Annotated in this window: 199 protein-coding genes, 1 tRNA gene and 1 pseudogene (2 of these 201 running past the window's edge); 115 read left to right on the top strand and 86 right to left on the bottom strand. The window is 59.7% G+C overall.

Annotated elements, in window-relative coordinates; all coding sequences use genetic code 11:
- The 4 genes from ACKPCU_RS15350 to ACKPCU_RS15335 all read right to left on the bottom strand — a co-directional run.
- A protein-coding gene (locus ACKPCU_RS15350; protein WP_321348042.1) for an FAD binding domain-containing protein crosses the window boundary here: on the bottom strand, positions 1–401 show its 5' portion. Its footprint begins 424 nt before the window's first position; the window shows 401 of its 825 coding nt (coding positions 1–401); the start codon lies at positions 399–401; its stop codon lies off the left edge, out of view.
- Between the two features lie 434 nt (positions 402–835).
- Complete coding sequence (gene bfr / locus ACKPCU_RS15345; protein WP_104737851.1) at positions 836–1,300, bottom strand: bacterioferritin; 465 nt, start codon at positions 1,298–1,300, stop codon at positions 836–838.
- 219 nt (positions 1,301–1,519) lie between these two features.
- Positions 1,520–1,593, bottom strand: a tRNA-Gly gene (locus ACKPCU_RS15340).
- Positions 1,594–1,635: 42 nt separating this feature from the next.
- Positions 1,636–2,634 carry an LLM class flavin-dependent oxidoreductase gene (locus ACKPCU_RS15335; RefSeq protein ID WP_321348039.1) on the bottom strand — a complete coding sequence of 333 codons (999 nt, stop codon included), beginning with the start codon at positions 2,632–2,634 and terminating at the stop codon, positions 1,636–1,638.
- Positions 2,635–2,788: 154 nt separating this feature from the next.
- On the opposite strand from ACKPCU_RS15335, the gene ACKPCU_RS15330 reads away from it, so the two are divergent.
- From ACKPCU_RS15330 to ACKPCU_RS15315, 4 genes are read left to right on the top strand one after another with little or no spacing between them, the layout of a single operon-like run.
- Positions 2,789–3,463: a methylamine utilization protein gene (locus tag ACKPCU_RS15330; RefSeq protein ID WP_321348038.1), complete on the top strand. Its 675-nt coding sequence runs from the start codon at positions 2,789–2,791 to the stop codon at positions 3,461–3,463.
- Between the two features lie 3 nt (positions 3,464–3,466).
- Positions 3,467–5,755, top strand: coding sequence for a putative bifunctional diguanylate cyclase/phosphodiesterase (locus tag ACKPCU_RS15325; protein WP_321348036.1), 2,289 nt, complete (start codon positions 3,467–3,469; stop codon positions 5,753–5,755).
- Positions 5,756–5,765: 10 nt separating this feature from the next.
- On the top strand, positions 5,766–6,626 hold the full coding sequence (locus ACKPCU_RS15320) for a DUF3034 family protein (protein ID WP_321348034.1): 861 nt from the start codon (positions 5,766–5,768) through the stop codon (positions 6,624–6,626).
- A gap of 7 nt (positions 6,627–6,633) precedes the next feature.
- Positions 6,634–7,074, top strand: a complete 441-nt coding sequence (locus ACKPCU_RS15315; protein ID WP_321348032.1) for a group I truncated hemoglobin — start codon at positions 6,634–6,636, stop codon at positions 7,072–7,074.
- On the opposite strand, the gene ACKPCU_RS15310 is transcribed toward ACKPCU_RS15315, so the two are convergent.
- Positions 7,071–9,392, bottom strand: a complete 2,322-nt coding sequence (locus ACKPCU_RS15310) for an EAL domain-containing protein (protein WP_321348029.1) — start codon at positions 9,390–9,392, stop codon at positions 7,071–7,073. The two genes, ACKPCU_RS15315 and ACKPCU_RS15310, sit on opposite strands and share 4 nt — an antisense overlap.
- 18 nt (positions 9,393–9,410) lie before the next feature.
- Entirely contained in the window at positions 9,411–10,598 is a 1,188-nt protein-coding gene (locus ACKPCU_RS15305) for a tetratricopeptide repeat protein (protein ID WP_321348027.1), read from the bottom strand.
- Between the two features lie 319 nt (positions 10,599–10,917).
- Here ACKPCU_RS15305 and flhA point away from each other — a divergent pair, with 319 nt between their 5' ends.
- The 14 genes from flhA to ACKPCU_RS15235 all read left to right on the top strand — a co-directional run bounded on the left by flhA (position 10,918) and on the right by ACKPCU_RS15235 (position 25,454).
- A complete protein-coding gene (flhA, locus tag ACKPCU_RS15300) occupies positions 10,918–13,023 on the top strand; it encodes a flagellar biosynthesis protein FlhA (RefSeq protein WP_373289764.1) in 2,106 nt (701 codons plus the stop codon).
- Between the two features lie 68 nt (positions 13,024–13,091).
- Positions 13,092–14,453, top strand: a complete 1,362-nt coding sequence (gene flhF, locus ACKPCU_RS15295) for a flagellar biosynthesis protein FlhF (protein WP_321348024.1) — start codon at positions 13,092–13,094, stop codon at positions 14,451–14,453.
- Positions 14,454–14,485: 32 nt separating this feature from the next.
- The gene (fleN, locus tag ACKPCU_RS15290; RefSeq protein WP_104737841.1) at positions 14,486–15,313 is read left to right on the top strand and encodes a flagellar synthesis regulator FleN; all 828 of its coding nucleotides are present in this window, start codon (positions 14,486–14,488) and stop codon (positions 15,311–15,313) included.
- Positions 15,310–16,047, top strand: a complete 738-nt coding sequence (locus ACKPCU_RS15285; RefSeq protein ID WP_104737840.1) for an RNA polymerase sigma factor FliA — start codon at positions 15,310–15,312, stop codon at positions 16,045–16,047. Before fleN ends, ACKPCU_RS15285 begins: the two co-directional genes overlap by 4 nt.
- Positions 16,048–16,270: 223 nt before the next feature.
- Positions 16,271–16,648, top strand: a complete 378-nt coding sequence (locus ACKPCU_RS15280) for a chemotaxis response regulator CheY (protein ID WP_172409633.1) — start codon at positions 16,271–16,273, stop codon at positions 16,646–16,648.
- A 21-nt stretch (positions 16,649–16,669) separates the two neighbouring features.
- Positions 16,670–17,464 carry a protein phosphatase CheZ gene (locus ACKPCU_RS15275; protein ID WP_321348019.1) on the top strand — a complete coding sequence of 265 codons (795 nt, stop codon included), beginning with the start codon at positions 16,670–16,672 and terminating at the stop codon, positions 17,462–17,464.
- A gap of 155 nt (positions 17,465–17,619) precedes the next feature.
- Positions 17,620–19,911: a chemotaxis protein CheA gene (locus ACKPCU_RS15270; RefSeq protein WP_321348017.1), complete on the top strand. Its 2,292-nt coding sequence runs from the start codon at positions 17,620–17,622 to the stop codon at positions 19,909–19,911.
- Between the two features lie 121 nt (positions 19,912–20,032).
- Positions 20,033–21,154, top strand: a complete 1,122-nt coding sequence (locus ACKPCU_RS15265) for a protein-glutamate methylesterase/protein-glutamine glutaminase (RefSeq protein WP_104737837.1) — start codon at positions 20,033–20,035, stop codon at positions 21,152–21,154.
- Positions 21,154–21,894, top strand: coding sequence for a flagellar motor protein (locus ACKPCU_RS15260; protein ID WP_104737836.1), 741 nt, complete (start codon positions 21,154–21,156; stop codon positions 21,892–21,894). Before ACKPCU_RS15265 ends, ACKPCU_RS15260 begins: the two co-directional genes overlap by 1 nt.
- Positions 21,895–21,904: 10 nt before the next feature.
- Entirely contained in the window at positions 21,905–22,738 is an 834-nt protein-coding gene (gene motD / locus ACKPCU_RS15255; RefSeq protein WP_321348012.1) for a flagellar motor protein MotD, read from the top strand.
- An 87-nt stretch (positions 22,739–22,825) separates the two neighbouring features.
- Positions 22,826–23,620 (top strand): ParA family protein, encoded by a 795-nt coding sequence (locus ACKPCU_RS15250; RefSeq protein ID WP_104737834.1) that lies wholly within the window; start codon positions 22,826–22,828, stop codon positions 23,618–23,620.
- A gap of 112 nt (positions 23,621–23,732) precedes the next feature.
- Positions 23,733–24,491 (top strand): chemotaxis protein CheW, encoded by a 759-nt coding sequence (locus ACKPCU_RS15245; protein ID WP_321348010.1) that lies wholly within the window; start codon positions 23,733–23,735, stop codon positions 24,489–24,491.
- A gap of 69 nt (positions 24,492–24,560) precedes the next feature.
- Positions 24,561–25,040: a chemotaxis protein CheW gene (locus tag ACKPCU_RS15240; RefSeq protein ID WP_321348008.1), complete on the top strand. Its 480-nt coding sequence runs from the start codon at positions 24,561–24,563 to the stop codon at positions 25,038–25,040.
- Between the two features lie 3 nt (positions 25,041–25,043).
- Positions 25,044–25,454 carry a DUF2802 domain-containing protein gene (locus tag ACKPCU_RS15235; RefSeq protein WP_229744279.1) on the top strand — a complete coding sequence of 137 codons (411 nt, stop codon included), beginning with the start codon at positions 25,044–25,046 and terminating at the stop codon, positions 25,452–25,454.
- A gap of 11 nt (positions 25,455–25,465) precedes the next feature.
- On the opposite strand, the gene ACKPCU_RS15230 is transcribed toward ACKPCU_RS15235, so the two are convergent.
- Both ACKPCU_RS15230 and fliK read right to left on the bottom strand, forming a co-directional pair.
- Entirely contained in the window at positions 25,466–25,789 is a 324-nt protein-coding gene (locus tag ACKPCU_RS15230; RefSeq protein ID WP_321348005.1) for an EscU/YscU/HrcU family type III secretion system export apparatus switch protein, read from the bottom strand.
- A complete protein-coding gene (gene fliK / locus ACKPCU_RS15225) occupies positions 25,789–27,507 on the bottom strand; it encodes a flagellar hook-length control protein FliK (RefSeq protein WP_321348004.1) in 1,719 nt (572 codons plus the stop codon). Before fliK ends, ACKPCU_RS15230 begins: the two co-directional genes overlap by 1 nt.
- 147 nt (positions 27,508–27,654) lie before the next feature.
- On the opposite strand from fliK, the gene ccmA reads away from it, so the two are divergent.
- From ccmA to ACKPCU_RS15175, 10 genes are all read left to right on the top strand, one after another.
- Positions 27,655–28,314, top strand: a complete 660-nt coding sequence (ccmA, locus tag ACKPCU_RS15220) for a cytochrome c biogenesis heme-transporting ATPase CcmA (RefSeq protein ID WP_321348002.1) — start codon at positions 27,655–27,657, stop codon at positions 28,312–28,314.
- On the top strand, positions 28,314–28,988 hold the full coding sequence (gene ccmB, locus ACKPCU_RS15215; RefSeq protein WP_104737829.1) for a heme exporter protein CcmB: 675 nt from the start codon (positions 28,314–28,316) through the stop codon (positions 28,986–28,988). Before ccmA ends, ccmB begins: the two co-directional genes overlap by 1 nt.
- 19 nt (positions 28,989–29,007) lie before the next feature.
- The gene (locus ACKPCU_RS15210) at positions 29,008–29,751 is read left to right on the top strand and encodes a heme ABC transporter permease (RefSeq protein WP_321348000.1); all 744 of its coding nucleotides are present in this window, start codon (positions 29,008–29,010) and stop codon (positions 29,749–29,751) included.
- A complete protein-coding gene (gene ccmD, locus ACKPCU_RS15205) occupies positions 29,748–29,915 on the top strand; it encodes a heme exporter protein CcmD (RefSeq protein WP_104737827.1) in 168 nt (55 codons plus the stop codon). Before ACKPCU_RS15210 ends, ccmD begins: the two co-directional genes overlap by 4 nt.
- Positions 29,915–30,373, top strand: a complete 459-nt coding sequence (gene ccmE, locus ACKPCU_RS15200) for a cytochrome c maturation protein CcmE (RefSeq protein ID WP_104737826.1) — start codon at positions 29,915–29,917, stop codon at positions 30,371–30,373. The genes ccmD and ccmE overlap by 1 nt, the downstream gene beginning before the upstream one ends.
- A 10-nt stretch (positions 30,374–30,383) precedes the next feature.
- Positions 30,384–32,357, top strand: coding sequence for a heme lyase CcmF/NrfE family subunit (locus ACKPCU_RS15195; protein WP_321347997.1), 1,974 nt, complete (start codon positions 30,384–30,386; stop codon positions 32,355–32,357).
- Positions 32,357–32,905: a DsbE family thiol:disulfide interchange protein gene (locus tag ACKPCU_RS15190; RefSeq protein ID WP_321347995.1), complete on the top strand. Its 549-nt coding sequence runs from the start codon at positions 32,357–32,359 to the stop codon at positions 32,903–32,905. Before ACKPCU_RS15195 ends, ACKPCU_RS15190 begins: the two co-directional genes overlap by 1 nt.
- Positions 32,902–33,384: a cytochrome c-type biogenesis protein gene (locus tag ACKPCU_RS15185; protein WP_321347993.1), complete on the top strand. Its 483-nt coding sequence runs from the start codon at positions 32,902–32,904 to the stop codon at positions 33,382–33,384. Before ACKPCU_RS15190 ends, ACKPCU_RS15185 begins: the two co-directional genes overlap by 4 nt.
- Positions 33,377–34,579 carry a c-type cytochrome biogenesis protein CcmI gene (gene ccmI / locus ACKPCU_RS15180; RefSeq protein WP_321347991.1) on the top strand — a complete coding sequence of 401 codons (1,203 nt, stop codon included), beginning with the start codon at positions 33,377–33,379 and terminating at the stop codon, positions 34,577–34,579. The genes ACKPCU_RS15185 and ccmI overlap by 8 nt, the downstream gene beginning before the upstream one ends.
- A gap of 105 nt (positions 34,580–34,684) precedes the next feature.
- On the top strand, positions 34,685–35,047 hold the full coding sequence (locus ACKPCU_RS15175) for a SpoIIAA family protein (protein ID WP_104737821.1): 363 nt from the start codon (positions 34,685–34,687) through the stop codon (positions 35,045–35,047).
- On the opposite strand, the gene ACKPCU_RS15170 is transcribed toward ACKPCU_RS15175, so the two are convergent.
- Positions 35,048–36,364: an MFS transporter gene (locus ACKPCU_RS15170; RefSeq protein ID WP_104737820.1), complete on the bottom strand. Its 1,317-nt coding sequence runs from the start codon at positions 36,362–36,364 to the stop codon at positions 35,048–35,050. It lies immediately after the preceding gene.
- 170 nt (positions 36,365–36,534) lie between these two features.
- Between ACKPCU_RS15170 and smc the strand changes: the two genes are divergently transcribed.
- The 4 genes from smc (at position 36,535) to ACKPCU_RS15150 (ending at position 44,388) form a co-directional block, all read left to right on the top strand.
- A complete protein-coding gene (gene smc, locus ACKPCU_RS15165; protein WP_321347986.1) occupies positions 36,535–40,029 on the top strand; it encodes a chromosome segregation protein SMC in 3,495 nt (1,164 codons plus the stop codon).
- A gap of 89 nt (positions 40,030–40,118) precedes the next feature.
- Positions 40,119–40,955, top strand: coding sequence for a cell division protein ZipA (zipA, locus tag ACKPCU_RS15160; RefSeq protein ID WP_321347984.1), 837 nt, complete (start codon positions 40,119–40,121; stop codon positions 40,953–40,955).
- An 86-nt stretch (positions 40,956–41,041) separates the two neighbouring features.
- Complete coding sequence (ligA, locus tag ACKPCU_RS15155; protein WP_321347982.1) at positions 41,042–43,417, top strand: NAD-dependent DNA ligase LigA; 2,376 nt, start codon at positions 41,042–41,044, stop codon at positions 43,415–43,417.
- A complete protein-coding gene (locus ACKPCU_RS15150) occupies positions 43,414–44,388 on the top strand; it encodes a tRNA dihydrouridine synthase (protein ID WP_321347980.1) in 975 nt (324 codons plus the stop codon). The genes ligA and ACKPCU_RS15150 overlap by 4 nt, the downstream gene beginning before the upstream one ends.
- 140 nt (positions 44,389–44,528) lie before the next feature.
- Here ACKPCU_RS15150 and ACKPCU_RS15145 read toward each other — a convergent pair whose 3' ends face one another.
- Positions 44,529–46,091, bottom strand: a complete 1,563-nt coding sequence (locus ACKPCU_RS15145) for a methyl-accepting chemotaxis protein (RefSeq protein ID WP_321347978.1) — start codon at positions 46,089–46,091, stop codon at positions 44,529–44,531.
- A 116-nt stretch (positions 46,092–46,207) separates the two neighbouring features.
- Positions 46,208–47,296, bottom strand: a complete 1,089-nt coding sequence (locus tag ACKPCU_RS15140; RefSeq protein ID WP_321347976.1) for an FAD-dependent oxidoreductase — start codon at positions 47,294–47,296, stop codon at positions 46,208–46,210.
- Positions 47,297–47,468: 172 nt separating this feature from the next.
- On the opposite strand from ACKPCU_RS15140, the gene ACKPCU_RS15135 reads away from it, so the two are divergent.
- The 3 genes from ACKPCU_RS15135 to ACKPCU_RS15125 all read left to right on the top strand — a co-directional run bounded on the left by ACKPCU_RS15135 (position 47,469) and on the right by ACKPCU_RS15125 (position 51,966).
- Positions 47,469–48,803: a spinster family MFS transporter gene (locus ACKPCU_RS15135; RefSeq protein ID WP_104737813.1), complete on the top strand. Its 1,335-nt coding sequence runs from the start codon at positions 47,469–47,471 to the stop codon at positions 48,801–48,803.
- Between the two features lie 53 nt (positions 48,804–48,856).
- On the top strand, positions 48,857–50,041 hold the full coding sequence (locus tag ACKPCU_RS15130) for an acetyl-CoA C-acyltransferase (RefSeq protein ID WP_321347973.1): 1,185 nt from the start codon (positions 48,857–48,859) through the stop codon (positions 50,039–50,041).
- 125 nt (positions 50,042–50,166) lie between these two features.
- Entirely contained in the window at positions 50,167–51,966 is a 1,800-nt protein-coding gene (locus ACKPCU_RS15125; RefSeq protein WP_321347972.1) for an acyl-CoA dehydrogenase, read from the top strand.
- 84 nt (positions 51,967–52,050) lie between these two features.
- Here ACKPCU_RS15125 and ACKPCU_RS15120 read toward each other — a convergent pair whose 3' ends face one another.
- The 7 genes from ACKPCU_RS15120 to ACKPCU_RS15090 form a co-directional block, all read right to left on the bottom strand.
- Positions 52,051–54,132: a TonB-dependent receptor gene (locus tag ACKPCU_RS15120; protein ID WP_321347970.1), complete on the bottom strand. Its 2,082-nt coding sequence runs from the start codon at positions 54,130–54,132 to the stop codon at positions 52,051–52,053.
- A gap of 261 nt (positions 54,133–54,393) precedes the next feature.
- Entirely contained in the window at positions 54,394–55,401 is a 1,008-nt protein-coding gene (locus ACKPCU_RS15115; RefSeq protein ID WP_321347968.1) for a siderophore ABC transporter substrate-binding protein, read from the bottom strand.
- The gene (locus ACKPCU_RS15110) at positions 55,398–56,174 is read right to left on the bottom strand and encodes an iron ABC transporter ATP-binding protein (protein WP_321347966.1); all 777 of its coding nucleotides are present in this window, start codon (positions 56,172–56,174) and stop codon (positions 55,398–55,400) included. The genes ACKPCU_RS15115 and ACKPCU_RS15110 overlap by 4 nt, the downstream gene beginning before the upstream one ends.
- Complete coding sequence (locus ACKPCU_RS15105) at positions 56,171–57,118, bottom strand: iron chelate uptake ABC transporter family permease subunit (RefSeq protein WP_321347964.1); 948 nt, start codon at positions 57,116–57,118, stop codon at positions 56,171–56,173. The genes ACKPCU_RS15110 and ACKPCU_RS15105 overlap by 4 nt, the downstream gene beginning before the upstream one ends.
- Complete coding sequence (locus ACKPCU_RS15100; protein ID WP_321347961.1) at positions 57,109–58,059, bottom strand: ABC transporter permease; 951 nt, start codon at positions 58,057–58,059, stop codon at positions 57,109–57,111. Before ACKPCU_RS15100 ends, ACKPCU_RS15105 begins: the two co-directional genes overlap by 10 nt.
- Entirely contained in the window at positions 58,059–59,828 is a 1,770-nt protein-coding gene (locus ACKPCU_RS15095) for an ABC transporter ATP-binding protein (RefSeq protein WP_321347959.1), read from the bottom strand. Before ACKPCU_RS15095 ends, ACKPCU_RS15100 begins: the two co-directional genes overlap by 1 nt.
- Complete coding sequence (locus ACKPCU_RS15090) at positions 59,822–61,630, bottom strand: ABC transporter ATP-binding protein (RefSeq protein WP_321347956.1); 1,809 nt, start codon at positions 61,628–61,630, stop codon at positions 59,822–59,824. The genes ACKPCU_RS15095 and ACKPCU_RS15090 overlap by 7 nt, the downstream gene beginning before the upstream one ends.
- 136 nt (positions 61,631–61,766) lie before the next feature.
- Here ACKPCU_RS15090 and ACKPCU_RS15085 point away from each other — a divergent pair, with 136 nt between their 5' ends.
- Entirely contained in the window at positions 61,767–62,393 is a 627-nt protein-coding gene (locus ACKPCU_RS15085; protein WP_321347955.1) for a TetR/AcrR family transcriptional regulator, read from the top strand.
- An 83-nt stretch (positions 62,394–62,476) separates the two neighbouring features.
- On the opposite strand, the gene ACKPCU_RS15080 is transcribed toward ACKPCU_RS15085, so the two are convergent.
- Complete coding sequence (locus ACKPCU_RS15080) at positions 62,477–63,028, bottom strand: cysteine hydrolase family protein (RefSeq protein ID WP_321347952.1); 552 nt, start codon at positions 63,026–63,028, stop codon at positions 62,477–62,479.
- A 124-nt stretch (positions 63,029–63,152) separates the two neighbouring features.
- Positions 63,153–64,151, bottom strand: coding sequence for a GlxA family transcriptional regulator (locus ACKPCU_RS15075; protein ID WP_321347950.1), 999 nt, complete (start codon positions 64,149–64,151; stop codon positions 63,153–63,155).
- A 203-nt stretch (positions 64,152–64,354) separates the two neighbouring features.
- Here ACKPCU_RS15075 and ACKPCU_RS15070 point away from each other — a divergent pair, with 203 nt between their 5' ends.
- Complete coding sequence (locus ACKPCU_RS15070; RefSeq protein WP_321347948.1) at positions 64,355–64,954, top strand: IMPACT family protein; 600 nt, start codon at positions 64,355–64,357, stop codon at positions 64,952–64,954.
- 31 nt (positions 64,955–64,985) lie between these two features.
- Here ACKPCU_RS15070 and ACKPCU_RS15065 read toward each other — a convergent pair whose 3' ends face one another.
- From ACKPCU_RS15065 to ACKPCU_RS15055, 3 genes are read right to left on the bottom strand one after another with little or no spacing between them, the layout of a single operon-like run.
- Positions 64,986–65,417, bottom strand: coding sequence for a carboxymuconolactone decarboxylase family protein (locus tag ACKPCU_RS15065; protein ID WP_118129419.1), 432 nt, complete (start codon positions 65,415–65,417; stop codon positions 64,986–64,988).
- A gap of 2 nt (positions 65,418–65,419) precedes the next feature.
- Positions 65,420–66,064 carry an FMN-dependent NADH-azoreductase gene (locus ACKPCU_RS15060; RefSeq protein ID WP_321347945.1) on the bottom strand — a complete coding sequence of 215 codons (645 nt, stop codon included), beginning with the start codon at positions 66,062–66,064 and terminating at the stop codon, positions 65,420–65,422.
- Positions 66,061–66,507: a GNAT family N-acetyltransferase gene (locus tag ACKPCU_RS15055; protein ID WP_321347942.1), complete on the bottom strand. Its 447-nt coding sequence runs from the start codon at positions 66,505–66,507 to the stop codon at positions 66,061–66,063. Before ACKPCU_RS15055 ends, ACKPCU_RS15060 begins: the two co-directional genes overlap by 4 nt.
- A gap of 87 nt (positions 66,508–66,594) precedes the next feature.
- Between ACKPCU_RS15055 and pdxR the strand changes: the two genes are divergently transcribed.
- The gene (gene pdxR / locus ACKPCU_RS15050) at positions 66,595–68,013 is read left to right on the top strand and encodes a MocR-like pyridoxine biosynthesis transcription factor PdxR (RefSeq protein WP_321347940.1); all 1,419 of its coding nucleotides are present in this window, start codon (positions 66,595–66,597) and stop codon (positions 68,011–68,013) included.
- An 18-nt stretch (positions 68,014–68,031) separates the two neighbouring features.
- Here pdxR and ACKPCU_RS15045 read toward each other — a convergent pair whose 3' ends face one another.
- Positions 68,032–68,406: a cupin domain-containing protein gene (locus ACKPCU_RS15045; RefSeq protein WP_321347938.1), complete on the bottom strand. Its 375-nt coding sequence runs from the start codon at positions 68,404–68,406 to the stop codon at positions 68,032–68,034.
- A gap of 102 nt (positions 68,407–68,508) precedes the next feature.
- On the opposite strand from ACKPCU_RS15045, the gene ACKPCU_RS15040 reads away from it, so the two are divergent.
- From ACKPCU_RS15040 to ACKPCU_RS15030, 3 genes and pseudogenes are all read left to right on the top strand, one after another.
- Entirely contained in the window at positions 68,509–69,372 is an 864-nt protein-coding gene (locus ACKPCU_RS15040) for a LysR family transcriptional regulator (protein ID WP_321347936.1), read from the top strand.
- A 159-nt stretch (positions 69,373–69,531) separates the two neighbouring features.
- Positions 69,532–70,035 (top strand): DUF2059 domain-containing protein, encoded by a 504-nt coding sequence (locus ACKPCU_RS15035; protein ID WP_104737795.1) that lies wholly within the window; start codon positions 69,532–69,534, stop codon positions 70,033–70,035.
- A 129-nt stretch (positions 70,036–70,164) separates the two neighbouring features.
- A pseudogene (locus ACKPCU_RS15030) lies at positions 70,165–70,590 on the top strand (LysR substrate-binding domain-containing protein); the annotation flags it as partial.
- Between the two features lie 307 nt (positions 70,591–70,897).
- Here the strand turns inward: ACKPCU_RS15030 and ACKPCU_RS15025 are convergent.
- A complete protein-coding gene (locus tag ACKPCU_RS15025; RefSeq protein WP_321347932.1) occupies positions 70,898–71,851 on the bottom strand; it encodes an integron integrase in 954 nt (317 codons plus the stop codon).
- Between the two features lie 212 nt (positions 71,852–72,063).
- On the opposite strand from ACKPCU_RS15025, the gene ACKPCU_RS15020 reads away from it, so the two are divergent.
- The 10 genes from ACKPCU_RS15020 (at position 72,064) to ACKPCU_RS14975 (ending at position 78,593) form a co-directional block, all read left to right on the top strand.
- Positions 72,064–72,402: a hypothetical protein gene (locus ACKPCU_RS15020; protein WP_321347929.1), complete on the top strand. Its 339-nt coding sequence runs from the start codon at positions 72,064–72,066 to the stop codon at positions 72,400–72,402.
- Between the two features lie 101 nt (positions 72,403–72,503).
- Positions 72,504–72,911 carry a hypothetical protein gene (locus ACKPCU_RS15015; RefSeq protein ID WP_321346257.1) on the top strand — a complete coding sequence of 136 codons (408 nt, stop codon included), beginning with the start codon at positions 72,504–72,506 and terminating at the stop codon, positions 72,909–72,911.
- 128 nt (positions 72,912–73,039) lie between these two features.
- Positions 73,040–73,378: a hypothetical protein gene (locus ACKPCU_RS15010; protein ID WP_146040366.1), complete on the top strand. Its 339-nt coding sequence runs from the start codon at positions 73,040–73,042 to the stop codon at positions 73,376–73,378.
- Between the two features lie 112 nt (positions 73,379–73,490).
- On the top strand, positions 73,491–73,892 hold the full coding sequence (locus ACKPCU_RS15005; protein WP_321347926.1) for a GFA family protein: 402 nt from the start codon (positions 73,491–73,493) through the stop codon (positions 73,890–73,892).
- Positions 73,893–74,008: 116 nt separating this feature from the next.
- The gene (locus ACKPCU_RS15000; RefSeq protein WP_321347924.1) at positions 74,009–75,763 is read left to right on the top strand and encodes a hypothetical protein; all 1,755 of its coding nucleotides are present in this window, start codon (positions 74,009–74,011) and stop codon (positions 75,761–75,763) included.
- Complete coding sequence (locus ACKPCU_RS14995; RefSeq protein ID WP_321347922.1) at positions 75,754–76,269, top strand: hypothetical protein; 516 nt, start codon at positions 75,754–75,756, stop codon at positions 76,267–76,269. Before ACKPCU_RS15000 ends, ACKPCU_RS14995 begins: the two co-directional genes overlap by 10 nt.
- Positions 76,270–76,342: 73 nt before the next feature.
- The gene (locus ACKPCU_RS14990; RefSeq protein WP_321347921.1) at positions 76,343–76,720 is read left to right on the top strand and encodes a hypothetical protein; all 378 of its coding nucleotides are present in this window, start codon (positions 76,343–76,345) and stop codon (positions 76,718–76,720) included.
- A 94-nt stretch (positions 76,721–76,814) separates the two neighbouring features.
- A complete protein-coding gene (locus tag ACKPCU_RS14985; RefSeq protein WP_321347920.1) occupies positions 76,815–77,489 on the top strand; it encodes a hypothetical protein in 675 nt (224 codons plus the stop codon).
- A gap of 29 nt (positions 77,490–77,518) precedes the next feature.
- Entirely contained in the window at positions 77,519–78,025 is a 507-nt protein-coding gene (locus ACKPCU_RS14980; RefSeq protein WP_321347918.1) for a P-loop nucleotide/nucleoside kinase family protein, read from the top strand.
- An 85-nt stretch (positions 78,026–78,110) separates the two neighbouring features.
- Complete coding sequence (locus ACKPCU_RS14975; RefSeq protein ID WP_321347916.1) at positions 78,111–78,593, top strand: YegJ family protein; 483 nt, start codon at positions 78,111–78,113, stop codon at positions 78,591–78,593.
- Between the two features lie 183 nt (positions 78,594–78,776).
- Here the strand turns inward: ACKPCU_RS14975 and ACKPCU_RS14970 are convergent, their stop codons facing one another.
- Both ACKPCU_RS14970 and ACKPCU_RS14965 read right to left on the bottom strand, forming a co-directional pair.
- Positions 78,777–79,853 (bottom strand): HAMP domain-containing sensor histidine kinase, encoded by a 1,077-nt coding sequence (locus tag ACKPCU_RS14970; protein WP_321347914.1) that lies wholly within the window; start codon positions 79,851–79,853, stop codon positions 78,777–78,779.
- On the bottom strand, positions 79,850–80,584 hold the full coding sequence (locus ACKPCU_RS14965) for a response regulator (RefSeq protein WP_321347912.1): 735 nt from the start codon (positions 80,582–80,584) through the stop codon (positions 79,850–79,852). Before ACKPCU_RS14965 ends, ACKPCU_RS14970 begins: the two co-directional genes overlap by 4 nt.
- 159 nt (positions 80,585–80,743) lie before the next feature.
- On the opposite strand from ACKPCU_RS14965, the gene ACKPCU_RS14960 reads away from it, so the two are divergent.
- From ACKPCU_RS14960 to ACKPCU_RS14950, 3 genes are read left to right on the top strand one after another with little or no spacing between them, the layout of a single operon-like run.
- Positions 80,744–81,898 (top strand): efflux RND transporter periplasmic adaptor subunit, encoded by a 1,155-nt coding sequence (locus ACKPCU_RS14960; RefSeq protein WP_321347910.1) that lies wholly within the window; start codon positions 80,744–80,746, stop codon positions 81,896–81,898.
- A 16-nt stretch (positions 81,899–81,914) separates the two neighbouring features.
- The gene (locus ACKPCU_RS14955; protein WP_321347908.1) at positions 81,915–85,049 is read left to right on the top strand and encodes an efflux RND transporter permease subunit; all 3,135 of its coding nucleotides are present in this window, start codon (positions 81,915–81,917) and stop codon (positions 85,047–85,049) included.
- The gene (locus ACKPCU_RS14950) at positions 85,046–86,485 is read left to right on the top strand and encodes an efflux transporter outer membrane subunit (protein ID WP_321347906.1); all 1,440 of its coding nucleotides are present in this window, start codon (positions 85,046–85,048) and stop codon (positions 86,483–86,485) included. Before ACKPCU_RS14955 ends, ACKPCU_RS14950 begins: the two co-directional genes overlap by 4 nt.
- Positions 86,486–86,542: 57 nt before the next feature.
- On the opposite strand, the gene blaOXA is transcribed toward ACKPCU_RS14950, so the two are convergent.
- The gene (gene blaOXA, locus ACKPCU_RS14945) at positions 86,543–87,376 is read right to left on the bottom strand and encodes a class D beta-lactamase (RefSeq protein ID WP_321347904.1); all 834 of its coding nucleotides are present in this window, start codon (positions 87,374–87,376) and stop codon (positions 86,543–86,545) included.
- A 143-nt stretch (positions 87,377–87,519) separates the two neighbouring features.
- Here blaOXA and ACKPCU_RS14940 point away from each other — a divergent pair, with 143 nt between their 5' ends.
- The 3 genes from ACKPCU_RS14940 to ACKPCU_RS14930 all read left to right on the top strand — a co-directional run bounded on the left by ACKPCU_RS14940 (position 87,520) and on the right by ACKPCU_RS14930 (position 92,226).
- A complete protein-coding gene (locus tag ACKPCU_RS14940; protein ID WP_321347903.1) occupies positions 87,520–89,106 on the top strand; it encodes a hypothetical protein in 1,587 nt (528 codons plus the stop codon).
- A 186-nt stretch (positions 89,107–89,292) separates the two neighbouring features.
- On the top strand, positions 89,293–90,408 hold the full coding sequence (locus tag ACKPCU_RS14935) for a DUF4062 domain-containing protein (protein WP_321347901.1): 1,116 nt from the start codon (positions 89,293–89,295) through the stop codon (positions 90,406–90,408).
- A 39-nt stretch (positions 90,409–90,447) separates the two neighbouring features.
- Positions 90,448–92,226: an alkaline phosphatase D family protein gene (locus ACKPCU_RS14930; protein ID WP_321347899.1), complete on the top strand. Its 1,779-nt coding sequence runs from the start codon at positions 90,448–90,450 to the stop codon at positions 92,224–92,226.
- 160 nt (positions 92,227–92,386) lie between these two features.
- On the opposite strand, the gene acuI is transcribed toward ACKPCU_RS14930, so the two are convergent.
- The gene (gene acuI / locus ACKPCU_RS14925) at positions 92,387–93,370 is read right to left on the bottom strand and encodes an acrylyl-CoA reductase (NADPH) (protein WP_118129444.1); all 984 of its coding nucleotides are present in this window, start codon (positions 93,368–93,370) and stop codon (positions 92,387–92,389) included.
- 47 nt (positions 93,371–93,417) lie between these two features.
- The gene (gene acuR, locus ACKPCU_RS14920; RefSeq protein ID WP_321347896.1) at positions 93,418–94,050 is read right to left on the bottom strand and encodes an acrylate utilization transcriptional regulator AcuR; all 633 of its coding nucleotides are present in this window, start codon (positions 94,048–94,050) and stop codon (positions 93,418–93,420) included.
- Between the two features lie 242 nt (positions 94,051–94,292).
- On the opposite strand from acuR, the gene gcvA reads away from it, so the two are divergent.
- The 9 genes from gcvA to ACKPCU_RS14875 all read left to right on the top strand — a co-directional run bounded on the left by gcvA (position 94,293) and on the right by ACKPCU_RS14875 (position 107,668).
- Positions 94,293–95,192 (top strand): transcriptional regulator GcvA, encoded by a 900-nt coding sequence (gene gcvA / locus ACKPCU_RS14915; protein ID WP_321347895.1) that lies wholly within the window; start codon positions 94,293–94,295, stop codon positions 95,190–95,192.
- Positions 95,193–95,520: 328 nt separating this feature from the next.
- Positions 95,521–98,016, top strand: coding sequence for a CoA transferase (locus ACKPCU_RS14910; protein WP_321347892.1), 2,496 nt, complete (start codon positions 95,521–95,523; stop codon positions 98,014–98,016).
- A 243-nt stretch (positions 98,017–98,259) separates the two neighbouring features.
- Positions 98,260–99,906 carry a BCCT family transporter gene (locus ACKPCU_RS14905; protein WP_321347890.1) on the top strand — a complete coding sequence of 549 codons (1,647 nt, stop codon included), beginning with the start codon at positions 98,260–98,262 and terminating at the stop codon, positions 99,904–99,906.
- 111 nt (positions 99,907–100,017) lie between these two features.
- On the top strand, positions 100,018–101,175 hold the full coding sequence (locus ACKPCU_RS14900; protein WP_321347887.1) for an iron-containing alcohol dehydrogenase: 1,158 nt from the start codon (positions 100,018–100,020) through the stop codon (positions 101,173–101,175).
- A gap of 66 nt (positions 101,176–101,241) precedes the next feature.
- A complete protein-coding gene (locus tag ACKPCU_RS14895) occupies positions 101,242–102,738 on the top strand; it encodes a CoA-acylating methylmalonate-semialdehyde dehydrogenase (protein ID WP_321347885.1) in 1,497 nt (498 codons plus the stop codon).
- Between the two features lie 95 nt (positions 102,739–102,833).
- Positions 102,834–104,804 (top strand): methyl-accepting chemotaxis protein, encoded by a 1,971-nt coding sequence (locus ACKPCU_RS14890; RefSeq protein WP_321347883.1) that lies wholly within the window; start codon positions 102,834–102,836, stop codon positions 104,802–104,804.
- A 1,032-nt stretch (positions 104,805–105,836) separates the two neighbouring features.
- Positions 105,837–106,973 (top strand): PIN domain-containing protein, encoded by a 1,137-nt coding sequence (locus ACKPCU_RS14885; RefSeq protein WP_321347881.1) that lies wholly within the window; start codon positions 105,837–105,839, stop codon positions 106,971–106,973.
- 80 nt (positions 106,974–107,053) lie between these two features.
- Complete coding sequence (locus ACKPCU_RS14880) at positions 107,054–107,317, top strand: hypothetical protein (RefSeq protein WP_321347880.1); 264 nt, start codon at positions 107,054–107,056, stop codon at positions 107,315–107,317.
- Between the two features lie 75 nt (positions 107,318–107,392).
- Complete coding sequence (locus tag ACKPCU_RS14875; protein WP_321347878.1) at positions 107,393–107,668, top strand: hypothetical protein; 276 nt, start codon at positions 107,393–107,395, stop codon at positions 107,666–107,668.
- Between the two features lie 255 nt (positions 107,669–107,923).
- On the opposite strand, the gene ACKPCU_RS14870 is transcribed toward ACKPCU_RS14875, so the two are convergent.
- Entirely contained in the window at positions 107,924–108,832 is a 909-nt protein-coding gene (locus ACKPCU_RS14870; RefSeq protein ID WP_321347876.1) for a LysR family transcriptional regulator, read from the bottom strand.
- A gap of 116 nt (positions 108,833–108,948) precedes the next feature.
- Between ACKPCU_RS14870 and ACKPCU_RS14865 the strand changes: the two genes are divergently transcribed.
- Both ACKPCU_RS14865 and dapA read left to right on the top strand, forming a co-directional pair.
- Positions 108,949–109,278, top strand: a complete 330-nt coding sequence (locus tag ACKPCU_RS14865) for a nuclear transport factor 2 family protein (RefSeq protein ID WP_321347873.1) — start codon at positions 108,949–108,951, stop codon at positions 109,276–109,278.
- A gap of 322 nt (positions 109,279–109,600) precedes the next feature.
- Positions 109,601–110,509, top strand: a complete 909-nt coding sequence (gene dapA / locus ACKPCU_RS14860) for a 4-hydroxy-tetrahydrodipicolinate synthase (protein WP_321347871.1) — start codon at positions 109,601–109,603, stop codon at positions 110,507–110,509.
- 22 nt (positions 110,510–110,531) lie between these two features.
- Here dapA and alkB read toward each other — a convergent pair whose 3' ends face one another.
- The 12 genes from alkB to arsS all read right to left on the bottom strand — a co-directional run bounded on the left by alkB (position 110,532) and on the right by arsS (position 123,380).
- Positions 110,532–111,185 (bottom strand): DNA oxidative demethylase AlkB, encoded by a 654-nt coding sequence (alkB, locus tag ACKPCU_RS14855; protein ID WP_321347869.1) that lies wholly within the window; start codon positions 111,183–111,185, stop codon positions 110,532–110,534.
- Between the two features lie 143 nt (positions 111,186–111,328).
- Positions 111,329–112,117, bottom strand: coding sequence for an SDR family NAD(P)-dependent oxidoreductase (locus ACKPCU_RS14850; RefSeq protein ID WP_321347867.1), 789 nt, complete (start codon positions 112,115–112,117; stop codon positions 111,329–111,331).
- Positions 112,118–112,163: 46 nt separating this feature from the next.
- Entirely contained in the window at positions 112,164–113,000 is an 837-nt protein-coding gene (gene surE, locus ACKPCU_RS14845; RefSeq protein WP_321347865.1) for a 5'/3'-nucleotidase SurE, read from the bottom strand.
- Between the two features lie 73 nt (positions 113,001–113,073).
- Positions 113,074–114,120, bottom strand: coding sequence for a phosphotransferase (locus ACKPCU_RS14840; RefSeq protein WP_088273703.1), 1,047 nt, complete (start codon positions 114,118–114,120; stop codon positions 113,074–113,076).
- Between the two features lie 94 nt (positions 114,121–114,214).
- On the bottom strand, positions 114,215–114,979 hold the full coding sequence (locus ACKPCU_RS14835; protein WP_321347858.1) for an SDR family NAD(P)-dependent oxidoreductase: 765 nt from the start codon (positions 114,977–114,979) through the stop codon (positions 114,215–114,217).
- A gap of 96 nt (positions 114,980–115,075) precedes the next feature.
- Positions 115,076–116,272, bottom strand: coding sequence for an acyl-CoA dehydrogenase family protein (locus ACKPCU_RS14830; RefSeq protein WP_321347857.1), 1,197 nt, complete (start codon positions 116,270–116,272; stop codon positions 115,076–115,078).
- Between the two features lie 161 nt (positions 116,273–116,433).
- Complete coding sequence (locus ACKPCU_RS14825; protein WP_321347856.1) at positions 116,434–117,063, bottom strand: TIGR04282 family arsenosugar biosynthesis glycosyltransferase; 630 nt, start codon at positions 117,061–117,063, stop codon at positions 116,434–116,436.
- Positions 117,064–117,240: 177 nt separating this feature from the next.
- Positions 117,241–117,951, bottom strand: coding sequence for a TIGR04283 family arsenosugar biosynthesis glycosyltransferase (locus ACKPCU_RS14820; protein WP_321347854.1), 711 nt, complete (start codon positions 117,949–117,951; stop codon positions 117,241–117,243).
- Entirely contained in the window at positions 117,915–120,056 is a 2,142-nt protein-coding gene (locus ACKPCU_RS14815) for an FAD-dependent oxidoreductase (RefSeq protein WP_321347852.1), read from the bottom strand. Before ACKPCU_RS14815 ends, ACKPCU_RS14820 begins: the two co-directional genes overlap by 37 nt.
- Positions 120,053–121,012 carry a hypothetical protein gene (locus ACKPCU_RS14810; RefSeq protein ID WP_321347851.1) on the bottom strand — a complete coding sequence of 320 codons (960 nt, stop codon included), beginning with the start codon at positions 121,010–121,012 and terminating at the stop codon, positions 120,053–120,055. Before ACKPCU_RS14810 ends, ACKPCU_RS14815 begins: the two co-directional genes overlap by 4 nt.
- Positions 121,009–122,391 carry a sodium:solute symporter gene (locus ACKPCU_RS14805; RefSeq protein WP_321347849.1) on the bottom strand — a complete coding sequence of 461 codons (1,383 nt, stop codon included), beginning with the start codon at positions 122,389–122,391 and terminating at the stop codon, positions 121,009–121,011. The genes ACKPCU_RS14810 and ACKPCU_RS14805 overlap by 4 nt, the downstream gene beginning before the upstream one ends.
- Before the next feature lie 20 nt (positions 122,392–122,411).
- Positions 122,412–123,380: an arsenosugar biosynthesis radical SAM (seleno)protein ArsS gene (gene arsS, locus ACKPCU_RS14800; protein ID WP_321347848.1), complete on the bottom strand. Its 969-nt coding sequence runs from the start codon at positions 123,378–123,380 to the stop codon at positions 122,412–122,414.
- Positions 123,381–123,524: 144 nt separating this feature from the next.
- Here arsS and ACKPCU_RS14795 point away from each other — a divergent pair, with 144 nt between their 5' ends.
- Positions 123,525–124,370, top strand: a complete 846-nt coding sequence (locus ACKPCU_RS14795) for a class I SAM-dependent methyltransferase (RefSeq protein WP_321347845.1) — start codon at positions 123,525–123,527, stop codon at positions 124,368–124,370.
- Here ACKPCU_RS14795 and ACKPCU_RS14790 read toward each other — a convergent pair whose 3' ends face one another.
- The gene (locus tag ACKPCU_RS14790) at positions 124,371–125,396 is read right to left on the bottom strand and encodes a helix-turn-helix transcriptional regulator (RefSeq protein WP_104737756.1); all 1,026 of its coding nucleotides are present in this window, start codon (positions 125,394–125,396) and stop codon (positions 124,371–124,373) included. It lies immediately after the preceding gene.
- Positions 125,397–125,872: 476 nt separating this feature from the next.
- On the opposite strand from ACKPCU_RS14790, the gene ACKPCU_RS14785 reads away from it, so the two are divergent.
- Positions 125,873–127,690, top strand: coding sequence for a DUF1302 domain-containing protein (locus ACKPCU_RS14785; protein WP_321347842.1), 1,818 nt, complete (start codon positions 125,873–125,875; stop codon positions 127,688–127,690).
- A 30-nt stretch (positions 127,691–127,720) separates the two neighbouring features.
- A complete protein-coding gene (locus tag ACKPCU_RS14780; protein ID WP_321351844.1) occupies positions 127,721–129,085 on the top strand; it encodes a DUF1329 domain-containing protein in 1,365 nt (454 codons plus the stop codon).
- A gap of 248 nt (positions 129,086–129,333) precedes the next feature.
- Here the strand turns inward: ACKPCU_RS14780 and ACKPCU_RS14775 are convergent, their stop codons facing one another.
- Positions 129,334–130,377, bottom strand: coding sequence for an AraC family transcriptional regulator (locus ACKPCU_RS14775; protein WP_104737753.1), 1,044 nt, complete (start codon positions 130,375–130,377; stop codon positions 129,334–129,336).
- A 262-nt stretch (positions 130,378–130,639) separates the two neighbouring features.
- Between ACKPCU_RS14775 and ACKPCU_RS14770 the strand changes: the two genes are divergently transcribed.
- The 4 genes from ACKPCU_RS14770 (at position 130,640) to ACKPCU_RS14755 (ending at position 136,737) form a co-directional block, all read left to right on the top strand.
- Positions 130,640–132,367 carry a DUF1302 domain-containing protein gene (locus tag ACKPCU_RS14770; protein WP_321347838.1) on the top strand — a complete coding sequence of 576 codons (1,728 nt, stop codon included), beginning with the start codon at positions 130,640–130,642 and terminating at the stop codon, positions 132,365–132,367.
- Positions 132,368–132,402: 35 nt separating this feature from the next.
- A complete protein-coding gene (locus tag ACKPCU_RS14765; RefSeq protein WP_104737792.1) occupies positions 132,403–133,767 on the top strand; it encodes a DUF1329 domain-containing protein in 1,365 nt (454 codons plus the stop codon).
- A 148-nt stretch (positions 133,768–133,915) separates the two neighbouring features.
- Positions 133,916–135,238 (top strand): DEAD/DEAH box helicase, encoded by a 1,323-nt coding sequence (locus ACKPCU_RS14760; protein ID WP_321351841.1) that lies wholly within the window; start codon positions 133,916–133,918, stop codon positions 135,236–135,238.
- A 431-nt stretch (positions 135,239–135,669) separates the two neighbouring features.
- Positions 135,670–136,737: a 3-deoxy-7-phosphoheptulonate synthase gene (locus tag ACKPCU_RS14755; RefSeq protein ID WP_321347836.1), complete on the top strand. Its 1,068-nt coding sequence runs from the start codon at positions 135,670–135,672 to the stop codon at positions 136,735–136,737.
- A 93-nt stretch (positions 136,738–136,830) separates the two neighbouring features.
- Here the strand turns inward: ACKPCU_RS14755 and ACKPCU_RS14750 are convergent, their stop codons facing one another.
- The 3 genes from ACKPCU_RS14750 to ACKPCU_RS14740 all read right to left on the bottom strand — a co-directional run bounded on the left by ACKPCU_RS14750 (position 136,831) and on the right by ACKPCU_RS14740 (position 139,852).
- Positions 136,831–138,015 (bottom strand): multidrug effflux MFS transporter, encoded by a 1,185-nt coding sequence (locus ACKPCU_RS14750; RefSeq protein ID WP_321347834.1) that lies wholly within the window; start codon positions 138,013–138,015, stop codon positions 136,831–136,833.
- Complete coding sequence (locus tag ACKPCU_RS14745; RefSeq protein WP_321347831.1) at positions 138,012–138,830, bottom strand: alpha/beta hydrolase; 819 nt, start codon at positions 138,828–138,830, stop codon at positions 138,012–138,014. Before ACKPCU_RS14745 ends, ACKPCU_RS14750 begins: the two co-directional genes overlap by 4 nt.
- Positions 138,831–138,922: 92 nt before the next feature.
- A complete protein-coding gene (locus ACKPCU_RS14740) occupies positions 138,923–139,852 on the bottom strand; it encodes a LysR family transcriptional regulator (RefSeq protein WP_321347829.1) in 930 nt (309 codons plus the stop codon).
- Between the two features lie 128 nt (positions 139,853–139,980).
- On the opposite strand from ACKPCU_RS14740, the gene aptA reads away from it, so the two are divergent.
- The 3 genes from aptA to ACKPCU_RS14725 all read left to right on the top strand — a co-directional run bounded on the left by aptA (position 139,981) and on the right by ACKPCU_RS14725 (position 144,160).
- On the top strand, positions 139,981–141,321 hold the full coding sequence (gene aptA, locus ACKPCU_RS14735) for an omega-aminotransferase AptA (RefSeq protein ID WP_321347827.1): 1,341 nt from the start codon (positions 139,981–139,983) through the stop codon (positions 141,319–141,321).
- A gap of 54 nt (positions 141,322–141,375) precedes the next feature.
- Positions 141,376–142,872, top strand: coding sequence for a CoA-acylating methylmalonate-semialdehyde dehydrogenase (locus ACKPCU_RS14730; RefSeq protein ID WP_321347824.1), 1,497 nt, complete (start codon positions 141,376–141,378; stop codon positions 142,870–142,872).
- A 199-nt stretch (positions 142,873–143,071) separates the two neighbouring features.
- Positions 143,072–144,160 carry a GGDEF domain-containing protein gene (locus tag ACKPCU_RS14725; RefSeq protein ID WP_104737744.1) on the top strand — a complete coding sequence of 363 codons (1,089 nt, stop codon included), beginning with the start codon at positions 143,072–143,074 and terminating at the stop codon, positions 144,158–144,160.
- Positions 144,161–144,164: 4 nt separating this feature from the next.
- Here the strand turns inward: ACKPCU_RS14725 and ACKPCU_RS14720 are convergent, their stop codons facing one another.
- Both ACKPCU_RS14720 and ACKPCU_RS14715 read right to left on the bottom strand, forming a co-directional pair.
- Entirely contained in the window at positions 144,165–144,980 is an 816-nt protein-coding gene (locus ACKPCU_RS14720) for an inositol monophosphatase family protein (protein WP_321347822.1), read from the bottom strand.
- 36 nt (positions 144,981–145,016) lie between these two features.
- Positions 145,017–145,226, bottom strand: coding sequence for a YjiS-like domain-containing protein (locus tag ACKPCU_RS14715; RefSeq protein WP_321347819.1), 210 nt, complete (start codon positions 145,224–145,226; stop codon positions 145,017–145,019).
- 166 nt (positions 145,227–145,392) lie between these two features.
- Here ACKPCU_RS14715 and ACKPCU_RS14710 point away from each other — a divergent pair, with 166 nt between their 5' ends.
- Entirely contained in the window at positions 145,393–146,817 is a 1,425-nt protein-coding gene (locus tag ACKPCU_RS14710) for an aminotransferase-like domain-containing protein (RefSeq protein ID WP_321347817.1), read from the top strand.
- Positions 146,818–146,834: 17 nt separating this feature from the next.
- Here ACKPCU_RS14710 and rloA3 read toward each other — a convergent pair whose 3' ends face one another.
- From rloA3 to ACKPCU_RS14690, 4 genes are all read right to left on the bottom strand, one after another.
- Complete coding sequence (rloA3, locus tag ACKPCU_RS14705) at positions 146,835–147,359, bottom strand: retropepsin-like aspartic peptidase RloA3 (protein WP_321347815.1); 525 nt, start codon at positions 147,357–147,359, stop codon at positions 146,835–146,837.
- Between the two features lie 147 nt (positions 147,360–147,506).
- Entirely contained in the window at positions 147,507–149,123 is a 1,617-nt protein-coding gene (locus ACKPCU_RS14700) for an SMP-30/gluconolactonase/LRE family protein (protein ID WP_321347813.1), read from the bottom strand.
- Positions 149,124–149,612: 489 nt separating this feature from the next.
- Positions 149,613–151,466 carry an ABC transporter ATP-binding protein gene (locus ACKPCU_RS14695; protein ID WP_321347811.1) on the bottom strand — a complete coding sequence of 618 codons (1,854 nt, stop codon included), beginning with the start codon at positions 151,464–151,466 and terminating at the stop codon, positions 149,613–149,615.
- 131 nt (positions 151,467–151,597) lie between these two features.
- Positions 151,598–152,263, bottom strand: a complete 666-nt coding sequence (locus ACKPCU_RS14690) for an SGNH/GDSL hydrolase family protein (protein ID WP_170063016.1) — start codon at positions 152,261–152,263, stop codon at positions 151,598–151,600.
- Positions 152,264–152,759: 496 nt separating this feature from the next.
- Between ACKPCU_RS14690 and nirB the strand changes: the two genes are divergently transcribed.
- Genes nirB through ACKPCU_RS14670 form a run of 4 tightly spaced genes read left to right on the top strand, consistent with a single transcriptional unit; the run spans position 152,760 to position 158,289 of the window.
- Complete coding sequence (nirB, locus tag ACKPCU_RS14685) at positions 152,760–155,321, top strand: nitrite reductase large subunit NirB (RefSeq protein ID WP_321347808.1); 2,562 nt, start codon at positions 152,760–152,762, stop codon at positions 155,319–155,321.
- Positions 155,318–155,680, top strand: coding sequence for a nitrite reductase small subunit NirD (gene nirD, locus ACKPCU_RS14680; protein WP_321347806.1), 363 nt, complete (start codon positions 155,318–155,320; stop codon positions 155,678–155,680). Before nirB ends, nirD begins: the two co-directional genes overlap by 4 nt.
- Positions 155,681–155,723: 43 nt before the next feature.
- Positions 155,724–156,533, top strand: coding sequence for a formate/nitrite transporter family protein (locus tag ACKPCU_RS14675; RefSeq protein ID WP_104737734.1), 810 nt, complete (start codon positions 155,724–155,726; stop codon positions 156,531–156,533).
- Positions 156,534–156,573: 40 nt separating this feature from the next.
- Positions 156,574–158,289, top strand: coding sequence for a bifunctional protein-serine/threonine kinase/phosphatase (locus ACKPCU_RS14670; protein ID WP_321347802.1), 1,716 nt, complete (start codon positions 156,574–156,576; stop codon positions 158,287–158,289).
- Here the strand turns inward: ACKPCU_RS14670 and ACKPCU_RS14665 are convergent.
- Together ACKPCU_RS14665 and ACKPCU_RS14660 are read right to left on the bottom strand one after the other, a co-directional pair.
- Complete coding sequence (locus ACKPCU_RS14665; RefSeq protein ID WP_321347800.1) at positions 158,245–159,483, bottom strand: MFS transporter; 1,239 nt, start codon at positions 159,481–159,483, stop codon at positions 158,245–158,247. The genes ACKPCU_RS14670 and ACKPCU_RS14665 overlap by 45 nt on opposite strands.
- Entirely contained in the window at positions 159,480–159,923 is a 444-nt protein-coding gene (locus ACKPCU_RS14660) for a RidA family protein (protein ID WP_321347798.1), read from the bottom strand. Before ACKPCU_RS14660 ends, ACKPCU_RS14665 begins: the two co-directional genes overlap by 4 nt.
- A 193-nt stretch (positions 159,924–160,116) precedes the next feature.
- Here ACKPCU_RS14660 and ACKPCU_RS14655 point away from each other — a divergent pair, with 193 nt between their 5' ends.
- The 4 genes from ACKPCU_RS14655 to ACKPCU_RS14640 all read left to right on the top strand — a co-directional run bounded on the left by ACKPCU_RS14655 (position 160,117) and on the right by ACKPCU_RS14640 (position 165,572).
- Positions 160,117–161,538 (top strand): aminotransferase-like domain-containing protein, encoded by a 1,422-nt coding sequence (locus ACKPCU_RS14655; RefSeq protein ID WP_321347796.1) that lies wholly within the window; start codon positions 160,117–160,119, stop codon positions 161,536–161,538.
- Positions 161,539–161,659: 121 nt separating this feature from the next.
- Entirely contained in the window at positions 161,660–164,026 is a 2,367-nt protein-coding gene (locus tag ACKPCU_RS14650; protein ID WP_321347793.1) for a DUF6351 family protein, read from the top strand.
- A gap of 135 nt (positions 164,027–164,161) precedes the next feature.
- On the top strand, positions 164,162–164,752 hold the full coding sequence (locus tag ACKPCU_RS14645; protein ID WP_104737729.1) for a LysE family translocator: 591 nt from the start codon (positions 164,162–164,164) through the stop codon (positions 164,750–164,752).
- Between the two features lie 16 nt (positions 164,753–164,768).
- The gene (locus ACKPCU_RS14640; RefSeq protein WP_321347790.1) at positions 164,769–165,572 is read left to right on the top strand and encodes a helix-turn-helix transcriptional regulator; all 804 of its coding nucleotides are present in this window, start codon (positions 164,769–164,771) and stop codon (positions 165,570–165,572) included.
- Between the two features lie 70 nt (positions 165,573–165,642).
- On the opposite strand, the gene ACKPCU_RS14635 is transcribed toward ACKPCU_RS14640, so the two are convergent.
- The 3 genes from ACKPCU_RS14635 to ACKPCU_RS14625 all read right to left on the bottom strand — a co-directional run bounded on the left by ACKPCU_RS14635 (position 165,643) and on the right by ACKPCU_RS14625 (position 170,080).
- Positions 165,643–167,091, bottom strand: coding sequence for an esterase-like activity of phytase family protein (locus ACKPCU_RS14635; RefSeq protein WP_321347788.1), 1,449 nt, complete (start codon positions 167,089–167,091; stop codon positions 165,643–165,645).
- Positions 167,092–167,314: 223 nt separating this feature from the next.
- Positions 167,315–168,166, bottom strand: a complete 852-nt coding sequence (locus ACKPCU_RS14630) for a CvfB family protein (protein ID WP_321347786.1) — start codon at positions 168,164–168,166, stop codon at positions 167,315–167,317.
- Between the two features lie 72 nt (positions 168,167–168,238).
- Positions 168,239–170,080, bottom strand: coding sequence for a monovalent cation:proton antiporter-2 (CPA2) family protein (locus ACKPCU_RS14625; RefSeq protein WP_321347784.1), 1,842 nt, complete (start codon positions 170,078–170,080; stop codon positions 168,239–168,241).
- A 204-nt stretch (positions 170,081–170,284) separates the two neighbouring features.
- On the opposite strand from ACKPCU_RS14625, the gene ACKPCU_RS14620 reads away from it, so the two are divergent.
- Positions 170,285–171,121 (top strand): methyltransferase domain-containing protein, encoded by an 837-nt coding sequence (locus ACKPCU_RS14620; protein ID WP_321347781.1) that lies wholly within the window; start codon positions 170,285–170,287, stop codon positions 171,119–171,121.
- Here ACKPCU_RS14620 and ACKPCU_RS14615 read toward each other — a convergent pair.
- The 3 genes from ACKPCU_RS14615 to ACKPCU_RS14605 are packed head-to-tail and all read right to left on the bottom strand — an operon-like array spanning position 171,096 to position 172,355.
- Entirely contained in the window at positions 171,096–171,584 is a 489-nt protein-coding gene (locus tag ACKPCU_RS14615) for a SprT family zinc-dependent metalloprotease (RefSeq protein WP_104737723.1), read from the bottom strand. The two genes, ACKPCU_RS14620 and ACKPCU_RS14615, sit on opposite strands and share 26 nt — an antisense overlap.
- A 4-nt stretch (positions 171,585–171,588) precedes the next feature.
- Positions 171,589–172,056, bottom strand: a complete 468-nt coding sequence (locus ACKPCU_RS14610) for a flavodoxin family protein (RefSeq protein WP_321347779.1) — start codon at positions 172,054–172,056, stop codon at positions 171,589–171,591.
- A 5-nt stretch (positions 172,057–172,061) separates the two neighbouring features.
- Positions 172,062–172,355, bottom strand: a complete 294-nt coding sequence (locus tag ACKPCU_RS14605) for a hypothetical protein (protein WP_104737721.1) — start codon at positions 172,353–172,355, stop codon at positions 172,062–172,064.
- A 222-nt stretch (positions 172,356–172,577) separates the two neighbouring features.
- Here ACKPCU_RS14605 and ACKPCU_RS14600 point away from each other — a divergent pair, with 222 nt between their 5' ends.
- Entirely contained in the window at positions 172,578–173,909 is a 1,332-nt protein-coding gene (locus ACKPCU_RS14600) for an MFS transporter (RefSeq protein WP_104737720.1), read from the top strand.
- Positions 173,887–176,160, top strand: coding sequence for a glucosylglycerol-phosphate synthase (gene ggpS / locus ACKPCU_RS14595; protein ID WP_321347775.1), 2,274 nt, complete (start codon positions 173,887–173,889; stop codon positions 176,158–176,160). Before ACKPCU_RS14600 ends, ggpS begins: the two co-directional genes overlap by 23 nt.
- 73 nt (positions 176,161–176,233) lie before the next feature.
- Here the strand turns inward: ggpS and ACKPCU_RS14590 are convergent, their stop codons facing one another.
- The gene (locus ACKPCU_RS14590; RefSeq protein ID WP_321347773.1) at positions 176,234–178,084 is read right to left on the bottom strand and encodes a choice-of-anchor I family protein; all 1,851 of its coding nucleotides are present in this window, start codon (positions 178,082–178,084) and stop codon (positions 176,234–176,236) included.
- Positions 178,085–178,218: 134 nt separating this feature from the next.
- Here ACKPCU_RS14590 and ACKPCU_RS14585 point away from each other — a divergent pair, with 134 nt between their 5' ends.
- The 8 genes from ACKPCU_RS14585 to ACKPCU_RS14550 all read left to right on the top strand — a co-directional run bounded on the left by ACKPCU_RS14585 (position 178,219) and on the right by ACKPCU_RS14550 (position 183,276).
- Positions 178,219–178,830, top strand: a complete 612-nt coding sequence (locus tag ACKPCU_RS14585) for a DNA-J related domain-containing protein (protein WP_321347771.1) — start codon at positions 178,219–178,221, stop codon at positions 178,828–178,830.
- A gap of 141 nt (positions 178,831–178,971) precedes the next feature.
- Positions 178,972–179,571, top strand: a complete 600-nt coding sequence (locus ACKPCU_RS14580; RefSeq protein ID WP_321347768.1) for a Yip1 family protein — start codon at positions 178,972–178,974, stop codon at positions 179,569–179,571.
- 119 nt (positions 179,572–179,690) lie between these two features.
- The gene (ttcA, locus tag ACKPCU_RS14575; RefSeq protein WP_104737716.1) at positions 179,691–180,515 is read left to right on the top strand and encodes a tRNA 2-thiocytidine(32) synthetase TtcA; all 825 of its coding nucleotides are present in this window, start codon (positions 179,691–179,693) and stop codon (positions 180,513–180,515) included.
- 15 nt (positions 180,516–180,530) lie between these two features.
- Positions 180,531–181,202, top strand: a complete 672-nt coding sequence (locus ACKPCU_RS14570; RefSeq protein WP_104737715.1) for a DNA-3-methyladenine glycosylase I — start codon at positions 180,531–180,533, stop codon at positions 181,200–181,202.
- Between the two features lie 108 nt (positions 181,203–181,310).
- Positions 181,311–181,823 carry a C40 family peptidase gene (locus ACKPCU_RS14565; protein WP_104737714.1) on the top strand — a complete coding sequence of 171 codons (513 nt, stop codon included), beginning with the start codon at positions 181,311–181,313 and terminating at the stop codon, positions 181,821–181,823.
- Between the two features lie 20 nt (positions 181,824–181,843).
- The gene (locus ACKPCU_RS14560; RefSeq protein ID WP_104737713.1) at positions 181,844–182,425 is read left to right on the top strand and encodes a GNAT family N-acetyltransferase; all 582 of its coding nucleotides are present in this window, start codon (positions 181,844–181,846) and stop codon (positions 182,423–182,425) included.
- A 15-nt stretch (positions 182,426–182,440) separates the two neighbouring features.
- On the top strand, positions 182,441–183,055 hold the full coding sequence (locus tag ACKPCU_RS14555) for an ImmA/IrrE family metallo-endopeptidase (protein ID WP_321347764.1): 615 nt from the start codon (positions 182,441–182,443) through the stop codon (positions 183,053–183,055).
- Positions 183,055–183,276: a cysteine-rich CWC family protein gene (locus ACKPCU_RS14550; RefSeq protein ID WP_321347762.1), complete on the top strand. Its 222-nt coding sequence runs from the start codon at positions 183,055–183,057 to the stop codon at positions 183,274–183,276. The genes ACKPCU_RS14555 and ACKPCU_RS14550 overlap by 1 nt, the downstream gene beginning before the upstream one ends.
- On the opposite strand, the gene ACKPCU_RS14545 is transcribed toward ACKPCU_RS14550, so the two are convergent.
- Together ACKPCU_RS14545 and ACKPCU_RS14540 are read right to left on the bottom strand one after the other, a co-directional pair.
- Complete coding sequence (locus ACKPCU_RS14545; RefSeq protein WP_321347760.1) at positions 183,263–183,928, bottom strand: class I SAM-dependent methyltransferase; 666 nt, start codon at positions 183,926–183,928, stop codon at positions 183,263–183,265. The two genes, ACKPCU_RS14550 and ACKPCU_RS14545, sit on opposite strands and share 14 nt — an antisense overlap.
- A complete protein-coding gene (locus ACKPCU_RS14540; RefSeq protein WP_321347758.1) occupies positions 183,925–185,004 on the bottom strand; it encodes a patatin-like phospholipase family protein in 1,080 nt (359 codons plus the stop codon). Before ACKPCU_RS14540 ends, ACKPCU_RS14545 begins: the two co-directional genes overlap by 4 nt.
- Positions 185,005–185,102: 98 nt before the next feature.
- On the opposite strand from ACKPCU_RS14540, the gene ACKPCU_RS14535 reads away from it, so the two are divergent.
- Genes ACKPCU_RS14535 through ACKPCU_RS14520 form a run of 4 tightly spaced genes read left to right on the top strand, consistent with a single transcriptional unit; the run spans position 185,103 to position 187,703 of the window.
- The gene (locus tag ACKPCU_RS14535; protein WP_104737708.1) at positions 185,103–185,414 is read left to right on the top strand and encodes a PepSY domain-containing protein; all 312 of its coding nucleotides are present in this window, start codon (positions 185,103–185,105) and stop codon (positions 185,412–185,414) included.
- A complete protein-coding gene (locus tag ACKPCU_RS14530) occupies positions 185,380–185,718 on the top strand; it encodes a PepSY domain-containing protein (protein ID WP_146040298.1) in 339 nt (112 codons plus the stop codon). The genes ACKPCU_RS14535 and ACKPCU_RS14530 overlap by 35 nt, the downstream gene beginning before the upstream one ends.
- 3 nt (positions 185,719–185,721) lie before the next feature.
- Complete coding sequence (locus ACKPCU_RS14525) at positions 185,722–186,390, top strand: response regulator transcription factor (protein WP_321347754.1); 669 nt, start codon at positions 185,722–185,724, stop codon at positions 186,388–186,390.
- Complete coding sequence (locus tag ACKPCU_RS14520) at positions 186,390–187,703, top strand: sensor histidine kinase (RefSeq protein ID WP_104737706.1); 1,314 nt, start codon at positions 186,390–186,392, stop codon at positions 187,701–187,703. Before ACKPCU_RS14525 ends, ACKPCU_RS14520 begins: the two co-directional genes overlap by 1 nt.
- Positions 187,704–187,710: 7 nt before the next feature.
- On the opposite strand, the gene ACKPCU_RS14515 is transcribed toward ACKPCU_RS14520, so the two are convergent.
- Complete coding sequence (locus ACKPCU_RS14515; protein WP_104737705.1) at positions 187,711–188,874, bottom strand: EAL domain-containing protein; 1,164 nt, start codon at positions 188,872–188,874, stop codon at positions 187,711–187,713.
- Positions 188,875–189,271: 397 nt separating this feature from the next.
- Between ACKPCU_RS14515 and ACKPCU_RS14510 the strand changes: the two genes are divergently transcribed.
- The gene (locus tag ACKPCU_RS14510) at positions 189,272–190,480 is read left to right on the top strand and encodes an ammonium transporter (RefSeq protein ID WP_104737704.1); all 1,209 of its coding nucleotides are present in this window, start codon (positions 189,272–189,274) and stop codon (positions 190,478–190,480) included.
- A gap of 74 nt (positions 190,481–190,554) precedes the next feature.
- Here ACKPCU_RS14510 and fabI read toward each other — a convergent pair whose 3' ends face one another.
- From fabI to gloB, 8 genes are all read right to left on the bottom strand, one after another.
- On the bottom strand, positions 190,555–191,349 hold the full coding sequence (fabI, locus tag ACKPCU_RS14505; RefSeq protein WP_104737703.1) for an enoyl-ACP reductase FabI: 795 nt from the start codon (positions 191,347–191,349) through the stop codon (positions 190,555–190,557).
- Positions 191,350–191,362: 13 nt separating this feature from the next.
- Positions 191,363–192,997: an ABC transporter ATP-binding protein gene (locus ACKPCU_RS14500; protein ID WP_321347748.1), complete on the bottom strand. Its 1,635-nt coding sequence runs from the start codon at positions 192,995–192,997 to the stop codon at positions 191,363–191,365.
- Between the two features lies 1 nt (position 192,998).
- On the bottom strand, positions 192,999–194,030 hold the full coding sequence (locus ACKPCU_RS14495; protein WP_104737701.1) for an ABC transporter permease: 1,032 nt from the start codon (positions 194,028–194,030) through the stop codon (positions 192,999–193,001).
- A 1-nt stretch (position 194,031) separates the two neighbouring features.
- Positions 194,032–195,105, bottom strand: coding sequence for a microcin C ABC transporter permease YejB (locus tag ACKPCU_RS14490; protein WP_104737700.1), 1,074 nt, complete (start codon positions 195,103–195,105; stop codon positions 194,032–194,034).
- Between the two features lie 2 nt (positions 195,106–195,107).
- Positions 195,108–196,985: an extracellular solute-binding protein gene (locus tag ACKPCU_RS14485; RefSeq protein WP_321347743.1), complete on the bottom strand. Its 1,878-nt coding sequence runs from the start codon at positions 196,983–196,985 to the stop codon at positions 195,108–195,110.
- A 17-nt stretch (positions 196,986–197,002) separates the two neighbouring features.
- Entirely contained in the window at positions 197,003–198,835 is a 1,833-nt protein-coding gene (locus tag ACKPCU_RS14480) for an extracellular solute-binding protein (protein WP_321347741.1), read from the bottom strand.
- Positions 198,836–198,950: 115 nt separating this feature from the next.
- On the bottom strand, positions 198,951–200,513 hold the full coding sequence (locus ACKPCU_RS14475) for a lytic transglycosylase (protein ID WP_321347739.1): 1,563 nt from the start codon (positions 200,511–200,513) through the stop codon (positions 198,951–198,953).
- 63 nt (positions 200,514–200,576) lie between these two features.
- Positions 200,577–201,356, bottom strand: a complete 780-nt coding sequence (gene gloB, locus ACKPCU_RS14470; RefSeq protein ID WP_321347737.1) for a hydroxyacylglutathione hydrolase — start codon at positions 201,354–201,356, stop codon at positions 200,577–200,579.
- Between the two features lie 71 nt (positions 201,357–201,427).
- Between gloB and ACKPCU_RS14465 the strand changes: the two genes are divergently transcribed.
- From ACKPCU_RS14465 to dnaQ, 3 genes are read left to right on the top strand one after another with little or no spacing between them, the layout of a single operon-like run.
- A complete protein-coding gene (locus ACKPCU_RS14465; RefSeq protein WP_104737695.1) occupies positions 201,428–202,201 on the top strand; it encodes a class I SAM-dependent methyltransferase in 774 nt (257 codons plus the stop codon).
- Positions 202,198–202,650: a ribonuclease HI gene (gene rnhA, locus ACKPCU_RS14460; RefSeq protein ID WP_104737694.1), complete on the top strand. Its 453-nt coding sequence runs from the start codon at positions 202,198–202,200 to the stop codon at positions 202,648–202,650. The genes ACKPCU_RS14465 and rnhA overlap by 4 nt, the downstream gene beginning before the upstream one ends.
- 2 nt (positions 202,651–202,652) lie before the next feature.
- The gene (dnaQ, locus tag ACKPCU_RS14455) at positions 202,653–203,378 is read left to right on the top strand and encodes a DNA polymerase III subunit epsilon (RefSeq protein WP_104737693.1); all 726 of its coding nucleotides are present in this window, start codon (positions 202,653–202,655) and stop codon (positions 203,376–203,378) included.
- A 59-nt stretch (positions 203,379–203,437) separates the two neighbouring features.
- On the opposite strand, the gene nhaB is transcribed toward dnaQ, so the two are convergent.
- On the bottom strand, positions 203,438–204,931 hold the full coding sequence (gene nhaB, locus ACKPCU_RS14450; RefSeq protein WP_321347733.1) for a sodium/proton antiporter NhaB: 1,494 nt from the start codon (positions 204,929–204,931) through the stop codon (positions 203,438–203,440).
- A gap of 349 nt (positions 204,932–205,280) precedes the next feature.
- On the opposite strand from nhaB, the gene ACKPCU_RS14445 reads away from it, so the two are divergent.
- From ACKPCU_RS14445 to ACKPCU_RS14430, 4 genes are read left to right on the top strand one after another with little or no spacing between them, the layout of a single operon-like run.
- On the top strand, positions 205,281–206,093 hold the full coding sequence (locus ACKPCU_RS14445; protein ID WP_321347731.1) for a crotonase/enoyl-CoA hydratase family protein: 813 nt from the start codon (positions 205,281–205,283) through the stop codon (positions 206,091–206,093).
- A 42-nt stretch (positions 206,094–206,135) separates the two neighbouring features.
- Complete coding sequence (locus ACKPCU_RS14440; protein ID WP_321347729.1) at positions 206,136–207,806, top strand: ferrous iron transporter B; 1,671 nt, start codon at positions 206,136–206,138, stop codon at positions 207,804–207,806.
- Positions 207,803–208,642 (top strand): NAD(+) diphosphatase, encoded by an 840-nt coding sequence (gene nudC / locus ACKPCU_RS14435; RefSeq protein WP_321347727.1) that lies wholly within the window; start codon positions 207,803–207,805, stop codon positions 208,640–208,642. The genes ACKPCU_RS14440 and nudC overlap by 4 nt, the downstream gene beginning before the upstream one ends.
- 18 nt (positions 208,643–208,660) lie before the next feature.
- A complete protein-coding gene (locus ACKPCU_RS14430; protein WP_104737688.1) occupies positions 208,661–209,311 on the top strand; it encodes a hypothetical protein in 651 nt (216 codons plus the stop codon).
- 60 nt (positions 209,312–209,371) lie between these two features.
- On the opposite strand, the gene ACKPCU_RS14425 is transcribed toward ACKPCU_RS14430, so the two are convergent.
- The 5 genes from ACKPCU_RS14425 to ACKPCU_RS14405 form a co-directional block, all read right to left on the bottom strand.
- Positions 209,372–210,139: an SDR family oxidoreductase gene (locus ACKPCU_RS14425; protein ID WP_104737687.1), complete on the bottom strand. Its 768-nt coding sequence runs from the start codon at positions 210,137–210,139 to the stop codon at positions 209,372–209,374.
- Positions 210,140–210,344: 205 nt separating this feature from the next.
- The gene (locus tag ACKPCU_RS14420; RefSeq protein ID WP_321347724.1) at positions 210,345–211,082 is read right to left on the bottom strand and encodes a GntR family transcriptional regulator; all 738 of its coding nucleotides are present in this window, start codon (positions 211,080–211,082) and stop codon (positions 210,345–210,347) included.
- Between the two features lie 12 nt (positions 211,083–211,094).
- The gene (atzF, locus tag ACKPCU_RS14415) at positions 211,095–212,897 is read right to left on the bottom strand and encodes an allophanate hydrolase (RefSeq protein ID WP_321347722.1); all 1,803 of its coding nucleotides are present in this window, start codon (positions 212,895–212,897) and stop codon (positions 211,095–211,097) included.
- A 226-nt stretch (positions 212,898–213,123) separates the two neighbouring features.
- Positions 213,124–213,438, bottom strand: coding sequence for an SCP2 sterol-binding domain-containing protein (locus ACKPCU_RS14410; RefSeq protein ID WP_321347719.1), 315 nt, complete (start codon positions 213,436–213,438; stop codon positions 213,124–213,126).
- Between the two features lie 50 nt (positions 213,439–213,488).
- Complete coding sequence (locus ACKPCU_RS14405; protein WP_321347717.1) at positions 213,489–214,193, bottom strand: histidine phosphatase family protein; 705 nt, start codon at positions 214,191–214,193, stop codon at positions 213,489–213,491.
- 170 nt (positions 214,194–214,363) lie between these two features.
- Between ACKPCU_RS14405 and sohB the strand changes: the two genes are divergently transcribed.
- Together sohB and ACKPCU_RS14395 are read left to right on the top strand one after the other, a co-directional pair.
- Positions 214,364–215,389 (top strand): protease SohB, encoded by a 1,026-nt coding sequence (gene sohB, locus ACKPCU_RS14400; protein ID WP_321347715.1) that lies wholly within the window; start codon positions 214,364–214,366, stop codon positions 215,387–215,389.
- Positions 215,390–215,397: 8 nt separating this feature from the next.
- Positions 215,398–216,384 (top strand): YhdH/YhfP family quinone oxidoreductase, encoded by a 987-nt coding sequence (locus ACKPCU_RS14395; RefSeq protein ID WP_321347713.1) that lies wholly within the window; start codon positions 215,398–215,400, stop codon positions 216,382–216,384.
- A 59-nt stretch (positions 216,385–216,443) separates the two neighbouring features.
- Here the strand turns inward: ACKPCU_RS14395 and ACKPCU_RS14390 are convergent, their stop codons facing one another.
- The 5 genes from ACKPCU_RS14390 to metH form a co-directional block, all read right to left on the bottom strand.
- On the bottom strand, positions 216,444–216,941 hold the full coding sequence (locus ACKPCU_RS14390; RefSeq protein ID WP_104737788.1) for a DUF934 domain-containing protein: 498 nt from the start codon (positions 216,939–216,941) through the stop codon (positions 216,444–216,446).
- Complete coding sequence (locus ACKPCU_RS14385) at positions 216,925–218,583, bottom strand: nitrite/sulfite reductase (RefSeq protein ID WP_104737680.1); 1,659 nt, start codon at positions 218,581–218,583, stop codon at positions 216,925–216,927. Before ACKPCU_RS14385 ends, ACKPCU_RS14390 begins: the two co-directional genes overlap by 17 nt.
- A gap of 331 nt (positions 218,584–218,914) precedes the next feature.
- Complete coding sequence (locus tag ACKPCU_RS14380; RefSeq protein ID WP_104737679.1) at positions 218,915–219,145, bottom strand: DUF2970 domain-containing protein; 231 nt, start codon at positions 219,143–219,145, stop codon at positions 218,915–218,917.
- Positions 219,146–219,202: 57 nt separating this feature from the next.
- Positions 219,203–220,537, bottom strand: a complete 1,335-nt coding sequence (locus tag ACKPCU_RS14375; protein WP_321347708.1) for an MATE family efflux transporter — start codon at positions 220,535–220,537, stop codon at positions 219,203–219,205.
- A gap of 4 nt (positions 220,538–220,541) precedes the next feature.
- Positions 220,542–224,234 carry a methionine synthase gene (metH, locus tag ACKPCU_RS14370; protein WP_321347706.1) on the bottom strand — a complete coding sequence of 1,231 codons (3,693 nt, stop codon included), beginning with the start codon at positions 224,232–224,234 and terminating at the stop codon, positions 220,542–220,544.
- Positions 224,235–224,401: 167 nt separating this feature from the next.
- Here metH and nfuA point away from each other — a divergent pair, with 167 nt between their 5' ends.
- Both nfuA and ACKPCU_RS14360 read left to right on the top strand, forming a co-directional pair.
- Complete coding sequence (nfuA, locus tag ACKPCU_RS14365) at positions 224,402–224,986, top strand: Fe-S biogenesis protein NfuA (RefSeq protein ID WP_104737677.1); 585 nt, start codon at positions 224,402–224,404, stop codon at positions 224,984–224,986.
- Between the two features lie 96 nt (positions 224,987–225,082).
- Positions 225,083–226,015 (top strand): chemotaxis protein CheV, encoded by a 933-nt coding sequence (locus ACKPCU_RS14360; RefSeq protein ID WP_104737676.1) that lies wholly within the window; start codon positions 225,083–225,085, stop codon positions 226,013–226,015.
- Positions 226,016–226,066: 51 nt separating this feature from the next.
- Here ACKPCU_RS14360 and ACKPCU_RS14355 read toward each other — a convergent pair whose 3' ends face one another.
- Positions 226,067–227,995, bottom strand: coding sequence for a transglycosylase SLT domain-containing protein (locus tag ACKPCU_RS14355; protein ID WP_321347702.1), 1,929 nt, complete (start codon positions 227,993–227,995; stop codon positions 226,067–226,069).
- Positions 227,996–228,194: 199 nt separating this feature from the next.
- Between ACKPCU_RS14355 and ACKPCU_RS14350 the strand changes: the two genes are divergently transcribed.
- Positions 228,195–228,930: the 5' end (the start) of an ATP-binding cassette domain-containing protein gene (locus ACKPCU_RS14350; RefSeq protein WP_321347700.1), read on the top strand. It continues 1,187 nt past the right edge of the window; only the first 736 of its 1,923 coding nucleotides appear in the window; it begins with the start codon at positions 228,195–228,197; its stop codon lies beyond the right edge, outside the window.

Raw genomic sequence — 228,930 nt, 5'->3', positions numbered from 1 at the left:
TCCAGCACCAACAGTGTTGGCACCAGGTCGCCGCCAAAACCGATGTTGCCGCCTAGTGTGGCGATATGGCGGATACCGGGAGCGCCTACTCCAGTCAGGGCCTCATGCAGGGCGGGCAACGCATTGCGCAGCAAAGGCTGTGTTGTCAGCGAGGAGAGACGAGTCAGCGCGCCGATGGACCAATGATCCCCCTCTTGTTGACAGCCTCGGAGTTCCTCAAGTGGGTGCAGGTTGATTGCCTGCTCGGGCCAGCAACCGGCCTTGCTCCAGCCAAGTTGGGCGGCGCTCGCCCCGGCGATGTAGGGGGCCTGATGGCGCGCGGCGAGGACGGCTGCGTGTGCGGCGCTGGTCGGCAATAGAATCCGGGTGTGGCGGCGGTCAGGGTAGGGCGGCAGGGTCACAGTCGGGCTCCATCTGGTCTGTTTCGCAGGGGATGCAGAAAGGATGCCATCCGAAGACAACCGGGCTGCTGTGCTGCTGAATACCTGTCTGAACGGTCAATTTTGTAGCGAGGCCGGCGGTTGACGAGAACTGATGGCTGCCCCTTCTGTTCTTCAAGGGTGCAGAACGGTTCTATATGGTCAGTGCTGGTGCGAAATGGCTGGCCAGCAAGTCTGTGCTGATCGGACGGTCAGGATTTTGCGGGGCTGGGTTTGTGGTCCCGGGTTGCCAGTCCGGCTGATGACCATCATTTTTTACGGCAACCTATTATGGTTGCGTGGGAGTAACCGTGGTTGCAGGGGGGCTGTTATCGGCCGCTACTTGGTAACAACGATACGAGAGTATTTGCAGCCACAAAAAAGCCCCGACATGCGGGGCTTCTTGGCAGAGGCTGTTACATCTGTGACTGCAGGTAGTTCTGTTCGCCGACCATCTTGATCAGGCGCAGTTGCTGTTCGAGCCAGTAAGCGTGATCTTCCTCGGTGTCGGCCAGCTGAACCTCGAGGATTTCGCGGGTCTGGTAATCGCCGGCGCGCTCGCACAGGGCAATGGCGTTGGCCAGGTTCTCGCGCACTTCATATTCCAGCTTGAGGTCAGACTCGAGCATTTCTTTCACGGTGTCACCGGGAGTGATGGGCGAGGGCCGCATATCCGGTTTGCCTTCAAGAAACAGCAGGCGCTTTAGAATGGCATCAGCGTGCTGGGTTTCTTCTTCCATCTCATGGTTGATGCGCTCATACAGCTTGGCATAACCCATGTCTTCATAGAGGCGTGAATGCAGGAAATACTGATCACGTGCGCCCAGCTCACCGCGTAACAGATCGATAAGGCAGTTGATGACGTCCGGATGGCCTTTCATGGCTTGGTACTCCACTGGCATTTAAGTGCTGGTCATTGTGCCGAAGCCGAACGCCGTTGTCACCCTGAAATTCCGAGAAAAAATCAATGATTACAATGGTTTATTTGCTTGCTGGTCGTAGGGAGGGAGATAAGCAGAGGCATTTGCGCTCGAGAAGTCTTCTCGTCACGCTGCAAGTATCTGATATTAGGAGTAAAGCAGAGAGAGGAAGGCAGAGGCTGGAGCGGGTGAAGGGAATCGAACCCTCGTATGCAGCTTGGGAAGCTGCCGTTCTACCATTGAACTACACCCGCGCAGGCGTCTTTTTACCAGAGTCGCCTGCGTCAGGGAAGGGGTTAGAGCTGTTGAGTGGCCTGCATCAGTAAACCATAGTTGTGCTGGCGGGCGCTCTGGTCGAAAATCGGGCTGTTGACGATCAGCTCGTTCGCGCCTGTGCGCTCGAGCAATTCCGCCATTTGCGTGCTCACGCTTGCCGGGTCACCGATCAGGCTGCCAGCCAAGGTCGACATCACTTGATGACGCTCATGCGGTTGCCAGAGTGACTCCATATCATGGGTCGGCGGTGGCAGTTGTCCGGGTGTGCCGCGGATCAGGTTGAGAAACGCCTGCTGATGGGAACTGGCCAGGTAATGGGCCTGCTCGCGATCGTCGGCTACATAGGCATTGATACCGAGCATGGCGTAGGGCTCGCTGTATTCGTCGCTAGGGCGAAAGCTCTCGCGGTACAGGCGCAACGCGCTGAACAGATAGTCTGGCGAGAACTGGCCGGCGAAGGCGAAGGGCAGTCCAAGCCGCCCTGCCAACTGGGCGCTAAAGGTACTTGAGCCCAACAGCCAGATCGGGATATTCAGTCCACCGCCTGGCACAGCGCGCAGACGTTGACCTGGTTCGATTGGCGCGAACAGCCGGCGCAACTCATCGAGCATTTGCGGAAAATCTTCGCCGTCGGTACGGCCGCGACGCAGGGCGTTGGCGGTTGCCGGATCGGTACCCGGGGCACGGCCCAGCCCCAGGTCAATGCGGCCGGGGTAGAGCGACTCCAGGGTGCCAAACTGCTCGGCAATCTGCAGCGGCGCGTGGTTGGGTAGCATGATGCCGCCAGAGCCGATGCGAATGCGTTGCGTACTGCTCGCCAGATACCCCATGACCACCGAGGTGGCGGCACTGGCGATGCCGGTCATGTTGTGGTGCTCGGCGACCCAGTAGCGCTGATAACCCAGTGCTTCGCAGTGCCGGGCCATGGCCTGGGCGTTGTGCAGGGCGTCCGTGGCGGTGGCGCCTTCGCTGATTGAGCAGAGGTCCAGTACGGAGAGAGGAAAAGTTGAGCCGGGCATCTTGGTTCCTGCATATCGGTGTGCAATCCGGCTATGCTAGCCTCCTTTGGCATTGGGTGACACCGCAGCACGCTTATCGTCGTGAAGGGCGGGCCGTAACGGCAGTAGGCGGAGACGCGTCGAACGGGCTTCGTTTCGTTAGGGGGATAGTATTGTGCGGAAGGTTAGGGATGCGGGAAGCGTAAGCCGTTTCTGGCTGCGTTTTGGTCTGCTGCTGTTGGCACAGACGCTGTTGCTGGAATCGAGCCTTGCGGCGCAAATCAGGCTGACTGATGAGACAGGCGCACCGCTGGCCAATGCTGTGCTGTTGATTGACGGGGTGCCGCCCGCACCGGACGACAGCTATGTGATGGATCAGGTTGATCGTCAGTTTAGGCCGCATGTACTGGTCGTGCCGGTCGGAGCGCGGGTGGATTTTCCCAACAGCGATGATGTGCGTCATCACGTCTACTCCTTCTCCGAAGCAAAGTCATTTGAATTGCGCCTGTTCAAGGGTATGGACGCGCCTCCGGTGACCTTTGACCAGGCGGGCGCAGTCGTATTGGGCTGCAATATTCACGATGCGATGGTCGGCTACATTCTGGTTACCGGCAGTCCCCGCTTTGCAGTAAGCGATGCGTCGGGCCGCGTTTCCCTGCCCGATTTGCCTGCAGGCACCTGGCCGGTCTCGTGGTGGCATCCCAGCCGCTTCCAGCAGGCGCCGGCCTCACTGGGAGAGCTGGATCTGGGGCAGGACGGGTTGGTTGTGAGTTTGCCGCTCACGCCTGTTCCGGAAGAGCCCGCGCAACCCCTGTCGCCGCTGCAACAGCGCTTCAAGTCGGTGCAGTAGCCTATGCGCTTGGGATACCTGAGGACGCGGCTGATTCTGACGTCAGTAGGTCTGCTTGCGCTGGTCCTCGGCGCGGTGTTTCTGGTGGTTTATACCGCAACGGACCTGTCCGCCAACCGACAGGCACAGAAGCAGTTGCAGGTGGGGAGCAATGTATTCAGCAATCTGCTTGAGGCGCGTGCGCATGAGTTGGTGGCTGCGACTGAGATATTGGTCGCCGATTTTGGTTTTCGCCAGGCGGTGGCTACCGGCGATCAGCCGACGATTCGTTCAGCGTTGCTCAACCAGGTCAGACGTATTGGTGCTGACCAGGCGATGTTGTTTGACGCCCAGGGGGTGATGCGTATCTCTTCGGTCAGGAAGGGCGATTCCGTTCCTGGCGATGTGCAGGCGCTGCAGCGCCTGTCCGACCAGGCCATGATTGCGATTATTGACGATCAGCCCTATCTACTGGTCGAGGCGGTGGTAAAGGCGCCGGTAGTGCTCGGTCAGGTTGCGATGGCCTTCAGCCTGGATGAAGAGCTGGCGCGCGAACTGCAGAAGCTCACCGGGCTGGAAATACGGTTTGTCAGCAGCCACGCCGGTAACGTCATGACGAGCTTCTCGACGCTGACTGATACCACGCTTGAAATGCGCGCTGCTGACGGCGGGGAAGTGATGGAAACCGAAGGGTACCTGACCACCGTCTTCACGCTGCTCGAACAATCCGAGTATCGGGTTGAGGCCCAGTTGGCCAGCCCACTCAGTGATACCTTGGCGAGCTTCGACCTGCTCAAGCGGGAGCTATTGATCATTACCCTGGTAGCGTTGCTCGCGTCCTCGCTGCTGGCGGTACGCCTGTCGGGTAGCCTTGCCCGGCCGGTTGCGCAGTTGGCTGAAGCGGCGACCCGCATCGGTCGCGGTGACTACACCGGTCAGGTCCGACTTGATCGCAATGATGAGCTGGGGTTGCTGGCAGAGCGGATTGATGCCATGCGGGTCGGCATCGCCGAGCGTGAAGACCTGATTGTGCATAACGCTTTACACGATCCGCTGACCGGGTTGCCGAACGTTGGGGTTGTCCGGGAGCAGCTCAGAAGCGCGATTGCCGGTGGGCAGGGCGGGGTGCTGGCGCAGTGCAACCTGCTGACTGCTGACCTGCTGCTGAAGGCCCGCGGGCAAGACTTCATGGATACCTTGATACGGCAGTCGGTGGCCAGCCTTGAGGGCTTTCTGCCTGCCAATGTGCTGCTGGCTTGGCAGCCGGGCAGCGGCTTCTTGTTGCTGCTTAAGGGGCGCGAGCTGGAAGAGGCCGTGGTCATCATGGACGGCGTACTGGCTCGGCTCGGGGAGAAAATGCAGGTGCAGGACATCAAGCTCAGCTCGCAGTGGCTGGCTGGGCTGGTGGCCTGGCCGCTGCACGGACGTGATCCGCAGGAGCTGCTGCGGCAAGCAAGTATCGCGCTGAACGATGCTGCACCCGGTGCAGAGCGTATCGCTGTTTATCAGACGCAGAGTGATCAGGCCTATCAGCGGCGTATTCGTTTGGCACGGGATCTGCGCTACGCTCCGCAACACCATGAGCTGAGCGCGGTATTCCAACCCAAACTTGATCTGGCCTCCGGCGAGGTACGGCAGGTTGAGGCACTGATGCGCTGGCAGCACAGTGAGCTTGGCATGATCCGGCCTGACGAGTTTATTCCGCTTGCCGAGCAGACCGGCAGCATCACTATGCTCACCGAGTGGATGATCGCGGCAGTGCTGTCGCAGCTACGTGACTGGATTGACCGCGGCATTCACCTGCAAGTCGCCATGAACCTGTCAGCGCGTGACCTTGATGATCCCGAGTTTCCACGGCGCGTCGAGCGGATGCTGCGTGCCCAGCAGATCAGTCCGGATTATCTCTCTTTGGAAGTGACCGAAAGTGCGGTCATGCGCGACCCGCAGGCCAGCATTGACAGTCTGCTGGCATTACGCGATCTGGGGATTACTCTGGCGGTGGATGATTACGGAACCGGCTATTCGTCGCTAGCGACGCTCAAGAGCTTGCCGGTCCAGGATTTGAAAATCGACAAGTCCTTTGTCCTGCAGCTGGGCGAAAACAGCGATGATGCGGTGATCGTGAAATCGACCATCGAGCTTGCCCATAACATGGGGCTGAAGGTCATCGCTGAGGGAATTGAAAATGCCGGTTCGCTCGCCTGGCTCAAGGCACGTCATTGCGATGTGGTTCAGGGTTACTTCATAAGCCGTCCGCTGTCTGCCGCTGATCTGGAGCGCTGGATGGATGAGACGCGCGGAACGTTTGTTTAGATGGGCTGCCATGAAAAAAACTGCTTTGTGTGGAATCGGCTTGCTGTGCCTGGCGGGCACGGTCTGCGCTGATACCGGTGGCCGCCTGCTGGCGACCGGAGGGGTGACCAACATCGAAGGCTCAGCCGGCGGCGGCATCGTGCCGTGGGCGGTACTGTCCGGCTACGGTGCTCGGGGCGAGTGGGGCGGTGATGCGTTTGCTACTCGCGTCGACACGGGGGACTATCGGCTCGACGCCTTCGGTGCTTCGCTGGCATTCAACAACCGGGTGGAACTCTCGGTGGCGCGGCAGCGACTGGATATGGATGCGTTGACCAAGGCGGCAGGCCTGCCGCATAAGAGTCTCAATCAGGATATCTTTGGCGTGAAGCTGCGGTTGTTCGGGGACCTGGTGTACGACCGCTTGCCGCAGGTCGCGCTGGGCGCGCAGTACAAGCGTCAGACTAACTTTCTGATCCCGTCGCTGGTTGGTGCCCGTCGGGATTCGGATACTGATTATTATCTCGCCGGCTCCCGCCTGTTCCTGGGCGCAGTGGGCGGCTACAACCTGCTAGTGAACGGCACACTGCGCTATTCGCGGGCCAATGAAACCGGGCTGTTGGGTTTTGGTGGTGACCGGCGTGACAGTCGGACACTGCTCAAGGAGGGGAGTGTGGCGCTGCTGCTCAACCCTCGCTGGGTGGTGGGGGTTGAGTATCGGGAGAAGCCGGACAACCTGTCGTTTGCTGGCGAGAGCGATTGGCAGGATGTGTTTGTCGGTTATTTCCCGAGTAAGCGTCTGGCTCTGGCTGCTGCCTGGGCTGAGTTGGGCGAGATTGCCACGCTGGAGGACCAGCGAGGCCTCTTCCTTTCCATGCAGCTGAGTTACTGAGGTTCCCATGCGCAGACGATTACGTGCGACGGCTAGTGTTGCGCTTATTCTGTTCGGCCTCGTCGGGTGTGCTGCCAGCCCGGCGCCGGAGAACGACAGCCTGTACCAGGCGATGGGAGGCCAGGCTGGCATCAATCGCGTGGTGGAAGGACTGTTGTACCAGATCGCGGATGACGAGCGTATTGTTCATCACTTCGCTGACACCGACATAGCGCGATTGCAGGAAAAGCTGCAGGAGCAGTTCTGTGTCGAGGCGGGAGGCCCTTGTGTGTATTCCGGCGACAGCATGGCTGACGTGCATGCCGGATTTGAGCTCACCGAAGCGGACTTCAATGCGCTGGTTGAAGACCTGATTGCGGCGATGGAGGCCGAGCAGTTGCCGGTGACAGTGCAGAATCGCCTGCTGCAGCGGCTTGCGCCAATGCGCGCAGATATTATTTACCGCTAGCTGCTGGTACCCGGCTTGTCGGCGTCAAGCATCCTGATCTCGGTGATCAGGCTGGCCGAGGGCATACCGATTGCTGCCCCCTGGGCAAAGTGAATGCCCAGCGCTTGAACCTTCTTCAGAACAGCAGGGCTGTGCACGAACTCTGCGACGGTCTGGATGCCGAGCTCTTCGGCGAACTGGACGATGCCACGGCACAGGGTGAGTGCAGTCGGGTTCTCGTCCAGCTGGCGTATCAGGCTGCCATCGATCTTGATCAGGTCGACATTGAGCCGCATCAGGTGCTCGAAGTTGGAGTAGCCGGTGCCGAAATCGTCGATGGCAATGCGGCAGCCCAGCGCCTTTGCGCGGTCGATAAACTGGCGCACAGCGGCGTAGTTTTCGATCCCTTCGGATTCCAGAATTTCGAAGATGACACGCTCACCTATGACGTGGCTGTCGACGGTCGTGATGATGTAATCGGCCAGCTCGGGGTCAAGTAGGTCCTCGCAGGACAAATTGATGGAGAAGCTGTACGGCTGATCAGCGAAGCGCTCAATCGCACTGTCGATCATGCAGCGGGTAATTGCGCGGTACAGGCGTACTTTTTTCGCCAGATCGAGAAAGTGAATAGGGCTGACCGGTTCACCCTGCTCGTCGATCATCCGCACCAGGCATTCGTATTTTTCGATACGTTGGCTCGCGACATCCATGATCGGCTGGAAGAAGGCGACGATACGCTGCTCGTCCAGAGCTGCGCGCAGCCGGTTGGCGCCAATCAGATTCTGCTCGTAGCCCTCGCGAATGCCCTGGCTGGCGTCGTAGAACACAAAACTCTCATTATCGGTGCGCGCGAGCTCCAGTGCGATGTTGGCCGCCGGCAGCAGCTGCTCCCCGGTCAGGTCCCGGGCATCACGTTGATTGCAGCACGCGACGCCGACGCTGGCACTGAGCGGGATGTCCTGTTCCTGCCACTGAATGTTCAGGTTGCTGATGAAGTCCAGCAGTCGCGTCAGGGCTGGGGCCAGCTGCTCCTCGCTGTGATGGCCGGGCAACCAGATTGCCAGTTCGTCGGCCGGCATGCGGTAAAGGCGGCTGCCGCGCCAGTCTGCACGTTCATCCAGGTGCTGCTGCAAGGCCTCGGCCAGCGTCGCGATGACATGGTCACCACACTGGTGGCCATAGAAATCGTTGATCTCCTTGAAGGCATCCAGGTTTAATAGCAGCAGGCTGGCGGTGTGGGTCTTTTTCAGGTCGGCCAGCAACCGTTCGCGGTTTGGCAGATGGGTGAGGGTGTCGGTGTAAAGGTTGTGCAGCTGGCGTAAGGTGCCGGCGACCAGATACAGGATCAGCGCCGAAATAATCAGCATAATGGCGCCGGCAAGCAGCTGAATCCGGGTGCTGCTTTCGCGCATTGGGGTGAGCACCGCATCAATCTCTGACTGTGGGACGCCGATACCAAAGATCATGCCGGCCCGGGTCGGGGAGAAAAACAGGCTGTAATCCTGCTGGCCAACGTGATGCAGCAACTGCTGCATGGGGGAGGCCAGTTGCCGGGTGTTGATGACCGGCACCGGCGCTTCCTGCAGCCGCTGATGCAGTTGCAGCGCAGTGACACTGTCGATCAGTTGCTGGGCACGGTCGACGTCAGGGGCGTCGGACAGGCTGGACAGGTTGCGGTTCTCGTGGTCGAGCAGGAACGCAAAGGTGCTGGGGGTGACTTCGACTCGGCTTACGGTGCGAATGACGTCGTCTGCCAACCAGTCGGTCATCGCCAGACCAACCGGGCGGCCGGTCTGGTCGCGAATCAGTGTGGCATGGCTGATCACCACACTGTTGATGCTGCTTTTGTAGTAGGCAGCTGTCCATTGCTGGGCGGGGTCCCCAGGGCTGGGCAGGTCACGCAGACGCAGGAACCAGCCGCTGAGGCGTTGCTGCTCGTCTGCACTGAGCGGCTCGACCTGGACGCTCTGTCCCTGACGATAAGCGTAGCGGGCGGGGCGACCCCCTTCTACATACCATAGACTGCTGCCGTAACTGTCGGGCAGATCCTGCAGTGCGTTGCGCAGGGTGCTGGCCAGCGCTGCCGGCTCCGACGGTGTGCGTAGCAGCAGGCCGCCGGCGCGGGCAAGGCCGCGAGTGCTTTGCTCCATCAGGCGGTGATGGGCGTTGATACGGTCAAGGTTGGCGTAGAAGGTGTCGGTAATCTGGCGTTCGCGCAGCTTGCCCATGGCATTTTCGGCGAACTCCAGATTCAGGCTGGCGATCAGCCAGCTACCAACCAGAAACAGCCCGACCAGCAGGCTGAGTAGAACCATGATCGCGCGTTTGACTGGCAGCATCCTTGTTACCCGAGTGTGTTAGCGGCTATTGAGGCGCTGTTGCAGAGCGCTGCGCGCGCTGGTCAGCTGGTCATTGCTGAGTTGGCCTGACAGCTGTTCGACGTAGCGACGGCTGCGAGACTCCCCGTTCATCAGCGCAAGGCTGAGCCAGAAGTAGGCCTGCTCCAGGTCTTGCGGCCCACCGTCGCCTTGCAGGTAATCAAGTCCCAAACGGTACTGTCCTTCGGCGGAGTCACGCTCTGCGGCCTCGCTGAGCCACTGGCGAGCGGAGGCCGTGCCGGGATGGCTGCGCGCGAGCTGCAGCATGGCGGGCACGTGCTCTGACAGCGCAGCACGGCGCAGCTGACCTTCAGCCTTCTCCGGGCTGACAGCGGTCCCGGTTCCGTTCAGGTAGGCCAGGGCCAGTTGGTAGCGGGCCTCGGGTTGGCCACTGCTTGCTGCCTTTTGCAGCCAGGTGAAGGCTTCGATGTCGCTCTCGCTGCTGTTTTGCTGTTGCAGCAGATCGGCCAGCAGCAACTGGCCCGCGGTGTCGCCCTGATCGGCAGAAGCGCGCGCCCAGCGCAGCGCCATGCTGCTCTGTCCGGTGCTGCTGACAATGCTCGCCAGGTGATGCTGGGACTTGGCATCGCCCGCGGCAGCTGCCGCTTCACAGGCCGTAGCGGCCTGGCTGTAGTTGCGGATGGCGAACAGCAGATAGCAGTTTTCCTGCTGGCTGGTCGCTGCACTGCTGCTGCCGGAGCTGCTGGTGGTCGTGCTGGCGGCAGGCGCTTCGCTGGGTTGTGGTACCCGGGCGGCAAAGTCGCTCACCTGCTGAGGGCAGGAAAACTGATAGCCAGCACGTAGTCGTTGCAGGTTCTCGCGGGTGGGTTGCTCGGCCTGGTAGCGTTGGCCGATTGCCTTGCAGCGGGTGTCTCGTTCTTCCTGGACCAGTGGCACGTAGTCAGCGTAGTCCGCGTCGTTGGTGTGTTTGTTCAGGTAGCGGGTGAGCGGGTCAATATACTGCTGCGCAAACAGGGCCTCGACTTCCGCGTGACGTTGCTGGGCCGCCGGGTCGTCGGTCAGCCTGCTCGCGAGTTCAGCCAGGCGCTGGCTTTGGGTCTTGATCACGTCGCCCGACCGGCTGAGGAGGCTATCGGGTTGAGACAGGCTTTGGCATCCGGTGAGGGTGATGCTCAGTCCCAGTAACAGGGCGATGTACGCGCGCATGATACCTCTCGAGTTACGGCCGGCTGGGGCGGGATGGCTGGCCGTGGTGACAGTGTATGGCGAAGCTCAGTGTGGCGCTCACGCGCCTGCCGAGGCAGTAGTCTGGCCTTCCTTTGCCGCTATATCGCCAAGCAGTTTATCAGAAGGTTTGCCGGGACGAACCAGAACTCGACTGCGGGCGGGCAACCATTGGTAGATCCGCTCTGGCGTCGCTGGTTCTGAAACTGGAACGCTTCTTGCGTAGACCTCGATACAACGCAATCTGCGTCAAATATTTGATCTGGGGACCTTTTCATCGATGGCTGTTGATCGCGCGCAAATGATGGGCACTATGCGGACCAACCTGGCCGGTTTGCGCCACGGCAGTCTGGGGATCCCTATTTTGCTGTTGGTGATGCTCGGCATGATGATGCTGCCGATCCCGCCGTTCCTGCTCGACGTTCTGTTTACCTTCAACATTGCCCTGTCGCTTGTGGTATTGCTGGTTGGCGCCTACGCCTTGCGCCCGCTTGACTTCGCGGTGTTCCCGACAATTTTGCTGGTAGCGACATTACTGCGTCTGGCGCTGAACGTCGCCTCCACCCGTGTGGTGCTGCTGTATGGCCACGAGGGGGGGGATGCCGCCGGTAAGGTGATTCAGGCCTTCGGTGAGGTAGTTATCGGCGGTAACTATGTGGTCGGTCTGGTGGTGTTCGCGATCTTGATGATCATCAACTTCGTGGTCGTCACGAAGGGTGCCGGGCGTATCTCGGAAGTGAGCGCGCGCTTCACTCTGGATGCAATGCCCGGCAAGCAGATGGCGATTGATGCCGATCTCAACTCGGGCCTTATTGATCAGGAACAAGCCAAGGCACGTCGTCAGGAAGTCGCCCAGGAGGCCGAGTTTTACGGCTCCATGGACGGTGCCAGCAAGTTTGTTCGTGGTGATGCCGTCGCCGGTCTGCTGATTCTGTTCATTAACGTGATTGGCGGCCTTGCCATCGGTATGGCCCAGCACGGCCTGCCGTTCGCCGAGGCGGGTCGGATCTACGTACTGCTGACCATTGGTGACGGCCTGGTGGCGCAGATTCCGTCGCTGCTGCTCTCGACGGCTGCTGCGATCATGGTTACCCGTGTATCGACCTCCGAGGACATGGGCGCTCAGGTGCAGCGCCAAATGTTTGCCTCGCCCAAGGCGCTGGCGGTCGCGGCGGCGATCCTTGTCGTCATGGGCTTGATTCCCGGCATGCCCCATTTCTCGTTCCTGAGCCTCGGGGCATTGGCTGCTGGTGGTGCCTACTTCATTGCCAAACGTCAGCAGGTCAAGGCCGAGGAAAAGGTTGAGGCCGAGCGTCAGCAGGCGCAACTACCCGCGGTACAGTCGCCCGAGACCCGTGAGCTGGGTTGGGACGACGTTACTCCGGTGGATATGGTGGGGCTGGAGGTCGGCTATCGGCTGATTCCGCTGGTTGACCGCAATCAGGGTGGCCAACTGTTGGCGCGAATAAAGGGCGTGCGCAAGAAGCTGTCGCAGGACCTGGGTTTTCTGATGCCGTCGGTTCACATCCGCGACAACCTGGATCTGGCGCCCAATGCTTATCGCCTGACGCTCATGGGGGTGGGTGTTGCCGAAGCAGAGATCTACCCCGATCGTGAGTTGGCGATCAATCCGGGTCAAGTGTTTGGCGAAATCAAGGGCGTGCCCGGCAAGGATCCTGCGTTTGGTCTGGATGCGGTCTGGATCGAGCCGAGCCAGAAGGATCAGGCGCAGTCGCTCGGCTACACCGTGGTGGATGCCAGTACCGTGGTCGCCACGCACATCAACCAGATTCTCCACAAGCATGCCCATGAGCTGATCGGTCACGAAGAGGTGCAGCAGTTGATGCAGGTGCTCGCCAAGGCCTCGCCCAAGCTGGCGGAGGAGCTGGTACCGGGGCTGATTTCCCTGTCGAATCTGCTCAAGGTGCTGCAGGGATTGCTGCAGGAACAGGTGCCGGTCAGGGATATTCGGACCATCGCCGAGGCCATCGCCAACAACTCGAACAAGAGTCAAGATACCGGCGCACTGATTGGCGCAGTCCGGGTCGCGTTGTCGCGCTCAATCGTGCAAAGCATTGTGGGGCTTGACTCTCAGCTGCCTGTGATCACGCTGGAGCCAAGGTTGGAACAGATGTTGCTACAGAGTATGCAGAAGGCCGGTCAGGGCGCAGACGACGGTATGTTGCTGGAGCCTGGCATGGCTGAGAAGTTGCAGCGCTCGCTGTCCGATGCCGTACAGCGGCAGGAAGTGCAGGGCAAGCCGGCAGTGCTGCTGGTGGCGGGGCCGATTCGAATGATGATGGCCAAGTTTGTCCGCTACGCAGCCCCGGGCGCCCATGTACTGTCCTACCAGGAAATTCCGGACAGCAAGCAGGTCACCATCATTGCGACGGTTGGCCAGAACTGAACTGCAGCACTCTGAATGAATGACAGCAGCCGCCAGCGGGCGGTGCCAGAAAAGCGACGAGGTCAGCCATGAAAGTCAAACGTTTCTTTGCCGCAGACATGCGCCAGGCGATGAAGCTGGTTCGCGATGAGCTGGGCGCTGATGCGTCGATCATCGCCAATCGCCGGGTTGCCGGTGGCGTCGAGCTGACCGCTGCGCTGGACTACGAGGCGCCCCGTCTGACCACGCCGACACCGGGTCTGGATACCGAATTGAAGAAGACCCAGGAGCGCATTGTTGCCGCCCGCGCCGAGCTGGAGGTGGGCGAGATGGCTTCCCACGACCAGCCGTTGGTCAATCGCCAGCTGTTTGGTGACAGCATGCGCCACGCGGCGCGTCAGGGGTCGGTAGAAGCCCGCGACCTGCTGGATCGTCTGATTCAGGAACCGGTTGAGCCGGCTGCAACCAGCGCGCGGCCTGCAGCGGCTGAAGCGGCGCCGGCTCAGTCTGGCGATGACGCTGGCCTGAGTGCGATGCGCGCCGAGCTTGCGGGTCTGCGAGAGATGCTTGAGTCGCAGCTGGGGGGGATGGCCTGGGGACAGCTCAATCAGCATAAGCCGAAGCAGGCTGGCCTGTGGCGACGGCTGACCCAGATGGGGTTGCCAGCTGAGGTCAGTCAGGATTTGCTGCGTCAGGTTTCTGACGTGACCGAGCCGCGTCAGGCCTGGCGTATGCTGCTGGCCTATCTGGCCCACCGCGTACCGGTGCTGCGCGAAGAGCCGCTCGATGCCGGCGGCGTGATCGCGCTGGTCGGCCCTACCGGGGCTGGCAAGACCACGACCCTCGGCAAGCTGGCTGCCCGCTACGTGCTTAAGCACGGCAGCCAGCACGTTGCTCTGGTGACCATGGACACCTACCGTATCGGTGCCCATGAGCAGCTCCGCACCCTGGGGCGAATTCTCAACGTGCCGGTCAAGGTAGTTGACGAAAAGCAGGATCTCAACGATGTGCTGGCCGATTTTGCCGGCAAGCGACTGGTGCTGATCGACACCGCTGGCCTGCAGGCCAATGATCCCTATCTGCGCGGGCAGCTTGATACGCTGGCTCGTCAAGGCCACCGTGTACGCAACCTGCTGGTGTTGGCCGCAACCAGTCAGCATCGGGTAATGAAGGCTGCCTATCACACCTACAAGGCTTGCGGGCTGTCCGGCTGCATTCTCACCAAAATTGATGAAGCAGCTACGCTTGGTGAGTCGCTGGGGCTGGCGATGGAGCAGGGTTTGCCGGTAGCCTATCTGGCAGATGGCCAGCGCATACCGGACGATATCAGCCGTGCTGTTGGGCACCAACTGGTCAGTCGTGCCGTCAGCATGGCTGGCAACGATGCTCCGGCAGATCAGACCATGGCCGACGTTTTTGCCGGTATGATGCATACCCAGCGGGCAAGTTAAGCAATTTCACAGAATTAAGGTAATCAGCGCAGATGGGCAGCAAACATCCGGTTCAGGTAATCGCAGTCACCGGTGGTAAGGGTGGCATCGGCAAGACCAACGTGTCGGTGAACCTCAGCCTTGCTCTGGCGGAAATGGGGCGACGCGTCGTTCTGCTTGACGCTGACCTTGGTTTGGCGAATGTCGATGTGCTGCTTGGTCTCAAGCCCAAGGCCACGCTGGCTGATGTGCTGGAAGGCAAGTGCGACCTGCGCGACGTTCTGGTCACCGGCCCTGGCGGCATCCGTATTGTGCCTGCCGCTTCAGGTGCGGCCAACATGGTCAGCCTCAGTCACCAGCAGCATGCCGGTTTAATTCAGGCGTTCAGCGAGATCGGTGACAATATCGATGTACTGATCGTCGATACCGCAGCAGGTATCGGTGATTCAGTTGTCAGCTTTGTGCGCGCCGCCCAGGAAGCGCTGGTGGTCGTCTGTGACGAGCCGACCTCGATCACCGACGCCTATGCATTGATCAAGCTGCTCAACCGTGATTACGGCATGACTCGTTTCCGCGTATTGGCCAATATGGTCGGCACGCCGCAGGAAGGTCGCATGGTCTTTGCTAAGCTCACCAAAGTGACAGACCGTTTTCTCGACGTCGCGCTGCAGTATGTCGGTGCGGTTCCCTATGACGAAGCAGTGCGCAAATCGGTTCAGAAGCAGCGCGCGGTATTCGAAGCGTTCCCGCGCAGCAAAGCCTCACTGGCGATTCGCGCGATTGCCCAGAAAGTGGATGCCTGGCCTTTGCCGGCTAACCCGCGCGGACACCTTGAGTTTTTTGTCGAGCGTCTGGTGCAGCCCACAGGGTCTGGTCTATGACAGCACAGGCTGGCGGATTGAGCATGTATACACGAGCACAGAGTTCAGCAGGAGAACAGGATCGTCTCGTCGAGCAATATGCTCCTTTGGTCAAGCGGATTGCCTATCACTTGCTGGGGCGCTTGCCATCCAGCGTTCAGGTTGAAGATCTTATGCAGGCGGGCATGATCGGCCTGCTCGAAGCCTCCCGCAAATTTGATTTCGGCAAGGGTGCCAGCTTTGAAACCTACGCCGGTATTCGCATTCGCGGTGCGATGCTTGATGAAGTGCGCAAGGGGGACTGGGCGCCGCGCTCGGTTCACCGCAATACCCGTATGGTCAGTGATGCGATGCGTGCTGTGGAGGCGCGACTTGGGCGTGACGCTAAAGATCACGAGATTGCTGCCGAGTTGGAAATGAGTCTCGAGGAGTACTATACGATTCTCAGCGACACCGCCGGCAGCAAGTTGTTCAGCTTTGATGACCTGCTGGAGTCGGGTGCGCCGGCCGATGTGCAGGGCGGGGAAGAGCCTTTTTCGGGGCTGCAGGATGAGCGCTTCAGGGCGGCTTTGATTGAGGCTATCGACAGTTTGCCGGAGCGTGAGCGGCTGTTGCTGTCGCTTTATTACGACGAGGAGCTTAACCTCAAGGAAATTGGCGCCGTACTGGGCGTCAGTGAATCGCGGGTCAGTCAATTGCACAGTCAGTGTGCTGCCCGACTGCGTTCGAAGCTGGTCAGTTGGCGAAATGATTGATTTTGTCGTCAACATCCGGACAATGCTCGGATTGCTCGACAGGTACTAGCAGTGTTGTGTCGGTCGCCAGGATGGTGACACGAAGGGCGCGTCCGATCAGTCTGCTGATGGCAGTCGATTGATCAGAGCTTCTTTTACGGCTTGTTTGGTTATTTGCGATGGGTTTCTGGGGTGCAGGCCTGCACATTCCCTGGTTTGTACGGAGGTCGACTTGGACAAGAACATGAAAATTCTCATCGTTGATGATTTTTCGACGATGAGGCGCATCATCAAGAACCTGTTGCGCGACCTTGGGTTTACCAACACAGCCGAAGCCGACGACGGCAATACTGCGCTGCCGATGTTGCAGAGTGGCAGTTTCGATTTCCTGGTGACGGACTGGAATATGCCCGGCATGAGCGGCATCGACCTGTTGCGTGCGGTGCGTGCCGATGAACGGCTCAAGCACCTTCCGGTGCTGATGGTAACGGCCGAGGCAAAGCGCGACCAGATCATTGAAGCCGCGCAGGCAGGCGTTAATGGTTATGTGGTTAAGCCTTTCACTGCGCAGGCATTGAAAGAAAAGATCGAAAAGATCTTTGAGCGAGTTCAGGCTAAATAATAATCAACCGGGGTACAGGTTATGGCTTTGAGTAAGGATCCCGGCCAGGCGACTGCTCAGGAATTTGAACATTCGCTGAAGGACAATGCGCACCAGCTGGTTGGTCACCTCGAAAGCGGCAACTTCGGTGAAGCGTTGCTGGTCATTCATGCGATCAACCAGGCGCGTGACCGCGGCCTCTACCACGAAGTGGGACAGCTGACCCGGGCGCTGCACAACGCGATCGTCAATTTTCAGATCGATACCACCCATGCGCTGGGGGCTGATACCGACTCGTCCAAAATTTCCGATGCGTCCGACCGGCTCGACTATGTGGTTCAGCTGACCGACAAGGCAGCCAACCGCACGATGGATCTGGTTGAGGTCAGTGCGCCCAAGGTCGGTGATCTGGGGCAGCAGGCTAGTGCCTTGAAGGCAGATTGGCAGCGGCTACAGCGCCGCGAGATGGCGGCCGATGAATTCCGTGATCTCTATCGCCGGGTTGGCGAATTCCTTGAGCACACCGAAAGTACCAGTAAGGATTTGTCGATCAATCTGAACGACATCCTGCTGGCGCAGGATTATCAGGATCTGACCGGTCAGGTCATCAAGCGTGTGATCACGCTTGTGCACGATGTCGAAGAGAGTCTGGTCAATCTGGTCCGTATGGCGGGGCAAGTCGACCGCATTACCGGCATCAACCATGGCGATACGCCGGAAGAGGCAAAAAAATCCTCCTCCAGGGGTGAAGGTCCGCAAATTCATGCCGATAAAAGGGAAGACGTTGTTTCCGGTCAGGATGAGGTCGACGACCTTCTGTCCAGTCTCGGATTCTGATGTCAGTTGTAGCTGCCGTGCATCAGGCGCGTCGGCAGTTTGACTGCCCAAGGTGGCAACCTGGCAGCAACGTTGAATGACGGCGCAGTGCCTGGACGCAAGTCCGTGGTGGTGGTGCGTAGTCTTCCGATAACACGCCCGAGGGGAGTGGGTGCATGAGTTTCGATGCGGATGAAGAGATTCTCCAGGACTTTCTGGTCGAGGCCGGCGAGATTCTCGAGCAGTTGTCCGAACAGTTGGTCGAGCTGGAAAACCGGCCTGACGACATGGATCTGCTTAACGCCATCTTCCGCGGCTTTCACACCGTAAAAGGCGGCGCTGGCTTTCTGCAGCTCGATGCCCTCGTTGCCTGCTGTCATATCGCTGAAAACGTGTTCGACATTCTGCGCAAGGGTGAGCGAACGGTTTCCCCCGAGTTGATGGATGTTGTGCTGCAGGCGCTGGATACGGTCAACGGCATGTTCGCCCAGGTTCGAGAAAGCGAAGAGCCTACGCCTGCAGACCCGGCATTGCTGGCAGCACTGTCGGCCCTGGCTCAGCCCGCTTCGGCCGACGAAGTTGCTGCGGCACCTGCTGCCGTCGAGAAATCCGAGCCTGAAGCCGAGCCGGTTGAAACGGCCGCCCCTGCAGCTGCGGCTGACGGCGATATTACTGACGACGAATTTGAGCAGTTGCTGGATGCCCTGCACGGCGATGGCAGTGCGCCGACTGCGGCAGCCAAGGCTACCCCCGAGCCAGCCGCCAGTGCGGCATCCGACGAGATATCCGACGACGAATTTGAAGCGCTGCTGGATGAGCTGCATGGCGCAGGTAAAGCGCCCTCGGTCGCGGCTGGCGCCGCTGCACCTGCCGATTCGTCCAAACCTGCCGCTGCCGGCGGAGACGAAATTACCGACGACGAATTCGAAGCGCTGCTTGATCAGCTGCACGGCAAGGGCTCTGCGCCCGGTGCTGTTGAAGCGTCCGCTGCGCCTAGTTCGCCCGCCGCGCCCGCAGCAGACAGTGCGCCAGCGGCTGCCGGCGGCGACGATCACATCACCGACGATGAGTTCGAGGCGCTGCTTGATCAGTTGCACGGCAAAGGTTCTGCGCCGGGCCTGGCCGAAGACAGTGCCGGGGCCAGCAAGCCAGCCGCGAAGGCGGAATCAGGCACCCCCCCTGCAGCCAAGGCACCTACACCTGCAGCCAAGCCCGACGTCAAACCCGAGGCCAAGCCGGCAGCGAAGGCTGCGGCGCCTGCTGCAGCCAAGGCTCATCCTGCTGGCGAGGCACCAGCTGCCGATACCACCGTGCGAGTCGACACTGCGCGGCTTGACGAAATCATGAACATGGTTGGTGAGCTGGTGCTCGTGCGCAATCGACTGGTGCGCCTGGGCGTGGCCAGTGGCGATGAGGAACTGGGCAAGGCTGTCGGCAATCTGGATGTGGTCACTGCCGACCTGCAAATGTCGGTCATGAAGACTCGGATGCAACCGATCAAGAAGGTGTTCGGGCGCTTCCCGCGGGTTGTTCGTGATCTGGCGCGTAACCTCAAGAAGGAAATCAATCTCGAGCTGATTGGCGAAGAGACCGATCTCGACAAGAACCTTGTCGAAGCGCTGGCTGATCCGCTGGTTCACTTGGTGCGTAACTCGGTTGACCACGGTATTGAGCTGCCGAGCGAGCGTGAGGCTGCCGGTAAACCGCGAACTGGCAAGGTGGTGCTGGCTGCTCAGCAGGAAGTGGATCACATTCTGCTGACAATCGTCGACGATGGGCGTGGGATGGACCCGGAAATCCTTCGTGCCAAGGCCGTCGAGAAAGGCATGATGGAGAAGGATGCGGCTGATCGGTTGAGCGATTCCGAGTGTTTCAACCTGATTCTGGCACCAGGTTTCTCTACCAAGACCGAGATTTCCGATGTGTCCGGCCGCGGTGTTGGCATGGACGTAGTCAAAACCAAGATTTCCCAGCTCAATGGCACCATTAACATTGAGTCTACTAAGGGGCAGGGCTCGCGCATCGCGATCAAGGTGCCGTTGACGCTGGCGATCATGCCAACGCTGATGGTCATGCTGGCCGATCAGGCGTTCGCGCTGCCGCTGGTTAGTGTTAACGAAATCTACAGCCTGGATCTGTCACGCACCAACGTGGTGGATGGTCAGGAAGTCATTATCGTCCGCGATAAGGCGCTGCCATTGTTTTATCTCAAACAGTGGCTGATGCCTGGCGTGGAAGATACCAGCGATCATTCGGCGGCCAGCGTAGTTATCGTTTCTGTTGGTACCCAGAGAGTCGGTTTCGTGGTTGATCAACTGGTTGGCCAGGAAGAGGTTGTCATCAAGCCGCTTGGGCGGATGCTGCAGGGCACTGCCGGTATGGCCGGGGCAACCATTACCGGCGACGGTCGCATTGCTCTGATCCTGGATATTCCCAGCCTGCTCAAGCGGTATGCGCGGCGCATTTGATCGTCTTGCCGGAGGCGTAAGCCTGCGGTAAGGGTGTATCGAGTGCCCTTTGCGGAGTAGCACAACCCCGCAAAGACAGTGATGAATCATTTCATGTGCAGGATGCAGTTCAGGAGAGGGTATGGCGGTTAAGGTTCTGGTGGTCGACGATTCCGGTTTCTTTCGCCGCAGGGTGACAGAGATACTGGCCGGCGATCCACAAATCCAGGTGGTCGGTACTGCCAACAATGGTCGTGAAGCCATCGATCAGACGCTGGCGCTGCACCCGGATGTGATCACCATGGACTACGAGATGCCGGTCATGGACGGCATTGAGGCGGTGCGCCAGATCATGCAGCGCTGTCCGACGCCGGTGATCATGTTCTCCTCGCTAACCTACGAAGGCGCGCGCGTCAGCCTGGATGCGCTGGATGCTGGCGCCGCCGATTATCTGCCGAAGAACTTCGAAGATATTTCGCGTAACCCGGACAAGGTCCGGCAGATGCTGTGCGAGCGGGTCACTGCATTGGCCCGCACCAATCGCCGATCGCTTGGTCTGCATTCCTCCGCTGCGTCCTCGACATCTTCTGCGCCTGGCTCGACTTCGCGTCCGGCTTCGGGCCTGTCGAGCACTGCTACCGCGCGTCCAACGGCTGCACCCGCGCCCGCTGCGCCGGTGAAAAACAGCCCTGCACCGCGCAAGCGCAGCTACAAACTGGTTGCTATCGGCACCTCTACCGGTGGCCCGGTTGCGCTGCAGAAGGTGCTTACCCAGCTTCCTGCCAGCTTCCCTGCGCCGTTGTTGCTGATTCAGCACATGCCAGCAGCCTTTACCAAGGCGTTTGCCGAGCGTCTCGACAAGTTGTGTCGGATTTCGGTCAAGGAGGCAGAGGACGGTGACGTGCTGCGCCCAGGCCGAGCGCTGCTTGCTCCGGGGGGCAAGCAGATGATGGTGGATTCGCGGGGTGTGGTGCGTATTCTGCCCGGTGATGAACGCCTGAACTACAAGCCCTGCGTGGATGTGACCTTTGGTTCGGCCGCCAAGGCGTTTCAGGATAAGGTGCTGGCTGTTGTCCTGACCGGGATGGGGGCCGATGGTCGTGAAGGTGCTCGCATGCTCAAGCAGGCCGGCAGCTCGGTTTGGGCGCAGGACGAGGCAAGCTGTGTGATATACGGAATGCCGATGGCTGTGGCCAAGGCAAACCTGGCTGATGGCATCTACAACCTGGATGAGATCGGCCGCTATTTGGCTGAGCTAGGCTGATGGATATCCTCAGTGTTATTGGCGTCATTCTGGCGTTTATCGCCATTATTGGCGGCAACTATCTTGAGGGCGGACATGCAACTGCGCTGCTGAACGGGCCTGCTGGTCTGATCGTGATCGGTGGCACCCTTGGCGCTGCGTTTATCCAGACGCCGTTGACGGTTTTCAAGCGGGCGCTGGCGATCCTTCCCTGGATCGTTTTTCCTCCAGCCAATCGCATGCGTGAAGGTATTGGTCAGGTTATCAACTGGAGCACCATCGCCCGCAAAGAGGGTCTGCTTGGCCTGGAAAGTCTGGCAGAGCTTGAGCCCGATGGCTTCGCCCGCAAGGGGTTGCAGCTTCTGGTTGACGGCAGTGAGCCGGAAGCATTGCGCAGTATTATGGAAGTTGATCTGGTCAACAAGGAACACGGCGATCTGATGGCGGCCAAGGTCTACGAATGCATGGGCGGCTACGCCCCGACCATCGGTATCATCGGTGCAGTGATGGGGCTGATCCACGTGATGGGCAATCTAGCCGACCCATCCCGGCTGGGTGCCGGTATCGCGGTCGCCTTTGTGGCCACCATTTATGGGGTGGCGCTGGCCAACCTGTTCATGCTGCCGACTGCAGCGAAGCTGAAGTCGGTGGTGCTGCAGCAATCCAAGTACCGTGAGATGTTGCTCGAAGGTCTGATGTCGATTGCCGAGGGCGAGAATCCGCGGTCCATCGAAATGAAGCTCGAGGGCTTTCTGGATTAGAGGTTGAACCATGCGCCGATCCAGACCGGAAGAGCACGAAAATCACGAGCGCTGGCTGGTGTCCTATGCGGACTTCATCACCCTGCTGTTCGCTTTTTTTGTCGTCATGTATTCGATTTCTTCCGTGAACGAGGGCAAGTACAAGGTACTGTCCGATACGCTGGTCGGCGCTTTCAATCAACCCCAGCGCTCGGTAGACCCGATTCAGGTTGGTACTGAGCTGCCGCGTGGGCTTACACGCGAAAATAACGATGCCTCCGGCGCCGGTACGCCAGACGGCAGCAGCGACGCGCTGCAAGATATTACGCAGGCGATGGAAGCAGCCTTCGGTGATCTGATTCAGGCCGGTGAGCTTGAGGTCCGGGGTAACGAGATGTGGGTTGAGATCGAGTTAAGCTCCGGTCTGCTGTTTCCCAGTGGTGATGCATTGCCGCTGGATGCAGCCTTCGACCTGATTGACCGGATCGCGATGATTCTCAAGCCGTATGACAATCCGGTACATGTTGAGGGTTTTACCGATAACATCCCGATTCGCTCCGGTCGATACCCCACCAATTGGGAGCTGTCGGCCGCGCGGGCGGCCAGTGTGGTACGAATGCTGAGCAATGGCGGCGTCAACCCTGACCGGCTGGCCGCAGTAGGCTATGGTGAATTTAGACCCGTTGCCGATAACACCACGGCCGCAGGGCGCAAGGCCAATCGTCGGGTGGTGTTGCTGGTGTCGCGTTTTCTGGACAATCGGCATGAGCAGATAGCCGAACCTGATGGCCGAATTGATGTGATGCGCGAAGCGCGCACCGCCCCGGCTTCTGGCACGGGTTCTGCATCGGACACTCTGCGATAGGTAAATTAGGCGGCGGGCTGTCAGAATGTTGGCGTTTCATTATTGTGGCGAGATGCAACGCAGTATCCGCATCTCCGGAGGTAAGGTATGAGAGTCTGGGCGGTAGCCAACCAGAAGGGCGGGGTGGGCAAGACCACGACAGCCGTCGCGCTGGCGGGCTTGCTTGCAGATCAAGGTCAGAAGGTGCTGGTGGTAGACCTTGATCCACACGGCTCTATGACCAGTTATTTTGGTCAGGATCCGGACCAGCTGACCAGTAGTGTATTCAATCTATTTCAACACAACGGGCATGTACCGGAAGGCTTGGCGGCGGCGCTGCTGAAGGAGACCTCCCACCCGAATATCAGCTTGCTGCCATCGAGTACCTCGCTGGCAACGCTTGAGCGGCAGTCGGCGGCTCAGGGTGGGTATGGTCTGGTAATCTCGCGGGCGCTGGCACAACTCTGGAACGAGTACCAGTTTGTTATCATCGATAGCCCTCCGTTGCTGGGGGTGTCGATGATCAATGCGCTGGCCGCTTGTGAGCAGTTGATTATTCCGGTGCAGACCGAGTTTCTGGCGCTCAAGGGGCTGGAGCGGATGGTGCATACGCTCAACATGGTCAATCGCTCGCGCAAGCAGGCATTGCCTTACACCATTGTACCGACCCTGTTTGACCGCCGTACCCAGGCGTCACTCAACACGCTGCGCCTGTTACGGCGCGATTACGCCGAGCACCTGTGGCAGGCCTATATCCCGATTGATACCAAACTGCGAGATGCGAGTCTTGCGGGCCTGGTGCCCTCGCAGCTGGATTCGAATGCGCGTGGTGTGTTGGCCTATCGTGCGTTGTTGCGCTTTTTGCTGGCGCAGTCGCTCAGCCGCAATGAGCAGGTGGCTTGAATGCGAGTAGTCTGTCTTCTGACGCCTGCGCTAATGCTTTGCGCTGGCGAGCCGATACAGAGTCAAGGCCAGTTCCTGTGGGGGACCGGCGATGCGAGATGAACTGGTTGTTATGAGTAAACCTTTGTTGCCCGTTCAGGAGTTTGTACCTGAGCAGACCATTCAGCATTATCTGGATGCGTTGCTGCAGGATGCGGCTGATGAGCTGGCGCGTGCCGAGCAGGGTAGCGAGGCGGCCGTTGCACCGACACCGGTTGTCGTCGAGCCTAAGCCGGTGCAACCCCAATTGCTGCGCGAGGCAGAGAAACCCGTTGTCGAGGCGCCGCCGGTTGCTGAAACCGAGTCGGTCTCGGAGCCGGTTCTGGATACGCCGGCACTCAAGCCGGTGCCGCAATGGCGGGAGCAGGCCTTTGAGGCCCTGCTGTTCGATGTTGGCGGTCTTAAGCTGGCGGTACCGCTGGTGTTGCTTGGTACGATTTACCCGCTGGAAGATGAAATCACTCCGTTGTTTGGTCAGCCGGACTGGTTTCTTGGCATCCTTTCGACCCAGGCTGGCAACATCAAGGTGCTGGATACGGCGCGCTGGGTTATGCCGGAGCGTTATACGCCCGAGTTGAAGGACAGCCTCTCTTTCGTGATTTCGGTAGAAGGTTTTGACTGGGGTATGGCCGTGCACGGTGTACACCAGTCGATTCGGCTGGAGCCGGATCAGATCAAGTGGCGCTCCCAGCAGGGCAAGCGCCCCTGGCTGGCTGGTACGGTTATTGATCACATGTGTGCGCTGCTGGATGTGTCTGAGCTGGCTAAGCTGATAGTCGGTAACGGAGGCACTGGTGCTGCTGGTAATGCCGTAGCGCCAGCATTAGGATGAACGGGGTAGGGTGAGTCGCCAACGGTTCGCCGTGACCCTGGACTTAAATGATGATCGGGAAGCAAGACAATGAAGAATAATTCGGGACAAGGTGCTGAAGATCCGATCCTGCAATGGGTGACCTTCCGGCTCGATAACGAGAGCTATGGCATCAATGTAATGCAGGTGCAGGAAGTGCTGCGACATACCGAGATTGCCCCGGTTCCGGGCGCTCCCTCCTATGTTCTGGGGATCATCAATCTGCGTGGTAATGTTGTCACCGTCATCGATACCCGTCAGCGCTTTGGGTTGAGTCCTGCGCCCATTACCGACAATACCCGCATCGTGATCATCGAGGCGGACAAGCAGGTAGTCGGCATTCTGGTCGATAGCGTGGCTGAAGTGGTGTATCTGCGCCAGTCCGAGATCGAAACGGCACCGAACGTCGGTACCGACGAGTCGGCCAAGTTTATTCAGGGTGTCTGCAACAAGAACAACGAACTGCTGATTCTGGTCGATCTCGAGAAGATGATGACCGAAGATGAGTGGGCCGAGCTGTCGGGATTCTGATTGATGAGTGAGCCCTGGCTGCTGCTGGTGATGGGCGGCGTACTTGGCCTGCTGCTGGTTGCGCTGGTGGCTCTGGCTGTGTTGTTTGCGCAGGTACGTCGATTGCCGGCGCAGCAACAGCAGCTCGAGTCCCAATTGCAGAGCCGGATCGATCAGCTCGCCCGTGATCTGACGACCTTCCAGCAGGGCAGTATTCGCATGGGTGAGGAGCTGACGGCGCTGCGCCAGCAGGTCAAGCGCCTTGAGGACAAACAGCTCAAACTTGAGCAGTCGGACCCCCAGGCAATGCCATACAGTCAGGCGGCTCGGCTGGTTGGCATGGGGGCCAGTATTGAAGATCTGACCCAGTCCTGCGGCCTGTCCAAGGCCGAAGCGGAACTCTTCGTCAAACTGCACGCCTCGCGCCAGAGCTAAGTCTGCCTTCGTTACTCCTCCCTTTTCCTTTCCAGCTGTAGTGTGCGCTCTTTGCTTGCGTCCGGATCGAATCCGGCTGGTCGCTTGCCCTTTAGATACCAGGCAAAGGCAATGATCTCGGCAATCGTCCGATACAGTGCCTCCGGGATCTGATCCCCCAGCTCCATGCGTGCCAGCATCTTTGCCAGCTCGGCGTTCTCGTAAATTGGCACTTCGTACTGCATGGCCAGGTCGATGATCTGCTCAGCCAGATCCCCTTCGCCCTTGGCAGTAATGGTTGGTGCCTGTTCGCCGCCGTCGTAGACCAGCGCGATTGCTTCGCGGGAAGTACTCATCAGGTTACCTCGTCTACCCAGCCCTGCTGTACCGGCTGGCGTGGTGGTGGCGGCGCGCCGCGGTGACAGCTGAGTTCGCCAACATCGAGGCCCTTGGCCAGCAGGCGGTCGCGCAGGGCGCCGATTTCACTGTTGATCAGGCCCAATGTTTCCTGCCGCTCGGCCCAGAGCTCGCTGCTAATCTTGTCGTTTCGCAGGCGGGCGATGGCCTGCATGCTGCCAAGGTGGTCAAGGTTGAACGCCAGCCGGACCTCCCATACTGGCACGGGTTCGGGCTGACGTGGCGTTGGTGCCGACTCGTCGCGCTGAATTCGCACCTGTACGTGGTTGAACTGCTGGCCGTCGCGCAACGGGATCTCCAGTTGCCAGGTGGTTTGGCTGCTGCCGTCGGAGAAGGTCTGAGTCTGGCCCATGCTCTGCAACTGGTGATGCTGAATCCGCGACAGCAGTGCTGCAGTAAGGCGCAAGAGGCTGCCCAGATCGCTGGTCTCGCCCAGTGCCTGGAGCGCGCGGGCTGGCAGGGGGAAGAGTCCGGGCTTGACGCTGGTGCCCTGTTGCGCGAGTTGCATGGCCTGTTGCCAGGGGCCAGCAGGGTTCTGCGGCGGTTGCAGCGCGGCACCCGGCAATTGCTGCTGAAGGGTGACCAGCAGGCCGACCAGAGCCCCCTTGAAATCCGCCCCGGCCAGCGGTTCGGTTGCGCGAGGGGCGCTCAGGCTAGCCAGCAGCGGAAGCAGTTTGTCCAGTGCTGGCAGTGCCGGCTTGGGGGAATCTCCACCCGTTGCAGTGGTCGGTTTACCGTCCACCGAGACAGCGCCCTCTGCGTTCTGCTGCTTGCTCATGATGTCGGCGAGGCGCGCGAGGTTGGCCTCCAGAAAGCTGCCGCTCTGGGCGACGGCGTTGGCCACGCCGGTGGCGGTCATCAGCTGCGGGGCGTCAACGATCTGTTTGAGTACGTTGGCAATCGCCAGTTGCAGCGCAGGAACCGGTGGAAGTTCCTGCGGCGCCGCTGCCAGCGAGGCCAGTCGAGTTAGCAGCAACTCCGATGACGCCTGCTGTTGAAAGGCAGCACGCAGGCCCTGCAGCAGATCGGCCTGGCGAACTTGCTCGCTACTGCTCAGTACTCGCAGCTCACCCTGGCTGCCAACAGTGGCGTTGAGCTGGGTGCCGGGCTCGACTGGGCGGGCGCTGGTGATGCTCAGCAGCGTCTGTTGCGGGCTTTGCTGCACCAGCTGCGCAACCAGCTCGTAGCGCGCTGCCTGGTTGACGCTGGCCGGGATAGCCTGCTGGCTTATCACTCGTGCCTGTACGGGGGTTCCAGCGGGAAACTGCTCAGGGTCGAGCTGGGTGAGCAGTTGGGTGTTCTGTGAGGCGACCTGCTGCACGACCGCGATCAGCTGGGTCTGCGTGACGGCCTGCACCACCATCTGGGTACCCGGCGCGACCGGCTGACTAGTGCTGGCGGGCAGGGTGGTTGTGCCGCTCATGTCCTGCTTGACGATCTTCAGCAGCAGGTCAAATTGGCCGCTGATGTTGGGCTTGTTGCTGCTTTGCACTACTTCCGCATTTGCCTGGTCGCCACCGAGTAGCTGCTGTGCGTCAATTGGCCGCAATAGCTGCAGCGCCATCATAATTGCGTCGGCCGGGCGCACCGGCGCAGCAGTGGTGGTGCCGGTTGGCTGGGTAACGCTGGTCGGTGGCAGGCGAAAATCAGGGCTCATGCTGTCACATGTTGACGTAAATCGAGGTCCCTCGCAAAAGGGGGGCATGTATAATGGCGCCGCTGGAAAACGGGCGTTCCCGCAGGCGTTGCTGGCTACAGAGTATAGCGGCAGCTGGCGCGGGACCATTAATTTACCGCTACCTTGATGGTGGCCTACGGAGCAGCGGTGACAGCTGAGCAGATCGACATTATCGACCTGTCCTGTGAACGGGATGAGCGCGAGCTCTTCGCCGGTCTGAACTGCCGTCTGCAAGCCGGAGAGGTGCTGCAAGTTGCAGGCCCCAACGGGGCTGGTAAAACCAGCCTGCTGCGTATCCTGGCCGGGCTGATGCCTGCTACTTCGGGCGATATCCGCTACGCTGACCGTTCTATCCTCAGCGGTGGCGGGCGCGACTACTGGCGACGTCATTTGCTGTTCCTTGGACACGCCACGGCCATCAAGGCGACCCTGAGCGCCGAGGAAAACCTCTCCTGGCTGTGCGCCCTGGACCACCCCGTCGAGCGTGACGCCATCTGGGATGCGTTGGCGGCTGTCGGTCTGCGCGGGTACGAAGACGTGCCGTGCCGGCAGATGTCGGCCGGGCAGCAGCGTCGAGTAGCGCTGGCGCGCCTGCGCCTGCAGACCGCAAAACCCATCTGGGTGCTGGACGAGCCCTTCACCGCACTGGATCAAACCGCAGTGCGGGCGCTGGAACAGCAGATTCTGGCGTTTGCCCGGCAAGGCGGCATTGCCGTCCTGACAACCCATCACAGTCTGGACCACCTGAGCGAGGTTCGTCGCCTGGAGCTGGGGCGGATGAGCTAATGGGTAACGTACTCTGGCAACTGCTGCGTCGCGAATGGCAGCTGACCTGGCGTCGCCCCGGCGAGGTGCTCAACCCGTTGGTGTTCTTTGCCATGGTCATCACCCTGTTTCCGCTGGCGGTCGGCCCCGAGCCCGAGCTGCTGCAGCGCATGGCGGCGGGCGTAATCTGGGTAGCGGCGTTGCTGGCTACCCTGTTGTCGCTGGATGGCATGTTTCGCGGCGATTTTGAAGATGGCTCGCTGGAGCAGTGGGTACTATCTCCGCACCCGCTCACTCTGCTGGTGCTGGTCAAGGTGCTGCACCATTGGTTGATGTGTGGGGTGATGCTGGTGCTGCTGACACCGGTGTTGGGCATGATGCTGGCTTTGCCCTGGACGGTGATACCGGTACTCTGTGCAACCCTGTTGCTGGGAACTGCGGTGCTGAGCCTGTTGGGTGCGATCGGTGCGGCGCTGACAGTGGGTTTGAAGGGTGGGGGCAGCATGCTGTTGGCATTGTTGATTCTGCCGTTGTATATCCCGGTGTTGATTCTCGGCACTGGGGCCATGGATGCGGCATTGCAGGGGTTGCCGGTTCAGGGCTACCTGCTGTGGCTGGGCTGCCTTGCAGTTCTGGCATTGAGTCTGGCCCCGCTGGCGATAGCGGCGGGCCTGCGAATCGGAGTTGGCGAATAAGCGCGGAGTTGAACAGCGAATGAGCTGGACGTTTTTCCACAAACTGGGCTCGCCCAAATGGTTCTATGAGATCAGCGGCAAACTGATGCCGTGGATCGCTGTCTTCAGTCTGCTGGCGCTGATTGTCGGCAGCGTTTGGGGTCTGGTCTTTGCGCCGGAGGATTACCAGCAGGGCAACAGCTTCCGCATTATCTACATTCATGTGCCGGCAGCGATTCTCGCCCAGTCCTGTTACATGATGCTGGCGGTTGCCGGGGTGGTTGGGCTGGTCTGGCGCATGAAACTGGCCGATGTCGCGTTGCAGTGTGCTGCTCCCATCGGTGCCTGGATGACCTTTGTCGCGCTGATCACCGGTTCGATCTGGGGCAAGCCGACGTGGGGCACCTACTGGGAGTGGGATGCCCGTCTGACGTCGATGCTGATTCTGCTTTTTCTGTACTTTGGGATCATTGCCCTGCGCATGGCAATCAGTAATCGTGACACGGCGGCCAAGGCGACAGCCGTGATGGCGATTGTCGGCGTAATCAATATTCCGATCATCAAATACTCGGTTGACTGGTGGAACACCCTGCATCAGTCAGCCACTTTCACCGTGACCGAAAAGCCAGCCATGCCGCCGGAAATGTGGTTGCCGCTGCTGGTGATGGTGCTGGCGTTTTACGGTCTATTTACGCTGAACCTGTTCATGCGCATGCGGTTGGAGATTCTGAAGCGCGAGCACAAGACCCGCTGGGTTCGTGACGCGCTGGAGAGCAATACATGAGTGACCTGGCAACCTTCTTTGCCATGGATGGCCATGGCCCCTATGTCTGGACTGCCTACGGAATTACGGCTGCAGTTCTGATCCTGTTGTTCCTCACCCCGATGATCGGACGTCGTCGGCTGGTGCAGGCTGAAGCACGCCGTCGTCGGCGAGAGGAATCCTGATGCATCCCGCACGCAAAAAACGCCTGATTCTGATCCTGCTGGTTCTGCTGGGAGTTGGCGCTGCCGTAGCACTGGCGCTGACCGCCCTGCGCGAGAACATCAACCTGTTTTACACCCCGACCCAGATAGCCAGTGGCGAAGCGCCGGAAGGGGCACGTATCCGTGCCGGGGGCATGGTGGTCGAGGGGAGCGTCAAGCGCTCAACCGACTCGCTGGATGTGCGCTTTGATGTTTCCGATGGCGCCAAGGCGGTGACCATCGCCTACAGCGGCATCCTGCCCGACCTGTTCCGCGAGGGGCAGGGCATTGTCGCACTCGGCCGTGTGAACGCCGATGGCGTGCTGGAGGCCGACGAGGTGCTAGCCAAGCACGATGAAGAATACATGCCACCCGAAGTGGCCAAGGCCATGAATGACGCCATGGCCAACAAGGCCGCTCAGCAACCGCAAGCAGAATAAGGGGCACGGCATGATTCCCGAACTTGGGCAGATTGCCCTGATCATTGCACTTTGTCTGGCTGTGCTGCAGGCAAGCGTTCCGCTCTATGGTGCCTGGCGCGGTGACGGCCTGGCGATGAGTCTCGGCCAGCCGGCCGCGGCGGCGCAGTGGTTGTTTGTCACTTTTGCCTTTGGCTGCCTGGTGCATGCGTTCGTTGTTGATGACTTCAGCGTGACCTATGTCGCGCTCAACTCCAACTCGGCGCTGCCCTGGTACTACAAGGTCAGTGCGGTCTGGGGGGGTCACGAAGGCTCGTTGCTGCTGTGGGCAATGATTCTGGCTGGCTGGACCTTCGCGGTGGCGATCTTTTCACGTGATCTGCCGGAAGAAATGCTGGCTCGCGTGTTGTCTGTCATGGGCATGATCAGCGTCGGCTTTCTGTGCTTCATGCTGATTACCTCCAACCCGTTCGATCGCCAACTGCCGTTTCATCCGGTCGATGGCAATGACCTCAATCCGCTACTGCAGGATTTCGGTCTGATCGTGCACCCGCCGATGCTCTATATGGGTTATGTCGGCTTCTCCGTCGCCTTTGCCTTTGCCATCGCCGCCCTGTTGGGCGGGCGTCTTGATGCGGCCTGGGCGCGCTGGTCGCGGCCCTGGACCATCGTTGCCTGGGCATTTCTGAGCCTGGGTATCGTGCTTGGCTCCTGGTGGGCCTACTACGAACTCGGCTGGGGTGGCTGGTGGTTCTGGGACCCGGTGGAAAATGCATCCTTTATGCCGTGGCTGGTCGGGACTGCGCTGATTCACTCCCTGGCGGTGACCGAAAAGCGCGGTGTATTCAAGAGCTGGACGGTGTTGCTGGCCATCGCGGCGTTCTCTCTCAGCCTGCTGGGAACCTTCCTGGTGCGTTCGGGGGTTCTGACGTCGGTGCATGCATTTGCCAGCGATCCGGATCGTGGCGTGTTCGTACTGGGCTTCCTGCTGGTGGTGGTTGGCGGGTCGCTGTTGCTGTACGCCCTGCGCGCGCCCGTGGTGAAGAGTCAGATCGGTTTTGCCTGGAACTCACGCGAGGCGCTGTTGCTGGTCAACAACGTGGTGCTGGTGGTGGCGGCGCTGATGGTGCTGCTCGGCACCCTGTATCCGTTGATTATGTCGGCGTTCGATACCCTGGTATCGGTTGGCCCGCCGTATTTCAATGGCATGTTCCTGCCGCTGATGGCGATTCTGATGGCGGCGCTGGGTGTCGGTATTCTCAGCCGCTGGAAGCAGACGCCGCTGGACTGGCTGGTCGGGCAGCTCAAGTGGGTGCTGCTGCTGGCCGCGGTCGGTGCGGTGGCTATCGCGCTGTGGATCGGTGCCCATCAGCTGGCGGTAGGCAGTTTGTTGCTGCTGGTGATCTGGGTGTGTGGCGCCAGTGTGCGTGACATTCTGCACAAGAGCCGCAACAAGGGGCTGGTTGCCGGTATTCGCGCGTTACCGCGCAGTTACTGGGGCATGACCATGGCGCACATCGGCATCGCTGTCTGCGCCGTTGGTGTGGTGGGTGCCAGTCTGTTCGACAATCAGCGTGACCTGCGCATGGCGCCGGGCGACACCCTGGATCTGGGTGGTTATACCTTTGTGTTCGATGGCGTGCGTCACCGTGAAGGGCCGAACTGGGTGTCCGATCAGGGCACCGTCAGTGTCTACGCCAATGACCGCCTGCTGACTACTTTGCACCCGGAGAAGCGCTTGTATCGGGTGAAGAATCAAATGATGACCGAGGCTGGTATCGATGCCGGTTTCACCCGTGACCTGTTCGTTGCCATGGGCGAGCCGCTTGAGGGCGATGCCTGGGCGATGCGGGTTCATATCAAGCCGTTTGTGCGCTGGATCTGGCTCGGCGGTCTGATGATGATGGTGGGTGGCCTGCTCGCGGCCAGTGACAAGCGCTACCGCCTGAAGGTGCGTCAGCGCGCTGAGAGGCCCGTTAATCGCGTAACCGAGGAGCTTGCCTGATGCGTCGTCTGTTACTGATTCTGCCGCTGATACTGTTTTTGGCCATGGCGGGTTTCTTCCTGCAGAGCCTGATGACCAAGGAAGAGGGCGTCACCGAGCTGGAGTTGCCGTCACCGTTGTTGAACAAGCCGTTCCCGACCTTCGATCTGCCCTCGGTCATCGACGGCGAGCCGCGGATTACCCAGGCTGATCTCAAGGGCCCGGCTCTGGTCAACATCTGGGCAACCTGGTGCGTTGCCTGCCGTGTGGAACACCCGGTACTGAACCGCCTGGCCGCCGAAGGTGTGGTGATCTACGGGGTCAACTACAAGGACAACAGCGCCGACGCGATCAAGTGGCTAAAGGACTTCCATAATCCCTACCAGTTGAACATCAGCGATGCCGATGGCCGGCTCGGGCTTGACCTGGGTGTCTATGGCGCGCCGGAAACCTATCTCATCGACGCCAATGGGGTCATCCGTCACAAGTTCATTGGCGTCATTGATGACCGCGCCTGGAGCTCCGACCTTGCGGCCCGTTACCAGGCACTGGTCGAGGAGGCCAAATGAGCCGGCCACTGCATTGGCTGACACTCGGCCTGTTGTTGATGCTGGGCACTGCCAACGCGGCGGTGGACACCTTCGACTTCAGCTCCGAACAGGAGCGTGATCGTTTCTACGCCATAGGCTCCGAACTGCGCTGCCCGAAATGTCAGAACCAGAACATCGCTGACTCCGACGCACCGATTGCCTCCGACCTGCGGCACGAGGTCTTCCGCCTGCTCGAAGACGGCCGCAGTGATGACGAAATTGTCGAGTACATGGTGGCGCGTTACGGCGAGTTTGTACGCTACAAGCCCGCGCTGAACCGCGACACCCTGGTGCTCTGGTTTGGCCCACTGGCGTTTCTGTTGGTTGGTGTGCTGGCCGTGGTCTTACTGGTTCGCCGCCGGCAACGGGTGGCAAACGAATCACCGGATGCTGGTCTGTCGCCGCAGGAACAGCGGCGACTGGACGAACTGCTGAACAAGAAGAGTCAAGATGATTGATTTGTGGTTGGGAGCTGCCGCGCTGTTGCTGGTTGCGGCCTTGATGATGCTGTGGCCGCTGCGCCGTCGTCAGCGGATGGATCGGGTGGATCGTACCGCTCTGAACGTCGCGCTGTATGAAGAGCGCGTAGCCGAGCTCGAAGCGCAGGCGCGCGCGGGTGATCTGACCGAGGCCCAGCTTGCTGCGGCCAAGGGCGAGGCCAGTAGGCTGCTGCTCGAAGACACCGCCACAGCCGATGCACGGCAGGCGCCGTTGACCCGTCAGTTGACCTGGCTGGTCGTCATTGCCGTGCTGGTGCTGCCGCTCGCGGTACTCGGGTTGTATCGTCAGTGGGGCGCGGCCGACGGATTGGCGCTGTATCGTGAGATGCAGGCCACACCGCAGGTTGATTCGCTTGAGGCATTGATTGATCGCACTCAGCGCGTGGTCAAGGTGCAGCCGGAGAACGGCGAAGCCTGGTATATGCTTGGTCGAGCCTACATCAGCGCTCAGAATCCTGAGAAGGCGGCTGATGCCTTCGGCAATGCGCTGGCGCGGCTGGGTGAGCAGCCTGAGGTGCTGGCGCAGCTTGCGCAGGCCCGTTACTTCGCCAACGGCAACAAACTCGATGCCGAGTCCGCCTTGGCGCTGGACAAGGCCATTGAGCTCGACCCGCAGCAGCCTACCGCGCTGGGTCTGCTGGGGATCGCCGCCTTTGAGGCCGATGACTTCGCTGGCGCCATCCGCTATTGGCAAGCGCTACAGCAGGGTATGGCGCCCGACAGCCCCGGTGCACAGGCGATTCAGGGCGGGATCGACCGTGCTCGTCAACGCATGATTGATGCCGGGCAGACGCCACCGGAAGCGCCGGTGCTACTGGCGGTCAAGGCGCGGATCAGTATTGATCCGGCGTTGCGTGCGACCCTGCCGGACGATGCCAGTGTGTTTGTCTTCATTCGTGATCCGAATGGCCCGCCGATGCCGTTGGCGGCCAAGCGCCTGACGCTGGCTGATCTGCCGCTGGAGCTGAGTCTGAGCGAAGCCAATGCCATGCTGCCCGGTGTGCATCTGAGCGCTGAACAGCCGCTGGAGCTGGTTGCACGCGTGTCGCTCGACGGCGACGCTCGCAGTGGGACTCATCTGGGCCGCGTGGATGATGTGCACGCCGGGTCCGATCAAGTCTATCAACTGGTTATCAACCAGCCGGTCGAGTAACCCTTGCAGATCCCCGGCCGACCGGCCGGGGATCAACTGTCGCCCCCGGTTGTCCAACACTGCACGGCCTTTTCAGAGGCTTCGAGCAGAGAGGAGGCGACCGCCATGTACACCCAGATTCCCTTTGCCAACGATAAGGTGCTTGGCCTTCGCATTGAAGGCAAGATCACCAGCGACATGCTGGATGAGATCTGTCGGCTGCTTGATGAGAAGCTGGCGCACTACCCCAAGGCTCGGGTTTACGTTGAAATGCCTGCATTCGAAGGGATGTCTGCCGAGGCATTCTTCAGCGACCTGAAATACAGTCTTGGCCACTGGAGTCGCTTCGAACGGGAAGCGGTTGTTACCGATCAGCATTGGCTTGAGATTGTGGTCGGTCTGACCGGGCGCCTGTTGCCCCAGGTTGAGGTTAAGGTCTTTCCTACTTGCGAGGTGGAGGCCGCCCGTGACTGGATTCAAGCGCTCTGATTAATCCTGTTGTACCTCGGGCAGGGAGACGGCGAGGCACGCACCCAACAGCCCTATTGCCGACAACAACAGCAGCATGCCGGCTGCACCGATCACTGAGCTGAGCAGGCCAAACAGGCCCGTCCCCAGCAGGATTAGGCCGATCACGCTGTTGCCTACGGAGACATAATCGGTGCGCTTATTGCCGCCGGCCATGTCCAGCACATAGGTCTTGCGGCCGACCCGCACGCCGGCGTGGGCGATACCGAGCACGAAGAACGCCACCGGGAACAGCCAGGCGTGCACGGCGTCAGGCAGCGCTGCCCAGCGGTCGATGGCAATTACCACCGGCCCCAGCAGGCTTGCCAGCAACGCGGCGCGAATCAGCACCTGACGACTGGATGCGTCCGACATCCGTCCCCAAACACCGGCGCTCAGACTGCTGGCCAGGCCGTTGGCAACCAGAAAAGCACCCAGCATGCCAAAGCCGCTTTCCACATCTCGGGCGAGTACCACGTAGTAGGGTGCCGACAGCGCTGAGCACAGCAGCAGCGCGCGGGTGATAACAAAGCGCCGAAAGGGCGCATCATCCCGCAGCAGGCTGATATTGCCGAGCGCATGGCTCAAGGCGTTGCCGCCACCCTCGGTCGCTCCCGGGGCCTCGTCGATACGCCGGTAGACCAGCGCCGCCAGCATCCAGAGCAGCGCGGCGCCGACCAGCAACGCGGCATAGAACAGCATATCGTCGTCGCTCGGTGGATAGATCAGGCAGTAGACCCCGAACGCCAGGGCCAGCCAGCCGGACAGGCTGGTAGCCAGGCCATTTAGGCGGCCACGGCGGGTCTTGGGTACCGTCTTGCCAATCACATCCTTACTGGCAACCGAGCACAGCCCGCGGGCCAGACTGAAGATGATCAGGCAGCTGATAATCAGGCCGCCCGCCAGCGCCCCCTCGAAGAACCAGGCCACTGCGCCCATCGCCAGTAGCGCTGCCGCCTGCAGCAGACTGCCAACGACCCAGACACCGCGCCGGTAAGGCAGACGGCGTATCCATGCGGCAATCAGTAACTGCGGCAGCATCGAGCCGGACTCGCGAATCGGTACCAGCCAGGCAATCAGCGCGACCGGCGCCCCGACTACGCCGAGCAGCCAGGCGAGGGTGGTTTTCGGGTTGGTCAGGGTGTCGCCCAGGCTGGTCAGGGTATTGGCCAGAACCTGCAGAAAGAAGTTTTGCGGCACGTCCGAGCAGGCTGAGTCGGGGATGTCCTTGCAGACCCGGGCGTCTTCTTCGTTCATGATTTTGCTGTAGAGACTGTCGAGGCGAGGTTCTGCGGCCATGATCGTTCTGGTATCCCTGGATAGTGCGGCGCTGAAAGTGTGCCGCAAGCAGAGAGATCAGGCTAGCGATTTGCCCCAAGGGGCTTCTCATGGGCGTGCAGACCGGGTAAAAATGCGGGTTTGCTGGTCGGTTCGATCAGCGACAAGGCAGTGCAAGGATATGCCCCTCAATGCGACTTAAGTGCATCAAGCTGGCCGGCTTCAAATCCTTCGTTGATCCAACGACGGTCTATTTCCCGACCAACATGGGTGCGGTGGTCGGGCCGAACGGCTGTGGCAAGTCCAATATCATCGATGCGGTGCGCTGGGTCATGGGTGAAAGTTCGGCCAAGAACCTGCGCGGTGAGTCGATGACCGACGTTATCTTTAACGGTTCCAACTCGCGCAAGCCGGTCGGCCAGGCGTCTATCGAACTGGTGTTCGACAACAGTGACGGCACTCTGCAGGGTGAATACGCCGGTTACAACGAGATTTCCATTCGCCGCAAGGTCACCCGCGAAGCGCAGAACCAGTATTTCCTCAACGGCACCAAGTGCCGTCGCCGCGACATTACCGATATCTTCATGGGCACTGGCCTAGGCCCGCGTAGCTACTCGATCATCGAGCAGGGCATGATTTCCCGCTTGATCGAAGCCAAGCCGGAAGATCTGCGGCTGTTCATCGAGGAAGCCGCCGGCATTTCCCGCTACAAGGATCGCCGCCGCGAGACCGAGAACCGCATTCGCCGTACCCACGAGAATCTGTCGCGCCTGACCGACCTGCGTGAAGAGCTGGAGCGCCAGCTGGCGCATTTGCACCGGCAGGCGCAGGCGGCCGAGAAATACAAGGAATACAAGGCTGAAGAACGGCAGCTTAAGGCTCAGCTGCAGGCGCTGCGCTGGCAAACGCTGAACGAGCAGGTCGGGCAGCGTGAGCACCGGGTGCGTGACCTTGAGGTGGCGCTGGAGGCGCTGGTTGCCGAGCAGCGCAACGCCGACAGCGAGATCGAAAAACAGCGTGATCAGCACAGCGACCTGACCGAGACGTTCAACCGGGTGCAGGCCCAGTATTACAGTGTCGGTGCCGATATCAGTCGCATCGAGCAGATTCTGCAGTTCAACCGTGATCGCCAGCGTCAGTTGCATAGCGACATTGAGGAAACCGAGCAGGCCTGGCAGGAAGCGCAGAGCCACCTGACCCAGGACGAAGCCTTGCTGGCGGACCTGCAGGCGGAACTGGATGGCATTGAACCCGAGCTTGAAATGGCCGGCGCCGCCGAAGAAGACATCGCCATCTCGCTGCAAAGCGCTGAAGACGCCATGCAGAACTGGCAGAGCGCCTGGGACCAGTTCAACCAGCGCGCCGCCGAGCCACGCCAGCAGGCCGAGGTTGAGCAGTCGCGTATTCGCCATATGGAGCAGTCGGTCGAACGGCTCGGCGAGCGTATCCAGCGCCTGGAAGACGAACGCAGCGGGCTGAACGCAGGTTCGCTGGATGATGAGTTGGCCGAACTGGCCGAGCAACTGGCCGAGCTGGAGCTGCGCAGTGAAACCGATCAACTCAAGCTCGCTGACGTTGGCGAGCGCCTGCAGCAGGATCGCGAGGCGCTGAACGCGCTGCAGCAGGAACAGGATATTCACCGTGGCGAGCTGCAGCGTGGCAGCGGCCGTCTCGCCTCCCTGGAAGCGCTGCAGCAGGCGGCGCTGGCCAAGGGCAGCGACGTTGGTGACTGGCTGGCGGAGCAGGGTGTGCAGAGTCACGGCCTGCTGGCCGAGCAGCTGCAGGTCGATAACGGCTGGGAACGGGCAGTTGAAGCGGTCTTGGCTGACGACCTGCAGGCCATAGCGCTCGACGATTTTGCCCAGCTCGATGCGACTCTGGCGGACTTTGAACAGGGCAGCCTGCGCCTGCTGCAGCGCGGTGGCGAGTCGGTCAGCGCGCCGGGCAGCCTGCTGGACAAGGTCAGCAGCGAGCTGGACCTGAGCCCCTGGCTGGCCAGTATTCGCCCGGCCGACAATCTCGCCCAGGCGCTGGGCGCGCGCGCCGGACTGGCGGCGCACGAATCCTTTATTACCCGCGAAGGCCATTGGGTCGGCCCAAATTGGCTGCGGTTCCGTCGTGGCGAGGCCAGTGAGACCGGCGTGCTTGCCCGTCAGCAGGAGATGGAGCAGCTGCAGGCCAGTCTTGATGAGCAGCAGGCCGCGCTGGAAGCGGGGCAGGAGAAGGTCGATCAGTTACGTGAAGCGCTACGGCGACTTGAGCTTGAACGCGATGCGCTGCAGCAGACCTTGGCCGGCACCGGTCGTCAGCACGGCGAAATCAAGGCGCAATGGTCAGCTCGTCAGGTGCGCCTGGAGCAGATCAATGCCCGTCGCCAGCGCATTGGCGAAGATCTGGAAGAACTCAAGCGCCAGCGCGGCGACGAACTGGAGCAGATTGGCGAAGCCAGGCTGACCCTGCAGGCGGCGCTGGACAGCATGGCTGAAGACACCGGCCAGCGCGAAGAGCTGTTGCGCCAGCGTGATCTGGCCCGCGAAACCCTTGATCTGGCACGTCAGCAGTCTCGCCAGCAGAAGGACCGGGCGCATCAGTTGGCGCTGCGGGCGCAGTCTCTTAACGCACAGCTCAAGAGCACCCGGCAGGGCTTGGAGCGACAGCAGGTCCAGGCCGAGCGGCTGTCAGAGCGTCGTGAGCAGCTGCGCATGACGCTGGAAGAGAGTCAGGCGCCGGAAGACGATCAGCGCATCGAGCTGGAAACCCTGCTCGAACAGCGCATTACCGTTGAACAGGAGTTGGGCGCGGCCCGTCAGGCGCTGGAAGGGGTTGACCAGCAGATGCGCGCGCAGGAAACCCGCCGCGTGCAGGCCGAGCAACAGGCGCAGGTGCTGCGCACCCAGCTGGATGAACAGCGACTCAACGCCCGCGACCTGCAAACCCGTCGTCAGGGTCTGCAGGAACAGCTGGCCGAGGCCGGTTACGATCTGCATGGTGTTCTCGCAACCCTGCCGCAGGGCGCCAGTGAGACGGATTGGGAGCAGCAGTTGGCCCAGCTGGACGCGCGCATTCAGCGCCTAGGGGCTATCAATCTGGCGGCCATCGAAGAATACGACCAGCAGTCAGAGCGCAAACGCTATCTGGATGCGCAAAATGCCGATCTGGAAGAGGCGCTCAGTACGCTTGAGCAGGTTATTCGCAAGATCGACCGGGAAACCCGCGCGCGCTTCAAGGAGACCTTCGACAAGGTCAATCAAGGGCTGCAGACGCTGTTCCCCAAGGTGTTTGGCGGCGGCCATGCCTATCTGGAGCTGACCGGCGACGATCTGCTCGACACTGGCGTCGCCATCATGGCGCGTCCACCGGGCAAGAAGAACAGCACCATCCACCTGCTATCCGGTGGCGAGAAGGCGTTGACCGCCATCGCGCTGGTGTTCTCGATCTTCCAGCTCAACCCGGCGCCGTTCTGTATGCTTGATGAGGTGGATGCGCCACTGGATGATGCCAACGTCGGCCGTTATGCGCGTATGGTGAAGGAGATGTCGGCGCGGGTGCAGTTCATCTATATCACTCACAACAAGATCGCGATGGAGATGGCTGATCAGTTGATGGGGGTCACCATGCATGAACCAGGCTGCTCAAGGCTGGTCACAGTAGACGTGGAAGAGGCTGCGGCGTTGGCGGCAGTGTAGTTTTGATGGCGGCCGTGCTAGCATCCGGCCAGACGAGAGGCGGGCAGCCAGCCGCCCGATCAGCAAAGTGACGACAGGAACGGGTATTCATGGATTTTGGTTTGCGTGAGTGGCTTTTCATCATTGGCCTGCTGGTGATCGCCGGCATTCTGTTTGATGGCTGGCGGCGCATGGGTGGGCGATCAAAAATTCGCTTTAAACTCGAACGCAACCTCGCTGACCTCCCGGAGGAGGGTAGCGACGAGCTGCTCGGACCGCCGCGTGTCGTCAACCGCCAGGATCGTGCCGAGCCGTCATTTGGTGACGATAAGCCGGACACGCTGGTGTTCAAAGATGAGGAAAAGTGGCACGAACCCGAGCAGGTTGGTCTGGATCTGGACGAGCCGCCGGTGCTGGTTGACCCGGTCGTCGCCGAGCCACGCAGCAAGGGCAAGCCTGCGGAACAGGCCGCCGCGAGTACCGCTGCGCAGCGCCCTGAGCAACAGCCGCTACCGGTCGAGTTGGTACTGGTTATCAACGTCGTCGCCCGTGACGAAGAGGGTTTTGCCGGGTCAGCGCTGCACCAGAGCATTCTTGAAAGCGGTCTGCGCTACGGCGATATGAACATCTTCCATCGACACGAGAGCATGAGTGGCAATGGTGATGTGCTGTTCTCCATGGCCAACGCGCTCAAGCCGGGCGTATTTGACCTGGATGAGCTGGATCAGAGTCATGTCCGTGCCGTCAGTTTCTTCATGGGGCTGCCAGGCCCGCGTCATCCGAAGCAGGCGCTGGATCTGATGATCGCCGCCGCACGCAAGTTGGCCCACGAACTGGGCGGTGACCTGAAAGACGAACAGCGCAGCGTACTGACTGCACAGACCATCGAGCATTACCGCCAGCGCATCGCTGAGTTTGAGCGCCTTAACTACAGTCAGCGGCGCTAATCCCTCCAACCACGCTCTGACCGCCTGACGCGGGCATGGCGCTTGGTTACAATGGGCGACCTGTCAGCCACTGATCGCGTCGCCCAATGACCCAGCAAGCCAATCCCGCCGAACGCGCCCTTGCTCTGCGCGAAGAAATCGCGCAGCACAATTACCGCTATTACGTCCTTGACGAGCCCGCTGTGCCGGACGCCGAGTACGATCGGCTGTTCAATGAGCTCAAGGCCATCGAGGCGGAGCACCCCGATCTGATTACCTCCGACTCACCGACCCAACGGGTGGGTGGGGCGCCGGCGGCGGGATTTGGTGAGGTCAGGCATGAAGTGCCGATGCTTAGTCTGGGTAACGCCTTTGCCGAACAGGACATGGTCGATTTCGACCGTCGGGTGCGTGAAGGGTTGGACCTGCCAGCCGGCGACCTGTTCGGTGGCGGCGCCGAGGTGGAATACTGCTGCGAGCCTAAACTCGACGGTCTGGCAGTCAGTCTGCTGTACGAGAACGGCCTGCTGGTGCGCGGTGCTACCCGAGGCGATGGCGCTACCGGTGAAGATATCTCTACTAACGTGCGCACCATTCGCAATATTCCGCTCAAGCTGCGCGGCGAAGGCTGGCCTGCAGTGCTGGAAGTGCGTGGTGAAGTGTTCATGAGCAAGGCCGGCTTTGAAGCGCTGAACGAACGCGCACGTGAAGCCGGCAGCAAGACCTTCGCCAACCCGCGTAACGCCGCTGCCGGCAGCCTGCGCCAGCTTGATCCGAGCATCACCGCCAGCCGGCCGCTGGAGTTCTGCTGCTATGGCTTTGGCCGGGTCGACGGCGAGCTGCCTGACAACCAGTACGCTATTCTGCAGGCCTTCAAGGGCTGGGGTATTCCGATCAGCCGTGAATTGAAGCTGATGAAGGGCGTCGACGGCACGCTGGATTACTACCGCGATATCGGTGAGCGCCGCGCCGCGCTGGAATACGAGATCGACGGCGTGGTGTTCAAGGTCAACCAGCTGAGCTACCAGCGTGAGTTGGGTTTCCGTGCTCGGGAGCCGCGCTGGGCGATTGCCCACAAGTTTCCGGCAATGGAAGAGCTGACCGAGCTGCTGGATGTCGAGTTTCAGGTTGGACGCACCGGTGCGGTGACGCCGGTGGCGCGGCTGAAGCCCGTCCAGGTGGCAGGGGTAACCGTGTCCAACGCCACCTTGCACAACATGGATGAAGTCGCCCGGCTTGGCGTGATGATCGGTGACACCGTGATCATCCGCCGCGCCGGTGACGTGATTCCCCAGGTGATGCAGGTGGTTACCGAGCGTCGCCCGGCCGATGCGCGCCCGGTCGAGGTGCCAACGGCATGTCCGGTGTGTGGCTCTGCGGTCGAGCGCACCCAACTGGTCAAACGCGGCAAGTCGGGTTCTACCACCAGCGAAGGCTCGGTTTACCGCTGTGTTGGCCGGCTGACCTGTCAGGCGCAGCTTAAGCAGTCGATCATCCACTTTGTCTCGCGTCGGGCAATGGATATCGACGGACTGGGCGAGAAGAGTGTCGAACAGCTGGTTGATACCGGTCTGGTTGCCTCGCCGGCTGATCTCTACCGTCTGACTTACGAGCAGGTGCTGGCGCTGGACGGCTTCGCGGAGCTGTCGACAAAGAACCTGCTGACCGCCATTCAGGATAGCAAGAAGCCGACGCTGGCTCGTTTCATCTATGCCCTTGGCATTCCCGATGTGGGAGAAGAAACCGCCAAACTGCTGGCCCGCGCGCTGGGCAAGCTGGAGCGCATCGAGCGGGCGTTGCCCGAAGTGCTGGTCTATCTGCCGGATGTGGGGCTGGAAGTGGCCCACGAGATTCATTCATTCTTTGCCGATTCGCACAACCGACAGGTGATTGATCAACTGCTGGAACGCGGCGTAACGCCTGACGAGCCGGGCGTGCTGGCGGCCGAGTTTGCTGCTTGCGTCTCGCTGGCCGACTTTCTGGCGCGATTGAATATTCAGGGCATCGCTAATACCGGCGCCGAGCGGCTGGCTAGCCAGTTCGGCAGTCTGGAAAAGATCATCAACGCTGACTGGCTGGATCTGAAGCAGGTCGAGCGCCTGAACGACAAAGCGATCAAGGCGCTGCGCGAGTATTTCCAGAGCGAGTCGCTGCGCGCCCGCGCCGAAGCCATCGAACAACAGCTGCGCGACTTCGGCATGCACTGGGAGAGCCCCCGCGCGGAAGCCTCCGGCGGGCTGTCTCTGGCCGGGCAGACCTGGGTACTGACCGGCACGCTGGAAGCCATGTCGCGCGATGTTGCCAAAGGGCATCTGGAAAGCCTCGGTGCCAAGGTCGCCGGGAGCGTGTCGGCCAAGACCCATTGCGTTGTCGCCGGGCCCGGTGCCGGCAGCAAGCTGGCCAAGGCCGAGCAACTGGGTGTGAACGTCTGGACTGAACAGCAATTGCTCGACATGTTGGCGGAGCACGGCATAAGCCCATGAGCGGCTCTAAGCGGACAAAGGGCCCGGTCGTGCTGGCCCCGATGGAAGGGCTGGCCGACGCGCCGATGCGCGATGTGTTGACCCGCATCGGCGGGATCGACTGGTGCGTCAGCGAGTTTATTCGCGTGACCGAAGGGCTGCTCAACGTCGCCACCATTCGCCGCAGCGTGCCGGAAAGCGAACACGGCTGGCGCACCCGGGCCGGTGTGCCGGTTCGCCCGCAGTTGCTCGGCTCGGATGTGCACTGGATGGGTGAGAACGCCGCGCTGCTGGCGTCGATGGATGCTCCGGCGATTGACCTCAACTTCGGCTGCCCGGCCAAGACGGTCAACCGCCATCGTGGCGGCGCGGCGCTGCTGACCGAGCCGGAGCTGCTGCGCGAGATCGTTGCCAGCGTCCGCGCGTCAACGCCTTCGCACATTCCTGTTACCGCCAAGATGCGACTGGGGCTGACCGATACCAGCCAGACGCTGGAGTGCGCGCAGGCCCTCGCCGACGGTGGTGCCAGCGAGATTACCGTGCATGCGCGCACCAAGGTGGAAGGCTACAAGCCGCCCGCGCATTGGGAGTGGCTGGCGCGCATTCGCGAAGCGGTTGATGTCCCGGTGATTGCCAATGGTGAGGTGTGGAGCACCGAGGACTATCGCCGGATTCGTGAAGTCAGCGGCTGTGATGCCGTGATGATCGGGCGTGGACTGGTGCGATGCCCGGACCTGGGGCTGCGCATTCTGCAGGATGCCGATGAGGCCGTGCTTGGCTGGGATGAGCTGTGGCCCTGGCTCGGTGACTTCTTCCGTCAGACTCGGCTGCGGGTGGTAGATCGTCACTCGCCGGGGCGGCTAAAGCAGTGGTTGGCCATGCTCGGCCAGCATTACCCTGAAGCGCGCGCGTTGTTTGATAGTCTGCGCCGGGAGACCTGTGCGGACGCAGTGACCTGCCGGCTGGAAGGGCCGCTGGAGTCGGCTGCCTGATCTTGGTATTCCGGCGTTTTGCCTTAACGCCGGCTCGTGTGCGGCGCAGGGCATGGTGGATACGCTGCGCTTAATCCACCCTACGGCCGGGTGCGAAGTTCCGTAGGGTGGTGAACGCCGCAGGCTCCGCCACCATCGGCCTATTGCTCCGGCTTATACCCCAGCCGCAGCCCGCCCCAGTGCCGCCCCTTCACTATGATGGGTACCGACAGGTCGTGCATTACTTCCCCGGTATCGCGTTTGTAGGTTTGCAGCAGTAGGGTCTGCTCGTGGCTGCCGCAACGCCGGCCGGTTGGGTCATCAAACAGACGCTTGCTGCGACAGTGCAGGGTGTCGTGCTGCGGATCACCAGTCGGCTCCTTGCTGAAGCGCTTGTTGTGGGTTGGAACATAACCCGAGGGAATGGCCGCAATGGCATAGACCAGCTCCGGGTGCTGTTGCAGCAGTGGCTCCTGCAGGGCGGGTAGTACCTGGTCGGTGTAACTGTCGAAGGCGCTGCGATAGCGCGCCGGGTTGCTGCCGGGAATCAGCGTCAGATTGCGGTCGAACAATGCTGATTCCTGGATTTGCCCGCTGGCGAGGTCAGCCTCAAAACGCGCTTCGATGGCGGCGGCAGTTTGCTGTGCGGCATCGAAGAAGCGCTGGTGGTACTCGTCCAGCGCCACGTCTGCCAGCATTTCGCTGACCTGCTCGGCCAGCGAGACCAGATTGACCGCTTCGCCGCCGAGGCGTTGGGTTTGCTCATCACTTTGCTCAATGTCACTGCGCACCTGTTCCAGAGCAGTGCTCAAACTTGATAGCTGGTCACGGTTGGTCAGACTGCTGCCCGCAATTTGCTCGGTTACCGCCTTTACCTCGCTACCTTGGGCGCTGATGGCTTCAAGCTGGTTGGCGGCATCCTCGATCAGCGTTACGCCGCCGCGTACCTGCTCTACCAATGCGGAGAAGTCAGCGTTCACCCGTTTGCTCTGTTGATGCATGCGCTCGATGATGTCGCCCACTTCGGAGGTGGAGGCGGCGGTGCGGGCGGCCAGAGCACGAACCTCGTCGGCCACCACGGCAAAGCCGCGGCCCATGTCTCCAGCGCGTGCTGCTTCGATGGCAGCGTTGAGGGCGAGCAAGTTGGTCTGGCTGGCGATGGCTTCGATCACCCCGGTCACTTGCACGATCTTCTCGGTCTGGGCGTTGAGCTCTTCCAGCACCGCGTTGGATTCATCTGCCTGTGCTGCCAGTTGATGCATGACATGAGTGGCTTGGTCCAACGCGTTACGGCCTTCCTGGCTGCGGCTGCGGGCCTGTTCGGCAGCATTGTCGGCGCGTTCGGCATACTGACTGGTGGCGTCGACCTCGGTGGCAATTTGCTGCGCGCTGTCGGTGACCTGCCGAATGGCAAGCAGCTGTGATTGCTGACGTTGACGCAACTGCTCGACTGAGTGGGCGACCTCGGCTGCGGCAATGGCGTTTTGGCTGGTCGCGCGGGAGAGGCGAGCACTGAGGTCCGTGTTGTCGGTTGTGCTGGGGCCTGGCGCAATAGTCGCCGGCTGGTCTGAGGGCGGGTAGAACCAGGGCAGACCAATCCAGGGCAGCAGGCAGAGAATCAGGGCGGGGGCCAGGACATCCACACCGGCGAGGTGATAGAGCCAGCCAAGGGTACTCAGTTGTAGCAGGGCCAGAATCGCCTTGCCTAGAAATCCGGTGCGCATACGGGGATGTCCGTTCCGGGGCCGGAGGCCTGATTATTGTAGTTTGCTGTGTCATTTAGCCACCTGTCTCGCGGCTAGACAATCGATCTTTGGTCTTGGGTCGTAAGACCGTGATCTCAGTCCCTCTGCAGGCTGCGCATAAAACGGGTGTCGAGTCTGTCCTTGAGCATCAGAGCAGCCCTGCTGCGCAGCGCCAAAGGCCCATAACAGGCCAGCGCCTGATCGTCTGCGGTGGCCAGTAGGGCAAGTGCTCTGGGCTGCGGCTGGTAATGCTGAAGGCTCGACTGCTTGTCCAGAATGGCACGCAGGTTTGCACCGAGTACTGGACCCTGGCGCACAGCATAGACGCCCGAGCGGGGGCAGTCCGCCAGCGCGGCGCAGTCGCCGCTGGCGAATATGCGCGGGTGCGATTGGCTCTGCAGCGTGTCAGCGATCTGAATGAAGCCGGCGGGGTCGGTCGCCAGGTTGCTGTCGGCTTGCCAGGCTGCGGACGCAGCGCCGGTGGCCAGGATGACGGCTTCGGCGGCAAGGGGTGGGGTGGACGCCGACTGCAGACAGCCGTTGCGGATTGCGGTGACGGTGACTCCCTCATGCAGCTCTATATTGCGTCGGTGGAATAGCGAGCGAATCAGCCGGGCAGCCCGCGGTGGGTGTCCACCCAGCAATCGGTTGGCGCAGAGCACCAGAATCTGGCACGTGCTCAGCGACTGTTGCAGCGCGAGAGCCAGCTCCACCGCCGCCGCGCCGCCACCCAGAATAGCCAGACGGGCAGGGGAGCCGCTGCGCCGCCAGTGCTGCCAATGTTGCTGCAAGTCGCCGAAGGGTTTGGCGCCGATCACCGTCAAACTGCCGTCGTTCTGTGCTGGGGCGGGGTTAGCCGCGCCACTGTTGAGCGACAGCAGTTCGGTGCGCAGTTGCTCACCGCTGGCCAGGGTCAGCAGTCGGGCGTCGGCCTCGAGCCGAACCAGTTGCCCGCTGGACAGGGTCATGCCAGTCGCTCGACACAGCGGGGCCAGCTCGATACGGCACTGCTCCGCCCGCCAGCGTCCAGCCAGCAGGCCGGGCATCATGCCTGAGTACCAGGCAAAGGGTTCCGGGGAAATCAGCACGCTACCGGGCGGGGCACGATAACCCTGCTCGGCCCAACCGCGCAGTGCGACCAGATGGGCATGACCGGCGCCGACCATAATAAGTGGGGCAGTCATGCTTCGACTGCTCTGTCAGGCCGGTTTCGGAAACCTTTTGAGTGATACATAGCCCCCGGTGATAGGCACGCATTGAGGGCGCTAATCAGTTTATTTCGAAATCGACTTTCGCTGTGCGGACCTGCTAGTCTCGACATGCTGATAATTCCAATTACAAGAAATGGAGCATAGCGTGCACGAGAATAATAGCTACCCGTCGCCGAAACGAGCGTGGTTGACGGTCGGAATTCTGTTGATCGCCTATGTTCTGTCTTTTATTGATCGTCAGATTTTGAACCTGCTGGTTGGTCCGATTCGCCATGACCTGCAGATATCCGATACCGAGATGAGCCTGTTGATGGGACTGTCGTTTGCCGTCTTCTACACTGTGGCTGGTATTCCGCTGGGGCGGATTGCCGACTCCAAAAGCCGTCGTGGCCTGATCGCCGGCGGTGTGGCTGTTTGGAGCCTGATGACTGCGTTCTGCGGCTTGGCACAGCAGTATTGGCATTTCATCATCGGCCGGATTGGAGTCGGTGCTGGTGAAGCGGCGCTGTCGCCTGCTGCCTACTCGCTGATTGCCGACAGCTTTCCGGCTAACCGCCGCGCGACCGCGATCAGTGTGTACGCCATGGGCATCTATCTTGGTGCCGGCGCAGCCTTCCTGCTCGGCGGGCTGGTGGTGACCTGGGCCAATGCCCAGGGGCCGATGGTCCTGCCGGTATTGGGCGAAGTGCGTCCCTGGCAGTTGATCTTCCTGGTGTTGGGTGCCATAGGCCTGATGTTCTGCCTGGTACTGCTGGCTATCAAGGAGCCGAGCCGCAAGGGGATTGGCGCTGGCGTTGCCGTGCCGCTGAAGGATGTCGGTCGTTACCTGCTCGGTATTCGCAAAGCCGTGCTGTGTCATAACTTCGGTTTTGCCTGTTTGTCCTTTGCCTCCTACGGCGCATCGGCCTGGATTCCGACCTTCTTTATCCGTAATCACGGCCTGACGCCGGGCGAAGTGGGCATCTACTACGGCAGCCTGGTAATGGTTGCCGGGTCACTGGGTATCGTCTTTGGCGGCCGTCTGGCCGACTTTCTGGCACACCACGGCTATCGCGACGCCAACATGCGGGTGGGGCTGCTGTCGGCTATTCTGACCCTGCTGTGCAATGTGGTGTATCTGGTCGACAACATGCCGTTGCTGTGGACCATCATGTTTTTCAACGTCTTTACCGTAGCGATGCCGTTCGGCGTTGCTCCGGCGGCCATTCAGGAGGTTATGCCGAATGCCATGCGCGGTCAGGCTTCGGCAATCTACCTCTTCACCATTACCCTGATCGGCTTGGGTATTGGGCCGACCGCCGTCGCCTTGTTCACCGATTACGTGTTCCAGGACGACATGGCGATTCGTTATTCCATATTCATCGTTGCCAGCGTGATTACCTTGGGCGCTATCATCCTTCTGGCCATGGGGCTTAAACCCTACCGGGAGGCACGGGACACGCTGACACGCTGGGGTGAACAGCAGGGCCAGCCGGGCTGAGGGGCAACCCCGGCCGCAGGTTGATGTACTTGAATTTCAACAGGAGCAACAACATGACAGACGCAGTTATCGTATCCACGGCCCGTACCGGCCTGGGCAAATCCTATCGCGGCGCACTGAACAACACCCACAGTGTTGACATGGCCGGCTTCGTGATCGAAGAAGCGGTCAAGCGCGCAGGTATCGACCCGGCGCTGGTTGAAGACGTGATCCTCGGTGCGACCTTCCACGAAGGTGCCCAGGGCAAGAACATGGCGCGTCTGGCTGCCATCCGTGGCGGTCTGCCGGTTACCACCGCGGGCATGTCGCTGAACCGTTTCTGCAGCTCCGGTCTGCAGTCCATCGCCATCGCTGCCCAGCGCGTTGTCAGCGAAAAGATTCCGGCCATCGTCGCCGGTGGTGTTGAGTCCATCAGCCTGTGCCAGAACGACAAGATCAACATGTTCCACGGCACCAACGAATGGATCATGAAGAACAAGCCGGAGCTGTACCTGTCCATGATCGAAACTGCCGACATCGTAGCTCAGCGCTACAACGTCAGCCGTGAAGCGCAGGATGAGTACTCCCTGCTGAGCCAGCAGCGCGTTGCTGCCGGTCAGCAGAGTGGCAAGTTCGCCGACGAAATCGTGCCGTTCAAGACCATCATGAAGGTCCAGAACAAGGAAACCGGTGAAGTCTCCGATCAGGAAGTGGTTCTGGATCGCGACGAGTGCAACCGTCCGAGCACCACCCTGGAAGCGCTGTCCTCCCTGCAGGCGGTTCGTGGCCCAGGCAACTTCGTCACCGCCGGTAACGCCAGCCAGCTGTCTGACGGCGCATCCGTTTGTACCGTGATGAACAGCAAGGTTGCCGAGCAACTGAACGTTGAACCGATGGGTATCTTCCGTGGCTTCGCCGTCGCCGGTTGCGAGCCTGACGAAATGGGCATCGGCCCGGTCTTTGCCATTCCGCGCCTGCTGCAGCGCAACGGTCTGACCATGGACGACATCGGTCTGTGGGAACTGAACGAAGCCTTCGCTTCCCAGGTTGTTTACTGCCGCGACAAGCTGGGCATCCCGGCTGAGAACCTGAACGTCAACGGCGGCTCCATCGCCATCGGTCACCCCTACGGTGTAACCGGTTCTCGCCTGACCGGTCACGCGCTGATCGAAGGCAAGCGTCGTGGCGTCAAGTACGTGGTTGTCACCATGTGCATCGGCGGTGGCCAGGGCGCAGCCGGTCTGTTCGAGATCGTCTGACCCCAGCCGTAAGTTTCAAGCCGTAAGCTGCAAGCAAACCCGGGCCATGCTCGGGTTTCGCTTTTGGGGTTCGCTTGCCGCTTTAGGCTTGGTGCTTGTAGCTAAAAATTCCAGAGGAATTTTCCGTGTCCCAAAAAATCATCAATACCGACGATCTGGCGTTTCTGCTCTATGAAATGCTGGATATCGAACGTTTTACCCAATTCCCGCGTTACGAAGACCACAGCCGCGATACCTTTGATGCCGCCATCGAGTTGGCGCTGAAGGTCGCGAGCGAAACCTTCGCACCGCACAATCGCCTGTGCGATGAAGACGAGCCGCGCTTCGAGAATGGTAAGGTCGTGATTCGTCCGGAAGTCTCCGAGGCGCTGGCCGTGCTGCGGGATACCGGCCTGATGGCTGCCTCGCAGGATTACGAACGCGGCGGCATGCAGCTGCCGGCAGCCGTTGCCCAGACCTGTATCGGCCTGATCAAGGGCGCCAACGTCAGCACCCAGGCCTACGCCGGTCTGACCATCGCCGCCTGCAACCTGATCATGGCCCACGGCACCGATGAGCAGAAGCAGCGCTACGCTGAGCCGATGATGGCCGGCCGCTTCTTCGGCACCATGTGCCTGACCGAGCCGCACGCCGGTTCCTCGCTGGGCGACATCAAGTCCCGCGCGATCCCGCAGGAAGACGGCACCTACCGCATCAGCGGCAACAAGATCTTTATCTCTGCCGGTGACCACGAGCTGAGCGAAAATATCGTGCACCTGGTGCTGGCCAAGCTGCCCGACGCACCGCCCGGTGCCAAGGGTATCTCGCTGTTTATCGTGCCCAAGTTCCTGGTCAACGAAGACGGCAGCCTCGGCGAGCGCAACGACGTGCAACTAGCGGGTCTGATCCACAAGATGGGTTACCGCGGCACCACCTCGACCATGCTCAACTTCGGTGAGAAGGGCGGCGCGGTCGGCTATCTGGTCGGCGAGCCGCACAACGGTCTGGCCGGTATGTTCCACATGATGAACGAGGCGCGCATCGGCGTGGGCCTGGGTTCGGTCATGCTGGGTTACACCGGTTACCTGCACGCGCTGGAATACGCCCGCGAGCGTACCCAGGGCCGTGGTCTGGCCGAGCGTGATCCGGCAACCCCGATGATCCCGCTGGTTCAGCACGCCGACATTCGTCGTCTGCTGCTGGCGCAGAAAGCCTTCGTTGAGGGTGGTCTGTCGCTGTGCCTGTTCTCCTCGACCCTGGTTGACGAGAAGAAGCACGCACCGGATGCCGCAGCGCGCGAAGAAGCTGCTGGTTTGCTCGACCTGCTCACACCGATCGTCAAATCCTGGCCGTCGCAGTTCTGCCTGGAAGCCAACAGCTTGGCGATTCAGGTGCACGGCGGCTACGGCTACACCCGTGAATATCCGGTCGAGCAGTTCTATCGCGACAACCGCCTGAACCCGATTCATGAAGGCACCCACGGTATTCAAGGTCAGGATTTGCTGGGCCGTAAAGTGAGCATGGCCGGTGGCCGTTTCTACCAAAGCCTGCTGACCCGCATTCGCGCCACTCTGGCCGAGTGCGCCAACGTCGCCGAGCTGAAAGCCAACGCGGAGCTGCTGAGCGCTGCGCTGGGCACCGTCGAAGGCGTCACCGATGCGCTGCAGGCGATGAAGAAGAGCGACCCGGATCGCGCGCTGGCCAATGCCTACCTGTACATGGAGTGCTTCGGCCATCTGGTGGTCGGCTGGTTGTGGCTGCGTCAGGCCCAGGCTGCATTGCGCGGTCTGCAGAACGGCGGCGAGCGCCCGGCGAGCTTCTATCAAGGAAAGCTCAATGCCTGTGATTACTTCCTGCGTTACGAACTGCCCAAGCCGATGGCGCTGGCAGAGGTACTGCGCAGTGCTGATCGCACCACGCTGGACATGCCGCTGGATTGCTTCTGATTTGGTTGGTGTAAAAAAACCGGGCCTTGTGCCCGGTTTTTTGTTGGTGTCGCAGGCAGCATACGCCGTTGCTGCTCGCCTCGATCAGAAGTCCACGGTGGCCGAGAGATTGACTGTCCGTGGCGCTCCCACCGCCAGGCTGGTGTAGTGTGGCTTGGCCCAGTAGGCCTTGTTGCCGACGTTGGTTACCGCCGCGCGCAGCGTCAGTTGATGATCTGACACGACCGATGAGTGTCTTGCCCCCAGATCAAAAACCGTGTGGCCCGGAATCGATAATGAGTTGTCGGCATTGAGATACTGTTTGGAGACCGAGGTGGCATTGGCCGTCAGCGTTAAGCCGGGCAGCATAGGCGTATCCCACTCGACGCCCAGTTTGCCCTGCCACTTGGGCAAGCCCACTGCTTGCTGACCTTCATTGTCATCGCTGGCAGCCTTGGTTACTTCCGCGTCCGAGTAGGCCACGCCGCCCATCAGCCGAACCGAATCCAGCGGGCTGCCAAAGAAGCCCCACTCAACGCCTCGGTTGCGTTGCTCGCCGCCAAAGGAAAAGACGTTGGTGGTTGGATCGGTATAGCTGCTGGGGCGTTCTATTTCGTACACGCCGAGGGTATGGGCGAATTCGCCAAGGTCGAATTTGATGCCGACCTCCCGCTGCTTGGTTTTGTAAGGGGCAAAGACTTCGCCGGCATTGTCGGCTGTGTTCGGTGCGATGGACCCTTGACTGAGGCCTTCGATGTAATTGGCGTAGAGTGATATTTCTTCGCTGGCCTTGACCAGAACGGCGACCGCCGGAGAGGTTGCGCTCTCGTCATATCGCTTGCTCAACCGCGCGCCGGTGGTGCCGTTGAAACTGTCTGTTCTGACCTCCTGACGCCGGACGCCAAGCGTCAGCTGTACCCGTTCCTGGGCAAATGAAAGCGTGTCGGCCAGGCCCAGGCTGGTAAGGCGTGTCTGCGTTCTGGTAATGGCCATAATGGAGGAGGGAAGCGCAGGCTCAGGGCCCCAGACGGGGTCGTATATGTTGGTTACCCAGGGGCTGGGGAGCAGATTTCTAAACCCGTTGAGGTGGTAGTCTTCGTCGTAATAGGTGGCATTGACCGCAAACTCGTGGCCGATTGCGCCGGTAGTCGCGTCGCCCATCAAGCCAACCTCGGCTGATGTACGTTCAATCTTGTCCGCGACGCCGCTGAAGTTGATTTCAAAGTCGCCGGCATCGTTCAGTATTCGGCCGGCGCCCATGTTGGATTTGAACTCGGTTTCACTCGAGCCGCCTGTGGCGTAGAAGGTCAGGTGGTCGCTCAGGTCAAATTCGCCGCGCAGCATTGCGCCTTCGTCGCTGCTTTCATAGAAAGCCCAAGGTGGATTCCATGAAACATCGGGGTCCGGCACGCTGGGCAGTGATACGCCTGGTGCGAGCGTCAGGCCGCGGGTCAAGCCTTTACCGTTGTCTTCACTCTGGTACAGGTCGGCTGAAAGGCGCATGCGCTCGCCACGCCAATCGAGCCCTACAGAGGACATGGTCACCTTCTTGTCCTGATCGTTGACCGCCGTTTCGCCGTCGCGATATACGCTGTTGAAACGCACACCGAACTGCCCGTCTTCGCCAAAACGACGGCCCAAGTCAATATGGCCACCGTACTGGGCATCGGACATGTAGCTGGCCGTCAACCGCGTTAGCGGTTCATCACCGGCTCGTTTGGTGACGAGATTGACAGTTCCCCCGGCCGAGCCCTTCGGCGGCATACCGTTGAGCAAGGCGGAGGGCCCCTTGAGCACATCGACGCGTTCGAACATCTCTGGTGAGTTGCGGTAGTACGCCGCCATGCCGGCCAGGCCGTTCATGGTCACATCCCCGACGCTGGATGACAGGCCGCGAATCGAATAGCTTTCCTGGCTCTCGCCCGGTATGCCACTGGTATACACGGCAGGATCGGTTTTGGCGATGATGTCGCTGATGTCGCGTGCCTGCTGGTCGGCGATGTATTTTTCGGTGTAGCTGATGGTGGAAAAGGGCGTCTCCATGAAGTCCTTCTCACCCAGAAACCCGACACGGCCACCGGTTGCCACCTGCTCTCCAGCGTAGCTCTCGACGGTTTCGGCCTCGCCCTCTACGGTGATGGCCCGCAGTACCGCTTCCTCTTCATCCGCAGTACTTTCTGCGTACACGGGCGACGTTGCGAGGCTCAGGCCTGCGGCTGACACGCTAATCAGTATCGCCGCACGCATGCCCGTCGCGAGGCGGGTCAGGGGAAATGCGGGCTGATCGGACCCCGTTGTTGCTGTTGAGCCAGTGGCTCGGTGTTGGCAGTGGTGGTTCACGTTGGCTCCCTCGTGGTTTAGGTTGTTTGTTTTATTAAGAAAAGACATAAGGCTGTCGATAATCATTTGCTTTTAAGCGAGTGGGTTCGCACGCCAGGCCTGGCCTGGCTAGGGTTCGTTCTGATAGCCGCTGATCACGTCCTCAATGATGATTTTCATCGAGTTCACGCTGGCGGCGGTCACGTACCAGGCTTGCGCATCGGCAAAAACGACGTGGCCGTTTTTCCACGCGTTGGTCTGCCGCAGCAGCGGGTTGCCCAAGGTGTCTGCGTTAAGCGCCGGGCGGTGCTCCATGACAGCGGTGCGATCAACCACATAAATCACATCCGGGTTGGCCTGCTGGATGAACTCGCTGGAAATCGGCCGGCCATGTAGCCCGGCTGCGCCCGCCGGCGTTGCAGACTTGACGCCCAGCGCGTTGAAGACAAAACCATAACGTGAGTGGGGACCAAAGGCGCTGAAGGCGCCGTTGTTGTGCAGTACGATCAGCGCTGTTTCAGGACGATCTCGGGTTAGTTGCCGCACCCGCTCGACCTGGCGATCCAGATCGGCAACTGCCTGCTGGGCCAGTTCATCTTTCTCGAATATCTGCCCAAGGGTCAGGAGGTGGCGCTTGATGATATCCAGGTGTTGCGCCTGGCTGTCACGGTAGTCCACGTCGAAGTGGATCGTCGGCGCGATCTCGCTCAGCTCCTGGTAGTGGCGCGCCTGCAACGAGGTAATCAGAATCAGGTCGGGCCTGGCGGCATGCACCTTTTCCAGGTTGGGCTGGACGATGGCGCCGGTGTCCTGAATGTCTGGTTGGTCCTGGTATTTGGCCAGAAAGTGGGGGATAAAGTCTTTTGGCATTCCGGCAACCGGAATGTCGAGCAGGTCAAGAAAGTCGACTTCATTCATATCCAGGGCCACCACGCGTTGCGGTCGGTGCTCTATCACCGTAGTGCCCAACTGGTGGTGCACCGTGACCGGGGTGTAGGCCTGATGTTCGGTGGTTTCGGTGGCGACTGGTTCAGGCGATGCCTGCGGCGCTTCTGCCGCTGAATCGCTGCAGCCGAGCAGTGCTGCTGTTGTTGCCAGCAGTAATGTTGCCGTCCACCGCGGGTGCATAAGGGTCATTCCAGTTCTCCTGACGGGGTGAAGTAGTTGCAGAGGTAGCCATGCGCGTCCCGTGTGACCTTGAACGAGAGGTCATACAGCTGCCGCAGCTTTTGCTCGCTCATGATGTCCGGCACGGTCCCTGCGTAGTGCACGGCACCGGCCTTCATGGCGACGATATGGTCCGAGTAGTTGGCGGCAAAGTTGATGTCGTGGACCACGAGGACGACGGTGCGACCCTGCTCGTCGCAGAGTCGGCGAAGGGCGCGCATGATTTGTACGGCGTGTTTGATATCGAGATTGTTCAGCGGCTCATCGAGTAACAGATACTCGGTTTGCTGGGCGATGGTCATGGCCAAAAACGCCATCTGGCGTTGACCGCCACTGATCTCATCCAGATAGGCATCGCGCAACGCATCCAGCGTCAGAAAGGCGATGGCCTCGTCGATGATGCGCTGATCCTCGACCGTGAGCAGGCCTCGGCTGTAGGGAAAGCGGCCGAAGGCCACCAGCTCTTGTACGGTCAGCCGCAGATTGAAGTCGGGTGATTGGCGCAGGGTGGCGACGCGCTTGGCGTAGTCGTTAATGCGGATACGGCTGATCTCGGTGCCGTCGAGCTGAATACTGCCGCTGCTTGGCTCCAGCAGTCGGGCAATCATCATCAGGAGCGTTGTCTTGCCTGCGCCGTTGGGGCCAATGAGCGACGTCAGTTGGCCGGTCGGAAAGGCTACATTCACACTAGATAGCACCGCCTTGGTGCCATAGCGCTTGGATAGGTTTGTTACCGTGATCATGCCGTCCCCCGGCTGCGTACCATCAGCATCAGGAACCAGGCGCCACAGACCAGGTTGATGAGGATGCCGACGCTGGTTCGATAGTTGAAGAGGTGCTCCACCGCGAGCTGGGCCACAATGAAAAGACTGATGGCGACGGCGCATCCCATGGGCAGGGTGAGGCGGTGCTTGAAGCTGCGCGTCAATGCGTAGGTCGTGTTGGCGACGAAAATACCCATGAAGGCGGTTGGCCCCAGCAGGCTGGTGGATATCGCGACCAGTACGGCGATCAGGGCAAGGTATCCCTGAACGCTGCGTTGATAGTCCACCCCCAGTGAGATGGCCTGATCCCGGCCCAGTGACAGTACATCGAGTGTCGGCAGGTTGCGGCGAAAAACCAGCCACACGGCGGTTACCAGCAGGCTCGATATGATCAATTGGGCGGGCTCTGCTTTGCCAAAGGAGGCTTGGCTAAAGCCCAGCAGGATAGAGAATTCGCCGGGGCTGACGGTAAATTGGATGAACTGGGTAAGGGTGCTGATGACCATGGTCAGCACCAGCCCCAACAGCAGCAGGAAGTACAGGTTCTGCCTGCCATCACGAAACAGCCAGCGGTGGATTGCCCACGAGTAGGTGAGCATCAGTAACACCGAGATAGCAAAGTTGCCGTTGGCACCCAGCATCACCAGGCTCTGCGCGCCCAGAGCCAATATCAGCAGCGACTGCAGGAGCAGGTAAACGGCCTCATAACCCATGATTGCCGGCGTCAGTATCCGGTTGCCGGTGACGGTCTGAAACAGGATGGATGACCAGGCGATGCAGATCCCGCCGATGACCATCGCGACCAGGCGACCAAGGCGCTTGGGAATGACGTAGTCGAAATCCAGCCCGGAATTGAGCAACAGGAAGGTCAGGGCCAACATCGCGACCCCAAGCCAGACAGCGTAACGGGTTATCAGGCGCATCGTCTGCTTCTCCAGTAGATAAGTACCAGAAACAGCACACCGCCTACGGCCCCTGCGGTCAGACCGATGGGGATTTCAAATGGGTATATCAGCAGGCGCCCGAGAATATCGCAGGCCAGCAGTAACACCGCACCGCCCATCGCCACCAGGGGCAGGGTGCGGGCCAAATTGTCGCCGTACAGCAGGGCGATCAGATTGGGTATGACCAGGCCGACGAAGGGAATGGCGCCGACCGTGATGACCGTTGCGGAGACGGTGACCGAGACCAGTATGAGCCCCAGCGCAACGGTAACCGGGTAGTTCAGGCCCAAACTTGTGGCGATGCCTTCGCCCATGCCTAGCACGGTGAAACGGTGGGCAAAGAGATAGGTCAGCACGACCACCGGCAGTATCAGGTAAATGATCTCGTAGTTGCCCTGGACGATCTTGGAGAAGTCGCCCAGCAACCAGCCCTGCATGCTTTGCAGAATGTTGTGCCGGTAGGCATAAAACTCAGCAACTGCACTTAGCACCGCGCCGTACATCAGGCCGATCACCGGTACCAGAACGGTGTTGGCGAAGCGGATGCGGCGAACAATGGCGATGAAGATCAGGCAGGCAAGGAAGCTGAATGTCAGGGCGAACAGCAGCCGGCCGAGCGTGCCGATTGATGGCATCAGCACCAGTGCGACCAGGATACCCAGCTTGGCCGCGTCCAGGCCGCCCGAGGTCGCCGGCTCAACAAATTTGTTGCGCACGATGTGCTGCAGAATCACGCCGCAAACCGACAGCCCGACGCCCGTGAGCAGCAGTGCTGCCAGACGCGGCAAGCGGCTGGCGGTCAAGGTCAGCCAGGCGGAGGGAGACAGCTGCACCAGCTCGGACCAGGCCAGCTGTTGCGCACCTATCATCAGCGAAAGGCAAGCCAACACCACGAGCACAATAGCCAGGCCAGCCCGCATTAATTGCGCGCTCCTGTCGGCACTTGCTGGTTAATGCGCCATCCAGCGGCTGCCTGGCGTTGCTTGAGAAAGTGCGCATAACGTCCCTGTTGCGCTTGCAGCTGTTTGGGCGCGCCGCACTCGACGATCAGGCCGTCTTCCAGCACGACGATCTGATCCGCCTGGGCGATGGTTGAGAGCTGATGGGCGATGACCACCAGCGTGCGCTGGCCGCGCAGCCGCGTCAGCGTCTCGGCAATGACAGCCTGACTCTCGGTATCCAGCGCCGCCGTTGCCTCATCGACCAGCAGAATCGGCGCGTTCTTGAGCAGTGCCCGTGCGATGGTAATGCGCTGGCGTTCGCCGCCAGACAGGCGCGTACCGCCTTCGCCAACCTGGGTTTCGAGCCCCTGCGGCAGGCGCGCAATGATTTCTGCAACGCCGGCCAGCTCTGCTGCTTCCCGAACCTCGGGATCACTGGCATCAGGGTTACCCAGGCGTATGTTCTCGGCGATGCTGCCGGTGAACAGATAAGTGTTCTGGAATATTTGACTGATCTGCCCAGCCAGTTGCGCGCTGGCTATCTGTCGCACGTCGACACCGCCCACCAGTACGGCACCCTCGCTGACGTCAAAGCTGCGTGCAATCAGGCCCGCCAGGGTGGATTTGCCCGAGCCTGATTCGCCAATCAAAGCGGTCATGCTGCCGGCCTCGATACGTACATTCAGGTCGCGCAGGACCTCTGCCTCCTGCGCGGCATAGCGAAAGTGAACATCAACCAGCTCGATGGCGCTGTCGCGCGGTATTTGCGGTCTGTCGGGCTCGGGCAGGGGCTCGACGGCGTAGAGCTCCTCTATCGCGTCGAGCTGTCCGCGCGCATTGCGTACGACCTCGCTGTAGCCTGCGACTTCCTGTAGCGAATCGACAAAACGGCTGACCAACAGCAGGGCCGCGATCAGGGCCGCCATGTCGCCGTTCTGCAGACCGCCGTCCAGTTCGCTGTTAAGCCAAAACGCTGCACAAATCAGCAGGGCGGCAAACACCGCCTGTACCGCCCAGCTGTTCATGACGGCGGCTGACGAGGATAGCCAGATCAGCCGCATGCCGGACCGACGCTGTTGCAGTGATGCGTCCTCCAGCAGCCGCAAACTGTTGCCCTCGCCATTGAAGGCGCGGAGTACCGATTGAGCCTGGGCAAACTCCACCACGCGCTGGCTGGCTTCAGCAAAACGCTGTTGAAATGCGCTGTCGGCGCGTTTTGCCAGCATCGAGGACAGCCCCAATACGGCGGCCAGCAGAGGCAATGCCAGCAGTGCAATCAGCCCCAGTTGCCAGTGCAGCACCAGCAGGGCGCCAACCAGTACCAGCGGGGTAATTACCCCGGCAATCACCGGGGTGAACACATGCGCCGGCAGCTGGGCAACGGACATCATGCCCTGGGTGACCACATGGCTGAGGCGCGCAGTGTTCTGTGGCGAAAACCAGCCCACCGGCATGCTTGCCATCTGATCGCCCAGCCGATGGCGAGCGCCCTGCAGGATGGCCACACCTACGCGGATACCCGCCTGCTCAACGTGGCGTCGCAGGCCCCAGCAAAGGATGACACCGGCAAGCAAGGCAAGCAGCCAGGGCGTTGCCCCGCGGACGTCGTTGCTCAGCAGGTGGGTGATGACCGGCACCACGCTGGCTATGCTTAGCCCGCAAAGCGCGCCGTAGAGAACGGCCATCCAGCTATAGCGACGCAAGATGCCTGCGTCTTCTCCCAGCAACTGCACTAATGTCTTCAGCATGGCTGGACCTCCTCGGCGGCGGGTATGTCATAGCCACCTTTGATCCATAGCTGTGCGTAGCGGCCATTACGCTGCAGCAGTTGCTCATGGGTGCCCTGCTCGACGATGCGGGTGTCCTCGAGCACCAGAATGCGGTCCGCGTGCATGATCGTATCCAGTCTGTGGGCGATCACCAGCAGCGTTCTGCCCCGGGCGAAATCGGACAATGCGTTCTGCAGCGCGACCTCGTTCTGTGCGTCTGCTGCGGCGGTAGCTTCGTCGAGTACCAGCACCGGCGGGTCGAGCAGTACCGCACGGGCTACGCTGATACGCTGGCGCTCACCGCCGGACAGCTGCCCATCCTCGCCGATCACCGAATCGTACCCGCGGGGCAGGGCCAGAATGCGATCATGGATATTGGCTGCCCGTGCGGCGCTCTCGATTTCCTGCGCGCTGGCTGAGGGGTGACCGAGCGCGATGTTGTCGCGCACGCTTGCATGGATCAGGCGCACGTCCTGCAGTACAAAGCCGATGTGGCGGTAGAGTTGTGAGGCTTCGATACAGCGCAGGTCTGCGCCGCCCAGGGTGATGTTGCCCTCGGTTGGATCGAAGAATCGCAGGAGCAGTTGGGCCAGGGTCGACTTCCCCGCGCCCGATGGGCCAACGATAGCGGTGATGGTGTTGGGTTGCAGGGTAAAGCTGACCCCCGATAACACCTGGTGTTGCGGATCATAGGCGTAGCTGACGTTGTGGAAACGCACTTCATTGCCGACTGGCGTCTGCTGCTGTGTCGCGGGTATCGGTTCAAGGATGGGAGTTTCCAGCAATCCGATGACCCGCTGCGCCGCGCCGGTGGCGCTGCCAAGATCGTGCAGCAGGGTGTGCAGCATCAGCAGCGGAGCGCAGATGCCGGGCGCGACCAGCGCGAAAGGCAGTATCTCTACCGGAGTCATCCAGCCCAGGCCAACGAACACCGTTCCACTCGCCAGAACCACACCCAGCACAGTAATGGGGGCAATCATGGCGTGTGCGTGAGCCATTGAGGCCACCAGGGGGCCAGTCAGCTTGGTGAACGCCTTGGCAACGCTGTCGACGGCGTCTCGATAATTGGCATGAGCCTTACCCGTCACGCCGAAGGCTTTGACTACAGGGATGCCGGTAACGAATTCGACCGTGGCGCTGTTGAGGCGTCCCAGCTGGGTGACGAAGTCCTGCCTGGGGGCGTCGTCCGTGTTCATTGCACGCCGCAGAAACAGAAAGAAGCCGGGAAAGGGCAGCAGTGCCAGCAAAGCCATACGCCAGTCCAGCCAAAGCAGATAGGCGACGGAGATGAGGATCACACCGCAAGCGCGTCCTGCCGCGGTGTAGAAGTGGGCGGTGAGGCTGTGCAGCGTAACAATATCGTCCTGCATTGCCTGTTTGACTTCGCCTGATGTCCGGTTGCTGAACCAGCCCAAGGGGACCTTGGCCAGCCGCTGCGCCGTGGCGAGCCGCAGCTGGTGGACGAGTCTGTTATCAGCCAGATGCGCAGTCAGTTCACCGACCAGAATTAGTGTCATGCCGATAAACAGGCAGATCACGCTGACGGCCACCGTCCAGCCGACTGCGCTCTGCGGCTGCATCGGCCACAGCTTGGTCAAGCCAGGCTGACCCAGCGCAAGAGCGGCAATGTGGGCAATGCCGGCCAGCGGCACTAGCGTGAGCATGGTGCCCAGACCGGCCAGCAGTGTAGAAACGATCAAGTGGCCGCGAATCGGGGCCAGCACCTGACTGATGGGGCCAGGTTGGTTGGTATTAACCATAGTCTTGGCAGGTGAACTCATGGAAGAATAGCGCGTCCAAATGAATTAGTTGCATGACTATAAACTAAATGAGAATTGATTGCATCATGAAAGCGAGCCGGACGTTCTCAACGGTCCAGCTGATGCGCCCGCACACGCCAGCAAGCAAGGGGTAAACATGCAGGAGACTGAACGGCCGACTACCCGTGGTCGGCCGCCAAAGATCACGCCAGAACGCATCGTCAACGCCGGCATTGAAATGGGCTTGCCCAACATCACCTTTGTTGGGGTGGCAGCAGCGCTCGGCGTCAGCCACATGGCGCTGTACAAGCACGTACCCAGTCTGGAAGCGCTCAAGCAGATGGTCGCGGAAGCCATTTTCAGCCGGTGGCAGATCCCCCCGGTCGCGAGTGAGAGCCCATCTGACCTAATGGGCTACCTGATCGACTTCTCGGCGTCCGCCCAGGCGTTGGTCAAATGTAATCCGGGGCTGACGCCTTATGTGATTCGCCGGCTGGCGGCAACACAGCCCATGCTCGACAAGATCGACGAGCATCAGAGTCAGCTGGCGCGCTGCTACGGTATCGACAAGGATCACGCGCGGTGGCTGCTGGCGACGGTGGCGTTTCACTGCATTGCCGTGGCCGATACGGTGTACTCGGTAGCGGGTCAGGAAGTCACGGGAGAAGCCGATCGCGCAACGGAGGTGGCCGAGATGGAGGCTGAGTTTGCCGAGGGTATGCGGGCGCTGATTACCGGTGCGCTGGCAATGATGGAGCAACGTGATCTGCAGGCGCGCGGTTAACCGCACCTGCAGATCACTTGCTTGATGATGGTCCAGCGTCAGCGGCTTCGCGGCGATTGTCACGCGTGGCCGTGGCCTGCCGTTTACTGCGCGGCGAGATAGGCCTGCGTCGAGATCACGGCGCAATAGCCAAACTCGAAGGCCGCCATCATGGCCGCCTGCACTTGGCCCGCAGGCGTTGTCACCCCGTTGAACTCAAGATCCAGCGTGGCGCAGGCGTCGTGCAGCACGGTGGCGGGGTAGCCCATATCAACGGCAGCCCGCACGCAAGCGTCGACGCACATGTGGCTCATTGCCCCGATCACCACAACCTCTTCAATGCCGTGCTGGTCCAGCTGCTGCTTGAGATCGGTCTCGCGGAAGGCGTTGATATGCCGCTTGACGATGACCGGCTCACCCTCAACGGGCGCTACGCACGTCTGAATCTGCGCGCCCACTGAGCCCGCTGCGAATAGAGGCGCATTACTGTCGGGCGATTCATGACGCACGTGAAACACTGGCACGCTCCTTGTTCTGGCAGCGGCGATGACGTCGGCGGCATTTTTTGCGGCCGCCTCTATGCCCGTCAGCGGCAGCTTGCCGTCGGGGAGATAATCGTTTTGCAGATCGATGACAATCAAGCCGGCTTTTTTCATGACGTTTCACCTCGGGTGATGGAAAGCCGTCATGGTCGGCTTTTGGCAACGGGCAGATAAGTGGCGGCAACGACATTTCAGGTGTTGATAACGACACAGGGTTGTCCCGTATCGGCAGAAGCATCTATGAGCTGCTTGCCCGCGTGCTGTTGCCAAACCGGCGGCGGTATTCGCCGGGTGACAGGCCGACAATACGCGTGAATACCTTGCGAAACGCGCCAGCGTCGCTGTAGCCAACTTCCCACGCAACGCGCTCCACTGAGGCCTTGTCGAACTGCAGCAGCTCTTGTGCGCGGCCCACGCGCAAGCGCTGGCAGTATTCGGTGGTGGTCATGCCGGTGGCTTTCTGAAAGCGGCGCAGCAGCGTGCGTTCTTGCAGTCCGGCCTGCGCCGCCAGGATTGGTAACGCCATCTCTTTGGCCTGAGTGGCTTGCAGCCAGTGCTGCAGTTTGAGTACCGCCGCGTCTGCGTGGGTCAGGCGCGGTGAAAACAGGCTGTAATAACGCTGCTCGCGGCCGGGTGGATCGACCAGCAGTGTGCGTGCTGTCTCGATCATGACGGTCGGCCCCAGCAGCCGATCAACCAGCCTTAGCCCCAGATCAGTCCAGGCCATCAGGCCGCCGGCGGTGATAATGTCGCCATCGTCGATGATGAGTTGATCGGCATCCACGCGTACGTCGGGATGGCGCTCCTGCAACAGCGTGGCATAGGCCCAGTGGGTGGTCATCTTGCGGCCAGTCAGCAGCCCGGTCGCAGCCAGCGGGAAAGCGCCCGCACAGACCGATGCCAAGGCAACGCCCTCGCCATGGCGTGCTACCAGCCAAGCACTGAGCGTGCCTGTGTCATCGGCAAAAACCGGTTCGTTCAAGGTGGGCGGCAGGATCAGCGCCGACAGCAGCGCATCAGCCGACGCGCCAGAGCTGCTGTCAAACACGCGCACGGGCAGGTCGCCAGGCTGGTTTTGCTGCCAGTGGGTTATGCGCAACGGCGGTTCGGCGTGCGGCAGGTGCGATAGTGCCTCACGGTTGGCTACGGCAAACAGGTCGGTCAGGCCGAGCACAGCCGCCTGCTGTGCGCCGGGATACAGTACCAACCCGATCTCAACGGCCTGTGTTGTTTGCATATAGCCCCGGCTTGAGGTTGTTCATCTAGGCGCTCCTGCGTGCAACCGTTTGTTTCTCGGCTGCTTGGTCAGATGCGGCCAATATTAGAGTGTCGAATAGAGCCGGGATACCGGTTGTTGCCAGAATTTTTCTGCCGACAACGTGGCTTTGGCTGGGCTTCTCAATACTGTATGCAGCGTGGCTACCGGGTTATCCTAGCGCCATGTACAGTCTTGTTCAGCCCGTCTCTCACACGCTGGAAATCCGTAAAAGCCGCTTCCTTGCCTGCGTCGAACCCTGCACCGATCGCGCCGCAGCGCAGGTGCGGGTTAATGAGTTACGCGCGCAGCACCCCGGTTGCGCACATGTCTGCTGGGCGTTGTTGGCGGGTGGTCACAGCGCGGCGGTGGACGATGGTGAACCCTCGGGCACGGCGGGGCGGCCGATGCTGGATGTGCTGCGGCATCAACAGCTCGATGGTGTGCTGGCGACGGTCGTGCGCTACTTCGGCGGCGTCAAGCTGGGTGCTGGCGGGCTGGTGCGGGCCTATACCGATGCGGTAGCACAGGCGTTGCTGCAGGCGGAAAAAATCGAGCACATTCCTGCTCAGACCCTGAACTGCGAGCTGGCCTATGCCCATGAAGGTGTCGCCCGCAACCTGATTGCCGAACTCGGCGGTGAGCTGCTTACGGTCAGTCACGGGCAGGCTGTGTGTTTACATCTGCGCTTGCCCACGACGGCAGTCGATGCGCTGCAGGAGCAGCTGTTATCGATCACTCGGGGCGAACTCGGGTGGGAGGTCGCCGCTCCCTCAGCGGATTGATGAAGCGGCATGGCTGCGTGTGTTGCGGTGCTTAGAGGTTCATCCCTACCGCGAGTCGATTGAAGGCGTTCATCAGGGCGGCCGCCAGGGTTAGATCAGATATTTCGTTATCGCTGAAGTGCGCTTTCAGCGGTTCGTATACCGCGTCTGGCGCACCGTTTTCGCTGATGCCGGTGAGCGTCTCTGCCCACTCCAGGGCGGCGCGCTCGCGCTCGTCAAACAACGCGCTCACCCGCCAGCCTGCTAGGCAATCCAGCTTGTCCTGCGGCACGGCAACTTCGCGCAATGCCTGCGAGTGCTTTTGCAGGCAGAAAGCGCAGCCGTTGATCTGTGAGATACGCAAATACACCAGTTCCAGCAGTGGCAAGCCAAGCGCGCTTTTGGCCAGCGCCGTGTTGGTAGCGAGCAGGCCCTGGTAGGCTTCAGGTGATAGCGACTGGAACGGCAGTCTAAGTTGGCTCATGGTTAACACTCCGTATGAGAGAAAGGTCTAGCCAGGTCATGGCGGTCGAGTGATTGGTCCTGCCACAGCGAAGTTCGGGCGCCTTCAACCGCTGCGAGCACGGCGTCGTCATCAAACGCCAGTCCCTCCAGATACGTGAAGCGCAGATTGAAGAGCCCCAGTGTGTTGAGCACCTGACGCAGGTAAGGGGTCAGGAAGTCCGGTTGGCGTGCCTGCTCGGCCCGGTGAAACCCGCCGGAGCTGACCAGGACATGTACCGGCCGGTCGCTGAGCAGGCCTATTTTGCCCTTCGGTGTGGAGCTAAACGTCCGGTGAATACGCAGGACGTAGTCGATCCAGAGTTTGAGCGCGGCGGGCACCGTGAAGTTATGCATAGGCGTGGTGATAAGCAGCATGTCGCTGCGTTCCAGTTCGCCGATCAACTCTTCGGATACCTTGAATACTGGCGAAGCAAATAGCTCGGCACTGGTCAGGGCGTGGGCGTAGTCCACATCGATTGGTGGCAATGGCTCTGTGCTGAGGTTGCGCTCAATCAGCTCAAGGCCGGGATGCTGGCGGCGTAACGACGCCACCCATTCAAGCACCAGCTGACTGGCATGGGAGTGTTGTCCATACGGACTCGCGTTGATCAGTAACAGGCTCTTCATGGCAGGTTTTGCGCTCGCAGGCTCTCGCTGAAATGTAACCCTCGCGCCAGCAGGCCCTGGCGGAAATAGAAACGCTGGGCCAGCGGCATATGCAGGCCGGTGTCCAACACCAGATGGTCGCAGTCGCGTTGTTCTGCGACCTCGCGCACTGCCTTTAACAGCTGCCGTCCCAGGCCGCTGTTCTGGATACCGGGCGTCACCACAAGGTCGTCGACGTAAATGAAACGGCCATAGAGCAGATTTTCCAGTTCACGGTATCCGATCAGACCAACGATGCCCTCGGTGCCTGAGGCCGCCAGCAGCCGGTAGCCCTGCCTGCTCTGGCGAGCGAGCTGCGCTTTGTAATCGTCCAGCCGGGTGATATGCGGGCGCAATACGCGCATCAGTTCAAAGCTGGCAGCAAACGCATTGTCACCATCCAGGTGTTCAAGTGTGTACGGCACGGTCGTCGCCTTGTGATAAACAGGAGCCCAGCTTATAAACGCGATGGCTTAAGCTATAGAGCCAAAAAACGCTTAAACGAGTAGGCCATGTTTGTTCCCAGCGATGTCGACCGTCGACAGTCAACGCCGATCTATCGCCAGCTTTATCAGCGGGTTCGTGACGCCATTGCTGACGGTCGTATACAGCCCGGTGATCGAGTGCCCGCCGCGCGTGCGTTGTCGGCGGAGCTGAACGTGGCGCGCGGCACTGTCGAGTCCGCTTATCAATTGCTGATTGGCGAGGGGTATCTGATCGCCCGCGGGGCGGCCGGCACCTTTGTCGCTCCGCAGCTGGCGTCGGTTGCCGGCTGTGTGCCTCGCGCGCCCGCTATCTCGACCGCCTATCCAGCCATTCATGACGGCAAGCCGCCGCTACCGTTGCAAATGGGCCTTCCCGCGCTGGATGCGTTTCCTCGCAAGCTCTGGGTAAGGTTGGCAGGTCGGCAATTGCGCCAGGCCGGCCTTGACGGCCTTGTTTACCCTGACTCGCACGGCTACGCGCCGCTGCGCGCAGCCATTGCGTCCTACCTGGGAATTGCACGCGGGATCAGTTGCCACCCGGATCAGATTTTCGTGTGCGCGGGCTATCGAGCCTGTCTCGATTTGATTTGCCATACGCTGATGGGGCAAGGCGATGCGTGCTGGCTGGAAGAGCCGGGCTACTTTCTGGCCCGCAACGCGCTGCTGGAGGCTGGCGCACAGCTGGTGCCAGTGCCGGTAGATGAACACGGACTGGACGTCTCTCAGGGTGTCGCCCGTTCCCCGCACGCACGCTTTGCGCTGGTCACGCCGACCCATCAGAGTCCGTTGGGCGTATCGTTGTCACTGGCGCGTCGGCTGGCGTTGCTGGCCTGGGCAGAACGGCAAGGTAGCTGGATCATCGAGGATGATTACGACAGTGAGTACCGTTACCAGGGCAAGCCGTTGCCGGCACTCAAAAGCCTCGACCAGCAGGGGCGGGTACTCTACACCGGCACCTTCAGCAAGGTCCTGTTCCCGGGGCTGCGGCTGGCCTATCTGGTAGTGCCTGCGGAGCAGAGCCAGGCCTTTGCCCGGCAAGCGGATCGCCTGCACAGCCACTGTCCTCAGGTGTTGCAGGCGACGGTGGCTGCGTTTCTGAATGAAGGTCACTTCGCGCGGCATCTGAAGAAAATGCGCAGCCTCTATGCCGAGCGACGGCAATGGCTGGTCGATGCGCTGCAGCAGCAATTGGCTGACCGTATCCGCATCCACCTCCAGGCGGGCGGCATGCACTTGCTGGTGGAGCTGTGCGAGGGTGGTGACATTGAGCTGGCTGTGCGTGCCGAAGCCGCAGGGCTGGCGGTCCAGCCCTTGTCAAAATGGTATCTGGAAGGCAATCACAGGTGCGGCTTAATGCTTGGTTTTACCAATATCACCAGCCCCGAACAGGCCTCTCAGTTGGTCGGCCGTTTGGCGCGTGTCCTCCAGTGGGGTAACCCTGAATGAGCTGCCGGCGCGCCCGGTTTAGCCCAGCTGTCGCTCGATAGGCACGGTTCGGTCGCTGACTTCGTCGCCCGTGTGGCGGGTAGTCACGGTTTCAATCAAGACGATGCCACACTCCTCAGCGGCGACCGGGTTGTGTGGCGTGCCCTTGGGGATTACGTAAAAATCGCCAGGGCCAAGGGTGACCTCCGACTGTTCCAGTTGAATCTTCAGCTCGCCGTATACCACCCAAAACAGCTCGTCTTCATCGGTGTGGGAATGCCACATCAGTTCGCCTTTGAGCTTTGCCACCTTGATGTACTGATCATTGACCTGGCCAATGATCTGGGGTGTCCAGTACTGGGTAATACGAGCCAGCGCTGCCTCGACGTTGGTGCTGTTCTTACTCGCGATCATAACCATGGCTCCGTGCAAAAGAAGGCTACCTTAGCTGGACGGAACAGCACCGCCTATCGAATGTTTATACTGGGAGTATTAGCAATCGTAATGGCCACTCACATGTCCTTGGTTCGTCATATTGACCTTGTCCTGCTTCGTGCCTTCGTTGCCGTAGCGCAAACCGGCAGCATCAGCGCCGCCGCGGGTCAGTTGCATTTGACCCAAGGCGCAATCAGTCAGCAGGTGAAGCGGTTGGAAGCGTTTTTTGCCTGCAAACTGTTGGAGCGCGATTCGCGTGGAGCGCAGTTAACCGCCCAGGGCGTCGAGTTCTTGCCCAAAGCGCGGCGGCTGCTGGATCTCAATGACAGTCTGTGCGCTTCTATGGCTGGCGCGACCATCACTGAGATCATACGGATCGGCATACCCTACGATATGGCTGGCGCGTACGTCGCTCCCGTGCTCAAGGCGTTTTCTCAAGCGTATCCGCATGTCGAAGTCATCGTTGTGTCCGGTTCATCCGTTGATCTGATGAGTGACTTTGCCAAGGGGCTGATCGACCTGACCATCCGGCAGTGTCCAGAGGCCGAGAGCACGGCAGAACGCTTGGCGTTGGTACCGCTGGTTTGGCTGGCCAGCGCAGAGGACGTGTTTAGCCAAAGGCCGTTGCCGTTGTGTTTTGTAACCCCGACCTGCGCCTTTCGACCTGTGGTGTTCTCTCGTCTGGCCGAGGCTGACATAGGCTGGCGTGTGATATTTGAAAACGCCTCAGTCGACACCACCCTGGCGACAGTACAGAGCGGTCTGGCTTTGACCCCGTGGCTGCGCCCATTGGTGCCGGATGGCTTTCGGGTACTGGGAGAGGAGGCCGGCTTGCCATCATTGCCTGACTTTGCGATCGAGCTGCATGTTCCGCAACACGCAAGCGAAGGTGCTCAGGGTATGGCAACGCTCATTCGTCAGCACATCAGCGGGGTGTACGGCTGAGCGGCACGGCGGGTAAAGAAAGGGCGTAGCAGATCACAGTGGAAGCATCTTGCCGCGATGACACGGCTAAACCAGCCAGTGTGGCGCCAAAGCCGGATTCCAGCTGTGGTATAACGGGGCGGCAAGTTTCAATCAAACAGTCACCAGTAAGGATACGTCGTGAAGAAACTCCTCCTTTCTATCGTTTTTGCCTTGATTTCACCGGTCGCCTTCGCTGACCAGCCCAGCGATGACTCCATTCGTGAGTTGATGGAAATTACCGACTCGCGTCAGTTGATGGAGGGCGCGATGGCCCAGGCAGACCAGATGATGCGTGCGGCCATGGAGCAGACTATTCAGGGGCACGATATCTCTTCCGCTGACCGCAAGGTCCTCGATGACATGCGTGAGAAAATGGTGGCCCTGCTGCAAGAGGAGCTCAGCTGGGCTTCGATGGAGCCGATGTTCATCCAAATCTATCAGCAATCCCTGTCGCAATCCGAAGTAGATGCCATGCTGGAGTTCTACCGCTCCGAAGCGGGCGAGGCATTGGTCGCGAAGATGCCAGTCATCATGCAGAACACCATGGTTCTGATGCAGCAACGCATGGCCAACATGGCGCCACGCATGCAGCAAATCCAGGAAGAAGCCCGGGCAAAACTGCAGGGCAAGTCGGCGCAGTAAATGCTCTGTTGAACAGCGCTGTGATGTGAGTCGCAGCGCTGTCTGTTGCCTCCCGCCTGCGCCGACTTGTCGGACGTGCTCAATACCGCGACAAATTTCTTTTTAAAAGGCTGCAGTCCCCCATAGGCCGCCCGCCGCATCGGTGAAACCTGTCAGGTCGTGGTTGCCTCACCAGACTATCTACAGCGCCACGGCACTCCCCTGCGGCCGGAAGACCTCGCCGATCACAACTGCCTGCGTTTCAACTTACGCCGCGCTGAACCCAACTGGCCGTTTATCCGCGACGGCGAAACATTCTCTCTCCAGGTCAGCGGCAATATCGAATGCAGCAGTGGCGAAGCGCTTGCCCTGCTCGCCCGCGTAGGCGCCGGTATCGCCCCCATCGGCGAGTTCAGCGTGGCCGAGGATATGCTGCGTGGTGACCTTGTACCCTTGCTGCAAGCCTTCAACCCGGGCGACCGCGAACCTGTTCATGCCGTATTTGTGGGCGGCTCGACAATGCCGGCGCGGGTGCGGCTGTTTGTGGAATTTCTGCTGGAGCAGCATCAGATGTGAATGAGCGATAGGTGATTAGGGAGAAGGGCGCTTTCGGCCAAGAGCGAAGGTATACGGATGACTTGAAGGCGCTTGGTAACAAGGCACTACTCAAGAGCGACTTGCTCCCAGCTTCAAGATGAAACGGGTGAAGACGGCATCTGGATGGGGATATTCCGCAAACCCGCAGCGTCATCGCTCAAACGACAGTGACATAAACAACACTCCCGACCATCGCGTGGGATGGTTGTATGTAGGGGGATAGACAGCGCTTTGCGCCGTGGAATAGTCTTGAAACACGAAAGGGACAGCTCAGCTTAGCCAAAGCTCAGCCGAGCGGACTTTGCACTTCGGCAAAGGCATTACCAAGGACATGGGTATAAATCTGCGTAGTACGCACATCGGCATGCCCCAGCAGCGTCTGCACCGTGCGAATGTCACTGCCACGGCGCAGCAGTTCGGTAGCGAAGGTGTGACAGCCAGCCGGCTTACCAATCGCCGTCGCGCGCACAGCCCGTCTGACAGCCTTTTGCACCGCACTGACGTGCAGGTGGTGCCGCACGATGTTGCCTTCATCGTCGGTGCACAAACCCTGAGAGGGAAAGAACCACTGCCACTCCAGCGACCGCGCCGCATTAGGGTATTTGCGGCGCAGCGCATAGGGCAGGCTGGCATCACACTGGTAAAACGCATCCTGCTCGCGCCAGGCACGCTGGATGCGCGCTTTGCGGTCTTTCAGTGGCTCAATCAGCGGGCTCGGCAGCAGCGTGGTGCGATCCTTATCTCCCTTACCGCTACGCACCGTGATGATCTGGCGGTCGAAGTCGATGTCTTTGATTCGCAGCCGACAGGCTTCGACAACACGCAGCCCCGAGCCGTACATCAACGACGCAATCAGCTTGTGAGGCTCCTGCAGCAGCGCGATGATCTGGGTTGCTTCACCGTGCGTCAACACTGTCGGGATACGTGCAGGGCGTTTCGCCCGCACAGTGTCGCCAATATCACCCAGGGGCTGATCAAGCACCTTACCGTAAAGAAACACCAGCGCGTTGAGCGCCTGATTCTGTGTGGCTGGGGCCACATGCCGACTGACGGCCAGCCAGGTGAGAAACTCGCTAACGTCCGCCGCCCCCATCTCCAGTGGGTGACGCATCCGGTGGTAGCGCAGGAAGTAGCGTATCCAGTACCAGTAGGCCTTCTCGGTACGAATGCTGTAATGATTGACCCTCATGACGTTGCGGAACTGCTCCCGCAGCCGGGGTTTGGCTGGGATGGTATCCATATCGCATCCATGCTGTATTTTTATACAGTATTATTGGGTGCGCAAAATGAGGAAGTCAAGATATTACAGGCTGTGCGTTGTGGAAGAGATATAAGTATTTGATTTAAATATAAATACTTTGTTTTAGGTAAGCGAGGCGTCGCGTTGTTATGAAGAGGTCACTGATATGCAATGGTGAAGCCGTCGGTCCACTCAACTGTTAGGCATAAAACATGAGTTTCGATGTAATCCTCATAAAACCAAATGACCTGTCGACCGAAGACCTTTCAGCAGTTGAAGACGTTGCACTGCTAGGAAATAAGGAATTCGTTGAAACTGCTATAGGCCTATCTTTCCCAGGAGCAGTGAACGGCATTTGGCAATCTAACGAGTTTTCTGTAGAGGCTCTACTCAGCGGCAATCCTGTAGAGTCAGTGCATATAACCGTACACTTTGGCGATACATGGTCAGAAACTAGTGAGGCACAACTATTAGGCCTAATCACAGTCATTTGCCATAAAACCGGCGCTGTAGCTTTTTCTATTTCTGACAACTCAAAATTAGCACCGTAGTTTATGCCTAACAAGTGGTTCAAATCGTCCGCTTCGCTCACTGGGACCGGCTAAAGCCGGCCCCTTAACCGAACGTTAGGCGTACATAAAAGGAGAGATCAGTGCCGATTTCAGATGTAGTATTCCTCGAAGGAAATGACCCTGAGGAAGTGGTAAATAGTGAAGATCCGTATTTATACGGCAAGTGGTTTAACGCCAAAAATATCGACATGATCCCGCTATCCCAGCTTGGTGAATTTCTAGGTGTCTCTTCATATAAGGAGCTAATGAAAGGGTTTCAGCCTGTTCATCCACCGGAAGGGGAATCCTTCATTTTGTCTTTCCCTGAAGCGCTTCAGGATAAGATTAAGAATCTGAATGATGATGAAATATCTGAAGTAATTGGCAGGTGGTCAGAAATTGAAGAATTTCATGGTGCTCCTGAGGAGCCACTGAGGCAGTATTTGGAAGGCTTGCGCGATTTCCTGAATGAAAACTCAGGTTACGCGAACTTGTTCCTATCAATCTAGGCGTCAGTGCCTAACAAGGTGGTGCAGTGGAGCCAGCTACGCTCCGCATTTTTTATGGTATAGCTTCGCTCTTTTTACCATAAAAAATACTCCACTACGCTGGCCCACTGACCACGGCGTTAAGTGCTATGAGTGAAGAATACGCAGGTTTATCCGGTGAAATAGAAAACTGGCCTAGTAAAGATGAAATGTGCCAGATATTAGAAGCTGCAAACCTTTCGCTTAATGTCGGAGAATATGCGATAAGAATTCAAGGCTTCGATCACTTTGTATTCCGAGAGTTTGGTGGAGATCTGGGTGCACCCTGTATCACAGCTGACGAAGAATCAGCAGAAGAGTTAATAAGGCAGTCCAGTATAGTATCAAAAGCTCTCACGGTTGCTGGGCTGCGACATAGATTTGAAGTTTATGACGGCAATGATGAGCTGGTAGCTTATCATCACCATAATTGGCCTAAAGACTGGTAGCAATGGCACTTAACAAATCAATCAATGTCGCCCCTTCGGGCTGGACCTCCAAACCGCTACGCGGTTTTCCGGCCCATTATTGAGGCGTTAAATGTACAGAAGGAGATCCCCAATGGGGCTGAAGGGAAGCTGTTTGTGTGGCGAGATAAGTTACGAACTTGACTCTGTGGATATGCCGATTGTGCATTGTCATTGTCAGACTTGTCGTAAGGCCCATGCGGCCCCATTTGCCTCCACTGCGGGAGTAAAGCGCGAGAATTTCCGCTGGCTCAGCGGCATAAACTCTATTTCTACGTTCGAATCATCTCCTGGCAAATTGCGCCATTTCTGCAAACGCTGTGGTTCTCATTTGGTTGCCGAGAGGCCTGCACAGCCACACGTAATTGTTCGGGTAGCCACTCTGGACGATGATCCCGCTTTGAAGCCCGAGGCCCATATTTGGGTGTCGCACGACGTGCCATGGCTTGAGTACGATAGGGTGTGTCAGCATAGCGAATGGCGCGACGACATTTAACAAATCAATCAAGTTCGTTCCCGGCCTGGCGGCCGTCCACCGGACGCCCCTGTCGGGTCGCCGCTTATTTTTGGCGTTAGAAGCCCCAATACTCAAACATCGGAGAATAAAATAGAGTGAATCAAGAATGGTTTGAAATGCAAGATATCCGACGCAAAAGCTTCGGCAAGTCAGTCTGGATTCCACTGCGCGCAGTATTAAGTAAAGAGAAGAAGGGGAGATATGGCTACGAGGGCTACAAGGAGGACTTTTTCGGTAGCGGCTCAATAGCTGTACCGAATGATAAAGTTGAAGAAGCAAAGAAACTTGGCTGGATGGATATTGGGATCAGTCATAATCACTCGGGCTGGGTTGATGATGGTAAATATATACCGGCAGAAGTTTATCGAGATTACAGTGGTGAGTTTGAAGGAGTCCACCTTGTCTTAGACCAAATGGCTCAAGATGATGGCCCCAATGTTTGGCATCTGAATCAAGATTTAGTAGTCACACTTGGATTGAAGCGAGAAGGTAATTCTTGGGTTTGCCCAAGTGATGGCTATGTTGAAGTAGCACGGCTTGAGCTTTCTGAAAGCAACAAGCCTGTTTTATTGGAAATAAAATCTCAATATTTGAAAGATTATCTCTGCGCTAGAGACATGGCGCTCTATATGACGCATTACTTTAATAGAGATACCATTCTTAGCGATGCATCCCATATTGCTTGGAAAGATGGCAATAATAGATACGAGGATGAGCTAGATCGTTGGGAAGGCCGAGTTGCAGAGATTCATGAAGGTGGGAATCCGTTTGGCGGAAAGATGGCTGTATTTCATGTGGCTAGAACGGATGTGGATGAAACTGATGATGTACCAGATATATCTGGTATTCCTACCGACGAAAATACTCATGGAGAGTCTTGGGAAAGAGAGTTCGAAGGCCGAAAACTCTATAGGGTATCTGGCGAACTATGGCGAAATGAAGTGATCCTGCCAGGGGCAATCAGTCCCAAGGTTCGTGGAGATGAGACACCGCCAACTACATTTTTTGTGGTCGATGCAGAGGGCAACAAGTCATGTGGGCGAGACCTCATCGATTCTGGCAAGTGGGTATGGTTTAAGCCCGAGGTCATAATGGCTTTATGCCATAGACGAGGTGGTCATCTCTCCTTTTATACTGCTCAAACAGGTAGTGTTTCTTGTAGTTATGGTTATGGTGTCCATTTTGGAGTTAACGAACTCGGTTTAATTAATGTATATGCAAAAGATATAGGGCTTCTACCGGAGTGGCAGCAACAGATTTGGGCTGGCTACAACATTACTCCAGAAGGAGGTGTTTCCAATGAACTACTTGCATCGCAAGTGAAAGCCGAACCCGCTGATACGAAAGCTCCAGAAGAGTTTTTAGGTAAAGGCATTGAGCTTGTAAACAAATTAGCAATGGAAAAGCTCAATATCCAGATATTTCGCGAGCATGATGCAATCCCTCAGCTCATTGAGAAAACCCATCGTTTTAGGGCTGTAGATGAGCAGTCCTTTTTTGCATTAGCAAAAGATCTTGCGAGACTAATCGCAGATAGCCTTGATGCCCAAGCAATGCAAACTATTGTTACCCCGCCGAAAAAGGAAAAATGGGGCTCATTGAAGTCTTTGGAGAATTTATTAGCTTCAAAATATGACAGGGAGTTGGTTCGAAAGATTACCTCATCATTAGTTGGTGTATACGAGCTGCGTCATGCTGATGCACATTTGCCTAGCAGCAAAATTGAAGAGGCATTTAAGCTTATCGAAATTGATAGGGCAGCACCTTTTGTGTATCAGGGATTTCAAATGTTACACCATGTTGTATCTAGCTTGTTTGGCATTGCCGAAGGTCTTGAAAGATGGAAGTAGCAAAAGCTTCTAACAAGTTGCTGCACGCGGAAAATTACTCGCTACGCTCCCAATTTTCCGGTGAGCAAAGCGTTAAGGCCACAATGAAACGAAATTACGAAATAGTTGATGGAATCTATCTAGTGCAAGGAAGTTACGAACTTGATTTGCACAATAATTTCGACTTCAAGGGTTTGGATTACTCTGTAGAGAAGCGTGAGCTCGTATTAAGTTGGCAGCGCTCGCAGGGTGATTGGGTCAGCACTGACACTCCACAGGCATTAACTATTGAGTTCAGAGAAGTAAGTGAATTTCGTTTCATGCCACGAGATTCAGAAATGCCCTTTACAGAAGATGATTGTATCAACTCCTTTGGTTATTGGGTCGACGAAGATTGGGCTGAAGGAGTTATTATGATTGAGCCCAATCAAACGGCAGAGCCTCAGTGGCTTACCGCAATTGATTTTATGTCTGGTGCAGTTTTGGCTGTCCGGGCTAATAGTGCCAATGCAACGGTCCTGGCCTAACAAGCGCATGTTATCGGACTGGTTTTCCGCTGCGCTCCAAACCAGCCGCAAATGCGGGCGTTAGGTGTAATAGATGATTCAGGGATACTTTCAGTCTGAAAGTAAATGCTACTTCAGAGACCAAGAGTACTTTAGGCACTTCCTATTGTTTGATGGTTCTGGTGGTGTCTATACGATTACCGGAAACTATACGTCTGAGAAGGCATATGTAATCCTTACGAAAAGCACTAAGTCTTTGAGAGGTGTAGTTGAAAATGGTACATCAGCTACAAACATTACTCTCAATGTACTCTCCTCCGGTAAGAGGGTAGCCAAAGATCAATCTAATATAAGAAGCTTTCAGCTGCATGTTGAAAAGATTGATCAAGGTATAAAAGTACGTAATTTGGACGGCAAAGATTATGGTGAGTACTCTGGTATCTACGAATCCGTTCAAGTTCCAAGCACCTAACAATTACAGGCAGTTTGCGCCGGCCCCTGACGGGGCCTCTGCGGGACGGCCTACGCTACGCTTCGGCCGCCCCTGCTGTGGGCGTTAGGCAATTATGAAAGACATACTTCCAAGCTTAGTAATAGATTCACTTCGAGATAGGTATTTAGCCGCTGTTTCAGGCGCTGAAAGTACATTCGATATGAACTATGGCGATGAGGACGCATTGACTGGAGCATTTGGCCAAGCTATAGCGATGCCTAGAAACCAATTTTTTTCAACTCCAGAAGGAATTTATACGGTTGATATCGGGTATACAAAACTTAGAGGTCGTGGAAAAAACGCTCCCGAACGCATATATGGGTCTGACGGAATTTTCCAGATCAAGGTTTTTGATAGTCGTGGAAATGTCATTCGCTCGAAAGGTCTACCCTTTCAATCCAAGAAGAACTGGAAAGGCACAAACAGCAAGCTTTCTGACCAAGCTGAAGATATGGAGCGCTTTACTCCCGGCGGCATAGTGGTCGATTTTAATAATTCAGGTTATAAAGCATGTCTGGCGAGCGACGTAGTTCTAGCGGGTGGCAATCGTTCGCAACTTAACAAAGAGGGAAAGCTGCAAATGCTTGGTCAACTGCTGGGTAATGAATTCCTGAATTGTGAAATCGGAACATTAAACTTATTTTATGACCCCAAGCAGGAGCTTTACAAAATTGATGGTGGTGATTTCCACATCATCTCAACCAGCATAGAAATGCCTAACAAGGCATTGCAGCGGACTAGCCGCTGAATGCAGCGTTAGATACAAGGAATAGACATTTGAGTCGTCCAACGCTATATATATTTTCCGGTTTGCCTGCGGTTGGAAAATCTACACTTGCTCAACTGCTTTCGAAACATCTACGTATCTTATATGTCCGCATTGACACTGTTGAACAAGGATTACGGGATTTATGTGATCTAGATCTAGAAGGTGAAGGCTATCAGCTCAGTTATCGGATTGTTCAGGATAATTTATTGTTGGGTCTTAGTGCTATTTCCGATTCTTGTAACGCCGAGGAGTTTGTTCGTCGGGAGTGGGAGGCGGTTGCCACGAATGTAGGTGCGAAATTTGTAAACATTGAAGTCGTTTGTACCGACCCAAAAGAGCATGAGCTACGAGCCATTAAACGAAAAAGCACTGTGGCAAATCTCAAGCCTCCTAGTTGGGATAAGATTAAAGACCGGGTTTACGAACCTTGGAGCTCAGAAGTTATAACGATTGATACAGCAGATTCGAATGTTGATGATTCATTAAAAGAACTCTTGGCAAAGTTGGGTGTGTGAAGATTGTATATAACAAGTTGCTGCACCGGAAAAATGACTCGCTGGCGCTCGTCATTTTTCAGTGAGCAAAGCGTTAGGAATAGTAATGAAACGAGCACTTTTCGTAATGCTACTGGCATTGCCTCTCCCTGGTTTCTCAGAGACTAAGATCGACGACCAGGTACGGTATGTCGATGAGCAGGATAGCGCAATGAATTCAGCAATTGCAGAAGCAAGAAGCACTTTGGAGGGCTTTTTCAGCATTGCTGAAAATCCGCCTGAAGGTGCTGATGGCTTCAAGCTGAAGGTTATGGTGTCTGATGGTTTTGGTGTGGAGCATTTATGGTTTTCTCCATTCAGAAAGATTGAGGGAGGTTATGCAGGTGTGCTGGTTAATGAGCCAAATTTAATCAGAAGCATGAAATATGGTGAAGTTTATGCGTTTAGAGAAAGCCAAATCACGGATTGGGGCTATGTATTAAACGGTAAGCAAATTGGCAGTTACACCGTATGTGTTTTATTCGACACAATGGACGCGTCTATTGTTGAGCAGTACAAGCGGGACCACGGGTTCACCTGTGACTCCTAAAAAGGCCAGTCAACATGTAAAGGTTAGGTATTAACCTGACACCGGTTCCCCCGCAGCTGGGCTGGCCTTTGCGTCGCCTGACTTCGCGGTTTGAAGGGGGCCCGTGCTGGACGCTACGCGTTGGGGCGTCCGCGAACGGTAGGCAGTCGATGTATCTGCTCGCTACCGCTACCGCTACCGCTGCTACCGCTCCAGTGCCTGCGCACCAATCGGCCAGGCCATCACGAATGCGCTACCTTGGCCTGCAGGCTGGCAAATCACATCGCCGCCATGGGCTGCGGCGATGGCTTTGACCACGGCCAGCCCCAGGCCGCTGCCGCCGCTTTGACGTGAGCGAGAGGGGTCGCCGCGGCGGAAGGCTTCGAAGATCGCCTCGGCCAGGGTGCTATCGATGCCGGGGCCGTCATCTTCAACCGTCAGTTGGCAGAGGCCGTTCGCTTGCCGGAGGCTTACTCGCAGATTACCGGGTGTGGCGTGCTGCAGGGCGTTTTCCAGCAATCCCATGAGCGCCTGCCGGATGCGCACCGGGTCGCATTCCACCAGCAGGCTCGCATCAAGGTCACTGTGCAGTTGAAACCCTTTTTCGGTCAGCGGTGTGGTGAAGGCTTGCAGCACTGGGTTCAGTTCATCCGCCAGCCTGACTGACACCCGCTGAATATCCAGATGGCCATTTTCATTCAGGCTGAGCACGCGCAGGTCTTCGATCAGCCGACTGAGCCCCTCTACCTGGCGCAGCAAGCCTTCAAAAATATCTTCACTGGGCGTGAATACCCCCTCGGCCAGACCCTGCAGGCGACCACGCAGGATGGTCACCGGTGTGCGCAGCTCGTGGGCGATGGCGGCACTCCAGAACGCGCGTTCGCGGGTCATTTGTTGCAGGCGCTCGGCCATGGCGTTGAAGTCGCGTACCAGCTGCGCAGTCTCGCCCATGGTTTGCTCGTCAAGTGATGCGCGGGCATCAAGCTTGCCCTGGGCGACTTCACGCAGGCTGTGCGCCACAGAGTTGAGCGGGGTGATTAACCGCCGGGAAAGGCGAATGGCGACGAACACTGCCATGCTCAATGCGGCGATGATGGTGCAGCCGATCCAGATCATCTCGACCCGCGAGGGTATCCAGGTTTCGGAGATGCTGTCCGGCATGTAGGCCACGGCGATAGCGTAAAAGGCATACGAGCCGAATACGGCGATCACGATGATCCCCAGAGCCATGACGGCCAGGGACTGGATTATCTGCCGCCGCAGGCCCGGTGTCCGCTTCATGATTCGCTACCAAAGCGATAGCCCACGCCCCAGACACTTGCTGGTACACCTTGTATGTCGAGCGCTTCGAGCTTCTTGCGCAGCTTGCTGATGTGGCTGTCTACAGTCCTTTCCTGGGTATCCCCTTCGGGCAGGCAGTTGACCAGCAGCTCGGCGCGACTGAACGCCCGTTTGGGCGCTCGCATCAGGCAGGCGAGCAGCTTGAACTCGGTCAGCGTCAGCTCTAGTGGCTGCTGCTGGCCTTGACGCTGAACGCTCGCTTGGTGATTGTCCAGGTCGATCTGAAACGGGCCGACCCGCAGCATCTGCGTTGCTGCGGGTACCCTGGAGCGGGTGCGGCGTAGTACGGCTTCTACCCGCGCTACAACTTCGGCCGGGTTGAACGGCTTGACCACGTAGTCGTCTGCCCCCAGCCGCAGGCCCATGACCTTGTCAATGTCCTGGTCGAGTGCGGTGAGCATGATGACCGGCGTGTCTGCACTGGAGCGGAGTTCACTGAGGACTTTCCAACCATCCAGACGGGGCATCTGGACATCGAGCAGCAGCAGATCGGGTTTGAGTGCCCGGTGCATGGCCAGGGCTTCGTGGCCATCTTTGGCGTGCTGTGTGCGCAGGCCGCTGCGTTGCAAATAAGCCACGAGGATGTCGGCGATTTCGGCTTCGTCCTCTGCGATCAGTACCAGCGCTGGCAGCAGGGAATCAGGACGTACGCTCTCGATCAGATCAGACATGGTCAGGCTCGCAAGCAAAGAGGCGAAAGTATATCGCCCCCTCCACACCATCTCCACATAGCCTCGAATCATTCGCAACAGAGCGCCATCAGAATTCACCTGGGTCAGCCCCGAACGTTATCCGGTTGGGGCTCGGGTATTCAGTGAAGGGGAAGGGTTATGGGGATCAAACAGTGGCGTCTCGGGTGTCTGTTGGCGGGGCTCGCGGCATTGGGGCTCGCTGGCTGCGATACGTCACCGCAGGAGGAGCAGGCGCCCGCACCAGTCAAGGTATCGGTGATGACCTTGGAGCCGCAGGTGATGTCGGTCAGCGAGGTGCTGCCGGCTCGAGTGGCAGCCGTGCGCAGCGCCGAGATTCGTGCGCAGGTCAGCGGTATCGTTCAGCACCGGCTGTTTGAGCAGGGCGCGGAAATTGACGCCGGCACCACGCTATTCCAGATCAACCCGGCTCCCTTCAGGGCCGAGGTCGACAGTGCCGCAGCAGCCCTGCAGCGCGCCGAAGCGGTGCTTGCCCGTGCCCGTCTGCAAACCCGGCGCCTAGCTCCCCTGATGGAAGCCGAGGCGATCAGCCGTCAACTCTATGATGATGCTGTGGCACAGCGCGACCAGGCCGCTGCCGATGTGGCGCAGGCCAGAGCCACGCTGAGCCGGCGCAAGCTCGATTTGGAGTTCGCCAGTGTCGAGGCGCCGATTGCGGGGCGTATCGACCAGGCTCTGGTCAGTGAGGGGGCGCTGGTTTCACCGACCGATGCTGCCCCCATGGCGCGGATTCAGCAGATTGACCAGGTCTATGTCGATGTGCGCCAGTCGGCTTCGGTTCTGGAGGTGCTGCGTCGTCAAGCCAGCTCAGCGGCACCGGACATGGTGGTGGAGGTTCTGGGGAGCGATGGCCGCCCACTCGGCATGCAGGGCCACATTCTGTTCTCAGGTATTGAGGTAGACGCCGGTACCGGTGATGTGTTGCTGCGGGTTCTGGTCGACAATCCGCAGCGCCGTCTGCTGCCCGGCCTGTACGTGCAGGCGCGGGTGCCGCGCGCGCATTACAGTGATGCGCTCAGTGTGCCCCAGCAGGCGGTGACGCGCATTGCTGGTCAGGCCAGCGTGTGGGTGGTGGATGCTCAGGGACAGGTGCAGCAGGTGCCCATTGAGGTCGGTGAGCTGGTCGAGCGCCGTTATCGCGTGGTGTCAGGGCTTGCCGCTGGCCAGCAGGTGGTCATTGAGGGTATCGAGCGTCTGAGCCCGGCAGTACACGTCGCCGCGCGCCCGTGGCAGCCCGCTGTGCGGAGCGCACAGCACAGTGCCGCAGCGCACTGAGTCCGGAGAAGTCGACATGCCTCAGTTTTTTATTGATCGCCCGGTGTTCGCCTGGGTCATCGCGCTGTTTATCGTGCTGATTGGCGTTATTGCCATCCCGCAGTTGCCGATTGCCCGCTACCCGTCGGTTGCGCCACCTTCGGTGAGCCTCTATGCCTCCTATCCCGGTGCAACACCGCAGACGCTCAACGACTCGGTGATCAGTCTGGTAGAGCGCGAACTGTCCGGGGTGAAGAACCTGTTGTACTTTGAGTCCTCGGCAGATACTTCGGGTAGTGCGCAGATCACGGCCACCTTCAAGCCGGGCACCGACCCTGAGCTGGCTCAGGTAGACGTGCAGAACCGCATCAAGGCCGTCGAGCCGCGGTTGCCGCAGGCCGTTCGGCAAAACGGCCTGCAGGTAGAGTCGGCCGCGTCCAGCTTTCTGATGATTGTTGGCATGACGTCGCCCAACGGCCAGTTTGATGAAGTTGCGCTGAATGACTACTTCGCGCGCAATCTTGTCGAGGAACTGCGCCGTATCGACGGGGTAGGGCGTGTGCAAATGTTCGGCGCCGAGCAGGCCATGCGTATTTGGGTTGATCCGAACAAGCTCACGGCGTTTGGGCTGACGATGAGCGAGCTGGCTCTGGCCATTGAGCAGCAGAACGCGCAGATTGCTCCTGGCCGGATTGGCGACGAGCCAGCGCTGCCGGGCCAGCGTCTGACCGTTCCGTTGACGGTGCAGGGGCAGTTGACGACGCCTGAGGCGTTCGCTGCCATCGTCCTGCGCGCCGGTGCTGATGGCGCGAAGGTCACCCTCGGCGATGTGGCCCGGGTCGAGCTGGGCGCCCAGTCCTACGGCTTTTCCAACCGCGAGAATGGCGTGGCCGCCACCAGCGCCGCGATTCAGCTCTCGCCCGGGGCCAATGCCGTGCGCACCGCCTCAAAGGTGCGTGAGCGCCTGGCCGAGCTGGCACCCAGTATTCCGGCGGGTATGGCCTATTCGGTGCCGTTCGACACGGCGCCCTTCGTCAAGGTGTCGATTGAGAAGGTGATCTACACCTTGTTCGAGGCGATGGCGCTGGTGTTTCTGGTGATGTTCCTGTTCCTGCAGAACCTGCGCTACACGTTGATCCCGGCGATCGTCGCGCCCATCGCGCTGCTCGGTACCTTTGCGGTGATGCTGCTGGCCGGTTTTTCGATCAACTCGCTGACCATGTTCGGCATGGTGCTGGCGATTGGCATCATCGTTGATGACGCCATCGTGGTGGTGGAGAACGTCGAGCGGCTGATGGCCAAGCACGGTTTGTCGCCGAAGGAAGCAACCCGCCGGGCGATGCGGGAAATCACCGGCGCGATCATCGGCATTACCTTGGTGTTGACTGCTGTGTTTATCCCCATGGCTTTTGGCAGCGGCTCGGTCGGGGTGATCTACCAGCAGTTCACCCTGTCGATGGCTGTGTCGATCCTGTTCTCGGCCTTCCTGGCCCTGACTCTGACGCCGGCGCTGTGCGCCACGCTGCTACGTCCGGTCAGCGCCGATCATCATCACAAGGGTGGCTTCTTCGGTGCCTTCAACCGGGGCTTTGAGCGCCTCACTGAAAATTACGGCGCCCGGGTGGCACGGCTGGTCGGGCGCAGCGGGCGGATGATGGCGGCGTTTGCAGTGCTCTGCGCGGTGCTGGTTATCGCCGCTCAGCAGCTGCCGTCTTCGTTCCTGCCGGAGGAGGATCAGGGCTACTTCATGACCTCCATTCAGTTGCCGACTGGTGCTACCAGTGAGCGCACGCTGGAGCTGGTAAAGACCTTTGAAGCCCACGTGGCTTCGCGGCCGGCGCTGGATGCAAACATGGTGGTTCTGGGCTTCAGTTTTGCGGGGGTCGGACCCAATGCGGCAATGGCGTTTACCATGCTCAAGGATTGGGACGAGCGCGATGGTGCAACGGCGGCTGAAGAGGCAGAGCTGGCCCAGCAGGCCATGTCAGACAGCGTTGAAGGCACGGTGATGAGCCTGATGCCGCCGGCCATCGACGAGCTGGGAACGTCCTCCGGCTTCACCCTGTTCCTGCAGGATCGCGCCAATCGAGGCGAGGCTGCGCTGCTGGGGGCTCAGGCGCAATTGCTGGAACTGGCCGCGCAGAGCCGTCTGGTCAGCGACGTTTACCCCGACGGTTTGCCGCCTGGCGAGAGCATCCGCCTAGAGATTGATCGACAGAAGGCAGAAGCGATGGGGCTGTCCTTCAGCGCGGTGAGCAGCACGCTATCGGCGGCCATGGGCTCGCTGTACGTCAATGATTTCCCCAATGCCGGGCGCATGCAGCAAGTCATCCTCCAGGCCGGCGCGACAGCGCGCATGCAGCTGGATGATGTGCTCGGCCTGCGTGTGCGCAATGTCACCGGCGGTATGGTACCGCTGCGCGAGGTGGTTACCCCGGAGTGGAGCGAGTCGCCGCAGCAGATGATGCGCTTCCAGGGTTTCCCGGCAGTGCGCATATCTGGCGGCGCCGCTCCCGGGGTGTCCAGTGGTGTGGCGATGGCCGAGATGGAACGGCTGGTTAAACAGCTGCCGCAGGGGTTTGCGGTCGCCTGGACGGGGCAGTCTTTGCAGGAACGCCAGTCGGCCGCGCAGGCGCCGCTGCTGATGCTGCTGTCAGCGCTCGTGGTGTTTCTGGTGCTGGCGGCACTCTACGAGAGCTGGAGTATTCCGCTGTCGGTGATGCTGGTAGTGCCGCTTGGCCTGCTCGGCGCGGTGGCGGCGGTGATGCTGCGAGGGATGCCTAACGATGTGTTCTTCAAGGTCGGGATGATCACCATCATTGGTCTGTCGGCGAAGAATGCCATCCTGATTGTCGAGTTTGCCCGTCAGCTGCATACCCAGGGGCATACGCTGATCGACGCGGCAGTGACCGCTGCCCGCCTGCGGCTGCGGCCGATCCTGATGACTTCGCTGGCCTTTACCCTTGGCGTGGTGCCGCTGATGCTTGCCAGTGGCGCGAGTGCAGAAACCCAGCACGCCATTGGCACCGGTGTGTTTGGCGGCATGCTCAGCGGCACGGTGTTGGCGGTGTTCTTTGTACCGGCGTTCTTCGTCTTCGTCATCGGGGCTCAGGAGCGCTTCAGCGCCTGGCGTACCCAACGGTCGGTGGCTCCGATCCAGGAGAATTCATGATGCGTCTGCCAATCATCTTACCGCTGGTACTTTGCCTGTCAGCGTGCTCGCTGCAACCTGAGTTGCGGATGCCATCCGCACCGGTGCCGGCGCACTTCCCAGCAGAGAACCAGGCTTCAGGTTCGGGGCTACCGGCCAGTGCGCTTGGTTGGCGTGCGATGTTCGGCGATCCTCGTCTGCAGCGCCTGATCGAGCTGGCGCTGGAGAACAATCGTGACCTGCGTCTGGCTACCCTCAACGTTCAGGCAGCGCAATCTCAGGCTGATATAGCGGGTGCGGCGCGCCTGCCAGCGGTGGGGCTGGAGGGAGAGCGCACGCGTGAACGTACGCTCGATAGCGGCAGCAGTCGATCCGGCTCTGGTGCAGTGAGTCAGCACAACGGCTTGAATGTTGCGCTTAGCGCCTTTGAGTTGGACCTGTTTGGCCGTGTACGTTCGCTGTCCGATGCCGCATTGGCACGCTATCTGGCTAGCCAGCATGGGCGCGACGCTGCGCAGATCGCGCTGGTTGGCGCGGTAGCCGAGGCTTACTTTGCCCAGCGTCTGGCAGACGAGCAGGTGCAACTGGCCGAGCAGACCCAGGCAGACTGGAACCAGTCGTTGGCGCTGGCTCGCCTGCTCAAGCAGTCCGATCAGAGCAGCAGCCTGGATGTCGCTCAGGCCGAGAGTCAGGTGGCGTTGGCCGATGCTGAGCTCGAAGCGGGTCGCCGCAGGCTGCTCCTGGCGAACAATGCGCTGCAGCTGGTGCTGGGCAGCCCGTTGCCTGCCGACTTGCCGCCGGCACAGCCGTTGGAGCGCCAGCCGGTGATTGCGCGCCTGCCAGCCGGACTGCCAGCGGACCTCTTGCTGAAACGGCCGGACCTGCAGCAGGCCGAGCAGGTGTTGGTTGCCGCCAATGCCGATATCGGTGCAGCACGGGCTGCGTTCTTTCCGCAGATTTCGCTGACCGCATCGTTCGGTTACGCCAGCACCTCGCTCGGCGACCTTTTTGATCCGGCCTCTCAAGTTTGGCGCTTTGCTCCACAGATCTCACAGCCGCTGTTTCAGGGTGGGCGCCTGCGCGCTGAACTGCGTCTGGCGGAGATACGCAAGTCTGAGGCCATCGCGCTCTATGAGCGGGCGGTTCAAAGTGCCTTCCGCGAGGTGGCTGATGCGCTGGCCGGAACGGCCAGTTTCGATCATCAGATTGACGCTCAGCTACGTGCGGTGACGGCAGCCGAACACCGCCTGCATCTGTCCGACCTGCGCTACCGGGCAGGTCTGGATGGCCGTCTGGAGCTGCTCGACGCCCAGCGCCAATTGCAGGCAGCGCGGCAGTCCCTGCTGGCGCTGCGCGGCGCGGACATCGCCAACCGGGTAGCGCTTTACAAGTCCCTTGGTGGCGGCCTCTATGCGCGCGATGCCCAAGAGAATGTCGCTATCAACGCCGCTCGGTAGGTTCAAAAAAACGAGTTGGTCTAGGCGCGTTTGTGTTGGGGCACCCGCGCCGAAAGCTTACATTAATGACAGGCTTTCAAACGCTTCCTTGGTGATCGCCAAGCGTTTTGCCGCATCGCCTTGTTGTTCAAGGTCGATGTTCATTGCATAGAAGTAAACGTCTTCCCCGCGTTCTAAATAGCCTACCAGCCAACCCAACTGAGGCTGGTCGGTTTCGCCATATCCTGCCCAGCCTGTTTTCCCGCTCAGGCGGTACTGGGGTGTTTCTTCAAGGATCAGCATCTGTTTTACGGCATTAACATTGGCTTCCGATGCGCCTAGCTCCCCTTGGTAAAAACGCTCGAGGAAACTGATCTGTTGTTTAGCCGAAATGCGCAGATCACCGGTGAGCCAAAATTGGTCAATGCCTCCAGAAATGTCTCGGTTTCCATAATCAAATTGATCTACATACGACTGCATGCGTTCTTGGCCAACCTGGCGCGCTATTTCCTGGAAGTACCACACCACGGAATGTTGCAAAGCGGTATGCAGGGTGTGGCTTTCTGCCCAGCTAGCGGGCCACCACGATGCACGCGGGTCTTTATCACTATCCCAGTCAAGCTGGAATTCGGGCCCACTAGCAACCTGAGTTTCCAGAGCGATTAAGCTGTTGGGAATTTTGAATGTCGATGCGGGTAGGTATTGAGTGTTGGCTCTATCCTCATCGTGATATACCCACAGGTTTTGTTTGGGGTCGAAAAGAACGAAGGTGCCTTGCACATCATGTGCTTCAAAAAGGCTGTCCAGGTGAGAGCCACTTTCTTGTGTTAGGGGTGTTTGAGCGCACCCAACAGATGTCATGCAGAGACTGAGAGCAGCAAAAACACCGCCGGCGATTCGAGCGAGTTTCATGTTTATTCCATTAACTGTGATTGTCTGGTCATGCGAGAGCGTGTCGCGCGATGGAGAGTAAGGCGGTAGGAGCTGAATGGAAAAACAGGCTGATGTAACATCCGTAACCTGCTATTCATTTCTCTGTCTTAGGCCTTAGATCCATGCTGGGTCCACCAATCAATATCGAAATTTCCCCTGCGCTGCGCGTTAATGAAACAGCGGCGCGCTACCAATCACTTTGGTTGCTCATTGCCATTTGCCATGCATGTCGATCCGGAAAAATGAGCTTGCCTGTTCACATCGTGCGAGCGCGATTTCCTGGAAAGGCAAATTGGAGAATGTTGATATCCAGGGCGTTCAGCGACTTTGATAGGTGGGGTGTCAATGTGGGGTGGGGCCATGATGTTTCTCGTGATACTGCCTTGCTCAATCTTCGGCAGCGCAGCAAAGGCCCTTTTTGGGTTGATGCGGCAACCTTGTCGAGGGTTCGAGTTTTGGTGGATGGGGCAGAAATAGACCCGTTGTCCGTCGCCAGCTTTTTAGGGGAGGGGGCTACTCACACGGTGGCCCGGCGCAACGTGGCCCGGCGCAATGTGGTGCCAAGCCGGGATGATGTGACGTACTGGGGCCACCTGGCTCAAGCGTTGCGTCTGACAAGAGACGGCTGCGTAGAACAATCCCATAACCAACTAAACGAACACTATGGTTTGGCTAAGGCCTCGGCCAAGACGGACTTCCAGAGAAACCTTGCCGTGCTGAAGGAGACGTTGGCGTGGCGCAAGATGGGCAATGAACATAAAAGCCATGAAACGCTCAACGATCTGGAGCAGCTGTTAGCGCTGCCCGATGATTGCAACGAAATGCCAACGCTCCACGCGATGGCCCATGTCGCGCGAGGATGGGATCTTTACAGCCGAGGCGATGTGCAGGCAGCTAATGTTGAGCTGGAAAAGTTTGCCTTTAATTCCAACCTGCAGCTAGTGATTCGCTATAACCCCAAGGTGCGTTTGGAGTACTTGAACCTTCGGGCACTGGTGAGCAAAGAGCGTGCCCTCAGTCAGAACCACCTGTCTTTAGAAGAACGACGCAGCGCGGCAGAAGACTCAATAAGCTCCCTTTCAGAAGCCTTGCAGTCTGCTTATGAGGCGGATTCGATAGAGGCGGCGCAGGACGTGGCCGCCAACATTGGCTTTTCAGGCTGGTTGTTCTGGAAAGGCAACCTGATCGATGTCGAGCGGGCGCAAACTGAGCACCTGAGTCAGCTGCAAGCGGTGAGCTGGATTAGTTTGTCAGAGTGGATTTGTGACCGTTTTGGCGTGGGAGGAAGCTCTGCATGGAATCTTATTTTTTTGCTTCGTGTCGCGCGAGGTAACTGCAATCACTTTCAACCTAAAGACGTGAAGACATTTCAAGCCCAGCAACCGCTTACGCTGGAAAGTGTATTCAGGGCTGCTCAGCCTTTTGATGTCGCTTTCTCTAAAGCCAAAGGTTTCACCGATTGGTCTAGCGCCGCCGCCTTCGCAATAGAAGAAAGTGATACTTCGCATGTGCAGTATCCGCTCTTGCAGGTCGCCAATTTGCTGCTTGAGGCGGCTTGGTATTCCACTTATGAAAAGGGGTTGTGCTCCGAAGCATACAACGCAGTCGAGCGTCTTGAAGGCATCGTAGATAAGCTGCAAGCGAAGCACAGGCGTTTTTTTCGCGAGAGTCTTGATCTTTTGCCTGCCGAGCTGCGTAACCTAATCTGACAACGAGCAAGTGCTCCGCTAACACTAGATATCGGTAGGCAAGGACTGCAGGGCAAGAGTCGGCTCAGGTGGCAATTACGACCACGGTTTGGCAAAAATGGCCGGAGTTCGACCCCGACCAATGTACTTGCCATACGTCTTGGCACTGTTAGGGTTAGTGCATATCTCAAGGAATCAGAGAACCTCATGGCTACCAGCCCCAAAATTTGCGTGATGCTCTCCAGTCGTTGCAACGACCTTTTTTCGGCGGAGGAAAAAGTCGCTCTTACTGATATAAGGCAGGCGCTCAAGAAAGAGATCGAAGCTGAAACGCTTTTTGGGGCCAAGCCCTTTAAGGTGTGGATCAACGAAGATGCGGAAGCGTTGGACCACACAGAAGACAGCTGGGATGCGTGCCTGAAGCAGGTCCGTGATTGCGATGTTCTTATCGTTCTGTACAACGGCAACGCCGGCTGGGCCAAAAACGGCGCAGACGTTGGCATCTGCCATGCGGAGTATGCAGAGGGCCTGAAGACATCGCCCGGCAAGGTGCGACTGATTGAGCTGCCTGTTGGTGATCCGAGCAGTGATCTCGCCCAGGCAGAACGCAACTCCCGATTTGCAGCCTTCAAAAATACCGCTTCCGGCTTTCGGGGAGGGGAGGTCAAGGACATTCCCTCGCTGAAAAAGCAGGTATTCAAAGCACTGTTTGATGCGGTTCTGGCCCAGACTCGCCGCGGTGGGGAAGGCGCAAAAGGTGGCCGTTTCGATCTGGGGGCAGCGCTTGAATGGAGTCGCCTGGATTTTGCCGGGCGCAGCAGCGCTATGGCGTTCGAGGTTGCCCAAGCACTATTGGGGCGTCCCCAATCCAGGAAAACGAACGATCAGTTGCTGATCGACATTGCGGGGCAGACCGTTCTGGCAAAAGTGCATGCTGTACCGGCTGCGTTCAGTGTGGCTGCCGCGCGAGAGCCGGTGGGGCGGCCGCACCTGCAGGACCATCTGGACGTGTCAGAACTGGGCGCTGCCGGAGGGCCGCTGCACTTTGTGGCCTGTCATCGCACGGTAACCGAGACGCAGGCCACGAACCTGCTAGGGTTTCCGGATGCCACGGTGATCAGCAGCCCCTTTGGCGTATACGTCGCAGACAAGGTGCAAAAGATGCAGTTCGTCTTTTTGGCCAACTGCCGTGATCCAAGCCAGACTCGATTGGCAGTCCAGCGTTTTTGGGAGTGGTCTGAGCAGGCGGGCGAGAGTCAGTACCTCGCTGACAGAGCCATGGCTCGGGCCAGAATCGTCTCCGCAATTGCCAACGAACAGTGAGTATTTAGTAGCCGGAGCAAGATCAACAAGGAAGGGATTATGACTAAGTTACTGCTTGGACCTGTTCTATCGTTTCGCGGGGTGTCAGAGAGTGGCACATGGAAAGTAAGCGCGCTAATGGGCATCAAGGATAGCGAGGCCTACCCGGAGGTTTTCGTCGATGGTAAGCGCGCTCCGGCACCTGCAGTGCTCTTGCGGCATAAGGGCGTCATCTATCTCCGTTACAACCTTTCCTGTGATCAATGCGAAGCGGAGCGACGTGTTGAGTACAGTGTTTTGGGGATAGCGCAGAAGTGGTCCTTCACGGTGCCAGGCAAGGATTTCGCGCCACGCATGGCCTACGTTTCCTGCAACGGTTTTTCGGATCCAAATGGTGTTCGGAAGCTCATCAAGTCGGAAAATGAGGTGTGGGGCGACCTTCTTTGCAGCCATGACAAGGCGGTTCGACCGTCAGGTTATAAATTGGACAAAGAGCAGCTTTGGCACGAGCAGCGCACTCACGCAAAGGGACTGCAGCGGTTCCATTTGTTGCTGATGGGGGGAGACCAGATTTACTTCGACTCGATCTGGGAAGACCTGAAGCCACTGAAAGAGTGGATCGGTCTCCCCAGAGAAAAACAGCTGCGTTATCGCGTGAGCAAACGTCTGGATCAGAAGATTGAGGACTATTACATAAGTCTGTACAGCGCTCGCTGGCTCCCCAAGGAACGCAACGCGTGGGGAAGCAACAAGACGTCCAATGATTGCGCCAATGGGATGGCGCGAATTCCGACTGTCATGATGTGGGATGACCACGATATTTTTGACGGTTGGGGCTCATATAGCCCGGAAATGCAGCAAAGCGAGCTATTTAGCCGACTGTTCTTTCATGCGCGTCGAGCATTCTGGATCTTCCAGATGCAGCATGCCGCCGACTCGCTCCCTGACCTAGAGCATCAGTCAAGCCTGGAGGTGCGTAACGATGATCCATTGTTCCGTCCCATCAAATGGTCTCAGGTGCTCAAGGAAGACGACCTGGCGCTTCCATTACTGGACGATCAGCCAGGCTTCACCTTCGTGCACCGGGCGGGGTCGGTTGCTCTAGCCGTTGCTGACTTGCGAACGGAACGCTCGCAGGAGCAGGTGCTTGGGCCAGAAACCTGGAGATCTTTCCAGAACTGGCTTTCGAGCATCAATGCAAACAACCGTGAACATTCCGGAACGGATTGTCAGCACTTACTGTTCATGTCCTCTGTTCCGGTTGTTCATCCGAAGCTGTCACTGGCCGAAGCCTTTCTGGACAGCTTTGGTTCGGAGCATGTCTTGGACAGCAGTGCCGATGATCTCAAGGACCATTGGACTCACAACGATCACGAGGGTGAACGTAAACGGCTGGTTGATACATTAATGCGAGCGGCTAAAACGCAGGGCATGCGCGTGACTATCGTGTCTGGTGACGTGCATGTGGCGGCGTGGGGAGTCGTTTCCCGAAACGATGTGCCGCCAGGTGAAAACTGGGCTCAGGTCCAACAGCTGACCTCGACCGCGATAGTGCATCCGTCTCTGGTGTCTGTGATGGAGCGCCTGTTCTTCCACGTGCTGAATAACGTCGCAAAAGGTGAACAAGAGCTTGATGTGAATCTGACCGCGAGGATGATGCTGTTTCCCGGTGCCAATCGCTATGTTATGGCTGCCCGCAACTGGTTGGCACTTGAACTCGATCTCGGTGATGGAGCCTCAGACTCGAAGCTTTGGGCGACATGGCGTTGCGAAACAAAAGCGTCATTCACCAACCATCTTTTGGCGATTGACGGGAAGAGTCCTGCGCCATCGTCCTAGTGCCGCTTTACCAAAAGGCCGGACGTGGCGATCAGTCCAATGGAGAGCAGCGCTTGGACTGGGGGGCTAATTCCTGAAATGTGCAGCCGGGTAATCGCATGACGCCGGGAGGAGGGCACTGCTCCAGCAGTCCCCATCGTCCCGGCGGTGCTTTCACTGCTTAGCGATTGACGTTGACGACGAGCCGTCCGCGTACTTTGCCGTTCAGCAGGTCATCGGCTGCCGCGATGGCCTCACCGAGGCCCACTTCCTGGGTGATGTCGTCCAGTTGGGCAAGGTCCAGGTCCGAGCACAGGCGTTGCCAGGCTGTTACGCGCTCTTCATACGGGCGGGTGACGCTGTTGATGCCCAGCAGGCTGATGCCGCGCAGGATGAAGGGGGCCACTGTGGCCGGGAAGTCCATGCCCTGTGCCAGGCCGCAGGCGGCAACGGCGCCGTCTGCGCGCGTGCTGGCGCAGACGTTGGCCAGGGTATGGCTGCCCACCGAGTCGATGGCGGCTGCCCAGCGTTCTTTTGCCAGCGGGCGGCCAGGGTTGCTCAACTCCGCCCGGTCGATGATGGTGGTTGCGCCCAGGCGCTTCAGGTAATCAGCCTCGCTCGGACGACCGGTAGACGCGGTGACCGAGTACCCCAGTTTGGCGAGCAGCGCGATGGCGAAACTGCCGACCCCGCCATTGGCGCCCGTTACCAGAATCTCGCCGCTGGCGGGTGAAATGCCGTTACGCTCCAGGGCGATCAGGCAGAGCATTGCGGTATAGCCGGCCGTGCCGATGGCCATGGCCTGGCGGGCGCTCAGCTGGTCGGGCAGGGGGATTAGCCAGTCACCATTGAGCCGGGCCTTCTGAGCCAGTCCACCCCAGTGCGTCTCACCGACGCCCCAGCCGTTGAGCAGCACCCGGTCGCCCACCTTGTAGCGGTCATGATTACTGGCTTCGACGACGCCAGCGAGATCAATACCTGGCACCATCGGAAAGCTGCGCACCACTGGGCTGCGGCCGCTGATGGCAAGGCCATCCTTGTAGTTGAGCGTGCTGTACTCAACCCGCACTGTGACGTCACCTTCTGGCAACTGGCTGTCATCCAGCTCGGTCAGGCGGGTCTGATACTGATCTTCTTTTTTGTCGACAAGTAATGCCTTGAACATGGTCTCTCCTTATTTAGACTGATCGTCTATAAATAGTGAAAAAAATATCACCTCGACGCGCCGGCGAGAAAGCCGGTGGCAAAGGTGTCCAGCGGTTGCGCATTCTGGACCAGCTTGGCGCGTAGTACGGCGCCTTCCCAGCCGATCCAGAAGTAGGCGGCCAGCGCATCGCAATTGGCTTCAGGTTTCAGCTGCCCCTGACGGGCTGCTTCTTCGAGGCAACGGGCCAGCCGCGCCTGCCAGTCGAGCAGAATGTTCTCCAGCGCCTGGCGAAAACTGGGCGGCAGGGCCGATATCTCCTGACCCAGGTTGCCAACCAGACAACCCCGACGAAATGCGTGCCTGGCCATCCCGGCCTTGGCGTCTTCAACGAAGTTGCTCAGACGCTGCAGCGGCGGTACGTTATCGTCCAGCAGCCAGCTGTCCAGTTTGCTGGCGAAGTAGGCTGCATAGCGCTGCATCACTTCCTGAACGAAGGCTTCTTTGCTGTCGAAGTAGTGATAGAACGAACCCTTGGGCACGCTGACGCGTTTCAGGACTGCGTCTATTCCCGTCGCCGCAAAGCCCTGCTCGGTCAGCACTTCCATGCCGCAGCGCAGCAAGGCCTCACGGGTGTCGTCGAAGCTTCTCGCAACTTTGGGTGGGCGGCCGCGACGGGCTTTGGGCTTGGAAATAGTCATGGGAATATATTAGACCGATCGTCTATAATGTCAATCTCTCAATAACACAACAACAATAATCCTATGCGTGCACGTTCACCTCAGTTGTCTGGTTGTCATGCGTCCGTCCCGAGCGCGATGGTTCGAGATAGCGCGCCTCGTGCGGATGAGGCGAGGTGTGGTAGTCCACTTGTCGATTGCTCTTGCTGGCGCTACCGTGAGATTCGCACTGGGCAACGCAAACGCCCCGGAGACTGCCCCCTATGAAACAAAGCTTGCCGCCGCTCAATTGGTTGCGGGCGTTCGAGTCTTCGGCTCGCCACCTCAACTTTACCCATGCCGCAGAAGAGCTGAATCTGACCCAGGCCGCCGTTAGCCAGCAGGTCAAGGGGCTTGAGGTCAAGCTTGGATCGCCCCTGTTCAAGCGCCTGCCCAGGGGGCTGGAGCTGAGCGAAGCGGGTCAGGCATACCTGCCAGCGGTGCACGAAGCCATTGAGCGCCTGAGCGCCGCTACCGATGAAATCTTCGGCCAGGGGCATCGCAAGGTGCTGACCGTGCACGTCAATCTGGTGTTCTTTATGCACTGGTTGGCGATGCGTCTGCCGGAATTTCGCAGACTGCATCCGGACATCAACCTGCGGATCACCAGCAACATCTGGGTTGGTGACACCGATGTTGAGGCTGATCTTGAGATCCGCCACGGCCAGGGCAAATGGACGGGACTGAAAGCAGATCGCCTGACCTGGGACTCGCTGGTGCCAGTGTGCTCGCCATCGCTGGCGACGGACCTCAAGCCGCTGAACACGCCTGAGGATCTTGCCCACCACCCATTGCTGCATGTTCTGGGATATGAAGAAGGTTGGGGCTACTGGTTGAAAAAGGCCGGGGCAGACCGTGTTGATTCATCCCAGGGGCTGCAGTTCGATACCTTGATCTCGGCGCTGAGATTGGCCGAGCTGGGGCAGGGGGTGGCCTTGGCGCGGTCCTCTTTGGTCGAGCACATGCTGGAGCAAGGCACCCTGATTGCGCCTTTTGAGCAACGCTTCAGCACCGAGGAAGCCTTCTACCTAGTGTATTCCCCGCTGGTCACAGCAAAACCGCAGGCGGCTGCCTTTATCGCCTGGCTGGTGTCGCAGGCGCAGGCTACGCACCTGGACACCTGAGACCTGCCGTTCGTCGCGCGGCCCGCGTCAGGCGCTTCGGCACCTTATCTGATCCTTCCTGCGCTTGCGTCGGCTTCTGCTAAAGAGCCGGCGTTATCCCATGCCGGCCGCACGCCAGAGCGGCTTACCCATAAGCAGGCTTATCCAGCCATAAAAAAAACAGGGTCATAGGGTTTTTTTTTATTGCTTTTCGCCTCCCTGGACTTTGCCCAAAGTACAGCTCGAGGCCGTCATCAAGTCCCCGCTAGCACAGCCGGTGTCAGACGTGCCGACGATTACTAACAACAAAAGCCCGGATAGCAGCGGGCCTTTCAAGCGATGGTGAATCATGGGACAGCTCAGTCAACTACCCCTCAATGGCGTCAAGGTCATCGACTTCGGCCAATACATCGCCGGACCTGCCGTGGCCATGATCCTTGCCGACCTCGGTGCCACGGTCATCCATATCGATCCCCCCAGCGGCCCTTTGTGGGACAGCCCGGCCAACGCCGTGCTCAACCGCAACAAGTACTGCCTGCAGCTCGACCTTAAATCGGCCCAAGGCCTGCACGATGCCAAGGCGCTGATCGACAGCGCCGACATCGTGATCGAGAACTTCCGTCCGGGCGTCATGCAGCGCCTGGGCCTGGATTTCGCCGAATTGCGCCGCCAGCGTCCCGAGCTGATCACCCTGTCTATCCCGGGGTTTGCCAGCAACGACGAGTTGCGTCGCGACTGGCGCGCCTTCGAGTCGATTATCGCCTCGGCATCCGGCGTGTTCACCGATATGGGCCAGAACCGCGTACTGATGGGCATCAACCCCAGCTTCTCGCCGCTGCCGTTGGCGTCGTCCTACGGCACCATGCTGGCGGTATCGGCCGTGGTGCTCGCGCTGCAGGCGCGGCAACGCAGTGGTCTGGGTGATGAGATTGAAGTGCCGCTGGCGTCAGCTGTGATGGAGGGGCTGTCGTACAACTCGATCAAGATTGACGGCTATCCGCTGCGCTACAAGACGCTGCGCGAAAAGGAAATCGAGCGTCGCCGCGCCGAAAACCTGCCGATGAACCTCAGCTACGAGGAGCTGCAGGAGTACCTCGATCCGTTCTACCGCACCTACGAATGCGCCGATGGCCGCAAGTTCTACGCGGTTTGCCCGTCGCACCGCTCCCATGCCAAGCGTTGCCTGCAGGCGATGGGGCTGTATGAAGAAATGCTCGCTGCGGGGCTGCCCAAGGTCGATGACCCTTACCTCCCGCTGGCGCAGTGGGAAGGTGACGCCTCGCTAGGTGTCTATCCGCTGCCTGAGCACTGGGCCAAGCGCATTTCGGCGCGCATGAAGGAAGTGTTCCTGACCAAGACCGCGGCTGAATGGGAAAAGATCTTCGGTGAAGGTCAGTTCCCAGGTGCGCCGCATCGCACCACGCAGGAGTGGCTGCACGATGAGCATGCCAACACGGCTGGGCTAGTGGTCGACGTCGACGATCCGGAGTACGGCAGAATGAAACAGCCGGGTGCGATTGCCTGGCTGGAAGACACCGCCGCCTTGATGCTCGCGCCCAATCCGCGTCGCACGGTGACCGTGGAAGAGGCGCTTGCCACCCTGGCCGAGTGCCCCTCGCCAGCGCTGCCGGCACCGGCCGACAAGGCTGCTGGTTGGCTGGACGGTGTGCGCATCCTCGATCTGACCAACGTCATCGCCGGCCCGCACTCGGCGTCGTTCCTGGGCCGGTTTGGCGCCGATGTGATCAAGCTCGATCCGGCCAGCCCCAACTATGACCCGTGGAATACCGTGGTATTCGGCATGTCCTCGGCGCGCGGCAAGCAGAGCATTCTGGTCGACCTGAACCAGCCGGACGGCCGCGAGGTGTTCAATACGCTGGTGCGTTCGGTCGATGTGATTGTGATGAACGCGCCTGATCGCCAGCTGGCGCCGCTGGGCCTGGATGAGGCCAGCCTGCAGGCGGTCAACCCGGGTGTGATTTTCTGTCAGCTGGATTGCTTCGGCGGACCGCGTCGCGGCCCGCGTACCGATTATCTGGGGTACGACGACCTGATCCAGGCCACCACCGGGATCATGCTGCGCTTTGGTGGCGGGATGGAAACGCCGGAAGAGCACGCCCACGTCGGCACCATTGATGTCATGTGTGGGTTCGCTGCAGCCCTGGGCGTCGCTTCTGCGCTGTATCGCAAGGCGGCAACCGGCCAGGTCAGCCGTGCCCGTACCTCGCTGGCGTCGCTGGGCAACCTAGTGCAGATTCCGTTCTGCTTCGATTACGAGGGCAGGGGGCCGTTCGATGAGCCTGCCGGGCGCGATGTGGCCGGGTACAGCGATCTGTCGCGTTTCTATCGTACCGCTGATCACTGGCTGTATCTGGACAGCCGCGAGGCGGAGCTGGAACGGCTGGAGCGTGTGCCAGGCCTGGCCGGTGTCAGCGCTGCCGCCGATCGGGCTGGCTTCCTTAGCAAGGCCTTCGCGTCGGAAACCGCCGATACCTGGCAGCAGCGCCTGCACGCAGTCGATATCGCAGCGGCGGCACCGGATAACCTCGACAGCTTGCGCCAGCTCTATAGCCGACCAGCCGATGGCCGGCCCGGCACTGACAATGGCAGCTATTCGTTCAGCATCTATGCCGACCATCCGAGCGGGCATTGTGTTACGCAACTGGATCCCTATGCGATCCGCCCGCGCAACGCGCCCATTCGTGCCCTGGCGCCAGCCGAGAAGTTCGGCGCCTCCACCCGCCGCGTGCTGCAGGAATTTGGCTACAGCCCGGCTCAGATCGATGCGCTTATCGAGCGCAACTGCGTCAGCGAAAGCTGGAGTAAGGAGTATTTGCCGAGCTAACCGCCCGGTATCAGCCGCCGCTCCGGCACGCCGGAGCGGCTCACCCTGAAGCGACTTTATGAGAAGCATCATGAATAACAAATACAAAAAAGCGACACCCCAACGTCATCGCCACCTCTTTAACCGGCAGCGCTTTCGCGTCGAGTGAGTCGACGCACAACCGCATTGTGTTTTAGCGCGTTGCAGAGCCGGCAGCTACCAGAGCACGGCCCTGTAGCCAGCCCATAAGAGGAGATTCAAGCGATGAGCAACTTCAAACACGGCTCGGCCCTTGACGGTCGGGTATTCTGGCCTTCGATTGCCGTTATTCTCGGCATCGTCATTCCCCTGGTCCTGTTTCCCGAGGCGGGAGGCCTGATCATCAAGCAACTGTTCGGTTTCGCCACCGGTAACTTCGGTTGGCTCTATCTGCTCGCCGGTCTGGGCGCGGTGGTGTTCCTGCTGTGGCTCGCCCTGGGGCGCTACGGCCATGTTCGCCTCGGTCGGGCCGAGGACACCCCGGAGTTTTCCTACTTCAGTTGGGTCGCCATGATCTTTTGTGGCGGTATTGGTATTGCCATCGCCAACTGGGCCTGGGTTGAGCCGATCTATTACTTCGACGGCCCGCCACGTGGGCTCGTCAGTCAGAGCAAGGAAGCGGCCGAGTGGGCGCTGGCCTATGGCCAATTCCATTGGGGCCTGACCCCTTGGGCTATCTACTGCCTGCCGGCAATTCCCATTGCTTACTCCATGTACGTTCGCCGTCAGCCGGGTGTTCGCCTCTCGGTCGCCGCCCGCGGGCTGCTGGGCGACAAGGCGAATGGCTGGATCGGTATTCTGCTGGATACGGTCGTGGTCTTCGGTATTGTCGGTGGTGTTGGCACCTCGCTTGGTCTGGCCGTACCGCTGGTCTCGACGCTGGCGTCGGACGTGATCGGCCTGCAGCCATCGTTCGGTTTCGACATGCTGATTCTCGGCCTGTGGACTGGCCTGTTCGGCATGAGCGTGTGGTGTGGTCTGAGCAAGGGCATTCGCATTCTCAGTGACATCAACGTCTATCTGGCCGTGTTACTGCTGCTGTTTGTTCTGGCCATTGGCCCGACCCTATTTATCGTCAACGGCTGGTCCAACAGCGTCGGTCTGATGGTCAATAACTTTATACAGATGAGTCTGTGGACCGATCCGATTGCCAAGGGCCGTTTCCCGCAGGACTGGACCATCTTCTACTGGGCCTGGTGGATCGCCTATGCGCCGATGATGGGGTTGTTCGTTGCGCGTATCTCGCGTGGCCGCACCATCCGGGAACTGGTGCTCGCTGAGCTGATCTGGGGCAGCCTGGGTTGCTGGGTGTTCTTCGCAGTGTGGGGCGGCTATGCCCTGGATCTGCAGCTCTCCGGGGTGCTGGATGTCAGTGCCATTCTCAACGAGCAGGGTATTCCCGCCACGGTACTGGCGATCATGAAGACCATGCCTCTGTCCGAGCTGGTGATTGCCGGGTTCGTGCTGCTGTGCTTCGTATTCCTCGCGACCACGCTGGATTCGGCGGCCTATGTGTTGGCATCGGTCACCTCGCGGGAGCTGTCTGGTTACGAGGAGCCGCGTCGCTGGATTCGTATTACCTGGGCGTTGCTGCTGGCGGTCGTTGGCGTTGGCTTGATCAAGGTGGGCGGGCTCAAGGCGGTGCAGACGTCAACCATTGTCGTGGCGCTGCCGTTGATTCCGGTATTGTTCGTCCTCGCCTGGTCTCTGCTGCGCATGCTCAATGAGGACTTTGGCAAGCGCCTGAGAGCCCCGACGCTGGTGGTCGATGGCGCAGCGCCAACTGGCAAGAGCAAGCCAGCCCGTGGAGACGCTGCCTACACCTATGGAGCTTCACCTAACCCTGCGGCGCCGATGCGCTCCGACCAATAGCGTATACGCCCGACGCTGCTGCCAGCGCGTTACGCCAACCCTTTTTGACAACACATGGGATGGCCCAACCGATCTAAGGGGCCTCTCATGACGACACAACCTGGAGTGCACATGACTAATCAAGTGATACTACCCCGCATCATGCAGCTCGGCGCAGGCGCCAGCGATGCGGTCACTGACGTGCTCAGCAGCCTGGGCTGCTCACGTCCGCTGCTGATCACCGACAAGATGATGGTTCAGCTCGGCTACGCAGAGCGTATTCAGGCGACGCTGGCCGCCAGCGGGCTGAAGGCAGATGTCTTTGCCGACACCGTGCCAGAGCCGACGGTCGAGTCGATTCAGGCCGGCGTCGACATGGCGCGTGCCGGTGACTACGACAGCATCATCGCCTTGGGCGGCGGCAGCCCGATCGACAGCGCCAAGGCCATTGGCATCCTCGCCAAGCTGGGCGGTGAAATGCGCGACTACAAGTTCCCGCGCAACGTCACCGAAACCGGGTTGCCGATTATCGCGGTGCCGACAACCGCCGGAACCGGTTCGGAAGTCACCCGGTTCACCATCATCACCGATGAGACGAACGACGAGAAAATGCTCTGCGTCGGCATTGGCTTCATGCCCGTCGCCGCGCTGGTCGACTACAACCTGACCCTCAGCCTGCCGCCACGGGTTACCGCTGACACCGGCCTTGATGCCCTGACTCACGCCATCGAGGCGTACGTCAGCCAGAAGGCCAATCTCTACAGCGACAGCCAGGCCCTGGCCGCCATGCGCCTGATCGCGCCGAACCTGCGTCGTGCCTACCATGACGGTGCCGACAAGGCTGCCCGCGAGGCAATGATGCTGGGTTCGACGCTCGCCGGTGTGGCGTTCTCCAGCGCCTCGGTGGCGCTGGTGCACGGCATGAGTCGCCCGATTGGGGCGTTCTTCCATGTGCCGCATGGGCTGTCCAACGCCATGCTGTTGCCTACCGTGACCGCGTTTTCCATCCCTGCCGCTGCGCAGCGCTACGCCGATTGCGCGCGGGCCATGGGCATTGCCACAGCGCAGGACAGCGACGAGCAGGCCAATGCCAGGCTGCTTGTTGAACTGCAGGCGCTCAACGACGAACTGCAGGTGCCGACCCCGGCGCAGTTTGGCATCGATCGCGACCGCTTCTTCCAACTGATGCCGACCATGGCTCAGCAGGCGCTGGCCTCCGGTTCGCCGGGCAACAACCCGCGTGTGCCAACGATTGATCAGATGGTCGAGCTCTACAGCAGCCTTTGGTAACCCCCATTTTCTTAACGTACCGGCAGCGGTTTTGCGCCCTGCCCCCTCACTTTTCAGGAGTCACCCATGAACACAGTAGGACACCTCATCAACGGCCAGATCGTCAGCGACGCTACCCGCCTGCAGGACGTATTCAATCCGTCCACCGGCGAAGTCAGCAAGCAGGTTGCGCTGGCGCCCAAGGCTACCGTCGAGCAGGCCATCGCCGCTGCTGAAGCCGCGTTCCCGGAATGGCGCAACACGCCGCCGATCAAGCGCGCGCGCATCATGTTTCGTTTCAAGGAGCTGCTGGAGCAGAACGCCGACCGCATTGCGCAGATGATTGGCGAAGAGCACGGCAAAATTGCCCACGACGCGCTGGGTGAGCTGCAGCGTGGTATCGAGAACGTCGAATACGCCTGCGGCGCACCCGAGCTACTCAAGGGCGAGCACAGCAAAAATGTTGGCCCGAACATCGACTCCTGGAGTGAGTTCCAGCCGCTGGGCGTAGTGGCCGGTATTACCCCGTTCAACTTCCCGGCGATGGTGCCGCTGTGGATGTTCCCCATGGCCATCGTTTGCGGAAACTGCTTTGTCCTCAAGCCGTCCGAGCGCGACCCGAGTTCAACTCTGTTTATCGCTCAGCTGCTGCAGGAAGCCGGGTTGCCTGATGGCGTTATGAACGTCGTCAACGGCGACAAGGAAGCGGTCGATACCTTGCTTGGCGACCCGCGTGTGCAGGCTGTCAGCTTCGTGGGTTCGACGCCGATTGCCGAGTACATCTACAAAACCGCCAATGCCAACGGCAAGCGCTGCCAGGCCCTGGGCGGTGCGAAAAACCACGCCATCGTGATGCCCGATGCCGACATGGACAACGCCGTCAACCAACTGCTGGGCGCTGCCTTCGGCTCTTCTGGCGAGCGTTGCATGGCGCTGTCTGTTGCCGTCGCGGTGGGTGATGCGGCTGCTGATGCCTTGATCGAGAAAATGCAGGCTGCGATGCAGTCGCTCAAAGTCGGTGCCTACTCGGACAAGAGCAACGACTTCGGCCCGGTGATCACCAAGGCGCACCAGCAGAAGGTGGTTGGCTACATCAATAGCGCCGAGGAGCAGGGCGCGACCATCGTCGTCGATGGCCGCAACCCGCAGGTGGCCGGCCATGAAAATGGCTTCTTTGTTGGTGGCACGCTGATCGACCAAGTCCGTCCGGACATGGACAGCTACCAGGAAGAGATCTTCGGCCCGGTACTGCAAGTCGTGCGTGTCGATAGCATGCAGGCCGCGATGGACCTGATCGATGCCCACGAATACGGTAACGGCACCTGTATCTTCACCCGTGATGGTGAGGCAGCGCGCTACTTCTCCGACAACATCAAAGTGGGCATGGTCGGCATCAACGTTCCGCTGCCTGTGCCGGTGGCCTATCACAGCTTCGGCGGCTGGAAGCGTTCGCTGTTCGGTGACCTGCACGCCTATGGCCCGGATGCCGTGCGTTTCTATACCAAGCGTAAAACGGTTACCCAGCGCTGGCCGTCGGCGGGTGTTCGCGAGAATGTTTCGTTCTCAATGCCAACAATGAAGTAATTTTGTCCTATCTTCATTGGTACTGCGTCCATTAATAGTGGGCGCAGTATTCAGAGTGCTTTTCCGTTTAGGAAACTCTTGCGAAGGCTAAGACAATGAAGATCAAATCCAAGCTGTTGTTGAGTTTTCTGGTTGCAACGCTGATTCCTGTGCTGATCGTCGCGTTGCTGACTATCCGTAATGTGACGGAGCAGGCCAGAGAGAACTTCCTGATATCCAGCAGTCTGGATATGAAATTGGTAAACAGCAATTTCGCTACCTTTTTTGATGCCGTGGGCCACACCGTTTCGGCCATGGCAACCTATCCCGCAGTAACAGACGCCAACAGCAACGATACGTTGAGCACCTATTTTGGTGAGGCGCGCAAACCCGCCCAAGTCGCAACGTCCAAAGGCGGTCGGGAAAAGCAGATTTTCGATTACTTCTCCAGCATCGGTGAAAGCAACCCGACGCTGGGCTACGTCTATATGAGTGACAGCCGTGGTGGTTACGTGGAGTGGCCCGGTACTGGCGATTACGGCGACTGGGATCCGCGCAAGCGCGAGTGGTACACCAAGGGCCGTGAGGCGAATTTCACGCTCGCCCGTCGGGACGGCTATTACTGGGAGCCCGATGATGCGGTGTATGTCACTGTACTTAAAGGATTCAAGGATAACTCCGGGCAGTTTTCAGGGGTCGTGGCGGCGGATGTGTCGCTCAAGGCACTGACCGACATGGCGCAGAAGGTGCGTCTCGGCGAGACCGGCTTCCTGATGGTCGTGGAGGGGAGCGGCACCTTGCTGGTGGACGGCCATAAGCCGGACAACAACTTCAAGAAAATCAGCTCCCTGCCTGACGCGTACTTTACAACTATCGCCAATACCGACAATGGCCCGGTTGAACTGGACATCGACGGCGTCGCCTACATGGCCAACGTCTACACCTCGCCTGAGCTGGGGTGGAAGTTCATCGGCTTGAAGCAGGCTGATGAGGTGTACGCCAGCGCCCGTGAGTTGACCTGGATCACCCTGGCGGTGAGCCTCGTACTGGTCTCGTTGTTCGCCATCGCCGGGGTCATCATTGCTAGGCGGATCGTCAACCCGATCAACCTCGTGACTGACGGGTTGCGCATCATCGCTCAGGGGGAGGGCGACCTGACTCGCCGGCTGGACCGCCTCAGCTCGGATGAAACGGGGGAGCTGGCTCGCTGGTTCAACCAGTTCATCGAGTCGATTCAGGGCATGATCCGCGTGATCAAGGAAAATGCCATCAGCATGGATGGTGTCTCAAGTGATACCAATAAACGCACCACCGAGATGGCTGCCACCTTGCAGCGCCAGCTGAGTTCGGTCGAGCAGATTGTTACCGCCGTGACCGAGATGTCCTCCGCAGCCAATGAAGTGGCGCAAACCTGTGTGCAGACCGCTGACGTATCGGAGCAGGGGCTGGCAGCCACACGCAATGGCAAAGAAGTGATTGCGCGCAGCACCTCTGGCGTCAACAAGTTGGGTAGCAGTATCCAGAATTCCAGCAAGGTGATTCAGGAGCTGGAGAAGGAAACGGACAACATCAACAATATCCTCACCACTATTCAGCAGATAGCCGAGCAGACCAACCTGCTGGCCTTGAATGCGGCGATTGAAGCAGCGCGAGCGGGCGAGCAGGGGCGTGGTTTTGCCGTGGTGGCCGATGAAGTGCGCAATTTAGCCAAGCGCACCCAGGACTCGACCGAACAGATCAACGACATCCTCAACCTGCTGGTCACGCGTATCAAAGACGTGACGGTAAGCATGGATCAAAGCCTGGTCGAATCGAACAAAGCCATCGTGCTGTCCGAGGAGGTTATGGAGGCGTTCGAGAGCATTGAAGGCAAGGTGCAGCAGATCCGCGATATGACCATGCAGATTGCCAGTGCCACCGAGGAGCAACACCTCGTCACCGAGGAGATCAACCAGAATATCGTCACCATCAACGATGCAGTGGCGAAGATCTCGGACCAGGCCTCCGAGGTCGAGAGCTACGCTGCAGAGCAAAGTACCCTGAGCACGCAGCTGAAAAATTTGGTGCAGCGCTTCCGCACGGAGTGACTGCGAGCACCGTTGACTGTCGGCTGGCCTGGAAACTGGCCAGCCGATACGCCCCGTAGCGGCGAAAGCGGCTAGCTGGTGGTTAAACGACGAAAGGTTGCTAATCAAAACTGCAGCATTTCCCCCGACCTCAAGCGCATCAACGGCAGGCCACCTGGTACTGCTTTGCAGGAGCCCTCTGCCTTTTCATAAGCGTGGGAGCGGGCACCAACAGAACATCAATGCCTCGTTTCTTCCAGCCGGGGCCAGGTTGTTGTATCTGGGGGTATAGACAGCGATTTGCGCCCTGGAATAGTCTTGGAGCAGAAAACGGATAGCTCAGCGTAGCCAGCCAAGGCGCAGCCGAGCGAACTTTGCACCCCGGCAAAGGCATTACCAAGGACATGGTTATCAATCTGCGTAGTACGCACATCGGTATGCCCAAGCAGGGTATGCGCTGTTCGTACAGCTCGTCTTACCGCCTTAACGCGCAGCCCTGCACCATACTTCAGCGGTGTAGGCCGCCTGTGAGGCTCAGGTTGCGGCGCGATGATCCGTTGCGCCTCAATGTGCGCCAGCACCGTCGGGATACATGCAGGGCGCTCGACGCACACAGTGTCACCGATCTCACCCAGCCAAGTAACAAACTCGCTAATTTCCGCCAGCCCGGTCTCCAGAGGGGGACGCACTCGACGGTCGCACCGGTAATAGCGCCTCCGGCACCAGCAGGCCTTCTTGGCGCGAATACTGTAGTGATTCACCCTGATGACGTTGCGAAACTGCTCTCGCAGGCGTGGCTTGGCAGGTGTGGTATCCATATCGCATTGGCGCTGTGTTTTTGTACAGCGTTATTGGTTGCACAAAAAGAGGAAGTCAAGCGAATACAGGTTGCATGCGTCAGGGATGGGGTAACTAATTGTTTTATAAGGAAAATTTTCGTATTGAGTCGGACGGGCGAGGTGTTGTTATGAGGAAGTCACTAATATGCAATCATAAAGCCGTCGGTCCATTCAACTGTTAGCTATTTACACCGTTTATAAGGGAAAGCTATAGGTGTTCCATATTTTTATTGATACAAACATATTTAGAGAAGATCCCTCCAGAAAAAGAGCAGAATTTCTTGCGCTAAGTAGATTGGCAAAAAGAGATATTGTAGAAATAAACCTCCCTTCGATTGTTGATGGTGAATTCACCACTCAGCTGGAAAATCTGTATTCAGAAGATGTTTCCTTGATTGAAAAGGGAATTAGCAAACTCTTAAAGAAAGATATACCAGAATCGATAGGCAAAGAATTGAGAAGAGCTCTTGATCAGATAAAAAGCATTGGGACGTCATTAACTCAAAACATACTCACTGATTACTCAGAATGGAAATTCAAAAACAATGTGTGGGTTCACGATATTTCAGAAAGCCAAGCTAGATTTGCATTTAAAAGTTATTTTTCTGGAGATATGCCATATTCTTCAAGAAAACAAAGAAAAGATATACCAGATTCCTTTATATACGAATCCTGTAAAGAATTAGCAAAAAAAAATGAGATTCTTTATTGCATCTGTAAAGATAAAAATCTAGAAAATGCTCTTTCTTCTATAGATAATGTAAGTATGTTCAGCTCTATTGGAGACTTTCTACAGAATTCCGAATGCAAAAAAAATCTTCAAAATCTTGACGAAATAGACGTTGTGTTTTCACAAAGTAGATTTGAGATTCTTGATAGAATTAAGAAACAACAGGCTAGTATTTCAGAACAGCTAGAAGCCAACGTCGCAGAATTACTTGACCAACATCCCCTTGAGCCTTTTGTTTATGCAGGAGATGTAGGTGATTCTATGATAACCAGAATACATAGCCTTTCTGTCAAAGAAATTGACATTTATAACTCGAATTATTTAGGTGATGGTATTATTGAGATTCCCATTTATATGGATCTTGATGCTGATACATTGTATGGCTACTCCGGTGACCTTAGTAAAGAAGAAAAGATAAATCCTAAAGAAGAAAGATATATCATGAACAATCCTTTTGATAACTATTATGAGATTGAGGAGCGTGTAAAAGTTATCGCAAGGAGTTGGTTTATTTTTGATTTTGATCATGAATTAATTAAGAGAGCACTAGACGATAATTCTGATTTTCATAATTTTAAATTTCATTTGGATGATGTCGATGAATTTGAGTTTATTAGCTAACAAAGCGCTGCTGTCGGATAAATTTTACGCTTCGCTCCAAATTTACCGCAGAGCGCGGCGTTATCCATATAGGAGAAATTATGAGAGAAATTGGCGAAGTTTTAGGTGTTTTGGGGATGATTTTGATCGGTGTGTCCTATATTTGGTCGTTTATCATCGGTTATCGGAAAAGTGTTGGTTGGCTTATTGGGTTATTGGTCGTTTGGGTGTTTTTTTATCCCCCTCTTGTATTCGTCAATTGGGAAAAGACTAAGAACAATTTCTTTGTGTTTTTAATTGGAGTAGTTGTTACGGCAACAAGTGTTTTCATGCTGATCGCTACGAATCCAAATAAAATGGCATAAATAGTTAACAAGCAAAATCAGCTGGCCGCATAAATGCACCGCCGCTTTGGTTGTTGGCACTAATGGGGATCATATATGAAAGCTTGGGTCTTGGTTGGTTTGGCTTTATTTAGTGCTCCAGTATTGGCTGGGAAAGAAGCAGGGAAGCCATTTTTGGAACAGATTTTTGTCGCCGCTTTTCCGCTTGTTATATTTCTAGTTGTCTTTTGGTTGATTATGCGGGCAATGACTTTTAAAAATGGAAAAAATATCAACACCCAATTGCTGGAAAGCAACTTGGAGATTGCGAAAGAGTTAAAAAGAATTGCAGATTACGTGGAGACTTTAAAAACCAAAGACAAAGATGATTAGCGCTATTCGTGTCACGGCGCTAACAAGTGACTGTGGTGTAAACGCCCAACATTAAGCTGTTTTTTCACGCCACGGCTTCTGGTTCTTGAGCGCAGTATTAAGCATCGCAACCGTTTTGCGTATGCAGGCAATCAGGGTGACTTTGGGTACTTTTCCTTGGGCTTTCAGGCGTTCATATAGCTGCTTGAATACCGTATCAGCACACTCTGAGGCTGGTTTGCAGTTGGTGCCGGGGCGGGCGACCTTCCGCGCCTGTTACTGCTCACCGCGTGCGTGCTCCCGTGCCAAGTCGATAAATGCCTTCAGCGTCGCTGAAGGGTTGCGGCGGTTGGGGTAGTAGAGGCAGAGCTCTTGGCGGGGTGGTGTCCAGTCTTGCAACACGCGTTCTAGCTGTCTGGCGTCCAGCTCCTCCTGGACGTCCTGTTCCATCAGTAGTCCGAGGCCTGCGCCTGCCTTGAGGGCTGCTTTGACCACGCTGGCGTCGTCCAGGGTGAGTTTTCCGTTGACCTCCAGCTTGATGTGCTCGCCGTCCTTTTCCAAGTGCCAGGGGTAGATGCCTCCGTTGGGCAGGCGGATGCGGATGCACGGGTGATTTAGCAGGTCTGCTGGCGAGGCTGGACGGCCATGGGTGTTCAGGTACGCAGGGCTGGCGACGATGGCGTAGCGCTGGGCCTGCCCCAGTGATAGCACGATCATGTCGGCGGGCACGAGATTGCGCGCACGCAGGCCGAGGTCGAAGCCGTCGGCGACGATGTCGACCAGGCGGCCTTCGGTCACCAGGTCAATGTGTACCTTGGGGTAGCGCTGCATGAAGTCGAGCATCAGCGGCAGCAGGGCCGAACGCGCGGCGCTGGCGAAGGCATTGATACGCAGCACGCCGGCTGGCTCGGCGTGACGGGTGCGCACCTCGCCCAGTGCGGCGCGCATGTTTTCCAGTGCCGGACCCACCTGTTGCAGGTACAGGATGCCGGCCTCGGTCAGCGATACGCTGCGGGTAGTGCGGTTGAACAGGCGTGTGTCGATGGCGGCTTCAAGTTTGGCGATGGTGGTGCTCAGGGCGCTGGTCGAGACGTTGAGCTCAATAGCGGCCTGGCGGAAGGAGCCGCGCCGGGCGACTGCTAGGGCGGCTTCCAGTTCATTGAGCCCGATACGCGAAATCGCCATTGGATTATCCTGCTTTTTGGGATAGGTCGTTATCTTAATCCCAGTTGAGCAAATTAAGACTGGCCCGGCAAGATGACTGCTGTCCCCGCACTGTTTGCGGAAGAGGAGAGCACATTATGAGTATTGCATTGTTGGATGTCGTACAGACCTATTTTGAAGTCAGCAATGGGCAGGGCATGACGCGGCTTGCCGAGTGTTTTTGCGAGGACGCTACGGTACGCGATGAAAACCAGACCCATCAGGGTTTGGCGGCCATTGTCGAGTGGCAGTTTGCTGCCCGACAGGCGTACAGCTATGTAGCGGCGCCGCTGCAATCCTGGCAGGACGGTGAGGCGCTGGTGGTCATCGCGCGGCTGACGGGCAACTTCCCGGGTAGCCCGGTGGATCTGCAGCACCACTTCGCCTTTGACGGCGGGCGCATCAAGTTGCTAGAGATTGGCAGTTGAGCCGGGGCGGGCGAGCCGTCAGCTGGCACTGCGGCGTTGACAGCTCCGCCTGCTGCTTCGTACTATCGGGCTGGATTTTACGCAACGGGCATTACATGTTCCCTTCCTTTGACCATTCGCTGCTATCACCTGGGCTTCTCGCCTCGGTCGGCGTGTGCGTCTCCGTTGCCAAGAAATCCAAGAAACAGTCGCTCATTTGACCGGGGCGTGCTGTCCCGTCAGATGGGCTGACAGGACAACATGCGCTAGGTTACACCTCCCTCACGTTTGATCCCCACGCCTCCTGACGGTGACTTGACGGTCTGCCACAAGGAGTTTTTGCATGTCTGATTTTCGTGGGATCTGGGTAGCACTGATAACGCCATTCCGTGAGGGAGAGGTGGATTTTGTTGCGCTGCAGAGGCTGGTGGAGCGCTTGCTGGCCGATGGGGTGTCGGGGCTGGTGGTCTGCGGTTCGACTGGCGAGGCGGCGGCGTTGAGTCAGGGCGAGCAGCTTGCGGTGCTGGATGCGGTGCTGCAGTGGGCACCTCCGCAGCAGGTGGTCATGGGGTTGAGCGGCAACAACCTGCGTGAACTGCTGGCGTTTCAGCATGAGGTTCAGCAGCGTTCTCTGGCCGGACTGCTGGTGCCTGCGCCTTGCTATATTCGCCCTTCTCAGCAGGGGTTGGAACGCTTCTTTCAAACGGTTGCCGATGCGGCGACGGTGCCGGTGGTGCTCTATGACATTCCCTATCGCACCGGGGTGCGGATTGAGCGCGAGACCCTGAGACGCATCGTGCGTCACCCGCGCATCGTCGCGGTCAAGGATTGCGGAGGGGATGCGGAGACGACCATGGCGCTGGTTGCCGACGGCAATGTCAACGTGCTCGCTGGTGAGGATGTGCAGATGTTTGCCAGTCAGTGCCTGGGCGCTGTCGGTGCCATATCGGCGGCCGCGCATATCCGTACCGACCTGTTTGTGCAGATGCACCGGCTGCTGGAGCGGGGCGACCTGCTTGCCGCGCGCCGCACTTTCTTTCGTTTGCTGCCCTGGATACAGAACGCCTTCGCTGAGCCCAACCCTGCTGTCATCAAATACGCGCTGGCGCTGCAGGGGATGGTGGCCAATGAACTACGGGAGCCGATGCAGCCGACCGCAGCTGCGACAGCGCAGGTGCTTCATGGGGTGCTGCAGATGCTGGGGGATGAGCCCTGCGCGCCACTGCCTGGCGAGCTGCAGTGCGTTGGATGACCGGGCGGAGTGCCGGCTGCGTTCAGCGGACTTTCCTGAAGGTCAGGTTGTAACGCACCGCGCCGGTAGCGGGATGGCTGGCCTTTTTGCCCAGCGGGCTGACACCATGAAAATACAGCCGGCTGACGCCACCCCAGACCACTACGTCGCCATGTTCCAGCAGCCAGCGGCTGGTTGGGTCGCTGCGGTTGGGACCACCAAACAGGAAGGTGATGGGGGCGCCGAGAGAGATCGAGACGATGGGGGCGGTGAAGTCCTGCTCGTCCTTGTCCTGATGCAGGCCCATGCGCGCGCCGGTGGTGTAGCGGTTGATCAGGCAGGCTTCCGGCGCAAAGTGCGCAAACCCGGTGCTATGCGCGGCGCGCTCGGCCAGCTCTGCGAACAGCGCGGGCATGGCGGGCCAGGGCTGGTTGCTTTGCGGGTCTTGCGGGCTGTATCGATAGCCGTGTCGATCCGTCACCCAGCCGTAGGCGCCGCAGCTGCTCATGGCCGCGGACATCGTGTAGCCGCCGGGGGTGACCTGATGGCGAAAGGGCGCCTGTACAGCGATCTGCTCGATGGTGGCCAGCAGGGCGTCCGCATCGCTCAGGGCAAAGCCTTTCAGCACCCAGGCGTCCGGGCCGATCTGCTGCTTTGCCGCAGGCTCGGGCGCGCCAAGGTCAAGCAGGCCTTGCATGGCGGGTATCCGGGATCAGGTGTGGCAGGGTGAGGTACAGCATGGGGCGGCCGGTGGTTGAGTGCGTCCGGCCATGATGGCGCAAGGGAAGGGCAGGCTCAAGCCGCCCCCGTCGGGTGACGGGGGCGACAGACCTCTGGGCATTAGAACTTCATGCCGGGCAGGTTGAGTGACGCGGTGTTGCCGCCGTCAACCGCCAGGGCCTGGCCGGTAACGTAGCTGGCATCTTCACTGGCGAGGAAGGCGATGGCGCCGGCGATCTCTTCTGGACGGCCATAGCGGCGCAGCTCGCAGCGGGTGCCGAGCTTCTCTTCCTTGTTGTTCTCGCGGGCGTACTTGAACACTGGGGCGGTCATGCCGGTTTCGATCAGGCCGGGGCAGACGGCGTTGACGCGAATGTTGAACTGGCCGAGGTCGCAGGCGGCGGTCATGGTGAAGTTGATCACGCCAGCCTTGGAGGCGCTGTAGGCGTTACCGCCAGCGCCGGAGCGAATACCTGCCACCGAGGCGGTGTTGACGATGGCGCCGCCGTTCTGGTCGCGCATCTGACGCGAGGCGTACTTGGTGAACAGCATGACGCCGAACAGGTTGACGTTGATGATCTTCTGCCAGGTTTCCAGGCTCTGATCGGTGGCGATGCTGTAGTCACCACCGGCGATACCGGCGTTGTTGCAGAGCACGTCCAGGCGGCCGTAGTGGGTCACGGTGTCGGCGACGCATTGCTCAACGGCTGCTTCGTCACTGACGTCCAGTGCGCGGTGCAGCACCTCGGCGCCGGCGGGCAGTTCCTTAATGGTCTGTTCCAGACCTTCGGCGTTGCGGTCAACCAGCATCAGGCGCGCGCCTTCGCTGGCCAGACGTTTGGCGGTGGCGCGGCCAATGCCGCTGCCGGCACCGGTGATCAGGGCGATTCTGTTCTCGAAGCGTTGCATTTCAAACTCCTTGGCAGGCAATGGGCTGAACGCCGTCAGCGGGTGTTCAGTGACTGATGCTTGGATCGTCGGCGACAGCATCGTCGACGCCGTTCTGATCGATACCCAGCTGGTCGGCCATGTCGCTGGTGTCGACTTGCCAGCTGCTGGCGATGTCGCGTTCGAAGCGTACCGGGGACAGGGCGATCAGGCCGTCGCGCAGGGCGCCGACGTCGGTCTGGCGGCCGGTGATGCGGTCGGTCTGGCGCTGGAAGCCGAGCCAGTAGTAGGGCACGCCGCGGGTGTCTTCCCGGCGCTCGATGTTCACGCCGCCGATGCTGCCGCGTTGCGGGCGGCAGATGGCGACGCCACGGACGTCTTCTGGTGCACGTGCCGGGAAGTTGATGTTCATGGCACAGTCTTCCGGCCAGCCGGCGTCCAGCAGTTGGCGAACCAGGTTGGCACCGTACTGGCGGGAGGTTTCCCAATGTACGTCGTTGCCGGGGATGTAGGCCTGGCTGAGGGCGATGGACGGAATGCCAAGCAGGGTGCCGGTAAGGGCGCCGCCGATGGTGCCGGAGTAGGCGACCGAGTCGCTGATGTTGGCGCCGTTGTTGACGCCGGATAGCACCAGATCGGGTTTGACCGGCAGCAGTTCGGCAACGCCGAGCAGGACGCAGTCACTGGGAGTGCCACTGACGCTGAACCGGTGTTCTTCAAACTGGTGAACGCGCAGCGGGTGGTGGACGGAGATGGACATGGACACGCCGCTTTGGTCCAGATCGGGCGAGACGATCCACACTTCCTCGGCGATCTCGTTGGCAATCTCTTCGAGCACTTGCAGGCCCGGGCCGCGCCAGCCGTCGTCGTTGGTCAGCAGTACGCGCTTGACGGGTTTGCTCATTGGCAATCCTCATTGTTGGAAACGGGTGGGGCTTGAATGTGCAACGGGGCAGCTGACGCTGCCCCGTTTGGTCTTACTTCTGGGCGATTTCCCAGCCGCGCTCAGCCAGCAGGCTGGCGCGTTTGCCGACTTCCAGGGCGTCGGCGTTGCTGGCGTTGCCTTGCAGTGCGCGGTGGTAAACACCTTGCACAATGGCGGCCAGACGGAACAGCGAGAAGGCGATGTAGTAGTTCCAGTTCGGCACACCGCTGCGGCCGGTGTATTCACAGTACCAGTCCAGCAGTTGCTGCTCTTCCGGCAGACCGAGGGATTTCAGATCAGCACCGACCATGCCCTTGGCGCCGTCGACGTTGACCGGCATGTGGTACGGCAGACAGCAGTAGGCCAGATCCGACAGCGGGTGGCCGAGGGTTGCCAGCTCCCAGTCGAGGATCGACACGACCTTGGATTCGGTCGGATGCAGCATCAGGTTGCCGATGCGGAAGTCGCCGTGGGCGATGGTAGTGCTTTCGTCGGCCGGGATGTTCTCCGGCAGCCACTTCATCAGGGCGTCCATAGCGGGCATGTCGTGGGTGCGGCTGGCTTCGAACTGGCCACCCCAGCGTTTGACCTGACGGGCGATGTAGTTGTCGGGCTTGCCGTAACCTTCCAGGCCGATGGCCTTCCAGTCGGCGTTGTGCATCTTGGCCATGGTTTCGATCATGGACTGGTAGATCGGCATGCGCTCTTCCTGCGCTACCTCGCTCAGCAGCGGCTGGGAGTAGACGCGGCCTTCGACGTAATCCATAACGTAGAACGCGGTGCCGATGATCTCGGGGTCTTCACACAGCAGGCGTGCGGTTGGTACCGGCACGTCGGTCTTGCCCAGGGCGTTGATGACCTGGAACTCGCGCTCGACCATGTGGGCTGACGGCAGCAGTTTTCCCGGCGGCTTCTTGCGCAGTACGTAACGCTTGCCGGCGATTTCCAGCAGGAATGTCGGGTTGGACTGGCCACCCTGAAATTGCTGCACCTTGATGCCCTGGTTGGCTCCCGGAAGGTAGTCCTGCAGGTAGTTGGCGAGCTTTGCCTCGTCGAACTTGTGGGCAGGCAATACGTCAATCAGGGTCGCTCCGCTCATCTTTGAAGATCCTGTTGTTGATGGGTCAAGTAGGCAAAAATAACACGCCAGGGCGAACCCTGGCGCGTTGAACAGCGAGGTGAATCAGACGTTATCAGGCAATGGTATCGCCGCCGTCGGCGACGATGGTCTGCCCGGTAACGTACGCCGAAGCGCTGGAAGCCAGGAACAGCGCCACCCCGGCGATGTCCACCGGCTCGCCTACGCGGCGCAGTGGCAGCTTCTCTTCCACCTTGCGCAGGCGGTCCGGATCTTCCAGCAGGGCCTGGGCAAAATCGGTACGGATCAGGCCGGGGGCGATGCTATTGACGCGGATGCCCTGCGGGCCCCATTCCAGCGACAGGTTGCGGGCCAGACCGGCTTCAGCCGCCTTGGACATGCCGTAGACGCCGATATTGGCGCTGGCACGCAGCCCCGCAATGCTCGACAGCAGCACGATGGAACCACCACCTTGCTCGACCATGTGCGGGATGACCATGTTGCACAGCCAGAAGGTGCCCTTGACGTTGGTGCCCATGATCTTGTCGAAGGCCTCGTCGCTGACTGTGTGGGTCGGGCCATAGACCGGGTTGGTGGCAGCGTTACAGACCAGCACGTCGATGCGGCCAAAGGCTTCCAGGGTGCGATCAACCAGATTCTGTAGCTGGGCTTTGTCGCCCACATGACAGGCAACCGGCAGAGCGTCGAAGCCCTGGCCGCGCAGCTCGTCCGCAACCTGCTGACAAACGTCGGCCTTGCGGCTGGAAATCACAACCTTGGCGCCAGCCTTGGCGTATTCCTCGGCAATCGACTTGCCGATGCCCTTGGTCGAACCGGTGATGATGGCGACCTTGCCGGTCAGATCAAACAGCTTGCTCATAGAACCTCGCTTCGCTCGAGCCACAAGCTTCAAGCCTCAAGCTAAAACCAGTGCACGGTCAGCTTTAGGCTTGCAGCTTGCGGCTTGGCGCTGCCCTTACAGGTATTGGCTCATTTCCATTTTGGCGATGGCGTTCAGATGCACCTCGTCCGGGCCGTCGGCCAGACGCAGGGTACGGGCCTTGGCGTAGGCGGAGGCGAGGAAGGTGTCCTGGCACACGCCCTTGGCGCCGAAGATCTGAATGGCGCGGTCGATGACGTTGCAGGCCATGGTTGGGGCAACAGCTTTGATCATGGCGATCTGCTGACGGGCAACCTTGTTGCCGAACTTGTCCATGCTGCGGGCGGCATGCAGGGTCAGCAGGCGGGCCTGGTCGATCTCGCAACGGGAGCGCGCGATCATTTCCGGCACGCTGCCCAGCTTGTACATCGGCTTGCCGAAGGCAACGCGCTCGCCAGCACGGCGGCACATGGCTTCCAGTGCGCGTTCGGCGATGCCGATGCTGCGCATGCAGTGGTGGATGCGGCCCGGGCCAAGGCGACCCTGGGCGATCTCGAAGCCACGGCCCTCACCCAGCAGGATGTTGGAAACCGGGACGCGCACATTGTTGTATTCGATTTCGGCGTGACCGTGCGGGGCGTGGTCGTAACCGAATACATGCAGGTCGCGAACGATCTTCACGCCGGGGGTGTCCAGCGGCACCAGAATCATGCTCTGTTGCAGGTGCTTCGGCGCGTTGGCGTCGGTCTTGCCCATGACGATGGCGATCTTGCAGTGCTCGTTCATTGCCCCGGAGGACCACCACTTGGTGCCGTTGATGACGTACTCGTCACCTTCGCGGCGGATTTCGCACTGGATGTTGGTGGCATCGGAGGAGGCTACGTCCGGTTCGGTCATGGAGAAGCAGGAGCGGATTTCACCCACCAGCAGCGGCTTGAGCCATTGCTCTTTTTGCTCTTCATTGCCGTAGCGTTCGATGGTTTCCATGTTGCCGGTGTCCGGCGCGTTGCAGTTGAAGACTTCGCCGGCGAAGGAGACGCGGCCCATGATTTCACACAGATGGGCGTACTCTTCGTTGGTCAGGCCAGCGCCACGCTCGGATTCGGGCAGGAACAGGTTCCACAGACCCTGCGCACGGGCCTTTCCCTTGAGTTCTTCAAGGATTGCCGGGTGGCCCCACTTATTCTGTTTTACCTGCTCGTAGAACACGGCTTCGTTGGGGTAGATGTGCTCATCCATAAAACCCTGAAGCTTGGTTTTCAGGTCCTGTACGCGGGGGCTGAGGTCAAACATGTTGAATCCTTTGGCAATGGTTCGTTGGGGGGCGTGCGATGCTGCTGACCATATAGTCACCCGCGCCAAAGGAGAACGATGTAGCGTCAGTGGCAATAGGTATGCATAAGTCAACCTAATAACATGGGGTGTGCATTATTAGTGCGGGCGAGACAAATTCGTCACACTGCATTCTGCAGCGTTGTGTCTCGCAGCTCGCCGGGCAAGCGGGCTAGGTCCTCGGGTGTGTCCAGATCCCAGAGCGCTGGGCCTTCCCACAGGCTTAGGCCAGCGGCTTCAAGGCGCTGGCGGGTATCGCTCAGGACCTGCTCGTGGCTCCAGTCCATATTTTGAAAGGGGGCCGGGTTGGCTTCACGCTGGCCGATCAGCACGTAACCGCCGTCTTCACTGGGAATGATCGCGGTGTCGTGCCGATTTAGTGCACGGCAGGCGGCGAGCACGTGTGTGCTGTCCATGTTGGGGCAGTCGCTGCCAATCAGCAGGGCGCCATCGGGATGCTCGGCAATGGCATTGGCCATGCGTTCGCCGAGGTCCTCACCGCACTGTTGCCGTAGCTTAAGACCATGTTCGCTGGCCAATGCGCGCAGTACCGGGTGCTCTGGATTGGTGGCGTACAGGAAGCGTTGCCCCGGCCAGTCGAAGGTCTGGGTCAGGGTGCGTTGCAGCAGTTTGAGGTAGAGATCGCGGGCGCCGCCGGCGCCGAGAGCGGGAATCAGTCTGGTTTTCACCTGGCCCGGCTCCGGTGCCTTGGCGAAGATCAGTAGGGGCAGGAAGGCGGATTCAAATTGCATGGCTGTTTCTCGCTTGCGGGGCACTTAGGTGCTGTGACCTGGACTCCTGCAAAATGTTCGCCAGCCCGGCGGGTATGCTCTGGCAATGGCGCTTTTTTGTGACGCAGGTCGTCGTTCCGTTTTTCAGCATAGATTCTTCGCCGGCAGGCTGCTGCGTCCGCCGACTGCTGGTCATGTTTAATTGCGTCGACCACTGTATTGCCGGGCCAGTTCGCTTGGATCTGCACCCAGCCAGTAGCACAGCCGCAGCTGCCACATCAGTGCGATAGTGCGCAGGGTGCCGTTCTGCTGCCAGCGTCGGCTGGAGGTGGTTAGGCGCTCGGACAGGCACAGCGGCCTGCTTTGGCGGCGCAGCCGTTTGCTCAGCTCGATGTCTTCCATCAGGGCGATAGGCGCATAGCCGCCCAGTTGCTCGAAGAAGGCGCGCTCGACAAAGATGGCCTGGTCGCCTGTGCACACGGCAGTCAGCCGTGAGCGCAGGTTCATCATCCACGCGACCACCGCCAGCAGCGGCGAGGAGGGGCTGAGCCGGACGTCAAAACGGCCCCAGCGATGCGGGCTGCCTGGCTCCGGCAGCAGGTCGATGAAGCCGTTGGGCAGGCAGGTGTCGGCGTGCAGAAACAGCAGCCAATCGCCGTGGGCCAGCGCCGCGCCGGCGTTCATCTGGGTTGCCCGGCCCGGCGCAGACTGGATCAGTCGATCCACCAGCGGCCTGGCAAGCGGCACGGTTTCGTCGCTACTGCCGCCATCGACCAGAATGAGTTCCAGCTCGCCGCGCAGTGGTTGCAGCGGCGTAAGGGCGGCAACGATGCCGGCAGCTTCGTTGCGCACCGGCATGATGATCGACAGCTTCAACCGCGCCTCCAGGCGTGAAAGCGGGCGACCCATTGCAGCAGGCGTTCCGGCTGATGGGCACGTTTCCATTGGCCAGCGGCGTACTTGTTGGCTTCGCTCAGGGTCGGGTAGCTGTGCACGGTGCCGAGGATCTTGTTCAGGCCGAGGTTGTGCTTCATCGCCAGCACGTATTCGGCGATCAGCTCACCGGCGTGGGCGCCGACGATGGTGACGCCGAGAATGCGGTCGCGGCCGGGCTCGGTCAGGACTTTGACGAAGCCTTCTGCGGCTTCGTCGGCGATGGCGCGATCCAGGTCGTCGATACCGTAGCGGGTTACCTCATATTCCACCCCTTGCTCCTGCGCTTCGGTTTCCGACAGCCCGACGCGGGCGACCTCCGGATCGGTAAAGGTGCAGTGCGGGAGCACCCGGTAATCCACTTTGAAGCGGCGGAAGCTGCCGAACAGCGCGTTGACGGCGGCGTACCAGGCCTGATGCGATGCTGCGTGGGTAAACTGGTACGGGCCGGTGACATCCCCCACGGCAAAAACGTTGGGGAAGCGGGTGGCGAGATACTCGTTGGTATCCAGCGTGCCGTTGTCGCGCACCGCGAGGCCCAGCGTTTCGATGCCGTAGCCGCTGGTGTTGGCTACCCGGCCGAGGGCGACCAGCACGCAGTCAAACTCGATTTCTACTGACTGGTCACTGTCCTGCGAACGGCAGAGAACGGTCGGTGTGCCATTGCGCAGTTCAAAGCGCTCGGCCTGATGGTTCAGGCGCAGATCGACCCCTGCGCTGCCCAGGCTGACCGTCACCAGTTCGCTGGCGTCGGCGTCTTCACGGGGCAGCAGGCGGTTGCCGCGCTCAATCTGAATGACCTGTGAGCCGAGCTGCTGGAAGGCCAGTGCCAGCTCGCAGCCGATCGGGCCGCCGCCGAGTACCAGCAACCGGCGCGGTTGCTCGCGCAGCTTCCATACGGTGTCCGAGGTGACCATCGGCACGCTGTCGAGCCCCGGCAAGTCCGGTACGAGGGGGCGCGCACCGGCAGCGATGATGATATTGCGCGTGCTGATGCTGCGCCCGTTTACCTCGACGTGCCAGGGTGAGGTGATGCGTGCCTCACCGGTGATCACGTCGACGCCGAGGTCGGTATAGCGCTCGACCGAGTCATGCGGCTCGATCTGCTTGATCACCCGCTGGACGCGTTCCATCACCGCGGCAAAGTCGACGGTTGCCTCGGCGTGGTTGTAGCCCAGCGCTGGCGCTTTGCGGACTTCTGCGGCGAGTTTGGCCGAGCGGATCAACGCCTTGGACGGCACGCAGCCGGTATTCAGGCAGTCGCCGCCCATGGCGTGTTTCTCGATCAGGCTGACGTCGGCCTTTACCGCTGCGGCAATGTAGGCGCTGACCAGTCCGCCGCTGCCAGCACCAATTACCACTAGGTTGCGGTCGAACTGTGTGGGCTTTTGCCAGCCTTTGTAGACTCGACGGGCCTTGATCACATCCAGCAGGCGCCGGGCAATCAGCGGGAACAGCCCCAGCAGCACGAAGGCGCCAAGCAGCCCCGGCGAGAGAATACCCGCCAGCGAGTCCAGCTGCCCGAGTTCACGGCCGGCGTTCACGTAAACGAGGGTGCCGGGCAACATGCCGAGCTGGCTGACCCACCAGAAGGTGCGGGCGGGCAGGCGGGTGAGGCCCATCGCCAGATTGATCAGAAAGAACGGAAACGCCGGCACCAGCCGCAGGGCAAACAGGTAGAACGCGCCTTCGCGGTCGATGCCCTGATTGATGCGTTCGAGGCGCGAGCCAAAGCGCTTTTGCACCCAATCCTGCAGCAGAAATCGACTGATCAGCATGGCCAGGGTGGCACCGGCAGTCGAGGCAAAGGACACCAGCAGTAACCCCCAGCCAAGGCCGAACAGCGCGCCGCCGATCAGGGTCAGCAGCGCGGCACCGGGCAGCGACAGCGCCGTCACCAGCACATAGAGCCCCACATACAGGGCGCTGGCGAGTATTGGCTGGCTGGTTACCTGCTGGTCAAGGACCTGCTGCTGGGCTTTCAGTGCGTCCAGACTCAGGTGCTGCTGCAGACCCGAGGCAAAGAAGCCCGCGACCAGCGCCACGACCACGGCGAGCAGCAACAGACGACGCAGGTTCATGACAGCATCTCCAGCGCACAGAGCGTGTTGGCGAGGGTAAAGCCCTTGATGCAGGCCTGTTCGGGCGTCATGTCGGTTCCTTGCTTGATGCGCTGCCAATACGACAGCGCTGCGGGTGAGTCGTCAGGCCACTGGCGTTTGAACTCAGCGGCAAAGGCGTGCTGGTCATAGGTGACGGGCAACGCTTCGATGATCAACGGGCCGACTTGCGCGCGGTAGATTGCGGCGGCGGAGGCAGTGCGCGCGATACGCGTGATCAGGCCATAGCGGCCGTTGTTGAAGTTGGGCATGCCGGCGGCACCGTTGTTGATCACCGCCCACTCGCCGTTGCTCAGCGCGGCCGGGCTGCAGGTGTGGCTGCAGGCCAGCACACGGATGCGGTTTTCTGCGAACCATTGGTCCAGTTGCTGCTGGCGTTCGGGGCTTTGCAGTCGGGCATGATCGCACTGCCAGCCGGCCAGTGACTGCTCATCGCCGTGGGTGATGGCGATGCGCTCGCCGGCGACCTCGGCTATCAGGGTGGCGGGGCGGTTGCTGAGCTGTTCCGCCATGCCGGGCATACCGTCCACTGTCTGTTGCAGTTGCTGATGAATGCGGTTGGAGCGCTCGACCGTGACGGCATCGGTCTGCTCCGGGTAGGCGCAGCCGCAGCCAAAGTCGTCGCCCGCGCGGGCCAGTTCGGTTTCTACATTGCCGCGCAGCGGGGAGTGCCGTTGCAGGCGTTGCTCGATGTCGCTGAACACCGCCGGGTCGTGGTCGAACCAGTGGGCGTCACCGTTGAACACGGCTGTTGCGCCGGGTTCGCCTGCGACGCGCCGCTCGATGGCGTCCAGCGCCTGACGATTACCATAGAGCCCGCCGATCACGTACAGCACGTCGCACGCAAGGTTTGCGCGGGCGCTGAAGGTCTCGGCGGGCAGACGATAGTCTGCCGGGCAACTGTGTCCCTTGCTCATGCGGCTCTCAGGGTCATCATGCCGGGCAACAGGTAGCCGGCGGTACACAGAATCAACCCATACAGGTTGGTACCGAGCAGCAGCGCGTAGCGACCGTCACCAATAGCCCAGCTCTGCGGAATCCAGCCGAGGGTGAGGGCAACGCCCAGCCCGATGCCGGTCCAGAAACTCAGGTGAAAGCCGAGACGGGTGGGCCGCACGAAGCCGTGCAACAGGAACACCGGTGCCAACCCGATGACCATGGTGCCGCTGATGGTGGTGGCCTTGAGAATGTCGGTGCCGGCGAGCATCGGCAGGTTGCCGAGCAGGGCGAACACCAGCATGGTGGCCATGCCGACACTAATCGCCTTCTGGCCCAGATCACGCTGCAGCAGGGCGGGCAACTCGCGGCCGCTGAGGCGGGCGAGGCTGGAGAAGGTCGAGTCCAGGGTGGAGCCAGCGGCGGAGATCATCACCAGCGTCATCACAATCAGCGCGCCAACGCCGAGGCTTTTCGCCAGCGCCGCTGGTACGTTACCACCGGCCTCGATGCCACCGAGGGTGGCGTGCACGCCGATCAGGCTGAAGGCCAGAATGGCAACGAACCCGAGCACGCCAGCCAGGGTGAAGGCGCGCAGCATGGATTTCTCTTCGCTGATAAAGCCTCGGTCGGTCAGTACCGGGTCGTGGAAGGGGTAGCTAAGCAGCTGCAGGCAGGCGACCAGAAACAGATCCACACCGGCGTTGAGCGCCCAGTGGCTGGTGCTGGTCAGCTCGGCGGTGCTGTGATTCGGCAATACCAATCCCAGCACCCAGACCAGTGCGATGACGAAGATCGCGGCCTGAGCTGCATCGGTCAGGATCGAACTGCGCAGCCCGCCTCGCAGGCTGTAGGCGAGCGTCACGGCGGTAAACAGCAGCGCTGCGCCAATAAACGCCGGGCTGCCGCTGTCGCCGTAGTAGCCGCCGACCACGGCGGTGTTGCTCCAGACCTCGTTGAACAGTCGAATCAGAATGGCCGCCGAGAACGCCAGCGCGGCGCCGCGGCCGTAGTTGCTGGTCAGAAAGCTGACCAGACTGGTTGCCTGAAAACGTCGGCGCAGGCGGTAGATCACCAGCCCGCAGAGCGGGATAGACAGCCAGTAGGTGGCGTAGGCCAGGCCGCCGACCAGACCAAACTCGGCACCGAGATTGGCGGCATTGGTGACCGACTTGGCGAAGATCCAGCTGATGAAGATGCTGGTGGTCAGCAGCAGTGGCGAGGCCTGGCGGCCCTGGCTGTCTTCGCCATTGAAAAAGCCGCCAATGGTTACAGTGCGCGGCGACAGCCAGTACATAAAACCGCCGTAGGCGATCAGAAAGCCCCAGAAAAACAGGCCGGTAAGGCTGGTTGCGGTCATGTGTGCAATCCTGTCCCTGATCAGTTTGTGTTGAGAACGCCGCCGCAGCTGGAGCCCTGTCCGGCGGTGCAGGCGAAGCAGTGGTCGCGGGTGGCGATGGGGTGGTCGGGCAGGTCGGCGCTGAGCAGATCGCGCAGGTGCGGACGATCCGACGCCAGTACCGGCATGGGCAGCTCCAGCATCTGGTTGAAATCGCAGTCGTATAAATAGCCGCGCCAGTCGACGCTGACGGTACTGCGGCACATCAGGCCGGGCAGATTGTCCGCGCTGAAGTTGTCGCGCAGGAGCTGCATGTACTGGTTGAACTGCCCGCGGCTGACCAGGGTACTGCCGAAGCGGGCAATCGGCTGGTTGGTGATGGTGTGCAGCTGGTTGAACTGGATGCCGAAGTCTTCCTGCAGGTGCCGTTTATAGTCCGCTTCCAGCGCCTGTTGCGGTGGCGGCAGGCTGGGGCCTTGCGGGTTGTAGACCAGATTCAGTTCCAGATTGCTGTCTGGCTGGCCATAGCCTAGTGCGTTCAGTTGCCTGAGTCCGGCGATGCTGCGCTCGAACACACCGTCGCCGCGCTGGCTGTCGACGTTGTCGCGCGAATAGCAGGGTAGGGAGGCGGAAATCGCCACGCCCGAATCGGCAAGGAATTGCGCCAGATCCTCATGGCCGGGTTCGGACAGGATGGTCAGATTGCAGCGGTCGATCACCTTCAGCCCCGCTGCACGGGCGCGGGCTACCAGGGTGCGAAACTGCGGATGCATCTCCGGCGCCCCGCCGGTCAGATCAAGCGTGCTGACCGGGTGTGCATCAATGACGTCACACAACAGTTCGATCAGCTCGTCCGACATGGCCTCGGTGCGGGTTGGGCCGGCGTTGACGTGGCAGTGCAGGCAACGCTGGTTGCAGCGGTAGGTCAGGTTTACCTGCAGCGTTTCCAGCGCGCCGCGACGCAGCGGCGGAAAGTCCAGGGTGTTGAGCAGGGGCAGGGTATCGCGCACGGTATCTCCTCGTTGGTTATGTAACAGACGCAGTTAAAGCGCATCTGTTACATGACTGAACTCTGATGCATGACTGAACTATGCCGGCTGATCTCAGTCTCGTATTCACACTGCCATAAAGCACGTTTGCACAGAGGGAAGACCATGCGAAAACTAGCTTATGCCCTGCTGCTCAGCGCCGCCACTGTCCAGGCTCAGGAGCCGGCAGCGACAACTCCGCCACAGCTTGACCAGACGCAGGTGGCAGCGATTCGCGCCGCCGTTGGCAACAGTGGTCGTACCATCACTAATGTTACTCGCGACGCCTACCGTAACCCCGAGCAAACTCTGACCTTTTTCGGCGTGACTCCCGAGCAGACTGTAGTGGAAGTCTGGCCCGGTGGCGGCTGGTACACCGAAGTGTTGGCGCCGCTTCTGCGTGACAAGGGTACGCTGATTGCCGCGCATTTTGACCCGGAGAGTGACGTCGGCTTTTTCCGGCGCTCCCGTGCTCAGTTCGAGGCGAAGCTGGCAGAGCATCCGGAGCGCTACGACCGGGTGCAACTCGCCACCCTGAATTACGACCCTAATCTGGCCATTTCTGAGCCGGGCAGTGCGGATCGGGTGCTGACCTTTCGCAACGTGCATAACTGGCTCGCTGCGGGGGAAGGCGAGGCCCAGGTGATGTTTGACAAGTTCTTTGCGGTGCTCAAACCGGGCGGCATGCTGGGTGTGGTGGAGCACCGTGCGAAAGCGGGTGCCTCGCTGGAGCAGATGATCGAGTCCGGCTATGTCACTGAAGAGAAGGTGCGCGAGCTGGCGGCCAGCGCTGGTTTTGAGTTGCTGTCGGTCAGCCCGATCAACCAGAACCCGCGCGACACAACTGATCACCCGGAGGGCGTCTGGACATTGCCGCCGACCCTGCGGTTGGGCGACGAACAGCGTGCGCACTACCTTGCGGTGGGTGAAAGTGACCGGATGACGCTGCTGTTTATCAAGCCGGAGGCCTGATCAGCGCTTGCTTAGCTCGCGCCGATAGGCCGTTGGGCTCATGTTGGTCCAACGGCGGAACGCGCGGGTGAAGCTGCTGGGGTCGAGAAAACCGAGTTCGTAGGCAATGCTGGTCAGGGATAGGTCGCCGTCGCTGATCATGCGGATAGCGGCTTCTCTGCGCACATCGTCGGCCAGTTGCTCGTAGCTGGTGCCTTCCTGGCTAAGCTTGCGGCGCAGGTGGCGTGGGCTGATGTTGAGCGGCGCGGCTACACGCTCGGCACTGATGTCACCTGAGCCGAGCAATAAGTGGATTCGTCTTTTTACCTGTTCGCTCAGATCGTTACTGGGCAGCACTGCCAGCATGGCTTCAAGAATCTCAACCAGCTTGGGTAATGTGAATGGGCTGGAGGTTGCCAGCGGTTTGTGCATCAGGCGGCGATCCAGTACGAGAGCGTAGCTGTCGCCAAACACCACGTTGTTGCGAGCGAACAGGCGGCGTTGGCCGTCCGGGTCCTCTTCGCTGCGCACCAGCTGAAGTTTGCGAACCAGGCCCTGATCGTCCAGGTCCAGCCGGTTGAAGTAGCGAGCGAGGTAGCCGATGACGGCTTCCAGGTGTTGCTGATGCGGCGTGCCGATCGGACGCAGCGTCAGTGCAACGCCGTCCTCGTCCGGTTCACAAACAAGTTTCAACTGGATGCTGAAAATGCTGAAGAAGCGGCTTAATAGCGACAGCGTGGCGTCGATATTTTCGCTGGCAGCGGCGGCCAAGGCCAGCGTGGCAAAGGGGGTGGGGACGAAAACCCGGTGCATGCGCAGAGCGAAATGAGGGTCTTCCGACACCCGCAGAGCTTCACTCCAGCCGTGAGAACACAGCTCTTGATCTACAAATTGAGGTTGGCCGACCGGTAATGAGATCCAGGGTGACAGGCGTTGTGACTCACCAAGGGAAACGCCGTACTGCTTGAGTGCCTGTTCCATGGCGCGCAGCCAGAAAGCACTTTCGCGTACGCGTGCGAAGGAATCTGAGCTTGAGTGTTCTAGCATCGACACACTGATCCATTATTGTTGTGACAAAATCGAGTTTTGTCTTTTTCCGTCGGCAGTATAGCGATAATCGGGCCGTAGAAAAGCCCGTTAATAATTCCGCAGAGCAAAATTATGTTGCAACGAATGTACTGCGACAGAATCGGCGCCATAGAGCTGTTCTGGTGTATGTCTGCGAGCTGTTCGGTACTCGTGGCAGGAGACTGCGACGTGCTTGATGGCTGAGAGTTTCCGATATTAACCGCTCTAAATCGCTGTTTTCCCGGTGCTCTGCGTCTTTATACCGGTTTTTGCGATTCCTGTGAGGTCGCTTGGTGTTTTGTTTTTACCGTCAATTCACTGGGTGAATGTCCTCTGCGGTCAATTATGTTGGCCGTTCGGGGCAAGTCTTTCGTGCTGGCCTCGTGACAGACTGCGTGGGTCTTGAACACGCACTTGTGGTGCGTGCGTTCATTTCACCCAAACGGAGCAGCACAATGACAAAAAAAATGCATGGCTGGTCTCTTGCCGCATTGCCTCTGGCGATTGGCATGGCCACTTTCTCTGGCTCTGCAAACGCAGTAGCTTTCAATATCGGTGAAGTCGAAGCTCAACTGGACTCTCAGTTGTCTGTTGGTATGAGTATGTCGACTCAGAATGCAGATCGTCGCTTCATTCATACGGCTACGTCGATTGACGGTGTACCCCAAAATGGGTTGGCTGCGTCTAGAACCTCTGACGATGGCCGCTTGAACTATAAGGCGGGTGATGTTTTCTCCAAGATTTTCCGTGGCGTACATGACCTAGAAATGCGCTACGGAGACTCCGGTGCATTCTTCCGCGGTAAATACTGGTACGACTTCGAGACCAAAGACGGTCATCAGCGTTTTTATGATATTGATGATTCTGGTCGCGACCCTCTGGTGAAAGCTTCCGGCGTGGCGCTGCTGGATGCGTTTGTTTATCACAACTACTTCATCGGCAACAATCCAGGTAACGTTCGTCTGGGGCGTCAGGTTGTCAGCTGGGGTGAGTCTACTTTCATTCAGAACTCCATCAACTCAATTAATCCAGTTGACGTTGCCGCTCTGCGTCGTCCCGGAGCTGAGTTGAAGGAAGGTTTGCTGCCCGTTGAAATGCTGTATCTCTCACAGGGCTTGACCGAAAACCTGAGCATGGAAGCCTTTTATCAGCTCAAATGGGCTCAGACCGCTCTGGATAACTGCGGTACTTTCTTTGGTTCTGACACTCTGGCTGTAGGTTGTAATGACCGTCTAGTCGTGCAGGGTGCTGATCAGCCTCAGGGCGAGAACCCATTGGGTACTGGGCCGCTTGGTCCCGCAGGTTTAACTAACTACATCGTGCGCCAGAAAGACAAGGACGCGAGAGACGACGGCCAGTTCGGGGTGGCTTTCCGTTGGTTTGTGCCGGAACTGAACGACTCAGAGTTCGGCTTCTATTTCATGAACTACCACAGCCGTAATCCGGTTTATTCCAACACCAAAGGTTTCCCAGTCGGTAGCCCGACGCCGGTGGTTGGTGTTGAGGGCGTACCTGGTCCTGCAGGCTACTTCTTTGAGTACCCGGAAGATATTCGCCTGTACGGCGTGAGCTTCCAGACTAGCGTTGCCGGTGCATCAGTTGGCGGTGAAATCAGCTACCGCCCGAATATGCCGCTGCAGATCAATACCGGTGATATGAGTGCAACTGCGCTGACCGCAGATATTAACCCAGGCCTTGATTTCACCAAGAATGGTATGCCTGCTGCCGGCGGCTATCTGAAGGGCTATGAGCGCAAAGAGTTCTGGCAGGCTCAGGCAACGGTTATTCAGTTCTTTGATCGGGTTCTCGGCGCAAGCCGCTTGTCGTTGGCAGCCGAGGCGGGTGTGAACTACATCGGCGGTATCGGTAGTGAAGATACTCGCTTTGGTCGTGACTCACTTTTCGGTCAAAGTCCGCTGGCAAATGGTACTTGCCCGTTTACTGTCGCCAACTCTCCGACCATGGCAGCAAGCTGGTGCGAAGACGATGGTTTTTACACTGATTGGTCCTATGGCTATCGCGTTCGAGCGTCGCTGGACTACAGCAACGTCATTGCCGGTATCAACCTGAGCCCGAACCTGTCCTGGTCGCACGACGTGGAAGGCTACGGCCCGAACTTCACTGAAGACGCCAAGGCAATCAGCGTTGGTCTGAATGCTGACTACGGCAACAAGTACAACGCCAGTATCAGCTACACCGACTTCTTCGACGGCAAGTACAACACCGCCGTTGACCGTGACTTTGCGTCAGTCAGCTTCAGCGTAAGCTTCTAAGACTGACCACAGGAGAACAACAATATGCGTATGCAACAAACTCTGGTGGGTGCTGGTGGTCTGGCTCTGAGCCTGATGGCATCCTCTGTAATGGCGCAAACTCTGACCCAGGCTGAAATCGATCAGCTGGGTACTTCTCTGACGCCGATCGGCGCAGAGAAGGCCGGCAATGCGTCTGGCACCATTCCGGCCTGGACCGGTGGCTTGCCGACCGACGCGGGCCAGTCCCTGCCGAACAACTTCCTGGAAAGTCCTTACAAGGACGACCAGCCGGAGTTCGTGATCACTGCTCAGAACCTGGAGCAGTACAAGGCTAACCTGACTCCGGGCCAGATCGCTTTGTTCGAGCGTTATCCGGAAACCTTCCGCATGCCGATCTACCAGACCCAGCGTTCTGTGGGCTTCCCGCAGTCTGTCTATGATCAGGTCAAGGCAACTGCCGGTCAGGCCAAGCTGGTCAATGGCGGCGACGGTATTTCCAACTTCGCACACGGCTCATTTGCTTTCCCGATTCCGAAGTCCGGTGCTGAGGTAGTGTGGAACCACAACACCCGTTATCGCCTGAACGTTCATCGTTGGTACATGCAGGCCATGCCGCAGACCAACGGTTCGTTCACTTTGATCAAGATGGAAGAAGAAGTGGGTTACCCCGAGCAGATGTCGGATGTGGACGCCTCCTCCATGCCGAACACCCTGCTGTTCTTCAAGCAGCGCGTAAGTGCGCCTGCGCGCTTGGCGGGTAACGTCCTGCTGGTACACGATAGTCTCGATCAGCTGAAAGAGCCGCGTATGGCGTGGGTCTACAACGCCGGTCAGCGTCGCGTTCGTCGTGCACCTCAGGTTGCCTACGACGGTCCAGGTACCGCTTCTGACGGGATGCGTACTTCTGACAACTTCTCCATGTATAACGGTGCGCCTGACCGTTACAACTGGACGCTGGTTGGCAAGAAAGAGATCTACATCCCGTACAACAGCGGCAAGCTGACCGTGCCGGGCGTTCAATACGCTGATGTGCTGCAAGCTGGCCACATCAACCCCGACTACACCCGCTTTGAGCTGCATCGCGTTTGGGAAGTTCAGGGCAACGTGAAGGAAGGTCAGCGTCACATTTACGCCCAGCGTAATTTCTTCGTTGACGAAGACTCCTGGATGATCAGCCTGGCTGACCATTACGACGGTCGCGGCACCCTGTGGCGTGTAGGTGAAGGTCACCTTGGCTTCAACTATCAGCAGAAGATCCCGGGTTACGCCATCGAGACACTGTATGACCTGCTGGCAGGTCGTTACATTGCTCTGGGTATGTACACCGAAGAAAACTCTGCGCCGCAGTATGACTTCGACCCGAGCTATACCCAGTTCACTCCGGCCGCACTACGTGCTTCCGGTGTTCGCTGAGTCAAGCTGGTCGCAGTAGAAAGAAGGGAGCCGAAAGGCTCCCTTTTTTTGTCTTCGGGCCCTGTACTTTGCTGGCGGCCATCCTGCCATTCGCAAAGGGGCACGTTGCTGAGGAACACTGATCGCGCCCATGGGCCGCATTGGGCCTTGTCTCTGGTGTGGGCGCTCAAGGATTTGCGTTGGGCGGTTGCGCCAACGGCGGCGTCGGAAGGATGGGGCGCTGACATGATGTCTTTGCCCCGGGTCGCTCAGGAGGGTATCGCGGTCTGATTGGCCTGACTGCGGAAGCTGGTTGGGCTCATGCCGGTCCAGCGGCGGAATGCGCGGGTGAAGCTGCTTGGGTCGAGAAAGCCCAGCTCGAAGGCAATGCGTCCGAGATTAAGCTTCCCTTCCTTTATAAGGCGGATCGCCAGCTCCATGCGCACTTCATCCAGTAGCTTTTCATAGGTGGTACGGGTTTCACTCAGCTTGCGGCGCAGGTGTCGCGGGCTCATGTTAAAAGGAGTGGCAACCAGCTCTTCGGACACTTCACGCTCGGATACCAGTACGCGGATGCGCTGCTTGACCTGTTCGGCGAAGTCCAGATTGGGCAGGTCGCTGAGCATGTCTTCCAGAGAGGCGTCCAGGCGTTTGCGCAGGAAGGCATCGGCGCTGGGTAAGGAAGTGCGTAGCAGGCCCCGATTGAGGCGGAACGACATTCGCTTGGCCCCCAGGCGCACTCGACTGCCAAGCAGGGTTTCACATAGATCGCGATTGCGCTCGTGTTCGCTGGTCAGTCGGCTTTCAAGCATTAGAGAGGCTTTGCCAATGCCCAGTCCTTCCCAGATCTTGTTGCACTGGCTCATTACCGCTTCCATGTGCAATGGGTGCGGGTTTCCACGGGGCTGAAAGTAGAGTGTCAGGTATTGGTCGTCTTCAACTGAATACAGCTGAACCTGGCTGCTGAAAACAGGCATGAATCGAATCAGGCGCTGTATCGCGTCACCCAGCGTTTCGCTCGATGCGGCCGCGAGGCCGAGCAGTGACAGTGTGTTGGATTGATAATGGCGGCCCATACGCAATCCGAAGCACTCATCCTGAGAGAGCTTGGCTGCGGCGTTCCAGAGGCGATTCATGTCGCTCTGACTGACGTGGGTCTGACTGAGGTCTGTCAGCTTGCAATGCTGGCGCAGGTCCGAAGGTAAATCGCGGACGCTCTTGCCGTATAGCTCAAGTCCCTGGGCTATCCCCTGCGCCCAGAAGCAGCGCTCGTGCACGCGCTCTGAAGAAAGAGCATGGTTCTGTGAAGTCATTGGCTTAAGACGCCTTTGTTTTATTATTTTGATCGACTGCAAGTGGCGTTAACAATAAAACACAAACACCCATTGTGCAAAATTATGCAACGGATAATTGCGGGCTTTGGATCAAGGGTATTCAGAGCGTGAATGTCCCTTTCGGCCAAAAAACTCGTCCGAATCGGCCAAATCGCGCTCTGATCTCGTGACAGACTTGGTTCCGGTGCTAGACGGCTTGCGTCGTCTTGAACCCATGATTCAAATCTAACGGAGCAGCACAATGACAAAAAAAATGCATGCTTGGTCTCTTGCCGCGTTGCCGCTGGCAATCGGCCTGGCCAGTTTCTCTGGATCGGCTGGGGCAGTTAACTTCAATATCGGTGATGTCCAGGGTCAGCTGGATTCGACCTTGTCCGTGGGCGTGAGTGTTTCTACCCAGAATGCAGATAAGCGCTTTATTCATAGCCTTTCGGGTGGCGAGGCTGCTGCACGTACATCTGACGACGGCCGCTTGAACTATAGCTCTGGAGACGCGTTCTCTAAAATCTTCCGCGGTGTGCACGACCTTGAATTGCGTTATGGCGATTCCGGTGCCTTCCTTCGCGGTAAGTACTGGTATGACTTTGAGACCAAAGACGGCGACCAAGAATATTACAACATTGATGATTCAGGCCGTCCGCCGCTGGTCAAGGGTGCGGGCGTTGCCCTACTGGATGCCTTCGTTTACCACAACTACTTCATCGGCAATAACCCGGGTAACGTTCGTCTGGGTCGCCAAGTAGTTAGCTGGGGTGAGTCTACTTTCATTGGTAACTCCATTAACTCCATCAACCCGATCGATGTGGCTGCCTTCCGTCGCCCGGGTGCTGAAATCAAGGAAGGTCTGCTCCCGGTTGAGATGCTGTATATCTCTCAGGGTCTGACAGAAAACCTTAGCATGGAGGCCTTCTATCAGCTCAAGTGGCACCCGTACGCGATTGATAACTGCGGTACGTTCTTTGGCTCTGATACGTTGGCTACAGGCTGTATAGACCGTTTGGTAGTAGCCAATAATGACCGGCCTCAGGGTGATCCGACGCTGAATGGTCAAATTATCTATCGCGATCGGAAGGATGAGGAGGCGAAAGACGAAGGGCAGTTTGGTGTTGCATTCCGCTGGTTTGTGCCAGAGCTGAACGACTCCGAGTTTGGTTTCTACGCCATGAATTATCACAGCCGCACACCGATCTACAGCAACAAGATCGGGGTTGGTACAGGCTTGGGTGGTTTGGCTGGTGGTGCGGGTTATTTCTTTGAGTATCCCGAAGACATCCGCCTGTATGGTCTGAGTTTCCAGACCAGCGTCGCGGGTACTTCTCTCGGTGGTGAGATCAGCTACCGCCCGAATATGCCGATGCAAATCACCACCGGTAACATGAGTGTATCTGCTCTCCAGCAGAACCCTGCGGTTGTGGGGCGCGACAGTTTCGAAGGAAATGTCAATCACGGTTATGACCGCAAAGGTTTCTACCAGGCTCAGGTGACGGCTATCAAGTTCATTGAGCGTGTACTTGGTGCGAGCCGCTTGGCGTTGGTTGGTGAGGCAGGTTTCAACCACATTGAGGGTATTGATCATAAGAATGGCGGTACCTTCTATGGTCGTGATTCGCTGTTCGGAATGAGCCCTCAGGCAAACGGCACCTGCCCGGTGACAAGTGCATCCAACAACTGGTGCGAGTTCGATGGCTTCTACACCAGTAATTCTTGGGGCTACCGCGTTCGCGCGAAGCTGGACTACAGCAACGTGTTTGCTGGCATCAACCTGAGCCCGACTCTGGCCTGGTCGCACGATGTTGAGGGTTATGGCCCTAACTTCAGTGAGGATGGTAAGTCTGTGAGCGTTGCTCTCAATGCGGACTACGCGAACAAGTACAGCGCCAGTATCAGCTACACCGACTTTTTTGATGGCAAGTACAACACCGCCGTTGACCGTGACTTTGCGGCCGTCAGCTTCAGCGTAAGCTTCTGATCAGACAGGCCATAAGGAGAAATAACAATATGCGTATGCAACAAACTCTGATGGGTGTCGGTGGTCTGGCTCTGAGCCTGATGGCATCCTCTGTAATGGCGCAAACTCTGACCCAGGCTGAAATCGATCAGCTGGGTGCTTCCCTGACACCAATCGGTGCGGAGAAGGCCGGTAACGCCGCCGGTACCATTCCGGAATGGACTGGTGGCCTGCCGAGAGATGCTGGTAAGCGTCTCGAAGATAACTTTTATGAAAGCCCCTATGAGGGTGAGCAGCCGGAGTTCGTGATCACTGCTCAGAACTATCAGCAGTACCGTGACAATCTGACTCCTGGTCAGATCGCCATGTTCGAGCGTTATCCGGAAACCTTCCGCATGCCGGTTTATGTAACCCACCGTTCGGTAGGCTACCCGCAGGACGTTTACGATCAGGTCAAGGCTTCGGCCGGTCAGGCCAAGCTGGTTAACGGCGGCGACGGTATCTCCAACTTCAGTCACGGTACCTTCGCGTTCCCGATTCCGAAGTCCGGTGCAGAAGTTATCTGGAACCACAACACCCGCTATCGTCTGAACGCCCACCGCTGGTACATGCAGGCCATGCCGCAGACCAACGGGTCATTCACCCTGATCAAGCTGGAAGAAGAAGTAGGCTACCCGCAGCAAATGGCTGATGTCGACGAGTCGACCATGCCGAACACCCTGCTGTTCTTCAAGCAGCGTGTAAACGCTCCGGCGCGTCTGGCAGGTAACGTACTGCTGGTACACGATAGCCTGGATCAGCTGAAAGAGCCGCGTATGGCATGGGTATACAACGCTGGTCAGCGCCGTGTACGTCGTGCTCCGCAGGTTGCCTACGACGGCCCGGGTACCGCCTCCGACGGTATGCGTACTTCCGACAACTTCGCGATGTATAACGGTGCACCTGACCGTTACAACTGGAAGCTGGTTGGTAAGAAGGAAGTCTTCATTCCGTACAACAGCGGCAAGCTGACCCAGCGTGGTGTTCAGTACGCCGACGTTCTGCAGGCCGGTCACGTCAACCCGGACTACACCCGCTTCGAGCTGCACCGCGTGTGGGAAGTACAGGGCAACGTCAAGGAAGGTCAACGTCACATCTACGCTCAGCGTAACTTCTTTGTGGACGAAGACTCCTGGATGATCACGCTGGCGGATCATTACGACGGTCGTGGCACGCTGTGGCGCGTGGGCGAAGGTCACATGTCCTTCAACTACGACTACCAGATTCCGGGTTATGCGCTGGAAACGCTGTATGACCTGCTGGCAGGTCGTTACATCGCACTGGGTATGTACACCGAAGAGGTTTCTGCTCCGGACCTTGACTATGTGCCGACCTACAATCAGTTCACACCGGCTGCCCTGCGTGCTTCGGGTATCCGCTAAGTTCTGATGCTGCTTTAGATGTTTGGGTTTGAGGGGATATCTTCGGATATCCCCTTTTTTTATGCGTTGCGCGGCCCCGACGGCGAGGAGACGGCTCCACTCTGCTAAACTTGCGCTTTGTTTCCTTCCGAACTCCAGAGTGACTTCATTGTTCAGCCAATTTGATCTGCACGAGCGCGTACTCAAGGCGCTCGCCGAGCTTTCCTTCCAGCAACCCACCGATGTACAGGCGGCAGCTATCCCGCCCGCGACCGAAGGTAAGGACCTTTACGTTATCGCTCAGACGGGCAGCGGCAAGACTGCTGCGTTCGTACTGCCGATGCTGCAGCGACTGCTAGCCGACGATAGCAAGCCGCTGGCCCCGCGGGGGCTGATTCTGGTTCCGACCCGCGAACTGGCTCGTCAGGTGTCGAAGGATATTGCCGCATTGGCAAAGTTCACGTTCATCAAGGCTGAGCAGGTCACTGGTGGTGAGGATTTCCGCGTGCAGGCTGCGCGCCTGCGCAAGAATCCGGATATCGTCGTGGCAACACCGGGCCGGGCGCTGGAGCAGTTGACTGCGGGCAATCTTGAATTGAGCAGTGTGCAGACATTGGTGCTTGATGAGGCGGACCGGATGCTCGACATGGGCTTCGCCGAGGATGTTGGCAAGCTCGCTGCAGCCTGCCCGGACCAGCGCCAGACCATGCTGTTCTCGGCGACCAAGGGCAATCGGGGGCTGCAGCGGATGATCGATTCGGTTCTGACCGAGCCGCAGATTCTTGCGCTGAATTCGGTTCGTGATGACACCCCAAGCATTACCCAGCAAGTCATTCCCGCGGATGACAATGCCCATAAGGAAGCCATGCTCAAATGGCTGATGCTGAACCAGGGGGAGGGCAAAACCATTGTCTTCACCAACACCCGGGTGATGGCGGATCGCATCAATGGTGTGCTGCGTGCGCTGGATCTGCGCGTGTACGTGCTGCATGGCGAGAAGGATCAGAAAGATCGCTACATGGCTGTCGAGCGCTTCAAACAGGGCGCCAACGGTATTCTGGTCGCGACTGATGTTGCTGCTCGCGGTCTGGATATCGTCGAGCTGGATCGGGTGGTCAACTTTGACATGCCGCGCAGCGGCGACGACTACCTGCACCGAGTTGGTCGTACCGGTCGTGCGGGTGCCGAAGGCCTGGCGATTTCGCTGGTTTGCCCGCACGAGTGGAATTTGATGTCGAGCATCGAACGTTACCTGCGCCGTCAGTTCGAGCGTCGCTTGCTGGCTGAAGTGCCTGGCAGTTTCAAGGGACCGAAGAAGGTCAAGGCATCCGGCAAGCCGGTCGGCAGCAAGAAAAAGAAAGACGGCAAAAAGGATGGCAAGAAGGCGGCACCAAAGTCGAAGAAGCCCAGGGCTGGCAAGCGTCCGTCGCGACCGCCGGTGGGCCAGGTGGTCACGTCGTCGGATGGTCTGGCCCCGCCGAAGCGCCGCTGAGGGGGTTGCGCGCAGCGCAACTGATCCGTTAGAGTCAACTCAACGTTTAAAGGTAACCATGCCATGACACTTTGTTCTGCACAGCTCCCTATCGCCAGCGCCTCGCGTGCTGTCGTTGCTGCGCGTGCGGCGGTTGGTTACTTTTATTTTGGGTATTGGTTTAGCCAAAGGCGCGCCTGATACCCACAGGCGCCCTGAATTGACGGGTCGCCACCAGAGAATCAAGAAACCCCGGTCGGCTCCCCGATCGGGGTTTTTTTATTGGGTTTTGCATATTTGAGGAATCGGCATGTACGCACAACGCACTTACAACCCGCGCTCTTACCGCAGCTGGCGATTTTGCACTGGCTCACTGACTGCACGACATTTAATCGATCGAACACCCAGATAGCGCCGCGGCGGCAAGACCGCCCCGGCTAAGGAAGCAAAAGATGACCGCCACCGTAACTGCACTTGCCAGCGCAGCCCCGACCACGCAAAGCGCCAACCGCCGTACCCACACTCTGCCGACGCCAGCGCAGCTACGCGAGCGCCTGCCGTTGAGCCAGGGCCAGGCTGACGCCATTGAGGCGCACCGCCAGGCCATCCGAGACATTCTCGAAGGCAAGGATGATCGCCTGCTGGTGATCACCGGCCCCTGTTCCCTGCACGACCCTGATGCGGCAATCGAATACGCTGAGCGGCTCGCCGAGTTGCAGACCCGTGTTGCGGATCGGCTGTTGCTGGTAATGCGTGCCTACGTCGAAAAACCGCGCACCACGGTAGGCTGGAAGGGCATGCTGTACGATCCGCAGCTGGATGGCAGCAGCGACCTGGCCGCCGGTCTGGCGCTGTCGCGCCGCACCATGCTGGCGATCAGTGAATTGGGTTTGCCGATTGCGAGCGAGCTGCTGCAGCCGTTGGCGGCGAGTTACCTTGACGATCTGTTGAGCTGGGGCTGCATCGGAGCGCGTACCAGTGAATCGCAGATCCACCGTGAGCTGGTCAGCGGCTTGCACCTGCCAGTCGGCTTCAAGAACGGCACAGATGGCAGTATGACGGTCGCTTGCGACGCCATGCGTTCGGCTCGGCATCGGCACCAGCATTTCGGCATGGATATGCACGGTCGTCCGGCGCTGGTCGAAACCGTCGGCAATCCCGATACTCACATCGTGCTGCGTGGTGGTCGCAGCGGCCCGAACTACCAGGCCGATGCCGTTGCCAAGGTGCGCGCAGAGCTTGAGCGACTGGGCATGCCGGCGGCACTGGTGGTGGATTGCAGTCACGCCAATAGCGGTAAAGACCCGTTGCGTCAGCCTGAGGTGCTGGCCGATGTGGTTGCTCAGCGCGTCGCGGGCGACACCAGCCTGCGTGGTGTGATGCTGGAAAGTCACCTGTTCGATGGCTGTCAGGCGCTGTCCGGCGAGCTGCGTTACGGTGTTTCCATCACGGATGGCTGCCTGGGTTGGGAGGCCACTGCGCAGGCGCTGCTTGCCGCCGCAGATCAGCTTCGCAACTGATTCTTGCGTTGCTGGCGGCCCGGAGGGGGGCGTACTGTTTGCCAAAAGCCGCCGTCGAATGATGGCGGCGTCTCCTGTGTGGCTTGTCGCCTTTCAGGCGGGCTGTCGTAGGGTATTTGATGGGTACAAAAAGAACCCTGCCAGTGAGCAGAAAGCTGTAGCGCTGAGCAGTAGTCCGAGTGTCAGTGCCGGTGGCAGGGCGATGGCGCTGACCAGTCCGGTGCCTATCGCTGCGATTGCCATCTGCAGGAAGCCGAGCAGCGAGGATGCCAGGCCGGCCTGTTCGCCAAAGGGCTGCAAGGTAACGGCGGTGCCCAACGGGTTGATGACGCCCATGCTTGCCAGAAACAGGCAGATTGCAAGGCTGAACAGGATCAGATCCTGATTCTGGTAGAACAGCACTTGCAGGATGCCACCGACCAGCGCCACTGCGCCGCCGGCCAGTGCCACCTGAACGGCACCCCAGCGCTGTGCCAGTTTCGGCGCAAGCATCCCCGCGCTGAACACGACGAAAACCGTTGCAGCAAAGAACAGACCGAGCTGAATGCCGCTGTAGCCCATGCCGCGGATCATGATAGCTGGTGCCGAGGCGAAGAAGGCATAGAGCCCGCCAATCACCAGGCTGACGGCCAGCGCTGGAAGTGCAAAGCGGCGGTCACCCAACAGCTGCAGGTAGCCTTTGCTGATCACGCCCACGGAGAGCTTCAAGCGGGCAGAAGGCGCGTGGGACTCAGCCATAGCTAGAAGGTAACCTGCCGCCAGCGCGGCACCGACGCCGGCGACCAGCAGGAAACTGGCTCGCCAACCGAGCTGACTGTCGATCAGGCTGCCCAGCAGCGGTGAGAATCCTGGCGCGGCTGCCATGGCTACCATGATGAAGGCCAGTGCTTTGGCCAGCGCCTGGCCGTCATACAGATCGCGGGCAATGGCGCGGGCCAGCACCGAGGCAGCACAAACACCGGCGGCCTGGATGACCCTGGCAGCAACCATGCTGTTCAGATCGGATGCGCCGGCGCCAAGCAGACTGCCAAGTACAAACAGCGTCAGACCACCGAGAATCAGCGGTCGACGACCGTAGCGGTCGGAAAGCGGCCCTACCAGCAGTTGTCCGACAGCAAACACCAGAAAAAAGCTGCTGAGCGTTAGGGCCATATCCTGCGGCGCGGCATTCAGCGAGACAGCCATGGCCGGGAACGACGGCAGAATGATCGTTGTTGACAGCGTGCCGACGGCCGCCAGCCCGGATAACAGCAGGAGCGTCCGAGTAGAGGTGCTCATGGCTGTATTCCGGCTTTGTGGGTGCCGCTCAACAGCGCGCAGCTGCGCGCAATCACCTGAGGGTCGGTCAGGATTCGGCGGTGGCCTAGACCATCCAGTTCGATCAGTTCGGAGCCTGTCCAGTGGCGGTGCAGGTCTGCGGAAGCCGCGAATGGGACAACCCGGTCAGACGGATCGTGCATGATCAGTGCCGGGTGCTGCAGCCCGTGCTTGAGTGCTGGCAGATCCATCTCTGCTGGCGGGATGCCGATATGTTGCTCGACCCAACGGCTGAATTCGCCCTGTTCTTCAAGGGTGAGGCCATGCCCCAGTGCCTGTAGTTGCAGCATCGGGCTGAGTGAGGAGGGGCCGGAGAGGTGAACGCTGGCGCTGACCTTCAGTCCATGAGCGAAGGCCCAGAGGCTTGCGGCAGACCCCAGCGAGTGGGCGATCACGCCGTGAATAGCGCCAAGGTGTTCCGCTAGTGCGGCCAGTGCGCGGCCAGCATGCACCGGGCTGCTCAGGTTGCCGCCTGAGTCGCCATGCGCGGGTAGATCAAACAGTGTGACAGCAAATCCAGCGCGCAGCAGCGGCTCGACGAAGGCTGCCAGATGCGAGCCGCGACTGTCCCAGCCATGCACCAGCAGTACGCGGGGGCCGAGGCCAAAACTCCAGACCGAGATGTCACCGTCGACATAGGGGAAGGTGCTGTGTTGTGCCTGTGCAAGAACCGAGCGTTCCAGACTGCTCGGCTGAATGCGCTGCGGCACGCTGAACGCGCGGCAGGCGCTATCAAGCGCAGAGGAGGGGGCGGCGCTAACGTGTGGACTGCTCATGACGGTGCTCCTTTTATATGACGGTATTAATTTAAATTAAATGTCGTTTATCATCTAAAAAGAGTCAAGCCTTTTTCCCGTCGGCGGAGAGGTCAGGTAGGGATAGCGTCGCCGGCGAGCGCCTCGAGGAAGCTCTCCAGCACCAGGTGAGGGCGTCTGCCTTTGCGGGTAACCGCGGACAGCACCAGATCGTAGTGATAGCGAGCGGGATCAAGTGCGCGCATGCGACCGCTTGCAACCCATTGGGCTGCATAGTGGTCCGGCAGGTAGCCGATGTAATGCCCGGTCAGCAGCAAGAAGGCGATGCCTTCGCGATCCGAAGCGGTGGCGGTGCAGCGCAGCGCCTGGAACTGCTCCTGAACCTCCGCTGGTACACGAAAGCTGGGCGAAATGGCGTCGTGCTGGCGCAGTGCTTCCAGTGTCAGCTGGCTGTCTTCCAGCTCGAACAGGGGGTGGCCAACGGCGCAGTAGAGTTCGGCGCGTTCGCTGTAGAGCGGTTGATACTCAAGCCCGGACAGCGCTCCGACCTGCGGAATCACGCCAACGTGGAGACGACCATCCAGTACGCCCTGTTCGACCTGACCGGGCGCAGACATACTGATTTGTATGCGCACGTCCGGGCCGCGCGTCTTCAGGCGTGCGAGCGCGTCAGTAACCCGCATGTGCGGCATGGTGACCAGGTTGTCGGTGAGGCCAATGTTCAGTTCGCCGCGCAGGTGCTGGTGCAGACCGTTGACCTCGGTACGGAAATTTTCCACTGCCGAGAACAATTGCAGTGCAGCCTGATAGACCTCGCGGCCGTCCTCGGTCATGGCAAAGCCGGCGCGCCCGCGCTGGCACAGGCGCAGGCCCAGGCGTTGCTCCAGGTCGCTCATCTGCTGGCTGATCGCCGAGCGACCGATGCCCAGCACGCTTTCGGCGACCGAAAAGCCGCCACATTCAACAACGGTGCGGAACACCCGCAGCAGGCGCAGATCAATATCTGATAATTGGGCAAGCGGGGCAGGGCGACGGGATTTCATTGTTTAGTCATTCCGAAACTGAAGGTATGAAAAGTCATGTTTTATCATACCTTTTGCTGTGGCAACGTATGTCCATTGAAAACACCGGCGCAGACGCGCCCTTCGCCGATTTCCCGTGAGGCAACTGCATGCAGGATCACAGCACACAACAGCTCGCCAGCCAGCTCAAGCTGGATGCGCACTGGATGCCATTTTCAGCTAACCGCAACTTCCATCGTGACCCGCGCCTGATCGTTGCGGCGAAGGGCAGTTGGTTGACCGACGCAGATGGACGGCAGGTATACGACAGCTTGTCGGGTCTCTGGACCTGCGGTGCCGGACACTCGCGCAGCGAGATCCAGCAGGCGGTAGCCCAGCAGTTGGGGACGATGGATTACTCGCCTGGCTTCCAGTTCGGCCACCCGATGTCATTCCAGCTGGCCGAGCAGATCGCTGCCAAGCTGCCGGGTGATCTGAACCACGTGTTCTTTACCAACTCCGGCTCCGAGTGTGCCGACACGGCGGTGAAGATGGCGCGTGCCTACTGGCGCCTGAAAGGTCAGCCGAACAAGGCGCGGATGATTGGTCGCGCCCGTGGCTATCATGGCGTCAACATCGCCGGCACCAGCCTTGGCGGTATTGGCGGCAACCGCAAGATGTTCGGCCAGTTGATGGAAGCCGATCATCTGCCGCACACCCTGCAACCGGGCATGGCGTTTACCCGCGGCATGGCCGAGACCGGTGGTGTCGAATTGGCCAACGAGATGCTCAAGCTGATCGAGCTGCATGACGCCTCCAACATCGCGGCGGTCATCGTCGAGCCGATGTCCGGCTCCGCTGGTGCCATCGTGCCGCCCAAGGGCTATCTGCAGCGGCTGCGCGAAATCTGCGACCAGCATGACATTCTGCTGATCTTCGACGAGGTCATCACCGGTTTTGGTCGTCTCGGTTGCTGGACCGGTGCCGAGTACTTTGGCGTTACCCCAGACATTATGAACCTGGCCAAGCAGATCACCAACGGCGCCATCCCCATGGGGGCGGTGGCTGCGACCAGCGAGATCTATCACACCTTCATGCAACAGAATGCGCCGGAGCACGCGGTCGAGTTCGGCCACGGCTACACCTATTCGGCGCATCCAGTGGCCTGCGCAGCCGGACTGGCGACGCTGAAGCTGCTCGAAGACGACGCTCTGGTGCAACAGGCTGCCGAGCTGGCGCCGCACTTCGAGCGCACATTGCATGGCCTGCAGGGCGCGAGTCACGTACTGGACATTCGTAACTGCGGTCTGGCGGGCGCGATTCAGCTGGCGCCGCGCGGCACCGACCCGACCATTCGCCCCTTCGAGGCTGGCATGGCGCTGTGGAAAGCAGGCTTTTATGTGCGCTTTGGGGGCGATACTCTGCAGTTCGGGCCAACCTTCAATGCGCGGCCAGAGGATCTGGATCGTCTGTTTGATGCCGTGGGCAGTGTGTTGAACACGCTGGACTGATCATTTTACGGCTGCCTGCGCCGTGGGCAGCGCCATGTTTCTCAGGAGCAAATTATGACCAACGTTACCCACTTGATTGACGGCCATCCGGTGGCTGGTACCGGCCGCAGCGCCGATGTGTTCAACCCGTCCACCGGCGCGGTCAGTGGTCAGGTACCGCTGGCAGATGATGCCGTCATCCAGCAGGCCATCGACTCGGCCAAAGCCGCATTCCCTGCCTGGCGCCGCACCCCGGCGGCCAAGCGTGCGCAGATCATGTTCCGCTTCAAGCAGTTGCTGGAAGAAAACGAAAACACCATCGCCGAGATGATCAGTGCCGAGCATGGCAAAACCATTGAGGATGCCATCGGCGAACTCAAGCGCGGTATTGAAAACGTTGAATACGCCTGCGCCGCCCCGGAGGTTCTCAAGGGCGAATACAGCCGCAACGTCGGTCCGGATATCGATGCCTGGAGCGACTTTCAGCCGGTTGGCGTGGTTGCCGGCATCACCCCGTTCAACTTCCCGGCCATGGTGCCGCTGTGGATGTACCCGCTGGCCATCGTCTGCGGCAACTGCTTCATCCTCAAGCCGTCCGAGCGTGATCCGAGCTCAACGCTGTTCATCGCCGAACTGCTGCATCAGGCCGGTCTGCCCAAGGGCGTGCTGAACGTCGTTCATGGCGACAAGCAGGCAGTCGATGCGCTGATTGCCGCGCCCGAGGTCAAGGCGCTGAGCTTTGTTGGCTCGACTCCGATTGCCGAATATATCTACGCTGAAGGCACCAAGCGCGGTAAGCGCGTGCAGGCGCTCGGCGGTGCCAAGAATCACGCCGTACTGATGCCCGACGCTGACTTGGACAACGCCGTCAATGCACTGATGGGCGCGGCCTACGGTTCGTGTGGCGAGCGCTGCATGGCGATTTCAGTGGCGGTTTGTGTGGGTGATCAGATTGCCGACGCGCTGGTCGAGAAGCTGGTACCGCAGATCAAGGCACTGAAGGTCGGCCCTGGCACCACCTGTGGGTTGGATATGGGGCCGCTGGTTACCGGTCAGCATCTGGACAAGGTCACCGGCTATGTTGAAGATGGCCTTAAAGCCGGTGCCGAGCTGGTGGTTGATGGTCGCGGGCTGAGCATCGACGGCCACGAGCAGGGCTTCTTCCTTGGTGGCTGCCTGTTTGACCGCGTGACTCCGGAGATGCGCATCTATCAGGAAGAGATCTTTGGCCCGGTGCTGTGTGTGGTGCGGGTGAACAGCCTGGAAGAGGCCATGCAACTGATCAATGAGCACGAATACGGTAACGGCACCTGCATCTTTACCCGTGACGGAGAATCCGCGCGGCTGTTCTGCGACGAGATCGAAGTTGGCATGGTTGGCGTCAACGTGCCGCTGCCGGTGCCGGTTGCTTACCACAGCTTTGGCGGCTGGAAGCGGTCGCTGTTTGGTGACCTGCATGCCTATGGCCCTGACGGAGTACGTTTTTACACCCGCCGTAAGGCCGTTACCCAGCGCTGGCCCAAGCGCGCGAGCCATGAGGCTGCGCAGTTTGCCTTCCCCAGTAATGGCTGATTGACCGTTCGTCCACAGGCCGCCTTCGGGCGGCCTGTTTCGTTTTTGGAGCAAATGCTAATCTTATTCGCATGGTTGCCGATATAGGGGGCCTGATCGCACGATGAGAGCTTGGTGTTAGCCAGGGCCCAGGGAGCAGCGCCCTTGCGTCAGTTGTCATTTCCATCACGTCAGCGGGTTCAGGAGAGAACAACCAGGCATGCCAGATAAGAATAAGGCGGATATTCACCGCAGTGAGCAGCGTCCCGAGTTCTGGGATCTGTCTATGCGCTGTTGCCAGTTGGCCGGAGCGGTCGACATTTGCTTTTTCCTGATTTTTCTCTGGCTCGGGTCACCGATTCTTGCTTGGGTTAACGTCATCAGCGTAGCCATGTATGTCTACGCCTATCAGGCATTCCGCCGACGTCGTAACTACCTGGCCGTCATGCTGATTAGGATTGAGGTGCTGGTGCATGCTGCGCTGGGTACCCTGCTGATTGGCTGGGACAGCGGCTTCCATTACTTCCTGTTGATGTTCATCCCCGCGTTGTTTGCCAGCATGCACCGACGCAGCGCCTGGATTTTCGCAATCTGCCTGTGGGCCTATTACGTCGGCATGTATGTGTTGATGTGGTTTGTAGAGCCGCTGCAACCGATAGCGCCCAAAGCGTTGCTGTACGTGAACATCTTTAATTTCACTGTCGTCTTCCTGATGTTCGCCTACCTGACCATGTACTACGTGGTAACGGTCACCCGCGCGCACCGCCGGCTGGCGCGCATGGCGACCACCGACCCGCTGACGGGCCTGTTCAACCGTCGGCATATGGTCGCGCTGACCGAAAAGTTGCTGGCCCGTGAGCATCGCGAACCCGGCAATCTGAGCCTGATGCTCATGGATCTTGATCATTTCAAGGAGATCAACGATCAGCACGGTCATGAGTTGGGTGATCGGGTTCTGGAGCGGGTGGCTGAGCTGCTGCATACCCAGGGGAGAGAACAGGATTTCGTCGGTCGCTGGGGCGGGGAAGAGTTTCTGTTGGTCATGCCGGAAACCGATCCAATCCAGGCTGTTGCAGCCGCAGAGCGCATTCGTGCTGCGGTACAAGCGCTTGACTGGAGTGATCTGCAGCCTGGTTTGCAGGTCACCCTGTGTGTCGGCATCAGCCAGTTGGATGAGCAGGAGAGCTTCAGCAGCGCGATTGCTCGTGCCGATCGGGCGCTCTATCGTGGCAAGGCGCAAGGCCGTAACCGGGTGGAGCAAGCGGTGTCGGGAGAGGTTGACCCTGCGCAGGCTGACCTGCTCACTTGACGGTCTAGTCTGCGTCCAGCGACGGCCCGATCATCGCGGCAACCTGATCATAGACACCGGGGCAGGCGACCAGGTAGGGGTTGCCGTTGAGCAGCCCATCACCGCGCAGGAAGTTGTTACTGCGTCCGCCGGACTCGGCCAGCAGCGCCAGGCCGGCGACGCAGTCCCAGCTTTTCAGGCAGGTCTCGTAGTAGCCGAGTAGTCGTCCCGCTGCCACATAGGCCGTCATCAGCGCACCAGAGCCGTTGCGCAGGAACATCCCGCCCGCATCCAGCAGTCTGCCCAGAAACGGCATGAAATGCTGCTTGCCCTCGGCGTAGAAGGTACCGACGCCAAGTAGGCCTGCGCGCAGGTCCTGCGCTTCACTCACCCTCAGCTGTTGATCGTTGACCCAGGCGCCGAAGCCGCGACCGCCATGGAACAGTTCGTCGTGATTGGGATCGGCGACCGCGCCTATGCAGGGCTGGCCATCGACCAGCAGGCCAATGGAGACACACCAGTTGTGCAGGCCATGCAGGAAGCAGGCGGTGCCGTCGATTGGGTCGATGACCCAGACGCAGCGCGCATCCAGTCGCTCTGCGCCAGTCTCCTCGCCGACAAACCCATCGGCAGGGAACGCCTTCATCAGTTCGGCACGGATGAACATTTCCAGCTCGCGGTCGGCAGCACTGACGACGTCCTGGCTGAAGCCGCCCTTGTGCTCGACTGCCAGCAAATCGCGCTGACGGTATAGCCGAAGCCCTCGCTGTGCTGCCTCACGCGCCAGTTGGCAGGCTAGTTCATAGCGACTGCTGAGATCGGAGTTGGGAGTGTCTTGCATATCGGCGGCTCGGCTTGGTGAAAGCGTGGAGCCTACTCAATTCAACCGTTTATGGTAAGAGGCAGTACGGCATCTTGCGCTGCGGTTGCGTCGCAATGTCAGCAGCGGGCGCGTTAATTCGTGCTCGAGTTCGGCGCGGCTCTGACCAACATCCGCCAGCATGCGATCGTCCAGCCGCAACAACTGGCGGCAGGTGCGCCGGCGGCGCAGTGCAGTCCGCAGTTGCTGAAGCAATCCTGTAGTCATGGTCAACTCTCCGAAAGGTACGATGACCTATATTGGCGCTGGCAGTAAAATCGATACAGATGTAGATTTAATCTTTTTTGTCGATACAGATGTGGCGCCTGCGCGCGCTGTATTGCCAGTTTCAGGTTTATCTGTATTGGTTTTGTCGAGTTTTGGAGGGGTTGTAGTGAAGCGCTATGAACAGGTTGCCCAAGCGCTGCGTCGGCGGCTTGAGCACGGGTTTTATCAGCCGGGTGACCGCCTGCCGTCGATTCGCGATCTGTGCACGGAGTTTGCGGTCAGTGTATCGACAGTACAGACCGCCTACGCGGAGCTTGAGGCGGCGGGGTGGGTAGCTGCTCGTCCAAAATCGGGGTATTTCGCGCTGGCGCGCAACCGCCCTGGTACGCTACCGGCAGTGAGCCGCCCGGCGCAGCAGCCGCTGGAAGTATCGCAGTGGGATCAGGTGCTGGCCCTGGTCAATGAGGCGCAAGAACAGGGTTGCCTGCTGCTCGGTGGCGGCTCGCCGGATACGACCGCTGACACGCTCAAGCCCCTGCGCAGGGGGCTGTCACGACTGTACCAGCGGCCCAGCTCCGAGCAGGACAATTACGACTCGCTGCTGGGCAGTCCGCTGTTGCGCCGGCAGCTGGCCCGCCTGGCTGGCGCTTCGGGCACGGTGCTGCACGAGGATGACATCGTGATCACCTCTGGCTGCCAGGAGGCCCTGTCGATAGCCATCCGCACGCTCACCAGGCCCGGTGATGTAGTTGCCGTTGACTCCCCCAGCTTCTACGGCAGTATGCAGACGCTTAAGGCATGCGGACTCAAAGCGCTGGAGTTGCCGACCGACCCGCAAACCGGTATCAGCCTGGAGGCGCTTGAACTGGCGCTCGAGCAGTGGCCAATCAAGGCGATCCAGGTGACACCTACGCACAATAACCCGCTCGGCTACACCATGCCTGATGCCCGCAAGCGGGCGTTGGTGGCGTTGGCTCAGCGCTTTGATGTGGCCATCATTGAAGACGATGTCTACGGGGACCTGGCCTATACTGCGCCGCGGCCGAGAACGATCAAGTCGTGGGATGACGATGGTCGAGTGCTGCTCTGCAGCGGCTTCTCAAAGACCCTGATACCGTCGTTGCGATTGGGCTGGATTGCCCCCGGTCGCCACCGGGACCAGGCCCTGCACATGAAATATGTCTCGACGGGGGCGACGGCTACGGTGCCGCAGCTGGCCGTCGCCGAGTTTGTCGAACAAGGCTATTACGAACGCCATCTGCGCCAGGTCGTACGCACTTACCAGCGCAACCTTGACCGGATTCTGGGCTGGATTCATGCACTGTTGCCGGCGGACTGTGCCGTCAGCCGCCCGCAAGGCGGCTTCGTGTTGTGGATAGAGCTGAAGGGGCTGGATTGCGTGCGCTTGAACGAAAGGTTGCGTCTGCGCGGCGTTCAGGTTGCACCCGGTGTGCTGTTTTCGGCCTCAGGTAAGTATCGTGACTGTCTGCGGATTAATATCACCCGAGCCGATGCCGAACTCTACGCCGGGCTGGAGCGGATGGCCGATGAAATTGTTGCGATGCGAGGGGAACAGCAGGCCTCGGAGTGAGGCCTGCTGCTTTTCGGTCAGGCGTTGCTGGAGACGCAATTGGGCTCGGTGGTAAACGTGCGTGAGCTGTCGACGTTACCCAGACGGTCCAGTGTGCGACGGCCGAGCAGCACCGGATAGTGCATGTTGCTGCGGTCGCGCAGCGAAAACTCTTCATTCAATCGCTCGCCGGCGATGCAGACATCCATCCGCACCACCGGGCGTTCTTCCGAGCCGCCGGCGCCGCGAACGCGCAGGTCCCGCTCCAGCGGACGTTCGAAGATTTCACTGACGACGTCCTCCGACTTCACGTCTTCCAGCGCCACCTTGAAGCGAACCCACTGCTCACCATCGCGCTCGAAGCGTTCGATGTCTTCGGCGTGCATGGACGAGGTGAGGGCGCCGGTGTCGAGTTTGAACTTGACGGTCATGTCTGCCGGTTCGATCACCCCCTGCTCGATCCAGCCGAGATTACGGGGTGTGTCAGCCAGCGCGGCCGGTGTTGTGGTTGCGGCGGCGGTGATAAGGGTTGATACGAACAGCGTCTTGATCGTTGAAGGCATCGGGATGTCTCCTGTTTGCAGCCATTTCAATATGCACTAATCGAATGACCACAAGATGCGATAGAAAATTCCATTGCATCAAACAGGAACTGGCTCGTTTGGGTTGTTGGTGCGGGTCGGCTCGAGGGCAGAACCGACCCGCAGCGGCTATTGCGGGGTGAGCCGGTAGAGGCCATTGTCGATGTCAGAGGCGAAGTACACGTGGCCCTCCGCATCGACTGCCAATGCTGTGGGGATACCGGTTGGCGGCATACCCGGGCCCGGCTTGAGGCCAATCGGCAGGTGCTCGGCCGCCACCTCGGATTGGCCGGTCTCGGGGTCGATAATCAGCAAGCGCTGGGCGCTCGGCTCAGCCACCAGCAGGCGGCCGTCGGGCAGCTGGGCAAGTCCTTCCGGCAGGCGCAGGCCTTCGGCAATACTGCTCAGTTCGCCAGTGGCTGGATTGAAGCGGCTCAGGGTGCCGCTCATTTGCGTCAGGTAGACCATGCCGTCGCCGGCACGAGTCATTTGTACAGGCCCCTGCAGGCCGGTTAGGACGTCGTTGCGCTCGCTCAGGTCCGTGCCAGAGAGGCGCAGCAGCTTGCCGGTTCCCATCTCGCTGACCAGGATGCTGCCGTCATCCAGCTCAACGGCCGCCGACGGGGCGTTGAGATGATGCACCATCGCCAGCGTGCTGTTGTCGCTGCGGCTGATCAGTTGCAGGGTACCGGTCGAGAAGCTGGTAACCAGCAGCCGCTCACGGCCGAGGCCGACGTTGATTGGGTACTCTGCGTCTGAACCGTGGGCGCGGCGCAGGTCAGTCACCTTGCCGCTGGCGGTGTCGACGGCGCGTAGCGAGAAGACGTCTGCGATATACAGGGTCTTGCCGTCTTCACTCAGAGTCAGCCCCGCCGGGACGGCCAGCTCGCCGCCGACAATCTGCCGGGCTTCGCCGGTCTGCGGGTTGACCCGGGTGATGCGGTTGTTGGCCATATTGGAGACGTAGATGTTGTCCTGCGCGTCCAGAGCCAGATTGTCCAAAGCGCTGTCGAGCTGGGCGATCACGCGGGTTTCGCCGCTGCTCTGGTCAACCTGCTTGAGTTGGCCGCTGAAGGTGTCGATGGCGTAAAGGTTCCCCTTGGAATCGAAGTTGGCGGCAGCCGGCGTCTTGAACTCGCTGGAGATGACCTTGATTTCGCCATCGGCGGGGTTGATGCGCACCACCTGCCCCTTGAACCAGAGCGGGCCATACAGCCAGCCATCGGCACCGACCTCAAAGCCGTTGAAGCCGCCCATTTCCTTGGCGATCAGCCGTGGCGGTTGCTGGCCGTTGCGGTCGATCTCCCAGAGCGCATCGCCGAGAAATACCTGGCTGGCATAGAGCGCACCGGTTTCATCGTTGAAGTCCAGTGAGTTGATGCCGGGCAGATCGGTCGCCAGCACCTGAATCGTGGCGTCATCGTTTTCCCTATACAGCACGCGGCCGGAGTAGAAGCCGGTCCAGGCCATTTCGCCGTTCGGGCCAATGGCTATGTCGTCGGCCTGGCCGTCGTCTGGACCGATCAGGGTACTGACGCTGCCGTTGTCGATGTCCACCTGGTAGATGCTGTTACCAACCACGCTGCCGGCGAGCAGGCGTCCCTGCTTGTCGACGGCTAGGCCGTGAACGCCCTTGAACGGCGAGGAGGCGACGATAACTTCAGGGTTGGAATAACTGGTGGCGAGGGCCAGGGGAGCCAAGCTGAACAGCCCGGCGAGGGCAAGCGCCCGCATGGGAAACGTCATCTGCGATCTTCCTTGTTGTTGTTTTGCTCCCGAGTCTAGACCCCTGCTGGGCCTTTGCGGGGGACATCAAGCAGGTTTATGTTGACGGATAAACGACTAGGCGACGAAAAGCTGGGGGTGCAAAAGACTGTGCACTGCTTGGGCCAATGGATGCCGTAGCCGCGATAGAACCACCGCATAAGTGGTGAATCGTGCACGGACCAACTCCCCGTTTACGCGGGCGAGTAGCACAGGGCTGACGGGAAATAGGACGGCAGCATGTCTGAGGAGCGTAGCGACGAGTTCTGCCGGCCCCCGTTAGCCCGAGCAACGCAGCGAACCCGAAGGGCCGCGTAGTCGGGTGCCCCGGGGGATCGCTAAGGGGGGCTGGGCAAGCAGCTCCCCTTGGCTCGCCGGAAAAGGCGAAAAGCGAATCGGGAAACGCCACTGGCAAACAGCTGAAAACGGGGGGGCGAGAATATCAACTTGCGACAAATGCCCCCGCCATCCTCACGCCGGCTGCTCAGCCTCCTCCAGCTCCTCACCAATAAACCCACCAGACTGCCGTGCCCAGAGGCGGGCGTAGACATCGCCGTGGGCGATCAGCTCGGTGTGGGAGCCCTGCTCGATGATCTTGCCCTGCTCCATGACCACCAGCCGATCCATCTGCGCGATGGTCGACAGGCGGTGGGCGATGGCGATGACGGTCTTGCCGTCCATCAGCCGGTTCAGGTTTTCCTGGATGGCCGCTTCGACGTCCGAGTCCAGCGCCGAGGTAGCCTCATCGAGAATCAGGATCGGCGCATCCTTGAGCATGACCCGGGCAATGGCGATGCGCTGGCGCTGGCCACCGGACAGCTTGACGCCGCGCTCACCGACGTGGGCGTCGAAGCCGAAGCGACCTTTGGCGTCCTCCAGGCCGGCGATGAACTGATCTGCCTCGGCGTTACGAGCGGCGTTAAGCATCATTTGCTCATCCGCATCAGGGCGACCGTAGAGGATGTTGTCGCGCACCGAACGGTGCAGCAGCGAGGTATCCTGGGTGACCATACCGATGTGTTCACGCAGGCTGTCCTGCTGGACCTCGGCGATGTTCTGACCATCGATCATGATGCGCCCGGCCTCAACGTCATAGAAGCGCAGCAGCAGATTGACCAGGGTCGATTTACCGGCGCCGGAGCGGCCGACCAGGCCGATCTTCTCGCCGGGTCGGATATGCAGGTTGAGGTGATCCATCACGCCGCCGCCCTTGCCGTAGTGAAATTCCACTGCCTCAAAGCGGATGTCACCCTGCGTCACGCGCAGCGGCTGGGCAGCTGACAGGTCGTTGACCACCTGGGGCCGCGAAATCGAGTTGATGCCGTCCTGCACGGTGCCGATGTTTTCGAACAGCGCCGATAACTCCCACATGATCCACTGCGACATGCCCCATAGACGCAGTACCAAGCCCACCGCGACAGCGACAGCGCCGACGCTGATGGTGCCCTGCACCCATAGCCAAAGTGCCGTTCCGGCCACACCCAGCAGCAACAGCGCGTTGAGGATGTACAGCAGGGTGTAGAGGGTCGTGACCAGCCGCATCTGCTTGTACACGGTGACCATGAATTCGTTCATGCCCTCGCGCGCATAATCGGACTCGCGCCGGGCGTGGGAGAACAGCTTGACGGTCTGAATATTGGTGTAGCTGTCGACAATCCGCCCGGTCATTACCGAGCGGGCGTCGGCCTGTACGCTGGCGACCTGACCCAATATCGGAATGTAGTGGCGCATCAACAGGATGTAGCCGGCCAGCCAGGCCAGCATCGGCAGGGTCAGACGCCAGTCGGCCATGCCGACCAGTACCAGCGTGCCGATGAAGTAGACGGCGATGTAATTCAGGACATCGATCAGCTTGATCACGCACTCACGCACGGCCAGTGCTGTTTGCATCAGCTTGGTGGCAATCCGGCCGGCGAACTCATCCTGATAGAACGCCATCGATTGTTTGAGCAGGTAGCGGTGCACCAGCCAGCGAATGCGCATCGGGTAGTTACCCATCAGCGTTTGATGGGTGGTCAGGCTGTTGAAGAAGATCAGCGTCGGCAGTGCGACCAGCACAATGAACGCCATGCCGGCCAGCTTCCAGCCCTCGTTCTGCAGAAAGGTTTCGCGTGTCTGCGCCGACAGCCAGTCAACGATATTGCCGAGAAAACCGAACAGCCACACTTCGGTGATGGCGATACCGGCCATCAGGACCGAGGCGATGATGATGTAGGGCCAGGCGCCGCGGGTGAAGTGCAGGCAGAAAGGCAGCAGCTGGCGCGGGGGCTCGCTCAGCTCTTCAAGGGGAAACGGATCAAGACGGTTTTCGAACCAGCGGAACATGCGAGGGCCTGCAGATTAACAAGGAGGGCGGGCCGAGCATTATGAGCGCCAAGGCGGCGGGTCTCAAGCGGACACGGCATGCCGTGTCCGCGTTTGAAAGGAGAGCCCGGCGCCCCGGCCCTCCCGAAACATCAATCCAGCGCTTGCAGGATCTTGTCGGCCAGCACGCGCGAGCCTGCAGCGGTCGGGTGGATGCCATCGCGGGTGATGTAATACGCCTCGCGGCCGGCAAAGTCAGCGCGTACATCAACAAATTTCACGCCCATGCCGGGGTAGGCGGCGGCTTTGTAGTTCATGCTGTAGTTGTTGATATCGTGCAGGTCTTCGGCACTGCCAACGGCGTTGTAGTACCCCAGAAAGATGATCTCTTCGATGCCGTCATTACGCATCTTCTGCACCAGCGCAGCGATGCGGTTTTCCAGATCGTTGAGCAACGGCATGCAGGCGCTCAGCGAGGGACGGCAGCTGTTGAGCTGAATGTCGTTACCGCCGCCGTTGAAGATCACCGTGCGAATGCCACTCTTGTCGGCCCGCGCATACTGGTTTTCAACCGAGTAGAGGCGTGAACAGAGGATGTTACCGCCGGTCAGCTGGCAGCCGGAGCGGGCGTAGGTATCGATGTTTTCGTCCAGCTCGGCTTCCAGGTTCTCGTGAATGTCTCCAGACAGGGCAAAGATCGAATCGCCGAGAATCATAGTGTCCGGTTGGCTGATGCCGGGATTGCTGGCCATTGCGGGAATGTTGAACAGGGCGCTAAGGGCGAGTGCGGCCAGGCCGCGTTTGAACAGAGTGTGCATGTGCGTTCCTTCTTGTTGTTGTGCTGAGCCGTCTCCAGTAAGGCGCAATTCCGTATTGAAACAAAAGGAGACATTTTGTTGTTGTGCCTCGTGCATGTTAGGCACCGCTGTGCGCTGAACAAGCACCCAAACGGGCGAGAAGAGAGGAGCGTTGAGTGCACCATTGCGGACGCTGTGGCAGTGGACTGCACCGCACTGGTTCGTGCAGAGGCAACGGATATAGTTCAAGACGACGCTAGATTTTCGTTTAAATATTAAAAATATCAATGCGTTACATGGGCGCTTGGCGCGGATTCAGGATGTGGCACGGCGGTTGCTTGCGAGGTTTTACAGCCAGCTATGACAGCCAGGCTCATTGCTCGGGCAGGCGTTAAACAGCGTCAGATCCGAGCAGCACAATCTGAGAATCAAAGGCAAAGGCGCCTGCAACTGGAGACAGTTGCAGGCGCCTTTTTTGTTGTCTGCGTAACCGCGGACCCGTGACTGAGGACAGGCCATGAATGCGTTCGTTGCCCCAATCAAGAAAGAAACGCTGATCATCATCGGCAATGGCATGGTGGGACACGATTGCATCGAGCAGCTCGTCGAGCAGGGTGCACTTGCCCATTATCAGGTGCACGTGTTCGGCGAAGAGCGCCAGCGGGCGTATGACCGTGTCCATCTGTCGGAGTACTTCGGTGGGCGTGATGCCGAGTCGCTGGCGCTCTGCGCTGCGGACTATTACAGCGAACACGGTGTGCAGGCGCATTTGCATGAGTCGGTGCTGGAGATCGATCGCGAGCAGCAGCAGGTGGTCACTGCAAATGGCCGCCTCGCCTACGACAAACTGATTCTGGCCACCGGCTCCTACCCCTTTGTGCCGCCGATTCCGGGCGCTGAGGGTAACTCACGACTGGTTTACCGCACGTTGGATGATCTGGATGCGATTCGTGTGGCGGCGAGCGGTGCGCGCCGGGGTGTTGTGGTCGGTGGCGGCCTGCTCGGGCTGGAAGCCGCCAACGCGCTCACGTCGCTGGGGCTGGAAGCGCATGTGGTCGAGTTCGCACCACGGCTGATGCCGGTGCAACTGGATGACGACGGCGGTGCCGCGTTGAAAGCACGGATTGAAGCGCTTGGCGTTGGCGTGCATTTGTCTCGCGCGACCAGCGAGATCGTCGCTGGTGACGACTATGCCTACCGCATGAACTTCGCTGACGGCGAGTCACTGGAAACCGACCTGATCGTGTTTTCTGCCGGTATTCGTCCGCAGGACACCTTGGCGCGCTCTGCCGGGCTGGCCGTTGCCGAGCGCGGCGGGGTGGTGATCGACGACGGCTTCTGCACCAATGATCCGGCCATTTTCGCCATCGGCGAATGTGCGTCCTGGCAAGGCCGGGTATTCGGTCTGGTTGCGCCGGGGTACAGCATGGCGCGCAATCTGGCGGCCAGTCTGGTGGGGCGTCCGCACGAGGCGTTTTCCGGCGCGGACATGTCGACCAAGCTGAAACTGCTGGGCGTCGACGTCGGCTCCATCGGCGACGCCCACGGCGCTACCGAAGGGTCGCGCAGTTACCGCTATATCGACGATGTGACCAACAGCTATCGCCGTCTGGTGGTTTCGGCCGATGGCAAGCGGGTGATCGGTGCGGTGCTGGTTGGCGACAACAGCTACTACGACACTCTGCTGCAGTACGCCCTGAACGGCATCAAGCTGCCGGCCGACCCGGCCAGCCTGATCCTGCCGGTGGGTGAGGGCGCGCCGACGCTGGGTGCCGATGCGCTGCCCGATACCGCGACCATCTGCTCCTGCCACAACGTCAGCAAGGGCGCGGTGTGCTGTCAGGTCGACGCCGGCTGCACCGATCTGGGCGAACTCAAGGCCAACACCAAGGCGGCGACCGGTTGCGGTGGTTGCGCGGCACTGCTCAAGCAGGTGTTTGAGCACGAACTGTCGGCTCGCGGCGTCGAAGTCGACAAGAGCCTGTGCGAACACTTCGCGCACACCCGTCAGGAGCTCTACGGCATTGTTCGCGTCGAGGGCATCGAGAGTTTTGAAGAACTGCTGAGCAAGCACGGTCGTGGTCATCACGGCTGCGATATCTGCAAGCCGGCAGTGGGGTCGATTCTCGCGTCCTGCTGGAACCAGCCGATCACCGATCCGGGCCTGATTCCGCTGCAGGACACCAACGACACCTTCATGGCCAACATGCAGAAGAATGGCACCTACTCGATTGTGCCGCGCATCGCCGGGGGGGAGATCACGCCGGAGAAGTTGATCGTGCTGGGGCAGGTTGCCAAGAAATATGACCTCTACACCAAGATCACCGGCGGTCAGCGTATCGACCTGTTTGGTGCTGAGTTGCACGAGCTGCCCGACATCTGGGCCGAGCTGATCGAGGCCGGTTTCGAGACCGGCCACGCCTACGGCAAGTCGCTGCGTACGGTGAAGTCCTGTGTCGGCAGCACCTGGTGCCGCTACGGTGTGCAGGACAGCGTCGGTATGGCGCTGACCCTGGAAGATCGCTACAAGGGTCTGCGTTCACCGCACAAGATCAAGTTCGCCGTGTCCGGTTGCACCCGCGAATGCGCCGAGGCGCAGAGCAAGGATGTGGGCGTGATCGCTACCGAGAAGGGCTGGAACCTCTACGTGGCTGGCAACGGCGGCATGCGTCCGCGCCACGCCGAACTGTTCGGCACCGACCTCGATGACGCGACGCTGATCAAGTACATCGACCGTTTCCTGATGTTCTACGTGCGCACGGCGGATCGCCTGCAACGTACCTCGGTCTGGCGCGAGAGCCTGGAAGGCGGCCTGGAGTACCTGCAGGACGTGATCATCAACGACAGTCTGGGCCTGGGCGCCGAGCTGGAAAGCCAGATGCAGCTGGTGATCGACCGCTATGAGTGCGAGTGGGCCAACGCCATCAGCGACCCGGAAAAACTCAAGCGCTTCCGCACCTTCGTCAACGACGAGCGTAATGATCCGGATATTCACTTCGTCAGGGAGCGCGGCCAGCGTCGGCCGGTCAAGGCTTCCGAACTGCACCTGATTCCCGTCGCCGAGGAGGCCGCCCAATGACCCGTTCCAGCACATCTCCGCAAACCGCTACCCAATGGCGCGCGCTCTGCGCCCGTGACGATCTGGTTGCCAACTCAGGCGTGGTGGCCTGGCTCGATGGTGAGCAGGTAGCGCTGTTCCACCTGCCGAGCGAGAACCAGCTGTTTGCCATAGCCAACCGTGACCCCAAGTCCGGCGCCAACGTGATCGGCCGCGGCATCGTCGGTCAGCTCAAGGGTGAACTGGTGATTGCTTCGCCGCTGTACAAGCAGCACTTCCGTCTGACCGACGGCCAGTGCATCGAATACCCCGACCAGCGACTGCAAGTGTGGCCCGCCCGCCTGCACGGTGACCGGGTCGAGATTGGGTTGGCGGTCTGAAGCCGTCGGCCAAACTGCGTTTCACCAACTGGAGAGTTGAATCATGTCCTACCTGATCCCAAATGAGTTCGTGACCAAGATGGTCGACTCCGGCGAGTCGAAAATCTTCATGTCGACCCGCGATACCCTGATCCGCGCGTATATGGCCGGGGCGATTCTGGCCCTGGCGGCGGTGTTTGCTGTCACCATCACGGTGCAGACCGGATCGCCGCTGGTGGGCGCCATGCTGTTCCCGGTCGGCTTCGTGATGCTCTATCTGATGGGCTTCGACCTGCTCACGGGGGTGTTTGTCCTGGCGCCGCTGGCGTTGCTGGACAAGCGACCGGGCGTGACGGTCAATGGCGTACTGCGCAACTGGGGGCTGGTGTTTGTCGGCAACTTTGCCGGAGCGTTGACCGTGGCATTGATGATGGCGTTTGTCTTCACCATGGGTTTTTCTACCGAGCCAGGGCCGATTGGTGAAAAGATCTCGCACATCGGGGAAGCGCGCACCTTGGGCTATGCCGAGTACGGTCTGGCCGGCTGGCTGACCATTTTCATTCGCGGCATGTTGTGCAACTGGATGGTATCGATGGGTGTGGTTGGCGCAATGATCTCGACGTCGGTCAGCGGCAAGGTTATCGCCATGTGGATGCCAATCATGCTGTTCTTTTTCATGGGCTTTGAGCACTCGGTGGTGAACATGTTTCTGTTCCCGTCGGCGATGATCATGGGCGGCGATTTCTCGGTGATGGATTACATGATCTGGAACGAAATCCCCACGGCGCTGGGCAACCTGGTGGGTGGCCTGGCGTTTACCGGTCTGACGCTGTACACCACCCATGTCCGCACCGCACCGACCCGCGCGCTCTGAAGCGGTGTTGTGAGAGTCGATTGCCGATCGTGCTGGCCCGGTGGTGACAACGTTGCGGTTGACGCTGGGGCAGTGCTCCCGCGCCGGCCGCAAGGCGATCAATCAGGATCATTGTGCAGCGCGGATTCCTGACGGGCCGCAATTGGCCGCCAAGGGCGCAGTGCTGGCGCTGGCCGACGGGATCAGCTCCAGTGCGGTCAGCCAGGAAGCCGCGCAGGCCGCGGTCAATGGATTTGTGCAGGATTACTATTGCACCGCAGACCCCTGGTCGGTAAAGCAGGCCGGCGAGCGGGTGATCAGTGCGCTCAATTCATGGCTGCATGCGCAAGGCAGGCGTAGCCAGTATCGCTACGACCGGGACCGCGGCTATGTCTGCACTTTCAGCGCGCTGGTAATCAAGTCGACCACCGCGCACCTGTTTCATGTCGGCGACGCACGCATCTATCGGGTTCACCGGCGCAGCCTCGAACAGCTCACGGTCGATCACCGCGTCTGGCTCGGCGAGCAGAGTCAGCTGACCCGGGCGCTGGGTATCAGTGACGGGGTGGATATCGACTATCAGACACTGGCGCTGGAGCCGGATGAAGTGTTGCTCATGGCGACTGACGGGGTCTACGAGTTCATCGACCCGGCGCGGGTAAGTGAGTTGGTCGAGGCCTGTAACGGTGACCTGCAGCAGGCCGCCGATGCGCTGGTAGCCGAAGCGCTGGCCAACGGCAGCGACGATAACCTGACTGTGCAATTGCTGCGTATCGACAGCTTGCCTAATGGGCAGGCGGCGGAACTGCACCGCCAGTTTGCCGATCTGCCGCTGCCACTGGTGCTGGAACCGGGCAAGGTGATCGATGGCCTGCGGGTGATCCGTCAGTTGCACGTCAGCGCCCGCAGTCATGTCTATCTGGTGCAGGAGCAGGTCAGCGGTACCCAACTAGTACTCAAGGCGCCGTCGGTCGAGCAGCAGCATGATCGCGCCCAGCTGGAGCGGCTGCTGACCGAGGAATGGATTGCCCGGCGCATCGACAGTCCCCATGTGATGAAGGCGGCGTTGGCGGGCCGACCGCGCACCTGCCTCTATTGCCTGTGCGAATACATCGAAGGCCAGACCTTGGCCCAGTGGATGCGCGACAATCCGCAACCACCGCTGGAGCGGGTGCGCGACATTGTCGAGCAGATTGCCCGCGGGCTGCGCGCCTTTCACCGGCTAGAGATGCTGCATCAGGATCTGCGTCCGGCGAATGTGATGATCGACCCCAATGGCTGTGTGCGGCTGATCGACTTTGGCGCGGTGCGGGTTGCCGGTCTGCTGGAGGCTGGTGTGCAGCACCCGTGTGAGCGTCTCGGCACCGCCCAATACAGCGCGCCGGAGTATTTTCTGGGCGAGCAGGGTAGTGTGCGCTCCGACCAGTTTTCACTGGCTGTCATTGCCTATCAACTGCTTTGCGGTGGACTGCCCTATGGTGCTGAACTGGCTCGTGCGCAAAGCCGCGCCGCGCAGCATCGGCTGCGTTACCGCTCGGTGCTGGGGCCCCAGCGCAGCCTGCCAGCCTGGCTTGACCCGGTGTTACGCCGTGCCCTGAGCCTGGACCCGTACAAGCGTTTTGACGACCTCTCGGAATTGGTCTTCGAACTGCGTCAGCCCAGCGCTGCCATGCTTGCTGTGGGACGCGCTCCCCTGCTGGAGCGCAACCCGGTGCTGTTCTGGCAGCTCACCTCACTGGGGTTGGGGCTGGCATTGCTGTTCAGTCTGTTGCGCTGAGTCTGCTCGCTTGAGGCTCTGGTCCCATGCCAGCACTGCCAGTGCAACTACTCCGAAGCCGACGCCGACCGCGCAGGTGCCGGCCCATCCGGCATGGCTCCAGGCACTAACGCCCAGTGCCGAGCCGCTGGACGCGCCGATAAAGTAGCAGGTCATATACACGGCATTGACGCGCGCCCGCGCTTGCGGCGCCAGCTTGTAAATCACGCTCTGGTTGCTGATATGCACGGCGGGCAGGGCAACATCGAGTACCAGCAGCGCGAGCAGAAAGGTCAGCAGACTACCACTGCCGAGATACAGGCCTATCCAGCCAAGCAGCAATATGCCGATGGCAATCAGGGTGACAGGTTGGCCTAGCCCGCGATCAGACAAGCGCCCGGCCAGGCTCGCTGTGACAACGCCCGCCACGCCAATCAACCCGATCAGGCCGATCTGACTATCGCTCAGGCCGAACGGCGGCGCGGAGAGCAGCAGCGCCATAGTCGAGAACAGGGCACTGACCGAACCAAAGACCAGGCCGCCGAGTACGGAGCGGGTGCGTAGGCGTGGGTGTTCGGCTGCCAGCTTGAGCAGCGAGCGCATCGTCGCGCCGTAGCTCTGAGGGGCGGGATTGCGCGCCTGCGGCAGCACCCGCAACAAAGCGCCGGCCAGCAGCACCATTAGCACCGCGCTGACCTGATACACCGTCTCCCAGCCGCCGATCTCCGACAGCAAACCGGCAGCCGTTCGCGCCAACAGAATCCCGGCCAGCAGACCGCTCATTACCAGGCCGACCGCGCGCCCGCTGCGCAGCGGGTCAGACAGATTGGCGGCCATCGGCACCAGCGTTTGCGCGGCAACCGAGAACACGCCAGTGATCAGCGTGCCGACAATCAACAGCGAAAAGCTGCCACCCCAGCCACTGATCGCCAGCCCGCTGGCAGCCAATAACATCAGGCCGACGGCCAATGCGCGTTGCTCCAGCTTGTCGCCGAGCGGCACCAGAAACAGCAGCCCAAGGGCGTAGGCTACCTGGGATAGCGTCACGGTTGTAGCGGCCATCTCCTCACTGATATTCAGTGCATGGGCCATTGAGGAGAGCAGCGGCTGATTGAAGTAGTTGGCGCCTGCGCACAGGCCGGTGGCGGTGGCCATCATCAAGAGCGTTGCGGTCGAGAGGTAGCCGTTTTCGCTGGCGTTTACCCTGGTGCTCATGCGGCCTGCTCCTGGCTTGCCGGCAGGCAGGCGGTGGCGTCAATCTCGATCAGCATGCCGTCCAGTGCCAGTCGCGGAACCGGGATCAGGGTGCAGGCCGGGGCCATATCAGCGCCCGCCGCACTGGCCAGGGCTTCACTGATCAACGCCAATCTGGCTTCGCTGTGGTCAACCACCAGCACTGTCAGCTTGGCGATCTGCGCAAAACGGGCACCGCCGGCCGCCAGTGCCCGCTGGAGGTTGTCCAGACATTGCTGCAGTTGCTCGGCAAAGTCGTCGGACAACGTACCATTGACGTCTTCGCCCCCTTGACCAGCAACGAACAGCCAGCGCGCGTTGGCTGGTGCCAGCATCAGGTGTGAATAACCATTGGCTGAGGGGTCGTACAGACCGATCGGATTGATCGCCTGTAGGCGAGGCATGGTGCGCGTTTGCGGCATGGCGGAGATTCCTTGGAGAGCATCAGTGGAGGAGACCGGCGCACTGTAAAACCTCAGGTTAACTTGAGGTCAAGCGCGCTATGCTGCAATCGGCTGTCTGCTTTGCAGCTGCGCAGCTGGGTGGTTACACTCGCCGCATACTTACAAGAACACACGCGATCGCAGCTATCTCCGCTGTGGGGCAAGGAATGCCATGGCTCAAGAGCTATTTCTGTATGAAACCCTGTGCGAACAGCTGGCTGCCCGCATCCGCCGGGGCGGCTTTGCGCCGGGCGAACGCCTGCCATCGGTGCGGGTGCTGAGCAAGACCTTCGGCGTCAGCGTCAATACCACCATTCAGTCGCTGCACAAGTTGGAGATGGATGGCTACATCGAAGTGCGGGAACGCTCCGGGGCCTATGTCCGTGAGCAACTGCCCGCGATAGGCCTGAGCGCCAATCTGAGCCATTTCCCGGTGTTGCCGGTCGAGGTGTCGCTCAGCGACGAGATTCTCCACTACATGGAGCCCTATGCACTGTCACAGGCACAGCACCTGGGGATTGCCTTGCCGGATGCCAGTCTGATGCCGGTGGAGAAAGTCATGCGGTTGTGGCGCGATGCCAGCCGGCGTCACACTCGAACCCTATGGGACTATAGTCACCCCAATGGCCTGCCGTTACTGACCCGCCAGTTGGCGTTGCGGAGTATGGGGCACGAAGTGGCAATCGCCGACAACGATATCCTGGTCACCAACGGCTGCATGGAAGCGATTGAACTGGCTCTGCGCGCCGTGACCCGGCCAGGTGACGTGGTCGCGGTAGAGTCGCCAACCTATTACGGCAGCCTGCTGGCTCTGGAAGTGCTGGGGCGCAGGGCGCTTGAGGTGCCGACCCATTACCGCGACGGCATTTGCCTTTACTCGCTGGAGCAGGCCTTCAGGCGCGGGCAGGTCAAGGCCTGCATTGTGTCCTGCAATGTGCAGAATCCGCTGGGATATGTCATGTCCACTGAGCGCAAGCGGCGGCTTGTGCAGCTGTCCAGCCAATATCAGGTGCCTCTGATCGAGAATGATATTTGGGGCGACACGGCCTACGGTGGCGACACGCCGCCGGCCAAGGCGTTTGATCACAGCGGGATGGTGATCTACTGCAACTCCTTTTCCAAATCACTGATGCCAGGCCTGCGACTGGGTTGGGTCGCAGGCGGTCGCTTTCACGACCGGCTGCGCGAACTCAAGCAGATCAGTAGTATTACCACAGCTGCCGGTCCGCAACTGGTCATGGCGCGCTTCCTGGAGAGCGGCGGATATGCCCAGCATCTGGTCCAGCTCCGAGCAGCGCTTCACCGGCAGGTCGGCGAGGCGCTGGAACTGGTGCGACATGCCTTTCCGCCGGGCACCTGGGTACACCCACCGGAAGGCGGATGCGTGCTCTGGGTCAGGCTGCCCGAGCACCGGGATTCGCGCAAATTGTTCCAGCAGGCGCTCGATGACGGCATTCATATCTTTCCTGGCAGTGTGTTTTCGGTCGGCCCGCGGCATGTTGACTTCATGCGCCTGAACGTCGGCAGCGCCCTGACGCCTGAGGTTCGAGAAAAGATCCGGCGGCTGGGGGGGCTGGCGGCTGAATTGCAGTGAGCGGCAACATCTGTATCAGTGGGATTGACAGATCTGTACCTGTTTTCGACAAACCGGGCTGCCCTAGGATGGGGCGCGCTATATCAACAACAAAAAGCCCATTGTCGGAGAGGGATGATCCATGGCACATCTGCGTACACTTGCACCCATCTTTTCACTCAGTTTATTGACGTTAGCCCTGTCTGGTTGTTTGAGCAGCGGCGGCGGCTCTGACTCCAATGACACAAGCCGCCCTGATCTGTCGCTCGGCGTGCTGTCCAGCGCGGTTGATCAGGTCACCGGTGACGATGTTCTGATTACTATCGAAGGTGATCTTGCACTGGTTGATGCCGAGCTCGATAACCTGGAGCTATGGCTAAACGACACCGAGATCGAGCCCAGCCGGATGGTTGTGCGTAACGGTCGACTGGAAGTTCTGGTCGAAGGTCTCACGTTGGGTGAGAACCGCCTGGAGCTGCACCATAGCAAGCATGGTGAGCTTTACAGTATGACGCTGACGGCTTACCCCGAGACCGGTCCGGTATTCTCCGGCCCGCAGCAATACCCCTTCGTCTGCAGTGTGGTACAGCAGGTCGGAGTTCAACCGCTGGTTGATAACCAGGAAGGTGGTTACCCGGTCTATGAAGGCGAAACAGTGGTTGGTTATAGCCGCGACTGCACCATCGAGCCGAAGGTTGAGTTTCTGTATATGAACACCGAAGGCGATTACGCGCCGTTGCCGGAGGACCGCAGCCGTCCGGCGGATATGGCAACGACCACGCTTACCGATGGCCGTACGGTTGACTTCGTCGTGCGCCGTGAAGTTGGCACGTTGAACCGTTTCATCTACAGCTTTGCGACCCTGGCTGATCGGAGCGACGCCGATGATGCCGCCAGCACCGACCTGTGGAATGGCCGCTTGCTGTATCACTTCGAAGGTGGTGTTGGTATCGGCCACAGCCAGGGCCGGATGAGTGATGATGCGCTAACCCCGGAAGTGCTGGGGCTGGGTTACGCGGTGATTTACTCGACCGGCACGCGTGCCGATACGCATTACAACCTGCAGGTGGGCGGTGAGACCGCACTGATGACCAAGGAGCACTTTGTCAAACGCTTCGGCGTGCCCGAATACACGGTCGCTATTGGTGGCTCGGGTGGTGCGATCCAGCAATATGTCTACTCGCAGAATCATCCGGGCCTGATCGACGCTGGGGTGCCGCAGTACTCTTATCCGGATATGGTGACCCAGACCATTCACGTGGGTGACTGCGAGTTGCTCGAGTACTACATGGACGCGACCGACCGTACCAACACGCGCTGGCAGACCACGGAGAACCGCAGCCTGCTGGTGGGGCTGAACGCGACGGATGACTACCCAGATGCGCTCTATGACCGGAAAAGAGAGTTAGGCTTCGCCAGTGCGCCTGGCTCGACCGAATGCATCCCGGCCTGGCGCGGGCTGACGCCGCTGACCATGAATCCGCACTTTGGCCAGGCTCCCTATCAGGATCAGATGCAGCCGCCGGAAATCATGGCTGATGTGCACTGGACGCACTTCGATGACCTGCGCAACGTCTATGGCGTTGACGAGCAGGGTGAGCCGCGCACCCTGTTCGACAACGTTGGTGTGCAGTACGGCCTGGAGCCACTGCGCAAGGGGCAGATCACACCTGCCGAATTCCTGCGTCTCAATACCCTGATCGGTGGCTGGAAGCAGCCTAGTGAGATGGTGCAGGAGGGCTTTCCGTTCCTGCCGCCCGATACGGCGGCTAACTTCGATCCGTGGAGCAGTCGCAACATGAACCTGAGCGTTGATGGCACGACGCCGGCTCCGCGCACCGAGGGTGACCCGCTGGCGATGAATGCTGCGTATGAGCAGGGCATTGTGTTCGATGGTCAGCTCAATATCCCGGTGATCGACTGGCGGCATTACCTGGAGGAAGTGCTGGATATGCATAACAGCCATCAGTCCTTCTCCTCGCGTCAGCGCATCATCAATCGCATGGGGAATGCCGATAATCAGGTGATCTGGTTTACCGACACTAGACCGACTGATACTTCAGACCCTTCCCGTCCGCGCCCGCAGCGCAACTTTGATCAGACCTGGATGGCGCTGGAGGTGCTGGATCAGTGGCTGACCAACATCCGCGAGAACCCGGAACTGAGTATCGGTGAGAATCGACCGGCAACCGCCGTTGACAGCTGCTTCAATACCGATGGCAGTCTGATCGCCCAAGGTGACAGCGTCTGGGATGGCATCATCAATGAGCAGCCGGCCGGGACCTGCACCCAGCAGTTCCCGACGTACACGACGTCGCGCATGCAGGCCGGTGGCCCGATTGAGGGCAGCGTCTTCAAGTGCGCGCTGAAGCCGCTCAGTACAGCGTTGGTTGACGGTACTTATGGCAGCTGGGTCCCTGATACCGATGAGGTGGCGCAGCTCAATGCCATCTTCCCGCAGGGCGTATGCGACTACAGTCAGCCTGATCAGGGGCGGCCGGACAGTTGAGGTGATGTGGCGGTCGGGCCTTGGCCCGACCTGGCAAAAAGGGCGCCGTGAGGCGCCTTTTTTGTGCGCGCAATTTCCTTCAATACACATCCGGCCATTTGCCGCAGCATGCCCCGATTGACGTAATGAGGGTGCATGATGCTGTCGCTGTGGTTATCGATGTTGGCCTTTACCCTGGTGGGCTCCGTTGCGCCGGGCCCGGTTTGTGTGGTGACGGTCAGCAGCGCGGCGCGCGCCGGCATGCTGCGCGCCATGCCTTATGTGCTGGGTGCGTCGCTTGGCTACGCGCTGATGGTATTGCTGTTGGGGCTTGGCTTGCTCGGCAGTCTGGCGCAGAGCCCGGCGGTGCTGCAGGGGCTGGCCTGGGTCGGCGCGGTGTACCTGTTGTATCTGGCCTGGCGTATTGCCCGTGCTGAACCGGGGCTGCCGAGGATGGCAGATGTCACGGTGCCGGGCTTTTGGGCTGGCGCGCTGGCGCAGTGGCTAAACCCCAAGGCTTGGTTGTTTTCGTTGTCGGGCCTGAGCATGTTCGTCAGCAACCAGGCGCAGCCGCTGGCGATCTTCTGTATCCTGTCACTGTTTGTCTGCCTGTTCGGGGTCGGCTGCTGGGCGCTGTTAGGGCATCTGCTTGGTGGGCGTTTACCGGGTGCGCGGGCAATGCGAGTATTCAATCTGTTGATGGCACTGCTGCTGATCCTTAGTGTGGTGCTGATTCTGTTGCCGTAACCGGTTTGAGGTGTGCATGTCGCAAGAGCAGTTTCTCCAGCGCAGCCCGGCGCTGCCGCTGATTGAGCTAAGGCAGGCCAGCCGCTCCAGCGCCTGTTATCAGGCGCACACCCACGATGAGTTTTCCTTCGGCGTCATTGACCATGGCCATACGGCATATCGTAACCGTCAACGCCTTGAACGCATTGGCGTCGGCAGTATGGTGACGGTTAATCCGGGTGAGGTGCATTCCTGTAATCCGGCGGCAGGCAAATGGTCGTATCGGATGTTGTTTGTTGATGCCAACTGGCTGGGCGCGCTGCAGCGCGAGGCGTTCGGCGGCAGCGCTGACTATCGCTGCTTTCCGGATGTTTGTAGCGCCACCGCGCGTGCCGAGTTTGATGAATTATTTGCCAGCTTGCAGCGCAGTGATGGTGCTTTGGAGGCAGAAGGGCGACTGATCGAGCTGTTGCAGCCCCTGTTTGCTTACCCGCAGGAAAACGCGAATACCCTACACCAGGACGGGCTGCTGCGGGCGAGGGAGCTGATCATGGATCGTCTTGGTTGCAACCTGCAGCTTGATGAACTGGCCGAGGCGGCGGAGCTTAACCGTTATCAACTGATTCGCGGTTTCAAGCGTCTGTACGGGCAGGCACCCCATGCCTTCCAGCTGGATGAACGAATCAAGCAGGCGCGGGCGCGGTTACGGGCCGAACCGGTGAGCCTCAACCATCTGGCGCTGGATCTTGGGTTTGCCGATCAGGCGCATTTTCAGCGCCACTTCAAGCTGCGCACGGCGCTGACGCCGGGGCAGTACCGGGCGTTCCATCAGGCGGCTTGAATGCGTTAGCGCTGCACCAGGACAGGCGGCCGGGCAGGCCGCTGTCCTGTGTACATATCAAATCCGTGGTTCAATCGACCGACAGATCCGCTTCACGAATGTACAGACGACCTGCATCTATGGTCGCTGCATCCAGCATCTTCTGCTCCAGCACACCGCCGGTGGACCAGGTGGCAAAGTCATCGTCGTTGAGAATACCCAGGTGACCTTCATCAATGCGCCACAGGCCTTCCATCTTGTCGTGCGGGTAGTTGGCTTCGACAACCATGTCCAATAGCAGGGTCTTGTTTACCGGGTAGATACCGACAGTGGCCAGGGCGTCCCAGCCGCCATCGAGGACGACTTGCTCCAGTGTCTTGCCGTTGATGGTCAGCCCCAGATCCGGGTCCTGCACCATGCCGGCCTGCAGCGTGACAGTTTCCAGGTTGGTGCCGGTGGACAGATCGATGCGGTATACCTGTTTCTGCGCATTCGGGGTGACGCCGGCAGCACCCTTAGGTCCACCGTAGAGGAAACTGCCATCGCGCTCGAGCACCAGAAAGTCGGTATTGCTGAGGCCGACCATTTCCGAGTTGGAGTTGGCGGCTTTCTCTTGCTGATACAGATACTGGCCGATCTCGCCGGTCTCAAGATTCACTGTGACAATGCGGGTGATGGTCTGCGCGCGCACGGCCTTGGTCGGCAGATCCATGGTGGATTGCATCAGGCCGACCAGGGTTTTCTCGTCCGGGGTGATCGCAAGACCTTCCATGCCGCGGTTGGCGCGGCGATAGGCATACTCTGCCGGCAGGTTGATGCGGGTGCGCGTATCTGCCGTAAACGGGTTGATACGGTCGATTTCGCGGCCTTCGGCATCGAAGTGAACCATATGTGGGCCGTATTCGTCACTGGCCCAGAAGCTGCCGTCGCGCAGTGCCACCAGCCCTTCGCCATCCAGACCATAATCGTCCAGCTTGATCGGGTTGGTTGTTGCATCGTAGGGCTGCGTGGGGTCAACCACAATCGGCGTGCCATCCGGGTTGTAGGGGGTTTCACCAGTGCCGCCCAGCGCCGAGGTGTTGGGCAGGCCTGTGATCAGGGTGCCGTCCGGGCGTTTGAGCAGGATGGTTGCCAACTGCTCGACACCGCCGCTGGCGGTGATACGGAAGTGACCGATGCGCGGTGTGTAATCGGCGACCGGGAATGACTTGCCAGAGCCGTAGGCGCCACCCACAAAGTCCGCGTTGGGGCCGCGGTCGGTCATGGCGTAAAACTCACCCAGGTTGCTCGGGTGCGCAGTCATGGCGGAGCCGTAGCCACCGTTACGCACCTCGAACGGAGCCATGGTCTTGCCGTCGATCAGGTCATCGCGCAGTACGCTGAAGGGCAGCTCAACGCCCTCCTGCGGGAACTCCGCTAGCCGCGCGGCGAGCTCTTGTTGCGGTGTTACTGCTGGTTCGTTGTTGTCGCTGGATGATTTGCAGGCGGTGAGCATGGCGCTGCTGAGCAGCACCGCTGATAGCGTTTTCCAGTTGGTCATCAGTTCATCCTTGTATCGGGAATGGTCAGTGGCGTGCGGCTGTCGTGCGCGGAGAACGCGAGACTAGCGAGTCAACGTGACAGGACCACGAAGGAATGATGACCGTTTGTAGGGTGTTGAGATCGGGCGGAAGGGCTGGATGGTATCAGAGCAAGGGCTGGGAGGTTGTTGATGGGGACGGGGCAGGTGATCTGCCCTGCGTGTGCAGGGCAGAATCCGCGGGTCAGTCTTCGTCGCCCCTGGACAGTTCGATACGGTCAGGATGGATCAAAATCAGGCCCTTTTTCAGCAGGCCGCCAATGGCCTTCTTGAAGTTGCTCTTGCTGACGCTGAAAGCGTCGCTGATGGCTTCAGGGCTGCTGCGGTCGCTCAGCGCGAGCTGGCCGTCATTGGCGTGCAGGCGTTCGAGAATCTGTTGCTGGAGCAGGTCTGCTGCCTGGCCACCAACCGGTTGCAGGCTGAGGTTGATCTTGCCGTCCGGGCGAATCTCGCGAATGTAGCCTTGCTCTTTGCGGCCCAGCTTGACCGGTCTGAACGCTTCGTTGCGGTGCAGTAAGCCCCAGTGTTCGCTGTTGATAATGGCCTTGTAGCCCAGATCCGTGCGCTCGACCAGCAACAGGTTGACCGCGTCGCCGACCTTGTAGCGGGCCGGGGTTTTGTCCAGGTAGCGATCTAGCCGGGTGGTCGCCAGCACGCGGCTGGTGTGCTTGTCGAGGTACAGGTAGGCGACGCAGTACTGGCCTTCCTCCAGCGGCTTCTTCAGCTCGGCGAAGGGCAGCAACACATCCTTGGGCAGGCCCCAGTCGAGGAACAGGCCGACCTGGTTGCGGGCAACCACCTTGAGGTTGGCGAACTCGCCGACCTGTGCCCGCGGGCGGACGGTAGTCGCAATGATGCGATCCTCGCTGTCGAAGTAGACAAACACCCGCAGCCAGTCGCCGACCTCGGTGGGCTGGTCCTTCGGTACGTAGCGGTTGGGCAGCAGGATCTCGCCGTCTTCACCGCCGTCCAGGTACAGCCCGAAGCTGGCCTGCTTGATGATCTGCAGTTTGTTGAATCGCCCGATGTCGGCCATGTAATTGCTCCTGAGTTAGCCGCGCATTCTAGGGGCTATCGCGTTCCGATAACAGACCGGACTGTCGGCCGGTCACGGAGCCTCTGCTCCGCGTGCGACAGCGTCCTGCACACTGTTGACTTCAATACGGTCAGAATCGAACAGGGTTTCCAGCTCGGCGCGGGATTGCCGCGCGGTTTGCATGACCGCGGCGGCGTCGTCGTAAACTTTATGCTGAGCTGCCAGCACGCTTTCATCATGGCGACGGAAGCGGGCGATGCGCGAGTCTGCCTGCTCAGGGCTGAGGCCCATGCCGGTCAGAATCTGGCGGCTCATTTCCAGGCTGGAATGGAAGGTTTCCCGCACCGCCAGCACGCCAAGGTCGATCAGCCTATGCACGTGCTGGCGGTTCCGGGCCCTGGCGATGATGGTGATGTTCGGGTAGAGACGACGCACGGTCTCTGCCGTGCGCAGCGTAATCTCGGGATCGCTGCTGGTGATGATAAAGAACTGCGCCTTGTCGACCTGGGCGGCACGGAGAATATCCGGTCGCAGCGGGTCGCCGTAAAAGATCGGCATGTCAGCGCTGAGACTGCGTGACATGTCGATGCTGTCGACCGAGGTATCGAGCGCCACGTAGGGTACCCGCTGGGCGCGCATCATACGGGCGATGACCTGGCCCATGCGGCCCATGCCGGAGATCACCACCCGCGGGCTGTTCGATTCGATCTGCTCATACTCGGGGGGAACCGGTTTCCGAGGGGCGGCGGATGGCTTGATTAGCAATGACAGGCCCAGAATCAGCAGCGGTGTTGCGGCCATCGACAGAGTGATTGCCAGCACCAGCATACCGTGCAGGGGCGGGCTCAGCAGTTGATGCTCGGCCGCGAGCTGAAAGACCACGAAGGCGAATTCGCCGCCAGCCGCTAGAATCAGTCCAAGACGCAGCGCACTGCCCTTGTCGAGCTGGGCAATCTGGCTGCCAACAAGGTAGATCAGCGGCAGCTTCAAACCGATGATCATGCCGGTCAGCAGTGCCACCTGGGCGCCGCTACTGGCCAGCAACGAGAGGTCCGCCTGCATACCGACGGTGATGAAAAACAGGCCCAGCAGCAAGCCCTTGAACGGCTCAATCTGCGATTCCAGCTCGTGCCGGTATTCCGAGTCGGCCAACAGCAGGCCAGCCAGAAAGGCTCCCAGTGCCATGGAAACGCCCACCCGCTCCATCAGCCAGGCGGTGCCGATCACCACTAGCAACGCGGTGGCGGTCGATACTTCCTGTAGCCCGGTGCGAGCTACCACTCGAAACAGGGGGCGCAGCAGATAGCGGCCGCCGATGACGATGACTGCGATGCTGCCCAGCACCTTGCCCGTTTGCAGCAGGGCACTGCCGTCGCCTGCGCCGCTAGCCTGATCACCCAGCAAGGGAATCAGCGCGATCAATGGAATAGCGGCAATATCCTGAAACAGCAAAACCGCAAAGGCCTGCCGACCGTGCGGTGTGTTCAGCTCGCGGCGTTCGGCCAGCAGCTGCAAGCCAAAGGCAGTGGAGGAGAGAGCTAGGCCAAGGCCGAGAATCAGTGCGGTCTTGAAGGCCTGTTCAAACACCAGCCAGGCCAGTAGTCCCATGACGCTAGCACAGATCAATACCTGTGCCAGCCCGGTACCAAAGACTGCGCGGCGCATGACCCAGAGCCGCTTGGGCGACAGCTCAAGACCGATGATGAACAGCAGCAGCACGACACCCAGTTCAGACACATGGCTCATGCCTTCGGGGTGGGCAATCAGGTCAAGTGCGCCGGGCCCGATGACCACGCCCGCGGCCAGATAGCCGATCACCGCGCCGAGTCGCAGCCGCTTGGCCAGTGGTACGGCAATCACAGTGGCCAGCAGGAGCACAACTACAACCTGCAGGATGCTGCCCGGTTCATGCATGGTGGTGTACCTGAGAGGGATTGGATGGTTGGCAAGGCGCGGTCCGCGCCGTGATTTTAGGCGCTCTTGGGCATTGGGCTCAATGCGTGCGCGCGGCTTTCGGCGGCAGGAACGAGGAAAAAATCGCGAGACCTGAAGCAAAACTGCTACTGTGCGCGCCGTCTATAGTGACAGCGTCAGACAACAGGGGCGAAGTGGCGAGCAATGGGGATTCTGGACAGCTTCAAGCAGATCGGCGCATGGTTCAGTGGCCGTTTGGCAGGCGAGCAGGAGTGCGAAATCGCGCGCCTGCGGGATGATTTCGGCCTGATCAGGGTGAGCGAGATGGGTGAGTTGCGGTATCTCTATTTCGGTGAAGCGACTGAGCAAAGTTGCGGCTTGATCGATGACCCGGCCTGGCTGGAGTACGACTATACCCGTGCCATGTTGTTGGCCGGATTCTGGCTCGAAGACATCGACCGGGCGCTGGCGCTCGGTTTGGGCGGCGGGTCGCTGGTCAGTGCGGTGCTTGCCCACCTGCAACCCCGGCGGGTTACTGCCGTGGAGCTGCGCCCAGGAGTGGTCGAGGTGGCGCGGCGCTGGTTTGGTCTGCCTTACGACCCACGGCTTGAGGTACTGATCGATAGCGCCGAAAACGTTGTCCCGCGTGAACAGGCCAGTGCCGATCTGGTGCTGCTGGATCTTTACATGGAAGGGGGGATTACTGCGCTGCAGCTGCGTATGGATTTTCTCGAACAGTGCCACCAGGCACTGCGTCCGGGCGGCCTGATGGTGGTCAATCAGTGGCAGCTAGGGCACACCGGTAAACCGTATGCCGCAGAGCGTCTGCAAAAGCTGTTTGGTGATCGCTATCTGCAGGCTGAAGTGGAAGAGGGCAACATCATTCTGTTCATTCCTGCTGCCGGCGAATTGCCGTTGGATCAAGCGGCAATGCGCCGATGGGCAGACAGCCTGGAGCAACAGCTCGGTTATAGCCTGCGCCCCTATGTGGAAGTGCTGCGCAGGGCCGAAGACGCTATCCCTGCTGACGACTGCCGGTGAAGTGCAGCTGGCTGCCGCAGCGGCGGCACAGATAGCGCGACCCGCGAGCCACCCGGGCGTGACGCTGGGCGGTAAACGGCATCGGGTCCGGGCAGGCACAGCGATACAGATAGCGGGTGACGCGGCGGCTGGGCACCGCGTAGTTGTGGCAGCGATTGGCCGGCAGGCCGAACAGGCTGGTCATCAAGCCCTGCCACTCGCGCCCGTGCGGGCGAATGCGGTGGCCATACAGTTGATGGGCAATCAGGTGCGCGACCTCGTGGGCCACGGTGTGCTGCAGAAAGTGCTCCTGGTTTTCGCGGTACATGCGGCCGTTAAAGCGCAGCAGGTTGCGATCCAGATAGGCGACGCCAGCGCGCTGACCACGCAAGTCCAGTTCAATGTCTGGGCGCGGAAAACGGCGGCGAAAGTGCTGCTCGGCCAACTGGTAGCACTCGTCGGTACGGGCGATCAGACGGTCCATCGACTCAGAACACCCCGTTGTCGAGACCGGCAGCCAGATACAGCCCCAGTTCTTCCACCTGTTGCTCAAATTCCTCCTGCCAGTCGCCGCGCAGGGTCAGGGGTTGCTGTACCCAGTTCCAGCGCAGCCCGGTCACGATCGATTCGACGGCGCGGCGCGTGCCGGTGCCATCCATCCCGGCGCGGATATATAGCGCGCACGGTAGTCCCTGTTTCTCCTCCAGCACCGGGTAGTAGCAGCGGTCGAAGAAGTCCTTGAGCGCGCCGCTCATGTAGCCGAGGTTTTCCGTGGTCCCGAGCAGGATGGCATCGGCTGCCAGCACGTCGTCAGGTTGCGCCTCAAGCGGCGGTACCCAGCGCGCGTCCACCTGCTCGATATCGGCATGGCTGGCACCGCGCAGCGCCGCTTCAGCCAGTCGCCGGGTATTAGGCGAGGGCGCATGGGCGACGATCAGTAGCTGCTTGCGACTCATGGCACTCAACCTTGCCGGCTGTTCCACAGGCGGGACACGGCACGATCAGTACCCACCCAGGCGATCAGCAGCCCGAGTAGACCGATCAGGCCGAACACGGCGACTGGAAGCATGAAGAACGGATCGCTGCCGGAGGGCAGCAGCACCGCCAGGCCGATGGCGATCGTCAGGAACAGCGTGCACATGATGACCAGAATCAGGCGGCTCTTGGGGGCGTAGTGAAAGGGCGCATCACCCTTTTCCAGCGGTGTCAGCAGCGGGGTGCAGAGTGTGCGAACGTTATCTTTCAGTGTGGCCATAGGGAACTCTGGGTCTCAACGGGTGAACCTTTCGACGAGTGTAACCCGATGGTCCGGGCGCGCAAACCGGCGAATGTCACCCTGAGCCCGGCGCTGGTCATCGGGGGCGGATTGGGGTAGGGTGTTTACAGCTGAATATAAATATCCGCGGGTCAGAAAGACCCCTATTTGCACCCACATACCCTGCCTGGAACCGATCCACCATTTGGGAGACGCGGCTCCATGATCAGGCTTTTGTTGCCCATTGCGGCACTGCTCTGCGGCATAGCGTTGCTGCTGCTGGGTACCGGACTGCTCAACACCCTGCTGGCCTTGCGGGGTAGTGCCGAGCAATTCAGTGATCAGACTCTGGGCCTGCTCGGCTCAGCCTATTTCGCCGGGTTCATTCTCGGCACCTGGCTATGTCCGCGGCTGATTCGGCGCATGGGGCATGTGCGTGCATTTACCTTTCTCGCTGCCGCCGAAGCGGCCTGCGTACTAATTCACCTGCTGTGGATTCAACCCGGCCTCTGGTTGCTGCTGCGGGTGATAACCGGTGTCGCGCTGGTGGGTATCTACACTGTGATCGAAAGCTGGCTGAATACCCAGGCTCCGCCGGAGCGCCGCGGGCAGGTGTTTGCCTGCTACATGGCGGTCAACCTTGGTGCGCTGGCGCTGGCCCAGCAGATGCTGAACTGGGACAGCCCGCTGACCTTTACCCTGTTTGCGGTAGCGGCGACCTTTATCGTGCTGGCAGTGATGCCCGTTTCGGCGACCCGGCTTTCGCAACCGCTGATTCAGGACAATCCACCGTTATCGCTCAAGCGCCTCTGGCAGGCCGCGCCGGTGGCCTGCGCTGGCGCGGTGTTATCCGGTCTCGGTATGGGCGGGTTCTGGGGGCTGGGGGCGGTCTATGCCGCGCGCATGGAGATGGACACCGCGCAGATTGCCGGGTTTGTTTCGCTGGTCATCCTTGCCGGGGCGCTGGCCCAGTGGCCGATGGGACGGCTGTCCGACAGCATCGACCGACGTCGGGCGCTGGCGGTTATCGCCAGCGTAGCGGCGGTGGGCGGGGTGCTGATGGCGCTGCTTGGTCCGTTCGGACTGTGGCTGCTGGTCGGTGCGGCGATCTTCGGCGCCGGATCCTTTTCGGTCTACCCGGCGGTGGTGGCCCATCTGATCGATCATTTACACCAGGAAGATATTCTTTCAGGCAACGCCGCGCTGCTGATGCTGCATGGTCTTGGCGCGGCCGTTGGGCCGGCGCTGGCTGGCGCCCTGATGGGCATCACGGCGGCGCAGGCGCTGCCCTTGTTCTTTGCCCTGATGTTCTCACTGATTGCCGTCTATGCCTTGCGCCAGCTACGCCAGGGCGACGATCGCATCGTTGATGGCGCGGCGCATCAGGTGCCGATGGTCCGTACGTCGACAGCGGTACTGGAAATGATGCTGGAAGAGGCAAGTGGTGAAGAGGTAGCAGGCAGCAATCAAACCGTGGACGGCCGGGAGGTCGCCCGCGATGAATCCGAGCAGCAAGATGGAGATGATGCCCATGATGTTGGCAACCGACCTTGATGGAACCTTTCTGGCAGGCGATCCGGACAACCGGCAGCGCCTGTATCAACTGATCAACGCACACCCAGGTATCACTCTGGTGTTCGTGACCGGGCGAGGGCTGGAGGTCGTGGTGCCATTGCTCTCTGATCCCGCCATTCCACGGCCGGACTACATCATCTGTGATGTGGGTGCGACCGTGGTCGATGGTGAAACGCTGCAGCCGGTCTATCCGGTTCAGAGTGAGATTGAGCAGCGCTGGCCGGGAGAGCAGGTTGTGGCGCAGCGCATGGCGATGTTCCCCGGGTTGGATCGCCAGGAGGTGCCGCAGCAGCGGCGCTGCTCCTGGTTCTGTGAACCGGGCGCGGTGACCGATCGGGTCCGACAGGCGGCGGCCGATTTGGGCTGCGATCTGCTGTTCTCGGCGGGCATGTATCTCGACTGCCTACCCCTAGGCGTCAACAAAGGCAGCACCCTGCGCCGGCTGGTCGAGCACCTTGGTGAGTCGATGGAACGGGTACTGGTGGCCGGCGACACCCTGAATGATCTGTCGATGTACGAGCAGGGCTTCATGGGCGTGTGTGTTGGCGAGTCCGAGCAAGGGCTGTTGGAAGCCACCGCCGACCGGGCCAAAGTGCTGCATGCGCGCTTGAGTGGTTGCGGCGGGATTCTGGAAGCGGTCTCACACTTCGGCTTTCTTGGCCCGCTGGGGGTGGATTCCGAACTGCGGGATCTGGAGATCAAGGGCAAGGCGGACCTAGTGATGGTCTACCACCGTCTGCCCTACGAAGAAGTCATCGAGGATGGCAAGCTGGTGCGCCGCCCGCCAACCTCACCCAATGGCATTCTGCCGACCTTGCTGAGCTTTTTTGGTGGCGACCAGCCCGGCTCCTGGGTGGCCTGGTCGATTCACGACCCGCGTCAGCGCGAGGCCTTCGAGGTGCATACCAAGGTAGATGCCGAGCGTTACCCGAATCTGGTGGCGGCGCGGGTCGCGCTCAGCAAGGACGATGTGGACGTGTTCTACAAGCGCTTTTCCAAGGAAGCGTTCTGGCCGACGCTGCACACCTTCTGGGAACGGGCGGTGTTCCGCGAGGAGGACTGGGCGGTATTCCTCAAGGTCAACCGCCTGTTTGCCGAACGTACGGCGGCGGAAGCGGCAGAGGGCGCCGTAGTCTGGCTGCATGACTATAACCTGTGGATGGTACCGGCGTTCCTGCGGCCGCTGCGCCCGGATCTGAATATCGCCTTTTTTCATCACACCTACTTCCCCTCGGCCGACGTATTCAACGTGCTGCCCTGGCGGCGCGAGATCATCGGCAGCCTGCTGCAGTGTGACTACATCGGTTTTCATATTCCCCGTCAGGCGGAGAACTTCGTCGATGTCGCCCGTGGCGTGGCACCGCTGGAGGTGCTGGAAGAGAGGGGCTGTGCGCCGCGTTATCTCACCTATGGTTGCGCGGTTGGGCTGGATCGCATGACCTCCCGCATCAGCGTGCATGGTCGGCAGATTGGTCTGGGTGCCCATCCGGTCGGGCTGGACATTGGCCGGGTGCAGAATGTGATCGACAGCAACCACTGCCAACAGCTGATCGCTGAGCTGCGTGATCAGTTGCAAGGTATTCGCGTTGTGTTGTCGGTTGAGCGGCTTGATTACACCAAGGGTACCTACGCCAAGCTGCTGGCTTTTGAAGCGTTGCTGGAGGCGCACCCGGAGCTAGTCGGCAAGGTCAGTCTGATTACCATCTGTGTGCCAGCGGCCCGCGAGATGACCATTTACGACGAGCTGATCAGCCAGATTGAGCAGGCGGTTGGTCGTATCAACGGGCGCTTTTCGCGAGTTGGCTGGACGCCGGTGCAGTTCTTCTACCGCGCGGTGCCGTTCGAGGATCTGGTGGCCTACTACCTGATGGCCGACGTGATGTGGATCACGCCGCTGCGTGACGGCCTCAACCTGGTTGCCAAGGAGTACGTTGCGACCCAGGGATTGTGTCAGGGCAGCGGTGTGCTGGTGTTGTCGGAGTTTGCTGGCGCGGCAGCGGAGCTGCATGGGGCGCTCTTGACCAATCCGCATGATCCGCATGACCTGCGCGATACCCTCTATATCGGTCTGACGCTGGGCAAGGCAGAACGCCTGGCACGGTTGCGCGAATTGTTCGGCGTGGTGCAGTACAACGATATTCGTCGCTGGGGTGATGAGTTCCTGCAGGCGGTGCGACAGGGGCAGGACGGCCAATTGCTGCTGCAGGAAGGAGTAGGAGAGGTGGCCTGAAGCCAGCCCTGCCGACCGGATATCGGGTCGGCAGGGTGTGTTGCGGTGGCCAGAATGCTCCGGCCTTGCCTACTCAGTTCAAAACCTGATTGACCTGATAGACCGCGGTGGTGCCGCTGACTTCGTTGCCGATCACCAGCAGTGCCTCACCGTTCGGTGAATCTTCCGCCGGGATAAACACCAGACCTTCCGGCCCGAGGTCGCCCGCGTTGGCCAGCACGGTGGACGGATCTTCCGTCGTCCAGTCTTCGCGGGTGTTCAGGTAATCAACCAGGAACGGGGCGGCCGGGTCGGTGATATCCCAGGCCATGACGCCGCCGACGCGCTCCAGACCGAGGAACGCGAAGGTCTTGTTGCCGAGCTTACCGACGGTCACGCCCTCCGGTTCCGGCCCCTTGTTATCGCTGCGGTTGTCGAAGGTGTCGCCTTCGTCGTGGGTCGCATTGAAGTAGTCGGTGCAGGGAATGTCGCGGTTGGCCCCGAGCATGCATTCTGCGCTGGCGAAGTACTGTTCAATCTTGTCGGCGGAATCCCAGACCAGTTGGCCGTCGGCGTCACGGATTGAGAACGAACGGGCACCGTAAGCGTACAGGTTGTCGTACATCAGGCGGTCACCCGCGAGGTTTTCGTTGCCTGCGGCATCAAACAGTACCGGATTGCCGTTGACGTCCTTACGGTAGCCGTCGGTCCAGGCCACGGTCAGGCGCCCGAGGTTTTCATCGGCACGGCAGTCGCCCGGATCAGCGGTGGTCGCACCGCAGTAGGCAAAGGTGGTCGGGTTGAGCAGGGCGCCTGCGGCCAGTGCGCGCAGTTGCGGCGGCAGGTCGTCGCCAGCACGACGGTCAAAACCGTTGGCGTGAACCAGATGCTTGACGCGAAACTCCTCGACAAAGCCCTTGCTGTCATCGCCGTCCCAGTAGTCCTGGTTATCTTCACCCCAGGCGCGGGAGTCGCCTTCGTTGGCCGTGACGAGCAGGGTTGCGCCGCCAACCTCATAGGCAGCGATGCTGTCGGGCTGATACATGCCGAGCACGCCTGGCCAGCTCTGAATATTGATGGCGTCGTCGGAGTCACTCACGTCCAGGCCGTTTGCTTCCAGGCCATGGTCTTTGTAGCCCAGTGGCAGGATGTCGGTGACCGTAGCCGTGGCGATATCAACCTTGGCCAGGGCGTTGTTTTCCTGCAGTGATACCCAGGCTGTACTGCTGTCACTGGAGATCGCGATGTATTCGGGCTCCAGATCCTGCTCGACGCTGGCATTCGGACCGTAGATGCGGACCCCGGCACTGCGCAGGGCATCGACCTGGGCATTAAAGGCGCTGAAGTCGGCGGTGCGAACTTGAACCAGCCCTTCGTCGGAGACACTCAGAATGCTGATGGAGCCGACAGGATCAACGCTGTAGTCATCGTTCGGTTCGCCTTCATTGGCGGTCAGCACGTACTGACCATCCGGGGTAAAGGCGACCATGTCCGGCTGGGCGCCGACCTGTTCATAGCCGAGCATTTCCAGGCTGGTGGCGTCAAACAAGGCGACCCAGCCGTTGTCGGTTTTGGTTGGCGCTTCAACGGCGACCGCCAGATAGCCGCCTTTGTAAGCGATGCTGTTGACCACCGCGCCCTGGGTGATGGCCTCGACGTTCAGCTCCTGCAGCAGGGCCGGGTTGGTTGGATCTGCAGCGTCGAGCACGTCGACGGCGCCTTTTTGCGCGTTGACGATGAAAATGCGCTGATTGACCGGGTCGAAGGCCGGGATTTCGGCTGCACTCTGGCCAAAGATGCCTGCACTGTAGCGGCCCAGGTAACTCAACGTGATGCTCTCGGGGGTCACCACCGCGGGCGCGTCGTTGTTATCACTGCTGCTCTTGCAGCCAGCCAGGGTTGCCAGCAGGGCGGCGCTGGTCGCTGCCATCATCCATTTCTTCATCGTCAACTGCCTGTTGTTGGTTTATAGGGAGATGACATTGATACGTAATGGCGATGACAGGAGATTGTCGTTCTGATGGCAAAGTGATGACAGCGAGTAACGGCCGGAAAAGGGCTCTCTGTTACACTCGGTCCATGATTGAACTGCACCCAGACATGCTCTTACCCGCGGACTTTGATGATGTGTTGCTGCGGCTGCTGCACGCTCATCCGGCCGGGCAGAGCGAATATGCGCTGCTGCAGGCGCTGGCGACAGAGTTTCCGGCGTCGCTGTTTGCCGAACCCGGCGCGCTGCGCCATCCGCTGCAGCTCTTTCGATTGCACTTTCTGCTGTTTCATCAGCTCTATCGGCTGGCCGATCAGGTGGCTCAGCAGGGGCTGGTGCTGGACATTCATGCATTGAAAATTCAGCTGCGACCGCGCTTGCCGGGTGTGGCCGGGCTGCAGGTCGATGATCCGCTGCGACGCTACTACCTGGACTGGGATCACTGGCGCGATACCAATCGGGATGATGTGGAGCGGCTGATTGACAGCTTCTGGCGGGGCCGGGTCAGCGTTTCCGAACCCGAGGTCAGCGCCGCGCTGGCTGTACTTGAACTCGATGAGGGCGCTGACGCTGCGGCGTGTCGACGCCAGTACCGGCGGCTACTCAGTCAGCACCACCCTGATCGCGGCGGCAGTACCGCTCGCGCGCAGGAGATCAATCAGGCGATGCTAATTCTGCAACGCTATTACGGCAAAAACTGAAGTCGCCAATCTCTCTAAGCAAACCCGCTTACTTCAAACGCTTTTTGACTATAGTCAAGTCAGGGCCCGGGGAAGACCCGCGTCCGCCCTCTCCGGCGGCGGATGCTGCGCGGAGGCGAATAATAATTAGGAGGTCAGACCATGATCCATCACGTAGTGGGGCTGTTCACTCATCCCGACGAGGAGTGGAAAGAAATCAAGGGCGAGGACGAAAGCATTGGGCACATGTATCTTACCCACGTGCTGGTGTTAGCCGCCATTCCGGTCGTCTCAGCTTATATTGGCACCACCCAGGTGGGGTGGGCGATCGGCACGGAAGACGCCGTCAAACTGACGCAGGCCAGTGCGCTGCAACTGACGGTACTGTCCTACGTTGCGATGCTGGCTGGCGTTGCCGTGATGGGCGCCTTCATTCACTGGATGGCGCGTACCTATGATGCTAGCCCGAGTTTCAACGACTGTGTGATCTTTGCGGCCTACACCGCTACGCCTTTGTTTGTTGCCGGTCTCGCCGCGCTCTATCCGAGTTTGTGGCTGGGCATGTTGGTGGGGACTGCTGCGATTTCCTACACGGTCTATCTGCTGTATCAGGGCATTCCCATTTTCATGGACATCCCCAGTGATGAGGGATTTCTGTTCTCAAGCTCCGTACTCGCGGTTGGGCTCGTGGTGCTGGTCGCCATGATCGCTACCTCGGTGATCTTCTGGGGCTTCGGCGTAGGGCCTGTCTACCTGCGCTGATCGATCCGGCCTGCCTGAGCCAGCAACAACCCCCGTCAGCGCTGCTGTCGGGGGTTGTTGTTTTTATGTACAGCAGATTTCAGTAGAATGCGCGTTTTTGCCGAGCCGGTACCCCGTCCATGAGCCACCTGAGCGTCAACCAGAACAAACTGCAGAAACGTCTGCGTCGCCTGACTGCCGAAGCAGTGACCGATTACAACATGATCGAGGACGGCGACAAGGTGATGGTCTGCCTGTCCGGCGGCAAGGACAGCTACACCATGCTCGACATGCTGCTGTACCTGCAGAAGGTCGCGCCGATCAAGTTCGAGCTGGTGGCGGTTAACATGGACCAGAAGCAGCCGGGTTTTCCGGAAGAGGTGCTGCCCGCCTATCTGGACAGCATTGGCGTGCCGTATCACATCCTCGAACGCGATACCTATTCGATCGTCAAGGAGAAGATTCCGGAGGGCAAGACGACCTGTTCGCTATGCTCGCGCCTGCGCCGGGGCAACCTCTACACCTTCGCCGACGAGATCGGTGCGACCAAGATGGCACTCGGGCATCACCGCGACGACATCGTTGAGACCTTCTTCCTCAACATGTTCTTTGGCGGCAATCTCAAGGCGATGCCGCCAAAGCTGCGCTCGGACGACGGTCGCAACGTGGTGATTCGCCCGCTCTCGTACTGCAACGAAGCGGATATCGAATCCTACGCGACTCTGCAGAACTTCCCGATCATTCCGTGCAATCTGTGTGGCTCGCAGGAAAATCTGCAGCGCAAGGTGGTCAAGGACATGCTGCAGGGCTGGGAGAAGGCTAACCCGGGGCGGGTTGAGAATATCTTTCGCGCCCTGAAGAATGTCCAGCCGTCGCAGCTGGCCGACACCGCGCTCTTTGATTTTGCTGGCCTGCGTATCGACGAGCAGGCCGCTTCCCGCGTCCTGAATGTAATGAACCTCTGATTTCAGGATTAGCCGATGCAGGATTACCGCTGGTTGCACGAGTATTGCCTCAACCGTTTTGGTTCTGCCGAGGCACTGGAAGCCCGTTTGCCGCAGCCGAAGGCGGCCGAGCAGCTACGTGCGATCAGCGATGACCGCTATCTTTCACTGATCGCCTTGCGTGTCTTTCGGGCAGGCCTCAAGCACAGTCTGGTCGATGCCAAATGGCCCGCTTTTGAAGAGGTGTTCTTCGGCTTCGATCCGGAAAAAGTGGTGCTGATGAGTGCTGAGCACCTTGAGCGTTTGATGGTTGATACTCGGATCATCCGTCACTTGGGCAAGCTGCGGAGTGTGCCGCGCAATGCCCAACTGGTGCTCGATCTGCGCGCCGAGTATGGCTCGGTCGGTAACCTGATCGCCGATTGGCCGGTTGAGGACATCATTGGCCTCTGGCGGTTGCTGGCCAAGCGCGGCGCCCAGCTTGGCGGCCAGTCGGCACCGCGGTTGCTGCGAATGGTCGGCAAGGATACCTGGGTTGCCACCGATGACGTGGTTGCCGCGCTCAAGGCGCAGGGCATTATCGACAAGGCGCCGACCAGTCAGCGGGATCAGGCCGCGGCACAGGCGGCGTTCAACCAGTGGCATTCTGAAAGCGGCAGGCCACTGTGTCAGTTATCAATGATGCTGGCGCTCACAGTAAATCACTGAATCTTCATAAAAGCTGATCGCTTGCCATATGAAGTTAAAGTAAATTCTTGACCTCGGGTCGTTCCCGGTGCATTTTTTGATCAGAACCCCTGTGCTGGAGGTGGCCGGATGCGGCTCGCTGGACTGCTGACATTGCTTGTTGCTGCATTATTGGCAGGGTGCTCCAGTGCGCCCAAGGCGCCGGTCAGCGTCTCCTTGCCAACCCCGGTTCAGTCGCTGCCTGACAGCGATGAAGTGGCACGCAACGATGTGGTATTTCAGGCCTTCAGTCTGGTTGGCACGCCCTACCGCTGGGGCGGCACGTCGCCTTCGACCGGCTTCGACTGCAGCGGCCTGATCCAGTACGTCTACCGCGAAGCAACCGGTGTCAGCCTGCCGCGCACGACGTCTGATCTCTACAACATGAAGGTCTCCAGGCCGCCAGAGAATGCGCTGGCGCCGGGCGATCTGGTGTTGTTTGCAATGAACGGCGGCAGGGTCAACCATGCAGGCATCTACATCGGCGAGGGGCGCTTCCTGCATGCGCCCAGCACCGGTGGTGTCGTGCGGGTCGATGAGCTGGATTCCTCTTTCTGGCAGCGCTCGTTCAAGGGCGCTCGCCGGGTTATCGGCAGCCGCTGATCCGTCTTTCGGGAGTTTGCATGTTTATTCCTTCGGGCCCGTTGCAGGGTCAGCATGTGTTACTTGAGCCCCTTCAGCGGGAGCATACCGCTGCGCTGCAGCAGGCGGTGACCGACGGTGAGGGCTGGAAGCTCTGGTATGCCAGCGTGCCTGAGCCTGCTGCGATGCCTGAATACGTCGAGCGGGCGATGCTGGGCGCAGAGCAGGGCAATCTTGCCTATGCGGTGCGGAGTCTGGCCAGTGGAGAGATTGTGGGTTGTACCCGTTACTATGATGTCGATACCGTCAATCGTCGCGCGTTGATTGGTTACACCTGGTATGCCGATGCAGCCAGGCGTACCCCGATCAATACCGAAAGCAAGCTACTCTTATTGGGGCATCTGTTCGAGAACGCAGGGGCCATCGCAGTCGAATTTCGTACGCATTTCTTCAATCAGGCATCAAGAGCCGCGATAGAGCGTCTGGGGGCCAAACAGGATGGCGTGCTGCGCAGCCATCAGATTCTGGCGGACGGGTCGATTCGCGATACGGTGGTCTACTCGATCATCGCCAGCGAATGGCCGGCGGTGAAGAACAACCTGTTGAGCCGCTTGGCTCGCTGAATCGAGGCGTCAGGGATGGCTGGCAAACTTGTCTGGATTGTGTTGTTTGTTCTGCTCGCCGGCGGAGCGCAGGCGCAAGCGATGTTTGCCGGTTGGGATGCCTTTTGCGGTATCCGCGTCATTGTGACGCCCAATCCACAGATGGCTTCCGCGGCGATGGATGCTCAGGGGCCGGTTATCTATGCCGATCCGGGCATCATGGCGAACTGGACGATGTCCCGCGTATTTACCCTGGCCCATGAGTGTGGTCACCACCGCAGCGGCCATGTGACGCCGCAGGGGATGTGGTTTCGGACTCAGCAGTTCTGGGCTACCCGGGCGCAGGAGCTGGAAGCTGACTGTTGGGCAGCGGCAGCGTTGTCACAGACCCGTGAGTACGCCGACCTGAATCGTACTATCCACCAGTTCGCCAGTCAGGGGCCGCTGATGCAGGGCAACTATCCATCCGGGCTTGAACGCGCACAGACCGTTGCCCGTTGTGCAGGAGTACCCTTTGATTTCACTCCGTATCTGCCGGCCAGTGCTTGTGCGACGCCGATCGGCGCCTGCCACCTGGCTGCGCCTCTGCCACGTAACGCGGCGTGCTTTTGCCCCAGCCCGACCGGGCCGGTCAACGGTGTGGCTCGCTAATGAGTGGCAACGCTAACTCCGGTGCGTGTCCATTCTGCGGCGGTAGCAACGCCTGTACAGCGGACAGCGGTGCCTGCTGGTGTTTTACGTTGCAGGTGCCTAAAGCCATGTTGGTACTGGTGCCGGCCGCGCTGCGCAACCGCGTGTGCGTCTGCCAGACGTGCATTCGTGCCTTTCAGGCGGACCCGCAGGGATTTACTGAGTGCTTCAGCCCGCGTTGAGCATCGGCTTACGTAGCAGCACCACATCCGCGCCGATCACCTCCAGCTCTGCCTGCCACCGCGTCGCCAGCCAGCGGAAACTCTGTTCGCTGAAAAAACTGATGTGGGTCGGGTCGCTCTTGTAGTGCCAGGTCCTGAAGGCCTCGGGGTTGCTGACCCGCTTGGTCATCAGGCCGAGCCAGCCACCTGGTTTCAGGCACTGCCACAGCTGCTCAAGCACCTCACGCGGAGCGGCCAGATGCTCGACTACCTCGGTTGCGGTGATGAAATCCCATTGCTGGCGCAGGGCCGCGGGGTTGGGATGGTAGTAGAGATCGTGCAGGGCAACCTGATGGCCGTGCTCGCGCAGCATCATGGCCAGCGCGGGGCCTGGGCCGCAGCCGAAATCGAGTCCACTGCTGGCGGCTGGCAGACGCTGCAGTAGCGGCTCGGCCAGCCGGGAGAGAAAACGTCGGTAGCCCGGATCGTCGGGGTGATTCTCGTGGCGATCGTACTCGGCCTTTTCCTGCTCGGCGCTCAGCTGCCAGCGTTTTGGTACATGCACCATCAGGCACTTTTCGCACTGCCAGTAGCTGCGCTTGCGGTCATCCAGCAGCCAGTGAGCAGGTGCCGCGCAGAGCGGGCAGGGCATAGCCTCGTGCGGTTGGCTCACAGCGGTTTGAGTCGGTCGATCAGGCGTCCGGAATCGGCCAGTTCGAGGAACTCGTCGCCCATGCGTTGGCTTTCGCTCATTGCCTTGCGCCAGTACTTCTCGCGGCCGTCGTTGTCATACACGTAGCGGTTGAAGTCCTTGCGGTCCGGCAGCTTGCGGTGGGGCAGGCGTTCCAGATACTCGGGTGAGGGCGCTAGCAGCAGTACGTCTCGCAGTTGCTGGGCGTTGTGCTTGCGCCAGGGAATGGTCTTGTCAAACCAGCCGGGCACCACACGATCGATGAAGTGCGGATAGAGAATAACGCCGGGTGCGGTGTAAGGCAGGTCGAGGTGATAGTCGAGCAGGCCGCCATCGCGGTATACACCGGGCGCGGCACCGGGAATCTCGCGCACCGCTTCCATCACCATCGGAATGGATCCGGACGCCAGCAGCGCCGAGCGCAGGTTATCGGGAGTCAGCTCGACATGTGCGCTGGTGAAGTCATGCAACTCTTCCAGCTCCGGCAACTGCCGCGGGTCGTGCAGGATCACCCGCTCGAAGAAGCGACCAAGGTGACGGCGACCCAGCAGGTTGGCGCCGATCACGCCGCCGAGTCCGAGCGCGAGGCGGGCGCGGGAATCGTGACGCAGCAGGCCAAGACTCTTTACGACAACGATGTTGAGACGGTAATTGGGGTTGCTGAGGATGGCCTCGAACTGACCTTGCAGCAACTCATCAATCATCTCGCCGCAGGCGGCGCTGATGGTCTGGATGGTCACACCCTTAGGGAAGCGCATGGCGGTATACAGCTCGCCGAGCTGGCGCAGGGTATGCACCGGGTCAGGCATGCAGGCGCTGGCGAAACGCCAACTGCCGATGGACGCGCCGATCAGGCTGCGTGGTTGCGGCGCCCTGGGCAACCATTCGCCAAACAGCGCCAGATCCAGCCCTTGAATACCCAGTGCCTTGGGGCCTCCGGCGGCGCCCGGAATCATGTGTACGTCTGCTGGCTGCAGGCCGTTTGCGCGGATATGCTCGATGGCACGGTGTCCTGCCCGGAGCGTCAATGCCGGAGCAGAAACATGAATAGCTGTCATGTGGTACAGAGTCCCTTAGAGTGCGCGACCAATTTTAAGGTTGGTTTCAGCTCAACGCTATAGTCTGAAACTGTCTAAACGCAACGGAGGAAATCAACATGTACAAACAACTTGTCGCCCTGTCCTGTTCTGCCATCCTGGCTCTTGGCAGCTCTGCGCTGCTGGCTGATGACGATGTGCGTATGGATGAAGTCGGTACGCTGGTAGAACAGGGTACCATTCAATCCTTGGAAAGCCTGAACGAAAAGGCGTTGTCGGTACAGCCGGGTACCATCACTGACACCGATCTGGATAAGCACTATGGCCGTTATGTCTACGAAGTCGAAATCCGCGATGCCGAAGGGCAGGAGTGGGATATTGACCTGGATGCGTCCAATGGCGACGTGCTCGAACACCGTCGCGACGACTGACAGGTCGTTCCTGTCAGCCCTGCTGTTAAGTTCTCTGGCGCTGCTGCCCGCTGTGGCAGCAGCGCGGGACCTCAGTCAGGACGAGGTGCTGTTGCTGACAGAGCAGGGGCGTATTCTGCCGCTGCCACAACTTATCGAAGACGCCCTGATGCGATTTCCCGGCCACTTTCTGGAGGCCGAACTGGAACTCGATGACGGGCGTTTTATCTATGAACTGGAAGTCGTGACCCGTGATCGACGGATCATGGAACTGGAATATGACGCGGTCAGCGGAGAGCTGCTCGATGTGGAAGAGGACGACTGACTGATGCGGCTGCTGCTGGTTGAGGACAATGTCGCGTTGGCAGACAGCCTGAATACGGTGCTCAAGCGCGCGGGTTACGCGGTGGATTGGCGCACAGACGGTCGCGATGCAGCGCTGCTGGGTGAGCAGGAGCCTTACGACCTGGCCATTCTGGATCTGGGACTGCCCGGCCTGGATGGCCTGGAGGTACTGCGCCGTTGGCGTGCTGCCGGTAGCACCCTGCCGGTGCTGATTCTGACGGCGCGCAGCCGCTGGACCGAGCGAGTCGAGGGTCTGCAAGCTGGCGCGGATGACTACCTGACCAAGCCGTTTCACAACGAAGAGCTGCTGCTACGGGTGCAGGCTCTGCTGCGTCGTGCGCACGGTCGTGAGCCACAAGCGCTGCTGACTGCGGCTGGTCTGCGGCTGGATGAAGCCCACCAGCAGGTGACCTTGGGCACAGCTGAACCGATCAGTCTGTCGGCCAGTGAGTTCAAGCTGCTGCGTTACTTCATGCTGAATCCGGGCAAGGTGCTGTCCAAGACGCGGCTGGCAGAGCACCTGTACGACTATGAGGACGAGCGCGATTCCAATGTCATCGAAGTGTTGATAAACCACCTGCGTCGCAAGCTTGGGCGTGAGGCTATCGAAACCCGCCGCGGCCAGGGCTACGTTCTGGTCGGAGTGGCGTGATGCGGTCAATCAGTCGCCGGCTGGCGGTGACTCTGGTGCCTCTGCTGCTATGCAGTGTGCTGCTGATTGTGCAAGGCAGCGCCTGGTTGTATGACCGGGCCCAGCGCAACTACATCACACTGTTGCTGCAGCGCGAGACCGACAGCTTGCTGGCCGCCTTGACGGAAGGCAGCGACGGCCTTTATCTCGACATGGATAAGGTCGACCCGGATTACCGCAGGCCCTATTCCGGGCGCTACTTCGTGGTGCAGGGGCGGGAGAAATGGCGTTCCCGCTCACTCTGGGATCACCGTTTGCCTCTATCCGGCGACGGCCTGCAAGGTGAGCTGTTACAGGGGCCGCAGGGCCAGCAGCTTTTGGTTTGGTCTGGCCAGTATCGCAAGGCGGGTGAGCTGGTGACCATCAGTGTTGCCGTCGACTACCAACCGCTGCTCAGCGAGTTCCGGCGGGCCAGCTGGTGGATCAGCGGATTGGCGGTGGCAGTGATTCTGCTTGCGGTACTGCTGCAGCAATGGCTGTTACGTCGTTCGCTTTTGCCACTGCGGCGGGTGCAGCAGGAGCTGGCCGAGTGGCGCAGCGGCGAGCGACTGCAACTGACCGAGCAGGTGCCGGACGAATTACAGCCGCTGGTTGCTGAGATCAACCATCTGGGGCGACAGATCGAGGCGTTGCTGACACGTGCGCGCAATAGTGCGGGTGATCTTGGTCATGCGCTGAAAACCCCGCTGGCGGTTATTGAGAGCCGTCTCGACAGTCTCGCTGAGCGATTGCCGGCGGACCAACTGGCGGAACTGCAACAGCAGCTTCAAAGTATGCGTGGCCAGCTGGAGCGCAGTCTGCAGCGTGCTCGGTTGGCGCCGGATCAGTCACGCGGTCAGCGCTTTGACCCCGCTACAGACCTGCCCGCGCTGGTGCAGACGCTGGCCAGCCTTTACCCGAGCACACCTACGGTAACGCTTGACGGTGATTCAGAGGCGCGTTGGCCATTTGATCGAGAGGACATGCTTGAGCTGTTGGGCAATCTGCTGGATAACGCCTGCAAGTGGGCGGCCTCCAGAGTCCGGCTGAGCTGGCAGCTGGATGCTGAGCAGCTGCGGCTGGAGGTGGCTGATGACGGCCCTGGTATTGATGACGCTGCACGCGAACAGGTGCTGGGGCGTGGCACTCGGCTGGACCAGCAAGCGCCGGGACATGGCCTTGGTCTGGCCATCGTGCGTGATCTTGTCGCTGCCTATCAGGGAACCCTCGGACTGGAGCAGGCACCTGAGGGCGGCCTTCTGGTGGTGCTTTCACTGCCGCGTGAGCGGCAGTGAACGGCGGTCAGAGGAATGACGTGTCGATGTCGACCAGCAGCAGGTGGCGGCTGTCATCGATGAACAGCCCTGAGGTCATGCAATACTGGTTGGTCGTGGCGTCTCGGTAGCGGTTCGATAGGATCACGCGGCTGTCTTCGCCAGCTTCAGCGAGAATCTGATAGAAGTACGGCCGCCATGACCAGTTGTGATCAAGGTAGCGAGGGTCGGTGTGCCAGGCGTCACCGCGCCAATCGAAGTTGGGTGAGATCTGTGTGCCTTCGGCGTCGCACAGGAAGCAGCGCAGCAGCCAGGGATAGTTCCGCGGGTTGGGCAGATGTGCAGGCAGGGCGCCGCGACTGAGCCACAGGCGCAGCTCGGCGAACAGCTCGGCCAGCGACGTTCGCAGGCCCGCCAACTTCTCGCGCTCGGCCAACTTGGCATGCACGTAGTGGTCGCGCATGGTTGAAAACTGTTGTTGCACGGCATCGCTGGGCAGAAAGTTCTCTTCCGGGCGGCCAAACAGATAACCCTGCACGTAGCGGGCGCCGCATTCCAGCGCGAAGTGCAGCTCCTGTTCAGTCTCTACCCCTTCGGCAATGATCCAGCAGCCGCTCTTTTCTGCCATCAGCGCAAGCGCGCGGACAAAGTCGCCGCTGTTGCTGTTGCCTGCCGCGGCCTGGCGGAACAGCTGGATGTCCAGCTTGAGGATATCCGGTTCCAGAGCCAGCACCCGATCAAGCATTGAGTAACCGGCGCCAAAGTCATCAATCGCAATGCGAATACCCGCTGCGCGGTAGCGCTGCACCACATCCCGCAGCTGCTCGATACTGCCTTGCAGCTCGGTGATCTCGAAGACGATTTGATCGGTTGGCAGCCCCAGCTCTTCCAGTAGCTGCAGGCTAGGCAACGGCTGGCCTGGCTCCAACTGACTGACCCAGGCCGGAGAGATGTTCAGGCTGAGGAACCCCTCGGGGGTGTCGCGAAAGCGTTCAAGGGCCTGGCGACGAATACTGCGGTCCAGCTCCAGCAATTCAGCCTGGGAGACCTCCGGGTCGGTAAACAGCGGACCAGCACTGCAGATGTTGCCCTCATCGTCGCGCAGGCGTGCCAGCGCCTCGTAGCCGGCGATACGGCCTGTTGCAGTATCGATCAGGGGTTGGAAGTAGGGCAGTGGCTGTCCAGTAAACACGTTCTTCTCCGGGGTCGGGACATCGAGCGCTGATGGTATGCAAGATTATAGCCAAACCACCTGTAACAGCCGGTTTACGGATGTCGGGCCAGCTTCTCGCTGTCACAACACTGTCATTGTGCGCTTTCAGTGCATGATTCTGCACTTTTGGTATGACGATTGCACTATTGCAGGGAGTTATGTCTTTTCTGTTGCATCAATTTGGTGCTGACTTTATCGGTCCTTGGTCGAAACTGGCATACAACTATTTGAAAAATAAAAATTATTTCAGATTGCTCGGCGTGCGCGCTCGACAGGTCCATCTCCATCGGAAAATTCGATGTGCACTGGATTGGTTCGATATTTGGTTTTGCGCACGTAACGGGTGCATTTTTCTGATTTGATAGAGGCTGCTTGAATGGAAAACCTTAACAGCGCTGTGGAAACCCTGATCCACGGTGCAAACACCCTGTTCATTCTGATGGGCGCGATCATGGTTCTGGCCATGCACGCTGGCTTTGCATTTCTAGAAGTGGGTACGGTTCGGCAAAAGAACCAGGTCAATGCACTGTCCAAGATCATCAGTGATTTTGCAATTTCGTGCCTTGCCTATTTCTTCGTCGGCTACTGGATTGCCTATGGCGCAACCTTCTTTTCCGATGCGGCAACCTTGGCCCAAAACAACGGGTATGCGCTGGTGAAGTTCTTCTTTCTGATGACCTTTGCCGCCGCCATTCCGGCGATCATCTCCGGCGGTATTGCCGAGCGTGCCAAGTTTGCGCCGCAGCTATGCGCCTCGTTGCTGATTGTTGGCGTGGTGTATCCGTTCTTTGAAGGCATTGTCTGGAATGGCAATTTTGGCTTCCAGGGCTGGTTGGAAGCGCAGTTTGGTGCTGGCTTCCATGACTTTGCCGGCTCGGTCGTTGTGCATGCTGTTGGTGGCTGGATTGCGCTGGGGGCGGTATTGCTGCTGGGGGCGCGTAACGGGCGCTATCGCGGTGGTCACGTCGTCGCGATGCCGCCCTCCAATATTCCGTTTCTGGCGCTGGGCGCATGGATTCTGACCATTGGCTGGTTCGGCTTCAACGTGATGTCGGCGCAGACGCTGGAGGGGATCAGCGGTCTGGTGGCAGTCAACTCGTTGATGGCGATGGTTGGCGGCACGCTGGTTGCGTTGTTAGTTGGTCGTGCTGACCCTGGTTTTATTCACAACGGTCCGTTGGCCGGCCTAGTCGCTGTCTGCGCCGGCTCCGACCTGATGCACCCGCTGGGCGCGTTGGCAACCGGTGCGGTCGCTGGTGGCCTGTTTGTCTGGACCTTTATCCTGACCCAGAACCGCTTCAAGATCGATGACGTCCTGGGTGTCTGGCCGTTGCACGGTTTGTGCGGCGTCTGGGGCGGCCTTGCGGCCGGCATCTTTGGCACCCAGGCGCTGGGTGGTTTGGGTGGGGTTAGCTTCCTGTCGCAACTGATTGGCTCGCTGGCCGGTGTCGTCGTTGCCTTTGCCGGTGGTCTGCTGGTCTACGGCGTGATCAAGACGGTTGCCGGTTTGCGCCTCACCGATGAAGAGGAATATCAGGGAGCCGATCTGTCGATCCACAAGATTGGAGCGACCTCGGAGGACTGAGGACTGCGGCAATAAAAAACCGGGCCAAGGCCCGGTTTTTTATTGCCCGTAATGCGGGCTGAGGCTGTAGCCCCTTACTCCTCCAGACCACCCATGGCGGTGATATTGAAACCACCGTCAACGTAGGTGATTTCCCCGGACATGCCGGAGGCCAGGTCGGAGCAGAGGAAGGCGCCGACGTTGCCGACTTCCTCGATGGTGACGTTGCGGCGCAGCGGGGTTTGCGCGGCGTTGTGGGCCAGCATCTTGCGGAAGCTCTTGATGCCGGAAGCGGCCAGGGTGCGGATCGGGCCGGCAGAGATCGCGTTGACGCGGGTGCCTTCCGGGCCCAGGCTGGTGGCGAGGTAGCGAACACCGGCTTCCAGGCTGGCCTTGGCCATGCCCATCACGTTGTAGTTTGGCATGGTGCGCTCGGCGCCCAGGTAGGACAGGGTCAGCAGGCTGCCGTTGCGGCCTTTCATCATTTCACGACCGGCCTTGGCCAGAGCGACGAAGCTGTAGGCGCTGATGTCGTGGGCGATACGGAAGCCTTCGCGGGTGGTGACTTCGGCAAAGTTGCCGTCCAGCTGGTCGCCCGGGGCGAAACCAACGGAATGCACGATGCAGTCCAGACCGTCCCACTTCTTGGCCAGCTCGACGAACACCTGCTCGATTTCGGCGTCATCGGCGACATCGCACGGGAAGCACAGCTCAGGACCGGAGCCCCAGCCGGCAGCGAATTCTTCAACCCGGCCTTTCAGCTTTTCGTTCTGATAGGTGAAGGCCAGTTCGGCGCCCTCGCGGTGCATGGCCGCGGCAATGCCGGAGGCAATGGACAGTTTGCTGGCTACGCCAACGATGAGTACGCGCTTTCCGCTGAGAAATCCCATAGTACTTTCCTGTTTAGTGCATGGCCGTATCGGCCCTGTTATCGGTTTGCGGCAGGGCAAAGGCCGCTTCCAGCAGCTGACGGGTATAGTCATGCTGCGGTGAAGCGAAGATTTCGCCTGCCGGTCCCTGTTCGACTACTTCGCCCTGGCGGATCACCATCAATTGATGGCTGAGAACCTTGACCACTGCCAGGTCGTGACTGATAAACAAATACGTCAGATTGTACTTCTGCTGCAGACTGCGCAGCAGCTCAACCACCTGGCCCTGCACGGTGCGATCCAGTGCCGACGTTGGTTCGTCGAGCAGGATCAGCTTGGGCTTGAGCACCAGTGCCCGGGCAATCGAGATCCGCTGCCGCTGGCCGCCGGAAAACTCATGCGGATAGCGGTGGCGGGTCTCTGGATCCAGGCCGACTTCTTCCAGCGCCTGAATCACCATCTGTTCGCGCTCCTCGTCCGTGCCGATGCGGTGGATCTCCAGCCCTTCGCTGATGATCTGACCCACTGACATGCGCGGGCTCAAACTACCATAGGGGTCCTGAAACACCACCTGCAGCTCGCGGCGCAGCGGACGAACCTGCTGCTGACTGAGACCATCGATCCGCGTGCCGTCACATTCAATCAGGCCCTGACTGTCGATCAGTCTGAGCAGCGCCATACCCAGCGTCGTTTTGCCTGAGCCGCTTTCGCCAACGATGCCCAGCGTCTGGCCCCGGGGCAGACTGAAGCTGATGTCGGTGACGGCCTTGACGTGGTCTACCGTACGGCGCAGCACACCTTTCTTGATCGGAAACCATACTCGCAACTGCTCTGCACGCAGAATCTCGGCGGCGCCTGGATCAACAGCAACCGGCTCTCCACGCGGGTCGGCTGCGAGCAGCTGACGGGTGTATTCGTGCTGCGGAGAGTTGAACAAGGTAGCGCAGTCATTTTCTTCGACGACGTTACCGCGGTACATGACACATACCCGGTGGGCAATTTTACGCACCAGATTCAGATCGTGGCTGATCAGCAGCAATGCCATGCCCAATTTCTGCTGCAGTTCGCGCAGCAGTTCAAGGATCTTCAGCTGCACGGTCACGTCGAGTGCTGTGGTCGGTTCATCGGCAATCAGCAGTTCCGGCTCGTTGGCCAGCGCCATGGCAATCATCACCCGTTGGCGTTGGCCGCCGGACAGCTCGTGCGGGTAGGCGCCCAATCGCTTGCGCGGCTCCGGAATGCCCACCAGATCCAGCAGCTCCAGTGTGCGTTCACGCGCCTGGAGCTTGTTCAGGCCTTTGTGCAGCGCCAGAACCTCTCCGATCTGGCGCTCCACGGTGTGCAGTGGGTTCAGTGAACTCATCGGTTCCTGAAAGATCATCGAGATGCGGTTGCCACGTACCTTGCGCAGGGTTTTTTCGTCTGCTTTGAGCAGGTCTTGTCCGCTGAACTCAATGACGCCGCTCGGGTGTGATGCGGTCGGGTAGGGTAACAGGCGCAGAATGGAGTGGGCGGTTACGGACTTGCCCGAGCCGCTTTCGCCGACCAGTGCCAGCGTCTGGCCCGGATGAATATCAAAGCTGACATCCTTGACCGCCATGGTCTGATCGTTGCCCTGACGGAAGGCGACGCTGAGATTGCGGATACTGATCAACGGTTGTTCGCTCATCTCATTTCCTTGGGTCGAAGGCATCGCGCAGGGCCTCACCGATAAACACCAGCAGGCTGAGCATCAGCGACAGTACGACGAAGGCGGTGATCCCCAGCCATGGGGCCTGTAGGTTGGATTTGCCCTGGGCGATCAGCTCGCCCAGCGACGGTGCGCCCGGCGGCAGGCCGAAGCCGAGGAAGTCGAGAGAGGTCAGGGTGATAACGCCGCCGGTCAGAATGAACGGGAAGAAGGTCAGCGTGGCGACCATGGCATTGGGCAGGATGTGGCGGAACATGATGGTCTGATTGCTGGCGCCCAGCGCGCGTGCGGCGCGCACATACTCCAGGTTGCGGCCGCGCAGAAATTCGGCGCGTACCACGTCGACCAGCGCCATCCAGGAAAACAACAGCATGATGCCTAGCAGCCACCAGAAGTTAGGCTGTACGAAGCTGGCGAGGATGATCAGCAGGTACAGCACCGGCAGGCCCGACCAGACCTCGATAAAGCGCTGCCCGATCAGGTCGATGCGTCCGCCGTAGAAGCCCTGAACTGCACCGGCAATCACGCCGATGATGGAGCTGAGGATGGTCAGGGTCAGGGCAAACAGCACCGAAATGCGGAAGCCGTAGATCACCCGTGACATCACATCGCGGGCCTGATCGTCGGTGCCCAGCCAGTTGTCCGTCGACGGCGGTGCCGGTGCCGGGACGCGGAGGTCGTAGTTGATGGTGTCGTAGTGATACGGGATTGGCGGCCAGAGCATCCAGCCGTCGCCATCCTCCGTAATCAGCTGTTTGACGTAGGGGCTGCGGTAGTCCGCTTCGATCGGGAATTCGCCACCAAAGGCGGTTTCCGGATAGCGCTTGAAGACCGGGAAATACAGCTCGCCCTGATAGCCGACCGCGAGTGGCTTGTCGTTGGCGATCAGTTCGGCGCCCAGGCTGAGTACGAACAGCACCATAAAGATATGCAGCGACCACCAGCCGCGGCGGTTGGCCCGGAAGCGGGCAAAGCGGCGCTGGTTGAGCGGGGAGAGGGTAAGCAGGCGCATATCAACCCTCCCGGCTGTCAAAGTCGATCCGCGGATCGACCAAGGTGTAGGTGATATCGCCGATCAGTTTTACCACCAGACCGACCAACGTGAAGATGTACAGGGTGCCGAACATGACCGGGTAGTCGCGGTTGATGGCTGCTTCAAAACCAAGCAGGCCCAGGCCGTCGAGCGAGAAGATCACCTCGATCAGCAACGCCCCGGTGAAGAAAATGCTGATTAGCGCAGAGGGGAACCCGGCAATGATCAGCAGCATCGCGTTGCGGAATACGTGGCCGTAGAGTACCCGGTTTTCGGACAGGCCCTTGGCGCGGGCAGTGACTACGTACTGCTTGCCGATCTCGTCGAGAAAGCAGTTCTTGGTCAGCATGGTCAGGGTGGCAAAACTGCCGACCACCATGGCAAAGATCGGCAGCACCAGGTGCCAGAAGTAATCGAGGATTTGCTCTCCGGTGCTCATCTGGTCAAAGTTGTTGGACGTCAGTCCGCGCAGTGGGAACCAGTCCAGATAGCTGCCGCCGGCAAACACCACGATCAGCAGGATCGCGAGTAGAAAACCCGGAATGGCGTAGCCGACGATGATCAGCGAACTGGTCCAGACGTCGAAGGCCGAGCCGTGCTTGATTGCCTTGCGGATGCCCAGCGGGATCGAAATCAGGTAGGTCAGCAGGGTGGTCCATAGCCCCAGCGAGATCGACACCGGCATCTTCTCGATGATCAGGTCGGTCACTTTGGCATCACGGAAGAAACTGTCACCGAAGTCGAACTGCAGGTACCCCTTGATCATCTGCCAGAAGCGTTCGGGAGCCGGTTTGTCGAAACCGTACATGTGCTCAATTTCGGCGATGATGTCCGGGTCCAGGCCCTGTGCACCACGGTAGCTGCCGCCGCTGGCAACCTCGCTGCCGCCCCCGGATACGCGGCTGGTGGCACCGCCTTCGAAGCCTTCCAGGTTGGCAATCATCTGTTCGACCGGGCCACCGGGGGCGGCCTGAATGATCAGGAAATTGATCAGCAGAATGCCGAATAGGGTAGGGATGATCAGCAGCAGGCGACGGACGATATAGGCGAGCATGCTTATTCAGCCTCTGCGTCGGGTGCGCTGGCCGGATCAGCCAGCTCCGGGGCCTGCTGTTCGACTTGCTCCAGTTCGCCACGCAGGCGTGCGTCCTTATCCGGGTCGATCCACCAAGTGAACAGGCCTAGGTCGTACTTTGGCGACTGGGCCGGATGGTCAAACTTGTTCCAGTAGGCGACACGGTAGACGTTGGTGTACCAATTGGGCACCAGCAGGTGGAGTGAGCGCAGGGCGCGATCCAGGGCGCGGGTGTGAGTGATCAGTGATTGGCGCGAGTCGGCCTGTATCAGGCCTTCAACCAGTACATCGACGGCAGGGTCTTTCAGCCCCATCAGGTTGCGGCTGCCGGGATTGTCGGCACTGGATGAGTGCCAGTATTCGCGCTGTTCGTTGCCGGGAGAGTTGGACTGGCCGAAGCTGCTGACCACCATATCGAAATCCCGCGAGCGCAGGCGATTGATGTATTGGGAGACATCGACCCGGCGCAGTTCCATGTTAATGCCCAGCGAGGCCAGATTGCGCTTGAACGGCAATAGCACGCGTTCAAAGTCGGCCTGAACCAGCAGGAACTCGAATTGCAGGGGCTCGCCTTCGGCGTTTACCAGTTGATCGTCAACGATATGCCAGCCGGCTTGCTGCAATAACGCATACGCCGCGCGCCGCTGCTCGCGGATGGTGCCGCTGGCATCGGTTTTTGGTGGCTCCCAGGCTGGGCCGAAGGCGGCGGTCGGGAGTTGATCGCGCAGTGGTTCGAGCAGGGCCAGTTCGTCAGCCCCGGGCTCGCCACGAGCAGCCAGCTCCGAGTTGTCGAAGTAGCTGGAAGTGCGGGTATAGGCATTGTGGAACAATGCGCTGTTGGACCATTCAAAGTCGAACAGCAGGGCGATTGCCTGGCGCACCCGGGCGTCGGCGAAGTAAGGCTTGCGCATGTTGAAGACAAAGCCCTGCATGCCCTGGGTATTGTTGTTGGGTATTTCTTCCTGGATGATCTGACCGGCGTCCAGTGCCGGGCTGCTGTAACCGGTTGCCCAGTTCTTGGCCGCCATTTCCCGGTTGAAGTCGAACTGGCCTGCCTTGAAGGCTTCGAGAGTTACGTTGTTGTCGCGGTAGTAGTCCACGACTACCCGGTCAAAGTTGTAGAAGCCGCGCTGGGCTGGCAGGTCTTTGGCCCAGTAGTCTTCGACGCGCTCGAAGCTGATGCTGCGGCCGGGGCGCACCTGGCCGATGCGATAGGGGCCGCTTCCCAGTGGGGGTTCCAGCGAGCCTTTACTGAAGTCGCGGCCTTCCCAGTAGTGTTTGGGCAGCACGGGCAGTTGGCCGAGCACCAGTGGCAGTTCGCGGTTGCCGGTGTGCTTGAAGTGGAAGGTCACGCTGTGTGGGTCATCGGCAACCACGCGGTCCACGCCGCCGTAGTAGGCTCGATAAAACGGGGCACCATGCTCGATCAGGGTGTTGAAGGTAAACACCACATCGTCGGCGGTAATGCCAACACCATCGTTGAAGCGCGCTTCCGGGCGCAGTTTGAAGCGAACCCAAGTGCCGTCTTCGGCCTTCTCCATGCTTTCGGCCACCAGCCCGTACTCGGTAAAGGGCTCGTCCAGCGAGTGGAAGGTCAGGGTGTCGTAGATCAGGCCGAGTTGGTCGGCAGAGGTACCGCGACTGATATAGGGATTCAGCGAGTCAAACCCACCGAAACCGGGGAGCCGGAGTGTACCGCCCTTGGGGGCGTCGGGGTTGACGTAGTCAAAGTGGCTGAAATCGGCAGGATACTTGGGTGCTTCATCGTAGAGCGTGAGTGCGTGCTGGGGGGCGGCGTGCAGTGCACTGGCACAACAGGCCAGCAGCGCCAGACAGCAGGATTTCAGCGAGTGTTGCATTCAGATCCCTTGTTTTTCTAGTTGCTTGCCGGGTCTTTCCACCAACTGCGAATGGCTAACGTGTACGGCGGTATGTCCGGCGTGCGCAGCCAGTTCCGGTAGGCGATGCGGTGGTAGTTTATATACCAGTTCGGAATTGTATAGTGGTTCCACAGCAGTACCCTGTCGAGGGCGCGCGCTGCGGCAACCTGCTCGCTGCGGCTGCTGGCGGCACCCAGGCGTTCGACCAGTTCATCGACCACCGGATTGTTGATGCCCGCATAGTTGCGGCTACCTTTTACGTTGCGCTGACTGGAATGGAAATAGCCGATTTGCTCCAGTCCGGGCGACAGGCCTTGCGGCAGGGTGGTCAGGATCATGTCGTAATCGAACTGATCCAGCCGTGCCTTGTATTGCGCGCGGTCAACGGTACGTATCTGCATGTCGATGCCCAGTCGAGCCAGATTGGCTCTGTAAGGCTGCAGGATTCGTTCCAGGCTTGAGTTGACCAGCAGCATCTCAAAGCGCAGCGGCTCACCTTCGTCATTTTCCAGCCGGCCTCGGCGCAGCTTCCAACCCGCTTCGGCAAACAGCTCTACGGCCTCACGCAGTGTCTCCCGCGGGATTCCCCGACCGTCAGTCACAGGTAGACTGAAGGGCTGCAGAAAGAGTTCCGGTGGCAACTGATCCCGATAGGGCGACAGGTTCAGGAATTCCTGGCCGGCCGGGACTCCGGTCGCGCTGAAGGGACTGTTGGGGTAGTAGCTGAGTGAGCGCTGGTAGGCACCATAGAACAGCACCCGGTTGGACCACTCGAAATCAAACAGCATTCCCAGCGCCTTGCGCAGCGGCAGACTGTCAAACGGTGTACGTCGCGTGTTGAAAAACATAGCCTGGGTCGGGCTCGGAATTTCGTGGGTTATCTCGCGTTTGAGAATGTCGCCGTTGTCGACCGCCGGGAACTGGTAGGCGTTGGCCCAGTTGCTCGCCTTGTGGTCGATATAGAGATCAAACTCCCCGGCCTTGAAGGCCTCGAAGGCGACATTGTTGTCGCGGTAGAACTCGACTTCCATGCGGTCGAAATTGTACTTGCCGCGATTGATTGGCAGGTCGCGTCCCCAGTAGTTTCTCACCCGTTCGTAGACCACGCTGCGGCCGGGGTCGACGTTGGTTACCCGGTAAGGACCGCTGTTGAGTCCGGCCTGAAAGGTGGTGCTGGCAAAGTCGCGGTCCCGCCAGTAGTGGGCAGGCAGGACGGGTAGTTCACCCAGGCGCAGAATAAGCAGGGAGTTGCCGGGGCGCTTGAAGACAAAACGGATACGGCGCTCGCCAAGAATGTCGATGCGGCTGACATCTTGCAGTACCGAGCGATAGTTCGGGTGGCCCTGCTCCTTGAGCAGTCGGTAGGAAAAAGCCACGTCCTCTGCGGTGATTGCCTGTCCGTCGTGAAAGCGGGCCTCGGGGCGCAGGTTGAACACGACCCAGCTGCGGTTGTCGGCAAACTCCAGGCTTTCTGCGATCAAGCCGTAGGCGGAGTAGGGTTCGTCGCCGGAAGGGTCGTAAAGGCCACTGCCAGCCATCAACGGCTCGTTCAGCTCGCTGATGCCGAGTTGGGCAAAGTCGCCGGTGTTGATCGGGCTGGTGCCCTTCAGGGTGTAGGGGTTGAGGGTGTCGAAGGTGCCGCTGCCCATCACCCGCAAGGTGCCGCCTTTCGGCGCGTCCGGATTGACGTAATCGAGGTGTTCGAAGTTCTCCGGATAGTGTGGTTGGCCATACAGCGAGTAGCCATGCTGGCGATACAGGGTAGCCCAGCTTGGCAGGGCGGTGACCAGCAGTAAGGTACAGCAGAGAGTTCGGAACAGCAGAGGCATTTAAGTCCGTGCGATACAGGGGCCGTTGGTTGACGGCCCTGGGTATCAGGCGCAGGTGACCGTCAGCGATGTGCCAACGCTACCATTGTGCAGGGCCGGGCGAAAGCCCGGCCGCTCAGCGGACGAACAGCGTCAGTTGCTGGCCAGGTTGCAGATAGCGACCAACCTGGTTCCAGTCGCGAATCTTCTCCACCTGGACGTTGAAGCGTTGCGCGATGGTGTACAGCGAATCGCCTGACTTGACGGTGTAGGCCACACGCCGACCGTCATTGCCGGCGTCATTGCGCTGGCTTGCAGCGTTGCTGGCCAGCATCAGCGTGTGGCCAACGGTCAGGGCGTTGCTTTGCAGATTGTTGTCACGCTTGATGCGGTCGACGGTAGTGCCGTGGGCACGTGCAATGTTCCACAGGTTGTCGCCTGCCTGGACGCGGTAGCTGCGTTGGTTGCTGCTTGCTATCGCTTGCTCGGTGGAGGTGCTGGCCGGTGCATCGCTGAACTGCGGCAGCATCAGTGTCTGGCCTACCCGAAGCAGGCTGCCGTTGATGTCGTTCACATCACGAATGGCGCTGACAGTGAGCTGATGGCGACGGGCAATCTGGGACAGTGTGTCACCGCTGCGCACGCGGTAGTGCTGGTAGTTGATGCGCTGGTCTGCTGGCAGTTCGGCCAGAGCCTCGGTGAACTGGTCAAGACGGTCTACCGGAATCAGCAACTGGTACTCGGCGTTGGGCGCAGTGACCCGCTGGTTGAACGCCGGGTTGAGGCTCAGCAGTTCGTCGGTGGAAACGTCGGCCAATTCGGCGACCTTGCGCAGGTCGATCTGCTGGTCGAGCGTGACCTCGGCGAAGTAGGGCTCGTTGGCCAGGCTGGGAAGCACGGTGCCGTAAGCGGTAGGGCTGTCGACGATCTGCGCCAGTGCCAGCAGCTTGGGCACGTAGTTCATGGTTTCGCGCGGCAACTGCAGGTTCCAGTAGTCGGTTGGCAGGCCGAGGGCTTCATTGCGCTTGATGGCGCGACCAACGCAGCCTTCTCCGCAATTGTAGGCTGCCAGCGCAAGCAGCCAGTCGCCGTCAAAGTACTCGTTGAGCAGGCTGAGGTAGTCAAGTGCCGCCTGGGTTGAGGCCGTTACGTCACGGCGACCGTCGTACCACCAGTCCTGGCGCAGGGAAAAGTTGCGGCCAGTAGACGGGATGAACTGCCAGAGGCCAGCGGCCTGTGCGCTGGAGATCGCTTGAGGGTTATAGGCGCTTTCAATAAAGGGCAGCAGGGCGAGTTCCTGCGGCATGTCGCGGCTTTCGAGCTGTTCAACGACATAGAACAGATAGCGCTGGGCGCGAGCCGAGGTCAGTTCGAAGTAACGGGATTGGCTGGCAAAGACGATGCGCTGTTGATCAATTCGCGGGTTGTCGATGGCGGCCGGGTCAAGGCGGAAGCCGGCACGAATGCGTCCCCAGAGGGTGTGCGGCTTGGTTTCAGGTACCAGCTCGGGGGGGGCAGGCTCGACGCTGGGCGTCAGGAACGGAGAGGGTACCTTCGGGGTGCTGGCAACGCTGTAGTCAGCATCGCCCTGACGCTGGCCACTGATCTCGGTGGTCTGGCAGCCGGCAATCAGCAGCAGACCACCGAGGGACGCTGCTGACAGCACTCTGGGCAAGATGGCAGATACCACACGACGCATGAACGACCCCCAAAATGAGGTCGATTCTATGGAGCCCCTCAGGGAGGGTCAAGGCACGATTGGTCAGAAGCGATCCTTCCAGGCTCGAATTGCGGCGAAGGTCTCTACCCCGGGAGCCACGGAGACACCGCCTTGGTCGCTGGCTGCCTGCGTCACAGCGTCGCAGTTGAAGCGCAGGAAGGGGTTGGTGCGCTTTTCCAATGCCAGATCAGTGGGCAGTGTCATGCGACCCGCGGCGCGTAACTCGTCGACCACTTCCAGGCGCACCCTGATGTCGGCGTTGTCCGGTTCGACTGCGCGGGCGAAACGCAGATTGGCCTGGGTGTATTCGTGTGCACAGTAGATGCGGGTGTTATCCGGCAGTGCAGCCAGCCGCGACAGGGAGTGGTGCATCTGCTCAGGCGTGCCTTCGAACAGCCGGCCGCAACCGCCAGCAAACAGGGTATCGCCGCTGAGCAGCCAGGGGTCACCTGCGTTGTCGCAGAAATAGGCGATGTGGCCGAGGGTATGACCGGGCACGGCGATAACCTCAAGCGTCAGGCCAAACAAGGTGATGGTGTCGCCGTCATTGAGCGCTCGGTCGCGGCCGGGAATGGCTTCAGCCTCGGGGCCCCACACCTTGCAGTCGGTGCCGGCTTTCAGAGCATTGACACCACCGACATGATCCGGATGGTGGTGGGTGATCAGGATATGAGAAAGGCTGTATTCGGGGTGGCGTCCCAGCCAATTGATGACGGGCTTCGCATCGCCGGGGTCGACAGCGGCAACCTGTTGGCGCTGCTCGTCGACCAGCAGCCAGATGTAGTTGTCATTGAAAGCGGGTAGCGCGATAAAGGTGGACATGAGGCAGCTTTTCCTTAACGTGTAAGGCTATCTTAGCGAATTGTGCCGATGGCAAGTACCGTGGAGAGGTAATGGAGATCAGCGAAGCAAAGCGCTCGATCAGTCAGGCCGACATGTTGCGACTGCTGCAGGAGGCGCGACAATGGCTGGAGCAGCCGGCCGGGCAGATGCTGCTGCAGGCTGAGTGCACTACGCAGCGCGAATTGCTGCCCAGCTGCTTTGGTCAGCACCTGGTGCAGTACGGACTGGCGCCCGGCTTGCTGGCACCCGAGGTGAAGGTGCTGCGCCACTGCTGGCATCTGGATATGCTCGGTCAGGGCGAGAGCATTGCCGTTGATGAGGCTTTCTGGCCCTTTGCGCCGCAGGCGCTGGATGTCGTGGTTCTGCATCACGGTCTCGATTTCAGTCTGTCTCCCCGGACCTTGCTGCGTGAGGCCAGTCAGACTGTTCGCGCGGGTGGTCATCTACTTATCTTCGGTTTCAACCCTTGGAGCACCTGGGGCTGGCAGCACTACTTTGGCAGGGGCTGGTTTGGTGAGGCCGGTTTTGTCAGCCCGGCGCGTTTAGTCGATTGGCTTGAGCTGCTTGGCTTTACGGTGGAGAAACGCATCGATGGGTGCTATCGTCCGCCGCTCGCTTCCGGCACCTGGTTACAGCGACTCGATTTCATGGAGTCGCTGGGGCAGCGTCGTTGTTTGCCGGGTGGTGGATTCTATTGCCTGCTGGCGCGGCGCCAGATGCTCGGCGTGACACCCCAGCGCGAGCGTGGAAGGGGGTTCCCGACGCTGGTGATGCCGCCTTTGGCTGCGGGGAGTCGGCGGGCGCATAAACGGGATGGTAGATGAGTCAGACAATCGAAATTTATACCGATGGGGCGTGCAAGGGTAACCCTGGGCCCGGCGGTTGGGGGGTCTTGCTGCGCCTGGGCCCGAATGAAAAGCGTCTTTATGGTGGCGAGCTGGAAACCACCAATAACCGAATGGAGCTGACGGCTGCCATTCGCGGCCTGGAAGCGCTCAAACGGCCTGCTGCCGTCGTTCTGACGACAGACTCGCAGTACGTGATGAAAGGTGTCCGTGAATGGATGCCGAACTGGAAAAAACGTAACTGGCAGACCGCCAGCAAGCAGCCGGTCAAGAATGTGGATCTCTGGCAGCAGCTGGACGCGCTGGTCAGCCAGCATGAAGTGGAATGGCGCTGGGTGCGCGGCCATACCGGGCACCCGGAGAACGAGCTGGCCGACCAACTGGCCAACCTGGGTGTCGAACACGTCTTGAACGAGCGGAAGGGCTAAGCATGCGTGAAGTGGTACTGGATACCGAAACCACGGGTATCGAGCACAAGGAAGGCCATCGGATCATCGAGATCGGCTGCGTCGAGGTCATTGATCGCCGTCTGACCGGCCGGCACTACCATGTCTACATCAATCCTGAGCGCGATATTGATGAAGGTGCGCAGGCGGTTCACGGGATTTCGCTGGATTTTCTCGCCGACAAGCCGGTGTTCGCCGACATCGCCGACGATTTTATGAACTTCGTTACCGGCTCGCGTCTGGTCATCCATAACGCGGCCTTCGACGTTGGATTCCTCGACAGTGAGTTGACTCGGCTCAATCGTGGGCATGGCCTGATTGCCGATCACTGCAGCGTGCTCGACACTCTGGCCATGGCGCGGGAGAAGCACCCGGGGCAGCGCAATAGTCTGGATGCCTTGTGCAAGCGCTACGGGGTAGACAACTCTCAGCGTGAGCTGCACGGCGCCTTGCTCGATGCCGAGATTCTGGCTGATGTCTACCTGATCATGACCGGTGGCCAGACTGCGCTGTCACTGGCTGCGCATGGTCAGGGAGAGGGCGGAGATGGCAACGCCGTAAGTGCGATTCGGCGCATCGACCCGGCACTGCGCGAGCAACTGCGGGTGCTGCGCGCCAGCACTGAGGAGCTGGAAGCGCATGACCAACGTCTGGCGGCGGTAGAAAAGTCAGCCGGGTTTGCCCTTTGGCGCGGCGCGCCCGAGCAGTGATCTGAGCAACCACGCCAGTAGCAAAAAGCCCCGCTGATTTCAGCGGGGCTTTTTGCTTTCTAGAGCCAGTAGGTAACCGCAAGCAAGCCGACGCCACCCAGTACCAGAGTGTAGGGCAGCGCCATGAAGACCATGCGCCCGTAGGACAGTCGCACCAGCGGCGCGATCGCCGAGGTCAGCAGGAACAGGAACGCCGCCTGACCGTTTGGTGTGGCGACGCTTGGCAGGTTGGTGCCGGTGTTGATGGCAACAGCAAGCCGCTCAAATTGCTCCAGCGTGATCTCGCCGGCGTCCAGGCTCTGTTTGACCTCGCTGATGTAGACGGTAGCGACGAAGACGTTGTCGCTGATCATCGACAAGACGCCGTTGGCAATGAAGAACATGCTGGGCTGCTGCTCAGGCGGCAGCGCGAGCACTGCATGGATGATTGGGCTGAACAGGTGTTGCTCGTGGATGACCGCGACAATGGCGAAGAACACCACCAGCAGCGAGGTGAAGGGTAGGGCCTCCTGGAAGGACTTGCCGATCTGGTGTTCATCGATGATGCCGTTGAACGAGGCGATAAGAATGATGACCATCAGGCCGATGAAGCCAACTTCGGCCAAATGCAGCGCCAGACCGATCACCAGCAGAATGGCGGCAATGGCCTGCACCATCAGGGCGGCTTTCTGTGGTGCCTTGCGTTTGGCCTGTTCTGCTGTGGCGAAGTCCTCGAGGACTTTGCGAACCGGGCGTGGCAGGCGGGCGCCATAGCCGAACCAACCGGTTTTTTCCAGCAGCAGGCAGGTCAGCAGACCCGCGGCCAGAACCGGCATGCTGACCGGTGCCATCAGTTTGAAGAACTGAATGAAGTCCCAGCCTGCTACCCCCGCGATCAGTAGGTTCTGTGGCTCGCCAACCAGGGTGCAGACGCCGCCGAGTGCCGTGCCTACGGCACCGTGCATCAGCAGGCTGCGCAGAAAGGCGCGGAACTCTTCCAGGTGCTCGCGGTGCAGCGGGTTCTCATCGGGGTCTACGCTGGCGCCATCGCTCGGCCCGGCTGAGGCGACCTTGTGGTAAACGCCGTAAAAGCCGACCGCCACGGTGATGATGACTGCCGTTACCGTCAGGGCGTCGAGGAAGGCAGACAATACCGCGGCAACCAGGCTGAATAGCAAGGCCAAGGCTGACTTTGATCGTACACCGAGAATCAGCTTGGTGAAGGTCAGCAGCAACAGATCCTTCATGAAGTAGATGCCGGCGACCATGAACATCAGCAGCAGAATCACCGGGAAGTTACCCAAAACCTCTTTGTAGAGTGCTTCAGGCGAGGTCATGCCGATGGCCAGGGCTTCCATGGCAAGCAACCCGCCGGGTAGCAGCGGATAGCACTTGAGCGCCATCGCAAGCGTGAAGATGAACTCGATGATCAGGAGCCAGCCCGTCAGGTAGGGGCCAAGCAGCCACATCGCCAGTGGATTGAGCAGCAGGAAGGCGATAATCGTGCGCTTATACCAGCCGGGCGCCTGGCCCAGAAAGTTGTGCGCCAATGCCGGTAGGATGGCTTCAGACATGTTGAAAGTCCTGTTTCAATGGGGAAAGTGCGTCGAACAACTCCCTGCGTACCGCTCCTGGCGGCAAGGGGCTGTTCGACGTGCTCTCATCGGCTCGCGGCAAGCATAAACCACCCGTGCCGTAATGGCTGCCCCGTCGCAGGTCTTTGTTAGCCCTACTTTGGGCGCGGCCCAGTAGTCCAAGCGCGTCGCATTTTCAGTATCTTAGGCGCGCTTGCTGAGTATTTGGTTATGGAGTTTAACTGTTAGCTTGATATAGTCATGTTAATGCAATTATTCCAAGGAGGTGTCTGACCTGGATCAGATTCGGGTCGGACGCCTGTTGTTACCTACAAGAAAAAGGTCGCATATGCCGGATTACAAGACGCTGCTGGTGGAACAGGTGGGCAAGGTCGCTCATGTTCAGATCAACCGTCCGGAAAAGATCAACGCCATGAATCGTGAGTTCTGGCTGGAGATCATCGAGGTGTTCAACTGGATCGACGAAACCCCGGAGGTGCGTTGTGCCGTCATTTCCGGCGCCGGCAAGCACTTCTCGGCGGGTATCGATCTGCAGATGCTGGCCGAGGCCTCCAGCGGCATGGACCAGGATATCGGCCGCAAGGCCGAGGCGATTCGCCGCAATGTGCTGCAGTTGCAACACTCTTTCAATGTCATTGATCGTTGCCGTAAACCGGTGATTGCCGCCATTCATGGCTATTGCATCGGCGGCGCTATTGACCTGATTTCTGCCTGCGACATGCGTTACAGCACCGAGGACGCCAGCTTTTCGATCAAGGAGATCGATATGGGAATGGCGGCTGATGTGGGGACGCTGCAGCGTTTGCCGCGCATCATTGGCGATGGCATCATGCGGGAACTGGCCTATACCGGTCGCGCGGTCGATGGCCACGAGGCTGCTCGTATCGGCTTGGTCAATCGAACCTGGAGCGATCACATTCAGCTAATCGCCGGGGTCATGGAGTTGGCACAGACAATTGCCTCGAAGTCGCCGCTGGCTATCCGCGGCACCAAGGAAATGATTCGCTTCAGCCGTGACCACAGTGTTGAGGATGGACTGAACTATATCGCCACCTGGAACGCCGCGATGTTGCAGTCCGATGACCTCAAGGCTGCGGTCATGGCGCATATGAGCAAGCAAGCCCCCAAGTTTGCAGACTGATCGACAATCGCGCTACGCAGGGATGGTGGGAGACTGAATGCCATGTTGACCGGTACCACTTCACTGGATCTTGTCAGGGACGAACTCTTCGCCAGCATGGGTGAAGTGGAAAACCTGCTGCAACAGTTCCTCGAAGATCGCCAGAACGGCAGCCTGCTGCAGCAATCAATAGAAGGGCTGCAGCAGCTGCGCGGTACGCTGGCGTTGATCGAACTCAAAGGAGCAGCGCTGCTGCTCGACGAGATGATTGGCCTGGCGATGGACATTCCTGTCCATGACGGCGATGAACGCAATGCGCCGTTATCCGCCCTGTGTGATGCGCTGTTTCTCTTGCAGCGCTATCTGGATCAGGCACGGCAGCAAGGGGGAGAACGCCCCGAGCTGCTATTGCCGATGATCAACCAGATGCGCGCACACCGCTCGGGTGTACCGCCGCTGCCTGACGGTCACTTTTATCCATTGCCGGTTGCTGGCCTGCCTGCCGGGTTCCGTCCAGGCTCGAATGAAGCTGGTGATGCCAAGGTGTTCGGCCGCCTGCGGCAGATGTATCAACTGGGTTTGCTGGGGTTGCTGCGTGATGACGGGCTGGCTGCTTCGATTCCGCTGATGCAGCGCTCGTTGTCTCGTTTCGAAGCTGGCCTGACCTCGCGTATGGCGACATTGTGCTGGGTCGCTGGCGCGGCGTTGGAAGCACTTGAGCAGACGCCATTGAATCTGACGCCGATGCGCAAGAAGCTGTTTGCTGCGCTGGATCGCGAGATTCGCAATGCACTGGCTTCCGGTGCCAGTCACCGACTGAATGAGGGGTTGCTGCGCGAGCTGCTCTATATGGTGGCGCTGGCGGATCCCAGCTGTGATCGCTGTGTCGAGGTCAGTACGGCCTACCAGCTGCCTGATCCCGGATTTACCGAGTATGAGCTGAACGAAGCCTTCGCCCGTCTCCATGGTCCCGGTATTGACGTGATGCGCTCGGTAGCCGAAGCGCTGCGAGAGGAAGTTAACGCGATCAAGGACCTGCTGGATCTGCTGGCGCGCAATGCCGGCGATTCCGATCAGTCTCTGGAGAGCCTGTCTTCCGGCCTGGATCGGCTCTGGAAGACACTGGCGATGCTTGATCTCAAGGCAGAATCGGACGCCATCAGTGCGATCAGCGGCCGCCTTGATGACTGGCAACCGGGGCGGCTTGATGTGCTCGAGCAGGTTGCTGATGCAGTGTTGCGTGCTGAAACGGCGGTGAATCGACTCGACTCTTCGCTTTTCGGCGGCGAGTCGACGTCGGGTGATAAGAGCGAATTTGGCGAGCCGCTGGAGCTCAAGGAAGCCCGGATTGTGCTGATCGAGGAGTCTCAGGCCGGGTTGGCACTGGCCAAGCGGGCTATTACCGCGTACATGGAATCGGGCAACGATGCCATGCACCTGCTCAATGTTCCGCCGTCACTGGAAACGGTGCGCGGTGGTCTGGTGTTTCTGGGCATGGGCCGTGCCGCCAGGATCATCAACATGGCGGCACGCTTCATTCGCGAAACGATGCTTGAGCGCAAACAGGTGCCTGCCGACGCTCAGCTTGAGGTGCTGGCCGATGCGCTGACCAGCATTGAGTTCTATCTGGAGTCCGCCGAGCGCGCGACCGTGACGACCGCTGATGTGCTTGCGCTGGCGGAAGAGAGTATGGCCGAACTGGGATACGCTGTATCGGGGAATGCGTCCGAATGAGATCTTTTCGTGTGTTTCAACCTGCCACCCAGCTGAGTGTTGAGTCGCAGCGCGATGGCATTGTTGTGGTTTTCTACCAGAACCAGTTCGCGATGTACGACGGCAGTCTGCTGCACGACCCTGACCAGGCCATGTACTTCGGTGACGTCGAGCATCGCCTGCCGCTTGGGCTGGTGGATGGTCGGCCCTGTCAGCTGATTTACCTGAGCGATAGCCTGGATACGCCCGGTCTGAGCTGGCATGGCCTGCGTACGTTGGTTGGACAGGTAGACGACCAGTTGTTTCGTCTGCTGGGTGTTGCTCAGCAACTTAACGCCTGGTACCAGAGCCACCGCTTCTGCGGCTGCTGCGGCGACCCGATGCAGCCGCGCGAAGAGGAGCGGGCGATGGAATGTGTGCGCTGCCAGCGGCGTGAGTACCCCAAGCTGGCACCCTGCATTATCGTCCTCATCACGCGTGGCCGTGAGGTGTTGCTGGCGCGTTCGCCGCACTTTCCGCCGGGTTTCTTTAGTACCCTGGCGGGCTTCATTGAGCCGGGTGAGTCGGTGGAAGAGTGTCTGCACCGTGAGGTAAAGGAGGAAGTCAATCTTGAGGTCTGCAACCTTGAATATCTTGGCAGCCAGAGCTGGCCGTTCCCCAATTCGTTAATGCTGGGCTTTCACGCCGAGTATGCCGGTGGTGAGATTATTCCCCAGGAAGGAGAAATCGAAGAAGCCTACTGGTGCTCGCTTGATGACCTGCCGAAGATTCCGCCGCGCGGCACCATCTCGCGATGGCTGATCGATTGTTATCTTGCACGTCAGGCAGGCGTCGATCAGCCGCCGGTGCCGGCCTGATTTCGGCGAGGAGCCACTATGCAATTCCTAGGACTGGCCCTGATTGCTGCTGTTGTTGCCGCGCTGCTGGTATTGCTGGCGCTGAGGCAGGGTTGGCGAATGAACTGGCTGGGCGGATGGCTGCGCGGCAACCTGTTGCTGGCGTTGCTGGCACTGGCGGCGGTTGTCGGTCTGGCTGCGTGGGATGTCCAGCACTTTCGGGTGATCGAGAGCAAGGTGACTGCGGGCACCCTGACATTTACCCAAGTCGCGCCTCAGCACTATGAAGCGGTGATCTCCGGGCCTGAAGGTGAACAGAAAGTCAGTCTGGCTGGTGATCTGTGGGAGATTGAAGTGCAGGTGTTGCGCTGGCAGGGTTTGGCTTCGGTGATTGGACTGGAAGATGGCTACCGTTTGCACCGGCTACTGGGCCGCTACCTGGCGCTGGAGCAACAGCGCGATGCCAGCAGTGGACTGTCCGCGAATCTAAACCCGACACCGGCGTGGCGCGATGTCTGGGTTTGGGCGGATCGGCTGAGCGGGCGCTCGCTGGTTCAGGCCGATGCGTTTGAGGTGCGCTTTGTGCCGCTGGTTGACGGAGCTCGCTTCTCGCTCGATATCGGCCCTACCGGGCTGACGCCGGAACCCTTGAATGCGCAGGCCAAGGCGGCGATGAAGCGCTTTCAGTAAGCGTTGTGTGGTGACAAAAAAGGGCTGCCCGAGGGCAGCCTTTTTAGTGTCGCCGGTGGATCAGGCAAGCATGCCGCCGTCGACGTTGATTGCGGCGCCAGTGGTGTAGCTGGAAGCATCGCTTACCAGGTACAGAACGGTGCCTGCCATTTCAGATGGGTCAGCGGCCCGTGCCAGCGGGATGCGCTCCAGCGCGGGCTTGAGGATGGCGTCGTTGGTAGTCAGGGCTGAAGCGAACTTGGTGTCGGTCAGGCCCGGCAGCAGTGCGTTGCAGCGGATACCGAACTGGGCGGTTTCTTTTGCGAACACCTTGGTCATGTTGATGACTGCGGCTTTGGTGATGGAATAGATGCCTTGCAGTTGGCCAGGAACCACGCCGTTGACCGAGGCAACATTGAGGATGTTGCCGCCGCCATTTTCGCGCATCAGCTTGCCTGCTTCGACCGACATGAAGAAGTAGCCACGGATGTTGACGTCAACAGTCTTCTGGAAAGCGCCCAGATCGGTGTCCAGCACGTTGCCGAAGTAGGGGTTGGCAGCGGCGTTGTTGACCAGAATGTCCAGCTTGCCGAACTGCTCGCGGATGGCTGCGACGGTAGCCACGATCTGATCCATGTCACCAATGTGGCAGGCCAGTGCAGAAGCCTTGCCGCCGGCGGCAACGATCGCGTCGGCAACCGCCTGGCAGTCGTCGATCTTGCGGCTGGAGATGATCACGTGTGCACCCTGTTGGGCCAGCAGCTTGGCGATGGCCTCGCCGATACCGCGGCTGGCGCCGGTTACCAGGGCAACTTTGCCGTCCAGGTCGAACAGTTGGGTCTTTTGCATGGTGGTTCCTTGTTGTCTTGCTGCCCCGGCTCACGAGGCTGTCAGTGGGTGCCGGTCAGTTGCTTATGGCAAGCTGTCTGCGATACGGCGTGACCGCCTAATCTAATGCAGTGGCAGGGTACGAACAAGAAAACCGCGGATCAATCAGGGGTGGTGTTGCCCGCTCATTGTGTTGATCAATGGGGTAACCGGATCCGCAGTGAGTTTAGCTGAGCATTGCTGTCTCCGGACCTTGCAGCGCCTGCTGGCGAGCCTGCTGCAGCATGTGCAGGGTGACCTTGCGCACCTCGGCCTTGCTGGCCTCGATATGCTCAAGCAACAGTTGCTGGGCTGCCTGCAGGTTGCCGGCGTTGATCTGCTGCAAGATCATGGCGTGTTCCTGGTACGTCTTTTCCAGTCGCTCTGCGCGCTCAAAGTCCAGCTTGCGAATGACCCGTATGCGTTCACAGATGTCGGCGTGCAAGCGGGTCATTTCACTGTTCCCGGCGGCCTCGACCAGCTGGCAATGAAAGCGTTCGTCCAGCATGAAGACGTGATCACCTTCGGTATGTCGCTGCGCCGGTGGAACTGCCCACAGGTCATGCAGTTCTGTCAGTACCTCGTGCGCCACCGGCCCGGAGTCGCCCGTGCAGAGGCGGCGTACCGCCTCCATTTCCAGCACGATACGCAGCTCATATAGCTCCTCGAACCGGGCGAAGTCGAAGGCGCGAACCTGCCAGCCGCTGCGAAAGCGCACCTCCAGATAGCCTTCGCGCTCCAGCTGATAGAGCGCTTGGCGCACCGGCGTGCGGCTGGCGTCCATGCGCTCGGCGATCTCGCTTTCCGAGAAGCGATCGCCCGGGAGCAGGCGAAAGGACAGGATGTCCTCCTTAAGTTGGCTGTGGATGCGTTCGGCGAGACTTTCTCGCCGGGCTGTCGTCCTGGCGGGCTGGTTCAGCTGCATGCGATGCCTCGCTCAGGCTGCGTTCAGACTGGCGATGAACGCGCGCCAACCGCCGAAGCCGGTGATGTCGCGGGCATTGGCCAGTGCGGCCGGTTCACAGATGAAACCTTTCACCCAGCGACCATCCGCCAGCTGCAGGTTGCCGATCCCCAGTGGCGGCGGGATCTCGGCGACGAACTCACCGAAGCGGGCCAGCGGGATGTCCCACAGCTCGACTATGATCTGTGCGCCATCCTGCGCGACGCGAGCCAGGCCCGGCTTGGGTGGGACAGTGCCCGGCAGGGCATACAAGCGGTACTCAGGGCAGGTCAGGGTTTGTTCGACCAGCACGGCGTCGCGACTGGTCAGCTGGAAGTTCAGCGGCATGCCGGTGAGGTGAGCGCCAACCACGGCAACCCGCACGCTGCCAGGAGCCTGATTGGCCTGCGGCGCGGTTGGGCAGGGCTTCTGGGTCGCACCCAGCGGGAGCGCCTGGGCCTGCTGCCAGCGTTTGCCCAGCTCGGCCAGGGCGTGATCGTGCCAGGCCGGTGCGATCAGGGTGACGCCAGCGGGTAAGCCGTCTTCGCGGAAGCCCGCAGGGATGGCCAGGGCGCTGAGATCGGCCAGGTTGGTGAAGTTGGTGTAGGTACCGAACTGGCTGTTGTAGAGCACCGGTTCATCCGCCATTTCGCTGATACGGCGAATGGTCGGGGAGGTTGGCACCAGCAGCGCGTCGAACTCGGCGAGAATCAGGTTGATTTGGCGAGAGAGTTCGGCGCGCACGTACTCGGCCCGATAGGCATCGCAGGCGCTGTATTTGTGACCGCCTTCGACAATGCCGCGAACTACCGGGTCCATCTTGTCCGGGTCCATCTCACCAACGGCGACCGTGCGCTCCGCCACCCAGGAGCCTTGATACAGCTGCGCGGCCAGCTCGGCAAACGGGCTGAAGTCAATTTCTACCAGTTCGGCGCCAAACGCCTGCCATTTATCGAGTGCAGCCTCAAAAGCGGCCTGCATCTGGGTGTCACCAAAGAACTCGGGATTGGCCGGTATCGCCAGTTTCGGCTTGGTGCTCAGGCCGACTGGTGCGGTACACGGATTGGCGCGGCTGTAGGCGTCGCTGGGGTCAAATCCGCCAGCCACGTTGGCAACGATTTCTGCATCTGCGACCGTCAGGGCGAACACCGAGATGCAATCGAGTGTTCGGCAGGCCGGTACCAGCCCGGTATTGGAGAGCCAGCCACGCGTGGGCTTGAGACCGACAATATTGTTGAAACCAGCCGGTACGCGCCCGGAGCCGGCGGTATCGGTACCCAGCGCAAAGGGCACCAGTCCGCGCGCGACCACGCTGGCTGAGCCAGAGCTGGAGCCGCCGCTGACGTAGTCTGGGTTGAAGCTGTTGCTGACGGCACCGTAGGGTGAGCGCGTCCCGACCAGGCCAGTGGCGAACTGGTCCAGATTGGTCTTGCCAATCAGGATGGCGCCGGCGGCGCGCAGCCGGGCAACGACCGTGGCGTCGTCGTCGGCTTTGTGGGCGAAGGCCGGGCAGGCGGCGGTGGTGTTCCAGCCCGCTGCATCGATGTTGTCCTTGATGGCAAACGGGACGCCGTACAGCGGCAGCGACTCGAATTTGCCCTCTGCTTTGTTCAGCAACTCCTCCAATGTGTCGAGCTGTGCGCTCAGCTGGGCATCGCTGGCAAGGCTGATCCAGGCGTTGTCTTCACTGTCCAGTTCGTTGCGCAAGCTGCTCAGTAGTGCGGTCGGGGACAGCTTGTCCTGTTGATATGCCTGTTGCCAGTCGGAGAGGGTGAAGCCGAGGGTGTGTTGCGTCATGTCTGAATACCATCTTGGATACAAGTTGGTATTTCCTGAGCAAGCACCATGCCGTTTTTGTTTTTAATAATAAAAACAATGTGTTATGTGATTTTTCGGAGTTTTTTACGGTTTCCGATAGAGGGGAGTGCCGGCTGCTGGTGCACGCGGGAAAGCGGAAGGGGCGTTGTGGTGCAGGGATAAATGCGGGTTGTCGTGAGCCGACAACCCGCATGGGGGACGCGGCTTAGGCCGGGAACAGCTCGCCCAGCTTCAGCGCCAGCATCATGTCGCCTTCAGCGCGCAGTTTGCCGCCCATGAATGCTTGCATGCCGTCGGTTTCACCGGTCATGACGCCGACCAGGGTTTCCTTGTCCATGATCAGGGTAACGTTCGGATCTGCTGCCTCGCCCTGAGCCAGTGCGCAGGTGCCGTCCTTGACGGTGACGTTGAAGTTTTCGTCGTCAGTGATGTTGAACTGGAATACCAGATCCAGACCGGCTGCAGCGGCTGAGTTGAACTTGGATTCCATTTGGCTGGTGATTTCTGCAACGGTAGTCATCGGTGGTTCCTTTGGTAGTTAAGTGCAGGGCGCGGTATGCGCCCTGCGAATCATCTGAAGCTGATCCACTCGGGTTGCTGATGGATCTCAAGGTGAGCCTGGCTGTTGAAGGACGCCAGGCTCAGCTTGTCTGCACGATATTGCAGTCGGCTTACAGAGGTATTCACAATCTGCCAGTTCAGTTCGAATGCGCTGGTGGCTGGCATGTTCGTGATGAGTTGCAGGGCGGCGGTAATGGTGCCGCCCGAGGCGAATATGGCGACATTCTGGCCGCTGCCGCTATTGGCGCTGATGACTCGGCGCAGGCCGCCGGCGACCTGATCAACATAGCTTTGCCACGAGGGGCAGTCGCTACGTTCGTTGGTGTCGGTGATCCACAGCGAGACAGCGTGGCTGAAAACGCGCTGAAACTCTTTGCGGTACTGGCCGGCGTTTCTCAGGTAGTGCTCGGCGTCAGGGATAGCCTTGAGAACTTGCGGCAGATAGCTCTCAACGACCTGATCGGAGTGATATTCGTTGAACGCGGCATCGTTCTGGATCGGCAGATCGGATTGGTTCATCGCCTCCAGCGCGTGGCGGCCGGTGTCGATCTGACGCTGCAGGGTGCCGGCGTAGCAACTGTCGAACTGCATGCCCAACTGGTGGAAATGCTCGCCGCATAGTTGCGACTGACGAATTCCCAGCGGAGAAAGGACGTCATAGTTGGCAGCGCCAAGCGATGCCTGTCCGTGCCTGATCAGGTAAATACTGCCCACAATCTACCGCCTTGTAATGATTTGTATACGGAGGTTAGGGCTAAGCTCGCGAGGCTGTCAACCGAAAATCATACGCCCGTTTGAATTTTCCTCGGGCGGCCTGCACCCCGGTCTTTACGATCCTGTATGCTTGCTCTCCAGAGCAGTCGAAACAGACATTGGAGAGCACTGTGGAATGGTTTGATCAGTATGTCTATTTCCTCGCCAAAGCCTTGACGGTGCTGGTGATCGTGGTTGTGATTCTGGTAATGATCGCGGCCACCAAGGCGCGAGGCAAGCGCGCCGAAGGTACGTTGAGCGTGAACCGCTTGAATGACCGGTTGCAGCGGATGCAGGAGCAGTTGAGTCTGATGGTGCTCAGCAAGAGTGCGCGCAAGGCGCAGCAGAAGGCACTCAAGCAGCAGGCCAAGGCCAAGGCGAAAGAGGACGATCAGGATGAGAAGGGCCGGGTCTATGTGCTCAACTTTCACGGTGACATCAAGGCCAGCGCGCTGGAAAACCTTCGTAACGAAGTAACAGCGGTGCTTGAGCTGGCCCGGCCGCAGGATGAAGTGGTGGTTCGGCTGGAGAGTGGCGGCGGTATGGTGCACGCTTATGGTCTGGCATCCTCTCAATTGGTCCGGGTGCGTGAAGCAGGCATTCCGCTGACCATTTCCGTCGACAAGGTCGCGGCCAGTGGTGGGTATATGATGGCGTGCATCGCTGACCGGGTGCTGGCGGCGCCGTTTGCCATGCTCGGCTCCATCGGTGTGGTGGCCCAGTTACCCAACTTCAACCGTTTGCTGAAGAAGCACGATATTGATTTCGAGATGCTGACGGCGGGCGAGTACAAGCGCACACTGACTGTATTCGGTGAAAACAGTGACAAGGCGCGCGAGAAGTTTCAGGATGATCTGGAAAATATTCACGGCCTGTTCAAGCAGTTTGTAGCGCGTTACCGCCCGAGCCTGGATGTCGAAGCCGTCGCCACTGGCGAGGTCTGGTTTGGTAGTGAGGCGCTGGAACGAGGCCTGGCCGATGAGATCAAAACGAGTGATCAGTACCTGTGCGAACGGATAAAGCAGGCCGATGTGTTTGAAGTGCAGTTTGAGCAGCGCAAGCGCCTGCAGGACCGGTTGTCCGGCGGGCTGGCGCAGGCAGCAGACCGGTTGTTGCTGACCTGGGCATCGCGCTTCAACAATCAACGATTCTGGTAGGAGTGGATATGTCTGAATTCAAGGCGTTGGTGGTATCTGAGCAGGATGGCCGTTATGTCAGCGAGATCAAGCAACGGCACGTTGATGAGCTGCCAGCTGGTGACGTGCTGATTCGCGTGCGCTACTCCTCCCTGAACTATAAGGATGCGCTCTCGGCCACTGGCAACAAGGGCGTAACCCGCAATTTTCCACACACCCCCGGCATTGATGCGGCCGGTGTGGTGGAGGCCAGCTCGGTGCCCGAGCTGGTTGCTGGTGATGAAGTCATTGTCACCGGTTACGATCTGGGTATGAACACCTCTGGAGGGTTCGGTCAGTACATTCGTGTTCCGGCTGGGTGGGTAATCAAGCGTCCGGAAGGGCTGTCATTGCGTGACAGCATGGTTCTGGGTACGGCAGGTCTGACCGCCGCGCTGTGTATCGACAAGCTGGAGCAGGCCGGTTTGGCGCCGGGCCAGGGGCCGGTACTCGTAACCGGCGCTACGGGTGGGGTTGGCAGTATTGCTGTGGCAATGCTGGCTTCACTCGGCTACGAGGTGGCTGCCTCGACCGGCAAGGTCGATCAGGTGGATATGCTCAAGGGTCTGGGGGCCAGCCAGATCGTTGATCGCGCTGCGCTGTCGGCGGGTGTCGAGAAGATGTTGCTGAAGGAGCAGTGGGCCGGCGCGGTAGATACCGTTGGCGGCGATATCCTGTTTAACGTGGTCAAGTCCCTGCGTTACGGCGCCAGCGTGGCAACCTGTGGAATGACGGCTGGCAGCGGGTTTGCGGCCAGCGTATTCCCCTTCATCCTGCGCAACGTCAACCTGTTGGGTGTCGACTCGGTTGAATTGCCACTGGTGGTCAAGGCGTCCATGTGGGATCGGTTGTCGCTGCAGTGGAAAACCGATTTGCACAATCTTGAGCGCGAGGTGACGCTGGATCAGTTGCCTGCCGAGATTGAACGCATCCTGGGCGGTAATATGGTCGGCCGGGTAGTTGTCAATCTGAGCTAATCCGCTATTTCCTGCGGGCAAAAAAAACCGGGGCATTGCCCCGGTTTTTTATCTGCGCCTCAAGCACGGCGCCGGAACAGCGGTAACGGCTGATCCGTTGCGGCCTGGTAGCAGTTGGAAAAGTCTTTCAGACTTTCCAGTGCCTGCTCGGCATCGCGGTCCGCACGCAGGTCAAAGGCATCAAAACCACAGCGCTGCATGAAGAACAGTTGGTCGCGCAGTACATCGCCGATGGCGCGTACCTCGCCCTTGTACTGGTAACGATCACGCAACAGGCGGGCGTTGGAGTAATTGCGACCGTCACTGAAGACCGGGAAGTTCAGCGCGATCACCTGGAACTGATCCAGATCGCCGGCAATGCTTTCCACTTCTTCGTCGCTGTCCAGCCACACACCCAGACCACCGTCACGGGCTTTCAGCGCGTGGGCATGCTCCAACCAGAGTGCCAGCGGGACGATGATGCTGTCGCTGTTGGGCAGCCCGTCCAGTGTGGCGTCCTTGTCGAGAAGGTGCCAACTGTCGTTGACGACTTCACCGTTCTTAATTAGCCGCTGCATACACGCGCTCCTTGAAAGGTGCCATGCCGATACGCTTGAACGTATCGAGGAACTGTTCTTCGGGGGTGCGGTTTTCGATGTAGACATCGATCACCTTGGTCATCACGCTGGGCATGTCTTCGGCAGAGAAAGACGGGCCGAGGATCTGGCCGATGCTGGCGTCGCGGCCGCTGTTGCCACCGAGGGAGACCTGATAGAACTCCTGACCTTTCTTGTCGACACCCAGTACGCCGATGTGACCAACGTGGTGGTGACCGCAGGCGTTCATGCAACCGGAGATATTGAGGTCCAGATCGCCGATGTCGTGCAGGTAGTCCAGATCATCAAAGGTGCGCTGGATGGCTTCGGCAATCGGAATCGATTTGGCGTTGGCCAGGGCGCAGAAATCGCCGCCGGGGCAGCAGATGATGTCGGTCAGCAGGCCGATGTTCGGCGTTGCAAAGCCGTGCTTGCGGCAGGCTTGCCACAGCTCGTACAGGTCGCTCTGGCGCACGTCGGCCAGCACCAGGTTCTGCTGGTGGGTAACGCGCAGTTCGCCGAAGCTGAACTGGTCGGCCAGATCGGCAATGGCTTCGAGCTGCTTGTCGTCTGCATCGCCCGGGGCAACGGCGGTCGGTTTCAGCGAGAGGGTTACCGCAGCGTAGCCTGGCACCTTGTGCGCCTGGACGTTGCGCATGGCCCAGTTGTTGAAGCCTTTCTCGGCTTCACGCTTGGCCAGGTAGTCGGCGTCGTCACCGCTGAACTGCTCGTAGGCAGGGGCGGAGAAGTGGCCGGCAACGCGCTCCAGTTCCTGCTGGGTCAGGGTGGCCGGGCCATCCTTGGTGTGCGCCCATTCGGCGTTGACCTTCTCGGCGAAGACCTCGGGGGTCAGCGCCTTGACCAGAATCTTGATGCGCGCCTTGTACTTGTTGTCACGACGGCCATAGCGGTTGTACACACGCAGAATGGCGTCGAGGTAGGTCAGCAAGTGCTGCCACGGCAGGAATTCGCAGATCTGCGAGCCAACCATGGGGGTACGCCCCAGGCCGCCGCCGACCAGTACGCGGAAACCGATCTCACCGGCTGCGTTGCGAACGACGTTCAGGCCGATGTCGTGAACACCGATAGCGGCACGGTCCGCTTCGGCGCCATTCACGGCAATCTTGAACTTGCGCGGCAGAAAGGCGAATTCAGGGTGGAAGGTTGACCACTGACGAATGATCTCGCACCACGGGCGCGGATCGACCAACTCATCGGCGGCAACGCCGGCGAACTGGTCAGTGGTGGTGTTACGGATGCAGTTGCCGCTGGTCTGGATGGCGTGCATCTGAACTTCGGCCAGGTGGGCCAGAATGTCCGGCACGTCTTCCAGTGCCGGCCAGTTGAACTGGACGTTCTGGCGGGTGCTGAAGTGGACGTAACCCTTGTCATACTTGCGGGCGATAAAAGCCAGCTTTCTAACCTGTTTGGCCGAGATCAGGCCATAGGGAATGGCCACCCGCAGCATCGGGGCGTAGCGCTGAACGTAGAGGCCGTTTTGCAGACGCAGCGGCAGAAACTCTGTTTCGCTCAATTCGCCGGCAAGAAAACGGCGGGTCTGATCGCGGAACTGCCTTACGCGGTCCTCGACGATCTGCTGATCATATTCGTCGTAGATATACATACAGAAACCTGTTCATGGGGTGCTGTTGACCCCTTCTTTAGTCATGACCCTTCAGGCTTGGGCGGGCAGACAATAGCAGTTTTTGAATATGCACAAAAGGAATGTTTATCTATATCTTTAGATTGAAAATGCACATAAAAAGCCGCCTTGTGAGGCGCTGGGGAATGGTCTTAACTGGGGTTTGAGTCCATAACAACAATCAAGGAAAACTCGTCATGGCAGATCCGCAAACGCAGAACACCGAATCCTCGCTCGATGCGATTGCCGCCATCGCCCTGATCATGATCGTCGTGATTGCTGCGATCTTCTGGGTCAGTGGTCAGTAAGGACGTCAAACGCCGGCCAGGTGCAGCACCAGTTTAACCACGCCGAGTACGATCAGCACAAACAGTAGCGTAAAGGTGATGCCCAGCACGATGAAATGGCTGGGCTTGCCTTTTGCAAAGTCGCGTTCCCGGGCGCGGTTGCTTTGTACGCCCAACGCTGCGGCAAGCACACTTTGCAGCGTGTCGCGCAGGCGCATTGGCTCTTCGTTTTGGGGCTTGTCCTGTGAGTCGTTCATACTGCCTCCACGGTGTCCGTCTTCAGCAGCTTAGTCGTACCCGCAGGCTTGTGCAGGTCAGATGTCGATTCTGGCCCAGTGTCGGCGTCGCCACATGATGGCAAAGATCAGTGAATTGATGCAGCGGTGAACGGATTGCAGCAGCCAGACCACCAGTAAACTACCACCCATTGCTGGCCCCATTACGTAGGCGCAGGGCAGAAATAATAGCCATTGGGTGCCAAAGTTGACCCCCATTACGGTTCGGCTGGCACCCGCTCCCAACAGGGCTTGGGTCAGGACCAGTGCAGTGGCATCCAGGCTCATGCCCAGACCAGTGATGCGCAATGGCCACTCGCCAAGGGCAATCAGGTTTGGATCAGAGGTGAATAGCCCGAGGATCAGGTGAGGTGCCAGCCAGAACGGAGTGCCAAGCAAAAAGAGCGTTACCCCCGCCACCCGTACCACGTCCCAGCCCCAGCGATAGGCCTGCTCCTGATCATTCTGGCCCAGGCTATGGCTAACCAGGGTGGTCGCGGCCATGCCGAGGCCGACGCCGGGCAGGATGAGGAACAGCGCTAGGTTGATCAATACATGAGCGACGGCGAGTTCGTCGGTGCCGATCTGCGCGATGATCCAGAACAGGGTGGTGATGCCAGTGGCGAAAAGAAACTGCTGCAGCGAGTTCGGCAGCGCCAGACGCAGCATGGCGCGAATGTCTCGCCAGCGGGGACGGGCACGCAGGAAGCCGTGGTCACGGCCGCTGCGCCAGGTGGCTGCAAAATAGAGCGCGGAGCCGATCAGCATGGCGATTGCGGTGCCGGCTCCCGAGCCTTCCGCGCCCATTTCGGGCAGGCCGAAGCGGCCGAAAATCAGGCCATAGCTGATGCCAATATTGGCCAGATGCATGACGACCAGTATCTGCAGGTATCGGCCTGAATGATGGGTGCCGTTCCAGTAGCCGCGGAAGGCGAAATTGGCACCTACGGCGGCTATCGCCAGTACCCTCCACTGAAAGTAATGCGTGCCGACCTCAACGACGGCCGGGTCGTCGGCAAGAAAGCGGATGATGGCGTCGGCCTGGAACCAGCCAAATAGCGTGAGCGGGATGGCCAGCAGCAATGCGATCAGCAGGCCTTCGTTAAGTGGCGCGGCAATTTCGCTGGTTGCGCCGGCGCCCTTGCGGCGGGCGACCATGGCCTGCACGCCTGCGCCCAGCCCCATCACCAGCGCTACAGCCATGAAGTTGGCATAGCTGCCGAGCCCGACACCCGCCAGTGCTTCACTGCCGAGGCTGCCGACCATGGCAGCATCAATCAGATTCAGCAGGCTCTGGCTGAGCATGCCACCCATGATCGGCAAACCGAGGGTGGCAATGCTCTTGAGCCGGTCGCGCGCCGGCAGCAGGGCCATCAGTTCAGCGGTCGTAGTTCAGGTTCGGGGCGAGCCAGCGCTCGACGCTGTCCTGCTCCTGCTGTTTGCGCTGGCTGTAGGACTCAACCTGATCGCGACCGATCTTGCCGACGGCGAAATACTGGCTCTGCGGGTGCGAGAAGTACCAGCCGCTGACGGATGCTGCCGGGTACATGGCGAAATGCTCGGTCAGGTCCACACCGCACTGCTGCTTCGGGTCGAGCAGCTTGAACAGCGTCGCTTTCTCGGTGTGATCCGGACAGGCCGGGTAGCCGGGGGCTGGACGAATGCCGCGGTATTTTTCGCGGATCAGATCGTCGTTAGCCAAGTGTTCGTCGTCGGCATAGCCCCAGTAGTTCTTGCGCACTTGTTCATGCAACCACTCTGCGCAGGCTTCGGCCAGGCGGTCGGCCAGCGCCTTGACCATAATTGCGTTGTAGTCATCGCCCTTGGCCTCATACTCCTTGGCCATTTCTTCGGCGCCGATGCCTGCTGTGGTGATGAAGCCACCGACGTAGTCGGTTTTACCGCTGTTCTCTGGGGCGACGAAGTCGGCCAGTGACATGCTGGGCTTGCCGTCCGGTTTGATGTTCTGCTGACGCAGGTGGTGCAAGCGGGCTAGCGGAGCGCCGTTCTCATCGCGCAGTTGGATGTCGTCGCCATCCACCTGGTTTGCCGGCCAGAAGCCGAACAGCGCGCGGGCTGTCAGGCGCTTCTCGCTGATGATCTTGTCCAGCAGTACCTGGGCGTCGTTGAACAGCGAGGTGGCGGCTTCACCAACCACTTCATCTTGCAGGATGCGCGGGTACTTACCGGCCAGATCCCAGGCGATGAAGAACGGCGTCCAGTCGATATACTCGGCCAGGGTGCGCAGATCGATGTTGTCCAGCAGTTGAACGCCCTGTACTCGGGGTACCGGCGGAATGTAGTCGGACCAGTCAAGTTGCAGGCGGTTGTCGAGCGCCTGCTGGTAGGTCAGATATGCAGTGCGGGCTGAACGGTTGGCGGTGCGCTCGCGCACTATGGCGTAGTCGTCACGCACCTTTTGCACGTACCCGCTCTTCAACTCCTTGGAGAGTAGCGAGGTGGCAACGCCAACCGCACGGGAGGCGTCTGTAACATAGATTACAGCGTCATTGTGGTAGTGCGGCTCGATCTTCACCGCTGTGTGTGCCTTGGACGTGGTAGCGCCGCCGATCAGCAGTGGCAAGTGGAAGTCGCGGCGCTGCATTTCGCGGGCAACGTGCACCATCTCGTCCAGCGACGGAGTGATCAGACCGGACAGGCCGATGATGTCGCACTTCTCGTCGATGGCGGTCTGCAGGATTTTCTCCGCCGGGACCATGACGCCGAGGTCGACAACGTCGTAGCCGTTACAACCCAGTACTACGCCGACAATGTTCTTGCCGATGTCGTGTACGTCGCCTTTTACCGTGGCCATCAGGATCTTGCCCTTGGCTTCCGGGGTGTCGCCTTTCTCCTCTTCAATGAAGGGGATCAGGTGAGCAACGGCCTGCTTCATGACGCGGGCAGACTTGACTACCTGTGGCAGGAACATTTTGCCGGAGCCAAACAGGTCACCGACCACGTTCATGCCGGCCATCAGCGGGCCTTCAATGACCTCGATGGGGCGTGCGCAGGCCTGCCGGGCCAGCTCGGTGTCTTCGACGATCCAGGTGGTGATGCCTTTGACCAGCGAGTGCTCCAGGCGCTTCTCGACCGGCCAGCTGCGCCATTCTTCGCTTTCCGCTTCCTTGACGCTGCCATCACCCTTGAACTGGTCGGCAATGGCCAGCAATGCCTCGGTTCCTTCCGGAGTCCGGTTGAGCACCACGTCTTCCACCCGGTCGCGCAGCAGCGGCGGGATTTCGTCGTAGATTTCCAACTGGCCGGCGTTGACGATGCCCATGCTCAGGCCGTTGCGGATGGCGTAGTAAAGGAAGACCGAGTGGATTGCTTCGCGTACCGGGTTGTTGCCCCGGAACGAGAACGAGACGTTGGAGACGCCGCCGGAACTCAATGCGTAGGGCAGGTTGTCGCGGATATAGGCACAGGCGTTGATGAAATCGACGGCGTAGTTGTTGTGCTCTTCGATACCGGTGGCTACGGCGAAGATGTTCGGGTCGAAGATGATGTCTTCCGGCGGGAAGCCGACTTCGTTGACCAGAATGTCGTAGCTGCGCTGACAGATTTCGGTCTTGCGTGCTTCGGTGTCGGCCTGGCCCTGCTCGTCAAAGGCCATGACTACCACGGCGGCGCCGTAGCGCTTGCACAGGCGGGCGTGGTGCTTGAACTGCTCAACGCCTTCCTTCATGGAAATGGAGTTGACGATACCCTTGCCCTGAATGCACTTCAGGCCTGCCTCGATCACTTCCCACTTGGAGGAGTCGATCATGATCGGCACGCGGGAGATGTCCGGCTCGGAGGCGATCAGGTTGAGGAACCGTACCATCGCCGCCTTGGAGTCGAGCATGCCCTCGTCCATGTTGATGTCGATAACCTGAGCGCCGGCTTCGACCTGCTGCAAGGCAACATCAAGCGCTTCGGCGTAGTTTTCTTCGCGGATCAGACGGGCGAACTTGGCGCTGCCGGTAATGTTGGTACGTTCGCCGACGTTGACGAACAGCGAGTTGCGGTCGATGGTGAACGGCTCAAGACCGGACAGGCGGCAGGCACGCGGGATGTCGGGAATGACGCGCGGCGGGTACTTCGCAACCGCTTCGGCAATCGCTTGAATATGGCCCGGCGTGGTGCCACAGCAGCCGCCGATAATGTTCAGAAAGCCTGCGGCGGCGAATTCTTCGACTACGGTCGCCATTTGCGCCGGGGTTTCGTCGTATTCGCCAAACTCGTTCGGCAGGCCCGCGTTAGGGTGGGCGGACACGTGTGTGCCGGCCTTGTTTGACAACTCTTCCAGATAGGGGCGCAGTTCTTTGGCGCCGAGCGCGCAGTTCAGGCCGACCGAGATCGGGTTGGCGTGGCGCACCGAGTTCCAGAAGGCCTCGGTGGTCTGGCCGGACAGGGTGCGGCCGGAGGCGTCGGTAATGGTGCCGGAAATCATGATCGGCAGCTCGACAGCGTCTTCCTCGAACACCTGCTGGACCGCAAAGATGGCGGCTTTGGCGTTCAGGGTGTCGAAGATGGTCTCGATCAGGATCAGGTCGGCGCCGCCCTCGATCAGGCCGCGGGTGGCCTCGGTGTAGTTCTCGACCAGTTCGTCGAAGGTGACGTTGCGATAACCTGGATCATTGACGTCCGGTGAAATCGAGCAGGTCCGGCTGGTCGGGCCGAGCACGCCGGCAACAAAGCGTGGGCGATCCGGCGTCTCGGCGGTCTTGGCATCGCATACCTGACGGGCGATGCGCGCGCCGGCCACGTTCAGTTCGTACGCCAGGGCCTGCATGCCATAGTCGGCTTGGGATATCTGAGTGGCGTTGAAGGTGTTGGTTTCCAGAATGTCGGCACCGGCATCCAGATAGGCTTTCTGAATCTCGGCGATGACCGGACCCTGGCTGAGTAGCAACAGGTCGTTGTTGCCCTTGACGTCGCTCGGCCAGTCGGCGAAGCGCTCGCCACGGTAGTCCTCTTCCTCCAGCTTGTAGCTCTGGATCATGGTTCCCATGCCGCCATCAAGGATCAGAATGCGCTGCTGCAGTGCTTCGCGCAGGGCGGTCAGGCGGGTGCTACGGTCAGACATGGGTACTCCGGACAAGGGGGCGCTGAAAAGCCGGCAAGCATACCATGGTGCGCTTGTCGGCAGAATCTCTGCATTGTCGGTAATAACCAAGCAAAAAGGTAGGGCTTTATTCGTGTCGCTGCATCCCTTACACTTGCACCCTCAGGTCATCGAGCAAGAGGCATTTCATGGCAGGCATTACCTTTACCAAGGCAGCAGAAGCGTATTTGGCTGATCTGTTGTCCAAGCAGGACTCCGAGGGCGTTGGCATTCGGGTGTTCATCACCCAGCCGGGTACCCCGTATGCGGAGACCTGTATTGCCTACTGCAAGCCCGGTGAGGAAAAGCCTGAAGACCGTCTCATGGCACTGGAGTCGTTCCGGGTGTTCATTGATGCCGTTAGCGAGCCTTTTCTGGAGGAAGCGCTGGTCGACTTCGCTACCGACCGTATGGGGGGCCAACTGACCATCAAGGCGCCTAATGCCAAGGTGCCTATGGTCAACGACGACAGCCCGTTGAACGACCGCATCAACTATCTGCTGCAGACCGAAATCAATCCGGGCCTGGCCAGTCATGGCGGTGACGTGAAGCTGGTCGATGTGGTTGAAGGTGGTATTGCCATTTTGCAGTTCGGCGGCGGTTGCCAGGGTTGCGGCATGGTCGATGTCACCCTGAAGGAAGGCATCGAGAAAACCCTGGTTGCGCGGATTCCCGAGATCAACGGGGTTCGCGACGTCACTGATCACAGCGTCACCGAAAACGCCTACTGCTGATCAGCCCTTGTCCTTACCGGCCTGACTGGCGCTATACTGCCGTAACCGGGCTGGCATCCTGCCAGCCCCTGAGTTTATGGTTTCGCGAGGCTTGCTATGGCAGGGGTACTGGATACGGTCGATCAGCGGACTCGTCTGGTGGGCGAGAACCGGCTGGAAATATTGCTGTTTCAGCTGGCCGGCCCCCAGCTGTTTGCTCTCAACGTGTTCAAGATTCGCGAAGTGCTCACGCTGCCGCCTCTGACCCAGATGCCCCAGCGTCACCCGCACGTTGTCGGTGTGATTCACTTGCGGGGACAGACCATTCCGGTCATCGATCTCTCCGGGGCCATAGGCCTGCAGCCGCAGAAGGTCGAAGCGGATAGCACCATCATCGTTACCGAGTACAACCTGTCGGTGCAGGCCTTCCTGGTACGTACCGTGGACCGCATTCTCAACCTCAACTGGGACACCGTGCAGCCGCCGCCGCGCGGGGCAGGGCGCGCGCACTATCTGACTGCCATTACACGGCTGGAAAACATGCGTCTGGTTGAAATCATTGATGTGGAGAAGGTGCTGGCGGAAATCGTGCCGTTCAACACCCGCGTCAGTGATGCGCTGCTCGAAGATCCGCTGCTTGAGCGTGCCCGCGGGCGTGAAGTGCTGGTTGTGGATGACTCACCCACGGGTGTGAACCAGGTGCGCGATACACTATCGCAGCTCAACCTCAAGTTGCATGTGGCGACCGACGGATTGAAGGCGTTGCGGATGCTCAAGGGGTGGGCTGATGCTGGCGATGATATAAACGAGCGGCTGCTGATGGTGATTACGGATGCGGAAATGCCGGAAATGGATGGTTATCGCCTGACCACCGAAATTCGCCAGGATCCGCGGCTGAAGGATCTCTACGTGGTACTACACACGTCGTTGTCCGGTAACTTCAACAAGGCGATGGTCGAGAAGGTGGGGTGTGACGGATTTCTGTCCAAGTTCCAGCCCGATCAACTGGTGGAAACCGTGCGCAAGCGGTTGCAACTTCTCGAACCCTGAATCCGGCTCTATATGAAAACGCCTCCTGGTCCTGGACCAGGAGGCGTTTTTTTATGGCTCCAGATAACGTTCGTGCTGCTCCATGACCGGCTGCTGAATCCCGAGTTTCTGGCCGTAGATGACCGCATAACTCAGTACGCTCTGAACGTACTTGCGGGTCTCGTCGAAGGGGATTGACTCAATCCAGACGTCTGCCGGCAGACTGCCCATATCGCGAGTCCACTGGCGCACCCGGCCCGGCCCGGCATTGTAGGCGGCTGATGCCAGCACCCGGTTGCCACTGAACTGCTGGCTCAGGCCAGACAGGTAAGCGGCGCCCAGCGCGATATTGCGTTCCGGAATCAGTGCATCCGCGTTGCTGGAATAGGGAATGGCGTAGCGGCGAGCGGTTTCGCGTGCCGTCGCAGGCATCAACTGCATCAGGCCCATGGCGCCGGCGTGGGAGCGGGCGTCTGCCATGAAGGCGCTTTCCTGGCGGGTGATGGCGTACACCCAGGTGGAGTTGATCTGCCGAGTACGGGCCTGATCCTGAATCGACTGCTGATAGGCCATCGGGAAGCGAATATCCAGGTCATCCCAGTACTGCGCCTGACTGATGCCGCGAATGGCTGGAAAGTACCAGGCCATCTCGTTGGCGAGCACAGCCTGGGCAATCAGCTGGTCGCGGTTGAAGCGGTCGCCAGCGTGGTACCACTCGCGGCGAGCGCTGAGCACGTCGTTGCGGTTCAAGAACTCGCGGGCACGCAGGATACCGGGATCCTGCTGCACACTGCGCATCACGTCGTCAGCGACATTGGCGCGCTGGTGATTGAGGGCGTAGGGCTGGCGCGCGCGCTCTGCGGCCAGAAACCCGTAAAAGTCGCGCTCCTGGGCCAGTGACTTGTATTCGCTGACCAGTTCGCCTGCAGCGCTGGACGACAGCTGGGTGCTGCGCAGGCGCCAGTAACGCCAGCGGCTCTGCTCGGCCAGTGAGGCTGGTAGCTGTTGGGTCAGTTGCCGTGCAGCGTCCCATTGGCGGGTGCGCAGGGCCAGTCGTACTCGCCATTCGCTGATTTCGTCGTCGTTCATCTGCGGATCGTTGGCAGCCATGAACTCGAGGGCGGCTGGATCGACTCTCTTGGCCAGGCGTACTCCGATATCGCGGGTGATGGCCAGCCGGTCTTCTTCGCTGTAAGGCAGGTCCTTGTAGGACGGCCACAGGCTGAGGGCCACGCTGGCATCATCGCGGCCCAAGCGGCGTAGCGACACCGTGGCGATATCGGCCATCTTGCTGGCCGGCAGCCCCCGATAGCTATCAGCGTCGCGCAGCTTTTCCGGCTGGGTGGCGGTGTCGACAAACAGTGTCGCGAGTGCCTGGTTCTGCTGCATTAGCTTCGCCAGATAGCGTGCCAGGGCATCCTGTCGGTAGAGCAGGGCAAGTCGAATGCGTTGCCAGACAATTTCGTCATTCAGGCCGCCAGCGGCGCGCCAGCGATCAAACAGCGGGTCGCAGGCGTTGGGCTGGGAGCGGCCAACTGTCCAGAGGGTTTGTGCCTGCTGCATCGCGCCGGCACGATCACCCAGGTCCCACTGATGCATGGCGCGGCGACAATCCTGGCTGGCGTTGTGGTCAGCCTCAAGGTAGTTCTGGTCGAACAGGCTCCATTTGCCTTCACTTGCCAGGCGGGTGAGCCAGCGGTCTTTCAGGCGAGCGACGAATGGCAGGTCGCTATGGGTGTTGACGAAGTCGGCGAGGTCGCTATCGGATGCGGTAGCGAAGGTCTGATTCAGATAGGCCTGGCGGACATAGGGATAAAGGACGTAGTTGCGCAGGCCGGGCTCGAGCTGGCGGAACTGGTCCCACTGCTGTTTTTCGATGCTGGTGAGGGCGCGGTCATAGGCCAGTCGCTGGCTTTCGAGGCTGCTCGCCTGGGCGAGTGCAGGCAGTAATAAAACAGCGGTGAGGGTACGGCAAAGTACTGAACGGGTGTGGAAACGCATGATGATCCTGCCGCGGGGCGGTTTGGTGCGATTGAACGTCAGCTACTCGTCGCGAATGCGACGGACGGCAAAGCAGTGCGCCCAGCTTAGCGGTTTGGTTGGTGGCGGCAAAGGGGCACTTTTGTTAATTGCTGTGTAGCGGTTATCGGGGGGCGCGGCAAAGGGTAGAATGTCCGGCTTGATAGCCAACAGGTGAATTATGCCGCTGCTCTCGTTTTCCGATGTATCTCTGGCCTACGGGCTCAATCCGCTGCTGGATAAAGTGGGCTTTCAGCTTGATCGTGGTGAACGGGTCTGCTTGATTGGTCGTAATGGCGCGGGCAAATCCAGTCTGTTTCGCCTGGTGACCGGTGAGCAGACTGCCGACGAGGGCGAGATCTGGTTCGCGCCGGGGTTGAAGGTGGGGCAGTTGCCGCAGGAGCTGCCAGCGGCGGATGACAAAACGGTCTATGACGTGGTGGCGTCTGGCCTCGCTGGCGTTGGTGAGTTGCTTGCCGAGTATCACCACCTGATCTCCGGTGATATGGGGGATGCGGAGCTGGCGCGGCTGGAAAAAGTGCAGGGACAGCTGGAGGCGAAGGACGGCTGGCGGCTGGATCAGTTAGTCGATACCACCCTGACTCGCCTCGGCCTGCCGGCTGACAAGCAAATGTCCGAGCTGTCCGGTGGCTGGCGCCGCCGTGTACTGCTGGCACAGGCGCTGGTGGCAGAGCCGGACGTGCTGCTGCTGGACGAGCCGACCAACCACCTGGACATTCATACCATCGCCTGGCTGGAAAGCGTGCTGCTGGAGTTCCGTGGTGCGGTGCTGTTTATCACCCACGACCGGGCATTCCTGCAGGCGCTGGCGACCCGTATTCTTGAGCTGGATCGCGGTCAGCTGATTGATTGGCAGGGTGACTATCGCAGCTTCCTGGAGCACAAGGAGCAGCAAC

It is taken from the genome of Halopseudomonas oceani (assembly GCF_963677335.1).
Lineage (GTDB): Bacteria > Pseudomonadota > Gammaproteobacteria > Pseudomonadales > Pseudomonadaceae > Halopseudomonas > Halopseudomonas oceani.
This window is presented reverse-complemented; position numbering and strand designations above follow the sequence as displayed.

Coding starts and splice junctions, on each gene's coding strand:
- nirD (WP_321347806.1), top strand. CDS start 155,318: ATGACCCGTTCCAGCACATCTCCGCAAACCGCTACCCAATGGCGCGCG.
- ACKPCU_RS14440 (WP_321347729.1), top strand. CDS start 206,136: ATGTTGACCGGTACCACTTCACTGGATCTTGTCAGGGACGAACTCTTC.
- ACKPCU_RS14665 (WP_321347800.1), bottom strand. CDS start 159,483: ATGAGCACCAGGGTAAACGCCAGCGAAAACGGCTACCTCTCGACCGCA.
- ACKPCU_RS14465 (WP_104737695.1), top strand. CDS start 201,428: ATGGAGATCAGCGAAGCAAAGCGCTCGATCAGTCAGGCCGACATGTTG.
- ACKPCU_RS14850 (WP_321347867.1), bottom strand. CDS start 112,117: ATGCAACGCTTCGAGAACAGAATCGCCCTGATCACCGGTGCCGGCAGC.
- rloA3 (WP_321347815.1), bottom strand. CDS start 147,359: ATGCCTTCAACGATCAAGACGCTGTTCGTATCAACCCTTATCACCGCC.
- dapA (WP_321347871.1), top strand. CDS start 109,601: ATGTCTGATTTTCGTGGGATCTGGGTAGCACTGATAACGCCATTCCGT.
- ACKPCU_RS14740 (WP_321347829.1), bottom strand. CDS start 139,852: ATGAAATCCCGTCGCCCTGCCCCGCTTGCCCAATTATCAGATATTGAT.
- ACKPCU_RS14795 (WP_321347845.1), top strand. CDS start 123,525: ATGCGAAAACTAGCTTATGCCCTGCTGCTCAGCGCCGCCACTGTCCAG.
- nhaB (WP_321347733.1), bottom strand. CDS start 204,931: ATGTCTGAAGCCATCCTACCGGCATTGGCGCACAACTTTCTGGGCCAG.
- ACKPCU_RS15275 (WP_321348019.1), top strand. CDS start 16,670: ATGGCTTTGAGTAAGGATCCCGGCCAGGCGACTGCTCAGGAATTTGAA.
- ACKPCU_RS14600 (WP_104737720.1), top strand. CDS start 172,578: ATGATCAGGCTTTTGTTGCCCATTGCGGCACTGCTCTGCGGCATAGCG.
- ccmD (WP_104737827.1), top strand. CDS start 29,748: ATGAGTGACCTGGCAACCTTCTTTGCCATGGATGGCCATGGCCCCTAT.
- ACKPCU_RS14830 (WP_321347857.1), bottom strand. CDS start 116,272: ATGTTTGACCTCAGCCCCCGCGTACAGGACCTGAAAACCAAGCTTCAG.
- ACKPCU_RS14870 (WP_321347876.1), bottom strand. CDS start 108,832: ATGGCGATTTCGCGTATCGGGCTCAATGAACTGGAAGCCGCCCTAGCA.
- fliK (WP_321348004.1), bottom strand. CDS start 27,507: ATGAGCCCTGATTTTCGCCTGCCACCGACCAGCGTTACCCAGCCAACC.
- aptA (WP_321347827.1), top strand. CDS start 139,981: ATGCAGGATCACAGCACACAACAGCTCGCCAGCCAGCTCAAGCTGGAT.
- ACKPCU_RS14375 (WP_321347708.1), bottom strand. CDS start 220,537: ATGGCCCTGCTGCCGGCGCGCGACCGGCTCAAGAGCATTGCCACCCTC.
- ACKPCU_RS15025 (WP_321347932.1), bottom strand. CDS start 71,851: ATGGATACCATCCCAGCCAAACCCCGGCTGCGGGAGCAGTTCCGCAAC.
- nfuA (WP_104737677.1), top strand. CDS start 224,402: ATGGCAGGCATTACCTTTACCAAGGCAGCAGAAGCGTATTTGGCTGAT.
- ACKPCU_RS15325 (WP_321348036.1), top strand. CDS start 3,467: ATGCGCTTGGGATACCTGAGGACGCGGCTGATTCTGACGTCAGTAGGT.
- ACKPCU_RS15210 (WP_321348000.1), top strand. CDS start 29,008: ATGAGCTGGACGTTTTTCCACAAACTGGGCTCGCCCAAATGGTTCTAT.
- ACKPCU_RS14565 (WP_104737714.1), top strand. CDS start 181,311: ATGCGGCTCGCTGGACTGCTGACATTGCTTGTTGCTGCATTATTGGCA.
- ACKPCU_RS14950 (WP_321347906.1), top strand. CDS start 85,046: ATGATGCGTCTGCCAATCATCTTACCGCTGGTACTTTGCCTGTCAGCG.
- ACKPCU_RS14995 (WP_321347922.1), top strand. CDS start 75,754: ATGGAAGTAGCAAAAGCTTCTAACAAGTTGCTGCACGCGGAAAATTAC.
- ACKPCU_RS14960 (WP_321347910.1), top strand. CDS start 80,744: ATGGGGATCAAACAGTGGCGTCTCGGGTGTCTGTTGGCGGGGCTCGCG.
- ACKPCU_RS15105 (WP_321347964.1), bottom strand. CDS start 57,118: ATGCGCCTGATAACCCGTTACGCTGTCTGGCTTGGGGTCGCGATGTTG.
- ACKPCU_RS14590 (WP_321347773.1), bottom strand. CDS start 178,084: ATGAAGAAATGGATGATGGCAGCGACCAGCGCCGCCCTGCTGGCAACC.
- ACKPCU_RS14535 (WP_104737708.1), top strand. CDS start 185,103: ATGTACAAACAACTTGTCGCCCTGTCCTGTTCTGCCATCCTGGCTCTT.
- ACKPCU_RS14525 (WP_321347754.1), top strand. CDS start 185,722: ATGCGGCTGCTGCTGGTTGAGGACAATGTCGCGTTGGCAGACAGCCTG.
- ACKPCU_RS14655 (WP_321347796.1), top strand. CDS start 160,117: ATGGCTCAAGAGCTATTTCTGTATGAAACCCTGTGCGAACAGCTGGCT.
- ACKPCU_RS14570 (WP_104737715.1), top strand. CDS start 180,531: ATGCAGGATTACCGCTGGTTGCACGAGTATTGCCTCAACCGTTTTGGT.
- ACKPCU_RS14785 (WP_321347842.1), top strand. CDS start 125,873: ATGACAAAAAAAATGCATGGCTGGTCTCTTGCCGCATTGCCTCTGGCG.
- ACKPCU_RS14700 (WP_321347813.1), bottom strand. CDS start 149,123: ATGACGTTTCCCATGCGGGCGCTTGCCCTCGCCGGGCTGTTCAGCTTG.
- ACKPCU_RS14990 (WP_321347921.1), top strand. CDS start 76,343: ATGATTCAGGGATACTTTCAGTCTGAAAGTAAATGCTACTTCAGAGAC.
- ACKPCU_RS14660 (WP_321347798.1), bottom strand. CDS start 159,923: ATGCCGCAAACGCGCACCATGCCTCGCCTACAGGCGATCAATCCGATC.
- ACKPCU_RS14765 (WP_104737792.1), top strand. CDS start 132,403: ATGCAACAAACTCTGATGGGTGTCGGTGGTCTGGCTCTGAGCCTGATG.
- metH (WP_321347706.1), bottom strand. CDS start 224,234: ATGTCTGACCGTAGCACCCGCCTGACCGCCCTGCGCGAAGCACTGCAG.
- ACKPCU_RS15045 (WP_321347938.1), bottom strand. CDS start 68,406: ATGATCGCGAGTAAGAACAGCACCAACGTCGAGGCAGCGCTGGCTCGT.
- alkB (WP_321347869.1), bottom strand. CDS start 111,185: ATGCAAGGCCTGCTTGACCTTGGCGCGCCCGAGCCTGCGGCAAAGCAG.
- ACKPCU_RS14935 (WP_321347901.1), top strand. CDS start 89,293: ATGGCTACCAGCCCCAAAATTTGCGTGATGCTCTCCAGTCGTTGCAAC.
- pdxR (WP_321347940.1), top strand. CDS start 66,595: ATGTTTGTTCCCAGCGATGTCGACCGTCGACAGTCAACGCCGATCTAT.
- ACKPCU_RS14645 (WP_104737729.1), top strand. CDS start 164,162: ATGATGCTGTCGCTGTGGTTATCGATGTTGGCCTTTACCCTGGTGGGC.
- ACKPCU_RS14580 (WP_321347768.1), top strand. CDS start 178,972: ATGATCCATCACGTAGTGGGGCTGTTCACTCATCCCGACGAGGAGTGG.
- ACKPCU_RS15195 (WP_321347997.1), top strand. CDS start 30,384: ATGATTCCCGAACTTGGGCAGATTGCCCTGATCATTGCACTTTGTCTG.
- ACKPCU_RS14480 (WP_321347741.1), bottom strand. CDS start 198,835: ATGCCTCTGCTGTTCCGAACTCTCTGCTGTACCTTACTGCTGGTCACC.
- ACKPCU_RS15075 (WP_321347950.1), bottom strand. CDS start 64,151: ATGCAAACAACACAGGCCGTTGAGATCGGGTTGGTACTGTATCCCGGC.
- ACKPCU_RS14820 (WP_321347854.1), bottom strand. CDS start 117,951: ATGGGTCGCCCGCTTTCACGCCTGGAGGCGCGGTTGAAGCTGTCGATC.
- ACKPCU_RS14610 (WP_321347779.1), bottom strand. CDS start 172,056: ATGAGTCGCAAGCAGCTACTGATCGTCGCCCATGCGCCCTCGCCTAAT.
- ACKPCU_RS15270 (WP_321348017.1), top strand. CDS start 17,620: ATGAGTTTCGATGCGGATGAAGAGATTCTCCAGGACTTTCTGGTCGAG.
- ACKPCU_RS14910 (WP_321347892.1), top strand. CDS start 95,521: ATGGGACAGCTCAGTCAACTACCCCTCAATGGCGTCAAGGTCATCGAC.
- ACKPCU_RS14360 (WP_104737676.1), top strand. CDS start 225,083: ATGGCAGGGGTACTGGATACGGTCGATCAGCGGACTCGTCTGGTGGGC.
- ACKPCU_RS15305 (WP_321348027.1), bottom strand. CDS start 10,598: ATGCGCGCGTACATCGCCCTGTTACTGGGACTGAGCATCACCCTCACC.
- ACKPCU_RS14485 (WP_321347743.1), bottom strand. CDS start 196,985: ATGCAACACTCGCTGAAATCCTGCTGTCTGGCGCTGCTGGCCTGTTGT.
- ACKPCU_RS14780 (WP_321351844.1), top strand. CDS start 127,721: ATGCAACAAACTCTGGTGGGTGCTGGTGGTCTGGCTCTGAGCCTGATG.
- ACKPCU_RS14770 (WP_321347838.1), top strand. CDS start 130,640: ATGACAAAAAAAATGCATGCTTGGTCTCTTGCCGCGTTGCCGCTGGCA.
- ACKPCU_RS14380 (WP_104737679.1), bottom strand. CDS start 219,145: ATGAACGACTCACAGGACAAGCCCCAAAACGAAGAGCCAATGCGCCTG.
- ACKPCU_RS14550 (WP_321347762.1), top strand. CDS start 183,055: ATGAGTGGCAACGCTAACTCCGGTGCGTGTCCATTCTGCGGCGGTAGC.
- ccmA (WP_321348002.1), top strand. CDS start 27,655: ATGGTGGCCTACGGAGCAGCGGTGACAGCTGAGCAGATCGACATTATC.
- ACKPCU_RS15020 (WP_321347929.1), top strand. CDS start 72,064: ATGAGTTTCGATGTAATCCTCATAAAACCAAATGACCTGTCGACCGAA.
- ACKPCU_RS14560 (WP_104737713.1), top strand. CDS start 181,844: ATGTTTATTCCTTCGGGCCCGTTGCAGGGTCAGCATGTGTTACTTGAG.
- ACKPCU_RS14815 (WP_321347852.1), bottom strand. CDS start 120,056: ATGAACCTGCGTCGTCTGTTGCTGCTCGCCGTGGTCGTGGCGCTGGTC.
- ACKPCU_RS14730 (WP_321347824.1), top strand. CDS start 141,376: ATGACCAACGTTACCCACTTGATTGACGGCCATCCGGTGGCTGGTACC.
- ACKPCU_RS14955 (WP_321347908.1), top strand. CDS start 81,915: ATGCCTCAGTTTTTTATTGATCGCCCGGTGTTCGCCTGGGTCATCGCG.
- fabI (WP_104737703.1), bottom strand. CDS start 191,349: ATGGGATTTCTCAGCGGAAAGCGCGTACTCATCGTTGGCGTAGCCAGC.
- ACKPCU_RS14805 (WP_321347849.1), bottom strand. CDS start 122,391: ATGACCGCAACCAGCCTTACCGGCCTGTTTTTCTGGGGCTTTCTGATC.
- ACKPCU_RS15265 (WP_104737837.1), top strand. CDS start 20,033: ATGGCGGTTAAGGTTCTGGTGGTCGACGATTCCGGTTTCTTTCGCCGC.
- acuI (WP_118129444.1), bottom strand. CDS start 93,370: ATGTTCAAGGCATTACTTGTCGACAAAAAAGAAGATCAGTATCAGACC.
- ACKPCU_RS15115 (WP_321347968.1), bottom strand. CDS start 55,401: ATGACCCTTATGCACCCGCGGTGGACGGCAACATTACTGCTGGCAACA.
- ACKPCU_RS15250 (WP_104737834.1), top strand. CDS start 22,826: ATGAGAGTCTGGGCGGTAGCCAACCAGAAGGGCGGGGTGGGCAAGACC.
- ACKPCU_RS14725 (WP_104737744.1), top strand. CDS start 143,072: ATGCCAGATAAGAATAAGGCGGATATTCACCGCAGTGAGCAGCGTCCC.
- ACKPCU_RS15100 (WP_321347961.1), bottom strand. CDS start 58,059: ATGCGGGCTGGCCTGGCTATTGTGCTCGTGGTGTTGGCTTGCCTTTCG.
- ACKPCU_RS14635 (WP_321347788.1), bottom strand. CDS start 167,091: ATGACCAACTGGAAAACGCTATCAGCGGTGCTGCTCAGCAGCGCCATG.
- ACKPCU_RS15235 (WP_229744279.1), top strand. CDS start 25,044: ATGAGTGAGCCCTGGCTGCTGCTGGTGATGGGCGGCGTACTTGGCCTG.
- gcvA (WP_321347895.1), top strand. CDS start 94,293: ATGAAACAAAGCTTGCCGCCGCTCAATTGGTTGCGGGCGTTCGAGTCT.
- ACKPCU_RS15285 (WP_104737840.1), top strand. CDS start 15,310: ATGACAGCACAGGCTGGCGGATTGAGCATGTATACACGAGCACAGAGT.
- surE (WP_321347865.1), bottom strand. CDS start 113,000: ATGAGCAAACCCGTCAAGCGCGTACTGCTGACCAACGACGACGGCTGG.
- ACKPCU_RS14970 (WP_321347914.1), bottom strand. CDS start 79,853: ATGAAGCGGACACCGGGCCTGCGGCGGCAGATAATCCAGTCCCTGGCC.
- ACKPCU_RS15085 (WP_321347955.1), top strand. CDS start 61,767: ATGCAGGAGACTGAACGGCCGACTACCCGTGGTCGGCCGCCAAAGATC.
- ACKPCU_RS14445 (WP_321347731.1), top strand. CDS start 205,281: ATGCCGGATTACAAGACGCTGCTGGTGGAACAGGTGGGCAAGGTCGCT.
- ACKPCU_RS14745 (WP_321347831.1), bottom strand. CDS start 138,830: ATGAGCAGTCCACACGTTAGCGCCGCCCCCTCCTCTGCGCTTGATAGC.
- ACKPCU_RS15175 (WP_104737821.1), top strand. CDS start 34,685: ATGTACACCCAGATTCCCTTTGCCAACGATAAGGTGCTTGGCCTTCGC.
- ACKPCU_RS14495 (WP_104737701.1), bottom strand. CDS start 194,030: ATGCGCCTGCTTACCCTCTCCCCGCTCAACCAGCGCCGCTTTGCCCGC.
- ACKPCU_RS14540 (WP_321347758.1), bottom strand. CDS start 185,004: ATGACAGCTATTCATGTTTCTGCTCCGGCATTGACGCTCCGGGCAGGA.
- ACKPCU_RS14790 (WP_104737756.1), bottom strand. CDS start 125,396: ATGCTAGAACACTCAAGCTCAGATTCCTTCGCACGCGTACGCGAAAGT.
- ACKPCU_RS14500 (WP_321347748.1), bottom strand. CDS start 192,997: ATGAGCGAACAACCGTTGATCAGTATCCGCAATCTCAGCGTCGCCTTC.
- ACKPCU_RS15040 (WP_321347936.1), top strand. CDS start 68,509: ATGTCCTTGGTTCGTCATATTGACCTTGTCCTGCTTCGTGCCTTCGTT.
- atzF (WP_321347722.1), bottom strand. CDS start 212,897: ATGACGCAACACACCCTCGGCTTCACCCTCTCCGACTGGCAACAGGCA.
- ACKPCU_RS14835 (WP_321347858.1), bottom strand. CDS start 114,979: ATGAGCAAGCTGTTTGATCTGACCGGCAAGGTCGCCATCATCACCGGT.
- rnhA (WP_104737694.1), top strand. CDS start 202,198: ATGAGTCAGACAATCGAAATTTATACCGATGGGGCGTGCAAGGGTAAC.
- ACKPCU_RS14510 (WP_104737704.1), top strand. CDS start 189,272: ATGGAAAACCTTAACAGCGCTGTGGAAACCCTGATCCACGGTGCAAAC.
- ACKPCU_RS14475 (WP_321347739.1), bottom strand. CDS start 200,513: ATGCGTCGTGTGGTATCTGCCATCTTGCCCAGAGTGCTGTCAGCAGCG.
- ACKPCU_RS15110 (WP_321347966.1), bottom strand. CDS start 56,174: ATGATCACGGTAACAAACCTATCCAAGCGCTATGGCACCAAGGCGGTG.
- ACKPCU_RS14630 (WP_321347786.1), bottom strand. CDS start 168,166: ATGGCCGACATCGGGCGATTCAACAAACTGCAGATCATCAAGCAGGCC.
- ACKPCU_RS15280 (WP_172409633.1), top strand. CDS start 16,271: ATGAAAATTCTCATCGTTGATGATTTTTCGACGATGAGGCGCATCATC.
- ACKPCU_RS15320 (WP_321348034.1), top strand. CDS start 5,766: ATGAAAAAAACTGCTTTGTGTGGAATCGGCTTGCTGTGCCTGGCGGGC.
- ACKPCU_RS14755 (WP_321347836.1), top strand. CDS start 135,670: ATGACCGCCACCGTAACTGCACTTGCCAGCGCAGCCCCGACCACGCAA.
- ACKPCU_RS14520 (WP_104737706.1), top strand. CDS start 186,390: ATGCGGTCAATCAGTCGCCGGCTGGCGGTGACTCTGGTGCCTCTGCTG.
- ACKPCU_RS14895 (WP_321347885.1), top strand. CDS start 101,242: ATGAACACAGTAGGACACCTCATCAACGGCCAGATCGTCAGCGACGCT.
- ACKPCU_RS14620 (WP_321347781.1), top strand. CDS start 170,285: ATGGGGATTCTGGACAGCTTCAAGCAGATCGGCGCATGGTTCAGTGGC.
- ACKPCU_RS15185 (WP_321347993.1), top strand. CDS start 32,902: ATGAGCCGGCCACTGCATTGGCTGACACTCGGCCTGTTGTTGATGCTG.
- ACKPCU_RS14650 (WP_321347793.1), top strand. CDS start 161,660: ATGGCACATCTGCGTACACTTGCACCCATCTTTTCACTCAGTTTATTG.
- flhF (WP_321348024.1), top strand. CDS start 13,092: ATGAAAGTCAAACGTTTCTTTGCCGCAGACATGCGCCAGGCGATGAAG.
- motD (WP_321348012.1), top strand. CDS start 21,905: ATGCGCCGATCCAGACCGGAAGAGCACGAAAATCACGAGCGCTGGCTG.
- ACKPCU_RS14615 (WP_104737723.1), bottom strand. CDS start 171,584: ATGGACCGTCTGATCGCCCGTACCGACGAGTGCTACCAGTTGGCCGAG.
- ACKPCU_RS14555 (WP_321347764.1), top strand. CDS start 182,441: ATGGCTGGCAAACTTGTCTGGATTGTGTTGTTTGTTCTGCTCGCCGGC.
- smc (WP_321347986.1), top strand. CDS start 36,535: ATGCGACTTAAGTGCATCAAGCTGGCCGGCTTCAAATCCTTCGTTGAT.
- ACKPCU_RS14430 (WP_104737688.1), top strand. CDS start 208,661: ATGCAATTCCTAGGACTGGCCCTGATTGCTGCTGTTGTTGCCGCGCTG.
- ACKPCU_RS14425 (WP_104737687.1), bottom strand. CDS start 210,139: ATGCAAAAGACCCAACTGTTCGACCTGGACGGCAAAGTTGCCCTGGTA.
- ACKPCU_RS14930 (WP_321347899.1), top strand. CDS start 90,448: ATGACTAAGTTACTGCTTGGACCTGTTCTATCGTTTCGCGGGGTGTCA.
- ACKPCU_RS15140 (WP_321347976.1), bottom strand. CDS start 47,296: ATGACTGCCCCACTTATTATGGTCGGCGCCGGTCATGCCCATCTGGTC.
- ACKPCU_RS15335 (WP_321348039.1), bottom strand. CDS start 2,634: ATGCCCGGCTCAACTTTTCCTCTCTCCGTACTGGACCTCTGCTCAATC.
- ACKPCU_RS15150 (WP_321347980.1), top strand. CDS start 43,414: ATGAGCGGCTCTAAGCGGACAAAGGGCCCGGTCGTGCTGGCCCCGATG.
- ACKPCU_RS14410 (WP_321347719.1), bottom strand. CDS start 213,438: ATGACTACCGTTGCAGAAATCACCAGCCAAATGGAATCCAAGTTCAAC.
- ACKPCU_RS15240 (WP_321348008.1), top strand. CDS start 24,561: ATGAAGAATAATTCGGGACAAGGTGCTGAAGATCCGATCCTGCAATGG.
- ACKPCU_RS14530 (WP_146040298.1), top strand. CDS start 185,380: ATGGCGACGTGCTCGAACACCGTCGCGACGACTGACAGGTCGTTCCTG.
- ACKPCU_RS15090 (WP_321347956.1), bottom strand. CDS start 61,630: ATGAGTTCACCTGCCAAGACTATGGTTAATACCAACCAACCTGGCCCC.
- acuR (WP_321347896.1), bottom strand. CDS start 94,050: ATGACTATTTCCAAGCCCAAAGCCCGTCGCGGCCGCCCACCCAAAGTT.
- ACKPCU_RS14985 (WP_321347920.1), top strand. CDS start 76,815: ATGAAAGACATACTTCCAAGCTTAGTAATAGATTCACTTCGAGATAGG.
- ACKPCU_RS14420 (WP_321347724.1), bottom strand. CDS start 211,082: ATGCAGCTGAACCAGCCCGCCAGGACGACAGCCCGGCGAGAAAGTCTC.
- ACKPCU_RS14390 (WP_104737788.1), bottom strand. CDS start 216,941: ATGCAGCGGCTAATTAAGAACGGTGAAGTCGTCAACGACAGTTGGCAC.
- ACKPCU_RS14825 (WP_321347856.1), bottom strand. CDS start 117,063: ATGCAATTTGAATCCGCCTTCCTGCCCCTACTGATCTTCGCCAAGGCA.
- ACKPCU_RS14865 (WP_321347873.1), top strand. CDS start 108,949: ATGAGTATTGCATTGTTGGATGTCGTACAGACCTATTTTGAAGTCAGC.
- ACKPCU_RS15080 (WP_321347952.1), bottom strand. CDS start 63,028: ATGAAAAAAGCCGGCTTGATTGTCATCGATCTGCAAAACGATTATCTC.
- ACKPCU_RS14690 (WP_170063016.1), bottom strand. CDS start 152,263: ATGCACACTCTGTTCAAACGCGGCCTGGCCGCACTCGCCCTTAGCGCC.
- ACKPCU_RS15230 (WP_321348005.1), bottom strand. CDS start 25,789: ATGAGTACTTCCCGCGAAGCAATCGCGCTGGTCTACGACGGCGGCGAA.
- ccmI (WP_321347991.1), top strand. CDS start 33,377: ATGATTGATTTGTGGTTGGGAGCTGCCGCGCTGTTGCTGGTTGCGGCC.
- ACKPCU_RS14720 (WP_321347822.1), bottom strand. CDS start 144,980: ATGCAAGACACTCCCAACTCCGATCTCAGCAGTCGCTATGAACTAGCC.
- ACKPCU_RS15145 (WP_321347978.1), bottom strand. CDS start 46,091: ATGCGCACCGGATTTCTAGGCAAGGCGATTCTGGCCCTGCTACAACTG.
- nudC (WP_321347727.1), top strand. CDS start 207,803: ATGAGATCTTTTCGTGTGTTTCAACCTGCCACCCAGCTGAGTGTTGAG.
- ACKPCU_RS14975 (WP_321347916.1), top strand. CDS start 78,111: ATGAAACGAGCACTTTTCGTAATGCTACTGGCATTGCCTCTCCCTGGT.
- ACKPCU_RS14585 (WP_321347771.1), top strand. CDS start 178,219: ATGATTGAACTGCACCCAGACATGCTCTTACCCGCGGACTTTGATGAT.
- ACKPCU_RS14625 (WP_321347784.1), bottom strand. CDS start 170,080: ATGCATGAACCGGGCAGCATCCTGCAGGTTGTAGTTGTGCTCCTGCTG.
- ACKPCU_RS14900 (WP_321347887.1), top strand. CDS start 100,018: ATGACTAATCAAGTGATACTACCCCGCATCATGCAGCTCGGCGCAGGC.
- ACKPCU_RS14905 (WP_321347890.1), top strand. CDS start 98,260: ATGAGCAACTTCAAACACGGCTCGGCCCTTGACGGTCGGGTATTCTGG.
- ACKPCU_RS15060 (WP_321347945.1), bottom strand. CDS start 66,064: ATGAAGAGCCTGTTACTGATCAACGCGAGTCCGTATGGACAACACTCC.
- ccmB (WP_104737829.1), top strand. CDS start 28,314: ATGGGTAACGTACTCTGGCAACTGCTGCGTCGCGAATGGCAGCTGACC.
- ccmE (WP_104737826.1), top strand. CDS start 29,915: ATGCATCCCGCACGCAAAAAACGCCTGATTCTGATCCTGCTGGTTCTG.
- ACKPCU_RS14355 (WP_321347702.1), bottom strand. CDS start 227,995: ATGCGTTTCCACACCCGTTCAGTACTTTGCCGTACCCTCACCGCTGTT.
- ACKPCU_RS15070 (WP_321347948.1), top strand. CDS start 64,355: ATGTACAGTCTTGTTCAGCCCGTCTCTCACACGCTGGAAATCCGTAAA.
- ACKPCU_RS14695 (WP_321347811.1), bottom strand. CDS start 151,466: ATGTTCCGCTGGTTCGAAAACCGTCTTGATCCGTTTCCCCTTGAAGAG.
- ggpS (WP_321347775.1), top strand. CDS start 173,887: ATGATGTTGGCAACCGACCTTGATGGAACCTTTCTGGCAGGCGATCCG.
- ACKPCU_RS14715 (WP_321347819.1), bottom strand. CDS start 145,226: ATGACTACAGGATTGCTTCAGCAACTGCGGACTGCACTGCGCCGCCGG.
- nirB (WP_321347808.1), top strand. CDS start 152,760: ATGAATGCGTTCGTTGCCCCAATCAAGAAAGAAACGCTGATCATCATC.
- ACKPCU_RS15130 (WP_321347973.1), top strand. CDS start 48,857: ATGACAGACGCAGTTATCGTATCCACGGCCCGTACCGGCCTGGGCAAA.
- ACKPCU_RS14675 (WP_104737734.1), top strand. CDS start 155,724: ATGTCCTACCTGATCCCAAATGAGTTCGTGACCAAGATGGTCGACTCC.
- ACKPCU_RS15260 (WP_104737836.1), top strand. CDS start 21,154: ATGGATATCCTCAGTGTTATTGGCGTCATTCTGGCGTTTATCGCCATT.
- ACKPCU_RS14750 (WP_321347834.1), bottom strand. CDS start 138,015: ATGAGCACCTCTACTCGGACGCTCCTGCTGTTATCCGGGCTGGCGGCC.
- ACKPCU_RS15065 (WP_118129419.1), bottom strand. CDS start 65,417: ATGAGCCAACTTAGACTGCCGTTCCAGTCGCTATCACCTGAAGCCTAC.
- ACKPCU_RS14395 (WP_321347713.1), top strand. CDS start 215,398: ATGTCTGAATTCAAGGCGTTGGTGGTATCTGAGCAGGATGGCCGTTAT.
- ACKPCU_RS15005 (WP_321347926.1), top strand. CDS start 73,491: ATGGGGCTGAAGGGAAGCTGTTTGTGTGGCGAGATAAGTTACGAACTT.
- ACKPCU_RS14810 (WP_321347851.1), bottom strand. CDS start 121,012: ATGAGCAAGGGACACAGTTGCCCGGCAGACTATCGTCTGCCCGCCGAG.
- zipA (WP_321347984.1), top strand. CDS start 40,119: ATGGATTTTGGTTTGCGTGAGTGGCTTTTCATCATTGGCCTGCTGGTG.
- ACKPCU_RS14875 (WP_321347878.1), top strand. CDS start 107,393: ATGAAAGCTTGGGTCTTGGTTGGTTTGGCTTTATTTAGTGCTCCAGTA.
- dnaQ (WP_104737693.1), top strand. CDS start 202,653: ATGCGTGAAGTGGTACTGGATACCGAAACCACGGGTATCGAGCACAAG.
- ACKPCU_RS14605 (WP_104737721.1), bottom strand. CDS start 172,355: ATGGCCACACTGAAAGATAACGTTCGCACACTCTGCACCCCGCTGCTG.
- ACKPCU_RS14385 (WP_104737680.1), bottom strand. CDS start 218,583: ATGTATATCTACGACGAATATGATCAGCAGATCGTCGAGGACCGCGTA.
- ACKPCU_RS14890 (WP_321347883.1), top strand. CDS start 102,834: ATGAAGATCAAATCCAAGCTGTTGTTGAGTTTTCTGGTTGCAACGCTG.
- ligA (WP_321347982.1), top strand. CDS start 41,042: ATGACCCAGCAAGCCAATCCCGCCGAACGCGCCCTTGCTCTGCGCGAA.
- ACKPCU_RS14840 (WP_088273703.1), bottom strand. CDS start 114,120: ATGAGCGGAGCGACCCTGATTGACGTATTGCCTGCCCACAAGTTCGAC.
- ACKPCU_RS15245 (WP_321348010.1), top strand. CDS start 23,733: ATGAGTAAACCTTTGTTGCCCGTTCAGGAGTTTGTACCTGAGCAGACC.
- ACKPCU_RS15170 (WP_104737820.1), bottom strand. CDS start 36,364: ATGGCCGCAGAACCTCGCCTCGACAGTCTCTACAGCAAAATCATGAAC.
- ACKPCU_RS14775 (WP_104737753.1), bottom strand. CDS start 130,377: ATGACTTCACAGAACCATGCTCTTTCTTCAGAGCGCGTGCACGAGCGC.
- ACKPCU_RS15310 (WP_321348029.1), bottom strand. CDS start 9,392: ATGCTGCCAGTCAAACGCGCGATCATGGTTCTACTCAGCCTGCTGGTC.
- gloB (WP_321347737.1), bottom strand. CDS start 201,356: ATGTCCACCTTTATCGCGCTACCCGCTTTCAATGACAACTACATCTGG.
- ACKPCU_RS14940 (WP_321347903.1), top strand. CDS start 87,520: ATGCTGGGTCCACCAATCAATATCGAAATTTCCCCTGCGCTGCGCGTT.
- ACKPCU_RS14965 (WP_321347912.1), bottom strand. CDS start 80,584: ATGTCTGATCTGATCGAGAGCGTACGTCCTGATTCCCTGCTGCCAGCG.
- flhA (WP_373289764.1), top strand. CDS start 10,918: ATGATGGGCACTATGCGGACCAACCTGGCCGGTTTGCGCCACGGCAGT.
- ttcA (WP_104737716.1), top strand. CDS start 179,691: ATGAGCCACCTGAGCGTCAACCAGAACAAACTGCAGAAACGTCTGCGT.
- ACKPCU_RS15315 (WP_321348032.1), top strand. CDS start 6,634: ATGCGCAGACGATTACGTGCGACGGCTAGTGTTGCGCTTATTCTGTTC.
- ACKPCU_RS15010 (WP_146040366.1), top strand. CDS start 73,040: ATGAGTGAAGAATACGCAGGTTTATCCGGTGAAATAGAAAACTGGCCT.
- ACKPCU_RS15095 (WP_321347959.1), bottom strand. CDS start 59,828: ATGCTGAAGACATTAGTGCAGTTGCTGGGAGAAGACGCAGGCATCTTG.
- bfr (WP_104737851.1), bottom strand. CDS start 1,300: ATGAAAGGCCATCCGGACGTCATCAACTGCCTTATCGATCTGTTACGC.
- ACKPCU_RS14640 (WP_321347790.1), top strand. CDS start 164,769: ATGTCGCAAGAGCAGTTTCTCCAGCGCAGCCCGGCGCTGCCGCTGATT.
- ACKPCU_RS15190 (WP_321347995.1), top strand. CDS start 32,357: ATGCGTCGTCTGTTACTGATTCTGCCGCTGATACTGTTTTTGGCCATG.
- blaOXA (WP_321347904.1), bottom strand. CDS start 87,376: ATGAAACTCGCTCGAATCGCCGGCGGTGTTTTTGCTGCTCTCAGTCTC.
- ACKPCU_RS14490 (WP_104737700.1), bottom strand. CDS start 195,105: ATGCTCGCCTATATCGTCCGTCGCCTGCTGCTGATCATCCCTACCCTA.
- ACKPCU_RS14880 (WP_321347880.1), top strand. CDS start 107,054: ATGAGAGAAATTGGCGAAGTTTTAGGTGTTTTGGGGATGATTTTGATC.
- fleN (WP_104737841.1), top strand. CDS start 14,486: ATGGGCAGCAAACATCCGGTTCAGGTAATCGCAGTCACCGGTGGTAAG.